Genomic DNA, 226,065 nt, shown 5'->3' with positions numbered 1-226,065 from the left:
AGTAGTTGGCTCCCGAATGGCCCGGTTCGAATCTGGGTGGCGACGTCCTCCACTGTTGCCGCGGACGGCTCGTTGCTGAACATGTCGTGGAAGATCGCCTGGGTGAGGGCGTCGAGGTGAGCGAGGACTTGGCGGCGCTTGGCGTGCAGCGCGTCGGCGTGGTCGAGGATCGCGGCAATGCGGCGCTGTTCGGGGAGGGGTGGGAGGGGCATCGGCCATGCCTTGAGGTCTGCTTGGCTGATGTTCATCTGCGTCCCGCCTCGGCCGCGCGACTGCAGGTTTCGGCGCTCGGCGAGCAGATACTGAAAGAGGAACCGACGATCGACGAGCTTCTCATTGGGTCTGGCGAACGCGATTGCCTGAGACGTCGCCATATCGGTGGCCGCAATACCGAGCTTGCCAATCGATCCGTACATCGCGACGAAGATTGTTCCCGGAGGTACAACCTTGGCGGAACTGTTCGCGAGCCCGGCCGCTGTAAGCGACTCCTTCGCGCTCGTGACAACTCCGTCATTCAGGTCCGTGATGGATAGCCAAGGCATGCCTTGGCCGAAATACGAAGGGACTCCGCGCGCCGGCGTCCCACCGCTACCCCACTCCGCGACGTCTCCGAGGGTCACCGTCCTCACGACAGCATCGCCTTCAACTCCTCCAGACCTTGGGCGATCTCGTCCTCCAGCTTCTCGATATCGGCGATGATCTCCAGCGGCGCCCGGTGCTCGACCTCGTCGTGGACGACCTCCTTGTAGCGGTTCAGTGAGAGGTCGTAGCCCTGGGCGACGATGTCGGCCTTGGGCACCAGGAAGGACTGGTCGTTGCGGGCTCGGTCGGTCTCGCCCACGAGGTCTTGCCAGCGGGCGAGGACGTCGGGCAGGTCGTCAGCCTCGATCGGGTTGCGTTTGTCGTCGAGGGAGAAGCCGTCGGCCCGGACGTCGTAGAACCAGACCTGGTCGGTGCCTCCGGAGTCGGTCCGGGTGAAGAACAGGATCGCGGTCGACACCCCGGCGTAGGGCCGGAAGACCCCTGACGGCAGCTTTACCACCGCGTCCAGCTTCTGATCCTCGACTAGGGTGCGGCGCAGGTCCTTGTGGGCCTTGGACGAGCCGAACAGCACCCCATCGGGGACGATCACCGCAGCTCGTCCGCCGGGCTTGAGCAGTTTCAAGAACAGGGCGACGAACAGCAGTTCGGTCTTCTTGGTCTTGACCACGCGTTGCAGGTCTTTGGCAGTGGACTCGAAGTCGAGCGAGCCGGCGAAGGGCGGGTTGGCCAGGATCAGGGTGTAGCGGGCGGCGTCGGCGCTGGCGCCCTCCGAGAGCGAGTCGCGGTAGCGGATGTCAGGGGACTCGACGCCGTGCAGCAGCATGTTCATGCTGCCGATCCGCAACATGGTGCCGTCGAAGTCGAAGCCGTGGAACATCGAGCGGTGAAAGTGGCTGCGCTGTTTGGCGTCCAGCAGGGCATCGGCGTGGGTAGCACGGACGTACTCACTGGCGGCGACCAAGAAGCCAGCGGTACCACAGGCCGGGTCGCAGATCTCGTCGCCGGGCTGGGGTGCGGTCATGTCCACCATCAGCTTGATGATGTGCCGCGGGGTGCGGAACTGGCCGTTCACCCCGGCCGAGGCGATCTTGCTCAGCAGGTACTCGTACAGATCGCCGTTGGTATCGCGGTCGGCCATAGGGATGCCGTCGAGCATGTCGACGACCTTGCTCAGCAGAGCGGGGGTGGGGATGGTGAACCGGGCGTCTCGCATGTGCTCGGAGTAGGTGGAACCGTCCCCGCCGAGCTGGGTCCCCAGCCCTTTCAGGTAGTCGAACACCGGGCCGGCGACGGTTGTGTACATCACCTCCGGCGCCGTGTTCTTGAACCGGCTCCAGCGCAGCGGTTCTTGGCCGGGCAGGAACATCGGGTTCTCGATCACTCCGGGGCCGGCGACACGAGCCTTGCTCTCCGCCAGGGTCTGCAGGTCGTCCAGGCGACGCAGGAACAGCAGGTAGGTGATCTGCTCGATCACCTCCAGCGGATTGCTGATGCCGCCCGACCAGAACGCGTTCCAGACGCCGTCGATCCTGCTCTTCAACTCCCCGGTGATCACAGCGCTAACCATAGTGACGACCGCGGAAGGTGCGTTCGGCAACGGCGCATGGCCGGCGGGTGTACTCGCCCTTCACACGAACCAGCCAAAGATCCGCTAACGACCTTGAGTCAGTACTCGCTCGACTACCGACACCGGACAATTGAGCAGCTCGAGGGCATGTGCTCGCACCATGAGCTCGAGGATCTTCACGACCTCGGACAACTCGAAGACGTCGTAACCCCGGTTGCCGTGAGCAAGGTCGTTGCGGATGATCCGTAGCGCGTCCGGAGCGTTCTTCGCCTCACCGGTGGGCGCCTTCGCGGACGTGATCAGGCTGGTCGCGTCCAGTCGAGACAGCACGTCATCCGGCAGCCGCTTCGCCAGCCAGCTGATAGCCGACTCCAATCCGGCCGGTGGACGCTTGCCCAGGTTCTTCTGGAGAAAGGTGAGCTGCTTGTCGTTCAGCGAGCCCGACGCTGCCTTGACCACTGCATCACGGTCTTCCGCGTGCTTCTTGAGCCGCTTCGCGAAGGACGCCTTTGTCTCAAATCCATAAGTCCCTTCGATAGCCTGAAGCAGCAGCAGAAAGCGCGACCGTGGGTGCTGGTCGGTGGCGTGCAGCATCGCCCCGTAGGTCTCTAGCAGGGGGTGATGTACGCTCGCCATCTTCTGCCAGGTGCGGGTCATCTCCAGCAGCGACACCGCGTCTGGCTTGAGACGTAGCGGTGATCTGACCTTCCGTACCTCCTCGAGGCTGGATTCGTAGGGTTCCTGAGTGATGGCCGAACCAAAGAGTTGGCCGTGCACGTCGCCGCCCGTCGACGAGAGGTACAGCGCGGCGTAGGTGAGCTCCTCGGCCCGACCCGTGGCGATGGAGACGACACGGCGGATCGGGCTGATCCAGTCGTCGAGCAGCTCGCGCAGCGGGACGGCTGTCGCCAGTTCGCCCCGCAGCACCGGGCTGAAGCCCATACGGAAGGCGTACGGGTCGAAGGAGCGAAACGTGCCGTTGTACGACAGCGTGAGTTTCGCGGTCTCGTCCTCCCACGTCTGTGCATGGTCGGACCCGATCTCCGCCGACCATGTGCCACTCATGCCTTGCTTCGGGAAACTGGTGGACTTGATCAACTCAACGCCTGAGACGGAGTCCAGGCCGCCGACCTGGATCTCGAACGTCTTGAAGCGATCAGCGCCGTCGCCGGTGACCGAAGCCAGGGTGATGACCGCTGCCTCGGCGTAGATGCTGGCCTGGCTAGAGACCCAGTAGTTGACCTGGGCGTTAAGCAGCAGGACGTTTGCCCCGTTGGCCATGTCGCCGGTGAGCTTAGGCACGGACAATCTCTGCGGAAACTCGGTGACCCCTGGCTCTGGGTGCTCCAGCAGCGTGTCGAGGTCGCCGTGCGCGATGCCCTTTGGCGGCTTGCCTGCCTCTACCGTCAACGCTCCATGCGCGGCCAGAGTCTCGTCGCCACCGACCGACGGCAGCTGCCAAGTGACGAGATACTCGTCCGGGGCGAACCTCAGCTTGAGGGCAGTCTTGACCATGGTTCAAGTCTCCGCCTGCAGCATCGCTTCCTACGGGTTGTCGCCCGCGTGGCGAACATCCGACGTGACCATTTCTCGGGTAGTCCGGGAACCCTGCGACGGCGTGACAGAGTGCGCAGAAGCCGGCACGAGTTTACGGTGCTTAGGATGCGGTTAGGACGCACGACATTAGAAACCGCTCTGGCCGGGGATATAATCCCTAGCCAGAGCGGGTTTCTGCTGGTCGGGGTGACAGGATTTGAACCTGCGACCTCATCGTCCCGAACGATGCGCGCTACCAAGCTGCGCCACACCCCGATTGGCCTGTGAGCCGAGGTAGAGCATAACCCACTCCGGCGTGTAGTTCACATCGGCGGTCGCTCGGTGAGCGTGAGCAGGGTCACCTCGGGCGGGCACGCGAACCGGTACGGGGCGAACGGGGACATGCCGACGCCCGCCGACACGTGCACCTGGGCGGTGCGGCCCCCGGCGGTGTGCTCGAACAGGCCCTTGGCCTTCTCCGGCGGCAGGTCGCAGTTGGTCACCAGCGCTCCGCGCCCGGGGATCGCCACCTGGCCGCCGTGCGTGTGCCCGGCGAGGATCAGCGGGACGCCGTCGGCGGTCATGCCGTCGAGCACCCGGGTGTAAGGGGCGTGCGTCACGCCGATCTCGAGCACGTCGTCGGACGCCGGCCCGGCGACCGCCGCGTAGTCGTCGCGGTGGTGGTGGGCGTCCCCGGTGCCGCGGAAGCGGACCGGCCGGCCACCGATCTCCAGCTCGGCCCGGCGCTCCTCCAGGTACGTCCAGCCCAGGCCCTCCAGCGCCGCGCGCAGGTCGTCGGTGGGCAGCGGGACGGCCTCCTCGCCCGTGCCGCCGGTGGTCGACCGGAACAGGTATCGGAACGGCAGTCGGAACGTCGGGGTCTCGAAGTCGTTGGAGCCGAACACGAACACGCCCGGCACCTCCGCCAGGCGGCCGAGCGAGTCGACCAGCGGGGCGATCGCCCCGGCAGAGGAGATGTGGTCACCGGTGCTGACCACCAGGTCGGGCTCCAAGCCGGCCAGCCCGAGCAGGAAGTCCCGCTTGCGGTCCTGGCGGGGCAGCAGGTGGATGTCGGAGATGTGCAGCACCTTCACCGGCGCGGCACCCGGCGGCAGGACCGCCGCCGAGAAGCGGCGCACCTGGTAGGCGGTCCGCTCGATGCCGATCCCGTAGGCGACGCAGGCCACGCCGACGCCCATGACGCCGGCGGCCAGGCGCCCGATCAAGGCTTGCCCCTGCCCGGCTGGCCGGGGGCGGGCTCGGACGACGGCTCCACCGGCGGTGCCTGGGCCGGGGGAGCGGAGGTGGGCGGCGCCGAACTCGGCTTGGGCTCCGGCTTCGGCTCGGGCTTGGGGGCCGGGCCGCTGGAGACCAGCAGGCGGATCGTGCTGAACCGCTCGGCGCGCCCGCTCGGACGGATGCCGAGGAACGTGCCCGCGGGGCGGGCGTTCTCGACGCGCGTGATCGCGGTGCCGAAGCCGGCCTGCTGCAGCGTCTGGCGGCACTCGTTGAGACCCTTTCCAGAGCAGCTCGGCACGTCGACGATCGGCTGCTCGACCTTGGTGGGCTTCACGAAGTCGAGGCGCTCCATGCCCTCCAGCGCGGCGCTCATCGCGGGGTACCAGATGCCCCGGCCTGCCTCCCGGCCGGAGCTGCCGCGCAGGCGGTACTTGCCGTCGCGGATGGGCAGGTTCTGCAGGCGCAGGCTTTCATACTTCATGCCCTTGAACCGCTCATGGTCACGATCCACACCGATCATGGCCGCCCCCGCCAGGTTGGGCGTGTAGCCGACCAGCCAGATCGCCTTGGTGTCGCTACCGTCGGTGCCGGTCTTGCCGGCCAGGTTGTACCCGCTGATGCGCGAGGTGGACGCGGTGCCGCCGTTGAACGGGCCGCGCATGACGTCGTTGACCCGGTCGGCGACCTCCTGCGGGATCACCTGCTGGCAGTTGGCGGGGGGGACCTCGAAGGACTTGCCCGCCTTGTTGACGACGCTCTTGAGCAGGATCGGGTCGCAGCGCATGCCGCGCGCGGCCAGCGTGGCGTAGGCGTTGGCCAGGGAGATGGGTGAGGACTCGGCGGTGCCCAGCGTGAACGCCGGCGTGGACGCCGCCTGCTCGAGCGTCTTGCCCTGCAGCTTCAGGCCGAGGGTCTCGGCCATCTGGACGGCCTCGCAGACGCCGACATCCTGCAGGAGGGCGACGAAGAAGTTGTTCACCGAGCTCTTCGTGCCCGAGTACATGTCGAACTCCCCGCCGCTGCCGGCGTTGTTCACGACCCACTGCTTCTTGCCTGCCTGGAGTCCGAGCTGCTGGAAGGGGCCGTCACAGTTGCGGAACGTCTCGCCGTACCAGTTCTTGGTCTTGGGAGCGTCGTAGGTGCGGTCGGTCGGGAAGCCCTTGGCGATGGCCGCGGCGAGCGTGAAGACCTTGTAGGTGGAGCCGCCGAAGAAGCCGTTGGTGCCGCCGATGGACTTCTCCATCGCGTAGTTCAGGTACGTCTCGCCCGGGTTGTTGCCGATGTTGGGGCGGCTCTGGGCCATGCCCTTGATGAGGCCGGTGCCCGGCTCGATCATCACCATCAGGCCGACGACGGGGTCGGTCGGGTAGACGTAGTCGGAGACGGCCTTCTGGGCGGCGCGCTGGGTACGCGGGTCGATCTCGGTCTGGATGGTCAGGCCGCCGCGGTACACGGCCTTGCGGCGCGACTCGACGTCGGGGCCGAGGCTCGGCATCGTCAGCAGGATGCTCTCCACCACGCTGCACAGGTTCTGGAACTCCGAGGAGACGCAGCCGTGGGGGGTGTCGGTGACCAGCGACCGGTCGAAGCCGATGGCCTTGGCCTCGGCGACCTGCGCCTTGGTGACGGGTTCCATGAAGTGCCAGACGTCGGGCGTCCCCGCCTGGCTCAGCATCACGTCGAGCACGTTGTTGCGGCGCTCGAGGGCGATCTTCTCGTAGCGGATCGGGTCGGTGGTGGCCGGGTTGCGGACCAGGCCGGCGAGCATCGCGGCCTGGGGGAGGGTGAGCTCCTTGGCCGAGACGTTGAAGTAGCGCTTGGCGGCCGCCTCGACGCCGTAGGCGCCGGCCCCGTAGTAGGAGAGGTTGAGGTAGCGCTCAAGGATCTCGTCCTTGCTGAGGCGCTCCTCCAGCGCGATCGCGTAGCGCAGCTCCAGCAGCTTGCGGGAGAAGTTGCGGTCGTAGGCCGCGGCGAGGGCGTCCTTGTCGTTGTCGTTGACGGCCTTGTCGATCAGAGCGAGCTTCACGTACTGCTGGGTCAGGGTCGAGCCGCCCTGGGTGTTGCCGCTCGAGGTGCGCACCAGCGCGCGCAGCGTGCCGCGGAAGTCGAGGGCCCCGTGGGCGTAGAACCGCTGGTCCTCCACCGCGAGCTGGGCCTGCTTCATCGCCGGCGAGATCTCCGAGAGCGGCACGTAGGCGCGGTTCTCGTCGAAGAAGTTGGTCAGGACGGTACCGTCCGCCATGAGCACCGTGGAGCCCTCGGCGGGCGGGGGCGTCTCGATGTCCTTGGGGATCGCCTGGAGGGCGACGGCGCTCACTTTCGCGAGTTCGGCGCCGATCCCGGCGGTGGGCACGGCAAGGCCAGCCACGAGGACGCCCCCGAGCACGCTCACGAGGACGAACATCAAGGCCGAGTACAACTTGCGACCCACGGTTGGTGCACGCATGGAGACAGGGTACGTGATGGCCCTGTGGAAGCCTGCGCGGCTCCGGCGGGAAAGGCGCGACCACGACGCCTGCAATCGACGGCAACGCCATTGTGAAAGTTGCAAAGGCTGTTTAGCATGAGGCTACGCCGGTGGGCCCCGAACCCCGGCCGCCGACGCAGGAAAGGTTGGGCGATGACGCTCATCGAAGTTGACGATTGGACACTCCAGGCCAAGTGTCGAGGCATGCAGGACAAGCTTTTCCCCGAGGGTGCCGACCAGAAGCGGGCCCGCGCCGTCTGCATGGGCTGCGCCGTTCGCTCCCAGTGCCTCGCCGAGGCCCTCGACAACCGCATCGAGTGGGGCGTGTGGGGCGGCATGACCGAGCGGGAACGCCGCCAGCTCCTCCGCCAGCGCACCGACATCAACTCGTGGCAGTCCGTCCTGTGCGGCAGGAACGGCACGTAGCCACCACGGCATCCTCGACTAGGCTGCGCCCATGACCAAGTGGGAGTACGCCACCGCACCCGTCCTGGTGCACGCGACCAAGCAGATCCTCGACAACTGGGGCGCCGACGGCTGGGAGCTCGTCTCCATCGTGCCCGGCCCCAACCCGCAGAACGTGGTGGCGTACTTCAAGCGCCCCCTGCCGGAGAATTCGTGACGACCCCCTCGCAGCGCCTGGCCGATCTCGGCCTCGAGCTCCCGCCCGTCGCGGCCCCCGTGGCCGCCTACGTGCCGGCCACCCGGGCCGGCGGGCTCGTCCTCACATCGGGCCAGCTGCCCTCGGTCGCGGGCTCACTGGTGTGCACCGGCAAGGTGGGCGCCGACGTCACCCCCGAGCAGGCGACGGACGCCGCCCGCACGGCCGCGCTCAACGCGCTGGCGGCCGCGGCGTCCCAGACCGGCGGGCTGGACGGCATCGCCCGCATCGTCAAGGCGACCGTCTTCGTCGCCTCCACGCCCGACTTCACCGGCCAGCCGCAGGTCGCCAACGGCGCCTCGCAGCTGTTCGTGGAGGTCTTCGGCGAGGCGGGCCAACACGCCCGCAGCGCCGTGGGTGTCCCCGTCCTGCCGCTGGACGCCCCGGTCGAGGTCGAGCTGACGGTCGAACCCGCCTGAGGCCATGGAGCAGCCCCAGGCGATCGACGCCGCCCTCGCCGACCTCTACCCCGAGGCGCGGTGCGAGCTGGACTTCACCACGCCGCTGGAGCTGCTCGTCGCGACGGTGCTGTCGGCCCAGTCGACAGACCGGCGCGTGAACGCGGTCACGCCCACCCTCTTCGCGCGGTACCCGGACGCCGCCGCCTACGCTGCCGCAGACCCCGCCGAGATGGAGGAACTCATCCGGCCCACGGGCTTCTTCCGCGCCAAGACCGGCCACCTGATCGGGCTGGGCGCGGCCTTGGTGGAGAACTACGGCGGCGAGGTGCCCGGCACGCTGTCCGAGCTGGTCACCCTGCCCGGCGTGGGCCGCAAGACCGCCAACGTCGTGCTCGGCAACGCCTTCGGCGTGCCGGGCATCACGCCCGACACCCACTTCATCAGGCTCTCGAACCGCTTCGGCTGGGTCTCCTCCAAGAACCCGGACGCCGTCGAGCGCGCCGTCGGGGACCTGTTCGACCCCGAAGACTGGGTCATGGTCTGCCACCGCGTCATCTGGCACGGGCGGCGGCGGTGCCACGCACGGCGTCCGGCCTGCGGGGCGTGCCCGCTGGAGGGGTTGTGCCCCAGCTACGGCGAGGGTCCGACCGACCCCGAGGTGGCCGCCGCGCTCGTGCGGGAGCCGCGGGCGTGAGGGGCGTCGGCAGCAGCGCGGGCGCGGCAGCGGCGTCTCTCGCCCTCCTCCTCGCGGGCTGCACCGCCGGCGCCCCGTCGAGTGAGCCCGCCCCCGACCGCCGGGTCGAGCCCGCGCTGGTCGCCCAGCGCGAGGCGGCCGGCATCCCCGACTGCCCCGAGACGCCGGCGTCCGCCACGGCCGTCGAAGGCGGCCTTCCCGACCTGCTGCTCGGCTGCCTCGGCTCGGGCCGCCAGGTCAACCTCGCGGCGCTGCGCGGCAAGCCGATGATCATCAACTTCTGGGCGCAGTGGTGCGCCCCCTGCCGCCTGGAGGCGCCGCACCTGAAGGAGTTCGCCGCGCGCGCCGGCGACGACGTGCTCGTCCTGGGCGTCGACTTCGCCGACCCCGACCCGGCGCTGGCGCTGGAGTTCGCGTCGGAGGCCGGCTGGACCTACCCGCACCTCACCGACCCGCTCAAGCAGACGGCCGGGCCGGTGCGCTTCCAGGGCATCCCCATCACGCTGTACGTGGACGCCGAGGGCGTGATCGCCTACCGCGCCATCGGCGGCATCGCCTCGACCGAGCAGATGGTCAAGGACGCCGACACGTTCCTCGGGGTGCGCCTGTGAACGCCGTCCCGCCCGTCCTGACCGCGCTCGCCGCGAAGCTCGCCGATCCTGGCGAGGGCGCCCGGGTGGTGCGGGGGCGTCCGGGACGCGGTGGGCGCAAGGCCGCCGTGCTGGTGCTGTTCTCGGGCCCGCCCGGCGCGGACGCCGACGACCTGGAGTTGGTGATCGTCGAGAAGTCCGCGCACCTGCGCAAGCACGCGGGCCAGTGCGCGTTCCCCGGCGGCGGGGTCGAGGAGACCGACGCCTCCAGCGAGGAGGCGGCCCTGCGCGAGGCGCGCGAGGAGGTCGGCATCGACGCCGCCACCGTCGACCTGCTGGGCGTCCTGCCCGCGGCCAGCGTCACCGCGACCGGCTACGACGTCACCCCGGTGGTCGCGTGGTGGCGCGAACCGCAGGACCTTGAGGTCGTCGACACGGTCGAGATCAGCGCCGTGCACACCCTGCGCGTGGGCGACCTGCTCGAGCCGGTGAACCGCGCCACGTGGCGCCTGCCGATGGGGCACCAAGGGCCGGCCTTCATCGTCGGCGAGCTGTTCATCTGGGGGCTGACCGGCTACCTGCTGGATGGGCTCTTTGACCTCGCGGGCTGGACCCGCCCATGGGACGAGCGCGACCTGCGGCTGGTGCCCGAACGTTTCCTGCACCGCGCCGGGCTGACGGCTCGCTAGTCGGTCGGGCGGGGCGGCGCGATGCGCCGGTAGGCGTCCGGTCGCCGGTGGCTGGCCCCCCACACCTCGCGCTCGCGCCAGTCGCGGATCACGTCGAGGTCGAACCGGAACGGCACGAGCTGCGGCCGGCCGTCGGCTCGGGCGATGAGCGGGTCCAGGGGGCGGCCGTCGGGGTCGAACACCACCGGCGTGTAGGCCGAGGACTGCCCCCAGCCGTCGCCGGGGTAGTTCACCGACGCGATCGCGATCATGTTCTCGAACGCCCGGGCCTCGAGCTGGTGGGCCCGTACGGGGTTCCAGGCGGTCGCGTTCGGCACGAGCACCAGCTCGGCGCCAGCGAGCATGAGCTCGCGGGCGCTCTCGGGGAACTCCCGGTCGAAGCACGTCATCACGCCGATCCTCACTCCGTCGAAGAGGCACGTCTCGAAGCCCGTGCCGGCGGTGAGGTGCTGCTCGGCGTCGTAGCGGAGCGTGTGCACCTTGTCATGGCGCAGCAGCACCTCGCCGAGGCGCCCGATGACGAGCGTGGTGTTCGTGGGGCCGCCCGGGTGCTCGGCCAACAGCGTGATCGCGACGCCCACGGCCATCTCGGCGGCGATCTCGCGGAAGCCCTCCACCCAATCGCCGTCGATGGGGGTCGCGTGGCGCAGGTCGATGGGCAGCGCGTAGCCGGTGGACCACATCTCAGGGAACAGCACGAGGTCGGCCCCCGCGCCAGCCGCCTCACGGACGATGCCGCGGCCCAGGGTGAGGGTGGCGTCGAGGTCGTTGAGCGGCGCGAAGTACTGCGCGCCGGTGACGCGCAGCGTCGAGCGGGGCTGGATCTGACGAGGACGGGGTCGAGCCGGCCTGGACGTGGCGGTACACCTCCTGCAGGGGGACATGTGCCCTCGCAGTCTCTCACGGAAACTCGCAAGGCTCTGGCGTAGTTATTTCCGTTGTGGAACGCAAGAATGGGCCCATGGCCCAGACACCGTGGTGGTCCCGTTCCGTCGTCTACCAGATCTACCCGCGGTCGTTCGCGGACACGGACGGGGACGGTTTCGGTGACCTGCGCGGCATCATCGACCACCTCGACCACGTCGCCGACCTCGGCGCGGACGTGCTGTGGCTCTCCCCGATCTACGTCTCGCCGCAGGACGACAACGGCTACGACATCGCCGACTACGAGGCCATCGACCCCATGTTCGGCACGATGGACGACTTCGACGAACTCGTCGCAGCCGTGCACTCCCGCGGCATGAAGCTCGTGATGGACCTCGTGGTCAACCACACCTCCGACGAGCACGCGTGGTTCACCGAGTCGCGCCAGCCGGGGTCGGACAAGCGCGACTGGTACGTGTGGCGTCCGGCCCGCGAGGGCCACGAGCCGGGCACGCCGGGGGCCGAGCCGACGAACTGGGGCTCCTTCTTCGGCGGGTCCGCGTGGGCGTACGACGAGGCGTCCGGGGAGTACTACCTGCACCTGTTCAGCCGCAAGCAGCCCGACCTGAACTGGGAGAACCCGGCGGTCCGCGAGGCCGTGTACGCGATGATGAACCGCTGGGTGGACCGGGGAGTCGACGGCTTCCGCATGGACGTCATCAACCTCATCAGCAAGACGTACCCGCTCGCCGACGGCGTCCTCACTCCCGGCGACCCCTACAGCTTCGAGATCGAGCGGGTGGCCAACGGCCCGCGCCTGATCGAGTTCCTCGAGGAGATGAACCGCGAGGTCGGCATCACCTCCAAGCAGCTGTTCACGGTCGGCGAGATGGTCGCCTGCGGCCTGGAGCACGCGCGTGAGTACACCTCCCGCCACCACGACCGTCTCGGCATGGTGTTCACCTTCGAGCACGTCTCGGTCGACCAGTCCGGCTCGAAGCTGTCGCCCAAGAAGCTGCACCTGCCCGACCTCAAGCAGAACCTCGCCCGCTGGCAGGAGGGACTGGCCGACGACGGCTGGAACTCGCTGTACTTCGAGAACCACGACCAGCCGCGCTCGGTGAGCCGGTGGGGCGATGACTCCCCGGAGCACCGGGTGGCCTCTGCCAAGGCGCTGGCCACCGTGCTGCACCTGCACCAGGGGACGCCGTACGTCTACCAGGGCCAGGAGATCGGCATGACGAACGCCGGCTTCACCCGCATCGAGCAGTACGCCGACGTCGAGGCCCGCGGCCAGTTCGCGCAGGCCACAGCGGCGGGGGTGCCCGAGGAGGCCGTGCTGGCCGGGCTGAGCGCCATGAGTCGCGACAACGCGCGGACGCCCATGCCGTGGACGCCCGAGGGCGGCTTCACGACCGGGACGCCGTGGCTGCCGCTGAACGCCAACACGGCGTCCATCAACGTGGCCGACGACGTGGCCGACCCGGACGGGGTGGCCGCCCACTACAAGGCGCTGATCGCGCTGCGACGCGAGGACGTCGTCGTCCGCGACGGTGCCTTCGAGCTGCTGCTGCCCGACGACGAGACGCTGTGGGCCTTCACCCGGACGCTCGGCGACCAGAGGCTGCTGGTGGTGGCGAACATGTCCTCACACCTGGCGGGCGTGCCGATCTCGGCGCTGCCGTCGCTGGAGGACGCTGAACTCGTCCTCTCCTCGGTCTACCCGGGGACGGACCTGCAGACCCTCGCGCCCTGGGAGGCGCGGGTCTACCGGATCAGGGCCTGACGGCGGGGTTCGCCTCGCCCGGCACCGGGCGGGGCGCACCCGCGACGATCGCCTTGACGTTGGCGTTGCCCTGGGCGACCGCGCCGGTGACGGCGGCGACGCTCCGGTTGGCCTCGTCGACGGTCTTCGGTGCGCCGGAGAAGGAGAACTTGCCCTTCCCGATGAGCACGAGGATGCCCGCCACGACGAGCAGCACCACGGCCAGGGTCAGGAAGCCGAGCACGAACGCCCAGATGAGGGGCACCACGCCCTGGTACAGGGCACTGAGGGCCAGGCCGCCGCAGATGAACAGCAGCGTCGCCGCCTGGACCGCGAGGTAGCCGGCGGCCCCGAACAGGCCCGCACCGATGCCCGCACTCTTCACCTGGGGGATGAGCTCGGCCTTGGCCAGCTCGACCTCGCCCCTGATGATGGTCTGGACGTCGGCGGTGATGTCCTTGAGGACCTCCCCGATCTCCGGCTCTGCCATGGCCACTTTCCCTTCGTCGGCTACGCGTCATGCTAGCGGGCCGGGGAAACCGTCACAGACGGATGCGCACGCCGTCCTCGGGCGGTTCGAGCTGCGAGGTGAACTCGGTGTGGTCGACGACGGCGCGCCAGCACACCACCCGGTACGGCAGCAGCAGCGGTTCGGGAACGCGGGCCGACGTCGCGTACAACTCGCCGACATCGCTCATCAGGCGGCTGAGGCGCTCCTGCTCCAGGTCGGGAAACCGCTTGGCCACCATCCCGAGCAGGTCGACCCGGCTGATCGGCACCCACAGCCGGTGGCTGCGTTCGGCCACCTCGGCGTAGTGGGGGGACGCCACGAGGCGCTCGACGCTCTCGGTGCCGTAGGCACCCTTCATGGCAGCAGGGTCGACGTCGCGCAGCAGGGCGGTGAGGCGGCGGACCCACGGCACGGAGTCGTCACGGACGGTGTAGCTGACCGCCAGGTGGCCGTCGGGGGCGAGCACGCGCGCGATTGAGGCCAGCGCGCCCTCGGACAGGGCGTGCAACGACTGGTGCACGTGGACGGCGTCGAACGACATCGGCGCGAACGGCAGGTGCTCGGGCCGGGCCACGGTGGGCAGCGCGCGGGGGGCGCGGTTGAGCAGGGCGCGTACGCCCGCTCGGCTTCCGTCGCACGCGACGAGGTTGGCCCCGCGGCGGTCGAGCGCGGTGGCCAGCGGGGCCACGGAACGGCCCAGCAGCAGGACGCGGGGCGTGGGCACGGGGCGGCCGTCGGCGGCGACGGGGGCCAGCCACTCGAGGGCGGCCTGCGGGAAGGCCGGCTGGCTGGTCGACGTCATGCGGCCGATGGTAGGCGAGCACGCCGAGCCGCGCGGGTCAAGGGGCCGGGCGCGTTGTGGATGGAGGTCCCTGCTTGTCCACAGGGACCGGATGGGTGACCGTGCGCCCCGGCCGCCGCCCACTGTCACGGCATGGACTCCGACGGGGATGTGGTGCTGGTGACCGCCGAGGCCCGGGTGCGCGACGCGGTGGAGTCGACCGCGGCCGCCCTGGGGCTGCCGGTGTCGACGATCGCGACGGCCGAGGGGGCCCTGCAGCGCTGGGCGTCCGCCCGGGTCGTGCTGGTGGGCGGCGACCTGGCGGCCGCGGTGGCGTCGTCGGGCCCGCCGGCGCGCCGGCACGTCCACCTGGTCGGGTTCGACGCGGCCGAACTGGGCACGTGGTCCATGCCGCTGGGTGCCGAGGTGATCCCGCTGCCGCAGGGGGTGGCGTGGCTGACTGGCGTGCTGGCGACCGACGAGCGCGACTCCCGTCGCGTGGCGGTGGTGGGCGGCTCGGGCGGGGTCGGGGCGTCCACGCTGGCGGCCGGCCTGGCGTTGGCAGCCGTCCGCCGCGGGCAGTCCTGCGCGCTGGTGGACCTCGACCCGCTCGGCGGCGGCATCGACTTGCTGCTGGGCGCCGAGCGGACGCCCGGGTGGCGCTGGCCGCGCCTGGTCGGGGCGCGAGGCGAGGTGGGGGACGTGCGCGGCGTGCTGCCGCGCGTGCACGGGGTGACGGTGGTGGCGATGGGCCGTGGCGCGGACGCCGTGGGGCCGACCGCCGAGGCCGTCCACGCGGTGATGGGGTCGCTGACCCGCCACCACGAGCTGGTGCTCGTCGACGGTGGCCGGACTCCGGCGGCCTCCGCCCGCCAGGCGCTGCGCGCCGTGGATGCCACCGTGGTGTTGAGCGGCGCTGGGGTGCGGGATGTGGCGGCGACCGCCCGGGTCGCGGATGGGCTGGGCCCCGCCGGCCTCGGGCTCGTGGTGCGCGGCACGCGCGGCGGGCCACCCGGCGGGGTGGTGGCGGACGCGTTGGGCCTGCCCCTGTGGGGCGAGGTGCCCGCCGACCGGCGCCTGGCCGCCGACGCCGAGGCCGGGGAGCCACCCGGGCGTCCGCGATCGGCGTGGGCCCGCGCGGTCGAGCGGGTGCTGACCCGCGTGGGGGCGGAGGCCGGCGATGTCGATTGACCTGGACGAGGTGCGGGCCCGGCTGAGCGCGCGAGGGCAGGCGGCGCGTCCCGCCGAGGTGGCGGACGCCCTCACCTGGCTCGGATACGTGGTGAGCGACGCGGCGGTGCTGGAGACCGTGGCGGCGCTGCGGCGCGAGTCGCAGGGCGCCGGGCCGCTGGACGACCTGCTACGCCTGCCCGGGGTGACCGACGTGCTGGTCAACGGCCCCGACGAGGTCTGGGTCGACCGCGGGGCGGGTCTGGAACGCTCCGGCGTGCGGTTCGAGTCGGAGGAGGCCGTGCGGCGGCTGGCGGTCCGGCTCGCCGCACTCGTGGGGCGCCGCCTGGACGACGGGGCGCCCTTCGTGGACGCGCGGCTGCCGGACGGCACCCGCGTTCACGCGGTGCTGGACTGCATCGCCGGCAGCACCTGCCTCTCGCTGCGCATCCCCGCGCGCGTGCGGTTCACGCTGGCCGAGTGGGTCGAGCGGGGCTCGCTCACGCCCGGTGGAGCGGACGTGCTGTCGGCCCTGGTGGCGGGGCGAGCGGCCCTGCTGGTCTCCGGCGGCACCGGGTCGGGCAAGACGACCCTGCTCGCCACGCTGCTGGCCGAGGTGGACGCCCGCGAGCGTCTGGTCATCGTCGAGGACTCGCGCGAACTGGATCCCGACCACCCCCACGTCGTGCACCTGGAAGGGCGCACGGCCAACGCCGAGCGGGTGGGCTCGGTCACGCTGACCGACCTCGTGCGCAACGCGCTCCGGATGCGGCCCGACCGGCTGGTCGTCGGTGAGGTGCGCGGGGCGGAGCTGGCCGACCTGCTCGCGGCCCTGAACACGGGCCACGAGGGCGGGTGCGGCACGGTGCACGCCAACAGTGCGGCGTCCGTGCCGGCCCGGCTGGAGGCGCTCGGTGCGCTTGGTGGCCTCTCCCGGCACGCCCTGCATGCGCAGGCGGCGGCAGGGCTGGACGCCGTCGTCCACGTGCGGCGGGAGCGGGACGGGGTGCGCTTCGTCGAGCAGGTGGCGGTGCTGGTCCCCCGCGCCGACGGCTTGGTCGAGTCCTTGCCCGCGGTGACCTGGTCGCCTTCGGGCGCCCACGAGCGCGGCCCCGGCTGGGCCGCCCTGGGGCGGTGGCTGAGGTGATGGCCTGGCTGGCCGCGCTCGCCGCCGCGGGTGCGGCGTGGTGGGCGCTGCCGGGCGTGGCCGAGGGGCTGGCCCGGCTGGACGCGGTTCCGGCCGAGCCGCGCGCGGCGTCCGCACGGCGGTGGTGGGCATGGGCCGCAGTCTGCGGTGCGGCGGGTCTGGTCGTGGTCACGCTCGCCGGGGGCCCGGGCGCGGCCGCCGTGGCGCTCGCGATCGGCCAGCTGGCAGGGTGCGGGGCCGCGCTCGGGGTGAGGAGGGCCCGGCGACGGGCCAGGGCCCGCGGCCGGACCGAGGTGGTGCGCGCCGGAGAGCTGGTGGCCGGCCTGCTCCGGGTCGGGCGGGTGCCCTCGGCCGCGCTGGTCGAGGCGGCGGCGGACGCCCCCGTGCTGCGCGAGGCGGCGGCGGAGCTGCGCGCCGGCGGGGAGGCTGCCGCCGCGCTGCGGCGGTCCGCCGCCGAGGAGGGGAGCGGGGGCCTGGCCGACCTGGCCGCAGCCTGGGACGTCGCTCTGCGCACCGGCGGCTCGCTCACCGGCGCCGTCGACGCGGCGGCCGCACGCCTGGCCGCCGACGATGACGTGGCCCGCGTGGTGGACGCCGAACTGGCGGCCGCGCGGTTGGGTGGCCGGGTGATGGCGCTGTTGCCCGCCGTGGGCGTCGCCCTGGGGTACGGCTTCGGGGGCGACCCCTTGGCGTTCCTGACGGCCTCGCCGCTGGGGTGGGCCTGCCTCGACGTGGGAGTGGCGCTCGCCTGCGCGGGCGTGTGGTGGATCGACGTGGTCGCCGAGCGGGCGGGCGGGCGATGATCCCGGGCTCGGGATGGGCGTGGCTCGCGGCGCTGGCGTCCGGCCTGACGGTGTGGTGGCTACTGCCGCCGCTCGGCCTGCCGCGGTTGCGGTCCGCCCCGGAACGCTCGGGGGCGGACGCCTTGCGCGCGGTCGCTCAGTGGGCGCGGGCTCTCTGGGACGGGCGGGCGGACGCCGTCCGCGACGACGCCCTGCGCGCCTCGGTCCCCGCCGTGTGCGACCTGATGTCCGTGTGCCTGGACGCGGGGCGTCCGCCGCGGACGGCGCTGCGCGTGGTGCTGGGCGTCGTCGACGGCCCCGCCGCCGAGGCGCTGGGCGCCGTGCAAGCCCGGATCGACCTGGGCGTGGACGAGGCCGAGGCGTGGGGCGGGCTGACTGCCGTGGCCGGCTACCGCGAGGTGGGCCGCGACCTGGCCCGCTCGGTGCGGTCGGGGCTGGGGTTGAGCGACCTGCTCCGGCAGCACGCGGCGGACGCCCGGGCGGACAGGGCGTCCCGCGCGCTCGTGCGGGCCCGCGCTGCGGGCGTCCGCAGCGTCGTGCCGCTCATGCTCTGCTTCCTGCCCGCGTTCATGCTGCTCGGCGTCGTGCCGCTCTTCGGGGCGCTCGTGGTGCAGTTGCTGCCGTGACCACCGCACAGGGTTCATCCACAGGCTCGGCCGGGCCCGGGTGGGTTGTCCACAGGGCCCGAAATCGGGTGACAGGGCCGCGGTGGTTCCGCCCATTGTCCGTGTGTGCCGCAGCTGGGCGGCAGCGAACCGGAAGGAAGAACCCATGTCCGACACCCTCATCACCCCCGTCGAGCGCCGCAGCCTGGCCGAGCGCGGCATGACCACCGTCGAGTACGCCCTGGGCGTCGTGGTCGTCATCGTCCTGATCGGCGTGATCGTGACCGCCATCCAGACCGGGACGTTCCGCGAGCTGATCGAGGCCCTCATCGGGGCGATCGCCAAGTGGATCACGGGGGCGTTCAACGTCCCCATCCCGAGCTTCTTCGGCAACCCGTGAGCCGATGCGGAGGGGGCCGTGGGGCGGGGCGTGGGGCGCCCCGCCCCACGGGCCTGCCCGGTCAACGGGGCATGGTCACCGTCGAGACGGCGTTCGCCACCCTCTTCCTGGCCGTCGTGCTGGGCGGCGTCCTGCTGGTCGGCGGCGCGGCCCTCGTGCAGGGCCAGTGCCAGGTGACGGCCAACGAGGTGGCCCGGCAGGCCGCCCGCGGAGACGCGGCGGCCGTGGCCCGGGCGTCCGCGGACGCCCCCGCCGGCGCCACCGTCACCACCCGTCGCACCGGCGGCGCCGTCGTCGTGGAGGTGAGGTGGGAGGCCCCGCTGGGCCCGGTCACGTGGCCCCTGTCGGCCAGCGCCCAGGTACTGGAGGAGGCATGAGGCGGGGGGAGCGGGGTTCGGCCCTGCCCCTGGCGGCCGCGCTCACTCTGGGGCTGGCCTGCCTCGCCGCGCTGCTCGTGCTCGCCGGGGCGCTGCGCGCCGAGGGGGAGCGGGTTCGGGGTGCGGCCGACCTGGCCGCGTTGGCCGGGGCACGGGCACAGGGCGATGGGGCGGACGCCTGCGCGGCCGTGGGGGAGTCCGCGGACCGCAACGAGGTCGAGGTCATCGGGTGCCGCGTCGCCGGCGACGAGGTTGAGTTCGTGGTCTCGGTGGAGGTGCGGGCCCCGTTCACGATGGGCCCTGCGACGGACTGGTTCGTCGCCCGCGCCCACGCGGGCATGGTGACGGGGGCGCCGGAGTGAGGTCAGGGGGCGGGGACCGAGAACGCCGTGGCGGTGCCGTGGCCGGCCCCGACCGCCATGACGAGCAGGTGCGCGTCGCGCAGGAACGCGACGTCGGACGGGTAGAGCGGCTCGGAGCGGAAGCGGATCTTCACGTGGTTCACCGCCACCACGAGCATCGCCGCCATCGCGGCCAGCGGGATGCCGCGGCGCAGGCGTCCGGTCAGCCCGAACAGGCCGGCCACCAGCAGGGCGACGACGGCCGTGCCGAGGGCCAGGGTGTCCAGCTCGAGGCGGCCGAGTTGGGCGCGCATGCCCCACCCGAAGGCCCGCGCCGTGGACAGCTCCAGGGCGAGCACCGTGACACCGCTGGTGAGGAGGATGAGGACGACGATCGCCGCCCATCGGCGTAGGCGCGATCCGGGGCCGCCCGACCCTCCTTCAGACATGCCACGGCACTCTACTCGGACCGCGGGCCCCCCGCGCTCGCCTCGCCGCCCAACCCGACGAGCAGGGCCAGCAGGCCGGCCGCGCCGTGTTTGTCGAGCGGGTTGTTGCCGTTGCCGCACTTGGGTGAGACGACGCAGGCGGGGCAGCCGTCCTCGCACGGGCAGGTGACCAGCCGCGCGAGGGTGGCCGACCACCACTGTTCGGCGAGCTCGTAGCCGCGGTCGGCGATGCCCGATCCGCCGGGCAGGCCGTCGTGCACGAACACGGTGAGCTGCCCGGTGTCGGGGTGCAGCACCGTGGAGAGGCCGCCGATGTCCCAGCGGTCCGACGGGACGAAGGCCGGCAGGAGGCCGATCGCGCAGTGCTCGGCGGCGTGGACGGCGCCCGCGAGGTCCAGCGCCGAGACCGGGCCGGAGGCGAGTTCGTCGAGGGCGGCCAGGACGCGGTCGGGGATCGTCCACCACGTCGCGCGCGTGACGAGGCGCCGCTCGGGGAACTCCAGCGGGGTCGAGTCCCACACCTCGCCGGTCTCGGCATCGCGCCGCAGGTAGGAGGTGACCTGGTTCGACAGCTCGACCGTGCCGACGTGCACCTCGCCCAGCCCCAGCCGGCGTGAGGCCGACGTCATCAGGATGCGGACGCCGCCGGCCGACTGGGCCTGCGTGAACCACAGCGGGTCCGCGCGATGCACCAGGGCGACGCGGTCGTCCAGGTCCAGCTCGTCGACGAACCATGTCTCGCCCTGGTGGACGTAGACGGCCTCCGGGTGCAGCGTCCGATCGGCGGCCGACGGGTCGACCTGGCCGATGACGCGGCCCGTCGCGGAGTCCACCACCTCGACCGCCTTGCCCTGGGCCGAGCGCAGATCGATCGAGTCGACGGCGCGTCCGGCGTGCGTCCAGTACCACCCGAGCGGACGCCGGCGCAGCGCCCCCTGCGCCGTGAGCCGCTCGGCCAGCTCCACCGTGGTCGGTCCGAACCAGCGGGCGTCCTCGGCCGTGAGGGCACGCTCCTGCGCCGCGGCGCACAGGTGGGGGCCGAGCACGTAGGCGTTGTCCACCGGCACGACCGTCCGCTCGACCGGGCGGTCGAACACCAGCTCGGGGTGCTCGACGAGGTAGGCGTCGAGCGGGTCTTCGCGGGCGATGAGCACGGCGATGGCGTCGCGCCCGGCCCGGCCGGCCCGTCCGACCTGCTGCCAGAACGCGGCCAGCGTGCCGGGGAACCCGGCCGTGACGACGGCGTCCATGCCAGCGATGTCGATGCCGAGCTCGAGCGCGTTGGTCGAGGCCACCCCGCGCAGCCGCCCGTGGGAGAGCGCTGCCTCCAGCGCCCGCCTGTCCTCGGCGAGGTAGCCGCCGCGGTAGGCGGCGATGGCTTCGGTGTGCTCGGCGAGCTCGCGCGCCCTGATGGCCACCAGCTCGGCCTGGATGCGGGAGGTGGTGAACGCGATCGCCTGGCCGTCGCGGGTGAACCCGGCCAGGAGCCGCGCGCTCGTCTCGGTGAGCTGCGGGGTGGGCTCCAGCAGGACCACGTCGAGGGCCGGGGCGGGGGATGCGTCCTCGGTGACGGGCACGACAGAGTCGGCGCCGATGAGGGCGGCGGCCACGGCGTCCGGCTCGCTGATGGTGGCCGAGGCGCAGATGAAAACCGGGTCGGCGCCGTAGTGGTGGGCCAGGCGCCGCAGCCGACGCAGCACCGCGGACACGTGCGCCCCGAAGACGCCCTTGTAGCGGTGCGCCTCGTCGACCACGACGTGCGTGAGGCCGCCGAGCAGCCGGGCGTACCGGGCGTGGTTGGGCAGGATCGACCGGTGCAGCATGTCGGGGTTCGTCAGCACCCAATGGGCGAACTCGCGGGCGAACCGGCGCTCGTCGGGGTCGGAGTCGCCGTCGAGGGCCGAGACGCGCCAGCCGTCCAACCCCAGCGCCTCGGCGGAGCGCACCTGGTCGTGGGCCAACGCCTTCGTCGGGGCGAGGTACAGCGCGGTCGGCCGCGCAGCCACCCGCAGCCCCGAGCCCGCCCCGCGGGCGTGCGGCACCCGCGTGCCCGGCGGGAAGCGCCCGTCGAGTCCAGCGGCCAGCACCGGCAGCAGGAAGGCCAGCGACTTGCCGGACGCCGTGCCCGTCGCGATCGCCACGTGCCGCCCCTCGAACGCCGCCTGGGCCGCCGCGACCTGGTGCGCCCAGGGTCGCTCAATGCCGCGGGCGGCGAAGGCTTCCCGGACGGGCCCGGACACCCAGTCCGGCCAGCCGACGGTCGCGCCCGGGCGGCTCGGGCGGTGGTGGACGTGGGCGACCTTGTGCTCGGTCGCCAGCCAGTCGGGCAGGGGCACGTCAAGACTCCCGGTGGGTGACCCGCCCGGCGCACACCGTGGCGCGCACTCCCATGGCGCGCAGGCGGGCGGCGGTGGTCGCCGGGTCGGCGTCCTCGGCCACGGGGTCGGCGCCCAGCACCACCAGGTCGCCCCGCGCCCCCGGCACGACACGTTGGCCATCGACGGAGGCCGCCAGCGCCTCGCGCGGGGTCAGCGACTGCTCGGGGTGCCAGCCGGGCCGCCCGTCGCCGGAGCGGTGCACGGCGGTGGCGATCGCCAGCCATGGATCCGGTGGGGACACGGGGGCGTCCGACCCGAGCGCCAGCTTGCCGCCGCCGTCCAGGATCGAGCGGGCCAGGTAGAGGCGGTCGGTCCGGTCCGCCCACAGGACGCCGGCCGGGTCGCGGTCGGCGACGAGGTGGTGGGGTTGCATGCTGGCGGTGACGCCGTGGCCCGCGAAGCGCGGGACGTCCACGTGCCGCAGCAGCTGGGCGTGCTCCACCGAGCCGGACGCCCCGGTGACGGCGAAGGCGTCCAGCACCGCCTGGTTGGCGCGGTCGCCGATGGCGTGCGCCGCGACGGCCAGCCCGGCCCCCTCCGCGCGGGCGAAGAGGCCGCGCAGCTCCTCCTCCGACAGGTTGGCGACACCGGCCGGGTGCGGGTCGCCGGGGGCGGCATCGCAGTAGGGGCGGCAGCACCAGGCGGTGCGGGTGCCCATCGAACCGTCGGCGATGATCTTCAGCGGCCCCATCGCGACGAGGTCGTCGCCGCCGGGCAGCGCCTTGCCGGTGCGCCAGCCGGCGGCCAGCACTTCGTCGAGCTGGTGCGGGTACACGCCGGCCCGCACGCGCAGGCTCCGCTGGCCCCGCTCGACCCGGGCCGGCCACGCGCGGAACGGGGCGTCGAACTCCAGGTCGACCAGGCCGACGAGCCCGCGGGCGGCGAGCTCCGCGACCACGGCGTCTTCCTGCTCGGGGGTGGGGGAGACGCCCGGCAGGTCGTCCAGCCGCCCGAACACGGCGAACCATTCGTTCTCCACGAGCGGACCCGTGCGCGGGGGCAGCCCGAACGCCGCGAGGGCCGCGCTGTTCAGCCAGCCGTTGTGGGCGTCGCCGGCGATGACGACCAGCGGCCGGCCGGCGGCCACGGCGTCCAGCTCGGCGACCGTGCCGACCCGCGACCACGGCCCGGAGCGGTACCCGAACCCCACCACGGCCCGGTCACCCGGCCGCTCCGCGACGGCGGTGGCCAGGCGGGCGCACACCTCCTCGGGCCCGGCCGTGCCGGCCACGTCGACCCACGTCGAGGCGCGCACGTACTGGGTGAAGTGGACGTGGGCGTCCCACAACCCGGGGATGACCCACCCGCCTGCGGCGTCCAGCACCGGCTCGCCGTCGGGGGCCAGACCCGGGCCGACCTCGACGATCGCCCCGTCGCGGACGCGGACGTCGAGGACACCACCGGTCCCGTCCTCGTCCAACGCCACGACGCGCCCACCGCGCACCAGCAACGACTCGCCCACGCCCACTCCTTCTCGTGTCCGCACAGCCTAGGGCGGCGGTCCGACACTCCTCGTGACAGGCTGGGTCGCATGTTGAGCCCGACCCACGCCGCCGCCCTCGCCGACCGCCTCGCCGCGGCCGGTTACACGCTCGCCGAGGCCACCGACCGGCTCGGCCCCGAGGCGACGGACGCGCTGGGCCGCAACACCACCCTGGCCGCCCGGGACGCGCTCGGTGAGGCGACCGACCCGCAGGCCGCGCTGGTCCGGCTGTTCCTGTTGCACGACACCCTGCCCCCCGACACGGCCCGCGCGGCGCTCGGCGACCTCGCCCCCCCTCGAGGAGGCAGGCATCGTCGCCGCCACGGCCGACGGCGTCCGGGCCGCGCTGGAGATCCGCCCCTACGCGGCGGACGGCCCCGGCCTCGACTTCGACGGCTGGATCGCCAACGACCTCATCCCGATCCTCGACGGGCGGCTGGGCCGATCCCGCCCCGACTACGTGCTGGGGGCGTCGCCGGCGTCCACGACGCTTGCGCAGATGACGATCCGCCGGGCCGTGGGCCGGGCGCTCGACCTGGGCACCGGGTGTGGCATCCAGAGCCTGCTGCTCGCCGGGCACGCCAGCCACGTGGTCGCCACCGACCTCAACCCGCGCGCGGTCGCGATGGCGCGCCTGACCGCGGGGCTCAACCGGCTCGACCTCGACGTCCGGGAGGGGTCCCTCTACGAGCCCGTCGCCGACGAGGCCTTCGACCTCATCGTCACCAACCCGCCCTACGTCATGAGCCCGCCTACCGGCGAGCGGCTGGTCTACCGCGAGGGGCTGTTCAGCGCCGACGAGCTCGTGCGGCGGGTCGTCGTCGAGGGTGCCGACCGGCTCGCGCCCGGCGGCACCCTGCAGGTGCTCGGCAACTGGGCCGTCACCGACGACGAGGACTGGACCGACCGCCTGCGCCGTTGGGTCGAGCCCACCGGCTGCGACGCGCTGGTCCTGCAGCGCGAGCACCTCGACCCGTACGAGTACATCGAGGTGTGGCTCAACGACGCCGGGCTGGTCGGCACCGACGAGTACGCCGCCCGCTACCGCGCGTGGCTGGACTACTTCGCCGCCCTCGGCATCACCGGCGTCGGCATGGGCTGGATGATGCTGCACCGCGGGGGTCGCGCCACCCCCGACATCCGGATCGAGCCCTGGCCCCACGCCGTGCACCAGCCCCTCGGGGAGGCGTTCGCGGCGCACATCGCGGGAGTTCCGCTGGCCGCCCTTCCCGACGAGGCACTCCTGGGTCGGGCCTGGGAACTCGACGGACGCGTCGACGTCGAAACCCTGGGACGCCCCGGCGTTGAGGACCCCGAACACATCGTGTACCGCCAGCGCTACGGGTTCGGCCGTGCGGTCGAGGTCGACACCGCGCTCGGAGCCGTGCTGGGCGCCTGTGACGGCGACCTCACGGCAGGGCAGATCATCGCTGCCGTCGCCGACATCCTCGACGTCGACCCTGACGCGCTCGCCGTCGAGGTGACCCCCAAGCTGCGTGACCTCATCGGGGAGGGCTACCTCACCTGAGCTGGCTCAGTTCACCTGGCTCGTACCCAGGGCGATCGTGCCGCTCCGGCGCGATCCCGACGGGTCGACCCACGTGAGCGTCACCTGCTGCCCGGGCTCGAGCTGTGCCAGCAGTTCCGCGAGATCGGACTGGCTGACCACGGCCTGGCCGTCCAGGGACGTGATGGTCGACCCGGCCACCAGACCGGCCTCGGCGGCCGGACCGTCCGCCAGCACCGAGTTCACCCACACCCCGGCCGCGGGCGCGACAGTGATGCCGAGGTAGGCCTTGGCGCCGATGCGCGTGGTCGCGGTCTCCGTGCCCGACCGGATCTGGTCGACCACAGCGAGGGCGTCGGAGATGGGGACGGCGTAGCTCACGGTCGTGATGGGCATCGACCGGCCCGCTCCGCGCATCCCGCCCGGGTCACGGGTGACGGTCTGCGACCCGGCGGTCGTCATCCCGGTCACCTCGCCCTCGCTGTCGAACATCGGACCGCCGGAGTCGCCCGGCACGGCTCCGGCGTTTGTCTCGATGACCCCGGTCAGCGTCTCGGTGCCGCCGTTGCCGTCGTCGACCGTGACCTTCTGGTTGAGCGCTGTCACCTGTCCGGACGCCGCGACGAGTTCGCCGCCGCCCGACGCGTTCCCCATGGCGGTCAGCGTGTCGCCGGCGGAGACGACGTCCCGGTCAGGGGTGATGGTGGCCAGACCCGCGGCGTCCTGCAGCTGCAGCAGGGCGACGTCGCGGCTCGCGTCGTGGCCGACGACGGTGGCGGAGTAGGTCTTGCCGGTGGCCGGGATCGTGACCGACACCTCCGAGGAGCCCTCGACCACGTGGTAGTTGGTCAGGACCTCACCGGATGCCGTGAGCACCATGCCGGTGCCGGCGCCCTCACCACTGGCTGAGCGAACGGTGATCAGCACGACCGATTCGGCGGGGTCGGCCGGCGTGGCGGCGGGCGCAAGCTTCGGGACGCCGAGGGCGAGCACGCAGGCGGCAGTGGTGGTTACCAGGGCGAGGGAGCGCTTGTTCATGCCCTCAGTGGACCGGTGCCGCCTGTGTGTCTCCTGTGGTAGCGCCGTGCGGCGGCGGTGAGTCGCCCCCCTTGAGTTTGTCGACCACGTCGAGCGCCTCGCGGGACCTGTCGTACCACCGTCTCGTCCCGTCCCATCAGAGGTCGGGTCGGGGTCGTCGCCCCCGGTGAACTCAGTTGAGCGGGCTCGCCTTCGGCGTGATGGGGGCGGTGCGTTCGCGGCCGGACGCCGTGGTCCAGGTGATCTGCACGGTGGTGCCGGGTTCGATGGTGTCGAGGACGTCGGACAGTTCCGCACGGGTGCGCACCGCCTGGCCGTCGAGGTTCAGGATGGTGTCGCCGGTGGTCAGGCCGGCCTCGGCTGCCGGGGTGTTGGCCTGGACTTCGGAGACGATCACCGCCGACGAGTCATCGGCCTGGACGATGACGCCCAGATAGGCCTTCGGCCCGATCACGATCGTGCCGGACTCGTCGCCGCGCTTGATCTTGTCGACCACGTCGAGCGCCTCGCGGATCGGGACGGCGTAGACCTGCTTGTCCTCGGTCTCGCCGTCGCCGGTGCTGCTGCCAGCGGTGGTCATGCCGAGCACCTCGCTCTCGGCGTCGTACATGGGACCGCCGGAGTCCCCGGGCCAGGCCGGGGCGTTGGTCTCGATGAGGCCGCGCAACCGCTGGGGCGGGTCGTTGACGTTGGCGCCCTTGACGTTGATCTGGCGGTCGAGCTCGAGGATGTTGCCGCGGTGGGCCGACACGTAGCCCTGCCCGTTGGCGTTGCCCGCGGCCACCACGATGTCGCCGATGCGCACCGGGTCGGAGTCGATGGTGACGACGTCGAGGTTGCTTGCCCGGTCCAGTTTGAGCAGCGCCACGTCCTTGGTCGCGTCCCGGCCGACGAGTTCGGCGGTGTGTCGGCGTCCGGTCGCCGCGATGGTGACGGTAATCGCCTCGGTGGAGCGCACCACGTGGTAGTTGGTCAGCACGTAGCCGTCGGGGGTGATCACCATGCCGGTGCCCGCCACGCCCTCGGCGGGGGTGCGGCCCGTGATCAGGACGACGCCGCGCTTGAGTGCGTCGGTCACCTCGACCGGCCCCACCGACTGCTCCGGCAGCGGGCGATCAGGCGTGGCGGACGCCGAGGGCTCGGGGGTGCGGCCCGGGGACGTCGGGGCCGGCGCGGGGGAGGAGACCGGCGGGGGAGCGGGCTGCAGCCGCTCCAGCCACTGGTTGGCCGCGGACGCGACCGACACCGCCGTGCCCAGCTGGGAAGCCATGGCCAGCACCACGCCGATCACGACCAGCACCAATGAGGGCGGGTGTGACACCGGGCGTGGGCTCGGAGGGGGCCACGGTGCGGTCACGGGGCGAGTCTAGGGCGCCCGGCAAGACCCGCCCGGGCGTCCTGTCTTGACGGGAGGCGCTAGCATCCGGACGTGTCGAGGGCTCTTCCCCGGCGTCCGCAACCCCAGAGAGCAGATCGTGGCCACAGACACCAAGCGCCGACTCGTGATCGTGGAGTCCCCCGGCAAGGTGCGCAGCATCGCCCAGTACCTCGGCGAGGGTTATCTCGTCGAGGCGTCGATCGGCCACGTCCGCGACCTCCCGACGGGCGCCGCGGAGGTGCCGGCCAAGTACAAGGGTGAGAAGTGGGCGCGCACCGGCGTGAACGTCGAGAACGACTTCGAGCCCCTGTACGTGGTGCAGGCGGACAAGAAGGCGACGATCCGCAAGCTGAAGGACGCGCTCAAGGGCGTCGACGAGCTCTACCTCGCCACCGATGGTGATCGCGAGGGCGAGGCCATCGCGTGGCACCTGCTGCAGGAGCTCAAGCCCAAGGTGCCGGTCAAGCGGATGGAGTTCCACGAGATCACCCCCGACGCGATCCGCGCCGCCGTCGCCGCCCCGCGCGAGCTCGACACCGACCTGGTCGATGCGCAGGAGACCCGCCGCATCCTCGACCGGCTGTACGGCTACGAGGTCAGCCCCGTGCTGTGGAAGAAGGTCATGCCGCGCCTCTCGGCCGGCCGCGTGCAGTCGGTCGCCACCCGCCTGGTGGTCGACAAGGAGCGCGAGCGCATGGCGTTCCGCTCGGCGTCCTACGCCGACCTCGAGGTGACGCTGGACGCCGCGGGCCACGACCCCGACTCCTTCACCGCCCGGGTCGCCACCGCGGCGGGGCTTAAGGTCGCCTCGGGCCGCGACTTCGACTCCCTCGGCAAGCTCACCACCAAGGCCGTCCACCTCGACCTGGAGGGGGGCCAGGCACTGGCGGATGCGCTGGCCGGCGCGTCGGTCATCGTCGACTCGGTCGAGGCCAAGCCGTACACGCGGCGTCCGTACCCGCCGTTCCGCACCACGACGCTGCAGCAGGACGCCGGCCGCAAGCTCGGCTTCACCGCCCAGCGCACGATGTCCGTGGCGCAGTCGCTGTACGAGGGCGGGTTCATCACCTACATGCGAACCGACTCGGTCACCCTGTCCGGGTCGGCGGTCGCCGCCGCGCGCGCCCAGGTCAAGGAGCTGTACGGGGCGTCCTACCTGCCGGAGAAGCCGCGGGTGTATTCGTCCAAGGTCAAGAACGCCCAGGAGGCACACGAGGCCATCCGCCCCGCGGGGGACAACTTCCGGACGCCGCAGGAGACCGGGCTGCGCGGCGACGAATTCCGCCTCTACGACCTGATCTGGAAGCGCACCGTCGCCTCGCAGATGAAGGACGCCGAGGGCCAGACCGTCACGATCGCGATGACCGCCACGCCGTCGGCCGCCGTCGAGGTGGCGGATGCCACCACCGGCGAGGTGCGGGCGCTCGACCGTGCCGGGCTCTCGGCGTCCGGCCGCACGATCACGTTCCCGGGCTTCCTGAAGGCCTACGTCGAGGCGCGCGACGAGGGCGACGCGGACGACGCGACCGCCAACCTGCCCGCGGTGGAGAAGGGCGAGAAGCTCGCCGTCGCCGGGGTGGAGGCCGAGGACCACGCCACGCGTCCGCCGGCCCGCTACACCGAGCCGTCCCTGGTCGCGAAGCTGGAGGAGTTGGAGATCGGCCGGCCGTCGACGTACGCGTCCATCATCCGGACGATCACGGCGCGCGACTACGTGTTCAAGAAGGGCTCGGCCCTCGTGCCGACGTGGCTGGCGTTCGCCGTCACGCGCCTGCTGGAGGATCACTTCACCGAGCTCGTGGACTACCAGTTCACCGCCGGCATGGAGGACATCCTCGACGAGATCGCCAAGGGCAACGCCGACCGCGTGCAGACGCTGAAGAACTTCTACTTCGGCTCCGACGGACGCGACGGCCTCGACTCGCTGGTCAACGACCTCGGCGAGATCGACGCGCGGGCGCTGTCGACGTTCCACCCGGTCGGGGGTGAGGAGTCCGGCATCGCGGTCCGCGTGGGGCGCTACGGCACCTACGTCGAGGACGCCGACGGCAACCGCGCCAACGTGGAGGAGGACCTGCCGCCCGACGAGCTGACCGTCGAGAAGGCTCGCGAACTGCTGGCCACCCCGGCTGGCATGGAGCGCGAGCTCGGCGCCGACCCGGCCTCCGGCAACGCGGTCGTCGCGAAGAACGGGCGGTTCGGCCCCTACGTCACCGAGGTGCTGCCCGAGGGGTCGCCCAAGTCGGCCAAGCCGCGCACGGCGTCCCTGTTCAAGGACATGTCGCTGGAGACCGTCACCCTCGACCAGGCGCTGCAGCTCATGTCGCTGCCGCGCGTCGTCGGGGCGATCGACGGCGAGGAGGTCACCGCCCAGAACGGCCGCTACGGCCCGTACCTGAAGAAGGGCACCGACTCCCGCTCGCTGGAGAACGAGGACCAGCTCTTCACCGTGACGCTGGAGGAGGCGACCGCGATCTTCGCCCAGCCGAAGACGCGCGGACGCCGCGCCGCCGTCGCGCCGCTGAAGGAGCTCGGGAACGATCCGGTGTCCGGCAAGCCGATCGTCGTCAAGGACGGCCGATTCGGGCCGTACGTCACCGACGGGGAGACCAACGCGACCCTCCGCAAGGCGGACTCGATCGAGGAGATCACGCCCGAGCGTGCGGCCGAACTGCTCGCCGAGAAGCGCGCCAAGGGCCCCGCCCCGAAGAAGACCCCCACCCGGCGGACGACGACCCGCAAGGCTCCCGCGAAGAAGTCGGCCGCCAAGAAGTAGGCCGTACGGCTTCGTGATCCGCATTGAAGCCACCGGTTCACTCCGCGAACGTCCTGGCGGCGCGCTCTCCGGCGGTCCTATGCGTCTCGGGTGGCGTCGAGCTGAGCCTGGATGGCGTCGAGGATGAGGGTGAGGCCGTTGTCGAATTCGCTCGGGTAGGTGTAGTCGCCGCTGCTCAGCAGTTCGGTCAGCGACCGTGAGAGGTTCGGGTAGGCGCCCGGGTCGGGTGAGACGGTTGCCGCGAACTCAGCTTCTGCGCCCGGGCTGGGCAGGAACGGGAGATTGGTCTCACTGAGCGCAAAGCCGTAAACGAAGGCATCCACGGTTGAAAAGGCGAGCGTCGCCAGGGGAGCAGTGAACCCGGCGGCGAAGAGCCAACCGAGGACCCTGTCGTGATGAGTCAGCAAGGCCGCACTCGGCGCAGGCCGTGATTCGATCATCGCGATCGACCACGGGTGAGCGACGAATACGGCGCGGGCGGATCGGGCGCGCGTTTCCATGGCCTCTCGCCACGGCGCATCTGGCGGAGGAAGATCGATCTTGGCGATGGCCCATTCGGCGAGCGCGTCGAGGAGAGCATCTTTGCTCGAGACATGGTGATAGAGCGACATGCCCTCGACTCCGAGTTCGCCGCCCACGCTTCGCATCGAGACACCAGCGAGACCGGACCGGTCGGCGACAGCAGCTGCCGCGGCTATCACGCGTTCTCTCGTCAGGGTCCCTCGTCGGCTCACCGTGACATCATTGCGTAACTTACGGTCGTAAGAGTAGGATCTGACGGCAAGCCTTACATGTGTAAGTTTTATCCCAAGGAGCCCGCATGACCGTCGACCACCCTTCCCCGTCCCGGCCGCTCGATCCGAGAGTCCGGCTCGCCGCGCTCTGGACGAGCGTCATGTTTCTCGTCGCGTTCGTCGACATCTTCGCGTTCTACCGCGCTGACCTCCGGGAGCAGATCGAGGCAGGACGCGCTTTCGTGTTCACCATCAACGAAGCCTTCATGTTGGGCATCGTTCTGTACGTCGCAGTGCCCTCACTGATGGTTGCCGCGTCGGTACTGATCCCGCGGGGGGTCAATCGGTTGATGCAAATCGTGGTCGCGGCAGTGTTCGCCCTCACGATCATCGGCGCTGCGGTCGGCGAGTGGAGCTACTACCTCGTTGCCAGCGGCATCGAGCTCGCGCTCCTCGCAGGGGTCATCGCTGTCGCGGTCCGATGGAAGGACACTCCGCTGGTCGCAGCGCGAGACCTCGCTGCGGCCCAAGCCTCCCGGGACGCGTGAGGGTGAGCCCCAGTGACCCGCTCACGACAAGCGCGCACGTTCCTCGCCATCACGTTCAGCGCTGTCCTGCTGCTGTGCTTCCCGGCGCTGCTCGGCGTCGATGCCGACTACCTGGGGGTTGCCACGCCTCTTGCGCAGTGGATCCCCGCACTTGCGGTCATTCTTGCGGTCAGACCCGTGCGCGGCAGCCGAGCCCTGCGAGGCTCGTGGCGCGCCTCACCCTTCGGCGGGGCGCGCACCTGGATCGTCATCGGGCTCATCACGGCCGCCATCCTCGGTGTCGCCGCGGCGCAGATTGTTGTGGGCGTCGCCGTGGGCGTCGTCTCGTGGTCACCCGATCCTGCCATCGGCGAGACTGCTCTGCTCGTTCTCCCCGTGGCGCTGCTCGCCCTCCTCCCCGCAACAGGGGAGGAGTTCGGCTGGCGGGGATTCCTCTGGACCCGCGTCCGAGGGAATCGTGGGTTCTGGTGGACCGCCCTCGCTGTCGGTGCCATCTGGGCCGTCTGGCATCTCCCACTGCTCGTCGCATACGGCGCTCAGGGGGACCTGTCCTGGCGAACCGTGCTCGGAACGACGGTCGACCTCCTGATGGCCTCGCTCGTCCTCGGCGCCGGGCGCGAGCTTTCCGGGAGCGTGTGGCCAGCTGCATGGGGCCATGCACTGGTCAATTCCGTCCTCGTCTTCGCGACGACCGCCTTCGTCACACCCGCGACGCAACTTCCCGATTCAGCGTTCTGGGTGTACAAGGCTCTCGGCTGGGCGGCGTGGGTGGGTGCGGCGGCGGGGATGCTTGCTCTCCGACGGCGCCTCCTCATCGCACCCGCGCGAGACGTCACCGGGCGCAGCCTCGACGAAACCGAGGATGCGCTGCTGGAAGCCATGCGCACGAGCGATGTTGACGCCCTACGCGCTCTGCTTGCCGAGGATCTGCGCTTTCGCCTGCCCGACGGTTCAGTGGTTGATCGCGCAGCCGATCTGCACGCACACGCTTCCGGAGCACTGAGGTTCCTGCAGATCGAGGAAACGCATCGAACGACGGAGCAGCAGAAAGGGAGGGGAAGCACAGTGTCGCGGTCACGGGTTCACCTTGTCGACCGCGGGCGCTTCGCGGAGGCGACGATGACCTATCGCCGTTCGTGGGCGATCGTCGGGGGCCGCTGGCAGGTCTTCGCGGGCAGCGCCGAGATTGTGAACGACGAGGAAGCAGTGGATCCGTGACTACTCACGCTGAAACAGCTCCCCAGCCCACTGTGAGCAACCCCGATCGCCAGTACGCGGTGCAGCAGGTGCTGGGGTCCTACGCCTGAGGCGTCCGACGCGCCACCAGGGCCGGGATGACGTGCTCGACCAGCATGGGTGAGAGCGAGGCGTCCGCGGCGTAGTCGCACGCGGGATCGATCGGCAGCCAGCGCAGCTCCTCGATCTCGGCCGACGCCACCGGCTCGCCCGGCAATGGCGCAGCGAACACGTCGGACGCGATCCTCAAGCCGGGTTCGTTGGCCGCCCCGGCCGTCCAGTGGCCCAGGAGCCACACGGCAGCGGGGTCGAGGGCCAGTGACACCTCCTCGGCCACCTCGCGCAGGACGGCGTCCAGGTGCGTCTCGCCCGCCTCGACCTTGCCGCCAGGCAGCATGAACCGCGAGGTGCCGCGCTTGCGCACCAGCAACAGCTGGCCGAGCCGGTCGAGCAGCGTGCACGACACGACGAAGAAGTCGGGCGCCGGGCCGGTCGAGGAGTCCACGGCGTCCATCCAACCTTGTCCGCGGCCCCGCTGCGAACGTGACCCGACCTCTGGGCACTGTCGGCGGCAGGGGCTAGGGTGCCGCCATGGCGTTCCTCGGTTGGCCCGTGCTCCGCCAGGTTGCCACGCGCGACTGGCTGGGCCGCGGGCCGTCCGTCACCTCCCCGACCACGGCCGAGGCGGGCGCCCGTACCTCTACGGCCGACCGCGTCGCGCAGAGCGTGTGCCCCTACTGTGCGGTCGGCTGCGGCCAGCGCATCTTCGTCCGGGACGAGAAGATCATCCAGATCGAGGGCGATCCCGACTCGCCGATCAGCCGCGGCAGGCTGTGCCCGAAGGGGGCGGCGTCCGAGCAGCTCGTGAACTCGCCGCGCCGGGTGACGACCGTTCGCTACCGGCGTCCGTACGGCACGCAGTGGGAGGATCTCGACCTCGCCACGGCCACCGACATGATCGCCGACCGGTTCGTTCAGGCCCGACGCGACTACTGGCAGGAGCAGGACGCCGACGGCAACCGCCTCGACCGGACGATGGGCATCGCCTCCCTCGGCGGCGCGACGCTGGACAACGAGGAGAACTACCTCATCAAGAAGCTGTTCACGGCGGCCGGCGCGATCCAGATCGAGAACCAGGCGCGCATATGACACTCCGCCACGGTCCCCGGTCTGGGGGCCTCGTTCGGGCGGGGAGGCGCCACCCAGTCACTCCAGGATCTCGCACAGTCTGACTGCATCGTCATCCAGGGCTCCAACATGGCCGAGTGCCACCCGGTGGGCTTCCAGTGGGTGACCGAGGCCAAACTGCGCGGCGCGAAGGTGATCCACGTCGACCCGCGGTTCACCCGCACCTCGGCGCAGGCAGACCGGCACATCCCCATCCGCGCGGGCTCCGACGTCGTGCTGCTGGGGGCGCTCATCAACCACGTGCTGAGCAACGACCTGTGGTTCCGCGACTACGTGCTGGCCTACACCAACGCCACCAGCGTGATCAGCCCCGAGTTTCGCGACACCGAGGACCTCGAAGGCCTCTTCTCCGGCTATGACCCCGAGCTGCGCACCTACGACCAGTCCAGTTGGGCCTACGCCCAGACCGACGGCGGCACGGTCGACGAGCCCGGCTCCGACGGCACCGCCGACACCGCGACCGAGTCCGACACGGCCGAGGGGCAGGCGTTCGGCGAGGGCGGCCCGCCGCTGGAGCACCACCGCATCCGCAAGGACCCGACGCTCACCGACCCCCACTGCGTGCTCAACCTGCTGCGCCGCCACTACGCGCGCTACACCCCCGAGCTCGTGGCCGAGACCTGCGGCATCTCCGTCGACGACTTCGCCTACCTCGCCGCCGCCGTCGTCGCGAACTCCGGACGCGAGCGCACCACCGCCTTCTGCTACGCCGTGGGCTGGACGCAGCACTCGGCGGGCGCCCAGATGATCCGCACGGCGGCCATCCTGCAGCTCCTGCTCGGCAACATGGGACGCCCGGGCGGCGGCATCATGGCGCTCCGCGGGCACGCGTCCATCCAGGGCTCCACGGACATCCCGACCCTCTACAACCTGCTGCCGGGGTACCTGCCCATGCCGGTCGCGGGGAAGACCGACACCCTGGCGTCCTACCTGGACGGCATCGCGAGCAAGAAGCAGAAGGGGTTCTGGGCCAACGCGGACGCCTACACGATCTCCCTGCTCAAGGCGTGGTTCGGGGACGCCGCCACCGCCGAGAACGACTACTGCTTCGGGCACCTGCCGACGCTGTCGGGGGCCCACGGCACCTACCAGACGGTGCTCTCGATGCTGGAGGGCGGGGTGTCCGGCTACTTCGTGCTGGGGCAGAACCCGGCCGTCGGGTCGGCGCACTCGCGGCTTCAGCGGCTCGCGCTGGCGAAGCTCGACTGGCTCGTCGTCCGCGACCTGCAGATGATCGAGACGGCGACCTTCTGGCAGGACGCCCCCGAAATCGAGACCGGAGAACTGATCACCGACCAGATCGGCACCGAGGTGTTCTTCCTGCCCGCGGCGTCCTATGCCGAGAAGTCGGGCACGTTCACCCAGACCCAGCGCCTGCTGCAGTGGCGGCACAAGGCCGTGGAGCCGCCGGGCGACTGCCAGAGCGAGCTCGACTTCTTCCACCTGCTCGGGCAGAAGATCCGCGAGCGGCTGGCGGGCTCGGACGACCCCCGCGACCGCCCCCTGCTCGACCTCACCTGGGACTACCCGGTCGACGAGCACGGCGAGGTCGACCCCGAGGCGGTCCTGCGCGAGATCAACGGCCACGCCGACGGCGAGCTGGTTGACGGGTTCGCGCAGCTGCGCGCCGATGGCACCTCGGCGTCCGGCTGCTGGATCTACGCGGGCGTCTACGCCGGCGGGGTGAACCGCTCGGCGCTGCGTGTGCCGAACGGCGGGGGCGGGCCCACGGCGTCCGAGTGGGGGTGGGCGTGGCCGGCGAACCGCCGCATCCTCTACAACCGGGCCTCGGCCGACCCCGACGGCCGCCCGTGGAGCGAGCGCAAGAAGCTCGTCTGGTGGGACGCCGACGCCAGCCGCTGGGTGGGCGACGACGTGCCCGACTTCCCCATCGGCCTGGCCCCGGACCACCGCGCCGCGCCCGGCACGGGCGGGCCGGACGCCCTGGACGGCACCGACGCGTTCATCATGCAGGCGGACGGCGTGGGGTGGCTGTTCGCACCCAAGGGGCTCGTGGACGGGCCGCTGCCGACGCACTACGAGGCGCAGGAATCCCCGGTGCCCAACCCGGTGTACCCGGTGCAGGCCTCGCCGACCCGCGTCACCTTCCGCCGCCAGGACAACCTGTTCGCCGCCTCCGCCGGCCAACCCGGCGTCGAGGTGTACCCGTACGTGTTCACCACCTACCGGCTCACCGAGCACCACACGGCCGGCGGCATGTCGCGCTGGCTGCCCTACCTGGCCGAGCTCCAACCGGAGATGTTCTGCGAGGTCTCGCCACAGCTGGCGGCCGAGCGCGACCTGGTCAACGGTGGCTGGGCCACCCTGGTGTCGCCGCGGGCGGCCATCGAGGCACGCGTGCTCGTCACCGACCGGATGCGCCCGCTGGCCGTCAGGGGCCGGACCGTCCACCAGATCGGCCTGCCCTACCACTGGGGCGTGGGCGGGCATGCTGTGGTGGAGGGCGACGCCGCCAACGACCTACTGGGGCTCGCGCTCGACCCGAACGTCCAGATCCAGGAGTCCAAGGTGGGTTCGTGCGACATCAGGCCCGGACGCCGACCGCGCGGCCCCGCGGTGCTCGACCTGGTGGCCGAGTACCAGCGTCGGGCCGGGCTCACGCCCGACACCTCGAAGGAGGCCTGATGGGGTTCTGGCGCAACCAGCTCAGCGGTCCCACCGACCCGATCGCCGATGCCAACTGGACGCAGGGGGAGTCCCGCAAGGGGTTCTTCACCGATACCTCCATCTGCATCGGCTGCAAGGCCTGTGAGGTCGCCTGCAAGGAGTGGAACCGCGTCCCCGCCCGCACGGACGCCGACGGCCCTGCCTGGCAGGGGTCGTCCTACGACAACTCCGGGCACCTGGGCGCCAACACCTGGCGGCACGTCGCGTTCATCGAGCAGGGCCCCGACCAGCTGGCCCGCGCCAAGGCGTCCGGCGCGGTCCTGCTGGGGATGCCGAAGCGGACGGCTGAGCCCACACGGCTGGCTGAGCCCGTCGAAGCCCCCGCCGAGCCCGTCGGCCTGCCCGCCGTCCGCTGGCTGATGAGCTCGGACGTCTGCAAGCACTGCACGCACGCGGGGTGCCTGGACGTGTGCCCGACGGGCGCGCTGTTCCGCAGCGAGTACGGCACGGTCGTGGTGCAGGCCGACGTCTGCAACGGGTGCGGCTACTGCGTGGCCGCCTGCCCGTTCGGTGTCATCGAGCGCCGCGAGAAAGGCGTCGTCGAGATCGGCGACGGCACGCAGCAGCCGGTGCCGAACGGAGGCGTCGCCCAGAAGTGCACGCTCTGCTACGACCGCCTGCGCGACGGCCAGACCCCGGCCTGCGCGCAGACGTGCCCGACGACGTCCATCAGCTTCGGCGACCACAGCGACATGGTCGCCAAGGCGCGGGCCCGGCTCGCGACGCTGCATGAGCAGGGCCACACGGAGGCTCGCCTCTACGGCGCCAACCCCGACGACGGTGTCGGCGGCACCGGGTCGGTGTTCCTCCTCATGGACGAGCCCGAGGCCTACGGGCTGCCGCCCGACCCCGTCGTGACCACCCGCGATCTGCCCCGCATGTTCACCCTCGCCGGCATGGCGGGCACCGCCATGATCGGCGTCGCCCTCGGCGTGTTCGCCGCGTTCGGGAGGCCCTCGTGACCACCAGCCCCTTCGACGCCGACCGGCCCCCCAAGCCTCCCCGCGACGGACGCCGGCGCCGTCGCCGGGCCGGTCGCCGAGGCGACCCGAACGCGACCGTCCCGGACGCCGAGTTCCGCTCCTACTACGGGCGCCCCATCGTCAAGCAGGCGCCGTGGGGTCACGAGATCGCGTACTACCTGTTTCTGGGCGGGCTCGCCGCGGGGTCTGGCCTCGTCGGCGCCGGGGCGCACCTGACCGGGCGCCCCACCCTGCGCCGCAACGCCCGGCTGGGGGCGCTGGCGTCCGTCGGGCTGGGCGGGGTGGCGCTCATCGCCGACCTGGGGCGACCCGAGCGGGCGCTCAACATGATGCGGACCGCCAAGCTGACGTCGCCGATGAGCGTCGGGTCGTGGATCCTGGCCGGGTTCGGCACGTTCGCCGGCGCCGCCGCGGTGCTCGAGGTGGCGCGGCCCCTGCTGCGCGACGGCGTGCTCGGCCGGGTTGCCCGCGTCGCCGACCCGCTCGCCAGCGCCGGCTCCGCCTTCTTCGCGCCACCACTGGCCGCCTACACCGCCGTCCTCCTCTCGGACACCGCGACGCCCCTGTGGCACGAGTCGCACCGCGAGCTGCCGTTCCTGTTCGTGTCGTCGGGCCTGGGCGCCGGGTGCGGGCTGAGCCTGGTCACGACGGCGGCGTCCGAGACCGCGCCGGTGCGCGCACTGGCGGCCGTGGCCGCTGCGTCCGAACTCGTCGCGGACCACCTGCTCGAGCGCCGCCTCGGGGAGGAGGGCCAGCCGCTGCGTCAGGGGCACGCCCACCGCTACCACGCCGCCGCGCGCCTGCTGACCGCCGGGGGTGGTGTCGGGGCGCTGCTGTCCGGGCGGTCGCGGGCGCTGGGTGCGCTGGCGGGCGCGATGCTCGTGGCGGGGTCGTTCTGCACGCGCATGGCCGTGTTCGAGGCGGGGCAGGCGTCGGCGTCCGACCCGATCTACACGGTGCGCCCCCAGCGACGGCGGGCGGACGCCAAGGCCGCGGCCGGGCAGGGCGCGACCCAGCCCGGTGGCGAATGGCCCACCGGTCGCGCGAGGGAGCAGGCCCCGTGAGCGCCGGCGCGTAACGCCATCTTGACCACACCCCGCGTCACCGCCGGAGCACCGTCCTTGTCTGACAAGGGGGAACGGCGACGGAGGCTCAGGCGCGGGTGCGGCGTGTGGTCCAGATGGCGCTACGTTCGGCTCTCAGCCCCGCACCACCACGACCGCGTCGCCGCGGGGCACGAACTCGCCGATGACGGGGGCGCCCGGCACCTCGCCCGCGAGCATCAGCCCGCCGGAGGTCTGCGCATCAGCCAGCAGGACCAACTCGTCCTCGTCCACCGACGCCTCGAGGTGGGGACGCACCCAGTCGAGGTTCCGCCGCGACCCGCCCGGCACGAAACCGGCCGCCAGCGACTCCCGGGCGTCTGCCAGGTAGGGCACCGCGGCGGCGTCCACCACCGCGGTCACCCCGGAGGCCCGGGCCATCTTGTAGAGGTGGCCGAGCAGCCCGAACCCGGTGACGTCGGTGGCGGCCTCGATGCCGGCGGCCAGCGCGGCGCGGGCGGCATCGGCGTTCAACGAGGCCATCGACTCGACCGCGTGCGGGAAGGCGTCGCCGGTGGCCTTGTGCCGGTTGTTCAGCACCCCGACCCCCAGCGGCTTGGTCAGCGAGATCGGACGCCCCGCCCGGGCGGCGTCGTTGCGCAGCAGCCGGTCGGCGTGCCCCCGGCCCGTCACCGCGAGCCCGTAGGTCGGCTCGGGGTTGTCGATCGAGTGCCCGCCGGCCAGCGGAATCCCGGCCGCCTCGCACACGGCGAGTCCGCCGCGCAGCACTTCGGTCGCCAGTTCGGTCGGCAGGACCCCCCGGGGCCAGCCCAGCAGGTTGATGGCCAACACGGGCTCACCCCCCATGGCGTAGATGTCCGACAGCGCGTTCGCGGCGGCGATGCGGCCCCAGTCGTAGGCGTCGTCGACCACCGGCGTGAAGAAGTCGGCCGTCGAGATGACCACGGACCCATCCGCCCCCACGCGCACCGCCGCCGCGTCGTCACCGTCGTCCAGCCCCACGACCAGGTCGGGGTGGGGGCGTCCGGTCAGCCCGGAGACCATCGCCTCAAGCTCGCCGGGCGGGATCTTGCACGCGCACCCTCCACCGTGGGCGTACTGGGTGAGCCGGAGCCGGGTCGGGGTCATGCGGCCCACCCTAGTGAAGCCGTGCACTAGTCTCGGCGGCGCAGGGAGGCGTACGAGTTCCTGGTGGGCTCCCCGGTCTTCAACACCGGTGAGGCCGAGTACCTCGGCCTGGCGGGTTCGATTCCCGTCCGCCTCCGCCACGACCGACGACGAGGAGGGCGCGGTGGACGACCGACGGCGCATCCCCCGCACGGACGCGGTCCTGGCCGACCCGCGCCTGACCGCAGCCGCCGCCACGCACGGACGCCCTCGCGTCAAGGCCGCCGTGGTCGCCGCCCAGGAGCGCGCCCGCTCCGGCGACCTCGACCCCGAGCGCGTGCCGGACGCCGCCCTCGCCGCGCTCCGCCCGCCGAGTTCCCTGCGCCCCGTGCTGAACGCCACCGGCGTCGTCGTGCACACCAACCTCGGCCGCGCGCCCCTCTCTCGGGCCGCCATCGCCGCCGTGGTGGACGCCGCGGGTGCGGTCGACCTCGAGTTCGACCTCGCCACCGGACGCCGCGGGCGCCGGGGCGCTGGGGTCGAGGCCGCCCTGCTGGGGGCGGTCCCGAACGCCGAGGCGGCCCTGGCGGTGAACAACGGCGCCGCCGCGCTGGTGCTCGCCACCACCGCGCTGGCTGCCGGGCGCGAGGTCGTCGTCTCCCGGGGCGAACTGGTCGAGATCGGCGCCGGGTTTCGGCTGCCCGACCTGGTGGCGTCCACGGGCGCGCGCCTGCGCGAAGTAGGCACCACCAACCGGACCCACCTGGCCGACTACGCCGACGCCCTCGGGCCGGACACCGGCTGCATCCTCAAGGTGCACCCCAGCAACTTCCGGGTCGAGGGATTCACCGCGGGCGTGGACGTGCCCCACCTCGCCGCGCTGACCCGCCCCGACGGCAGCGCCGTGCCGGTGGTCGTCGACATCGGCTCGGGCCTCCTCTCGCCCGACCCGCTCCTGCCCGGCGAACCCGACGCCGCCTCGGTGCTGGCCGCCGGCGCGACCGTGGTGACGGCGTCCGGCGACAAGCTGCTGGGCGGGCCCCAGGCGGGCCTGCTGCTCGGCACGGCCGACGCCGTCGAGTGCCTGCGCCGACACCCGCTGGCCCGCGCGCTCCGCATCGACAAGCTCGCTCTCGCGGCGCTGGAAGCGACCCTCACCGGCCCGACCCCGCCGGTCACCCTCCACCGCCGCCTGACCCCCGACGCCTACCGCGCGCGGACCGAAGCCATCGCCGCGAAGGTCGGCGGCTCGGTGGTCGACGTGGACGGGCGCGTCGGCGGCGGGGGAGCCCCCGGCGTCCCACTGCCGGGTGTGGCCGTCGCCCTGCCCGCCCACGCCGATCGCACCGCGAACGCCCTGCGCGCCGGCGACCCGGCCGTCGTCGCCCGCGTCGACGGCGGCGCCTGCCTGGTCGACCTGCGCTGCATCGACCCCGACCACGACGACCGCCTCGCGCAGGCCGTGCTGGCCGCGCTGGTCGTCGTCGGCACCGAGGGACGCCCGTGAGGGTCATCGCCACGGCCGGCCACGTCGACCACGGCAAGTCGACGCTCGTGCGTGCGCTCACCGGCACCGACCCCGACCGCTGGGCCGAGGAGCACCGCCGCGGACTCACCCTCGACCTCGGTTACGCCTGGACGAGCCTGCCCGGCGGCGAAACCGTCGCCTTCGTGGACGTCCCGGGTCACCAGCGGTTCATCGCCACCATGCTCGCCGGGCTGGGCCCGGCCCCGGGCGTCCTGTTCGTGGTGGCCGCCGACGAGGGGTGGCGCCGCCAGTCGACCGAACACCTGGCCGCCGTGCGCGCGCTCGGTATCGAGCACGTCGTGGTCGCCGTCTCCCGCGCCGACCTGGCCGACCCGGCCGAGGCGGCCCGGCAGGTACGTGAGCGCCTCGGCGACGTGCCGCTCGTCGCCGTCTCCGCGGTCACCGGGCAGGGACTGGACGACCTGCGCGCCGCCCTCGACCAGCTCTGCGTGCGCCTGCCCGACCCCGTCACCACCGGCCGGGTGCGGCTGTGGGTCGACCGAGTCTTCACGATGAAGGGTGCAGGCACGATCGCGACCGGCACCCTCGAGTCGGGGCGCATCGCCGTCGGCGACACCGTCCAGCTCCAGCGAGCCGAGGGGGCGACCACCGCCACCGTCCGGGGCCTGCAGGCGCTCGGCGTCCCGCACCCCGAGGTGCCCGCCGTCGCGCGGGTGGCTGTCAACCTGCGCGGCGTCACCACCGGCGACCTCGCGCGCGGCGACACCCTGCTCACACCGGGAGCGTGGCACCGCACCACCAGCGTCGATGCCCGCCTGCTGGCCCCCGACGACGTGCCCGAGCACCTCACTCTCCACGTCGGCACGGTGGCCGTGCCTGCCCGCGTGCGTCCGCTCGGCGGCGACGCCGTCCGTCTCACCTGGCCCCACCCGCTGCCCCTGCAGGTCGGCGATCGCCTCGTGCTCCGCGACCCCGGCCGCCACCACATCGTCGCCGGTGCGCAGGTGCTGGACGCCGACCCGCCGGCCCTGCGCCGCCGCGGCGCCGCCCGCGAGCGCGCGTCCGCCCTCGCCACCCGGGGGGCGACGCTCGACGTCGCCGCCGAGGTCGACCGTCGCGGCTGGGCGCGGGCGTCCGACCTGCTCGCGCTGGGCGCCACCGCCGAGGCCCTGGCGGACGCCGGCGTCCGGGAGTACCGCGGGGTGCTGGTGTCGCCCGAGCAGTGGGCGGACTGGACCCAAGCCCTCGGCGAGGTCGTGCGCGCGACGGTCGAGGCCGACCCCCTGCAGGCACGGATGCCGGCCGGGGCGGCGGCGTCCGCCCTCGGGTTGCCGACAGCCGACCTGGTGGGTCCTCTGGCGTCCGACGCCGGGCTGCAGCTGGTCGCCGGCCACGTGGAGGTGCCCGGCCGTCGCGCCGACCTGGGCGCGGCCGAGGCCGGCCTGGACGCCCTCGAGCAGCGGCTGGCCCAACGCCCGTTCGCCGCGCCCGAGGCCGACGACCTTCAGGCCGCGGGGCTCGGCCCCAGGCAGGTCGCCGCAGCCGTCCGCCTCGGCCGCGTGCTCGACCTCGGCGGGCACGTGCTGGTGCTGCCCACAGCACCCGCGCTCGCCAGGCGCAGGCTCGCCGCTCTGCCGCAGCCGTTCACCACCAGCCAGGCCCGGCAGGCGCTCGACACCACGCGCCGAGTCGTGATCCCGCTGCTCACCGAACTCGACCGCCGCGGTTGGACCCGCCGCATCGACGCCGGCCACCGCGAGGTCGCCCGCCCCGGGGGCACCCCGTGAGCCGCCACGTCCGCCGCCGCATCGTCGCCGTCGACGCCGACCACCCCGGCGGCGAGGCCCGGTCGGACGCCCTCGCAGTCGAGGAGCCACTGGAGATTCGCGTCAACGGCGCCCCGTTCATGGTGACCATGCGGACGCCCGGGCACGACATCGAGCTCGTCCACGGGCTGCTGGCCGCCGAGGGCATCGTCGCCCGAGCCGAGGACATCGCCACCGCGCGCTTCCCGCGCAACCGGTTCGACGTGCTGGAGGTCCGTCTTGCCGAGGGCGTCGCGCCCCCGCACGAGCGGACGCGGGCGACCACGACCACGGCGTCCTGCGGCGTCTGCGGCACGCCGACCCTGGACGCCCTGCGCCAGGACCTGCCCTTCGACGTCGCCGCCGATGACGTCCGCGTGTCCGGGGCGACCCTGCTGCGGCTGCCCGGCCTGCTGCGCGAGGCCCAGCGCACGTTCTCGGCCACCGGCGGCCTGCACGGCGTCGCGCTGTTCGAGGCGGACGGCAGCCTGCTCGTCGCCCGCGAGGACGTCGGACGCCACAACGCCACCGACAAGGTGCTCGGCTGGGCGCTCATGAACGGACGCCGCCCCGCCCGGGGGTGCTTGCTGATGGTGTCGGGGCGGACGAGCTTCGAGCTCGCCCAGAAGGCGGCGCTGGCGGGCGTGCCCGTGCTGGCCGGGGTCTCGGCGCCCTCGTCGCTGGCGGTCGACGTGGCGGAGGCGTCCGGGGTGACGCTGGCCGGGTTCGTCCGGGGGGACCGGATGAACCTCTACGCCCACGCGAAGCGCATCACGCTGGGCTGAGACGCGACGACGGGGCCGCCCCGGAGGGACGGCCCCGTCGGGGGTTGAGGGATCAGGCCTCGCGCTCGACGCCCATGCCCGGCACGGTCTCCTCGTCGCGGCCGGCCTTGACGGCCTCGTCGACGCGGGTTCCGATGGTCTCGTCGACCGACTTCCAATACCAGATGGCCCGCTCGTAGACCTCGGCGCGCTTGATGCCGCCCAGGGCGCCTGTCAGGGTCTCCACGAGGCGGTCGCGCTGCGCATCGTCGAAGACCTCGCGCACGAGCGTGCCGGCCTGGCCGAAGTCGTCGTCCTCGGCGTGGAGGGCGTAGGCCTGGCGCACCATCTCGCCGTCGGCCTCCCAGCCCTCGGGCACCGTCCCCTGGAACTCCTGGGCCGACTCACGGCCGAGGGAGTTCGGGGCGTAGACCGGGGCGGTACCGGAGTGGTGGTACGCCTGGTTGCCGTCGAACATCCACTGGTTGACGGCCTCGAAGCCGCCCTCGACGCCTTGGGGCTGGTTGACCGGGAGCTGGTGGAAGTTCGGGCCGATGCGGTAGCGCTGGGCGTCCGCGTAGCCGAAGACGCGGCCGAGCAGCATCTTGTCGGGGGACACACCCATGCCGGGCACCATGTTGGACGGCGCGAAGGCGGCCTGCTCGATCTGGGCGAAGAAGTTGTCCGGGTTCTTGTTGAGCTCCAGGACGCCGACCTCGTGCAGCGGGTAGTCCCCGTGCGGCCAGACCTTGGTGAGGTCGAACGGGTTGAAGCGGTAGGTCTTGGCCTCCTCGTACGGCATGACCTGGACCGACAGCGTCCACTTCGGGAAGTCGCCGCGCTCGATGGCCTCCCACAGGTCGCGACGGTGGAACTCCGCGTCCTCGCCCGCGAGCTTGGTGGCCTCCTCGTTGGAGAGGAACTCCATGCCCTGCTGGGTGTGGTAGTGGAACTTCACCCAGAAGCGCTCGCCGGTCTCGTTGACCCACTGGTAGGTGTGGGAGCCGTAGCCGTTCATGTTGCGCCACGTCTTCGGCAGGCCGCGGTCTCCCATGAGGTAGGTGACCTGGTGGGCCGACTCGGGGGAGAGGGTCCAGAAGTCCCACTGCATGTCGGCGTCGCGCAGGCCGTTGGAGGCGAGCCGCTTCTGCGAGCGGATGAAGTGCGGGAACTTCATCGGGTCGCGGAGGAAGAAGATCGGGGTGTTGTTGCCGACGATGTCGAGGTTGCCCTCCGTCGTGTAGTGGCGCAGCGAGAAGCCACGGACGTCGCGCCAGGTGTCGGGGGAGCCCAGCTCACCGGCGACGGTCGAGAAGCGCAGCAGCGTCTTGGTGGTGGTGCCCGGCTGGAACACGGCCGCCTTCGTCCACTTCGACACGTCCTGGGTGACCGTGAAGGTGCCGAACGCGCCGGCGCCCTTCGCGTGCGGGCGACGCTCGACCACGTTCTCGCGGTTGAAGTGCGCCAAGGTCTCGACCAGGTGCACGTCGTGCAGCAGGAGCGGCCCGTTGGAGCCGATGCTCAGGGAATGCGCGTCGCTCTCGACGGGAGCGCCGCCGGAGGTACGGGAAATGGTCATGATGATTCCTTCCGTGCACGTCAGTGGCTTGTCGTAGACAGGCTCCCACCTCTCCAACAGCTTTCGCACACGCGTTATTCCCTACCGCGCTGCGCCTAGGATGAACGGCGTGCAGGGAGCATTCGTGGTGTTCGAGGGCGGCGACGGCGTCGGCAAGTCGACCCAGGCCGGACTGCTGGCCGACTGGCTCTCCGACCAGGGGCGGGAGGTCGTCAGGACCTTCGAACCCGGCGACGGCCCGGTGAACGCGCAGATCCGCCAGATCCTGCTGTCGCGGGCGACCGAGAACCTCGCCCCGCGCGCCGAGGCGCTGCTCTTCGCCGCCGACAAGGCCCAGCACGTCCACTCCATCGTCCGCCCGGCCCTTGAGCGCGGGGCGGTGGTCGTGTGCGACCGCTACGTCGACTCGACGCTCGCCTACCAGGGTGCCGGCCGCATCCTCGACGTGGGCGAGGTCGAGCGCATCAACTGGTGGGGCACCGACGACCTGCGCCCCGACCTCACCGTCCTGCTCGACCTCGCCCCCGAGACGGGCCTGGGTGGCATCGACGAGCACGACCGGATGGAGTCCGCCGGCGCCGCGTTCCACGAGCGCGTCCGGGCCGGCTTCCTCGAGCTGGCCGAGCGACACCCCGAGCGGTACCTGGTCCTGCCCGCCCGCGACCCGATCACGGCGCTGGCCGAGCGCATCCGCGAGCGGGTGGCCGAGCTCATCGAGCACCCCGAGCGTGGTCACGAGGTCGGACGCCGCGGGCTGCTGTCGGCGCTGTTCGACCCCGAGCGCACCCCCGACGAGGAAGAAGTGTCGGACGAGCCCGGCAGGCTGTCCGAGTGACCACCTCACCACCCGCCGGCTCCGGGGTCTGGGCCGAGCTCGTCGGCCAGGAGCGGGCCGTCGAGGTGCTGCGCCGGGCCGTCACCGGCGAGCGGCACGCGATGACGCACGCCTGGCTCGTCACCGGCCCGCCAGGCTCGGGCCGCTCGAACGCCGCCAAGGCCTTCGCGGCCGCCCTGCAGTGCGAGCGCGGCGGCTGCGGTGCGTGCACCGCCTGCCGCACCGCGCTCTCGGGGGCCCACCCCGACGTGACGCTGGTGCGCACCGAGCAACTCTCCATCGGCGTCGACGAGGTGCGCGACCTCGTCCGCCGCGCGGCCATGGCGCCCACGCTGGGCGGGCGGCAGGTGCTCGTCGTCGAGGACGCCGACCGCGTCACCGAGCGCGGGGCGGACGCCCTGCTGAAGGCCATCGAGGAGCCCGCGCCGCGCACCGTCTGGGTGCTCTGCGCCCCCACGCCCGAGGACGTCATCGTCACCATCCGCTCGCGCTGCCGCCGCGTCGAGCTCGCCACCCCGAGCGAGACCGCCATCGCCCAGCTGCTGGAGCAGCGCGACGGCGTCCCCAGCGAGATGGCCGCCCACGCCGCCCGCGTCGCGCAGGGCCACGTGGGCCGCGCCCGCGCCATCGCCCGCAACGAGGACGCGCGGCGCCGCCGCAGCGAGATCCTGCACATCCCCGCCCAGCTGACCACGCTCGGGGCCTGCCTCCAGGCGGCCGCCAATCTGGTGGCCGCGGCGTCCGAGGAGGCCACGGCCTCGACGGAGGCGATCGACGCCCGTGAGCGCGCTGCGCTGTCCGAGGCGCTCGGCATGACCGCGAAGGGCGCCCGCCCCCGACACGCCCAGGCCGCGCTCCGCGACCTGGAGGATCAGCAGAAGGCCCGCGCCAAGCGCCTCCAGCGCGACGCGCTCGACCGGGTGCTGACCGAGCTCACCGGCTACTACCGGGACGTGTTCGCGCTGCAGACCAAGGCGACCCAGCGGCTGATCAACGCCGACCTGGCGGTCGACCTGACCACCGTCGCGCGACGCACCCACCCCGAGCAGACGATCGCCAGGCTCGACGCGATCCTCACCTGCCGCGAGGCGTTGGAGACCAACGTCGCCCCGCTGCTGGCCATGGAGTCGCTGATGATCAGCCTCCACGCGGCGTGAGTGTCGCTCCCCGGCATCGGGGGGAGCCTTTGGGAGCATGGGCATGGACGTATGCCCCTGCCAGCAAAGGACTTCCCCATGGTCGACAACCGAACCGACGGATACGACGAGTCGTCGCGCGACGCGTGGGATGCGGATACGACCGAGCCCGCGCAGGAGCGCACCGGGGCCACCGCCGCCACGCAGGTCGAGGCCGAGCGCGCCGAGGCTGAGCGCACCGACGCCGTTTACCATGACGCCTCCGACGAGCGCGTCGACGCCGCCCGCGCCCAGGCCGACGCCGAGCGCGAGCGCCTGGTCGCCGAGCGTGCCGCCCGCCGCGAGGCCCGCCTCGCCGCCCTCGCGCCGGCCCCCGAGCCGGAGCCGCAGTTCCACGCGGCCCCTGCCGCGGACACCGCGGCTGCCCCGGTCGCCGCCGGCGCCACCGCGGTGTCCGAGCTGCCCGTGCGCACCGAGACCCTGACCGTGATCCAGCGCAGCAACGACAAGTTCGCCGGCTCGCTGGGCCTGTTCCTGCTGCGCCTCGTCGTCGCCGCCATCGTCGGCATCCGTGGCCTGTACCACCTGCTCAACCTGCCGGCCACGACCGAGCTGATCCAGAACACCGTGATCCCCGCGCCGAGCATCATGGCGATCATGCTCGGGGCGGCCGAGGTGGCCATCGCCATCGCGCTGGTGTTCGGCCTGCTCACCCGCGTCGCGGGGCTCGGCCTCATGCTGGTGGCCGGCGGCGCGCTGGGCTTCGTGCTCTGGGGCCCGTGGAGCCCGTTCACGGCCGGACAGGCCGGCTTCACCGGCGAGCTGGAGCTGCTGCTGGTCGCCGTCGGCCTGCTGTTCCTGCTGGTCGGTGGCGGCGGCTGGTCGGTCGACCACGGCTTCCGCGCCCGCCGCGCGGACGCCCGCGCCGCCTGATCCGCCCCGGTTTCACGCTGCGGGCCCGAGTTGCTAGAGTGTGGCCTCGGTCCGCGGGGCCGCGCCACCTTAGCTCAGTTGGTAGAGCAACGCACTCGTAATGCGTAGGTCAGCAGTTCGAATCTGCTAGGTGGCTCTCTTCATGCCCGGAGGGGGTTTGGATGGGCACGCCCGACTTCATCCTGGAGCTGCGGGAGCGAATCGGCACCGCCCCCCTGTGGCTCTCGGGCTCCACCGCGGGCATCCACCGCACCCGCCCGGACGGCACCCCCGAGTGGCTGCTCGTCCGCCGCGCCGACTCCGGTGCGTGGTCCGTCGTCACCGGCATCGTCGACCCGGGCGAGCATCCGGCCGAGGCCGCCGCGCGCGAGGCGCTGGAGGAGGCCGGGGTCGTCGTCGAGGTCGAACGCCTCGTGTGGCAGGACGTCACCGACATGCGCACCTACGACAACGGCGACCAGACGCAGTACATCAACCACACCTTCCGGTGCCTCTGGGTCTCCGGCGAGCCGCACCCGGCCGACGGCGAGAACACCGAGGCGGCCTTCTTCACCGCCGACGCGCTCCCTGAGCTGGACGACGACCACGCCCGCGCCATGGGCGTCCTGATCGCGGACGCCCCCGAGTGCGGCCTCGGGCCGATGCCGCCGGCCTGACCCGGGTCAGCCCGTGATGACGCGGGCGGCATCAAGGCGACGGCGAGCAGCAGGATCAGCACCTCGAGCCCGAACGCGAGCGCCCCACCACCCGAGGCGTCCGGCGCGCGCTGGTCAGCGCAGGCGGTGGGCGCGGAACAGCACCCCGTGAGGGACGCCGAGGGCTTGGCCCTGCCCCTGCAGCATCTCCGGGATGAACTCCGCCGGCTTCGGGTGGTCGGGCAGGTCGGCAAGGTAGGCCCTGTGGGCCGACAGGGACGCCACCGAGGCGGCCACGTCCTCGGCGTCCACCTCGACGCCGTGCGTCGGCTGGGCGGGTCCGGTGACCAGCAGCCAGGTCGGGCCCCACTTGGGCAGCCCCTCGTCGGTGGCCAGTTCCGGGAACACCCACGTGTTGTCGGCGTCGCGGCAGGCGTCCAGCGTGGCGAGGCCGGCCGCGCGATGGTCGGCCTGGTTGAGGCCCCAGGGCGCCTCGACGTCCCAGGAGCCCGTGACGACGACGTCCGGCTTGAACTGCCGGATGACGCGAGCGATGTCGCGGCGCAACTCGAGGGTGGGCATCAGCGTGCCGTCGGGGTGGTCGAGGATCGTCAGCTGCTCGACGCCGACCGCCGCGCAGGCATCGGCCTGCTCGCGGGCACGCAGCGGCCCGACCACCTCGGGCGGGGACTGCATGCCCGCCTCGCCGGAGGTCAGCAGCAGGTAGGCGACCTCGATGCCGTGGCGGGTCCAGTGCCGGACGGCCGCCGACGCGCCGTACTCCATGTCGTCGGGGTGGGCCACCACGCACAGCACGCGGGTGAAGTCGTCGGGGAGCCGTTCGATGCGGGGCGCGTCCATGCCGACAGGCTACGCGGCGCGGGCGCGGGACCGTTCGACCGCGGCCCGCAGGCCGTCGGCGTCCACCCAGCGCCCGAACACGGGGGCGTCTCCCTCCAGGTGGCGCCCGTCGGCGAAGGGCAGCTCGACCGGGTCGAAGCCCAGGTCGTCCAGCAGGGCGGCGACGGCGGCGCGCGCCTCGACGTCGTCGGACGCCGCGGCCACGGCCCGGCGCTCGGGGTGCCCGGCGGGGCGGGCGTCGTTCTCCAGGTCGTGGTAGCCGAGGTGGTTCAGCGACTTCACCAGCCGCATGTCCGGGTTGAGCGCCTGGACCCAGTGGCTGGAGGAGGAGGCAGCCGCGACCGCGTCGTGCGCGCCGTCGACGGGGTACCAGTGGTTCATCGCGTCGACGACGACCTTGCCCGACAGGGCGGCCAGGTCGACCGTGCCCACCTTCGACAACGGGACGGCGAGCACGACCACCTCGGAGCCCGCCACGACCTCGGCCTCGGAGACCAGACGGGCGCCGGGCAGCATCGTCTCGACGATCAGCGCCTGCATGGGCCGGGTCGGGCTCGCGGAGACGAGCACCTGCCAGCCCGCGGCCAACGCGAGGCGTCCGAGCGTGGTGCCGACCTTGCCGGCGCCGATGATCCCGAGCGTTTTCGTCACCTCCGGGCAACGCCCGGCCCGGCCGGGGCATTCCCGGCCCCGGGCAACCCCTCAGATCGACCTCGGTCGGCAGCGGACGCCGCGGGCGGGTGGCTACGGTGGAGGGGACCCCGATCGTCAGGAGCGCCCCATGCGTCGGACCGTCCGACTCGTCAGCATCCTCGTTGCCACCCTCGCGCTGGTCCTGGGCCTCGGCCCCATGGCCCACGCGGACGACGACGACACCCCCCGTGAATGGCGGATCACCCGCTACGACGCCCAGGTCGACGTCGCGGCCGACGGGCTGAGCACCGTCCGGCTCGAGTTCGACTTCCACTTCGGCAACAGCCCCGGGCACGGCCCCTTCATCACGCTGCCGCGCCAGCAGGAGGTCGCCGACGACCCCGACGTGTGGCGGATGATCGACATCGACATCACCGGCGTGTCCAGCCCGACCGGGGCCCCCGTCGAGACGCAGGAGACGACGCAGGACGGCTCGCTGGTGCTGCGGGTCGGACGCGAAGGCACCCGCGTGCGCGGCACCCAGACCTACGTCATCACCTACACCGCACACGGGTTGCTGGCCCCGCGCCACGCGACGAGCGGCCTGGCCGAGTTCAACTGGAACGTCATCGGCACCGGTTGGCAGGTGCCCATCGACAGCGTCACCGCCCGGGTCACCGGCCCCGCCGACGTGGTGCAGACCGCCTGCTTCTCCGGAAGCCGCTTCGACCAGGCGTGCAAGGCGAGCCACGCCGGGCCCACCGCGAGCTTCGCCGCGGGCGGGCTCGAGCCGGGCGAGGGCGTCCAGGTCGTGGCCGGCTTCCCCGTGGACACCTTCGTCGGGGCCGAACCCCGGTTCACGAAGCGCTACCACCTCGGCAACGTCGTGCCGCTGACCCCGCTGAGTCTTGGCCTGACCGGCGCGCTGACCGCGCTCGGCATCGGCGGCGTGTTGCTGAAGGCGCGCCGCTGGTCCCGGGACGAGGTCTACCTCGGCCTGACCCCCGGCGTCCGTCCCGCGCCGGGCGAGGCGTCCCGCGTCGGTCCGGCCTCGGAGAAGACGCCCGTGGCGGTGCAGTTCACGCCGCCGCCGGGCGCGCACGTGGGCGAGGTCGGCGTCCTGCTCGACACCCGCGCCGACAACGTTGACGTGACCGCGACGATCCTCGACCTGGCCGCGCGCGGGCACTACCAGATCGTCGAGGACGGCACCGACTGGCTCTTCGTCCGGCGGCGCACGGACGATCCGCTGACCCCGCCCGAGCGGCACATCGTCGATGTGATGTTCTCCCGCGGCAACCAGGTCAGCACCTCCGACCTACGCCACAAGCGCTACCACAAGCTCCTGTCGGGGGCGCGGGAGCGCCTGCAGGACCGGGTGACCAACGAGCTGCGCTGGTTCAAGGGCAGCCCTCAGGTCGCCCAGGGGCTGGCGCTGGCCGGCGCCGCCCTCCTCGTCGTGGCCGGCCTGGCCATCGGCGCGGTGCTCGGCTTCGCCTTCGAACTGGGCCTGGTCGGGCTCGCCCCGGTCATCGCCGGGCTCGTGCTCGCGCCGCTGGCGTTCCGCGCCGGACGCCGCACCGCCGAGGGCTCTGCCGTCCTCGCCCAGGCGAAGGGCTTCGAGCTCTACCTGCGCACCGCCGAGGCGGACCAGATCAGGTTCGAGGAGGGCATCGACGTGTTCTCCCGCTACCTGCCGTGGGCGACGATCTTCGGCGTCGCGGACCGCTGGGCCAAGGTGTTCGAGCAGCTGGCCGCCGAGGGGCGCTACACCCCGACCGACGACTGGTACGTGGGCCACAGCCTCTACCAGGGCGCCTACTTCACCTCGGCGATGAACAACCTCACGCACACCCTGAGCGAGTCGATGCAGGCGGCCGTGGCGTCCCAGACGGCGGCGACCGCGGGGTCCAGCGGCGGCTCGGGCTTCTCCGGTGGCGGCGGCTTCGGCGGAGGTGGCGGCGGGGGTTGGTGACCCTTGCCGGGCTTGCCTAGGATCGGCGCAGACCGACCGAGAGGAGCCACCATGCCCCAGACCGTCAAGGGCGTCATCGCCCGCGCCAAGGGAGCGCCCGTCGAGCTCGTCGACATCGTGGTGCCCGACCCGGGGCCGGGCGAGGCGGTGGTCGCCGTGCAGGCCTGCGGCGTGTGCCACACCGACCTGCACTACCGCGAGGGCGGCATCAACGACGACTTCCCGTTCCTGCTCGGCCACGAGGCCGCGGGCGTGGTCGAGGCCGTCGGTGAGGGCGTCACCAACGTCGCGCCCGGCGACTTCGTGATCCTGAACTGGCGCGCCGTGTGCGGTCAGTGCCGTGCCTGCCGCAAGGGCAAGCCGTGGTACTGCTTCGCCACCCACAACGCGACGCAGAAGATGACGCTCGCCGAGGACGGCACCGAGCTCACGCCGGCCCTGGGCATCGGCGCCTTCATCGAGAAGACGCTCGTCGCCGCCGGCCAGTGCACCAAGGTCGACCCGGACGCCGACCCGGCGGCCGTCGGCCTGTTGGGCTGCGGTGTCATGGCCGGCTTCGGCGCCATGGTCAACACCGGCGGCGTGGGCCTGGGCGACACCGCGGCGGTCATCGGCTGCGGCGGCGTCGGCAACGCCGCCATCGCGGGCGCCCGCATCGCCGGGGCCACCACCGTCGTCGCCGTCGACGTGGACGACCGCAAGCTCGAACAGGCCCGCGCGCTGGGCGCGACCCACACGGTCAACGCGAAGGTGATGGACGCCGTCGAGGCTGTCAAGCAGCTCACCGGAGGCTTCGGGGCCGACGTGGTCGTCGATGCGGTCGGCCGCCCCGAGACCTACCGCCAGGCGTTCGACATGCGCGACCTGGCCGGCACCGTCGTGCTCGTCGGTGTCCCGACCCCCGACATGACCGTCGAGCTGCCCCTGCTGGAGGTCTTCGGACGGGGCGGCTCGCTCAAGTCGAGCTGGTACGGCGACTGCCTCCCCGAGCGTGACTTCCCGATGCTGGTCGACCTCTACCGCCAGGGCCGCTTCGACCTGGACGCCTTCGTCAGCGAGCGCATCGGCATCGACGACGTCGAGGAGGCGTTCGAGAAGATGCACGCCGGCGACGTGCTGCGCTCGGTGGTGGTCCTGTGACCGCGCGCATCGACCACGCGGTCACCTCGGGCACCTTCTCCCTCGACGGCGGCACCTGGGAGGTCGACAACAACGTGTGGGTGGTCGGCGACGACGACGAGTGCATCGTGCTGGACGCCCCCCACGACCCGGCCGCCATCGCCGAGGTGGTGGGCGGACGCCGTGTGCTCGCCATCGTCTGCACGCACGGGCACGACGACCACGTCCGGTTCGCCCCCGAGCTGGCCGACCTGGTGGACGCCCCCATCTGGCTCCACCCCGACGACCGCGTGCTGTGGGACGCCGTCCACCCCGACCGGGCCCCGGACGGCGGTCTCGCCGACGGGCAGGTCATCTCCGTCGGCGGCACCGACCTCACCGTGCTGCACACGCCAGGCCACGCGCCGGGCGCGGTGTGCCTGTACGCGCCCGACCTCGGGGTTCTGTTCTCCGGCGACACCCTCTTCCGGGGCGGCCCGGGCGCCACGGGACGGTCCTACAGCTCGTTCGACACGATCATCGGGTCGATCACGGACCGGCTCTTCGCCCTGCCCGACGAGACGGTCGTGCACACCGGGCACGGCGACTCCACGACGATCGGTGCCGAGCGCCCCGGCCTCGACGATTGGCTGGCACGCGGGCACTGACCGCGGCCGAGCGGGGGTCGCTCAGCTGAGCGACCCCCAGTAGCCGCGTAGCGAGATCGCCCGGCGCATGCCCAGCGACTCGTACAGCGCGATGGCGGGGGCGCGGTCGTCATCGACGGTGAGGTGCACCTTGGTCGTGTGCCCCTCGACCACGAGGTTCCTGGCGAGCTCGCCCAGCAGTCCCCGCGCGATGCCGTGGCCGCGGTAGCGGTCCTCGACGGCCATGAAGTCGATGTAGGCGCTGCCGTCGTCCTGCAGCTGTCCCGCCGCGTAGCCGACGACGCGGCCGTCCCGCTCCGCCTCCAGCGTCGTGTGCCGGGTGAGCAGCTGGGCCGTCGTCGCGTAGGTCTTGGGGAACTCCGCCTCGTGCAGGGTCGCCAGGGCCGGCAGGTCGGCGTCCGTCGCGGGGCGGATGCCCTCGACCGTCGGCCAGTGCGCGACGGCCACTGCCGCCACCTCGTAGGCGTGGTTCACCTTGCTGGGGCGCCAGCCGAGGCGCTCGGCCAGAGCGGCGAGCGAGGTGTTGGCGACGTCGCCGCTGACCTCGAACTCGCTGATCTCCGGGGGGCACTGGGCCGCCACGGCGCGCAGGAGCGGCTCGCCGACCGCGTCGAACTGCCCTGGCGCCGCCCACGGGCCGTACACCCAGGCGCGCCCGACCTCGGCGTCCCACTCAGCCAGCGCGGCGCCCCTCAGGCCGGCGTCCGTCGTGAGGACGCGCGCGGTCTCGAGCCACGGCTGATCGAGGCCCTCCAGCTCGGCCTCGACGCCGGCGGGTTCGTCGCCGAGGTAGGTCGTCGCCGTCGACGGGGAGGCCTGCTGTGCGGAGATGAAGGCCAGCAGCCCGGCGCGATCCGTGGTCGCGGTGGGTTCAGTCATGCCCCCCATCGTGGCAGGGTGGGCCCCATGTGCCGCAACATCCGACCGTTGTTCAATTTCGAGCCCCCGGCGTACCCGGACGAGGTGCACGAGGCCGCGCTGCAGTACGTCCGCAAGATCAGCGGCATGAACAAGCCGTCGATCCCGAACCAGGTGGCGTTCGACGAGGCGGTCGTCGCCATCGAGGCGGCCACCCAGCAGCTCATCGCGTCGCTGTCGACCAGCGCGGCACCCAAGGACCGGGAGGTCGAGCGCGAGAGGGCCCGCGCCCGCAACGCCGCCCGCTTCGGGACGCCCGCCTCGGCCTGATGGACCTCACCCGCCGTGCCTTGCAGGTCGCGCCCGAGCTGCTGGGGTGCGTGCTGCGGGTGCGCGGCATCGGGGTGCGGATCGTCGAGGTCGAGGCGTACGAGGGGGCCGACGACCCGGCCTCGCACGCGTGGCAGGGGCCGACCGCGCGCAACGCGTCGATGTTCGAGGCGGGCGGGCGCATCTACGTCTACACGCTGCACGGGCACGCGTGCCTCAACGTCGTGTGCGGGCCCGAGGGCGTCGCCTCGGCGGTGCTGGTGCGGGCCGGCGAGGTCGTCGAGGGCATCGAGGAGGCGCGGGAGCGTCGGCCCGGGGTGCGGGACGCCTGGCTCGCACGCGGCCCCGGCAACCTCTGCCGCGCCCTGGGCGTCACGCGGGCCGACGACGGGACCGTGCTCGGCTCTGGCGGCATCGAGCTGGTGCCCGGTGCGGCGCCGGCCGGGGTACGCGCCGGCGTCCGCGTGAACGTGTCGCGGGCGTTCGCCCGGCCGTGGCGGTTCTGGGACGCCGGGTCGGCGTCCGTCTCGGCGGCGAAGCTGCACCCCGCCGCCCGCGCGGCCGCGCCGCGTCAGCCCAGCGGGTAGCCGGTGACGGGGCCCTGGGTGTTGGGCTGCCAGCCCAGCGCGGGGGCGACGTGCTCGGCGAAGTTCGACAGGATGCGCAGGTTCGGCTCCGGGCCCAACTGGCTCGGGATGGTCAGCATCAGCGTGTCGGCGGCCATCACCGCGGCGTCCTCGCGCAGCTGGTCGATGAGCTCGTCCGGCTCGCCGATGAAGGAGCGCCCGAAGGTGGAGCGGAACCCGTCGATGACCCCGATCTGGTCGGAGCCCTCGGCGCGGCGGAGCTGGAGCCACATCGCGTCCTCGGCGTCCACGATCGGGAAGACGCTGCGGCTCACCGAGACCCGGGGCGTCCAGCCGTGGCCGGCGGCGGCGAAGGCCTCGCGGTAGCGGTCGATCTGCTCGGCCTGGAGGTCGCCGAGGGTCTGGCCGGTCGCCTCGGTGACGAGCGTGGAGCTCATGAGGTTGACGCCATGCCGGGCGGCCCACACGGCGGTCTCGCGGGTGCCGGCGCCCCACCACAGCCGCTGGCGCAGGCCCGGGGAGTGCGGCTCGACGCGCAGCCGCTGGCCGGGGCCGAACTGGCGCGGGTCGGCCTCGGCGAGGCGCTCCCCGTCGACGGCGCGGAGGAACAGGTCGAACTTGTTCCGGGCGATGTCGGCGCCACGCGGGTCGGTCGAGCCGGTGTACCCGAAGGCCTCCCAGCCGCGCAGGGCTGGCTCGGGAGAGCCGCGGCTGACGCCGATGGCGATGCGCTGGTCCGACAGCAGGTCGAGGGCCGCGAGCTCCTCGGCGAGGTGGAGGGGGTTCTCGTAGCGCATGTCGATGACGCCGGTGCCCACCTCGATGCGCTTCGTGCTGCCCGCGATGGCGGCGAGGAGGGGCACCGGCGCCGCGGCCTGGCGGGCGAAGTGGTGCACCCGGAAGTACGCCCCGTTCACGCCGAGCTCGTCGGCGCCCCGGGCGATCTCCAGGGCGTCGGTGAGCATGCCCTTCGCGTCCGGACCCTGTCGGGGGTCGCTGGCGTAGTGGCCGAAACTGAGGAATCCGAAAGCCTTCACGCTCGGTGAACCCCCACCCCGGCGGCCGTATTCCTCCGTGCATGCCGGTTGCCCGGCCGGGGTGGTTCCGGTCGGGTTCGGCGGGTGATTGGTCGGGTGGGTGTTGGACGCCGCGGGCCGCGGTGGGTGGCGACCTGGGTCAGGCGACGTAGGGCAGGGGTGTCTGTCGTTCGCCCGGGTCGGGTGGGATCGGGGCCGTGCCTGCTCGGCCGGGTGGCCCGAGGTCGTCGGGTGGCTGGTGTTCGGGTGGTTCCTGGTGCCACCACCGGTGTTGGGGTGGCTCGGGTTTGCCGATGCGGATGGTGCCGGTGGTGGTGACGGCGTACTGATAGCCCAGGGGTGAACGCCATAGGAACAGGCCGGGGGCTGGTTGTTCGAGGTGCCAGCCGCCGTGGGTCTTGAGCCGGTGGGTGAAGCTCGACAGGGGACCGAGGTTGCCCAGGTGGGTCTGCGCGTGGACGCCGGCTTGGTAGGGGATGGTGTGGTCGCCCTGGCAGGAGCCGGCCTGTCGGGTGCCGTAGGGGAACACGTCGACGGGGTTGCGCTCGCCCAGCACCCTGCGCATGGCGTCGGGCACCACATACCCGTCGAAGGCGGGCACGGTGGTGTCGATGACGATCGGGCGGACGGTGACCTGGCAGCCGGTGAGGATCGTCCCGAGTTGGGAGAGCAGCACGTGCCCCCACCCGGCGAGGTGGGCGGTGCCGTTGCTCGGGTCGGCCAGGTCGGTGCTGTGGAGGCGCACGACGATCTCGGCTGTCCGGGTCACGCCGTTGGTGGGGAGGGTGTCCTGCCCGAGCACGCTGCGGGCCATCAAACCCAAGGCGCCGGCACGCCGGTGGTCGATGGTCTCCCCGTCCAGGTTCTCGGCGAGGTGGTTGAGGGCGTCGTCGAGGGCGAGGCCGTCGGCGGCGTCCAACTGGCCCCACAGGCCGACGTGGCCGTCCGTGATCGGGCCGAGGTCGACCCGTCGGCGTCCGGCAGCCGCTGCGGCGTTGGCGGCGGCCTGGGTGGGGTCGGCCTTGACCAGCCAGCGTTCGAGCTGGCCCTTCACGCGTGCCCAGGGTTGGAGGGCCAGGGCGTGGGCGCACATGCGGTCGAACCGACTGCAGGCGTCGGCGTCGAGCTTCGCGGCTGCGGCGGCGTCGGCGACCAGGAAGGCCTCGTGGGCGCGGATGTCGCCGGTGACCACGAGCGTCCAGAGGGTGGGGTGGCGGTGGCGCAGGTTGAGGACCCGGTGGATGCGGAGCACGGTGGCGCCGATGCCGGCGCCGAGCAGGCCGGCGATCTCGCCGATGACGAACTCCCCGATGTGTGGGGTGCCGTCGGCACCGCCGGGCACCCAGCGTTCGCACCCGTCGACCAGCACGGACTCGTCCACCTCGTGCAGGTCACACAACGCGGCGATGGCCAAGCACTGCGCGACCTCGGCGGCGCGGATCGTGTCGGTGGCGTGGTCGAGCGCTGCTGCTGCCACCGCCACCGAATCCAGGACCAGTTCCGCCATGAACCAACCCTCCCAGCCCCCACTGACAATTTCCGAACGAGGGGCCGAATCCGCCGGCGTCCAGGCATCACGATCAAGTCACGGTCACAGGAGGCGGCGAGACCGCCGGATGACGTCGGCCAGCCCCTACGCTAGCCCCATGGCAAAGGTGGTCGCGTGCCCGGGGTGCGGCACGAAGAACAGGGTTCCGGAGGCGTCGACGGGGCACCCGCGGTGCGCGTCGTGCAAGGCCGATCTCCCGTGGCTGGTCGAGGCCGGTGACCGCACGTTCGACGCCGCCGTCGACACGAACCTGCTGGTCGTCCTCGACCTCTGGGCGCCGTGGTGCGGGCCGTGCCGGATGATCGCGCCGATCCTCGACAAGATCGCCACCGAGTACGCCGGGCGGGTCAAGGTGGTGAAGGTGAACGTCGACGACAACCCCGACGTGTCCTACCAGTTCAAGGTGCAGAGCATCCCGCTGGTCGTGCTGCTGAAGGACGGTCAGCAGGTCGACACCCTCATGGGTGCCCAGTCGCCGCAGGCCTACCGCCAGCGCATCGACGCCGCGCTCAGCTGACCGGACGCCAGTCCTCCGGCGGGTCCTCGCCGACGCGCCCGTCGACGGCCTCGCGCAGGAGGTCGGCGTGGCCGGTGTGGCGCGCGTACTCCTCGAGCAGGTCGAACAGCACGCGGCGCAGCGACACGGTCACGCCCCACTGCTGACCGAGGGCGACCGTCTGGTCCAACCCGCCGGACGCCAGCAGCTCGGCCGTCCGTTCCCGGGCCCGGGCGACGACCCCGTCGTAGAGCGCGTACAGCTCCTCGGGGGAGTCGGTCGCGGCCGACTCGAACGCCCACAGGTGCGCGTCCTCGCGGGCGAAGGGCTCCCACGGCCGGGACGCATCGATGTCCCAGGTCATCTTGAGCGCTTCGCAGGCTGCCAGGTGCTTCAGCAGCGCGCCCAGCGACAGCGACGAACTCGGCAACCGGAAACCCAGCGCCTCGGCGTCCAGGCCATCGGCCTTCCAGCGGAACGTCCAGCGCTGCCTGTCCAGCGCGCCGACCAGGTGCTCGATCTCGGTGCCCGCGAGGGGCGGCTCCCAGGGTGGATCAACGTGGTCCGTCATGGGCCGAGCCTACGAGCCAGTCGTCCACCTCGGCCAGCCACTGCGCCTTGTCGGTGTCCGAGGCGAAGGACGCCTCGATGGACGCCTTCGCCAGCCCGGCCAGGCGGGTGTCGTCCAGGCCGTGCACCGAGCGCGCCGTCTCGTACTGGTCCACCAGGCGCGACAGGAACAGCAGCGGGTCGTCGGCCCCGAGCGCGACCTGGGCGCCGGCGTCCAGCAGCGGGCGCAGCGGCACGTCGGCGAGGGTGGGGTAGACGCCCAGGTGCACGTTGGAGGCCGGGCACACCTCGAAGGCGACGCCGGCGTCCACGAGGCGCGCGAGCAACGCAGGGTCCTCCACGGCCCGGACGCCGTGGCCGATGCGGGTGGGCTCCAGGTGCTCGGCGACCTCGGCGAGGTGCTCGGGCCCGCGCAGCTCGCCGCCGTGCGGTACCCCCGGCAGGCCGGCGCGCCGGGCGATGCGGAACGCGCCGTCCCACTCGGCGGTGTCGCCCTCCCACTCGTTGTTGTTCAGGCCGAACGCGCACACCTCGCCGGGGCCCTGGCCCGCGTGGCGGGCGGCCAGCCGCGCGAGCGTACGGGCGTCGAAGGGGTGGCGGATGCGGGAGGCGGCCACGATGATGCCCACCTGGACGCCCGTCTCGGCCGAGGCCACCCTCGCCTCGTCGCAGATGATCTCCAAGGCGGGTTGCAGCCCCCCGACCGAGGGGGCGTACGAGGTGGGGTCGACCTGCAGTTCCAGCCGGCGTGACCCCTCGGCCGCGTCCTCGCGGGCGGCGGAGCGGACGACGGTGCGCAGGGCGTCCTCGCCCTGCACGGCGGCGCGGGCGATGTCGTAGAGGCGCTGGAAGCGGAACCAGCCGCGCTTGTCGGCTGGCACCTCCAGGGCGATGGCGTCGACGAGCTGGTCGGGCAGCTCGATGTCGCGGGCTTCCGCGAGCTGCTGCAGGGTGGGCACCGACAGCGAACCCGTGAAGTGGAGGTGGAGGTGGGCCTTGGGGAGCGTCGCGAGATCCCGTCCGGCCACCATCCGCCGACCCTACACGCGCGCCCCCGCGAGGGCGTCCCGCACGGCGCCCGCCACCGCGGTCGCCCCCGGGTCGGACAGTGTGATCGTGTAGTGGTTCACGTCGGGCACCTCGACCACGCGCACGCGGGGCTGCCGCTCGACCTGCTCGGCCACCCACGCGGCGGGGCACAGGCCGCCGTCGACCAGGACGAGCCCGGAGACCAGACCCGCGTGCTCGTGGGCGAGGGTGACCACGACGTAGCCGCCCATCGAGTGCCCCACGGCGAGGCAGCGCCCGACGCCGAACTCGGCCAGCAGGGCCGACAGGTCGGCCGCGTGACGGGACATGCCGTACGGCCCGGGCAGCGCCCGGGAGCCGCCGCGTCCGCGCAGGTCGGGGGCGATGATGCGCACGTCCGGCAGCTGGCGGGCCAGCGGCGCCCACGCCTTGTGGGAGGACGTGATGCCGTGCACGGCGAGAATGGTGGGCGTGGTCGGGGTGGGGGCGTCCGGCTCCCAGACGCCCACGTGCAGGCCCGAGGCGGTGTCGAACTTGCGGAACATGGTCACTCCTTGTCGGGGCGCAGCGCGCGCGTGATGAAGTCGAGGGTGTGCTCGAACACGTCGTCGGGGATGGGCGGGGCGCCGTCGCTGCCCTCCTGCCAGAGGATCCAGCGCATGCCGATGATCTCGCCGATGCCCATCAGCGCCCAGGCGGTCACTTCGGGGTCGACCGGGGCGATCTCGCCGGCGTCCGAGGCAGCGGCCAGGGCCTTGCGGTAGCCGTCGACGATGCGCCCGTAGTGGAGGTGCATCGCCTCGGGGGAGACGAACTCGGCCTGCCGGATGATCCGGTAGAGCTGCGGCACCTCGGTGGTGAACGCGAAGAACGCCCGGAATCCCGCCCGCTCGGCCTCCAGACGGTTGGGGGCGGCCGCGATGGCCTGGGTCATGCGGTGGCGCATGCGGCGGTTGAGGTCCTCGACGAGCTCGTTGAAGACCTGCAGCTTGCCCTCGAAGTACAGGTAGAAGGTGCCCATGGCGACGCCGGCGCCCTCGGTGATCCGCACGATGGAGGCGTCGTGATAGCCGACCTCCCCGAACACCTTCAGCGCCGAGTCGAGGATGCGGTCGCGGGTGGCCCGCCCACGGGCGGTGCGGGGCGCGCTGCTCATCGGGTGGCCTCCTCGCGTAGGGCCGACCGCTTGACCTTCTCCAGGCTGGCCTGGGGCAGCGCGTCGACGAACCGGATCTCGGCTGGCACCTTGAACGACGCCAGGCGCCCGCGGGCGTGCCACGTGCGCAGCAGCGGCAGCGGCATCTGGGCGCCGCCGACCACCAGCAGCCGCAGGGAGGAGAGGTCCGTCGTCGCGAATCGGCGCTGCTGGGCCATCATCCGGTAGTGCGTGGGCACGCCCATCATCGTGGTGACGCGGCGGGGGCAGAGCTCGGCGCGGCGGCGTTCGGGGCGCACGCGCTGAGCGTCAGGGCCAGCGCGGCCGCGCCGGCGACGAGGAACTTCGATGTCCGCATGAGGATCCCTTCACGACGGGCGAATCACAAACCTGAATGGTGATTCACTTATCCGCAATCGTGCTGGGTGTCGGTTGAGCAGTCAAGAGTCGTGACCGACTCGTTATCCCCATCGGCCGAGAGTCCCGGGTTGGTCTACGAGGTGTCGGCCGAGAGTGGCGGACGCCTCGTCTACGACCTCGCCGAGGTGGACGGCCAGACCAAGCTGACCGTCACCACCACCGGCGGCCCCGCGACCGGTGCCCAGGCGGCCGAAGGGACGCCCTGGATCTACTCCCAGCTCAAGACGCTGTTGGAGGCGTAGGGGCCCTCGGCGGCCCAACCTGTGGCTCTCGGCGGGTGGGGTCAGCCGCGGACGATGTCCACGAAGGCGTGGGCGAGGGCGCGGCCGGAGGCGCGGATGTCGCCATCGGCGGTGCGGAGCCCCTCCACGAGGGCGTCCGTGTCCTTGCGGGCGGACCGCCGGTACCACGACGCCACCAGGTCGGGGGAGGCCTCCGGGTGGAACTGGACGCCCCAGCTCGACCCGAGCCGGAAGGCCGCGTGGGGGAACCGTGCCGTCCGGGCCAGTTCGACGGCCCCGGGCGGAAGTTCGGCGACGACATCGGAGTGCGACATCGCCACGGTGTCCAGTCCCTCGGCCACCAGCCCCCCGAACAGCGGGTCGGACGCCGCCGCGTCGGTCCACAGCAACTCGGCCCGGCCGTCCTCGGGACCGCCCTCGGCGCCGACCGTCACCGCGCCGCCCAGTGTCTCCGCCAGCACCTGGTGTCCCAGGCACAGGCCGAGGATCGGCAGGTCGATGCTGTGGGCGTCCGCGAGCAGGTCGGACAGCGGGTCGAGCCACGGGTGGTGCGCCTGGTCGTGGGCGGACATCCGCCCGCCCAGCACGATGAGCCCGTCGCCGGAGGAGGCGAGCTGCGGGACGTCGTGGTCCCAGAGCGAGACGACGCCGAACCGCACCCGGGTGTCGGCGAGCCAGTCCTCGAAACGGTCGAGCGGGCAGCCCGGGTCGAGCTGCAGGACGGAGATGCGCGGTTGCTTTGCCACGCCCGCAGGCTAGTGGACCGGCAGACTGGGGGCATGAAGCGTCTCCCCGCCGTGCTCGTCCTCGCCCTCGCAGCGGCGGGGTGCACCGGCCCCACGGCCACCGCACCCACCGAACCCGCAGCGCCGGCGTCCGCCCCCGCACCGGCCATCAGCCCGGCCGCGACCCCGGAGGCCGGCGAGCCCACCGAGTCACCGACGCCGCACCCGCTGCCGAGCATCCCCGCCGAGCCAGTGCCGGGCGAGGTCGTTCGCGCCACGTTCGGGGCGACGACGACCGTCGGACGCGCCGAGCACCGGTTCAGCGGGCGTCCGGTCAGCTACCACGTGCTCTGCGCCTCGCACGACGGCGAGGTCGCGGTCGAGCTGTGGGCAGGCGGGCAGGAGATGATCGGGTCCACGAACGCCTGCGGCGGCGAGCCCTTCTTCACCGTCGAGGACGCCTCGTTCGGCAGCGGCACCAAGCAGGTCGAACTACGAGTCCAGCCCTCCGGCGGGGCCGAAGGGCTGGTCTACGTGGTGGATGGGGAGATCTGAGGCTCAGCCCCGGCGCCGGGTCACTCCTCGCCGGCCCCGCTCAGGTCCTCGTCGTCGTGGAGGCCACCGATGGTGTCCTTCGCGTCGCCCCCGGGCGGCGGGGTGAACTCGTTCTCGTGCTCCGTGCCGCGGGCCCGCTCCCACGAGTTGCGGATCTCGGCCTCGGCCTCGGCCCGGCCGGTCCACACGGCGCCCTCGACCGACTTGCCGGGCTCGAGGTCCTTGTAGACGCTGAAGAAGTGCTCGATCTCCAGCAGCGTCAGGTCGGGGATGTCGGTGAGGTTGCGGATGTTGTCCTGGCGCAGGTCGGCGACCGGCACGCAGAGCACCTTGTCGTCACCGCCCATCTCGTCCTGCATCCGGAACATGCCGATCGCGCGGCACTCGATGAGGCAGCCGGGGAACGTTGCCTCGGGCAGCAGCACCATCGCGTCGAGCGGGTCGCCGTCCTCGCCGAGGGTGCCCTCGATGTAGCCGTAGTCGTTGGGGTAGGCCGTCGCCGTGAACAGCGTCCGGTCGAGCCGGATGCGACCGTTGTGGTGGTCCATCTCGAACTTGTTCTTCGTCCCCTTGGGGATCTCGACCGTCACGTCGAAGTGCAGCGGGGGCTTGACCTTGGGGCGTTCGAAGCTGGCGCGCATAGGATTCCTCACATCAGGTGGTCCGGTACTGCACACAGGCTAGCGCCGTAGGCCTCACCCGAGCACGTTCGGGTAGGACGCCCCCTTCATCGGTCGGGGGTCAGCGGGCGAGCGCGAGCCCCGTGGTGGCCAGCGTCCACACCGCGATCACCAGCAGCAGGATCGCGAACCCGCGCTTGAGTAGCTCCCCGTCGACGCGCCCGACCACCCGCGCACCGGTGACCGAGCCGACGATGGTCGCCAGGGTGAACGCGGCCACCAGCGGCCAGTCGAGGTCGACACCCAGGGTGAGCCGCGTGGCGAAGGCCGCCGCGCTGTTCAAGGCGATCACGAGCAACGACGTCGCGGTCGCCACCCCCATCGGAAGGCCGAGCACGAGGGTGAGCGCCGGCACGATGGCGAACCCGCCGCCCACGCCGAAGAACCCGGTGAGCAGGCCCACCACCAGACCGGCCGCGAGCGTGACCGCCAACGCACGCGGGTCGCGCAGGCTGACCGGCTCACGTTCCCGGCCGGGCGCCGTCGAGCGGCGCAGCATCAACCCGGCGACCACCAGCAGCAGCACGCTGAAGGCGAGCATCAGCCAGTCCTCGTCCAGGCCGCGGGAGACCACCGACCCACCCGCCGCGCCCAGCATGCCGACGGCCGCGAAGGCGACGCCACGCCCCCAGTCGACCCGGCCGGCCCGGGCGTGCGTGATGACGGCCACCACGGAGGACAGCCCGATGATGACCAGCGACGCGGTGCTGCTGGTTCCCAACGTCATGCCGAACCCGTACGCGAGCACGGGGATGGTGATGATGGCGCCGCCGCCGCCCAGCGCACCCAGGATGACGCCGACGACCACCCCGGCCAGGACGGCGGCGACGATCGTCACGGGGCCACCACGGTGAGCCCTGCCTTCGCGGCGCGGTCGAAGCTGTCGTCCACATGGACGACCCTACGCCCGTGCGCGGACAGGATCGAGGAGACGAAACGGGATAGTGAGCGGGCGCGCGCCGGCCTGACCACACGCGGCCACGCCGCGCCCCGCCCGTCGGCCACAATGGGGGCCGGCGGGACGCCCCGTCCGCCAGGAGGGAGGCCCCGTGTCCGCACGCAGGGGATGGGCGTGGCGCGCCCTCCTGTGGATCAGCGTCCTCGTGGTGGCCCTCGCGGTCGTCGGGCTGCAGTTGGTGGTCCGCCCCCAACTCGCTGACGACCCGCTCGTGGGCGCGGGACGCCTCGACCAGCCCGCCGTCGCCGACGCGCCGGGCGCCGTCCTGCCCGAGCTCGAGGCGCCCACGCAGCAGGCCTCCGCGGCGAAGGTCGCCGAGCGGCTCGCCGCCGTCCCGAGAGAGGGGCTCGGTGACGTGGTCGCGCTCGTGGTCGACGCCCGCACCGGCACCGAGCTCTACCGGGAGGGCGCCGGCGTCCGCACCCCGGCGTCCAGCCTGAAGGTGCTCAGCGCGCTGGTGGCCATCGACGTTCTCGGCCCCGAGAAGACCTTCGCCACCACCACCTTCCTCACCGCGGACGCCGGGACCGTCGTCCTGCGCGGCGGGGGAGACCCGCTGCTCGCCGGGGCCGCCCGGCCGGACGCGCACCCGCAGCCTGCCTCGCTGGAGGAACTCGCGGCCGAGACGGCCACCGCGCTGAAGGCCAAGGGCGTCACCACCGTCGCGCTCGGCTACGACGCCACGCTGTTCGCCGGCCCGGCGTGGAACCCCGCGTGGCCCGATATCTTCGCCCGGTCCGTCGCGCCGATCACCGCGCTGACCGCCGATCACGCCCGCCCCAGCCTGGCCCGCAACGCCTTCGAGCGCGCCCCCGACCCCGCCCGGTTCGCCACCGACAAGTTCGCGGGCTTCCTCGCCGCGCAGGGCATCGCGGTGACCGGCACCTCCGCAGTGACCACCCCGACGGACGCCAGTGAGCTGGCCCACGTCGACTCGCTCCCGGTGTCACGGATTGCGGAGCGCGTGCTTGCCGACTCCGACAACGATGCCGCAGAGACGCTCCTGTGGCAGGTCGCGCTCGCCCGCGGCCGGGCCGCCACGCCCACCGATGGCGCCGACGTGCTCGCGACCGAGCTGCAGCGCCTGGGGCTGTGGGACGAGGGCATGCGCGTGCTCGACGGCAACGGCATCTCCGCCGACAACCAGGTCACGCCTGACGCCCTCGTGGGCGCCATCCGCATGGCCCTGGCCGACCCCGACCTCCGCCCCGTCACGGACGGGCTGCCCGTCGCGGGCGTCACCGGCACGCTCGCCGAGCGCTTCGACGAGGCGGACGCCGTGGGTGGCCGCGGGGTCGTCCGGGCGAAGACCGGCACCATCCGGGGCGTGAACACGCTGACCGGCTACGCCGTGACCGAGGACGGCCACCCCCTCGCGTTCGCCCTGATGACGTCGGGCGGGGCCGGGCAGACCAGCGCCCGCCTCTGGCTCGATCGGGCGTCCGCCGCGCTGGCCTCGTGCGGATGCTCGTAGGTCAGGCCGCGCGGGTGGCCGTCCACGGGCCACCCGGCCGGCCTCCCGCCACTCCACCGGCCCGCCGGCACTCCACCGGCGTTGCAACGCCCGCTACGTGCTGATGTGCCAGCACCGTGGCTCGGCGAGCACCTCAGGCAGCTGCGGGACACACCTAGGCTGTCGGGCATGAGCGAGCTGCCCTTCATCGACGCCGAGGTCGCCGCCGCGGTGGGCGGGCGGCTCGTCCCACCCGGTCCGAGCCTGACCGAGGCCGAGGTCGCCGACGTGGTGGACGGGCTACGGGCCGCTGCCCTGGCGTCCGTGGCACCGGTGGCGCGCGTGACCGGGCTGTCCGGGGACGCCGACGGCCCCATGCTGGTCGTGGACCGGCCCACCTGGATCCGCGCCAACGCGGACATGGCGCTGACGATGCTCGGAGAAGCGGTCGGGGGTGCGTATCCCGCGCCCGAGCGGCTGCGCGACAAGGTGGCCGCCCGCGCCAACGGCGCCCAGCTCGGCGCCGTGCTCGCGGTGCTCGGTTCGCGCATTCTGGGCCAGTACCTGCCGTTCCTCACCGAGCCGCGACTGGTCCTCGTGGCGCCCAACGTCGCGAAGATCGAGCGGGCGATGGGGGTCGACCACGACGACTTCCGACTGTGGGTGTGCCTGCACGAGCAGACCCACCGCCTGCAGTTCGCCCGCGCCCCTTGGCTGCGGGGTCACCTGCTGACCGAGGTGGGCGAGTTGATCGCCGACGCCCCCGTCGCCGAGACTGCGCGTTCTGGACGCCCGCGCAGCGTCGTGGACGTCGTCACCAGCCCCGCGCAGAAGGTGGTGTTCGAGCGGGTCAGTGCCGCCATGGCCCTGCTCGAGGGGTACGCCGACGACATGATGGACCGGGTCGGCCCCGACGTCGTGCCGACGGTCAAGGAGATCCGCAAGCGCTTCGACGCCCGCCGCAACCGCGGGGGCTGGACGAAGGCCGTCAACACCGCCCTCGGCATGGACCTCAAGCTCGCCCAGTACCGCGACGGCGCCGCCTTCTGCCGCCATGTGATCGCCCGGGTCGGCGTCGACGGCCTCAACGTCGTCTACGACCGGCCCGCCCACCTGCCCACGCCCGACGAGATGCGCGACCCCGCCCGTTGGATGCGTCGCGTGCACGGCTGATGGCGCGGAGGGCGCTCGGGCCGGCCACGCTGGCCGTGGTGCAGGCCGTGGACGCCCTGGCCTCGGGTGGCTGGGCGGTCGCCTGCTCGGGGGGCGTGGACTCGCTCGCCCTGGCCTGGGCGGCCCACCACGTGGCCGGCAAGCGCGGGACGCCGGTGCGCGCGGTCGTCGTCGACCACGCGATGCAGCCCGGGTCGGACGCCGTGGCCGCGGCCGCCGTCGCCCGGCTCGCCGGTTTCGGACTCGCCGCCGAGGCCGTCCGCGTCACGGTGGCCGACGCCGGGGCTGGGCCCGAGGCGTCCGCACGCGAGGCGCGGTACGCGGCGCTGGAGGCCGCCGTCCAGCCGCGGGAGCGCGTGCTGCTCGGCCACACCCTCGACGATCAGGCCGAGACCGTGCTGCTGGGCCTGGCCCGGGGCGCGGGCGTTCGGTCGCTGGCCGGTATGCCCGTCTCCCGCGGGGTGTTCGACCGGCCCCTGCTCGGCCTGGGCCGGGAGACGACGCTGGCCGCCTGCGCCGAGCTGGGCCTGGAACCATGGGCCGACCCGATGAACCGCGACCCCCGCTACGCGCGCGTGCGCGTCCGCGAGGTCGTGCTGCCCGTGCTGGAGCGTGACCTGGGCCCTGGCATCCGCGAGGCGCTGGCGCGGACGGCGACCCAGTGCCGCGAGGCGCACGACCTCCTCTCCGAGCTCGCCGAGGAAACCGACCCGGCGCTGACCGCCGATTGCCTCCACCTGCTGGGGCTCGCGCCGGGGCTCCGCCGACGGGTGCTGGCCGACTGGTTGGCCGCCGAGGGCGTCCGCGATGTCTCCGCCACCCACGTGGACGCCGTCGAGCGCCTGGTCACGCACTGGCGGGGCCAGAAGGGCGTGGACGTCCCGGGCGGCCGCGTCTCCCGCCGGGATGGCCGGTTGCTGCTCACTCCCGCCTCCGGCGACGGTAGGCTGCGGTGAGTGGACGCATCGCACATCACCAGTGAACTGACCAGGGTCCTCTACACCAACGACCAGGTGCAGGCCCGGTTGGCCGAGATCGCCGGCGAGATCGACGCCGAATACGCCGACTCCGACCTCCTGCTGGTCGGCGTCCTGAACGGCGCCGTCATGGTGATGGCCGACCTCTCCCGCCACCTGACCTCCCACGTCCAGATGGACTGGATGGCCATCTCCTCCTACGGCTCGGGCACCCAGAGCTCCGGCGTCGTGCGGATCCTCAAGGACCTCAACACCGACATCGAGGGCCGCCACGTGCTGGTCGTCGAGGACATCATCGACACCGGCCTCACGCTGGCCTACCTGATGCAGAATCTGCAGTCCCGCAAGCCGGCGAGCCTGGAGATCATGACGATGTTCCGCAAGCCGGAGGCGATCAAGAGCCCGGTCGACGTGAAATACGTCGGCTTCGACCTGCCGAACGAGTTCGTGGTCGGGTACGGGCTGGACTATGCCGGTCGGTACCGCAACCTGACCGACGTCGGGACGCTGGCGCCGCACGTCTACAGCTGACCGGGCCACCCGCCGCCCCCGGGCGCGGGAAGGGTCGATGCCCTCGCTGTATCCGAATTGGACCCTCCGGCCAGGGCGCCGAGGGCTTGCCTCCAGGGCGCCGAGGGCTTGCCTCCAGGGCGCCGAGGGCTTGCCTCCAGGGCGCCGAGGGCTTGCCTTCGGCACTTCGAGGCTCGCTCCGCTCACACCTCAGCGACCTCACGGCTCGCAGGGGCAAGCCCTCGGCGGACTGAACCCAAGCCCTCGGCGTTGGGGTGGTCCGGTAGGCTCAATCGCGACCCAACTCGCCCCAGACAGGGAGTGGAATGAAAGCACCACGGCTCCTCCGCAGCCCGTTCCTGTGGATCCTCGCCGCCTTCCTGCTGATCGTTCTCGGGATGAACCTGTTCTCGGCGTCCAGCCGCTACCAGCAAGTGCCGACGTCGCAGATCATCCAGGCCATCGAGGGCAACGACCCGCTCCGCGAGGTCGTCATGGTCGACGGCGACCAGGAGATCCGCCTGGAGTACAAGGAGAACGGCGGCGCGCGCATGCGCGCCAACTGGGTCGGCCAGCAGAGCCAGGGGATCGTCGAGCGCCTCAACGAGCGTGTCGCGGAGAAGACCCTCGACCAGTGGCGCGGCGAGAACCCGGGCAACGGGTTCATGTCGCTGTTCGTGATGGGCGTCCTGCCGTTCCTGCTCATCGGCTTCCTGTTCTTCTTCATGCTCAACTCGGCCCAGGGCGGCAACCGCGTGCTCGGCTTCGGCAAGAGCAAGGCCAAGGTCGCCAGCAAGGACACCCCGCGCACCACGTTCGCCGACGTCGCCGGTTGCGAGGAGGCCATCGAGGAGCTCCAGGAGATCCGCGAGTTCCTCGCCGAACCCGGCAAGTTCCAGGCCGTCGGCGCCAAGATTCCTAAGGGCGTCCTGCTGTACGGCCCGCCCGGAACCGGCAAGACCCTGCTGGCCCGCGCGGTCGCCGGTGAGGCGGGCGTCCCGTTCTTCTCGATCTCCGGTTCGGACTTCGTCGAGATGTTCGTCGGCGTCGGCGCCTCCCGCGTCCGCGACCTGTTCGAGCAGGCCAAGGAGGCCGCCCCGGCCATCGTGTTCATCGACGAGATCGACGCCGTCGGACGCCACCGCGGCGCCGGCATGGGCGGCGGCCACGACGAGCGCGAGCAGACACTCAACCAGCTGCTGGTTGAGATGGACGGCTTCGACGTCAAGGGCGGCGTCGTCCTGATCGCGGCCACCAACCGCCCCGACGTGCTCGACCCGGCGCTGCTGCGCCCGGGCCGCTTCGACCGCCAGATCCCCGTCGAGGCCCCCGACATGAAGGGCCGCCTGCAGATCCTCCGCGTCCACGCGCAGAACAAGCCGATGGCCGTGGACGCCGACCTCGAGTCGGTCGCCAAGCGCACCCCGGGCTTCACCGGCGCCGACCTGGCCAACGTCCTCAACGAGGCCGCCCTGCTGACCGCCCGCCAGAACCGGCAGTGGATCACGAAGGAGAACCTCGACGAGGCCATCGATCGCGTCATCGCCGGCCCGCAGAAGCGAACCCGTGTCATGAACGAGCGCGAGTTGCTCATCACCGCCTACCACGAGGGCGGACACGCGCTGGTCGCCGCGGCCATGCCTGGCAACGACCCCGTGCAGAAGGTCACGATCCTGCCGCGCGGACGGGCGCTCGGCTACACGATGGTGATGCCGGACGCCGACAAGTACTCCCAGACCCGCGGCGAGCTGCTCGACCAGCTGGCCTACATGCTGGGCGGCCGCGCCGCCGAGGAGCTCGTCTTCCACGACCCCACAACCGGTGCGGCCAACGACATCGAGAAGGCCACCAAGGTCGCCCGCGCGATGGTCGCCGACTACGGCATGTCCGAGGCGCTGGGTGCGGTGAAGTTCGGCGGGGCGAACACCGAGCCGTTCCTGGGCATGCAGGCGGGCATGGGCGGCGGGCGCGACCACTCCGAGGAGATCGCCGCGATCATCGACTCCGAGGTGGCCGCCCTCATCAAGACCGCGCATCAGGAGGCGTTCGACGTCCTCGAGGAGAACCGCGAGGTGCTCGACGAGCTCGTCCGCCAGCTGTTCGAGCACGAAACCCTCGACAAGGAGCACGTCGCCCGCGTCTTCGAGCCGCTGAAGAAGCGCCCGCGGCGTCCGGCCTGGACGGGCTCGCCCGACCGCATCCCCTCCGACGTGCCCCCGATCGACCCACCCGAGCGCAAGGTGCCGGACGCCGTGGGCCCGGCTGCCCAGCCGGCCGGTCTGCCCGGCGCCCCCGGCCCTGGCCTTGGCCCTTGGGGGCAGCAGCCCCCGAGCCAGCCCGGCCCGTGGCAGCCCGGCCCGCCCGTCGGCCCGTGGGGCAGCCAGCCGCCCGGCCCGTACGACCAGCCGCCGCAGCAGGGCCCCGGCCCGTGGAACCAGCCCGGCGCCTACCCGCCGCCGAGCGCGCCGCACCCGCCGACCGGTCCCGGCGAGGGTCCCTACCCGCCCGGCCAGGCGCCGCAGCCCGGGCAGGGGCGCTGACATGGCGGTCGACCAGGAGCGGGTCGCCGCGGCGGTCCGCGAGATCCTCAGCGCCATCGGGGAGGACCCGGACCGCGACGGCCTCGTCGGCACACCCGAGCGGGTGGCGCGCGCGTACGCCGAGATGTTCTCCGGCCTCGACCAGGACCCCGGCGACCCGCTCGGCGTGACGTTCGATATCGAGCACGAGGAGATGGTGCTCGTGAAGGACATCGAGCTCTGGTCCACGTGCGAGCACCACCTGTTGCCGTTCCACGGGGTCGCCCACGTGGCCTACATCCCCAGCCGCGACGGCAAGATCACCGGACTGTCCAAGCTGGCACGCCTCGTCGACGTGTTCGCCCGGCGTCCGCAGGTGCAGGAGCGCCTCACCGGCCAGATCGCCGACGCCCTCGTGCACCACCTGCAGCCCCAGGGCGTCATGGTGGTCGTCGAGGCCGAGCACCAGTGCATGACGATGCGGGGCGTCCGCAAGCCCGGCAGCAGTACCGTCACGTCCGCGGTGCGTGGCGCGCTCCGCAACGCGGCCACCCGCGCCGAGGCCATGGGCCTCATCATCGGCTGAGGTTCCCGATGGCGCGCACGCTGATCATGGGCGTCCTGAACGTCACGCCCGACTCGTTCTCCGACGGCGGCTCGTGGGCCGACACGGACGCCGCCGTGGCGCACGGCCTGGCGCTGGTGGCCGACGGCGCCGACGTCGTCGACGTCGGCGGGGAGTCCACCCGCCCCGACTCGGACCGCGTCGACGAGGCGACCGAGCTCGCCCGCGTCGTCCCCGTCGTCCGCGCGCTGGCGGACGCCGGCGTCAAGGTTTCCGTCGACACCACCCGCGCCGCGGTCGCCGCAACGTCGCTGGAGGCCGGCGCCACGTGGATCAACGACGTCTCCGGCGGCCTCGCCGACCCGGAGATGCTCGGCACGGTCGCGCGGCTGGGCGGTTCGTACATCGCCATGCACTGGCGCGGGCACTCCCGGGAGATGGGCGAGAGGGCCGTCTACGACGACGTCGTGGCCGACGTCGCCCGCGAGCTCGCCGCCTGCAGGGCCGCAGCGCTCGCCGCCGGCATCGAGGCCGACAAGCTCGTCCTCGACCCGGGCATCGGGTTCGCGAAGAACGCCGAACACAACTGGGCGATCCTGCGCCGGTGGGAGGCTCTGGACGCCCTCGGCTTTCCGCTCCTGCTGGCCGTGAGCCGCAAGCGCTTCCTCGGCAGCCTGCTGGGCACGCCCGAGTCGCCGCGGCCCCCGCGCGAGCGCGACGTCGCGACGGCGTGGCTGTCGGGCTACTTCGCCGCGCGCGGCGTGTGGGGCGTCCGGGTACATGACGTGCGCGCCACGCGCGACGCGATCGCCGTCGCCGAACGGATGGGACAGTGATGGACGACCACCTGGTGACGATCCGCCTGACGGGCGTGCGGGCCACCGGCTTCCACGGCGTGTTCGACTTCGAGCGGCGCGAGGGACAGGAGTTCGTCGTGGACGCCGAGTTGGACGTCCGGCGTCCGGCCCTGGTCGACGACCTGGCCACCACCGTCGACTACGGTGGCCTCGCGGACGCCCTGGTGGCGGACGTGGAGCGCGACCCGGTCGACCTGATCGAGACCCTGGCCGGACGCCTCGCCCAGACCTGCCTGGCCGACCCGCTCGTCGAGCGGGCCACCGTCACCGTCCACAAGCCGAGCGCGCCGATTGCCGTCCCGTTCGGGGACGTCACGGTCACGTGCACGAGGAGGAAACCGTGAACTATCCCGTCATCGACCTCGACATCGACACCCTGAGCGGCATGAAGCCGCTGCGCCGCGTCGTGTTCTCGCTGGGTGGCAACCAAGGCGAGGTGCTCGAGACCCTGCAGCAGGCTGTCGACGCGATCGCGTCCACCCCGGACGTGATCGTCACCGACGTGTCCTCGGTGTATCGGACGGCCCCGGTCGGAAAGACCGACCAGCCCGACTTCCTCAACATCGTCGTGCTCGCCGAGACGATGATGTCCTCGTCGATCCTGCTGGAGCGCGTGCAGGCGATCGAGTACTACCTGGGTCGCGTCCGCGAGGAGCGGTGGGGTCCGCGCACCATCGACATCGACCTCATCCAGCTCGGCGACCGGCGCCGCACCGATGAGCACCTGACCCTCCCGCACCCCCGCGCCCACGAGCGCGCCTTCGTGCTGGTGCCGTGGCTGGAGGCCGACCCGGGGGCCGAGCTCTCGGGCGTCGGCCCGGTCGCCGACCTGCTGGCCGACGTGGACCCCTCGGGCGTCGAGCGCGTCGAGGGCGCGACGATCCACCTTCCGTGACCGACGGCCCGACCATCCGGCCGACCCCGCCGCTGCACGTGGCGGGGTCGGCCGCCGGCGTCCTCGTGGTCACCCGGCTGGCGCTGGCCTGGTGGCAGGACCAGAGCGGCTCGCTGCCCATCCCGGGGGTGGTGTCGTGGGCGTCCATCGCCCTGATCGCCGGCGGCATCACCTGGCTGGCCCGCCGCACGCGGCGCACGCTGGCCCGTGACCGGGCCTCGCTGGACCCGCAGCAGGCCGTCACCAGACTGCTGCTCGGCAAGACCTCCCAGATCGGGGGCGCGTTGCTGTTCGGCGGGTACGCCGCGCTGGCGTGGGCGGCGGCGGACGCCCTTCCCGCACCCCTGGCCGTCGTGCGCGTCGTGCATGCCGGACTCGCCGTGCTGGCCTGCGTCGGCTGGGTGCTGGCCGGACGCGCGCTGGAGGCCGTCTGCCGCCTGCCCGACGACCCGGACGAGCCCGGCGACGAAACGCCCAACACCCCGCACGGCACCCCCGGATCTTGAGGCGCGGGCCGGTAGCCTGAGGGGGTGACGACCTCGACCTCCCCCGCGCCCCGTACCCGCCGCCGCATCCTGCTGGCCTCCTCGCTCATCGGGGGCACCGTGCTGTCCCTCGGCCTGATGGTCGCCAGCCAGTGGGTCCCGTTCCTCGACTGGGTGGCCGTGGTCGTGGCCCTGGTCGCCGGCTTCCTCGCCACGTGGGCCGCGCTCGTGGAGTTCCGCGAGTGGCGCGTCCAGGCAGTGGCCGAGGCTGCCGCCGCCCGCGCCGCCGAGCGCGAGCGCACCCGGCAGCTGCACGCCAACCAGCGCGGCGTCCTCACCACCGTGGACGCCCGCGTCCAGGCGATCGCAGGGGCCCTCGACGAGGCTCGCACCGAGCTCGACTCCACCAAGGAGGTGTTGGTCGACACCAAGGTGGCCCTCGGTGAGGCGCAGCAGACGGTCTCCCGCCTGCGCGGCGACAACGAGGCCCTGCGCATGGAGAACACCGGCCTGCGCAGCGAGCTGGCCGCCGCCACCGCCGAGGTCGGCGAGGGCGACGCCGAGGTCTTCGCGCTGCCGCGCCGCCGCGCCACCGACGGCACCGGCGCGTGGGACGCCCTCGAGGCCCCCACCGTGGTCGACCTCGACCTGCAGCGCCTCGCGCAGCCGTTCGTCGCCGAGGTCCAGGCGCGTCACGCCAACTGACCCGAACATCGCGGAACCCCCGGCCCGGTGCCGGGGGTTCCGCCGTTCCCTGAGCCTGTCGAAGGGCTACTTGTCCAGGTCGCCCGCCACCCACGGCAGGGACGCGATGGCCACGTCGAGGTCGGCTCGGTCGGTGCCGGGCAGCACCGCCGGCCACGCGGACACGTTGGCGAACGAGGGAGTCCGCAACCGTAGCCGCCACGGCGTCTTCTCCCCGCGGGAGGTGACGACCATCCCGGCGCGTCCGAGCGGCGCCTCGACGGCGGCGAGCCAGTCACCGTCGGGCAGCTTCACCACCTTCGGCAGGTGGGCGACCAGCGGTCCGTCGGGGAGGGCGTCCAGCAGCCGCCCGAGCATCGCCGCGGACGCGACCACCTCGGCGGCCAGGTGCGCGAACCGGGCCTGCGCGTCGCCGGTGGCCGCGGCGTCCACGGCGAGCAGGTCGGCCAGGCCTGCCCACGGCTCCTCGTGCAGGCTGCCGGCGCGCCGCAGGTCGGTCGCCACGCCGGACGCCCGCGCCACGGCCCCGGCGAGGCCGTGTGCGTCCACCACCGCCGCGGACACGGGGGCGACCCCCGCCCCGAACCCGGCGGCGACCGCCGTGCCGATCCGCTCAGCCAGCTCGGACGCCCGCGCCACCACCCCGCGCTCGGCGTCCGCCCACCCCGCGGGCAGGTCGGCGGCCACGCCGCCGAGCCGGACGACCATGGGGTGAACCCGGTTGCCGGTCCAGGCGGCGGTCTGCCCTCGCAGCGCCTCGCGGACGCCGTCGGTGCCGAGGGACGCGTCGCCCAGCCGGTGCCCGACGAAGGACAGGTACGCGAGGTGCGAGGCGATGCGGCTGTGTTCGGCGCCGACCGCGCGCAGCCAGCGGGCGCGGGCGGGGGCCTCGATGCCGAGCGCGTCCTCGACGAGGCGGGCCAGGGCCCACTCGCCGAAGAACGGCGCCTGCCAGTCGTGGCGGTTGGCGAGGCTGAGGGCCTGCCGGTAGTCGCGGGCGGTGAGGATCATCTCCACCCCGCGATGGAGGGAACCCGGGTGCGGATCGGCCGAGGCGATGGCGACGCCGGTCGTCGAAATGCGGACGTCGAGGATGCCTGCCGAACCCGGATGCGTCGGGCCCAGGTCGATCAACTCCCCGCCGAAATGGGGGTCGGGAATGCCGCCGATACGGACGACAGATTCGGTCATGGGCACCCGTGAATCCTATTTGCGGATTGATCGGGGCGCCACCCGGGTATACATTTGGTCCGGCCACGGGCGGATGCGTTTGGGCTTCCCGCCGGGCCAGTCAATTCTTCGAAAGGAATGTGCATGGCACAGCGTGTCCGCATCGAACTCACCGACGACCTCCTGGGCGACGGTACGCCGGCCGACGAGACCGTCACCTTCTCGCTCGACGGCGTCAGCTACGAGATCGACCTGACCGCCGACAACGCCGCCAAGCTGCGTGACGGCCTGGCCACCTGGGTCGCCTCCGCGCGTCGCGTCGCCGGCCGCAAGCAGGCGGGGCGTCCCGCCGCCTCCGCGGGCCGTCGTACTCGTTCGGGGGCCGGCTCGGCCAACGACATCCGCGAGTGGGCGCGCGCCCAGGGCATGGAGGTCTCCGACCGTGGCCGCGTCCGCGACGAGGTCCGCGCCGCCTACGAGGCCGCCCACAGCTGATCGGGTTCCTGGACCGGTCGAGGACGCCCCGGGTGCAACCGCACCCGGGGCGTCCGCTATGCCGAGGGCGAACACGGAACAAGTGTCGGTCCGGACGCGTTGACTAGACTGACGCAACAAGGCCCGCGTCCAGCGGGCGATCCGGCTGGAGGCCGGAGATCAAGGAGAGCTCATGTTCGATCGGTTCACCGACCGCGCGCGGCGCGTGATCGTCCTGGCCCAGGACGAGGCGCGCATGCTCAACCACAACTACATCGGCACCGAGCACCTGCTGCTCGGCCTGATCCATGAGGGCGAGGGTGTCGCCGCGAAGGCGCTGGAATCCCTCGGCATCTCGCTGGAGGCTGTGCGCGCCCAGGTGGAGGAGATCATCGGTCAGGGCCAGCAGGCGCCGACCGGCCACATCCCGTTCACCCCGCGGGCCAAGAAGGTCCTGGAGCTGTCGATGCGCGAGGCGCTGCAGCTCAACCACCCCTACATCGGCACCGAGCACATCCTGCTCGGCCTCATCCGCGAGGGCGAGGGCGTGGCGGCCCAGGTCCTCATCAAGCTGGGCGCGGATCTCAACCGCGTCCGCAACCAGGTCCTGCAGCTGCTCAGCGGGTTCCAGGGCAGCGAGAAGCCCTCGACGGCGGGTGCCCCCGAGGCGCCACAGCAGGGCAACCAGACGATCCTGGATCAGTTCGGCCGCAACCTCACCCAGGCGGCGCGCGACAACCAGCTCGACCCGGTCATCGGGCGCGAGAAGGAGATCGAGCGCGTCATGACGGTGCTGAGCCGCCGCACGAAGAACAACCCGGTCCTGATCGGTGAGCCCGGCGTCGGCAAGTCCGCCTGCGTCGAGGGCCTCGCCCAGCAGATCGTCCGCGGCGACGTGCCCGAGACCCTGCGCGGCAAGCAGATCTACACCCTCGACCTCGGCGCCCTGGTGGCGGGTTCCCGCTACCGCGGCGACTTCGAGGAGCGCCTCAAGAAGGTGCTGAAGGAGATCAAGACGCGCGGCGACATCGTGCTGTTCATCGACGAGATCCACACGCTGGTGGGTGCCGGTGCCGCCGAGGGCGCCATCGACGCCGCGTCGATCCTCAAGCCGATGCTGGCCCGCGGCGAGCTGCAGACCATCGGCGCGACCACGCTGGACGAGTACCGCAAGCACATCGAGAAGGACGCCGCGCTCGAGCGCCGCTTCCAGCCGATCCAGGTGGCCGAGCCCTCCATCGCGCTCACCATCGAGATCCTCAAGGGCCTGCGCGACCGCTACGAGGCGCACCACCGCATCACCATCACGGACGCCGCGCTGACCGCGGCCGCCCAGATGGCCGACCGGTACATCCAGGACCGCTTCCTCCCCGACAAGGCGATCGACCTGATCGACGAGGCCGGCGCCCGCCTGCGCATCAAGCGCATGACGGCCCCGCCGGACCTGCGCGAGATCGACGAGCGCATCGCCGTGACCCGCGGCGAGAAGGAGGCCGCGATCGACGGCCAGGACTTCGAGCGTGCCGCGCGCCTGCGCGACGACGAGAAGAAGCTGATCGCCGAGCGCAACAAACTCGAGGAGAACTGGAAGAACGGCGACCAGGGGGCCCCGCCCGAGGTGGGCGAGGAGGAGATCGCGGTCGTGCTCTCCAGCGCCACCGGCATCCCGGTCTTCAAGCTCACCGAGGAGGAGAGCGCGCGACTGCTCCAGATGGAGGCCGAGATCGGCAAGCGCTACATCGGGCAGACGGACGCCGTGAAGGCGCTGTCCCGTTCGATCCGCCGCACGCGCGCAGGCCTGAAGGACCCGAAGCGGCCCAGCGGCTCGTTCATCTTCGCCGGCCCCTCGGGCGTCGGCAAGACCGAGCTGACCAAGGCCTTGACCGAGTTCCTCTTCGGCGACGAGGACGCTCTGATCACCCTCGACATGTCCGAGTACTCCGAGAAGCACACAGCCTCGCGGATGTTCGGTTCGCCCCCCGGTTACGTGGGGTACGAGGAGGGTGGCCAGCTCACCGAGAAGGTGCGTCGCAAGCCGTTCTCGGTGGTGCTGTTCGACGAGATCGAGAAGGCGCACCCGGACATCTTCAATTCCCTCCTCCAAATCCTGGACGAGGGTCGCCTGACGGATGCCCAGGGCCGCGTCGTCGATTTCAAGAACACTGTTATCGTCATGACCACGAACCTCGGAACGCGCGACATCAGCAAGTCCGTCAACCTCGGTTTCAGCAGGTCGGACGACCCGGTCGGGGGCTACGACAAGATGAAGGCGAAGGTGACCGACGAGCTCAAGCAGCACTTCCGCCCCGAGTTCCTGAACCGCGTCGACGAGATCATTGTGTTCCACCAGCTGACGCAGGCCGACATCGAGCACATCGTCGACCTGATGGTGGCCCAGGTGGAGGAGCGCCTCGCTGATCGCGACATGGGCATCGTCCTCACCGACGCCGCCAAGACGTCGATCGCCAAGCGCGGCTTCGACCCGGTGCTGGGCGCCCGCCCGCTGCGCCGTGCGATCCAGCGCGACATCGAGGACATCCTCGCCGAGAAGATCCTCTTCGGCGAGCTGAGCTCCGGTGAGATCGTGGTGGTCGACGTGGCAGAGGAGGGGTCGGAGCTGCCGTTCACCTTCACCGGCCAGCAGCGCGCCGAGCTGCCGGACCACGCCCCGGCCGACCTGAGCGGCACGCAGGAGGGCTGAGTTCCCGACGTGCGAAGCCCCCAGCCCATCAGGGCTGGGGGCTTCGTCGTTGGTTCCCCAGGCGGGGCGGAACGACAGCAGGCGGCTGAGCCTGTGGAGGCCCCTACAGGGTCACCGACCCGTCCGGACGCCGGCGCACCAGCCCGTCGGCCAGCAGCGACGCGAGCGCCCGCCGTGCCTGGGCGGGATCGGAGGTCCACAGCGCCAGCAGGGTGTCGTCGGAGGCGGCGTCCGCGGTGCGCAGCGCGCCGAGCAGGACGCCGCGGCACTGGCGGTCGGTGCCGGCGTAGGCCTGCCCGACCCTCGGCGGCCCGTCCCACGCAGGACGCCCGGCGACCAGCCAGACGCAGGCCTCCTGGACCGGGCACGCGTCGCAACGCGGGGCGTCGGCGGTGCAGATCAGGGCGCCGAGCTCCATCGAGGACGCGGCCCACGCGGTGGCGTCGGCGTCCGACTCGGGCAGCCAGGCGGCGGCCCGCTCGCGCTCGCCGCGGGTGAGGGTGGCGGGCGGGTACTGCTGGCCGCCCTCCAGCCGGGACAGGACGCGGCGGACGTTGGTGTCGAGCACGACGTGGCGCCGCCCGTGGGCGAAGGACGCTATGGCCGCGGCGGTGTACTCGCCGACGCCGGGGAGGGAGCGCAGCGCCTCGAGGTCGGCGGGCACCGCGCCGCCGTGCTCGTCGCGGATGGCGATGGCAGCCGCGTGCAGGCGCTGCGCGCGTCGCGGGTAGCCGAGGCGTCCCCATGCGCGGACGGCCTCGCCGGGCTCCTCCGCAGCCAGCGCGGCGGGGGTGGGCCAGCGGGACAGCCACGCCTCCCAGGCGGGGAGGACGCGCACCACCGGCGTCTGCTGCAGCATGAACTCGCTGACCATGACGCCCCAGGGCGTGCAATCGGGGGCTCGCCACGGCAGGGGCCGCGCGTGCGCGGCATACCAGGCCGCCACGCGGGCGACGAGGGCGGGGCGGTCCATCTAGTTGGTGAGGGCGCGCTCGGCGATGTGGGTCAGCCCGTCGCGGACCGTGTGGGCGATCTCGGGGGTGACGCCCTCAACGGCCAGCAGCTCGCCGGTCGAGGCCCCGTACAGGGCGCCGAGGTCGCCGAAGTGGGCCACGAGCTGGCCCCGGACGCCCGGGGGAAGCCGCGGGATGGCCGCCAGCTGGCGGAACCCGCGGGGGTGGATGGGGGAGTCCAGGTGGAGGTCGCCGCCGAAACCCAGCGAGCGCGCCACCAGCACGATGTCGAACAGCTCGTGGTCATCCAGGCGTGCCAGCGTGGCGAACGGCATGGCCTCGGCGCCCTCCGTGACGTAGTCGCGCTGCAGCAGCGACGACAGTGGCGTGAGGTCGTCGACCAGGTCGTGCAACTGGAGCGCGGCCAAGCGGCCGTCCCCGCCCATCGCGCTGATGTAGGTCGTGGCCTCGTCGGCCAGGCGGTTGACCATCTCGAAGCGCTGGGCGACGTGCGCGAGGTCGCGCAGGGTGACGCTGTCGTGCACCTCGAGGGTGGTGAGCCGGTCGAGGGAGTCGTTGAGCCGCTGCCGGGTGCCCTGGATCGCCGCCAGCGCCTGGCCGGCGCGGTCGAGCAACTGGTCGGGTCGGGGCACGATCTGGCGCCCGGCACCGGCGAACAGCGAGATGGTGTCCATGGAGGCCGAAACGGTGACCACCGGGAGGCCCACCTGCTTGGCGACTCGCTCGGCCGTCCGGTGCCGGGTCCCCGTCTCCGACGTCGGCACGTCCGCCGCGGGGGAGAGGTGCACGGCGGCCGCCACGATGCGGGTCAGGTCGGTGCTGAGCACGATCGCCCCGTCCATCTTCGCGAGCTCGCGTAGGCGGGTGGCGTTGAAGCGGATGTCGAGGGGGAACCCGCCGGTGGAGATCGCCGCCAGCGCCGGGTTGGTACCCAGCACGACCAGCGCGCCGGTGTGGCCGCTCACGATGCGGTCCAAGCCGTCCCGCAGGGGCGTGCCCGGGGCGAGCTGGACGATCTCGTCCGGCAACCGTCCGATGCTCACGCAGGCCTCCCGGGAACCAAGGTGTGTGCGGCCCAGTCTAGTGCGGCGCCGCGGACGCCCCCTCGGCGCCATGCTCGCGGCGCCGCTTCTCCAGGCCGACGACCTTGCCCGACGGGGTGCCGAACGCGGCCTTGAGCGCCTCGTCGATGGAGGCGACCTCGATGACCCGGAGGCCGGCGGCCGCCACCTCCTTGCCCGACCCCTCGGGCACGATCGCGCGCTCGAAGCCGAGGCGGGCGGCCTCGGCCAGGCGGCGTCCCAGCGCCGGCACCCGCCGCACCTCGCCGGACAGGCTGACCTCGCCGATCGCGAGCAGCTTGCCGACCGGCTCCTCGTCTCGCAGCGCGGACGCCACGGCGATGGCCAGCGCCAGGTCGGCGGCCGGGTCGCTCAGGCGCACCCCGCCGACCGTCGAGGCGTACACGTCGCGCGTGTGCAGCTTGTGGCCGGCCCGGCGCTGTAGCACCGCCAGGGTGAGGGTGACGCGGGCGTTCTCCAGGCCGTGGGTCATCCGGCGCGGCTGCTGCAGGCTGGTGGGCACCACGAGCGCCTGCACCTCGGCCACGAGCGGACGCCGCCCCTCCAGGCTCACGGTCACGCACGTACCCGCCGTGGGCCCGCGGCTGGACGTGAACAGCCCCGAGGGGTCGGGCACCTCACGGATGCCGGTCTCGGTCATCTCGAAGCAGCCCACCTCGTCGGCCGGGCCGTACCGGTTCTTGGTGGCGCGCACCATGCGGAAGCCGCCGTGCCGCTCGCCCTCGAAGCTGAGCACCACGTCGACGAGGTGCTCCAGCGTGCGGGGGCCCGCGAGCGCCCCGTCCTTGGTCACATGGCCGATGATCAGCACCGCCATGTTGCGGCGCTTCGCGGTGCGGACCAGCGCGTTGGTGACCTCGCGCACCTGCGCGACGCCGCCGGCGACGCCGTCGGTGCCCTGCGCCTGCACGGTCTGCACCGAGTCGAGCACCAGCAGGCTGGGGGAGTGCTCCTCGATGTGGCCGAGCACGACGCCGAGGTCGGACTCGGCGGCCAGGAACAGCTCGTCGTGCAGCGCGCCCGTCCGGTCGGCCCGCAGCCGTACCTGGGCGGCCGACTCCTCGGCCGTCACGTACAGCGTCCGGCGCCCCGCGGACGCCCAGCGCGCCGCCACCTCGAGCAGCAGCGTGGACTTGCCCACCCCCGGCTCCCCGCCCAGCAGGACGACGGCGCCCGGGACGAGGCCGTCGCCGAGCACCCGGTCGAGCTCGCCGATGCCCGTACGGACGCCGCGGGCGGTGTTGGCCTCGACCTCGGTGATGCGGATCGCCGGCTGGGCCGGCCGCTGGGACGCGACCGCCCGCGTCGAGGTCGGCTCGCCCTCGGACAGGCTGCCCCAGGCCTGGCACTGGCCGCAGCGGCCGACCCAGCGCCCCGTCGTCCAGCCGCACTCGGTGCAGCGGTAGTTCGTGCTGGTCCTGGCCATGTCCCCCAACCTAGGGCCTCGCCCAGACAAACCGGGCGCCGTGGGCGTCCGGTCATCGGCGGGGGGGGCGTCAGATGGTGACGATGCCGTTGGGGCAGCGGAAGGTGACGGCCTCGATGCCCGGGTTACCGTTGGGGGAGTTGAACGTCAGGGCGACGCCGTCGAAGACGGGCCCCAGCGAGTCGCCGATCCAGTCGGAGACGCGCTCGGGCGAGCCCGACAGGCGGATCTCCAGCAGCTCCACCGGCTCCGGAGGCAGGGCGGAGGGGCGCAGCTCCGGCTCGCTGGTCCACTTCACGAAGAAGGGCAGCTGCGGGTCGGCCATCAGGCCCTTGATGCCGATCTGCTGCCAGTCGAGGCGGCGCCCGTCGGGGAACTGGCGGGTGCCGTCGACGGCTCGGCGCCCGAGGCGGGCCTCCAGGGGCGACATGTCGTCGACCTCCAGGACCCACGCCAGCCAGCCGCCGCCCAGCTCGGTTCGGGCCCGCACGGCCTGCCCGAACACGGCCTTCTCGGCGGCCGGGTGCTCCAGCACCTCGACGACCTCGATGAAGCGGGCGTCGGCCATGGAGAGGATGTTGTTGCGCGTGCCGAACCGCGGGTGGAACCCACCGTCGCGGAACTCGACGCCGAGCACGTCCTCGAGACGGCCGACCGCGGCGGCCAAGCCGTCCGGACCGGCGGCGAAGGAGAGATTCGACAGACGCATGACAGCATTCAAACCCATCCGCGCGTGAGCACGCCAATCGGGGCCGAAAGCCTCAGTGGGAGCGCATATCACGACATCGAGACACCTTGCCCGCAAGGGGTTCGCCTGCCGCCGCGGCCGCCGGGTGCCTATGCTGGCCGCGTGAGTGGCAAGCCAGCGTGGCCCGGGACCGAGGCGCAGCGATCGCCCCGCGTCGGGCTCTCCACCTCGTCCGTCTACCCCGAGTCGACCGGCAGCTGCTTCGAGCTGGCGAGCCGGTTGGGCTACGACGGGGTCGAGGTCATGGTGGGCATCGACCCCGTCAGCCGCGACGTCGACGCCCTCGTCCAGCTCCGCGACTACCACGGCGTCGAGGTCCTCTCCATCCACGCGCCGACCCTGTTGGTCACCCAGGGCACGTGGGGCAACGACCCGTGGGAGAAGCTCGAGCGCTCCGCCCTGGCCGCCCACCGCCTGGGCGCCGACTCCGTGGTCGTGCACCCGCCGTTCCGCTGGCAGCGCAGCTACGCGCAGGGCTTCGTGGAGGGCATCCGCCGCCTCGAGCGCACCACGGGCATCATCTTCGCCGTCGAGAACATGTTCCCCTGGCGCGGGCCGCGCGGCACCGAGGTGCGCGCCTACTCGCCCGGCTGGGACCCGACCGAGCGCGACTACGACCACCTCACCCTCGACCTGTCCCACGCCTCGACGTCGAAGCAGAAGTCGCTCGACCTCGTGGACGCCTGGGGCGAGCGGCTCACCCACGTCCACCTCACGGACGGGGACGGCTCCATCGCCGATTCGCACCTCTTCCCCGGCGAGGGCGACCAGGAGGCCCGGCGCGTGCTGTCCACGCTGGCGTCCCGCGGCTTCGCCGGGCATGTCGTGCTGGAGCTGAACACGCGCTCGATCGGCTCGCGCTCGGCGCGGGAGGAGGCGCTGGCGCGCGCGCTGGCCTGGACGCGTGAGGCACTGTCGCTGCCGGTGGTCCCGTGAGGCCGAAGCACCTGACCGAGGTGCTGCTGGTCCTGGGCGTCTCGCTGGGCCAGTCCGCGGTCTACTCGCTGCTGTCCATCGTCGAGAAGATGACCCGGGACGTCCCGCTCAACCAGCAGACGACCTCCATCAACAACTCGGTCACGCCCGACCGCAGCTGGCTCGACCTGGCCTACCAGCTCGCCGGCATGACCTTCCCGCTCGTGCCGATGCTGCTGGCGCTCTACCTGCTCAGGCTCACCGGGGACCGCGCCTCGATCGGCTTCGACCTGAAGCGGCCGGGCTTCGACCTGGCCCGCGGCTTCCTCGCGGCGGCGGTCATCGGCATCCCGGGGCTGGCGTTCTACTTCGCAGCACGCGAGCTCGGGTTCAACACGAATGTCGCCCCGGCCAACCTGGCCGCGAACTGGTGGACCATCCCGGTCCTGGTCGGCTACTCGCTGATGAACGGCCTCCTGGAGGAGGTCGTGATGCTCGGCTTCGTCCTGAAGCGGTTCGAGCAGATGCGGATGGGGCCGTGGGTGGCCATCGTCGTCAGCGCCGTGATCCGCGGGGCGTACCACCTCTACCAGGGCTTCGGCGGGTTCGTCGGCAACATCGTCATGGGCCTGGTCTTCGGTTGGATGTACAAGCGCTGGGGGCGGGTCATGCCGCTCGTGGTCGCGCACGTGATCCTCGACCTGGTCAGCTTCATCGGCTACGCCCTGGTCGCGCCGTACACCGACTGGTTCTAGCCGCGGCAACACCGTGGGACGCCTCGCGGCCGCCCCGGGGTGCCACCGTAGGATGAGCCCCATGCGTGTTGGAGTCTTCGGTGCAACCGGTCAGGTCGGTCAGGTCATGCGGGCCCTCCTCGAGGAGCGGGACTTCCCCCTCGATGAGGTGCGGTTCTTCAGCTCGGCCAAGTCGGCCGGCAGGACCATCCCGTTCAAGGGCAAGGACGTGACCGTCGAGGACACCGCCACCGCCGACCTCAGCGGCCTCGACATCGCACTGATGTCCGCCGGCGCCACCATGTCGCGCGAGTACGCCCCCAAGGTCGCCGCCCTCGGGGCGACCGTCGTCGACAACTCGTCGGCCTGGCGCAAGGACGACGACGTGCCGCTGGTCGTCAGCGAGGTCAACCCCGAGGACGCCATCAACCCGCCCAAGGGCATCATCGCCAACCCGAACTGCACCACGATGGCCGCGATGCCGGTCATCAAGCCGCTGCACGACGCCGCCGGTCTGACCCGCCTCACGGTGGCGACCTACCAGGCCGTCTCCGGTTCGGGCGTCAAGGGCGTCGAGGCGCTGGCCGGCCAGGTCGCCGCCATCGAGGACCCCCGCCCGCTGGCCATCGACGGCTCGGCCGTCGAGGCCGGCGACACCGCCCCCTACGTGGCGCCCATCGCCTACAACGTGGTCGCCCTCGCGGGTTCGATCGTCGACGACGGCTCCGGCGAGACGGACGAGGAGCAGAAGCTCCGCAACGAGTCCCGCAAGATCCTGCACCTGCCCGAGCTGCTGGTGTCCGGAACTTGCGTGCGCGTCCCGGTCTTCTCGGGCCACAGCCTCGCCGTGCACGCCGAGTTCGAGCGCGACATCGCCCCCGAGCAGGCGACCGAACTGCTCAGCAACGCCCCCGGCGTCCAGCTGGCCGAGGTTCCCCAGCCGCGCGTGGCGGCCGGCGCCGACGACGTGTTCGTGGGGCGCATCCGCCAGGACCAGGGCGTCCCTGGCAAGCGCGGCCTCGTGCTCTTCCTGAGCGGCGACAACCTCCGCAAGGGCGCCGCGCTCAACGCGATCCAGGTCGCCGAGATCCTGGCCGGCAAGAAGTGAGCCACACCGCCCTCATCGGCACCGGCGTGATGGGGGAGACCCTGCTCGCCGGCCTGCTGAGGGCCGGCTGGACGCCCTCGTCCATCGTGGGCGCCGACCGGCGCGAGTCCCGCCGGCATGAGCTGGAGGGGCGCTACGGCGTCCGCTGCGTGGAGTCGCCCGCCGACGCCGTCGACGGGGCCGACACCGTGCTGCTGGTCGTCAAGCCGCAGGACGTCGCCGACCTGCTGCCCGCCATCGCGCCGCGGCTGTCCGACCGGGCCCTGGTGGTGTCCCTGTGCGCCGGCGTGACCACGGGGCAGCTGGAGGGCGGGCTGCCCGAGGGCACCCCCGTCGTCCGGGTGATGCCGAACACGCCCGCCCAGGTCTCCGAAGGCATGGCCGCGATCTCCCCGGGCGTCCACGCCTCCGAGGTCGACCTGGAGAAGGCCGTCCACATCATGGAGGCGGTCGGGCAGGCGGTCGTCGTGCCCGAGAAGTACCAGGACGCCGTGACCGCAGTCTCCGGCTCCGGCCCCGCCTACCTGTTCTTCGTCGTCGAGGCCATGATCGACGCCGGCGTCATGCTCGGCCTGCCCCGCGACGTCTCGACCATCCTCGTCAACCAGACCATGTACGGGTCGGCCAAGCTGCTCGTGGAGTCCGACAAGCACCCCAACCTGCTGCGCGAGATGGTGACGTCCCCGGCCGGTACCACCGCCGCCGCGCTGCGCCACCTTGAGGAGCGCTCCGTCAAGGCCGCCTTCATGGCCGCGATGGAGGCCGCCCGCGACCGGTCCGCCCAGTTGGGCGGCAGCTGAGCCCAGGGCCGGACGCCGTGGGCACCGTTTGATCGGCGTCCGTGCCAGCGAGTAGAATGCTGTCCTTGCGGGCCCGCATCGGGTGCGCGGCAACCAATTCATCCCCGCCCCTGAGGTTCGGGGGCGTCCTGAGGAGTAACACGTGGGTTCTGTCATCAAGAAGCGTCGCAAGCGGATGGCCAAGAAGAAGCACCGCAAGCTGCTGAAGAAGACGCGCATCCAGCGCCGCCGCGCTGGCAAGTGATCCCGCGGCACCTCCCGGCGCAGTCGGACGCCCGCGTGGTCGTCCTGACGCGCGAGGGGTGCCACCTCTGCGACGAGGCGATCGCGATCATCGAGACGGTCTGCGCCGAACATGACGTTCGGTGGCAGGCCGTCGACGTCGATGCCGACCCCGCATTGCGCAGGCAGTACACCGACCACGTGCCCGTGACGTTCGTCGACGGCGAGCAGCACGGGCTGTGGTTCGTGGACGCCGGGCGGCTCGCGGCCGCCCTCGCCTGAGCGCCTATGCTTACGGCCATGCAGCCCACCATCGTCCACGTGTGCCGCCACGGGCAGGTCCTCAACCCGGACCACGTGCTGTATGGCCGCCTGCCGGGCTACGGGCTGAGCGAACTCGGCAAGCAGATGGCCGAGCGGCTCGCCGACCACTTCGCCGACGTGCCGCTGGACGCCCTGTACGTCTCGCCCCTGCAGCGGGCCAAGGAGACCATGGCCCCCATCGCGGCCCGGCACCCCCACCTCGAGGTGACCGAGGAGCCCCGCGTCATCGAGGCGGGCAACACCCTGGAGGGCCGCAACTTCGGCCGGTTCAACCAGAGGCTGCTGTTCCCCGCCAACGCGTGGCACCTGCGCAACCCGTTCCTTCCCTCGTGGGGCGAGCCCTACCGTGAGGTCGCGGCCCGCATGCGCGCCGCGATCGCCGACATGGCGGCGTCCGTGCCTGTGGGCGGCCAGGCGCTCGTGGTGTCCCACCAGCTGCCGATCTACGTGGCCCGGCTGGACGCCGAAGGCCGCAGCTACCTGCACAACCCGGCCAACCGCGAGTGCCGGCTGGCGTCGGTGACCAGCTTCCACTTCCTCGACGGCCGCGTCGTGCGTGTCGGGTACACCGAGCCGGCCGCGGACCTGTACCCGGTCGGACGCCGCCTGTTCAGGCCCGGGATGTGAGCCGGGTGACGCTGACTTCCCCGCGCTCGCGGCGATTCCCCCGGGGGGTGGCCTTGGCCGTGGCGTCCGTGCTCGTGCTCAGCGCCTGCGGCACCGGACCGACCGCCGAGGGCGGTTTCGTCGGCGGCGACGGCTCGCTGACGATCGTGCCGGTGGCCGAGCGCCAGCCCGCACCGCGCGTGACCGGTGAGCTGCTGGGGGGCGGCGACTTCGACTCCGACCAGCTGGCCGGCAAGGTCATCGTCTACAACGTCTGGGGCAGCTGGTGCGCCCCGTGCCGCAAGGAGGCCCCTGCCCTGGAGGCCGCGGCCCGCGACACCGCCGACGTCGCCCAGTTCGTCGGCATCAACACCCGCGACCTCGACCAGGCGCCCGCGCTGGCCTTCATGCGCGCCTTCGACGTGACGTTCCCCAGCGTGTTCGACCCGAACGGGCGCGAGCTGCTCAAGTTCGGCCAGCAGTTGCCGCCCAGCGCCATCCCGTCCACCCTCGTGGTGGACGCCGAGGGCCGCATCGCCGCCCGGGTGCTGGGGGAGACCACCCGGTCCACCATCACCGGGCTGGTCGACGACGTGGCGGCCGGCAAGTGACGGCCCTCGACCTCGGGGCGTGGTTCGCCCAGGCGGCCGGCGGCTCGATGCTGCTGGCCCTGCCCGTTGCGGTCCTGGCCGGGGTCGTCTCGTTCTTCTCCCCGTGCGTGGTGCCCCTGCTGCCGGGCTACCTGTCGTACGCGACCGGGCTGACGGCCTCCGACGTGACGTCGGGGACGGGCAGCCGCGGCCGCATGTTGCTCGGCACCAGCCTGTTCATCGCCGGTTTCGCGCTGGTGTTCGTCTCCACCGGCGCGCTGTTCGGCGGGCTGGGCAGCCTGCTGCTGACCTGGAGCCGACCCATCTCGGTGGCCATCGGCATCGTCGCGATCGTGCTGGGGCTGGTGTTCGCCGGCGTCATCCGCCTCGGCCAGGGCACCTACCGCGTCGGCCGCGCTCCCGCCGTCGGGCTGGCCGCCGCGCCGCTGCTCGGCGTCGTGTTCGGCCTGGGCTGGACGCCGTGCATCGGCCCCACACTGTCGGTCGTGCTGACGCTGGCCCTGAACGAGGGCACCGCCGTCCGCGGCGCCGTGTTGGCGCTGGCGTACGCGATCGGCCTCGGCGTCCCCTTCCTGGTCGCCGGTCTGGCCTTCGATCGCTTCGCCGGCACCCTGGACTGGGTCAAGCGCCACCAGGGCCTGCTCCAGAAGCTGGGCGGGGCGATGATGGTGGTCGTCGGCGTCCTGCTCGTCACCGGCCTGTGGGACCGCCTGATGGGCATCTTCCGCCAGTGGGCCTCGACGTACGGGGTGGTGATCTAGTGGCGCTGCTCCGCCTGTTCTGGGTGCAGCTGACGTCCATGCGGACGGCGCTGCTGCTCCTGCTCGCCCTGGCGTTGGTGGCCATCCCGGGCTCGTTGCTGCCGCAGCGTCCGGTCGCGCCCATCCGCGTCTCGGACTGGAAGGAGGCCAACCCGGCCGTCGCCGACCTGTACGAGGCGCTCGGGCTGTTCGACGTGTACGGCTCGCCGTGGTTCGCCGCGGTCTACCTGCTGCTCACGGTCTCGCTCATCGGCTGCATCGTGCCCCGCATCGCGGTCTACCTCCGCTCCGTCCGCCAGCCGCCGGCCCGGACGCCCAAGCGCCTGGACCGCCTCCCGGCCAGCGCCACCGGCACCACCACCCTGTCCGCCGACGCGGCCCTGGGCGGGGCCGAGGAGTGGCTGCGGTCGAAGCGGTTCCGCGTCCGCCGCGACGGCGACTCGGTCGCGGCCGAGCGCGGCTACCTGCGCGAGTTCGGCAACATCCTGTTCCACCTCAGCTTCGCCCTCATGCTGGTCGGCGTCGCCTGGAACACCATGCTCCACTACAAGGGCGAGGTCGTCATCGTCGAGGGCCAGGCGTTCAGCAACAACCTCACCCAGTACGACGACTTCACCGCGGGCGCGGCCTTCCGTCCGGCCAACCTGCAGCCCTTCACCATCTGGGTGGACAGCTTCATCGCCAAGTTCGAGACCGGCGACGTCCAGCGCGGCGCCGCGCGCGTGTTCGAGGCCAACGTCCGCATCGCCCACGGCGCAGGCGAGCCCGAGCAGGCGATGATCGAGGTCAACCACCCGCTCGTCGTCGACGGCACCCAGGTCCACCTCATCGGCCATGGCTACGCACCGGTGGTGACCGTCACCGATCCGAACGGCGACGTCGCCTTCTCCGGGCCCGTGGTGTTCCTGCCGCAGGACGGCAACTTCACCTCCCTCGGCGTCATCAAGGCGCCGGACGCCCGCCCGAACTACCTCGGCTTCGAGGGCTTCTTCCTCCCCACCGCCATCGTGGACGAGCAGGGCCCGCGCTCTGTCTTCCCCGACGCCCTGGCCCCCGAGCTGTTCGTCAACGTCTGGACCGGCCCGCCCCGCGACGAGACCGGACGCCCCGAGTCGGTGTACTCGCTGACCAAGGACGGCCTGGAGCAGATGCGGACGCCCGAGGGCAACGTCGTCACCTTCCGCATCGCACCCGGTCAGGCCATCGACCTGCCCGACGGCTCGAGCCTGTCCTTCGACGACTGGCGCCGCTGGACGAAGCTGCAGGTCTCCGATGAGCCGGGCCTGTGGCTCGTGATCACGTCGGTCGGCCTCGCCGTGGCCGGCATGCTGCTCAGCCTCTACATCCGCCCGCGCCGCCTCTGGGTGCGCGTGGTGGAGGGCCCGGACGGGCCCCGGGTCGAGGCCGGGGGCCTCGATCGGGCAGACTCGTCCACAGGGCTGGACGAGGACGTGACCGGACTCGCGGCTGCCGCCGGCGTCCTGGACGCCACCGAACAACACTGCGACGCCGCCGTCGTCGACGAAGAGGAGGACGCATGAGCGCCTACACGAGCCTGCCGATGGTGTTGTCGGCCGTCATCTACCTGCTGGCGATGGTCGCCCACGCCGCCGAGTGGGCCGCCGCGCGCAAGCCGGAGACCGTGCCCGTGCGCGAGCTCGTCGGCGCCGGTGGCCCGGTCGTCCTCGCCCCCGAGGAGCCCGCCGAGCACCGCGTCCGCCTGTTCGGCCGCATCGGCGTCGCCCTGACCGCCGTGGGCGCGATCGCCCACATCGCCGGCGTCGTGCTCCGAGGCGTGGCCGCCGACCGCCTGCCCTGGGGCAACATGTACGAGTTCGTGACCAGCTCGCTGGCCTTCGCCGTCGTGTTCTACCTCGTGCTCGTGTGGCGGCGCGGGTGGACGTGGCTGGGCCTGCCCGTCACCCTCCTGCTCTCGGTGGGCCAGGGCCTGGCCGTCACCGTCTTCTACGTGGCCATCGCGCCGCTCGTGCCCGCGCTGCACTCGGTGTGGTTCATCATCCACATCGTCGCCGCTGCCGTCTCGGCGGCCGCCTTCAACGTGGCCGCGATCGCCGCGATCCTCTACCTCATCCGCACGCGCGCCGAGGCCAGGGGCACCGTGGCGGGCTACCTGGCCCGGCTGCCCAAGGCGTCCGCCCTGGACGACTTCAGCTTCCGCGTCCACCGCTTCGCCTTCCCGCTGTGGACGTTCACCATCCTCGCCGGAGCCGTCTGGGCCGACTACGCGTGGGGCCGCTTCTGGGGCTGGGACCCCAAGGAGACCTGGTCGCTGGTCACGTGGGTCGTCTACGCCGCCTACCTCCACGCGCGCGTCACCGCCGGCTGGAAGGGCGTCCGCGCCGCGTGGCTGGCGATCCTCGGCGTCATCACCTTCTGGTTCAACTTCGTCGGCGTCAACCTGCTGACTGTGGGCCTCCACTCCTACGCCGGCATCTGAGGCCATCTGGAAGACTGTCGGGGTGCGACACTTCGACCTCATCGTCATCGGCTCCGGCTCCGGGAACTCCATCGTCGACGATCGCTTCGCCGACTGGGACGTGGCCCTCATCGACGACGGTCCCCGCTTCGGCGGCACCTGCCTGAACTACGGTTGCATCCCGACCAAGATGTTTGTCCTGCCCGCCGACATCCTGCGCGCCCCCGAGGCCGGCGCCCCCTTGGGTGTGTTCGCCCCGCAGCCGAGCGCCGACTGGGCGGTCGTCCGCGACCGCATCTTCGGGCGCATCGACCCGATCAGCACCGGCGGTGAGATGTGGCGGGCCGAGGCCGCCAACGTGACGCTCTACCGCGACACGGCCCGGTTCACCGGCGAGGGCACGCTCGAGGTGTCCGGCGAGACCATCACCGCCGACCGTATCGTCATCGCCGCCGGCTCCCGGTGCACGTCGCCGGCGTCCATAGCGGGCCTGGACGAGGCGTGGGCGTCCCAGCGCGTCCACAACTCCGACACCGTGATGCGCATCGACGAGCTGCCCGAGCGCCTCATCATCCTGGGCGCGGGGTTCATCGCCGCCGAGTTCGCCCACGTGTTCAGCGCGTTCGGCAGCCACGTCACCGTGGTGGCCCGTTCCGGCGCCATGCTGCGCCGCGAGGACGCCGAGATCTCCCGCCGCTACACCGCTGCGGCCGCCCGCCACGTTGACCTGCGACTGGGCCACAGCACCGACCGCGTCGAGGCGGACGCCGACCGCGTCCGTGTGCACACCACCGACAACGGCGGCGTCCAGCACGTGCTGGAGGGCGACCTGCTGCTCGTGGCGACCGGACGCCGCCCCAACAGCGACCGTCTGGCCGTCACCGTCGGCGGCATCGAGGTCGACCCGCTCGGCTTCGTCGTCGTGGACGCCCAGCAGCGCACCAGCGTCGAGGGCGTGTGGGCGGTGGGCGACGTGTCCAACCCGTCGATGCTCAAGCACGCCGCGAACCACGAGGCGCGCATCGTGCAGCACAACCTGCTGCACCCCGACGACCCGCGAGAGAACACGCTCGCGCCCCTGCCGCACGCCGTGTTCGGCCACCCGCAGGTGGCGGCCGCCGGGCTCACCGAGGCCGAGGCGCGGGCCGCCGGACACGACATCGCCGTGGCGGTCCAGGAGTATGGCAGCACCGCCTACGGCTGGGCCCTGGAGGACACCGAGAGCTGCGTGAAGCTCATCGCCGACAAGCAGACCAAACAGGTGCTCGGGGCGCACATCATCGGCCCCCAGGCGTCCTCGCTGATCCAGCCGCTGGTCCAGGGCATGTCGACCGGCGTGGACGTCCCCACGATGGCGCGCGGCCAGTACTGGATCCACCCGGCGCTCACCGAGGTCGTCGAGAACGCCCTGCTGTCGCTCGGACTGGAGGCGTGAGCATGCCCCGGGTTGCGAGGGCCCCCCTCGCGGCCACCCTGGGCCTCGCCGCCGTCGCCCTGGCCGGGTGCGCCCAGACCCCGCCGGCGTCCGGCCCGGTGACGACCCCGGCGCCCAGCGTGCCGTCGGCGTCCGCCACCGCGTCGGCGCCCCCGACCGCGGCGGCATCGCCGTCGGTCGCCCATCCGCCCACGTGCCCCGAGTTGGCGGCGGGGATGACCCCGCGCGAGCGGGCCGGGCAGCTGGTCATGATGGGCGTCACCGGTGGGCTCGACGCCGCCGAGGCGAGGACGTTGTCCGACGGCGCCTTCGGGTCCGTGATCCTGATGGGGAGCACCACCGACGGCGTCGCCGGCACCAGAGGGCGCACGGACGCCATCCAGGAGGCGGGCGGGGGAGCGGTGCTCGTCGCCGTGGACCAGGAGGGCGGGCTCGTCCAGCGCCTCAAGGGTCCGGGCTTCGACACGATGCCCTCGGCGTCCGAGCAGGCCGACCTCGGCCCGGCCGGGCTGACCGCCGCCGCGGCGCGATGGGGGAAGCAGATGGTGGACGCGGGCGTCCACCTCGACCTGGCGCCCGTTGCGGACGTGGTGCCCGCCGACAAGCTGCACAGCAACGAGCCCATCGGCAAGCTGGGCCGCGGCTACGGCACGACCCCGGACGAGGTCGCCGAGAACGTGGCCGCCGTCGTGGCGGGCTTCCGTGAAGCGGGTCTGTCGGCCTCGCCCAAGCATTTCCCGAACCTGGGCCAGGTCGTCGGCAACACCGACTTCACGGCCAAGGTCGTCGACGACGTCACCACCGCGGACGCCGCGGCGCTCGCCCCGTACCGCCGCCTCATCGCCGACGGCGTCGAGACCGTCATGGTGGGAACCGCCTGGTACACCCACATCGACGCGGACGCCCCGGCCGCCTTCAGCCCCGCCGTCATCGGCGTCCTGCGCGAGGACCTCGGCTTCACCGGTGTCGTCGTCAGTGACGACCTGGGCGTCGCGAAGGCCGTGGCGGACGTGCCGGCGGCCCAGCGCGCGGTGCGGTTCGTCCGGGCCGGTGGCGACCTCGCGATCAGCGTGGACGCCCCCGCGGCGCTCGCGATGGTCCAGGGGCTCGCCGAGGCCACGCAGGGCGACGAGGAGCTCGCCGCTCAGGTCACCGCCGCAGCCGGCCGTGTGCTGGCGCTGAAGGCCGCCCACGGGCTGGCTTCGTGCGAACCGGTGCTGGGCTGAGGGCCCGGGTCAGGGCTCGACGCGCAACTGGCCCTGCACCTCGCGCGCCGTGGCCAGCAGCTCGGGCCGGCTGTCGGGGATCGAGGCGTAGTACAGGCTCGAGGACTCCTCGCCGGTCTTCACGATCATGATGATCGCGGTCTCGCCCTTCTCCTGCAGGTTCGGAATGTCGAAGCTCAGGTGCATCTCGACCAGCCACGCCTCGCGCCCGTCGACGGTCGTGGCCTGGTTCACGCGGTCGGTGCGGCCCACCTCGGCGTCGGCGTAGAACACGCCGAGCACGCAGCGGGTGACGATCTCGGCGCCCTGCTCGGGGGAGAAGAAGCCGTCGCCGGCGACGAGCTCGCCCACGACGATGGAGGCCACCCAGGAGGCGTCCCCGTTGTAGTTGGGCTCCACCATCACCGACTGGCCGTAGACGTCGCGCCCGAAGGGCACGCGGTCCTCGAGCATCACCGACCCCCACGGGGCCCCCAGCTGGGGGTACGAGAGCTTCCCGCCCTGCACCCGCCCCACCGGCGCGGTGCGGTTGACGGGCTCGTCCTGGAGGATGCGCTTGGGCGGGCACACGTTGCCGGTTGGGTTGGACGCCGGCTGCTCGCCGCCGAACGGCCCGAGGCGCCCGCCACCGAGGAGCTGCAGGGAGGCCACGACCAGCGCCACGAGGAGGACGCCGACGAGGCCGAGCACGATGAGGGGCCCGCGTCCCGAGCGCTGCGGCCCGGCGTCGTCGTAGGCCACCTGCCATGAGGGCGATCCGGAGGCGCCGGCGTCCCGTCGGGGCAGCGGCCCGCCGCTCATCGCCGCGAACGGCTGGGTCGGGTCGGGCGGACCGGGCGGCTGGGGCGGCGCGTACGGGTGCGCGGTGAGCTGGGGCGTCCACTGCGAGCCGTCCCACCAACGGAACATGCCCGGCTGGCCGCCCGGGTCCGGGTACCACCCTGCCTTGCTCATGCGGTCGATTCTAGGTGGGGCCCCGGAACCCAACCGCCCGGACACGTGCCGGGGCACGCATCCGGGCGGTCGTGGCGTCCGGGGTCGGATCGATCAGCCGAAGCGGCCGGTGATGTAGTCCTCGGTGGCCTTGACCGTCGGGGTGGAGAAGATCTTCTCGGTCGAGTCCATCTCGATGAGCTTGCCGGGCTGGCCGGTGCCGGCGATGTTGAAGAACGCCGTGGTGTCGGAGACGCGCGCGGCCTGCTGCATGTTGTGGGTCACGATCACGATCGTGTAGGTGGCCTTGAGCTCCTGGATCAGGTCCTCGATGGCCAGCGTCGAGATCGGGTCGAGGGCCGAGCAGGGCTCGTCCATCAGCAGCACCTCGGGGGACATGGCGATCGCGCGGGCGATGCAGAGGCGCTGCTGCTGGCCGCCCGAGAGGCCGGAACCGGGGAGGTCGAGGCGGTTCTTGACCTCCTCCCACAGGTTGGCACCGCGCAGCGCCTTCTCGGCGATCTCGTCCTGCTCGCTCGTGCCGGCACTCTTGTTGTTGAGGCGCAGGCCGGCGAGCACGTTCTCCTTGATCGACATGGTCGGGAAGGGGTTGGGCCGCTGGAACACCATGCCGACCTTGCGGCGCACGTTCACCGGGTCGACGCCGGGGCCGTAGAGGTCCTCGCCGTCGAGGTCGATCCGGCCGTCGACGTAGGCGCCGGGGATGACCTCGTGCATGCGGTTCAGGGTGCGCAGGAAGGTCGTCTTCCCACAGCCCGACGGGCCGATGAAGGCCGTGACGGCGCGGGGCTCGATGACCATGTTGACATCCTCGACAGCCTTGAACTTGCTGTAGTAGATGTCGACGTTCTTCGCTTCGATTCGCTTGGACATGGTGTGGTTCTCCTTGGGTTATCGGCCGGTCTTCGGGGCGAACCGCTTGGCGATCAGCCGGCCGACGAGGTTCAGCAGCATGACGATGAGGATCAGGGTAAGCGCTCCGGCCCAGGCGCGGTCCCAATAGGGCTCGCGGGGGACGCCGGGGCGTGCGTACTGGTCGTAGACGAACACCGGCAGCGTCATCATCGCGCCCGAGGTCGGGTTGGTGTTCAGCGACTGGGTGAAGCCGGCGGCGATCATCAGGGGGGCGGTCTCGCCGATGATCCGGGCCAGGGCCAGGATCACGCCGGCGACGATGCCCGAGATCGCGGTCGGGATGACGATGCGCATGATCGTCTTCCATTTCGGGACGCCGAGGGCGTACGACGCCTCGCGCAGCTCGTTCGGGACGATCCGGAGCAGCTCCTCGGTGGAGCGGACGACCACGGGGATCATCAGCACCGACAGGGCCACCGCACCGCCCATGCCGTTCACTGTGCCGATGCCGAACAGGACGCCGAAAAGCGCGTAGGCGAACAGGCCGGCAACGATGGACGGGATGCCGGTCATGACATCGACGAAGAAGGTGATCGAGCGCGCCAGCGGCTTGCCCTGCCCGTACTCGGCCAGGTAGACGGCGGTCAGCAGGCCGATCGGCACCGAGATGGCCATCGCGACGCCCGTGATGATCAGCGTGCCCCAGATGGCGTGCGCGGCTCCGCCGCCGGCGCCGACGATGTTGCGCATCGACGTGCTGAAGAAGGTCGGGTCCAGGCGGTTGATGCCGTTGGTCAGGGCCGTGAGCGACACCGACACCAGCGGCAGCAGGGCCAGCAGGAACATGCCGACCACCAGGTGCTTGGCGAGGCGGTCGGTGGCGCGGCGTCCACCCTCGATGGTGAGGGAGGCGACGTGCATGACGACGAGGAACACCAGGGCCGACAGGGCGACGCCCAGGCCGAGGCCGATCTCACCGGTCAGCAGCCAGGCGGCGAGGAAGCCGACGGCCAGGGACGCCGCGCCGACGACCGGGGTCGTCCAGGCGGGCAGCTGGCCGGCGGTCAGCGAGTTCGAGGGGGAGGCGGAGCGCTTCGGGGTCAGGGTGGCGGTGGACATCAGTTGGCTCCCGAGAAGGCGGCGCGGCGGCTGACGATCCAGCGCGCGAACATGTTGACGGCGAGGGTGATGATGAACAGGACCAGGCCCGAGGCGATGAGCTGGTTGATCTTGAGGTCGTAGGCCTCGGGGAAGCTCAGGGCGATGTTCGCGGCGATCGTGTTCGGGTTCTGAGCGGTGAGCACCTCGAACGAGATGCGGTTCTGGCCGGACAGGATCATGGCCACCGCCATGGTCTCGCCGAGCGCGCGGCCCAGGCCCAGCATGATGGCCGACACGATGCCGGCGCGGGCGAAGGGGAACACCGCCATGCGGATCATCTCCCAGCGCGTGGCGCCGAGGGCCAGCGAGGCCTCCTCGTGGAGCTTCGGCGTCTGCAGGAAGACCTCGCGGCACAGCGACGTGATGATCGGCAGGATCATCACGGCCAGCACGATGGAGGCGGTGAAGATGGTGCGGCCGGTGCCGGACGCCTGGCCGGAGAAGAGCGGGAACCAGCCCAGGTAGGTGGTCAGCCAGCGGTGCAGGCCGCCGAGGGCGGGGGCCAGCACGAAGAAGCCCCACAGGCCGTAGACGACCGACGGCACGGCGGCCAGCAGGTCGATGACGTAGCCGAGGGTCTGCGCGAGGCGGCGCGGCGCGTAGTGCGAGATGAACAGCGCGATGCCGATCGACACGGGCACGGCCAGCGCCAGCGCGCCGAGGGCGGCCCAGATGGTGCCGAAGGCCAGCGGGAGCACCCAGCCCCAGAAACCGTCCAGCCACGCGAGGTTGCTGGTGTAGCCGCCGGCCGCGATGTCGTCGGCGGACGCCGTCAGGGCGGGCAGGGCGCGCAGCAGGAGGAAGGCGGCCACGGCGGCCAGGATGACGAGGATCGCGACGCCGGACCCGGTGGACAGTCCGGTGAAGACCTTGTCACCGACGCGGGGCTTGGCGGGGATGAGATCGGAGTGAGCGGCCCGCTCATGTGGGGCCTGGACCTGCTTGTTCACTGCACCTCCTGCGCAGTAGTGGGGAGTGGAGCCGGAGAAACGGGTGCCCACCCTCGGGGGGTGGGCACCCGTCTCGTCACGGCGGGGTCGATCAGGAGATCGACTCGACGGCAGCCTGGAGCTTGGCCTGCATGTCGGCGGAGATCGGGGCGTTGCCGGCGGCGGCCTGGGCAGCCTTCTGGCCCTCGTCCGAGATCATGTACTCCATGTAGGCCTTGACGAGTTCGGCCTTGGCGTCGTCCTTGTAGTCCTCGCAGACCATCGCGTAGGCGACCAGGGCGATCGGGTATGCGCCCTCGGCCTTGCGGTCGAGCTCCAGCGCGTAGTCGTGCTCGCCGCGGCCCTCGACGACCGGGGAGTTGTCGACCAGCTTGGCGGCGTCCTCGGCGGTCGGGCCGACGAACGCGTCGCCGGACTTGACCACGACGATGCCGAGGTCGCCGGCCTGGGAGGCGTCGGCGTAGCCGATGGTGTTGGTGCCGCCCGTGACGGCGTCCACGACACCGGCGGTGCCTTGGGCGGACTCGCCACCGAAAGCGGCCGGCCACTCACCGTCGGCCTCCTCGGTCCACACCGACGGGGCGGCCTGGGCGAGGTAGTCGGTGAAGTTCTCGGTGGTGCCCGAGTCGTCCGAGCGGTGCACGGCGGTGATCGGGGAGTCCGGGAAGGTCACGCCGGCGTTGGTGGCGGCGATGGCCGGGTCGTTCCAGTTGGTGATCTTGCCGGAGAAGATGCCCGCGACGGTGTCGGCGTCGAGCTGCAGCTTGTCCACGCCCTCGACGTTGAAGATGATCGCGATCGGGGAGATGTAGACCGGCAGGTTCAGCGCGTTGGAGTCGGCGGTGCAGGCACCGAACTTGCCGGCACCCATCTCCTCGTCCTTGAACGCACGGTCGGAACCGGCGTAGTCGACCGCACCCGAGGTGAAGGACTCGCGGCCGGCGCCGGAGCCGTCGGGGGAGTAGTTGATGGTGACGCCGGAGTTCGCGGCCTGGAAGCCGGCGATCCAGGTCTGCTGCGCCACGCTCATCGCGCTGGAGCCGCGGCCGGCGAGGGTGCCGGACAGGGAGGAGGCGGCGGCCGTGGAGGGGGCGCCGGGGCCGGAACCGCCGGCGGGAGTGGTGGCCGGGGCGGCGCCCTCGTTGGCCGCACAGGCGGTGAGCGAGAGGGCGGCGGCCGTGAGGACGGCGAGCGGGGCGCCGATCTTCTTGAGCTTCAAGGTTCTTCCTAACGTACGAGCGTTCGGGGGAGCCCCCCGAGGGCGGAACGTGTGATCCGGTCTCCGCGCTCGACGGTAGGGAGGCGCCATGAAGAGATTCGATCCGCGAGGTGAACGAACGGTGAACGCGTTGTCTCGATCCGGACAAGAAGTCGGGGCCCGGTGGCGAAACCGTCAGTCAGGAGAGCATCGACGCCCGGCAAAATCAGGTGGACCGATTTGTGGCAACCGCGCGGCAACAGGTCAGGCGCGGGGGCGGTGGAACTCGGTCGCGACCGGTCGGGCCTGGGCGTCCAGGTGCACGATGATCGTCGCCGCCGTCTGCATCAGCCGGTTCGAGACCCCGAGCGCCTCCAGCATCGTCGGCAGGACGGGCCGGTGCCCGCACACCGCGGTCGGGGTGCCGGAGGCTGCGGCCTGCTTCGCCAGCCGCTTCATCATCTTCGCCACGCCGGGCAGGTCCTCCTCGCCCACCTCCTCGGACAGGATCGCCCAGCCGTCCACCTGCAGCCCGGCGCTGCGCGCGTAGGGCTCCAGGGTCTGGACGCAGCGGGTCGACGTGCTCGAGGCCAGCGCACGGACTCCGAAGGCCTCCAGCAGCGGGATGAGCCGGCGGCTCTGCTTGCGCCCCCGGCTCGTGATGGGCCGGTACTGGTCGCGCTTGGACCAGTTCTTCCGGTCCATCGCCTTTGCGTGCCGCACGACGAGGAAGGGCGTGGTCCCCTCCAACTCGAGCGCGTGCTCCAGGACGCCGCGTTCGTCGGCGTACGTCATCCGGGCCAGCGCGTTGGCCGGGGTCAGCCAGGCAACCCTGTCGACCTCCTTGTCGGCCTTGCGGTGTTTGGCGTCCACGGGATCGGCGCGCCAGTAGTGGACGACCTTGGTGCCGCTGCCGACGGGGTACGAGATGGCGCCCAGGGGCTGCTTGAGCGTGACACGGACGGCGGTCTCCTCCAGCGTCTCGCGTCCGGCCGCGACGGCCTCGTACTCGCCCGGCTCGAGGTGCCCCTTGGGCAGCGACCAGTCGTCGTACGCCGGCCGGTGGATGAGGAGGACGTGCGGCGGCTTCCCCTCGCGCTCGCGGATGGTGACCGTGCCCGCGGCCACCGTGACACTGCCCCGGCGCCTCATCGGCCCTCCGCTCGCTTGGCGCCGACGCTGCGGATCAGGTGCTCCTGCAGGTCGACCAGCGGCGTCCCGTCGGGTTCGGTCGTCCGCATCGTCCACGTGGTGTCGACCAGGTGCCAGGACGCCGTGTCGTCGGCGAAGGCCGTGTCGAACAGTTCCCCGATGCGGTCCACGTGCCGCTGTTGCGGGATGGACACGATCACCTCGACCCGCCGGTCGAGGTTGCGGTGCATCAGGTCGGCGCTGCCCAGGCCGACGCGTGGGTGGCCGCCGTCGGCGAACCAGTACAGGCGGCTGTGCTCGAGGAACCGGCCCAGGATCGACCGGACGCGGATGTTGTCGCTCAACCCCGGGACGCCCGGGCGAAGCACGCAGGCCCCGCGCACCCACACGTCCACGGGCACGCCCGCCTGCGAGGCCCGGTAGAGCGCTTCGATGACCTGCTCGTCGACGATCGAGTTGACCTTGATCCGCGCGCCGGCCGGACGCCCCGCCCGCGCGTGCTCGATCTCGCGCTCGATGTTGGCGATGAGCCCGGTCCGGACGCCGTGGGGGGCGACCAGCAGCCGGCGGTACTCCATGTCGCGCGTGAGGCCGGACAGGTGGTTGAACACGCGCCCGACGTCCTCGGTGATGATCGGGTTCGAGCTGAGCAGGCCCATGTCCTCGTAGAGGCGGGCCGTCTTCGGGTGGTAGTTGCCGGTGCCGATGTGCACGTAGCGCTTGAGGCCGTCCGGCTCGTCGCGCACCACCAGGCACAGCTTGGCGTGGGTCTTGAGCCCCAGCAGGCCGTACACGACGTGGCAGCCGGCCCGCTCCAGCTTCCGGGCCCAGCGGATGTTCGCCTGCTCGTCGAAGCGGGCCATGATTTCGACGACCACGAGCACCTGCTTGCCCGCCTCGGCGGCCTCGACGAGGGCGTCCACGATCGGGGAGTCGCCCGAGGTGCGGTACAGCGTCTGCTTGATGGCCAGCACGGCCGGGTCGGCCGCCGCCTGCTCCACGAAGCGCTGCACCGAGGTGGCGAAGCTGTCGTAGGGGTGGTGCAGGAGGACGTCGCGATCGTGCAGGGCTTTGAACAGGTCCGCGGGCTGGGCCGTCTCGACCTCGGCGAGGTCGGGGTGCGTCTTGGGCAGGAAAGCGGAGAAGCACAGGTCCTCCCGCTCGCTGCTCGCGGCGATCTCCGACAGCCCGGTCAGGTCGAGCGGAGCGGGGAGGTGGAACACCTCGTCCTCGGCCACGTCGAGCTCGGCCAGCAGCACATCCAGCAGTTCGGTGGGGATGCCGCGCTCGACCTCCAGCCGGACGGGCGGGCGGCCGACCTTGCGGCGCAGCAGTTCCTTCTCCAGCGCGACGAGGATGTTCTCGGCGTCGTCCTCCTCGACCTCCAGGTCCTCGTTGCGGGTCACCCGGAAGGTCGTCCACGCCAGCAGATCCATGCCGGGGAACAGGGCGTCCAGCTGGTGGCCGATGATGTCCTCGATCGGAAGGTAGCGGCCGTCGGCCAGCGCGGTGAACCGCGGCAGGATGCCGGGCACCTTGATGCGGGCGAACTGCCGGCTGCCGGTGGACGGGTTGCGGACGAGGACGGCGATGTTGACCGTCAGCCCCGAGATGTAGGGGAAGGGGTGGGACGGGTCGACCGCCAGCGGCGTCAGGATCGGGTAGATCCGCTCCTCGAACAGCTGGGCCATGCGCTCGTGCTCGGCGGCGGACAGGTCGTCCCAGCCGATGATGCGGATGCCCTCGGCGGCCAGGGCCGGACGCACGTCGTCGGTGAACACGCGGGCCTGGGCGTCGGTGAGCTCGCGGACGCGGCCGAGGATCAGGGCGTGCAGGTCGCGCGGCAGGATGCCGGACGCGGCGGGCATCGCCACGCCCGCCGCGATGCGGCGCTTGAGTCCGGCGACGCGCACCATGAAGTACTCGTCGAGGTTGGAGCTGAAGATCGACAGGAACCGGGCGCGCTCGAGCAGGGGGATGCGGTCGGCGTCCCGGGCCAGGTCGAGGACGCGGTTGTTGAAGTCCAGCCAGGACAGTTCCCGGTCCTGGAACCGCTCTTGGGGAAGGTCCGGGGCCGCGAGGCGCGCGCGCACGGGGGTCACCTTGCTCCTCTCGCTACCGGTCTCAGTCCCGGGTGGCCGGGCGATAGAGGGTATCGGTGTGGAATACCGCGAACCCACTGCGCTCGTACAGGGCGACCGCAGGGGCGTTGACCGCGTCGACATAGAGGATCACCCGCGTCGCGCCCGTGCCGGCCAGGTGGGCCAGCCCGGCATCCAGCAGGATGCCGCCCAGGCCGCGCCCGGCGCCGCGGGGGTGGACGCCGAGCACGTACACCTCGCCGGTGTTGCCGGGGTGACGCTTGGTCCAGTGGAAGCCGACGACGCCCTCGGCGTCCTCGGCGAGGATGAGGCCTGCCGGGTCCCACCAGTCCTCCGCGCGCCGGTTGGCGAGGTCATCGGCCGAGAAGTGCCCCTGCTCGGGGTGGTCGGCGAACGCGGCCGCGTTCACGGCGAGGAAGGCGTCGGTGTCGGCGTCGGTGAAGGGGCGCAGGGTGACACCGTCCGGCACGGGCCGGCCGGGGGCGTCTCCGATCGCGCGCTCCATGATGTGCAGGCCACGGGCCGGGACGAGGTCACGGGAGGCCGCGAAGCGCTGGGCGGCGTGCAGGTCGCCGAAGGCCCAGAGTGCGGGCTCGGCGACGTCGGCGACCAAGGCGGTGTGCAGGGATGTGCCGTGGCCTGCCCGACGGTGGCCGGGGTGCACGAAGAGCTGGGCGGTCGCGTTCGTGGGCTGCCACTGGGCGTACCCGACAACGGTGTCGCCCTCGGTCGCGAGCCAGTGCAAGGCGTCCTCGCGCCCCAGCTGGAGGCGGGCCTCCTCGTTCAGCGGGGCCACACCGTCGGCCGCCTCGGCGGCCGCGGCGAGGGCGCTCACGGCGGCGCGTTGGCGCCCGGACAGGCTGCTGAGTGGCTCCACGAGGACACCCTAGCCGTCGGTTCGGGCCTGCGGGCCGGGCTCGGGCGAGGCGGGCGGATCCGTCCGCGCCGTGCCCTGCGGGGCCTCGGACCGCGCGTTGGCCGGCGGAGGCTCGGACCTCGGGCTGGGCTGGGGTGATCGCGCCGCCGCGGTTTCGCTTGTCAGGTGCGTCCACATGCTGGACAGGCGTGCTGTCAGGGCAGGAGGAGGCCGCGGATGTCGTCCGCGCTGAGCGGCGCGACCATGTCGGACGCCGCGCCCACGACCTCGTCGAAGAGATGGCGCTTGGAGTCGGCCAGCGCCACGACCTTCTCCTCGATGGTGTCGGCCGAGACCAGCCGGTACACGTTGACCGGCTTGTCCTGCCCGATGCGGTGGGCGCGGTCGATGGCCTGGGCCTCGGCCGCCGGGTTCCACCAAGGGTCGAGGATGAACACGTAGTCGGCCTCGGTCAGCGTGAGGCCGAAGCCGCCTGCCTTGAGGGAGATCAGGAACACCGGGTCGTCGCCGGTGCGGAACGCGCCGATCCGGGCCGCGCGGTCGCGGGTCCGCCCGTCCAGGTAGGAGTAGCTGATGCCCTCGTCGTCCAGCCTCTGGCGCACCAGCGCGAGGAAGCCGGTGAACTGGCTGAACACCAGCGCGCGGTGTCCTCCGGCGACGACCTCGTCCAGCAGCTCCAGCAGGGTGTCGATCTTCGCCGAGTGGGCCGGGTACTCCTCGTCGATGAGGGCGGGGGAGAGGCTGAGCTGTCGCAGCAGGGTGAGCGAGCGCAGGATTGTCACCCGGTTCCGGCCCAGCTCGTCGACCAGGCCCAGCACCTTCTGCCGCTCGCGGGCCAGGTGGCGGTCGTAGAGGCGGCGGTGCGGGCCGGCCAGCTCCACGGGCACGACCTGCTCCTGCTTGTCGGGTAGCTCGGCGGCGACGGCGGACTTGGTGCGCCGCAGCACCAGCGGGCGGATGCGGCGGTGGAGGCGGGCCAGGGCGTCCGCGTCGCCGGCCTCGACGGGCTTGCGGTACGCCTCGGTGAACGCCTGCGGGTGCGGGAACAGGCCGGGTGCGGTGATCGACAGCAGCGACCACAGATCCATCAGGTTGTTCTCCAGCGGGGTGCCGGTGAGCGCGATCTTCACACGGGAGCGCAGCTTCCGGACGGCCTGGTACGCCTGCGAGCGGTGGTTCTTGACGAACTGTGCCTCGTCCAGCAGGACGGCCGACCAGTCCAGCTCGGCGTAGGCGTCCGCCTCCAGCCGCAGCAGCGTGTAGCTGGTGACCACGATGTGCGCCCCGGCCACGGCGTCCGCCAGCGGGGTCCGGCGGCGCTTGTGGGACTCGGTGATGGACGTCACCCGCAGCCCCGGTGTGAACTTGGCCGCCTCCGCCACCCATGTGCCCAGCACGGAGGTGGGCGCGACGACGAGCACCGGGGCGGTCAACTCGCCCGCCTCGTGGGCGGACTGCGCCAGCGCGAGCGTCTGGAGCGTCTTGCCCAGGCCCATCTCGTCGGCGAGGATGCCGCCCAGCCGCGTCCGCCACAGGAACGACAGCCACGAGAAGCCGGTGTGCTGGTAGGGGCGCAGGTCGGCGTCCAGGCCGTCGGGCAGCGGGGTCTCGGGGAGCTCGTCGAGGTCCATGAGCGCCCCGACGGATTCCTGCCAGGCGGCCGACTGCTCGGCCACGACGCCCAGCTCGACGAGTTCGGCCCACAGGCCCACGTGCTCGGGCCGAAGGCGGAAGGTGTCGCCGTCGGCCTCGACCAGCAGGCGCGCCTCCTCTATGAGGGCGCGCAGCTGCCCCAACTCGGGCCGGTCGAGGTCGAACCATGTGCCGGAGTCGAGCAGGAGGTGGTCCTGCCCGAGGGTGAGGGCGGCGAACAGCGCCGCGAACGGGACGACCTCGCCGTCGACGGTCACCTCCACCGCCAGGTTGAACCAATCTCCCGCCGTGGGCTCGCTGACGGTGAGGGAGACGACCGGCGCCGCCTCGGCGCGGCGGAAGGTCGGCGCCGGGCGGGAGAGTTCGACCTCGACGTCGTCGCGCTCCTGCAGCATGGGTAGCGTGCGTGCTGTGAACCCGAACAGGGCGCGCCCGGTGAGGAAGGAGGGCCGCAGCTCCGGCTCGCCGCGCGGGCCGACCACGCTCCAGGGCCCCTCGGGCACGCTCCGGGCCAGCGCGGACTCGGCGTGGAGGTCGCGGATCGGCGGGTCGGACGCCGCGGGCGCCAGCCCGAGCGAGTGGACGTCGCCGCCCAAGCGGTAGCGGAAGCCCCACCGCACGGTCGCGCTGCCCTCGCCGAACTCGACGGTGCACACCAACGTGGGTGGGCTGCCCTCGGGGATCTCGACGCCGTCGTCGACCACGACCGCCATGCGGCGACGCAACGCCGGGAGGAACCCGGCGCCGAACAGGGCCAGGTCGGCCTCCGGTACCGTCACGGTGGCGGGTTGGGTGAAGAGCTGGTGCTCGGCCTGGTCCAGCGGCCGTTCGAGGCGGGCCAGGATGAGCCGGCCCTCGTGCAGGAAGGCGGCGCCGTGGGCCGGACGCCCCACCAGCGACTGCCAGTCCAGAGCGACCTCCTCGCCCTCCAGCAGAACACGCGGGTCGAGCCGGACCGCTCCGTCGGCACGGTGCAGGTGCAGCACCGGCACGAGCGGGTCGGCCAACAGTTCCGGGGTGGGCAGCGGGCGCCGGTCGGGCCCCTCGCCCGGCACCAGCGGGACGCCGGTCGCGCGAGCGCGGGCCAGGACCTCCCAGACGTCGGTGTGCAGCTCCCGCAGGGGCAGGGCGTCGGCCCGATGGCCGTAGGCGTACTCGTTGCGGCGGCGGGAGTCCAGCAGGGCCAGCACGGCCTCGCGCTGCTCGGGGTCGAACACCGCCGGGCTAAGGCGTACGTCGTCCCAGGTGGCGCCCGCCTTGATCCACGCGTCGCGGTGGCCGGGGCGCAGCGGGCGCAGGGTGAACTCGCGGCCGGACGCGTTCACCTGCAGTGCCAGCAGGGTCGTGCCGCGCCCCGAGCTCGGGCGTGGCACCAGCGGGGAGAGGGCGAGCTGCCAGGAGGCCGGCCCCCGGCGTCCGGCCGAGCGGCGGGCCGCCAGCAGCAGCGCGGCCGAGTGCTTGCAGTCCCGCCGGACGGGGCAGGTGCAGGTGGCCACCAGCGACGTGGGGCCCGCCGTGGCCACGACGGAGCACTGGTAGGCCTCGCGGGCGCTGCCCAGCACGGTGGCCATCACCAGGTCCCCGGCCGACCGGATCGCGCGCACGCGCCCGTCCTCGGCATAGGACTGCCCGCGCGCGGCGGTCTCCGCGCCGAAGCGGCGTTCGAGGTCGGTGTCGGAATAGGAGGACACCCAGTCGGGGATCGTCATCGCACCCTAGATCGTACGGCGTCCGGCCCCCGCCGGTCGCCGGGCGTCGCGTCGGGCTCGCTCCGCGGTCCGTGAGGTGCGAGCGGAGCGAGCCTCGAAGGGCGCGCCCCAACGGACCCGGGAGCCGCTAGGCGGACGCCTCGCTGCGGCGGGCGTCGGGGGCGAAGCGGTAGCCGACGTTGCGGACGGTACCGATGAGGGTCTCGTGCTCGACGCCGAGCTTGGCGCGCAGGCGGCGGACGTGGACGTCGACCGTCCGGGTGCCGCCGTAGTAGTCGTAACCCCACACGTCCGACAGGAGGGTCTCGCGCGTGAACACGCGCCCGGGCTGCTGGGCGAGGTACTTCAGCAGCTCGAACTCGGTGTAGGTCAGGTCGAGGGGGCGGCCGTTGAGGGAGGCCGAGTACGCGGACTCGTCGATGACGAGCCCGCCGGCCGACAGCACGCCCGCCGACTCCTCGCGGCGGATGGCCAGGCGGATGCGGGCGTCCACCTCGGCGGGCCCGGCTCCGTCCACAACGATGTCGCGGACGCCCCACTCGCTGCTGACGGCGGCGAACCCGCCCTCGCTGAGGACCAGCAGGATCGGCGTCTCGTTGCCTGCGGCCTCCAGCAGCCGGCACATCTGCCGCGCGACGGCGAGGTCGCTGCGGCCGTCCAGCACGACGATGTCGGCGCGGGCCGCCTCGGTGGCGACGGCCGTGTCGGGCCTCAGTTCGCGGACGGTGTGGGGGAGGAGGCCGAGGACGCCGAACGCGAGTTCACCCGACGCGTGGTGCGCGCGTGGGCTGACCGCGAGGACCTGGGCCATCTGCTGCCCCCCTTCCGACCGCCGTGGCGGTCGGCCCCAGTCTAGGGGCGGAGAGGGTGCGGGAGTTCAGCGTGACCAGATGGCGCTGTCGAGGAGGATGGTCACCGGCCCGTCGTTCACGAGCTCCACGGCCATGTCGGCGCCGAACCGTCCGGTTGCCACCCGGGCCCCGCGCGCCCGGAGGGCGGCCACGAAGGCGTCCACCAGCGGCTCGGAGACCGCGCCCGGCGCCGCCTCGTTCCAGGACGGCCGGCGCCCCTTGCGGACGTCGGCGTACAAGGTGAACTGGCTGACGACCAGCACGGGCGCGTCCAGGTCGGCGGCCGAGAGTTCGTCGCGCATGATGCGGAGCCCCCAGACCTTGTCGGCCAGCCGGTCCACGTCCGCCTGCGTGTCGTCGTGCGTGGCGCCGACCAGCAGGCACAGGCCGGGGCCGTCGATGGAACCGACGACCTCGCCCGCCACCGTGACGGACGCCCGGGTGACCCGCTGGACGACGACCCTCATGCCTGCCTCACAGGCTCGTGATGCTCACAGGTACGCGGTGCTCACTGGTACGAGATGAAGTGTGGTGTGGGGTGCACCTGCTCCACGGTCTGCTTCGGTGTGAGCATCGGGATGTCCTCGTCCTCGAAGTTCTTCCAGCCCAGCCACACGCGCGGGGGCAGGTCGCGGCGGATGACCGACCATGTGCCCTGCTTGGCGCCCTGGCCGCCCTGGCCGTCCACGTGCACGAGGTACTGCACCTCGGGCCGGGAGGTGTCGAGGCGGGCCCGGTCGATGATCATCCGGGTCTGGAACTGGTGCAGCGTCAGCACCTTCGGCGGCAGCTCGTGCTCGGCGACCAGGTCGGCCAGCCATGCCCCGACCTCGTTGACCTCGTCGATGTGCACCTGTCCGATCTGGCGCAGGTGCTTCTGGTCGGGCTTGAGGCGCCACTCCGGGTCCAGGGCCAGGCCCACGGTGGGGCGGAGCAGCAACTCCTCGTAGCGCTTGGCCTGCTCGAGGAACCCGGTGCGGCCGGGCTGCAGGTCGAGCACCACGTAGATGTCGTTGGCCTCGGCGGCCTCGACCCACGGCATGAGCTTCTCGATCGGCGTCTCGTAGGAGTAGTCGCCGTCGTCGCCGGCCGCCGCCGAGGCGACAGTGGTGATGATCTCGAACGAGCCGATGACGGTCTGCCCGGGCATGAGCGCCCGGTACTCGTCGACCAGCCTCCCCAGGCGGCGGACGGCCTCGGCCGGCGGCTGCTCGCCCATCATGCCGAGGGCGGCAGTCTCGGGGTGGCCGTAGAACGCGATCATGTGGCGCCCGGGGAGCGGCGCGATGCCGCCGCCGGGGAGCTCGTCGGCGGTGCGGGTGACCTTCACCTGGGTGGCGAACTGCTCGTCGGTGCCGAAGCCCTCGCCGACGGCGACGACGGGCCCGGGGTTGGCCTTGAGCAGCGCGGTCGACTCGACCGTCGCGCCGGGGTGCGGCGCGGGGACCTGCTGCGGCTGGACGCCTGCGGCGGCCAGCGTCGCCAGCACGGCGGGGACGGCCTCGCCGGACACCACGGCGAGCGCGGCCGGGGCGGGCGCTGCGACGGGCAGGCCGGGCACCGACAGCTCGGCCGCGGTGGCCGGGGCCGGGATGACCTCGCGGCCGCCGACGTGGGCCGGCGTCCCGTAGGCGATGACGGTGCGGGTCTGCAGGCGGTCCAGTTCTGCGGCCAGGTCGGGGGTGTCCACGAACAGGGGAACGCCCAGCTCGCGGGCAAGGCCGGCCGCGACCTGCACCGGGTCGGTCGCCGGCTCCTCCGCGGGTGCGGCGGACGCCGTGGGTGTCGCGGTGGCGGACGCGCTGGGCGAGGGCCGGGCAGACGCCGTGGGCGATGCCGCCGGGGACGCGGAGGCGGAGGGGGTCGGCGGGGTGGCGTCCGCCAGCACGACCACGGCGGTCGCCGCGGCCAGCAGCGCGCGGGAGGCGGCCAGCGCACCCGCGGCGTCCGGGGTGACGACGACGTCGGCGGCGGGGGTGCGGGTCACGACCTGGTGGGCGTTCGGGTCGAGGCGGGGCGTCTCCTCGGGCCCGACGGGGCCGCCGGGTGAGGTGGAGGGGTTGGGGGCGGGCCCGTCCGCGGTGCAGCCCGCGACGAGCAACAGGGATCCTGAGGCGGCGGTGGACAGGAGGAGGTTCCGACGGGTGATCATCGGTGTCCACCCTAGCCCCAGAGGTTGCGGAATCATCCCGTAGGCGCGAGCGTTGGGGTGTCGAAGCACCTACCGAGGAGAATGCCCCGTGTTCGAGATCCCGTCCGACCTCAACCCCGCCCTCGCCGGGCTCGCCTGGCTGCGTGGCCGCTGGGAGGGCACCGGTTTCCGCGAGTGGCCAGGTGAGGGGAAGGTGGAGTTCGGCGTCCAGATCGACTTCGTCGAGAACGGTGGGGACTACCTGCACTACCTCGCGCAGATGTTCCTCCTGGACGGCGAGGGTCGACCCGAGCGGCCCCTCACCATCGAGACCGGCTTCTGGCGCGCGAACGCCAAGGCCGAGGCCGACGTCGTCATGTGCAGCCCCGAGGGGTACTCCGAGATCTGGTTCGGCAAGCTCCAGCCGGGACGCGTCGACCTGACCACCGACGCCGTCGTGCGCTCGCCGAACGCCCCGGTGGAGTACTCGGCCGGACGCCGCCTCTACGGCAACGTCAACGGCCAGTTGATGTACAGCTTCGACCGGGCCACCACCGATGAGGCGCTGCGCCCCTACATGTGGGCGACTCTCAACCGCGTGGGGTCCTGACGTGGGGAGGCCGGTCCTGAACGAGGCCGGGCCGGACGCCGGCGTCCCGTGGCACCACGGCGAGCCGCTGCGCGAGCAGCGCCGCCTCGCCTCGGGAGAGGCCACGGTCGACCTGTCGCACCGGCCGGTGTTCACCATCAGCGGCCCCGACCGCCTCACCTGGCTGCACGCCATCACGTCCCAGGCCTTCGAGGGCCTGGCGCCGGGCGTGTGGACGACGGCGTTCGTCCTCGACCCGAACGGCCGCATCGAGCACGTCCTGGGCGGCGTGGACGACGGGGAGACCTTCTGGGCCACCACCGAACCCGGCCACGCCGAGGCGTTGCTGGCCTGGCTGCGCCGCATGGTGTTCGCCTCGCGCGTCGAGCTGGCCGATGTGTCGGCCACCCACGCGATGGTGATCGCCGGCGGCCCCCGCATCTGCGCCCGCGACGAGCTGGACGCCGTGCTGGGCGCCGAGCGCGCGGGCACGTGGGCGTCCGAGGCGCTGCGCATCGCCGCCGGCGAGCCGCGGGTCTTCCTCGACACCGACGAGCGGACCATCCCCAACGAGGTCGCGATGCCGGACGGACTGGCGCTCGGCTCGGGCGTCCACCTGCAGAAGGGCTGCTACCGCGGCCAGGAGACCGTCGCACGCGTCCACACGCTCGGACGCCCCCCGCGCCGCCTCACGTTGCTGCACTTCGACGGCTCGGACGAGCGCCTGCCGGAGGTGGGCGCGGACGTGCTGCTCGACGGCAAGGCGGTGGGCCGCATGGGCAGCTCGGCGATCCATCACGAACTCGGTCCGATCGGGCTGGCGCTGCTCAAGCGCAACACACCGCTGGACGCCACCCTCGTCGTCGACGGGCTGGTCGCCGCGCAGGAGGCGCTGGTCGACCCCGAGGTCGGCCTGCACGTGCGCCCCCACCTGCGCCCGGCCCCCTGAGCCTGTCGAAGGGGCTTTGGCCAGCTCAGCCAACCGGCTTCCGCGCCAGCACGTACAGGTGCTCGGCGGCGCCCTCGTGCGGCAGCGGGCCGCGGCGGTACCACTCGACGTCCGCCATCCCGGCGGACGCCACGGCCGCCAGCACGTCGGACTGGTCGTGCTCGACCACGACGACGTCGACAGGGTGTCCAAGCCGGGCCCGCGCCGCGCGCGCCTCAGGCGAGGTGGGCGGCCAGGGCCTCGTCGGCGTCGCGCGGGGTGAAGCCCGTCGCCTTGATCTTGTCCAGGGACAGCGCGCTGTGCCGCGGGCGCGGGGAAACGACCTTGCCGGCGGCGAACTCCTCGGTGGTCTGCGGCGACACAGCCGCGGCGTCGTGGCCGGTCAACGTGAACACCTGCCGGGCGATCTCGAACCAGGAGCGGATCGGGCCGTCGTTGGTGACGTTGTAGGTGCCGGCCTCCGGCCGGGTCGCCAGCAGGTGCACGACCGCGTCGGCGAGCGTGTCGGTGAACGTCAGGCGTCCGAACTGGTCATCGACCACCGACGGCGTGGCCCCCTTGGCGGCCAGGCCGGCCATCGTGGCGACGAAGTTGCGGCCCTCGCCGATCACCCAGCTCGTGCGCACCACGTAGTGGTCGGGGAGCGTGGCCACGAGCGCGTCGCCGGCGGCCTTGGTCACCCCATAGACGCCGAGCGGGCTGAAGGGCTCCTCCTCGGTGTGCTCGGTGACGGTGCCGTCGAAGACGTAGTCGGAGGAGACGTGGACCAGGGTGGCGCGGTGCGCGCGGGCGGCCTCGACGAGGTTCGCCACGGCGGTGACGTTGCCGGCCCAGGCGTCGCGGCGGCCCTCGTCGGTCTCGGCGGCGTCCACGGCAGTCCAGGCGGCGGCGTTGATGATCGTGCCCACGCCGGAGAAGTCGTACGCGCGGACGGCCTCGGCGTCGGTGAGGTCCAGTGCGTCGCGGCCCAGCGCCACGGCGTCCGGCAGGACGGCCTGCAGCGCCCGGCCCAGCTGGCCGGTCGCGCCGGTGATGACGGTGCGCCGCGGCGCCATCGGGGTGACGTCGGCCAGCCGCGGGTGGGCCAGGTCGGCGTCGGAAACGATCGCCTCCGACAGCGGGATCGGCCACGCGATCGCCGCCGTCTCGTCGGCGAGGTTGAGGTAGGTGTAGGACTCGCGGGCCGCCGGCGACCAGTGGTCGTTGACCAGGTAGGAGTAGGTCGTGTCCGCCTCCAGCGCCTGGTAGCCGTTGGCGACCCCGCGGGGCACGAAGACGGCCTTGTCGGTGCCCATCTCGAGGGTGAAGGTGGCCCCGAAGCTCACGCCGGGGCGCAGGTCGACCCACGCGCCCAGGATGCGCCCCTGGGCGAGGCTGATGAGCTTGTCCCACGGCTCGGCGTGCAGCCCGCGGGTCACGCCCGCCTCGGCGTTGTAGCTCATGTTGTTCTGGACGGGGCCGAAGTCGGGCAGCCCGAGGCCGACCATCTTGGCGCGCTGCCAGTTCTCCTTGAACCAGCCGCGGGAGTCCCCGTGCAGCGGCAGGTCGATGACCAGCAGCCCGGGGATCGAGGTGGTGTGAACAGCCAGGTCGGCCACGGTCACTGGCCCGTCTTCGCATACTTGGCCTCGGTGGCCTGCTTCATCGGACGCCACCACGCCTCGTTGGCGCGGTACCAGTCGATGGTGGCGGCCAGGCCGTCCTCGAAGTGGGTGTACCGCGGCGTCCAGCCGAGCTCGGTGCGCAGCTTGGTGGAGTCGATCGCATAGCGCAGGTCGTGGCCGGGGCGGTCGGTGACGTGCTCGTAGGCGTCGGCGGGGTGGCCCATGAGGCGCAGGATCATCTCGACGACGGCCTTGTTGTTCATCTCGCCGTCGGCGCCGATGAGGTAGGTCTCGCCGATCCGGCCCGCCTCGATGATGCGCAGCACGGCCGAGTTGTGGTCGTCGACGTGGATCCAGTCGCGGACGTTCTGTCCCGCGCCGTACAGCTTGGGGTGGACGCCGTCGATCAGGTTGGTGATCTGGCGGGGGATGAACTTCTCCACGTGCTGGCGGGGCCCGTAGTTGTTGGAGCAGTTGCTGAGCGTCGCCTCGACGCCGAAGGAGCGCACCCACGCCCGCACGAGCAGGTCGCTGCCGGCCTTGGTGGCCGAGTAGGGCGAGCTGGGGTTGTACGGGGTGGTCTCGTGGAACCGCTCCGGGTCGTCGAGCTCCAGGTCGCCGTAGACCTCGTCGGTGCTGATGTGGTGGTAGCGGGCACCGTGGCGGCGGACGGCCTCCAGCAGCGCGAACGTGCCCACCAGGTTGGTGTCGACGAACGGGCTGGGGTCGTTGAGGGAGTTGTCGTTGTGCGACTCGGCGGCGAAGTGGACGACGACGTCGGCCCCGCGGACGAGGCCGTCCAGCAGCTCGGTGTCGCAGATGTCGCCGACGACGAGGTCGACCCGGTTCTCGGGCAGGCCGTCCAGCGAGGCGGTGTTGCCCGCGTAGGTGAGCTTGTCCAGCACGGTCACGGTGTGGTCGGTGTCGTCGACGACCGACCGGACGAAGTTGCTTCCGATGAAGCCGGCACCGCCGGTCACGAGGTAATGGGCCACGACGTCCAGCCTATCCCGCAATGGACCCGGTGCCAGATGCTGGAACGGGGGTGCGCCAGCGATTCACCTCCGAGCGACACGTGAAGGTGAAGCTGGTGATCAGCACCACTGCGCACAAGCCCCAGAGCAGGGTGTCGTGCGTCACGACCCGCGGGCTCACCCCTTCTCGCATCGCTTCCCACTCGTGAGCCGAGGGAGCCGCGCCGCTTTCGGCCGTCAGGAGGGCGAGCAGAGTGTCAGAGTAGGTCGCGAACAGGCGATCCTGCAGCGACTCCACCCGGTACCCCAGCGGATCAGCCACGATGTGGCCGACACCCGCTGTGATCGAGGAGATAAGCACGGAACCGATCGCGGGGGTGGGGAAGGACCACGCCATCAGTGCCACCTCGCGCACCAAGCAGGCCAGCCCTCCGGCCAGGCCAAACCCGACCGTTGAGGACGCGAGGACACCAAGCGGGTCCAAGCTGAGTGGTGTCTGGGATGTCGCCAGTGCAGGCGCCGTTGCGGCGATTCCTGCGAGAAACCCGAGCCCACCGCCCCAACCGACAGCGGAGGCCAAGCTCATCAACGTCGTGTGCGTCCGGTGCGGCGGGGTCAGGAACGCGCGCAGGACGGCCCACGCCACCAGAAGCACGGCGGCAACCCACAGGTAGGGAGCCAGCAGGGTCGTGCGCAGGAACAGGCGCATCGTCTCCCCGGCCACTGGCCCCAAATGTTCGGGGTTCGCGAAGTAGCTGACCATGACCAGCGCGAAGAGAGCGAGCATGATCACGTAGAACTTGAGAGTGACCCGGATGTGGGCGCTCCACGACTCCCACGAGGCGAAGAGCTTCGCCCAGCGTCTCTGCTCGTCGGACTGAAAATGGCGAAGGCGGACGGCGAATCGCTGCTGCACGGTTTGCATGAAGCTGTTCATAGGTCTCCTGTCGTGGGTGGGACACCAGGAGGGTATGACTCGGGTCGGACATTCTCCCGCGGTGCGCCGATGGAGGAGGTGCGCCACAATGGGCCCCATGCGCGGAATCATCCTGGCCGGTGGCTCTGGTACCCGGTTGCACCCGGTCACCCAGGCGACGAGCAAGCAACTTGTCCCGGTCTACGACAAGCCCATGATCTACTACCCGCTCTCCACGCTGATGTTCGCGGGCATCTCGGACGTGCTGGTGATCACGACCCCGCACGAGGCGGAGGCGTTCCAGCGGCTGCTGCGCGACGGCTCGCAGTTCGGCATCAACATCAGCTACGCCACGCAGCCCGAGCCCAAGGGGCTGGCGCAGGCGTTCACCATCGGCGCCGACTTCGCCCGGGGTGAGAAGTGCGCGCTGGTGCTGGGCGACAACATCTTCTACGGGCCGGGACTGGGCCGACAGCTGCGCGGCTTCAGCGAGGTCGACGGCGCCGCCGTGTTCGCCTACTGGGTCTCCGATCCCACCGCCTACGGCGTGGTCGAGTTCGACGACGCGTTCAAGGCCATCTCCATCGAGGAGAAGCCGGCCCACCCGAAGTCGAACTACGCCGTGCCGGGCCTGTACTTCTACGACGAGCAGGTCACCGACATCGCCGCGAACCTGCAGCCCTCGGCGCGCGGGGAGTACGAGATCACCGACGTGAACCGCGTCTACCTCGAGCAGGGCAAGCTGCAGGTCGGCGTCCTGACCCGCGGCACCGCGTGGCTGGACACCGGCACGTTCGACTCCCTCAACGACGCCAGCAACTTCGTCCGCACCATCCAGGCCCGTCAGGGCCTGCAGGTCGGCTGCCCGGAGGAGGTCGCCTGGCGCATGGGGTTCCTGTCCGACGACGAACTGCGCACCCGCGCCGAGGCGCTGGTGAAGTCCGGGTACGGCGACTACCTGCTCGGGCTGCTGGAGTCGGGCCGGGTCGGCTGATCCCGGCCGGCGACCCCGGCGCTCAGGCCCTGGTCCAGGTGCCGCAGTCGAAGGTGTAGAAGCCGGCGTCCGACGCGGCGATCGTGACGGTCGGGCGCGTCTGGCCCGAGCCGTTGTCGATGGTGTCGTTCGGGCCGAGCCCGGTGAAGGCGCGTGTCCGCTCCCAGTAGCACTGGGAGCCGCCGGCGGCGGTGTAGGTGCCGGGCTGGATGTGCTCGCCCACCACGTGGTGGCCGGGGTCGGCGATCGAGGTGGCCGGGGCCTGCGGGAACGTCTGCTCGACGAGGCGCCACGTGCCGCACCGGGATGCCGAGAAGGCCACGTCGGTCGGCGCGATGGTCACGATCGAGGTCGGCATGCCGTAGTCCTGGGCGATGATGTCACCGTCGCCGTTCAGCCCCCTGAGGCGCTTCCAGTGGCAGCTCGCGTCGTTGGGCCCGCTGGCCCGGTAGGTGCCCGGCTTGAGGTTCACTCCGATCCGGTGGGTGCCGTCTCCGAAGGGGGCCTGGGCGGGCGGGCGGCGGACGCCGAGGGTGTCGGCCCCGTCGCCGTCCCAGTCGCCGGTGAACGACGTGTCCTCGGGGTTGCCGTAGCCGAACACGACGTCCGCGTTGCCCGTGGTGAGCGTGTTGCGCAGGTAGTAGGTGTGCCCGCGGCGGACGGCCAGGCTGTCGCCGTCCTGGGCGTCCCAGTTGCCCACGAGCACGGTGTCGCCGTCGTCGCCGTAGGAGAAGACGCTGTCGGCGTACCCCGTCGCGATCGAGTTCTTCACGAAGTACTGGTTGCCGCGGCGCACGGTGAGGGTGTCGACGCCGTCGCCGTCCCAGTCGCCGACGAGCACCACGTCGCCCGGGTTGCCGTAGGCGATGACCTTGTCGGCGTAGCCGGAGCTGATCGAGTTCTTGAAGAAGTAGGTGTTGCCGCGGCGGACGGCCAGCGTGTCGACGCCGTCGCCGTCCCAGTCGCCGGCCAGCACGACGTCGCCGGCGTCGCCGTAGGAGACCACCTTGTCGGCCACGCCGGTGCTGTTGCTGTTGCGGATGAGGAACTGGTTGCCGCGGCGCAGCATCGGGGTGTCTGTCGCGTTGCCGTCCCAGTCGCCGAAGAACACGACGTCGGTCACGTCGCCGAACGGGAACACCGTGTTCGCCGTGCCGGTGAAGGAGTCGTTCAGGTAGTACGTGTTGCCCGTCCCGCCCACCGGGGTGCCCTGCGACGAGGCGGGGACGCCCTGGCCGACAGCGAGCAGCGCGGCGGCCGTGGCGACCGCCAGGCCGCGCTTGATGAGGGTGGGTGCCATGTCGGGCCTCTCCGGGGCGAGTGGTGTGTCGGGAGACACCTTGACATGGAGGAGCCACTCCGCGCCACGCCCTCGCCCCGGCTCGGGCACCGCTGTGGCCTCAGGCGTCCTTCTTGGCCCGGCTGCGCGCCTTGGCGCGCTCGTGCCCGACGAGGATCGTCTTGCGCATCCGGACGGTCGCCGGGGTCACCTCGAGGCACTCGTCGGCGCGGCAGAACTCCAGCGCCTGCTCCAGCGAGTGCACGCGCGGGGGCACGAGGCGCTCCAGTTCCTCCCCGGTGGAGGAGCGCACGTTGGTCAGCTTCTTCTCCTTGGTGGGGTTGACGTCCATGTCTTCGTTGCGGGGGTTCTCGCCGACGATCATGCCCTCGTACACGTCCTCGCCGGGGGCGACGAACATGACGCCGCGCTCCTGGAGGTTGAACAGCGCGTACGAGGTGACCGAGCCCATCCGGTCGGCGACCAGCGAGCCGGTGGAGCGGGTCATGATCTCGCCGGCCCAGGGCTCGTAGCCCTCGAAGACGTGGTGCATGATGCCGGTGCCGCGCGTCTGGGTGAGGAACTCGGTGCGGAAGCCGATCAGCCCGCGGGCCGGCACCGTGAACTCGAGGCGCACCCAGCCGGTGCCGTGGTTGGTCATCGACTCCATCCGCCCCTTGCGGGTGCCCATCAGCTGGGTGACGGTGCCGAGGTGCTCTTCGGGGACGTCCACGGTGAGGCGCTCGACCGGCTCGTGCAGCTTGCCGTCGATGGTGCGGGTGAGCACCTCGGGCTTGCCGACGGTCAGCTCGAAGCCCTCGCGGCGCATCATCTCCACCAGCACGGCCAGCTGCAGCTCGCCGCGGCCCTGCACCTCCCACGTGTCGGGGCGCTCGGTCGGGTTGACCTTGATCGACACGTTGCCGATCAGCTCCTGGTCCAGGCGCGCCTTCACCAGGCGGGCAGTGAGCTTCTTGCCCGACTTGCCAGCCAGCGGCGAGGTGTTGATGCCGATGGTCATCGAGATGGACGGCTCATCGACATGGATGATCGGCAGGGCGACGGGGTTGGCCGGGTCGGCCAGCGTCTCGCCGATGGTGATGTCGGGGATGCCCGCGATGGCGACGATGTCGCCGGGGCCCGCCGACTCGGCCGGGACGCGCTCCAGCGCGTTGGTCATCAGCAGTTCGGACAGCTTGAGGTTCTGCACCGAACCGTCGCGGCGCATCCACGCGACGGCCTGACCGCGCTTGAGGGTGCCCTGGACGATGCGGCACAGCGCGAGCCGGCCGAGGTACGGCGAGGAGTCGAGGTTGGTGACCAGCGCCTGCAGGGGGGCGCCCTCGGTGTAGGTCGGGGCCGGGATCGTCTCCATGATGACCTCGAACAGCGGCTCGAGGTTGTCCGATTCGGGCATGGTGCCGTCGGCCGGCTGCGTCCGGGACGCCCGGCCGGCCTTGGCGGCGGCGAACACGATCGGGAAGTCGAGCTTGTCGGCCTCGTCGTCGTCGACCAGGTCCATGAACAGCGAGTAGACCTCGTCGATCACCTCGCTGATCCGGGCGTCCGCCCGGTCGACCTTGTTGATGACCACGATGATCGGCAGGTGCTTGGCCAGCGCCTTGCGCAGCACGAAGCGGGTCTGGGGGAGCGGGCCCTCGGACGAGTCGACCAGCAGGACGACCCCGTCGACCATCTCCAGGCCGCGTTCGACCTCGCCGCCGAAGTCGGCGTGCCCCGGGGTGTCGATGATGTTGATCGTCACCGCCCGGCCGTCGGCCATCGTGTGGGTCACGGCCGTGTTCTTGGCGAGGATCGTGATGCCCTTCTCACGCTCGAGGTCCATCGAGTCCATGACGCGGTTCTCGACGTCCTGGTTCTCGCGGAAGGCGCCGGACTGCCAGAGCATGGCGTCCACCAGGGTGGTCTTGCCGTGGTCGACGTGGGCGATGATGGCTACGTTGCGCAGGTCGGCGCGTGAGGGCATGCGGGGATCTCTCAGACCGTCGATGGGGATTGACGCTCGATTCTACGCGCCGCGGCCCCGATGACGTTAACCGGACGCCCGCGCCACGACCCGCCCGCCGGTCAGCCGCAGGCGGTGACCTCGTACAGCGCGGCGTCGCCCTCGGAGTCCACCAGCCGGAAGCCGGGCATCCACGCGAGGTCGGAGAAGCCCGCGTCGCGGATCCGCTGGAACCGCCCCACCGGGTAGCGGAAGTCGAGTACGTGCGTGATGCCCAGCTCGCGCACCGCCGGGCAGACGGTCGGGTCGATGCCCGCGGTGTCCAGACGTGCGTTGACGATGCGCAGCGGCGGGGACGGCATGTAGAGGATGTGCCGGGTCGTGGTCTTCACGCCCGTCAGCGCGTAGGCCAGCGAGGAGCCGTTGCCCGGCTCGGTCGCCACCACGGCGCCGTCGGGGACGTGCTCGCGCAGGCGCTCCAGCAGCTTCATCTCGTCGGCGTCGACGACCAGGGAGTCGTCGTCGAGCACGTACTGGGCCGCGGCGCGCTCCACGGCGCGGTCGAGGTAATTGGCCGGCTGCGTCATCACGAGCAGGACGCCGAGCAGGCCGACCCCGATGAGGCGGGAGACGGCGAGGTGTGCGCGCGCGGACGGGCGCCCCCACCGGCGGGCCAACCCGGCCCACACCATGTCCAGGGCCCGCTGGAGCCAGCCGAACCCGAGGGTGGCCAGCGGCAAAGAGATGAACACGAGGAACGCCGCGTAGCGATGCGAGTCGTTGTACCAGATGCCGGTCAGGAACATCCGCAGCGGGCTCATGCCGAAGCTGGCGATGATGACCCACAGCAGGGTCACGCCGGCCCACGACCAGAACAGCCACGCCCGCTTGTGCACCAGCGCCGCCCACGCGCCGATGCACATCAGCACGCTGACGAACCACGCCGGGGTGTTCTCCATGGGGGCGTTGAGGATCGCCTGGCCCAGGGCGGCCTGCGTGGTGTGGAACGGCGGCCACGTGGCGGCCGAGGCCGGCGGGCGCACGATCGGCCACAGTGCGAGGATCACCAGCAGGATGGCGGCGAGCCCGGCCACCTGCCACGCGGCGGTCCGCCACGGGATCTCGCCGCGGCGTCCGGCGCGGAACTGCCGGTACAGCCGGGTCACCACGAACGGGATGACCATCAGGCACAGGGTCATGAACACGTTGGGGTGGCTCAGCAGCATGCCGGGCACGGTGACCAGGCCGAGGAAGAGCACCTCGCCGAGGGTGAACCGCGGCACGGTGGCCAGCCCCATCAGCTGGACCACCAGCCCCAGCGCGGCCGGCAGCAGCGCCAGGCCCAGCAGGTTGGGGTACAGGACGCCGAAGTCGAGCAGCCCGATCGGGAACGCGGTGAAGGACGCCGACAGGATGCCCGCCGCCACCAGCGTGGCCGCCTTGGGCGCCATCACCGAGCGGACGAAGAAGATGCAGGCCAGCGGCCACACCAGCGCAACGATCACGTAGAGGACGCCGTTCATCGCCAGCGGCAGGCTCTCGGGCATCGCCTTGAGCACCAGCGAGACGGTGTCGTGGAAGGCCGCCGGGTACAGCGTGGACTCGCCCGGACCGGCGCTCATGGCGCTCAGGGTCAGCGTGGAGGCGTTGTTGGTGTCGACGATGTAGCGCGTTGCCGAGAGGTGGAAGATGTTGTCGTAGGTCTGGGAGATGGCGTCCGGGCGACCGAAGATCCGGACGAAGTGCCGGGTCATCAGCAGGGCGGCGACCACGAAGGAGACCAGCGTCCACAGCGAGTCCATGCCCAGCCAGCGGTCGGGCGTCCTTGCGCCCAGTACGCCGTCGAACCGACGCAGGAGGCCCCACCGGCGCACGACGAACCACAGCGCCACCGTGAGGAGGAGCGCGACGACCGCCGGGGCGATCCACGTCCAGGGCAGGCCGAGCGGGGTCGTCAGGATGGCGGTGACGGCGATGATGGTCAACGAGGTGGCCGGGGCCAGCGCCGCGACCGGGAAACCACGGATGCCCGCCGCCAGCAGGACCGGGACGCCGAGCCCGAACAGCAGCAGGGCCGCGAGCAGCGCCGCGGGAAGGAGGGCCAGCCAAGACATGGTCCCCATCCTGCCCGATCCGCCGTCGGCCCAGCGGCAGCCGCGCGTCGGCCGGACGCCGGCCCGCCCCGTAGGATCCTCGAGTGAGCAGCACCCAGCAGGCCCCGGAGGCGACCCCCGAGCCTCCCATCGCCCGGTCGCGCGCGCTGGGTATCGTCGCCTCCTCGGGCGCGGCCGCCGTGTGCAGCTTCCTGATCACCGTCGTGAGCACCAACAGCCTCGGCAGCGAGGAGTTGGCGCTGGAGTTCCTCGTTTTCTGGGCCCTGCTGTTCGGCGCCTACGGTGTCATCTCGGGCATCCAGAACGAGACGACCCGCGCGACCAGCGCGGTCTGGCTCGCCGAGCACGCACCCACCGGGGCGCGGCGGCCGGTGACGAGGGGCGCGCCCGTCCTGGCCGGCGCCGCGGTCATGGGCGGTGCCGCGGCGGCGCTCGTGGGCGCGTCCGCCTGGTGGTGGGCCCCGCGGTTCGTCCCGCACGTCGGCTGGGCCCCGGCGCTGCTCGTCGGCGCGGTGTTCCTCTACGCGTTCCACGTCGCCCTCTCCGGCGCCCTCGCCGGCCAGCGGAGCTGGGGCCTGTTCGCCCTCGTCATGGGCGCGGAAGCCGTGCTCCGGCTGGTGACCGTCGCGCTGGCCGCGTGGTTCGCCCCCGGCAACCTGACGGCGCTGGCCTGGGCGACCATCGGGCCCGCGGCGATGTGGCTGGTCTTCGTGGCGCTGTCGCGCGATTCGCGGCGGGCGGCGGCGTCCGTGGCCGACGTCGGGCTGGGCCAGCTCGTCCGCAACAACGTCGTCACTGCGCTGTCGGCCGCCGCTACCGCCGTCCTGATCACCGGCTTCCCGGCCGTGCTCAAGGGGCTCGCGGGCGGGGGCCAGCAGGCGGCCGCGCTCGCGGCGCTCATCCTCGCCATCTCGCTGACGCGTTCGCCCCTGATGATCCCCCTGCAGGCGTTCCAGGGCGTGGCCGTCACCGCGTTCCTCGCCGCCCCCGGGCGCCGGCTCGCCGTGCTCGCGCGCTACATGGGGGCGCTGGCCGCCCTGGGCGCGGTGGCGGCCGTCGCCGCCGCGCTGCTGGGGCCGTGGCTGCTGGGCCTGCTCTACCCGGCCCTGGGCTACGAGCTGCCCGGCGCCACCTTCGCCGGCCTGATGCTGGCCGCCGTCGCCATCACCTGGCTGACCCTCAGCGGCATGGCCGCGCTGGCCATCAACGCGCACCGAACCTACCTCGCGGGCTGGGTCGTCGCCTCAGCGGCGTCCGTCGCCCTGCTGTGGCTGCCGCTGCCGCTGGAGCCCCGCGTCGTGGTCGCCCTGCTGGCGGGGCCGCTGCTGGGCTGGGGCGTCCACCTCGAGGCGATCGCCCGGGCCGACCGCGCTCAGCGCCCCACGTTGTAGGCCCGCGCCACGTAAGCGCGGTACAGACGGCCGTACAGCCCCGGGGCCGCCTTGAGCAGGAGGCCGGCCGCGCCCACCGGCGGGCGCTCGCGCAGCGTCACCGCCACGTCGCCCCAGCTGAACGCCGACGCCGCCGCGCGAACCCCCGCCCTCCGTGACACGGCGTCCCCGGTGCCCCGAATGGCCTGGTGGGCGGCGGTCAGGTAGGTCATCATCGCCGAGGCCGTCAGCGCCCGCGCCACCGCGGGGTCGTGGGCCAGCTCGCCCAGTCCCTCGCGCACGAAGTCGACCGCGGCGCGGCTCTCGGCCAGCGGACGGACGTGGCCCCACGTCAGCGAGGCGGGGTTCACGTAGTAGTTCAGGGTGGGACGGGCCACGACGCGCGCCCGGCGGGCCCGCTTCGCCATGCCGACGACGACGGCGGCGTCCTCGCCCCGGTGGACGCCCTCGGGGAAGCGCAGGTCGGCCATCACGGTGGCCCGCACCATCTTGTCCCACAGGAACGGCCCCAGCCGGTCCTGCAGGGCGGCGAGCAGCACCTCGCGCCCGACGAGGTCGCCGGACGCCGCGGGCCCCCGGTCGCGAGGGGCCCCGTCGGCGGGGTGGATGGTGTGGTGGGAGACGACGAGGTCGACGTCGCCCGTGGCGGCCGCCAGCATCACGGCGTGGCGGTCGGGGGTGACGTCGTCGTCGGCGTCCAAGAAGGTGATCCACTCCCCGCGCGCGGCGTCCAGGCAGCGGTTGCGCGCCACGGACACCCCGGCGTTCGGGGCGGCGGGCAACAGCCGGACGCGGGCGTCCTCGGCCACCAGTCCCTCCAGGATCGCCCGGGTGCCGTCGGTGGATCCGTCGTCGACCACGACGACCTCGAGGTCGGGGTCGGTCTGGGCGAGGCAGGAGCGGACGGCCCGCTCGATGCTCTCCTCGGCGTTGTAGGCCGGGATGACGACGGTGACCCGGGGGTCGGCCATGGGGCTCCTCCTCCTCAGGCGCCGAACGCGTGCCGCAGCACGGTGCGGACGCCGCGGGTGTCGTGGGTGCGGACGGCCTCGGGCAGCAGCGTGAGCGCGTGGGCGCGCGCGGTGAGGCGGAGCCGGGCGGCCATCTCGGCCCTCCGCCAGCCCAGGGCCCGGGCCTGCGCGGCCGCGGCGGCGAAGTAGTGGCGGTCGCCGGCGAAGCGCCTGCCGTCGAGCAGGTCGAGGCTGGACGCCGAGGCCGAGTGGCGGCGGTACTCGAAGCACACCTTCGGTGTGGTGACGAGCACGTCGCCCTGGGCCAGCAGGTCGACGATCAGGGCCAGGTCCAGCACGATCGCGTACTCCTCGCGGAAGTCGACCGACTGGATGCGGTCGGTGCGGAACGCGATCGAGGGCCAGTAGAGCCAGTTGCCGGTGAGCAGGTTCGCCACCAGCGCCTCGCCCGAGAGCACCTGTGGGCCGTGGCCGCGCGGCCTGACCAGCCGCTGCTTGACCCGGTCGGCCAGCGGCAGGGACTCGTTGCCGTCCTCGTCGATCACGCGGACGCCCGGCTGGATCATCGAGGCCTGCGGGAACTGCGCGTGGACGCGCAGGATCTCCTCGACGTAGTTCGGCAGAAGGCGGTCGTCGCTGCCGAGGTTGACGAGCAGCGGCTCGGTGGCCATGCCGACGGTGGTGCGGAAGTTGGCCACCAGCCCCTCGTTGACGGGCTTGCGGTGGTAGGCGATGCGCGGGTGGTCGAGTTCGGCGATCCAGTCGCGGATCTCGAGCGAGGGGTAGGCGTCGTCGACGATCGTCAGCCGCCACTGGTCGCTGGTCTGGGCCAGGACGCTGTTGACGGCCTCCTTCATCAGGGCCGGGTCTCCCCAGTAGGGGATGAGGATCTCCACGGCCATCGTTCAGCGGCCCTCCGGCCCCGGAAGCTCCAGCGGGGGCTCCGGCGCGTCGAGGCGGTTGACCGCCGGCGGCTCGAGGTCGGCGACGCGCAGGTTCAGCATCGCGACCTCCTCGGCCAGGGTGCGGGTCTCGTCCTCCAGCTCGGACACCTCCAGCGACAAGTGCAGAGAGACGCCCAGCAGCATCAGAATCGACAGGAAGAAGAGCAGGTTGGAGGGGACGGCGACGCCGACGAGTCGGGCCAGCCACTCCAGCAGGCCGGGCCACAGGGCCAGCACCACGGTGGCGACGCCGACGAGCACCCACAGGAAGGCGTACTTCTCGCGGATGTTGCCGTTGCGCAGCACGCGGCCCAGGGTCACCAGCACCAGCAGCGCGATGACGACGAAGATGATGGTTGTCATGGCTCGATCGCCTTCCGGGCGCGGCGGGTGCTCGCGATGAACAAGGCGAACAAGGAGCGGAACAGGTAGATCGCGGCCTTCCATGGGTTCTTGCTGGGGACGCCGCCCTGCCGGGGCCGCATCGCGACCGGAACCTGCGTGACCGTCAGCCCGGCCTTGATGGCGGTCATCAGCGAGTCGATGGTGTCGCCGAGGTACTCGGCGGGGAAGTGCTCGGTGTACTGGCGGATGGCACGGCGGTTCGCGGCACGGAAGCCGGACGTCACGTCGGTCAGCGGCGTGTGCGCCGCGCGGGAGATCGTGGAGGCGAGCAGCAGCATCGCCCAGCGCCGGGGGCCGGACGCCTTGTAGTCGCCCTCGCCGGCGAAGCGGGCCCCGATCGAGATGTCGGCGCGCTCCAGCCCCTCGAGGACGCGGTGCAGGTCGGCCGGGTTGTGCTGGCCGTCGGCGTCCACCTGGATCGCCTGGTCGTAGCCGTTGCGCCACGCGTACTTGTAGCCCGCGCGCATGGCACCGCCGACGCCCAGGTTGTAGGGCAGGCTCAGGACGGTCGCCCCCGCCGCGCGGGCCACGGCCGCGGTGTCGTCGGTCGACCCGTCGTCGATGACGAGCAGGTCCACGTCGGGGACGGCCTCGCGGAGCTCACGGACGGTCTCGCCGACGACGACGGACTCGTTCCACGCGGGCATCAGCACGAGGGTGCTTTTCTGGGTCATGGGTCCCCTGGAGGTCGGCTACGGACGTCCCCGACTCTACCGTTCGGGGGCGCGGGGAGACGCGGTGGCCGCGCGGCGCCCGTCCATCCCACGATGTGGTAGGAAGTGTCCCACGTGTCGGCATTATTCGTCAGTCCGACGACATGTAGTAGAGACAGTGGCAGGATGGGCCCATGACTCCACGAACCATTGGCGTGACAGAGGTCGCGCTTCGTGATGCACACCAATCCCTGATGGCCACGCGCATGGCCATGGAAGACATGGTCGACGCGTGCGCCGACATCGACCAGGCCGGTTTCTGGAGCGTCGAGTGCTGGGGCGGCGCGACGTACGACGCCTGTATCCGGTTCCTCAACGAGGACCCTTGGCAGCGCCTCCGGACGTTCCGTGAGCTGATGCCCAACAGCCGCCTGCAGATGCTGCTGCGCGGGCAGAACCTGCTCGGCTACCGCCACTACGAGGACGGCGTGGTCGAGCGCTTCGTCGAGAAGTCCGCCGAGAACGGCATGGACGTCTTCCGCGTGTTCGACGCCCTCAACGACCCGCGCAACATGGCCCGGGCGATGCAGGCGGTCAAGAAGACCGGCAAGCACGCCCAGGGCACGATCTGCTACACGATCTCGCCGCTGCACACCACCGAGGGCTACATCAAGCTCGCCGGCCAGCTGCTCGACATGGGTGCGGAGTCCATCGCGCTGAAGGACATGGCCGCCCTCCTGCAGCCGCAGGCCGCCTACGACGTCGTCAAGGGCATCAAGGACACCTACGGCGACGTGCAGGTCAACGTGCACTGCCACTCCACCACCGGTGTCACGCTGGTCAGCCTCATGAAGGCGATCGAGGCCGGCGCCGACGTGGTCGACACCGCTATCTCCTCGATGAGCCTCGGCCCTGGCCACAACCCGACCGAGTCGCTCGTTGCGATGCTCGAGGGCACCGAGTACACCACCGACCTCGACATGGACCGGCTGCTGCGCATCCGCGACCACTTCGCGAAGGTGCGCCCCAAGTACGCGCAGTTCGAGTCGGCGACCCTGGTCGACACCGACATCTTCTCCAGCCAGATCCCCGGCGGCATGCTTTCCAACATGGAGAGCCAGCTCAAGGCCCAGGGTGCGGGCGACCGCATCAGGGAGGTCATGGCCGAGGTTCCCCTGGTCAAGGCGGACGCCGGACACCCGCCGCTGGTGACGCCCAGCTCGCAGATCGTCGGCACCCAGGCGGTGTTCAACGTCCTGATGGGCAAGTACAAGGTGCTCACCGGCGAGTTCGCCGACCTGATGCTCGGCTACTACGGCGAGTGCATCGGGGAGCGGAACCCCGAGGTCGTCGAGGTCGCCCGCGCACAGACCAAGAAGGAGCCGATCACGCAGCGTCCGGCCGACCTGCTCGAGCCCGAATGGGACAAGCTGGTCGCGGAGGCCACGGCCCTGCCGGGCAACGACGGCTCCGACGAGGACGTACTCACCTACGCGATGTTCCCCTCGGTCGCGCCCGGGTTCTTCGAGAACCGCGCCGACGGCCCCAAGAACGTCGGCAAGACGCCCGAGCAGATGGCCAGCCAGGCCGCCGCGAAGGGCGATGACGATCGCGCCGTGAAGGGCCCGATCACCTACAAGGTGTCCCTCGGTGGACGCGAACACAACGTCGTCGTGGAAAGGGCGTGAAGACCGTGGCCAAGAAGCCCGTTCCCATGCAGCAGCAGGTCGAGCAACTCAACAAGGCCCGGTTCGCCGCCCGGCAGGGCGGCGGCGAGGACCGCCTGGCCAAGCAGCGCGACGCCGGGAAGATGACCGCCCGCGAGCGCGTGACCGCTCTGGTTGACGAGAACTCGTTCACCGAGGTCGGCCTCTTCCGCCGCAACCGGACGACCGCGTTCGGGATGGACACCGCCGACATGCCCGCCGACGGCGTGGTGACCGGCACCGGCACGGTGCTGGGGCGCCCGGTGCACATCGCCAGCCAGGACTTCACCGTCGTCGGCGGGTCCGCCGGCGAGGTGCACAGCCTGAAGGTCGCGCAGATGATGGACGCCGCCCTCAAGTGCGGCACGCCTTTCGTCTTCATCAACGACTCCGGCGGCGCGCGCGTGCAGGAGGGCATCGACTCCCTTCACGGCTACGGCGCGGTGTTCCACACCAACGTGAAGCTGTCCGGCGCCGTTCCGCAGGTCTCGATCATCGCGGGCCCCTGCGCCGGCGGCGCCGCGTACTCCCCGGCGCTGACCGACTTCATCATCCAGACGCGCAAGGCCCACATGTTCATCACGGGCCCCGGCGTGATCAAGCAGGTCACCGGTGAGGACGTCACGGCCGACAAGCTCGGCGGTGCGGACACCCACATGGCTGTCTCCGGCGTCAACCACTTCGTGGTGGACGACGACGCCCAGGCCATCCTCGTGGCGCAGAAACTGCTGAGCTACCTGCCGCAGAACAACACCGAAGACCCGCCGATCATCGACCCCGACCCGTATGTCGAGCACGACCCGTCGATCTACGACCTGGTGCCGACCGACGGCAACAAGGGCTACGACGTCCGCACGGTCATCGCGCGCATCGTCGACCACGAGGACTTCCTCGAGGTGCAGGCCGGCTACGCCACCAACATCGTGATCGGCTTCGGCCGCGTCAACGGCCGCTCGGTCGGCATCGTGGCGAACCAGCCGCAGGTGATGGCGGGCGTGCTCGACATCAACTCCTCGGACAAGGCGAGCAGGTTCATCCGCTTCTGCAACGCCTTCAACATTCCGCTGGTGACGCTCGTGGACGTCCCCGGCTTCCTGCCGGGCGTCGCCCAGGAGGCCGGCGGCATCATCCGCCACGGCGCGAAGATGCTGTACGCCTACGCGGCGGCGACCGTCCCGAAGATCACCGTCGTGCTTCGCAAGGCCTACGGCGGCGCCTATCTGGCGATGTGTTCGAAGGACATGGGTGCGGACACGGTGTACGCATGGCCGACCGCCGAGATCGCCGTCATGGGCGCCGAGGGTGCGGCCGCCGTGGTCTTCCGCAAGGAGATCGAGGCCGCCGACGACCCGGACGCACGCCGCGCCGAGCTGGTCCAGGAGTACAAGGACACCTATTCCACGCCGTTCGTGGCCGCGTCCCGTGGCCTGGTCGACGACGTCATCGACCCGGCCGACACGCGTCGCTACATCGCGATGCAGCTGGAGATCCTCGTCAACAAGCGTGAGCTGCGGCCGGCCAAGAAGCACGGCCTCGGTCCGGTGTGATCGGGGAGGGAACCATGTCGGACGACATCAACGCCGAGCTGCTGGCCGCGGTCAGGAAGCTCACCGATCGCGTCGAGGGCCTCGAGGCGGAGATCAAGAGCATCAAGCTGCTGAACGCGCAGAACGTGCCCGAGGAGGTGGTGGTCGCCATCTCGGCGGCCGTCGCCGCCTACCTCGGTCACCGCGCCAAGCGTCGCCAGGCCCACTTCACGCGCTCGGCTGCCTGGCAGTCGACCACGCGCGCCTCCCAGCACGACCGCACGCCGCCCCACCTGCGGTGAACCGAAAGGTACTCTTATGAAGCTCAAAGTGACCGTCAACGGTATTCCCTACGACATCGAGGTGGACGTCCAGGCGGAGGAGAAGCGCCCCGTCGGCTCGATCGTGATCGGCGGCGCGGGGGGCATGAACACCCCGGTCGTGACCACGGCGTCCGTGCAGGCCACGTCGGCCAACGCCGTCACCGCGCCCCTGTCGGGCTCGGTGTCGCGCATCCTCGTCGAGGAGGGCCAGGCCATCAAGGCCGGCGATGTCCTCTGCGTCCTCGAGGCCATGAAGATGGAGACCGAGATCACCGCTCCGGCTGACGGCACGGTGGCCCGCATCCTCGTCGCCAAGGGCGAGTCCGTCGCCGGCGGCGAGGCCCTCATCGAGCTCGGCTGAGCCGCGCCCGTCCCGGGCTCAGGTGACGCGGTGGACCTTGTGGTTCGCCGCCTGGGCCCGGGGCCGGATCACCAGCCGGTCGATGTTCACGTGCGCCGGACGCGACGCCACCCAGGCGATCGCGTCGGCCACGTCCTCGGCGACCAGAGGGTCCGGGACGCCCGCGTACGTGGCGTCCGCCTTCGCCTGGTCGCCGTGGAAGCGCACGAGCGAGAACTCCTCGGTGTGCACCATGCCCGGCGCCACCTCGCACACGCGGACGGGGCGTCCGGACAGCTCCAGGCGCAGCGCGCCCGCCAACATCCGTTCGCCCGCCTTGGCTGCGTTGTAGCCGGCCCCGTTCTCGTACGCCGCCTCGGCTGCGGTCGACGTGACGAACACCACGGTGCCCTCGGCCGCCTCGATGGCGGGGAGCAGGGCCTTGGTCACGCGGCCGGAGCCGAGCACGTTCGTCTCGTACATGGTCGTCCAGGCCTCGAGGTCCGCGTTCTCCAGCGGCTCCAGCCCAACGGCGCCGCCGGCGTTGTTGACGAGCAGGTCCACGCCGGGCCCGGCGGCTTCCGCGAGGGCGGCCACGTCGGCGTCCGAGGTGATGTCGCAGGCCACGGCCTCGCCGCCGATCTCGGCGGCGAGCGCCTCGATCCGGTCGATGCGGCGGGCGGCGCAGAGGACGCGGTAGCCCTGGGCCGCGAGCGCGCGCGCGGTGGCGGCCCCGATCCCGCTGGAGGCTCCGGTGACGACGGCGGTGGAGGTCATGCCCCCGATCATAGGAGTCGGTACCGCTTACGGCGCCAAGTCGGGCGCCCCACTGCCGGACGGCCAGGATGCCCAGGCACAGGGCGGCGGTGACGACGGCGACCAGCAGCAGCCCGTTCGGGGTGCGTCCCGACCACGCGAGGGATCCCGGAACCGGGGCGGCAAACGATGTCCAACCCTGTCGGCGGTAACCGCGTCAGCCGGTGTCGCGCACGCGCAGCGACTGTGCCACCTCCTGGGCGGCGACGCCCACGTCGTCGGGCAGGCGCGCCGCCCCGGGGAGGTGCCCGGCGCGGACTCCGCCGACCCAGACCAGGATCGGAGGGGAGAAGGCCCGCAGCCGGTTGACGACCTCCTGGGCTCGCGGCGTCCGGGACGCCCGGGGCACCCCGAGCACCGCGGCGCGCGGGGCGAGCGAGGTGGCCGCCCGCGCCCAGTCCGCGATCGGGACGTCGGCGCCGAGATAGACCACGTCCACGCCGCGCTGGCGCAGACACGTGGCGAAGGCAAGCAGGCCGAGCTGGTGGTGCGAGCCCGGCGGGAGGCCCACCAGCACGCGCCCGGGCTCGGTCGGGCGCGCCTCGTCGAAGCGGCGGCCCAGCGCGCGCAGGACGCCGGCGCTGGCGAAGTGCTCGTGGGCGACCGTGAGCTCGCCCTGTGCCCACGCCGCCCCCAGCCGCTCCAGCTCGGGCATCAGCCAGGCCTGGCAGACCACGTCCAGCGGCGCGGCGGCGAAGGCGTCGGCCAGCACGGCGTCAAGGCTGGCCGGGTCGAGGCTCACGGCCGCGGCGACCAGGTCCAGGCGGCCCAGCGTGGCGGCGTCACCGGCGTCGGGCGGCGACCCGCTCGCGATCGTCCGGGCCGCCAGCGACGCGGCCATGCCACCCTCGACGAGGGCCGCCATCCGGCGCAGCCGCTCGACCTGCTCGGGGGTGTAGAGGCGGTAGCCGCCCTGTGAGCGTTCGGGCTCCACCACCCCGTAGCGTCGCTCCCACACGCGCAGGGTTGTCTCCAGCACCCCAGTGATGGCGGACACCTGCTTGACGGTGTAGCGCGGGTCGGCCGAGTCGGTCACGCCGCCGACCGTAGCAAGTGCGGCCGAGGCGGGCGAGGGATTCGGGGCCTGGTCAGGGGCGACGCCGCCCGGACCCGCCTCAGGCCCGCGGTGTCCCGGCCCAGCGCGTCCGCAGTGCTGCTCCTGGTGTCGGCGACGGGCCTTCGACGCTCCGGGGAGCGACGCGGTGCTGGGAACCCCTCTCCAAGGTCGGCGTCGTTGACGGCCGGGTTAGGCTCAGCCGTGGCCGAAGCAGAGATTCTGTCCATCGACGGTTCCCACGGGACGCGTGAGGTGAAGCTGTCCAGCGCCGACAAGGTGCTGTGGCCGAAGGTCGGGCGGTCCGCCGCCATCACCAAGCGCGACCTGGCCGACTACCTCCTCGCCGTGTCCGGGCCCTTCCTGCGCATCAACGGCGACCGGCCGATGACGCTGCAGCGGTTCCCCGACGGCATCGAGGGCGAGGAGTTCTTCGCCAAGCGGCCGCCGGCCGGCGCGCCGAAGTGGCTCAACCGGGTGACGTGCACCTACCCGAGTCGGCGCCGCCATGACCAGCTGACCTTCGACGAGCCGGCCGCCCTGGCCTGGGCCGCCCAGATGGCGACGATCACCTTCCACCCGTGGCCGGTGCGCACGGCGAACCTCGACAACCCCGACGAGTTCCGCATCGACCTCGACCCCCAGCCCGGCCGCGACTTCACCGACGCCGTCACCGCTGCCCTGGCGCTGCGCGAGGTGATGGCCGAGGTCGGCCTCGCCGCGTATGCGAAGACCAGCGGCAACCGCGGCGTCCACGTCTACGCCCGCATCGCCCCGACGCACGAGTTCCAGGACGTCCGCCACGGCGTGATCGGCGTCGCCCGCGAGCTCGAGCGCCGGATGCCCGACCTCGTCACCACCAGCTGGTGGAAGGAGGAGCGCGGCGAGCGCGTCTTCGTCGACTTCAACCAGGCCAACCGCGACCGCACCATCGCCGGGGCGTACTCGCCGCGTCCGCTGCCGGGCGCGCCCGTCTCCACCCCGCTGACGTGGGACGAGCTTCCGGACGCCGACCCGCGCGACCTCACCGTGTGGAGGGTCCCGAAACTGCTCGCCGACCGGCCGTGCCCGTGGGCGTCCATGGACGCCGAGCCCGGCGACCTCGCCGGCGCGCTGGCGTTGTGGGAGGCCGACCTCGAGCGGGGCCTGGGCGAGCTGAACTTCCCGCCCGACTACCCGAAGATGCCCGGCGAGCCGCCGCGCGTGCCGCCCAGCAAGCGCAAGGCCGACCGGCCCGAGGAGGACTACCTCGCGCCCAAGGCCGAGCGCGACGCCGAGTGGGGGACGCCCATCGTGCCGCCGTTCGGGCCGATGCTGGCCAAGTCGGTCAAGGAGTTCCCCAAGGCGGACGTGCTGTTCGAGCCCAAGTGGGACGGCTTCCGCACGATCATCTGGCGCTCGGGCGACATGGTCGAGCTGGGCTCGCGCAACAGCCGCCCGATGACCCGCTACTTCCCCGAGCTGGTTGAGGCGGTGAAGGAGAACTTCCCCGACCCGTGCGTGATCGACGGCGAGATCATCCTCATCGACCCCGACTCCGGCGACCGGCTGAACTTCGAGCTGCTGCAGCAACGGATCCACCCCGCGGCGTCCCGGATCAAGAAGCTGTCGGAACAGATGCCGGTCAGCTTCGTCGGCTTCGACCTGCTCGCGTGGGGCGAGGAGAACTGGGCCGAGAAGCCCTTCGCCGAGCGGCGCAAGGGCCTGGAGAAGGCGCTGGCTGGGGCGAAGCCCCCGATCTTCCTCACCCGGGCGACCGCCGACCGTGAGTTGGCCAAGCAGTGGTTCGAGCAGTTCGAGGGGGCGGGGCTCGACGGCGTCATCGCCAAGCCGCTGGACGCCCCGTACGCCGAGGACAAGCGCGTCATGTGGAAGATCAAGCACGAGCGCACCGCCGACTGCGTTGTGGCCGGCTACCGCCTCTACCGCGACGAGACGGACGCCATCGGCTCGCTCCTGCTCGGCCTGTACACCGACGACGGGACGCTCAACTCGGTGGGCGTGATCGGTGCGTTCACCATGGAGCGGCGCCGCGAGCTGTTCGTCGAGTTGCAGGAGCTGGTCTCCGACTGGGAGGGCCACCCGTGGGCGTGGGCCGAGCCGGAGGACCCTGAGGTGCGAGCGGAGCGAGCCTCGAAGGGCCCCGGCGCAGGGCAGGAGGACCTGCGCGACCAGGCCTTCCCCCGGACGCCGACCGCCGCGGCGCACTCGCGCTGGAACGCCAAGAAGGACCTGTCGTTCACGCCCCTGCGCCCCGAGCGCGTAGTCGAGGTGCGTTACGACCACATGGAGGGCAACAGGTTCCGGCACACCGCCCAGTTCGTTCGCTGGCGTCCGGACCGCGAGCCGGCCTCGTGTACGTACGCGCAACTCGACGAACCCGTCAGCTATGACCTCGCCGACGTGCTGGGGACGGCGGGGTAGCGCCGCAGCCCCGTGAGGGGACTCTCCTGCGCCATTCACATCTCCCGCCGTCGGGAGGTGCAGTTCGCCTGGGCGATCCCGGCGCGATCATCGCGCTCGTGGTCGTTGTGCGAGATGCTCGGCCTCACGCTCGCCATCGCCTGATCAGGCGAACGGGTCGGTGAGGCCCACGTAGACCGTCTCCAGGTACTCCTCGATGCCTTCGGGGCCGCCCTCCCGGCCCAGGCCCGAGTGCTTCACCCCGCCGAACGGGGCTGCGGCGTTCGAGATCGCGGGGGAGTTGACCCCCAGCAACCCCACCTCGAGGCGTTCGGCGAACCGCAGCACCCGCGCCATGTCGCCGGTGTGCAGGTAGCCCGCCAGCCCCACCTCGGACGCGTTGGCGCGGGCCAGCACCTCCTCCTCGGTGTCGAAGGACGTGACGGGGGCCACCGGACCGAAGATCTCCCGGCCCAGGATCGCGGCGTCGGCGGGCACGTCGGCCAGCACGGTCGGCGGGTAGAAGGAGCCGGGGCCTTCCGGGACGGCGCCCCCCGTCGCCACGCGGGCGCCGGCGGCCACGGCGTCCCGCACCAGGGTGTCGACGTCGGCGCGGGCGTCCTCGCTGACGAGCGGCCCAACCTCGACGCCGACGTCCAGCCCGTTGCCGATCGGCAGCGAACCGAGGCGCTCGGTGAGCCGGTCGGTGAACGCCTCGACGACGCCGCGCTGCACGTGGAACGAGTTCGCGGCGTTGCAGGCCTGCCCGATGTTGCGCATCTTCGTCCGGACCGCGTTCTCCACGGCGAGGTCGAGGTCGGCGTCCTCGAAGACGATGAACGGCGCGCACCCGCCGAGCTCCATCGAGGTGCGCAGCACGTTGTCGGCCGAGGTGCGCAGCAGCGACCGTCCGACGGCGGTCGAGCCGGTGAACGACAGCTTGCGCAACCGGCGGTCGGCCAGCAACGGGTCGGTCACCGCGCCGGCGGACGCCGTGGGCACCACGTTGACGACCCCGGCCGGGACGCCCACCGCCTCCAGCACCCGTGCGAGCGCCAGCGAGGTGAGCGGCGTCAGTGCGGCCGGCTTGAGCACGACCGTGCAGCCCGCGGCCAGGGCCGGGGCGATCTTCCGCGTGGCCATCGCGAGCGGGAAGTTCCAGGGCGTGATGAACAGGCAGGGCCCCACCGGACGCCGCACCGTCAGGAGGCGCAGGTTCCCCTCCGGCGAGGCCGCGTAGCGCCCGTTGATGCGGACGGCCTCTTCGGCGTACCAACGCAGGAACTCGGCGCCGTAGGTGACCTCGGCGCGGGCGTCCGTCAGGGGCTTGCCCATCTCGAGGGTCATCAGGGCCGCGAACTCCTCGCCGAGCTCGTGGACCCGCTCGAACGCCGCGCGGAGCAACTCCGACCGGGTGCGCGCGGGCGTCCGAGCCCAGTCGTCCCGGGCGGAGGCCGCCGCGTCCAGTGCCGCCCGGGCGTCGTCGGGGCCCGCTGACGCGATGGTCGCGAGCACGGCCCCGGTCGCCGGGTTGGCGATGTCGAGGGTGGCGCCGTCCGCCGCCGGCCGCCACGCGCCGTCGACGAACAACTCGGTGGGGGCGATCGCCAAGGCACGCGCGGTGACCTCGGCGTGCCGGTGCTGCTCGGTCATCGCGCCATCCTCGCACGCGATCGAAGGGACCGCGGGGGAGACACCCGCGGGGCCGCGGGCGATAGGCTCGGGCCATGACGTACAAGTTGATACTGCTGCGCCACGGCGAGAGCGAGTGGAACCAGAAGAACCTGTTCACGGGCTGGGTGGACGTGGACATCAACGAGAAGGGTGTCGGCGAGGCGAAGAAGGCCGCCGAGATGCTCAAGGCCGAGGGGTTGCTGCCTGAGAAGCTGCACACGTCCCTGCTCCGGCGGGCGATCCACACCGCCTACCTGGCGCTGGACGGCTGCGACCGCCACTGGATCCCCGTCTCCCGCAGCTGGCGCCTCAACGAGCGCCACTACGGCGGCCTGCAGGGCCTCGACAAGGCCGAGACCCTGGCCAAGTACGGCGAGGAACAGTTCATGCTGTGGCGCCGCAGCTACGACACCCCGCCGCCCGTCCTCGACAAGGACGCCGAGTACAGCCAGTACAACGACCCGCGCTACGCCGACATCCCGGCCGACGAGCGCCCCCAGACCGAGTGCCTGGCCGACGTGGTCGTCCGGATGCTGCCGTACTGGGAGTCCGACATCAAGCCGGACCTGGCTGAGGGCAGGACCGTCCTGGTCACCGCGCACGGCAACTCGCTGCGCGCGCTCGTCAAGCACCTCGACGACATCTCCGACGCCGACATCGCGGGCCTGAACATCCCCACCGGCATCCCGCTGTACTACGAGCTGGACGACGACTTCAAGCCGATCACCAAGGGCGGCCGCTACCTCGACCCGGAGGCCGCCAAGGCCGCCATCGAGGCCGTCAAGAACCAGGGCAAGAAGTAGCACCACGCTCGCCGAGGGCTTGCCTCCACACCGCCGAGGGCTCCACCTGCAGCAGCAGGTGGAGCCCTCGGCGTTCTGGAGGCAAGCCCTCGGCGGACTGAACCCAAGCCCTCGGCGGACTCAGGCGATCGTCCAGTTCTCGCCCTCGGGGTGCAGGCCGGTGACGATGTAGATCACGCGGCTTCCCATGAGGACGGCGTGATCGGCAATGCGCTCGTAGTAGCGGCCCAGCAACGCGCAGTCGACGGCGGCCTCGACGCCGTGGTTCCACGAGTCGTCCAGCAGCACGCGGAACTGGTGGGTGCGGAGCTCGTCGATCTCCTCGTCGTGGTCGGCCATCTTCTCGGCGTCCAGCACGTTGCGCTCGCGCAGGGTGCGTCCGGCGGCCTCGACCATCTCGCTGGCCAGGACGGCCATGCGCTGGAAGTTCGGCTGCATCGACTCGGGCACGGCGCCGCGCGGGTAGCGCATGCGGGCGATCTTGGCGATGTGGGCCGACAGGTCGCCCATGCGGGCCAGGTCGGCCACCATGCGCAGGGCGGCCACGAGCGTCCGCAGCTCGCCGGCGACGGGGGACTGGCGGGCCAGCAGCGAGAAGCAGCGCTGCTCGAGGTCGTCGTGGAGGCGGTCGAGCACGACGTCGTCGCCGATCACCTTCTCCGCCGCGGCCAGGTCCGTGGTCAACAGGGCGCGCGTGGCGTCCTGGACGGCGGTTTGGACCCGGTCGGTCATGGTGACGAGATCGGTGACGACGGAGGTGAGTTCCTCGTGGTAGCTCTCGCGCATGTGAGCTCCTTTGCTGGTGGTGCGGTTCCCGTGCGGGCACGGTCGCCCGGAGGTGGGCGAAGACCATGACATTACGGCCCCCGGCAAGCATAATCGGACGCCTCGGCTAACCCCGGGTGAACTCTCGGTGAATGCTCACATCGGAGTGCGGCACGGGTGGGACGGGCCCCGACCCCGGCCGGTCGGATCGGCCTATGCTGGCGGACGTGACGCCTGCCCTTGCCGCCCTCATCGGTGTGGTCGTCGGGCTCCTGGGCGGGTACCTCATCGCCTGGGCGATCGTCCGGCAGCCGAACGAAGGACCTGAACCCGACCCGCTCCTGGAGTTGCGGCGCGTGCTGGACGCCCTGCGTTGCGGCGGGGCCGTCATCGGGCCCATCGACGAGATCCTGGCCGCCAACGAGCCGGCCATCGACCTGGGCATCGTCCGCGGCAATCGGGTCGCCATCCCGGCCCTGCTCACCCAGGTGCGCGAGGTGCGTCGCACGGGGGAGACCGCGGCCATCAACCTCGACCAGACACGCGCCGGCCGCGCCGAGCAACAGCTGGCTGTCCGCGTCCTGCGGCTCGAGGACGGCAACGTGCTCGTCATCGCTGACGACCGCAGCGCCGCCCTGCGCGTACAGGCGTCCGCACGCGACTTCATGGCGAACGCCACCCACGAGCTCAAGACTCCGGTCGGCGCGATCACGCTGCTGGGCGAGGCGGTCGAGCAGGCCGCCGACGACCCCGACGCCGTCGTCCGCTTCTCCCGCAAGATCCAGGCCGAGTCGAGCCGCTTGTCGCTGCTCGTGGCCCAGATCGTCCAGCTCTCCCGCCTGCAGGGGCAGGCACCGGCGAACGCCGAGCGGTTGGAGGTCGACGAGGTCATCGGCAGCGCGCTGGACCGCAGTCGGCAGCTCGCCGAGGCCCGCCGGATCAGCCTGACGCTCGGCGGCGTCCGCGGCCTGGTGGTGCGGGGCTCACGCGAGCAGCTCGTCACCGCACTGGCCAACCTCGTGCACAACGCGATCACGTACTCCGACGACAAGGCGCGCGTCGTCGTCACCACGCGCCCGGTCGAGGACGCCGAGCGCGGCGACCGCATCGCCATTGCCGTCTCCGACAACGGCATCGGGATCTCCGCCGAGGACACTCGGCGCATCTTCGAGCGGTTCTACCGCGTCGACTACGCACGCAGCCGCCAGACGGGCGGCACCGGCCTCGGGTTGTCGATCGTGGCCGAGATCGTCGAGGGGCACGGCGGCGAGGTCGCCGTGTGGAGCAAACTGGGGAGCGGCTCGACCTTCACCATCACCCTGCCCGCCGCCCCCGCTGAGGAGGAAGTCGCATGAGCGTTGTCCTGATCGTCGAGGACGAGGAGAGCTATCGGGACGCCCTGGGCTTCATGCTCGCCAAGGAGGGGTTCGAGGTCCTCCTGGCTGCCGACGGCGAGGAGGGGCTGGCCCAGTTCGAGCGCCACGGCGCCGACATCGTCCTGCTCGACCTGATGATGCCCGGGCTGTCCGGCACCGAGGTGTGCCGCCGCCTGCGCCAGCGCAGCACCGTGCCCATCATCATGGTCACCGCCCGGGACGCCGAGATCGACAAGGTCGTCGGTCTGGAGCTCGGCGCCGACGACTACGTCACCAAGCCGTTCAGCCACCGCGAGCTGGTGGCGCGCGTCCGCGCTGTGCTGCGACGCGGCGTCGACACCGAGCTGATCCCCGACGTGATCGAGGGTTCCGGAGTCCGCATGGACGTCGAGCGCCACGAGGTGTGGGTGGACGGCGAGCCCGTGCGGCTGGCGCTGAAGGAGTTCGAGCTGCTGGAGATGCTGCTGCGCAACGCCGGGCGTGTGATGACCCGTGGCCAGCTCATCGACCGCATCTGGGGAGCTGACTACGTGGGGGACACCAAGACCCTGGATGTCCACGTGAAGCGGCTGCGGGGCAAGATCGAGGCCGACCCGGCGAACCCGCGGATGCTCGTCACCGTGCGTGGCCTGGGCTACAAGTTCAACGGGTAGGCCCCCGGTCCGCCCGCCCGGGCCCGTGCGTAGGATGCGGCCCGTGACCAACGATGTCGTCGTCTTCTCCGGTGCGGCCCACCCCGAGTTCGCCGAGGAGATGTGCGGCCTGCTCGGCGTCGAGCTCTCCCCGACCCGCGTGCAGCGCTTCAGCAACGACTGCGTCCAGGTGCAGCTGCGGGCCAACTGCCGCCAGCGGGACGTCTACATCGTTCAGCCGCTCGTCCCGCCCACGCAGGAGAACCTCGTCGAGCTGCTCATGATGGTGGACGCCGCGCGCGGGGCCTCCGCCGCCCACGTCAACGTCGTCATGCCCCATTACGCGTACGCGCGCTCGGACAAGAAGGACGCCCCGCGCATCTCGGTGGGCGGACGGCTGGTCGCCGACCTGCTGGCCACCGCCGGTGCGACGCGCGTGCTGACCATGGCGCTGCACTCGGAGCAGGTCCACGGCTTCTTCTCCGTCCCGGTCGACCACCTGACCGCCCTGCCGGTGCTGGCCGATCACTACCGCGGGCGCGACCTCTCCAACACCGTGGTGGTCTCACCCGACTTCGGTAACGCCAAGGACGCCGGACGGTTCGCGCGCGCTCTGGGCGTCGAGGTGGCCGCCGGCTCCAAGCAGCGCAAGGGCGACGACACGGTCGTCATCGACGCCATCGTGGGCGACGTGGCCGGGAAGGACTGCATCGTGCTGGACGACGAGATCGCCACGGGCGGCTCGATCGTCACCCTCATCGACGCGCTGTGCGACTACGGAGTCAACAGCATCTCGGTGGCGACCACTCACGGCCTGTTCACCGGAAACGCCGTCGAGCGCCTGGGCGCCGTCGAGGCCATCGATGAGATCGTGACGACCAACACGGTCCCGCAGGACAAGCCCGTCGAGAAGCTGCGGGTGCTGTCGGTGGCGCCGTTGTTCGCCGAGGCGGTGCGGCGCATCCACCTCGGCGAGTCGGTCAGCACGCTGTTCTCCGAGGAGAACACCTACGGGGAGTGAAACCCCCGGCGTCAGGGTGTCGGGGTCGCCGACGGGGCCGGCGTGGCCGCCGGGGCGGTGGCTGTCGCGGCCGGGGACGCGACGGGCGAGGGGGATAACGAGGAGTAGATCGGGTTCTCGTAGCTCATGACCGGCGCCTGGGCGGACGCCTGGGCGCCCGACTCGAAGGTCAGCGTGAGGTCCACCAGCAGGCCCGGCTTCAGGTCGGGGCTCGTGACTGTATACGGGTCGCCGTCGGTGAGCACCGCGATCTGGTTGGGCCTGAGCTCCACGGGGCTGCCGGTCACGGTCAACGGGGCGCCGACTGTGTTGTCGGCCCTGCGGGCGTTGCCCTCGACCTTGACCAGGCGGTCGGCGACCGGGGAGACAATGGAGGCGGACAGGATGCCCTGGCCCTCCGCGTCGGAGACGACCAGCAGGTTGCGCACCTTCAACTGCCGACCGGCCTCGCCCGCGGCGACGTCGACGTTCACGCCATGGGCGGGCGTGTAGGGCTGGAGGGTCTGCATGTTGAAGCCACAACCGGTCAGCAGCAGGCTGACGCCGAGGCCGGCGACGAACGTGCTTGCGGCCCGGCGGCGACGACGGGTGCTGGAATCCATGGCAGGAGCCTCCTGGTTCGGGACTTCAATCTCGCAGACACAATAACGAAACACCGCTGCGGATGGTTAGCCGCAGCACCCCGCGGTGGACAACGTTGTCAAACCGGGACCCGGCGGGCCACGAAAGGACGTTGCGTGCAACGTGTGGCAACACGGGGCGGCGGCGCTGGCGTCCGGCGGGTCGGCGTTCTAGGTTGGTAACGACGCGCTTGGATGGGGCGAGGTCTACCCCGGAGCACACTCTCCGCCGCTTGTCAAGAGGTCAAAGTCGCTCTGACAACGCCTCATGCCACCGCGGAGCCCCGAGGGGCCGTGGTAGACTGGCGTTTGGGAAAGGGGTCAATGAATATGACTTTTCAGGTCGGCGAAACGGTCGTGTACCCGAACCATGGGGCCGCTGTGATCGAAGACATCGAAACCCGGACGATCAAGGGAGAGGAGCGCCTCTACCTCGTCCTCCGCATCGTCGGCCAGAACGACTTGGTGGTGCGGGTCCCGGCCTGCAACCTCGACCTGGTGGGCGTACGCGACGTCGTCGACGCGGACGGCCTCGAGCGTGTGTTCGGCGTCCTGCGCGCCGCGCACACCGAGGAGCCGACCAACTGGTCGCGCCGCTACAAGGCGAACCTCGAGAAGCTGCACTCCGGCAACGTCATGAAGGTGGCCGAGGTCGTCCGGGACCTGTGGCGCCGTGAGCGTGAGCGCGGCCTGTCCGCCGGCGAGAAGCGAATGCTGGCCAAGGCGCGCCAGATCCTCGTCTCCGAGCTCGCGCTCGCCGAGAAGGTCTCCGACGACCGCGCGGAGGTCATGCTCGACGAGGTGCTGGCCTCGTAACACCCATGGGTGAACACAACAATCCCGTACCGGTCGTCGCCATCGTGGTGGCGGCCGGTTCCGGTTCCCGGCTGGGGGCCGCGGTGCCCAAGGCGCTCGTGCCGGTCGCGGGCGTCCCGCTGGTGACGCGCGCCATCGAGCGGCTGGCCGAGGGTGGCGTCGGCGAGGTCATCGTCGTTGTGCCCGCCGCCGAGCGCGAGGCCTTCGTCGAGGTGCTGGCGTCCGCGCCCGTGCCCGTGATCTGGGTCGACGGGGGAGCGGAGCGGCAGGACTCCGTCGCCAACGGCCTGGCCGCCCTGCCCGACCTGGACGAGGCGGACGCCGAGGGCCAGGTCGTCCTCGTCCATGACGCCGCCCGGGCCTTCGTGCCCGCCGAGGTCGTCGCGCGGGTGATCGAGGCGGTCCGGGCCGGGGCGGACGCCGTCGTGCCGGCCGTCCCCGTCTCCGACACCGTCCGCGAGCTCACCGACACCGGCTCGGTGGTGGTCGACCGCGCCCGCCTCCGCGCCGTCCAGACCCCGCAGGGCTTCCGCCGGGGCCTCCTCGAGGACGCCCACGCCGCCCTCTACGAGACCCGGATGACTGTTACCGATGACGCGGCCGCCGCGGAGTACATCGGCTGCGACGTGGTGCTCGTCGAGGGTTCCCGCGACGCGTTCAAGGTGACCGACCCGTTCGACCTCGTGGTCGCCGAGGCCATCGCCGCGCGCGGGGAACCCGCATGAGGGTGGGCATCGGGACGGACGTCCACGCGCTGAAGGCCGGCGTGCCGATGTGGTGCGCGGGCCTGCACTTCCCCGACGAGCCGGCCGGCCTGGCCGGGCACTCCGACGGCGACGTCGCCGCACACGCGGCCTGCGACGCGCTGTTGTCGGCCGCCGGGCTGGGTGACCTGGGCTCCAACTACGGCACCGCCGAGCCCGAGTGGGCCGGGGCGTCCGGCGTGGCCTTCCTGGCCGAGACCGCCCGGCGCGTGCGCGCGGCTGGGTTCGAGATCGGCAATGTCGCGGTGCAGGTTGTCGGCAACCGCCCCCGCCTGTCCGGGCGGCGCGCCGAGGCCGAGGCCGTGCTGTCGGAGGCACTCGGGGCGCCGGTGACCCTGTCGGGCACCACGACCGACGGGCTGGGCCTCACCGGGCGCGGCGAGGGCGTCGCGGCGGTCGCCACGGCCCTCCTGCTCGCCCCGTAGGGTCAGCGCACCTCGTCCGAGCCGGCCACGAAGCTGTTGCAGACTCCCGCGGCGTCCGAGCCGAGGCCGCGGTTGAACCAGTCCTGGCGCGCGCTGCCGGTGCCGTGGCCGCCCGAGTAGCCCGGACGCCCCGTCAACACGTCGTCGCCCAAGTTCCACGCGAGCTCGCCGAGCCCGGCCAGCTCGCGTGCCCCCAGCGACTGGCTCTGCGCGACCGAGCGCACGTACTGGCCGGCGAAGCAGTCCGCCTGCACCTCGGTCCGGCGGGAGAGGTCCATCGCCTCGCGCTCGGTGCGGGCATCCTGCTCCAGGTACTTCTCGGAGATGAGGATGGCGGCGCGCGCCTGGATCGCGTGCCCGAACTCGTGGGCGAGGATCACCTCGGCCGCGTACGGGGCGCTCGCCACCCGCGCGGGGAACGCCCGCAGCAGCGAGTTGGCGTAGTAGACGCGCTGGTCGCCGGTGCAGTAGGCGGCGTTCACCTCGGCGAAGTCGCCGCAGGCCGTCTTGATCGGGCGCGTGTAGACCACCACCGGTGGGCGTGGCATCTCGAAGCCCGCGGCTTCGACGGGCCCGGCGAAGACCGTCATCAGGCACGCCATCAGCTCGTTGAAGTGCGACTCCTTCTCGGCCGCGGAGGCGGAGCCGACGTCGACCGGCGCCATCCGGCAGTTGGTCGGCGTGGGGATCTGCTGTTCGTACAGCGGGTTCTCGCGCACGAGGCGCCCGGCGGCGTCCATGTTGCGGGGGCCCGGCACGGCCGGCGGGTTCCGGGTGGCGGCCGGGGGCGTGTAGTCCTCGTTCCGGTACGGCGAGGTCGGGTCCCCCGGCACCTGGGGGGCCGGGGCGGGGGCGTCTGGACGCGGGGGCACGGGCGTTCGGGGCGCCTCGATGCCCGGCGCCTGGTCGAGCAGCCCGCGCACGAACGAGGCCAGCATCAGGATGGCGACCACCGCCATCACCACGCGGACCGCGTTGGCCAGCCCGCTGCCCGGACGCCGGCGCGGGGGCTGGGGCGGCGGCCACTGCTGGGGCGGGCGCTGCCACTGCTGCTGGGCCGGCCAAGGCTGCTGCAGCCCGCGCTGCTGGGGCCAGCCCTGCCACTGCCGGGGCTGCGGGGGCGGGGGCCATGCCCCGCCGCGCTGGGGCGGCGGTGGGGCTCCCCACGGGGTCTGGCTCACGCCGCCACCCTAGCGGGCGTGCGGTAGGTTCACTCACGTGAGCCCCGTCCGCACCGCCCTGGGCCGCCTCGTCGCGGCGCTGCTCCTCGCCGTGGCCGTCGTGTCCGTCCCACTGCCGGCGTCGGCCGCCACCGAGGTCGAGTCGTACATCGTCGACGCCACGATCGCCGCCGACGGCGGGCTGAGGGTGCGCGCGACGATCACGCCCGACGGAGGGGCGGGCGAGGTCGTCCAGCGGTTCGCGACCACCCTGCCCACGAGCGACGCGCGCGAGTTCCAGTTCACCCTCGAGGACGTGCGCGCGACCCGCGGTGGGGCGGACGCCGGCGCCCGGGTGACCCGCGATGGCGGTTACGAGGTCGTCGCGATCCCCGTCGACGGCGCCGAGCCTGTGGTGCTGGAGTACACGGTGCGGGGAGCGGCCATCGCCACCGAGGACACCACCACCGTCACCTGGCGCCTCCTGCAGGGCCTGAACCTGCCCGTGCGGTCGTTCGAGGCGACCGTGGCCGTCCCGGCCCCCTTCACGATGATCGACTGCGCCGCCGGCCCACCCGGGGCGCCCGGCGCCTGCGGGTGGTACTCCGGCGGCACGCACGAGAACCCCGTCCCGACGTTCAACGACGGCCCGCGCGGCGCCGGCGAGGTCGTCCAGGTCATGGTGCGCTTCCCGGCCGGGACCGTGGCGTCCGACCAGCAGGTCGTGCAGCGCTGGTCGCTCGACCGCGCCTTCTCGCTGGCCCCCCTGCCCGCCGCGATCGCCGCCGGCATCGCGGCGCTCGGCCTGGTCGGGCTGTACCTGGTACGACGACGCTTCCGGGCGGCCGAGGTGGCCGACCCGACCCCCACGCTCGTGGGCACCTTCCGGCCCGCCGGCGCGGGCTACTCGGCGTTCGAGGTGTCCGACGGCATCCGCCCCGGGCAGGTCGGCACGCTCGTCGACGAGTCGGTCGACCCCGTCGACATCACCGCCACCCTGCTGGACCTGGCCGTCCGCGGCCACCTGCTGATCCGCGAGCTGCCGCACCGCTCCACCTACGCGCGCGCCGACTGGGAGTTCGAGCGCCGCTTCTCCGACGACCCGTTGCGCCCCTACGAGCGAACCCTGCTGGACGCCGTCGCCCCCGCCGACGGGTCGGTGCGCTGCTCGAACCTGGGCGCCTGCGTCGCCGAGGTGCTGCCCGAGGTCCGGTCGCAGCTGTACGACGACGTCGTGGAGCGCGGCTGGTTCTCCCGCCGCCCGGACGCCGTGCGCTCGGTCATGACCCGGGTCGGCTGGGTGCTGCTCGCGTTGGCGATCGTGGTCGCGCTGCTGCTCATCGCGTTCACGTCCTTCGGGGGCGCGGCCCTGGTGCTCGTCGCGCTGGCGGGCGGGTTCGGCCTGATGGCGCAGGAAGCCCCGACGCGGACGAAGGCCGGCTCCGGCCTGCACGCGGGCCTCGGCCTGCTGCGGGGGCACCTGCTCACCCAGCCGGTCGAGGAGATGCCGCCCGGCCACGCCGTGGAAGAGCTCTCCAAGGTGTTGCCGTTCGCGGTCGTGCTCGGCGGTGCGGACCGCTGGCTCGACGGCCTGGCGGCCACCGACCGCGACAACACCTCGGACGAGACCGAACTCGACTGGTACCACGGCCCGGAGGGCTGGCACCTGGCCGACCTCCCGGACTCCCTGCGCAACTTCGTCACCACGGTGGAGGGGTCGCTCCTCCAGCGCTGAGGGTCAGCCCTCAGAGCTCCAGGCCGGGGTACAGGGGGTTGGCGTCCAGCAGCTCGGCGGCGGACGCCTTGGTGCGGTCGGCGACCCCGTCGGCGAGCGAGTACTTCGCCTTGCCGGGCTGGCCGTTGGACGCCGTGACCGGCGTCGTCTGCTTCAGCACGTCCACCATCAGCTCGGCCACGCGGTCGAACTCGTCGGCGCCGAAGCCGCGCGAGGTGAGCGCGGGCGTCCCGATGCGGACGCCGGAGGTGTACCAGGCGCCGTTCGGGTCGCGCGGGATCGAGTTGCGGTTGGTGACCACGCCCGAGTCGAGCAGGGCCGACTCGGCCTGGCGGCCGGTGAGGCCGAACGAGGTTGTGACGTCGAGCAGCACGAGGTGGTTGTCGGTGCCGTCGGTGACCAGCTTCACGCCGCGCTTCATCAGGCCCTCGGCCAGCGCGTGTGCGTTGTCGGCCACCTTCTGGGCGTAGGCCTGGAAGTCGGGCGTCCGCGCCTCGGCGAACGCCACGGCCTTGGCGGCCATCACGTGCGACAGCGGGCCGCCGAGCACCATCGGGCAGCCCTTGTCGACCGCGTCGGAGTACTCCTTGGTGGCGAGCACGAAGCCGCCGCGCGGGCCGCGCAGCGACTTGTGGGTGGTCGAGGCGACGATGTCGGCGTACGGCACCGGGTTCTCCTCGCCGGTGAACACCTTGCCCGCCACGAGGCCGGCGAAGTGCGCCATGTCGACGAACAGAGTGGCGCCCACGGCGTCCGCGATCTCGCGCATCCTCGCGAAGTTCACCCGGCGCGGGTAGGCGGAGTAGCCGGCCACGATCACCAGCGGCTTGAACTCACGCGCGGTCGCCAGCAACTGGTCGTAGTCGATCAGGCCGGTCTCGGGATCGGTGCCGTAGCTGAGCTGCTCGAACATCTTGCCGGAGATGTTGTGGCGGAAGCCGTGGGTGAGGTGGCCACCGGCGTCCAGACTCATGCCCATGACGCGCTGGGAGTTGAACTCCCGGCGCAGCGCCTCCCAGTCGGAGTGTGACAGGTCGTTGACGTTCTTGGCGCCCAGGCGAGCCAGCGTCGGCGACTCGATGCGCGTGTTCAGGATCGCCCAGTAGGCCACGAGGTTCGCGTCGATGCCGGAGTGGGGCTGCACGTAGGCGTACTCGGAGCCGAACAGCTCGCGCGCGTGCTCGGCCGCGACGCTCTCGACGGTGTCGATGTTCTGGCAGCCGGCGTAGAAGCGGTGGCCGATGGTGCCCTCGGCGTACTTGTCGCTCAGCCAGTTGCCCATCGTGAGCAGGGTGGCGAGCGAGGCGTAGTTCTCGGACGCGATCAACTTCAGTGAGGCGCGCTGGTCGTCGAGTTCGGAGCGGATCGCTCCGCTGATCCGCGGCTCCACCGACTCGATGACGGACAGGGCCTGTGCGTAGGCGCTGGACGCGGTGGCGGCGAGGTCGGACACGAGGGACTCCTTCGTTGGGCGTACCCCCTCAACATACTGTCCGGACGGCCGGGGTACCGACCTTTGTCTGGCCGCCGGACGGTGCCCCCGGAGCCGCCGGTCGATGTCGGTCCACCGATGGGCCCGACTACGTTGGCGGGCAAGCCCCCCGACCGAGGAGATGACGTGAGCCAAGACTCGCAGCAGCCCCAGCAGCCCCAGCAGCCCCACCAGCCCCAGCAGCACCCCGAGGCGTCCGGTCCGCAGCAGGACCCGCACCCCCAGCCCGCACCGCGACCCATGGCGCCCCCTTACCAGCCCGCGCCGCCCTCGCTGTCGCCGATGGCCCTCGCCAAGCCGGCCCCGTTCCGCCGCGGCTTCGGGCTCGGCGCGGGCGCCGGCCTCGGCTTCGGCGGCGCGATGCTGGTGTTCTCCCTGCTCGCCAGCCTGCTGACCGGCCTGATGATGATGGGCTTCGCCGGCGCCGCGTCCACGCTGTCCGGCAGCGGCCAGACGGCGGTCGAGCCGCTGGCCACCGTGTGGGGCAAGGACACCGCCACCAGGAAGCTCCGCGCCATCCCCGTGGCCGGGGCCATCCAGACGCGCGCGGCCGACGGGTTCGCCCTCGCCGAGGGCACCTACGGTTACGAGGTCGCCGACGTGCTCGACGCCCTGGAGGCCGACGACACCGACGGCGTCATCCTGATGATGGACACCCCCGGCGGCACCGTCACCGGCTCCAAGGCCATCGCGGACGCCGTGGACCGCTACCGCGAGCGCACCAACAAGAAGGTCTACGCCTTCGTGCAGGGCATGTCGGCCTCCGGCGGCATGTACGCGATGGCGGGAGCCGACGAGATCATCGCCGACCACGGCACCACCGTCGGCAGCGTGGGCGTCATCATGGGCCCCCTCGAGCGCTACCGCGACGTCACCGGCATGGGCAGCATCATGGGTGCCGTCGAGGCCGGCTCGATCACGCAGGAGTACATCACCGCAGGCAAGGGCAAGGACGCCGGCCAGCCGTTCCGCGACCTCACCCCCGAGGAGCGCGCGAACCTGACCGACATCACCAACGAGATGTACGACGACTTCGTGAACCACGTCGCCACCAAGCGCGGCATCGACCGGGCCGTGATCGTCGACCAGCTCGGCGCCGGCATGTTCACCGGCCAGAAGGCCAAGGAGGTCGGCTACATCGACGAGGTCATGGGCCGCGACGAGGCCATGCGCCACTTCGCCACCGGCGCGGGCCTCGACCCGGCCGACACCAAGGTCGTCCAGGCCACCGCCCCCGGCCTGTGGGCGAGCCTGTTCGGCGTCGAGGCGCGCCCGTGGGGCGTGGCGCCGGCCGCGCAGCCGGTCGGCGGGCAGCCCGCCCGCGCCACCGCGCAGATGTGCACCGACCCCACCGCCCCCCTGGTGTGGCACGGGCCGCTGGTGGGCGTCTGCAGCTGACCCCACCCAGCCTGACGAGGGGCCCGGACGCACGGCGTCCGGGCCCCTTTCTGGTCGTGTCGACCCCTTTCGCTCGGGCGCCTGCTTGGACAGACTGTCCCCCTACGCCCACGCCATCGACGTGGGTGTCCGCATATCGAGGAGGATCTGCATGACCGTGTACACGCCGCCCGGGCACGACGGGAGCTCGATCGAGGTCAAGTCCCGCTACGGGCACTACATCGGGGGAGAGTGGGTCGACCCCGTCAAGGGCGAGTACTTCGAGAACATCACGCCGGTCACCGGCCAAGCGTTCACCGAGGTGGGCCGCGGGACCGCCGAGGACATCGACAAGGCGCTGGACGCCGCCCACGCCGCAGCGGACGCCTGGGGGAAGACCTCGCCGGCCGAGCGCGCCGTCATCCTCAACAAGATCGCCGACCGGATGGAGCAGAACCTCGAGGACATCGCGGTCTTCGAGACCTGGGACAACGGCAAGGCCGTCCGCGAGACGCTGAACGCCGACATCCCGCTCGCGATCGACCACTTCCGCTACTTCGCCGGCGCGATCCGGGCGCAGGAGGGCCGCCTCTCCCAGCTCGACGAGACCACCGTGGCCTACCACTTCCACGAGCCGTTGGGCGTCGTCGGCCAGATCATCCCGTGGAACTTCCCCATCCTGATGGCCGTGTGGAAGCTCGCCCCCGCGCTGGCCGCCGGCAACTGCATCGTGCTGAAGCCGGCCGAGCAGACGCCGTGGTCGATCTTGAAGCTGTTCGAGATCATCGGCGACCTGTTGCCCCCGGGCGTGGTCAACATCGTCAACGGCTTCGGCGTCGAGGCCGGCAAGCCGCTGGCGTCCAGCCCGCGCATCGCCAAGATCGCGTTCACGGGCGAGACCACCACCGGCCGCCTGATCATGCAGTACGCGAGCCAGAACATCATCCCGGTCACCCTGGAACTGGGCGGCAAGAGCCCGAACGTCTTCTTCGAGGACGTGGCCGAGTCCAAGGACGCCTTCTACGACAAGGCGCTGGAGGGCTTCGCCTTCTTCGCGCTCAACAACGGTGAGGTGTGCACCTGCCCGAGCCGCGCGCTCATCCAGGCGTCCATCTACGACGAGTTCCTGTCCGACGGCATCAAGCGCGTCGAGGCGGTCAAGCGCGGCAACCCCCTCGACACCGACACGATGATGGGCGCGCAGGCGTCGAACGACCAGTACGAGAAGATCCTGTCCTACATCCAGATCGGCAAGGAGGAGGGCGCGAAGATCCTCACCGGCGGCGAGCCCGTCGACCTGGGCGGGGACCTGTCGGGCGGCTACTACATCCAGCCGACGGTCTTCGAGGGCGTCAACACCATGCGCATCTTCCAGGAGGAGATCTTCGGCCCCGTCGTCTCGGTGACGAAGTTCGCCGACGACGCCGAGGCGCTGTCGATCGCCAACGACACCCTGTACGGCCTCGGCGCCGGCGTCTGGTCGCGCCACACGCACCGGGCGTACACGATGGGCCGGGCGATCAAGGCCGGGCGCGTGTGGACGAACTGCTACCACCACTACCCGGCGCACGCCGCATTCGGCGGCTACAAGCAGTCCGGCATCGGCCGCGAGAACCACTTGATGATGTTGTCGCACTACCAGCAGACCAAGAACCTGCTGGTGTCCTACGCGCAGGACAAGTTGGGCTTCTTCTGATGGACGCCCCCGCCTTCGCGCGGGTCGCGTTCACCGACGCGGCGGCGGACCTCGTCCGCCGCCTCGTCGGGCGGCACGGCCCGGTGATGTTCCACCAGTCAGGCGGCTGCTGCGACGGCTCGGCGCCCATGTGCTACCCCGACGGCGACTTCCTCACCGGGGACGCCGACATCTGCCTCGGCGAGGTGCCCGTCGAGGGCCTGGAGGCCCCGGTGCCGTTCTGGATGTCGAAGGCCCAGTACGGGTACTGGAAGCACACGCACCTGACCGTCGACGTCGTCAAGGGTCGCGGCGCGGGCTTCTCGCTCGAGGCGCCCGAAGGAGTCCGGTTCCTCATCCGGTCGCGGTTGATGACCGAGGATGAGTCCCGGCACTTCGGCCTGCTGTGACCGCTCAGTCGCGGGCGCGCGCCACCTCGTACAGGGCGATGGACGCCGCCACCGACGCGTTGAGCGACTCGACGTCGGAGGCGATCGGGATGGACGCCAGCACGTCGCAGTTCTTGCGCACCAGCTGGGCCAGGCCCTCGCGCTCGGAGCCGATGACCAGCAGCACCGGCCCCTCCACGCCCGGGATGTCGGCGATGTCGACCTCGCCCTCGCCCGCGAGCCCGACCACGACGAAGCCGGCCTCGGCGTAGTCGCGCAGGACGCGGTTGAGGTTGGTCGCCAGCGCGACCGGCACACGGGCGGCCGCACCGGCGGACGTCTTCCACGACGCCGCGGTCATGTGCGCCGAGCGGCGCTCCGGCACGATGACGCCGCGGGCGCCGAACGCCGCCGCCGAGCGGATGATCGCGCCCAGGTTGCGCGGGTCGGTGATCGAGTCGCAGGCCACCATGATCGGGGCGTCGGAGTCGGCCAGCACCTCCTCGAGGAGGTCGCCCGGGTGGGCGTACTCGTACTCGGGCATCTGGAACGCGACGCCCTGGTGCACAGCGCCGGCGGTCAGCCGGTCGAGCTCGGAGCGCGACGCCCGCAGCAGCGTGACGCCCTTCTCGGCGGCCAGCTTCAGGATCTCGGTGATGCGCGAATCCCGCTCGGCGCCCTCCATGATGTACGCGCGACGCACGGGCAGGTCGGCCTGCAGCGCCTCGAGCACGGGGTTGCGGCCGATGATCCAGTCCGCGCCCGGCGCCTTGGCCGAGGTCTGGCGGACGCGCTGCTCGCCCGGGACGGTGCGGCGTCCGCGCGGCGTGTCGTTCGAGATCGGCGACTCGCCCGGACGGCGCTTGCGGTAGGCCTTGTGGTACGGGCGGTCCTCGGCCTTCGGCGTGGGCCCCTTGCCCTCGAGGCCGCGCTTCACTCGGCCGCCGGAGCCGGCCGTGTTGCCGGTCGATCCGACGCCCTTGCCGCGCTTGCGGACGGCCCCCTTGCGCTGGCTGTTCCCGGGCATGTCAGCCCCTCTCCAGGGACCAACGGGCCCCGTCCTTGGTGTCGGTGATGGTCAGGCCGGACGCCGCGAGCGAGTCGCGGATGGCGTCGGCGGTGGCCCAGTCCTTGGCGGCGCGCGCCTCGGCGCGCTGGTCGAGCAGGGTCGTGACGAGGGCGTCCACGACGGGCGTCAGGTCGCCGGACGCCGACGCCCCGTCCGCCCACTGGGGCGCAGCCGGATCCAGACCCAGGATGTCGAGCATGGCCAGGACAGACCCGTACGCGGCTCGGACGCCCTCGGTGTCGCCCGCGCCCAGCGCCGTGTTGCCCTCCTTGACCGTCGTGAAGAGCACGGCAAGCGCCCCCGGCGTGCCGAGGTCGTCGTCCATGGCTGCGGCGAAGGCCTGCGGGAGGTCGGCGTCCGGTCGGTGGCCGACGGCCTCGCCCGCTCGCGCCAGGAACGAGTCGATGCGCCCGAGCTGGGCGGCCGACTCGGCCAGCGACTCGTCGGACAGCTCGATCGCCGAGCGGTAGTGCGGCCCGGCCAGGTAGAGGCGCACGGCGCGGCCGCCGTACTGCGCGACGGCCTCGCCCACGTCGGCAGTGTTGCCGAGGCTCTTGCTCATCTTCTCGCCCGCCCGGGTGACCCAGGCGTTGTGCATCCACACGCGGGCGAATGGGCGCCCGGCCGCCTGGCTCTGGGCCAGCTCGTTCTCGTGGTGCGGGAAGCGCAGGTCCAGGCCGCCGCCGTGGATGTCGAACTCCGGGCCCAGGTATTTGCCAGCCATCGCCGAGCACTCGATGTGCCAGCCCGGGCGTCCGCGACCCCACGGGGAAGGCCAGGACGCCGTCGCGGGTTCGCCGGGCTTGGTGCCCTTCCACAGCGCGAAGTCGCGGGGGTCGCGCTTGCCCCGCAGGTCGGCCTCCTCGTCGGAGACCATCTCGTCGGCCCGCATGCCCGACAGCGACCCGTAGGCCGGCCAGCTGGCCACGTCGAAGTACACGTCGCCCGAGCCGTCCTCGGTCGCGTAGGCGTGGCCAGCGTCGATGATCTCGCCGATGAGCTCGACCATCTCGGTGACGTGGCCGGTCGCCTTCGGCTCGTACGTGGGCGGCCGGACGCCGAGGGCGCGGATGGCCTCGTGGAACTCGCCCTCGACCCGGTAGCCCAGGGCCCACCACGGCTCGCCTGACTCAGCAGAGATCGCGAGGATCTTGTCGTCGATGTCGGTGATGTTGGCCACGAAGGTGACGTCGTAGCCGGAGTGCTCCAGCCAGCGGCGCAGGACGTCGAAGTTGACCTCCTTGCGGACGTGGCCGAGATGCGGGGGCTTCTGTACGGTCGGGCCGCACGCGTAGATCGAGACCTGGCCCTCGACGAGGGGGCGGAACTCGGTCTTGGCACGCGTGGCGGTGTTGTACAGGTGCAGGCTCACCGGGCAAGCGTACCGAAGCGGACGCTCACCCCTGCGCCCGGCGTCGCAGGGCCTCGATGTCGAGGAAGTCGGGCAGGACCTCGGTACCGGGGGCGAACGCCTCGGACTCCCACGGGTCCTCGGGCATCTCGTCCTCATCGACGAAGCCTTGGGAGGGGTCGAGCGGGTTCGCCAGCTGGCGCTGCTCGCCCAGCGGCGAGAACGACTCGTGCGAGATCACCTCGTCGGGCAGCACGCTCAGCACGTCGCGGACGTAGCCGTGGACGGCCTCGGTGAGCGGGACTTCCCGGTTCTCGCGCTGGCTCTGGTACCAGCGGTAGTCGAGCACCTCGTGGAAGATCTGGGCGGGCTCGCGCTTGCCGGCCAGTTCGGGCGGGATCGCCGTGACCACGGGCTCGAAGGCGTTGGTCAGCCACTGGTGGGCCAGCACCGACTCCTCGACGTGGCCCTGGTTGGTGCGGGCCCGGTAGGTGTCCAGGTCGTTCAGCAGGCGGCGGGCCTGGTTCTCCTCGGTGTCGAGGCCGGTCAGGCGCAGCAGGCGGCGGCTGTGGTGGCCCGCGTCCACCACCTTGGGCTGGATGCTGATGGTGTCCCCGGTGGGGGAGGTGTGGATGTCGAGTTCGGCCACGTCGAAGCCCAGCTCGTTGAGGCGGCGCACGCGCGACTCGATGCGGTACAGCTCGGAGCCGGCGAACCGCTCCAGCCCGGTCAGCTCGCACCACAGGTCGCGGTAGCGGGCCTCGATCTGCTGCACGAGGCCCAGCGGGTCGAGCGACTCGTCGAGCATCCGCCCCGCCTCGAGGTCGGAGAACTCGCCGAACAGGTTGACCATGGCGATCTCGAGGTCGTGCAGCCGCTGGCCGTCCGACAGCCTGTCGTGCAGTTCGCCCGTCTCGGCGTCCACGAGGTAGGCGGCGAACTCGCCGGCGTCGCGGCGGAACAGGATGTTGGACAGGGACACGTCCCCCCACAGGAAGCCGATCAGGTGCAGGCGCGCCAGCAGGACGACCATGGCGTCCAGCAGCCGCGACACCGTCTCGCGGCGGACGCCGGAGGAGAACAGGGAGCGGTAGGGCAGCGAGAACTGCAGGTGCCGGGTCAGCAGGATCGAGTCCAGCGGCTCCCCCTCGGACGAGACCCGATTCGTGACCACGCCGGTGGGCTCCACGGCCGGCGTGCCGAGGCGGTGCAGGTCGGTGAGCATCCTGTACTCGTGCACCGCGGCGGTCTCGATGACCTCCTTGGCCGCGTACACCTCGTCGCCGACCTGGATGAAGCGGACGACGTGGCGGGAGATGCCGCGCGGTAGCGCGACCAGGTGCTCGTGCGGCCACTCGGCCAGCGGCGTGTGCCAGGGCAGGGGCAGCAGCCGGGCGTCCGGTTGGGCAGCCAGGAATCGGGGCACGGGGCCATCCTCTCAGAACGCGACGCCGGGTACCGACGAGCAGGGCCCCCGCACCCGTGGGGGAGCAGGAGCCCTGGTCGGTGCTGAGAGACGTCAGCTGATGCGGTCACCCGTCTTGTTGCTGAACACGTGCATGCGGCCGGCGTCGGGCTCCAGGCGGACGATCTCGCGCTTGGTCAGCGGGTGACGCGACTGGAGGCGCGCCACGATCTGGTTGGCGTTCAGCTTCTCGTCCGCCGACAGGCCCGCGAGGGTGCCGTACAGGTACGAGTCGGCGCCGAGCTCCTCGACCACGGCGATGTCGATGGCGATGCCTTGGCCGTCCTCGGAGGTGTGGAAATGCTCGGGGCGGATGCCGATCGTCAGGTCGGCTTCGCCGTTGGCCTTGGCCAGGATGTCACGCGCGACCGGGACGACGTAGTCGCCCACCTGCACGCCACCGTCGACGACGCTGCCCGCGATGAGGTTCATGGCCGGGGAGCCGATGAAGCCGGCGACGAACAGGTTCCTCGGGGTGTCGTACAGCTCGAGCGGGGACGCCACCTGCTGCAGTAGGCCGTCCTTCATGACTGCGACGCGATCGCCCATCGTCATGGCCTCGACCTGGTCGTGGGTGACGTAGACGGTCGTGACGCCGAGGCGCTGCTGGAGGGCGGCGATCTGCGTACGGGTCGACACACGGAGCTTCGCGTCGAGGTTCGACAGCGGCTCGTCCATGAGGAAGACCTGCGGTTGGCGGACGATAGCGCGGCCCATGGCGACGCGCTGGCGCTGACCACCGGAGAGGGCCTTCGGCTTGCGGGACAGGAAGGACTCCAGGCCAAGCAGCTTGGCGGCCTCGAGGACGCGCTTCTCGCGGTCGGCCTTCGGCACGTTCTGCATCTTGAGGGCGAAGCCCATGTTGTCGGCCACCGTCATGTGGGGGTACAAGGCGTAGTTCTGGAAGACCATCGCGATGTCGCGGTCCTTGGGAGGCAGATCGGTGACGTTGCGGTCGCCGATGTGGATGGCGCCCGCGTTCACCTCCTCCAGGCCGGCGAGCATGCGGAGCGAGGTCGACTTGCCGCAACCGGAGGGGCCGACGAGGACCATGAATTCGCCGTCGCCGATCTCGAGGTTCAGCTTGTCGACGGCCGGGTGGTCGGCTCCGGGGTAGACGCGCGTGGCGTCCTTGAACGAAACGGTGGCCATGCCACACATCCTTTCCACGGGCAGGTACGTGCCCGACGATCCGTAGTGGAAATACTCGGGACGCGCGCTCGCGACCCTTCATGCCATTCAACTCGTCTGTCAGCGCTCCCGCAAGTCGGCCGGCGGGAGTCGTGACCGAAGCGAGATGTTGGACGCCGCGGGCGGCGGTACGGCGAGTATCCTCACCGGGTGACCTCGCAGCCCGCCCCCGACGCACCGGACGACGCAGGCGCGTCCGCCTCGGCCGAGCCCGAGTGGTGGGACAACCCGGCGCTGCCGTGGCGGCACAAGCCCGAGCGGGCGGACATCCTCTGCATGTCGGCCATGTCGATCGTGGCGATCTACTCCCTGGTGATGCTGCCGCTGCGCCCGGTCATCCTCGGGCTGGCCCCGCACGTGCTGGGCTCGCTGGGCTACCGCACCGGACTGGTGCTGGTGGGCGCGCTCGCGGCGGTCGGTGACCGGTGGTGGCCGCTCGTGCTGGTGCTCGGCTCGCTGATGGCCATCAAGTTCGACTGGGTGTACTGGTGGGCCGGACGCCTCTGGGGGCGCAACATCATGAACGTGTGGGCGGCCAACAAGTCGCCCCGCACGCAGCGCCGCTGGGAGAAGATGTGGGACGGCGCCCGCCGCTTCGAGACCCTCGCGATCTTCGTGACCTTCCTCCCGGTCCCGCTGCCCGCGGGCGTGATCTACGCCGCCCTGGGAGCCGCCGGCACCAAGCTGTGGAAGTTCCTCACGGTTGGCTTCCTCAGTGCGCTGGTCACGACCGCCGGCTACATGGCCCTGGGCTACTGGATCGGGGAGCTGGCCGTGCAGGCGGTCGACACCTACGGCCGCTACCTCTGGTACGTGTCCATCGCCATCCTCGTCGGCATGCTCGCGGTGTTCTGGTACCGCCAGAAGAAGGCGGACGCCGCCGTTTCGACCCGGGAGCGCTGACCGGCAGACGAAGGTCGCTCCCGCCTCGACGCGGGGACTCGTAGTCTCCCACCATGCCGCTCCGCGCCACCTGGGCCGCCATGTTCGAGGCCGAGAAGTACCCGCCCCCGCCGCTGACCGGCCTCGGGTTCGCGTGGCGCTACTCCGTGGCCATCGGCGTCTTCTTCACGATGGCCGCCCTGTGGGTGCTGGCCTTCCAGGCCCGGCAGACGGGCGTGATCCTCGACATCCCCATCACCCCCGAGGAGGTCGGCTCCCTGCCGCCCGTCTGGTGGGCCGTCCTCGACCCGATCCTCGGCGCCGTCGGTCTGGCGACCATCCACCTGCGACGCCGTTTCCCGCTGGCGCTGGCCGTGGGCACGGCCGTCTTCTCGTTCGCCTCGGCCTCCATCGCGGCCGTCACCCTGTGGGCCTACATCTCCAACGCCTCGCGCCGGAACCTGCGCAACACCGCGATCGCCTTCGCCGTCACCATGGGGGCGGGCCTGGCCAGCTTCCTGCTGCCCTGGTCGGCGCCCTTCACCTGGAGCAGCCTCGTCTCCGCCGGGCTGTTCACCGTGGCTTGGACGCTGCTCGGCATGTACATCGGCGTCCGCCGCGACGCCGCCGCCGGCTTCCTGCGCCGCGTCGAGCAGGCCGAGGCCGACCGCCAGTTCGCCGTCCTCGCCGAGCGCAACCGGATCGCCCGCGAGATGCACGACGTGCTCGCGCACCGCATCTCGCTCGTCTCGATGCACGCCGGCGTGCTCGCCTACCGCAGTGATCTCCCACCCGAGAAGACCCAGGAGATCGCCTCGATCATCCAGGAGAACGCCCACGCGTCCCTGACCGAACTGCGATCGGTGCTGTCCACGCTCCGCGAGGTCCCGACGCTGGACGCCTCGGGTGGGGTCGTGGCCGCCGGGGTCGCGGCGTCCGGCCCCGTCGCGGCGCCCCAGCCGACGCTCGCCGACCTGCCCGCCCTGCTCGAGGAGGTGCGCGCCTCCGGGCAGCGCCTCGACGTGCAGGACACCCTCGACGCGCCGTCCGTGCCGCTCGTGCTGCAGCGCCACCTGTACCGGATCGTCCAGGAGTGCCTGACGAATGCCCGCAAGCATGCGCCGCGCTCGACGGTGCGGCTCGAGCTGTCCGGCAACCGGCGCGTGGGCATCACGGTGCGGGCGGATAACGAGCTCACCAACCCGACCGCGTCGATCCCCGGTTCGCGGCTGGGCCTGGTCGGCATCACCGAGCGCGCCCAGATGCTGGGCGGGCGGCTGGACGCCGGCGTGAGAGGCGGACGGTTCGTCGTCGAGGCATGGCTACCGTGGGACACGGACTTCAGGAGGAACGCATGACCGACACCATCCGCATCGTGCTCGTCGACGACGACGCCCTCGTCCGGGCGGGGCTGGGGCTCATCCTCGGCGGCTCGCCCGACCTGGAGGTGGTGGCCGAGGCGTCCGACGGCGCGGACGCGCTCGAGGTCGTGCGCCAGCACCGCCCCGACATCGTGCTCATGGACATCCGCATGCCCCGCAAGGACGGCATCGCCGCGACCGAGGAGATCCTCGCCCGCCCGGACGCCCCGCGCGTGATCGTGCTGACCACGTTCGACTCCGACGACCTGGTGCTCAAGGCGCTGCAGGCCGGCGCGTCCGGCTTCCTGCTGAAGGACACCCCGCCCGCCCGGATGGTCGAGGCCATCCGCGCGGTGGACGCCGGGGAGACGACGCTCTCGCCCTCGGTGATCTCGCAGGTGGTCGGGTTGGCGACGAAGTCGGCCGACGACGGGCGTTCGGAGATGGCGCTGAAGCAGCTGGACGCCCTCACCGAGCGCGAGCGCGAGGTCGCCGTGGCCATCGGGCAGGGCAAGTCGAACGCCGAGATCGCCGGCGAGCTCTACATGTCCATCGCGACCGTGAAGGCCTACGTCACCCGCATCTTCTACAAACTTGGCGTCGACAACCGCGTCCAGGTCGCCATGAAGGTGCACGACGCCGGGCTCGTCTGAAGCACTCGCAACGCGGTTCCTCGCTCGTGACGCGGTTGCGATCCGCGTTACGAGGGAGGAAGGGCGGTGCGAGCGCGATGCAGCACCGCCACGAGGAACGCGGACTCCTCGGTGAACAGCTGCAGGTCCCACGTCGAGAAGGCCTGCTTCAGCAGCAGGCCTGAGCTCGCGGCGTCCGTCACGAAGTCGTCGAAGTCGTAGCCGCGGCCGGCGCCGTAGCCGATCACCGCGCGGCCCTCGGGCTTCAGCCAGCCGGCGATGTTCGCCAGCACGTCGCGCCGGGTGTCGGGGTGCAGGAAGCCCATCACATTTCCGGCCGAGAACACGAGGTCGAATTCTTGCGGGGCGTCGGTGGGCAGCACGACGTCGGTGAGGTCGCCCACGACGTAGCGGGGACCGGGGAAGTCCTCCTCGGCTGCCTGGATGAGCACCGGGTCGAGGTCGACGCCGACGACGGTGTGGCCGGCGGCGTGCAGGTAGCCGGCGTGGCGGCCCGGACCACAGCCGGCGTCGAGGATGGTCGAACCCCGCTGGGCCATGGCGTCGATGAGGCGGGCCTCGCCGACAAGGTCCGCCCCGTTGGCGGCCATGTCGCGGAAGCGCTGCACGTACCAGGCCGAGTGGTTGGGGTTGTTGGCCACGGCGTCGGCCCACTTGCTGCGCCGCGCCGCGCGGAGCATGGCGGCGGTCAGGCTGGTCGGGGCGAGCTTGGAGGGGTCCACGAGCCTCCGACAGGATTCGAACCCGCGACCATCCGCTTACAAGGCGGGCGCTCTACCAACTGAGCTACGGAGGCACTGCCCGGCGCGTGCGCGATGGGCCGGGGACCATTGTGCCCGACTCGCGCCCGGCTCGTCAGACCCGCACCACCAACCCCGTCGGTATGGCCGCGACGAGCGCCCCGGCGTGCTCCTTGGCCGCCAGGATCGCCTCCGCGTCGAGTCCGTACGCGGCCGCCCAGGTGCGCCACGTGCGCTCGACCGCCGCGGTCGAGTCGACCAGCGTGCCGTCGACGTCGAACAGGATGGCCTCCACTTCGAACTGCATGGCCTCAACCCCAGGCCGTAGACTGGCTCGCGGCTCCCGAGCCCCGGACGAGGCGACCAGTACCCGGTGAGGACAAGACTGGCAAACCGTGTTCGATGACGGACGCTGTGGGCGTCCGCGGGGTGGGAGGAGTCTGATGGACTGGGTCATCCTGCTCGCCTCCGGCGTGCTGGAGGCGGTGTGGGCCACAGCGCTGGGGGCGTCCAACGGCCTGAAGACGCTGAAGCCGACGGTGGTGTTCGTCGTCGCGTCGATCCTGAGCCTTTACGGGCTGGGCGTGGCGATGGTGACGATCCCGGTCGGCACCGCGTACGCGGTCTGGACGGCCACCGGCGCCACCTTGACTGTCGCGTGGGCGATGTTGCGCGGCACCGAGCCGGCGACCCTGCGGCGCGGCCTGCTGCTGATGGGGATCGTCGCGTGCGTGGTCGGCCTGAAGGTGGTGGGCTGACGTGGCGTGGCTGGTGCTCATCCTCGGCGCGGTGCTGGAAGCCGTGTGGGCGACCGCCCTCTCGCAGTCGAACGGGCTCACCGAACCGGTGCCGAGCGTGGTCTTCCTCGTGGCGACCGTCGCGTCGGTGGTCGGCCTCGGCTGGGCGATGCGGACGATCCCCACTGGGACGGCCTACGCGGTCTGGACCGGCATCGGCGCGGTGCTCACCGTCACGTGGGCCGCGATCAGCGGCGCCGAGCCCCTCTCGCCGGTCAAGGTGGTGCTGCTGGCCGGCACCATCGCGTGCGTCGCGACGCTGAAGGCCGCGGGTGAGCCGGAGGTCAGCCCCTCCGTTCCTCCACCTGGCGCTTGACGAGCTCGCCGGGGGAGTTGCCTTGGGAGGAGCCGAGGACCGGCGGGCCGAAGGCGGCCGGGTCGCGGTTCACGACGACGGCGCGGTCGGACGCCACGGCCGCGTGGCCGGTGCCCACCAAGGTGCCGTCGGCGGCCACGGCGTGGGCGTCCGCGTTATGCCCGCCCTCGCGAGGGATGACGTGCATGATCGCGACGATGATGCCGCCCACGAACAGGCCGACCAGGAACGAGAAGAAGGTGTTGGTCAGCCAACCCATGATCCCGCCCAGAGGCCCGATGGCACCGGCGACCAGCACCTCGGCGTCGTGGACGAAGCCGTAGGGGGCGTGCCAGCCGAGCTCGTCGACGCCGACCAGCAGGATGTGGCCGCCGACCCAGAGCATCGCGATGGTGCCGATGATGCCCAGGGCCGTGAGTAGCTTGGGCATGCCCTTCACCAGCGCGTTGCCGACGCCGGGCGCACGCCCGCTCGCCACGAGGTGGAGGCCGATGTCGTCCATCTTCACGATGAGGGCCACCACGCCGTAGACGCCGATCGTGATCGCGAGGGCGACCAAGGCGAGGATGATGGCGCGGGAGACGATCGGCTCGTTGGCGACCTCGTTGAGCGCGATCACCATGATCTCGGCCGACAGGATGAAGTCGGTGCGGATCGCGCCCGACGTCATCCCCTTCTCCTGGTCGCCGCCCTGCAGCGCGACGGGCGTCTTGTTCTTGGGGTTGTCCTTGCCGTGGCCGGAGACCTTCTCCCAGATCTTCTCGGCGCCCTCGTAGCTCAGGTACAGGCCGCCGAGCATGAGCAGGGGCGTGAGGATCCACGGCACGAACTGGGACAGCACCAGGATGGCCGGGAGGATGAACAGGAACTTGTTGCGCAGCGACCCGATCGCGATCGTCCTGATCATCGGCAGCTCGCGCGCCGGGCTGAAGCCGGTCACGTAGCGGGGGGTCACGGCCGCGTCGTCGATGACGACGCCGGCGGCCTTGGCGCCCGCGCGCCCGGCGGCCGCGGCCACGTCGTCGACCGAGGCTGCGGCCAGCTTGGCCAGAGCCGCGATGTCGTCCAGCAGTGCAGCCAGGCCACCACTCATGGGTTTGTCCTTCTCCGCTCGGTGTGCGCCCCAAGTTTACGGGCACGGGCGGTAGTGCGTGCACCACCGGGCCGCGTGGGGGAGGATGGCCGCATGGATATGCGGATCTCCCTGGTGACCCTCGGTGTCGCCGACCTCGACCGGTCGCGCGCCTTCTACGGCGCGCTCGGCTGGAGCGAGTCGCCCTCACCGGACGGGATCGTCTTCTACCAGGCGGGTGGGCTGGTCGTGGCGCTGTGGGAGCGCTCGGCCCTGGCCATCGACTCCGGCACCCAGGACCTCGACCGCGGTGGCTGGGGCGGTGTGACGCTGGCCGTCAACGTGTCCGAACCGTCCGAGGTCGACCGGCTGATGGCCGAGGCGGCGGACGCCGGCGCGCGCGTGGTGCGCGAGCCCGCGGCGACCTACTGGGGCGGCTACGCGGGCGTGTTCTGCGACCCGGACGACCACCCGTGGGAGATCGCCTACAACCCGTACTGGACGGTCACCGACGACGGCCGGACCCTCGTCGGCGCGGACGGGCGCGGCTGAGCCCGCCGATCGGTTGGCTCAGCGCGTCCAAGCCGGAAGCGCTCGCGCTCAGCCGAGGCCGGGCGCCGAGAGGAAGACCTGCCCCGAGCCGGTGGCCGTGATCGCCGGGCTGCCGGCCGGGATGAACACCGAAGCGCCGCGGGTGAGCTCGAGCGTGTGCACGCTGCTGGCGAGCGTGACGGTTCCTTGCGTGACCAGGGCGATCCGGGCCCCCTCGGGCGCGGGCACCGCGACGCTCGCGCCGGGGGCGACCTCGAGGCGCCAGACGTCGAACTCGTGGCAGTGCGTGGGGTAGTCCCACACGCCGGGGCTGGTCTCGACGCCGTCCATCACCTCAGGGTCGCCCCAGCCGAAGTCGACCACCCGGACGAGCTCGTCGACCGACACGTGCTTGGCGGTGAGGCCGCCGCGCAGGACGTTGTCGCTGCTGGCCATCACCTCGACGCCGGTGCCGCGCAGGTGCGCGTGCATCACGCCGGCGTCGGTGTACATGCCCTGGCCGGGCGCCAGCGTGATGCGGTTCATCAGGAGGGCGGCCAGGATGCCGGGGTCGCGCGGGAAGACGTCGTCCAGCTCGAGGGCCGTGGCCGCGAACGCGCCGAGCTCGCCTCGCTCGTGGCGCAGGGGGACGGCGGCCGCGAGGACGGCGTCCACCACGTCGACGTGGCGCTCCTTCATCGACAGCACCTCGAGGAAGAACTCCTGGAGCCCGACCTCGCCCCCGCGGCCGCGAAGCGGTGCGACGAGGCGGTCGACCAGCGGGCCGGCGCCCAGCGCCTCGAACAGTGCGAACGTCCGGTCCGGGTCGCGGAAGCCGCACAGGGCGTGGAACTCCGTCAGCGCCACGAGGATCTCGGGCTTGGGCCAGTCGTCCTTGTAGATGCGTTGGGGTGAGGTGAGCGGGACGCCGGCGGCCTCCTCCGCGGCGAAACCCTCGCGGGCCTGCTGGCGGGAGGGGTGCGCCTGGAGCGACAGAGGGTGTCGGGCGGAGAGCACCTTCATGAGGAACGGCAGGTTCGGGCCGAACTCGGCCACGCTCGGGGCGCCCAGCAGCTCGGGCCGCTGGGCCACGGCCACGTCGAGAGTGGTGTCGACCAGGGTGGACGGGGCGAGGGGGTGCGCACCCAGCCACAGCTCGGCGACGGGTCGGCCGTCGGGCTGGCTGCCCAGCAGCTCGTGGATGGTGTCGAACGTGCCCCACGGGTAATGGACGAGTGTGCCCCGCAGGTGCTGCATGCCGCGCGGTCCTCCTCTGGTCGGGCCCATCCGGGTGCGGGCGTCCGCCTATTCTTCTCCCCGGACCGGACTCCGGCAAGCCGCCGTGCGCCGTGGCCGTCGCGCGGGCGGTGAATGACACGCCTGTGATTCGTGACGTAGCATGAGGCCATGCCAGTCGTCACCAGCACCGCGTCGGTCGCGCACCTCCAGTCGGGCAGGGCCGCCACGGCGTCCGGCCTGTCGGAGTTCGAAGCCGACCTGCTCGACTTCGAGGCCACCGCGTGGAAGGCCCCCGAGGGCAAGGACGCGGCGATCCTGCAGCGGTTCGACCTGTCGGTCCCGCGCTACTACCAGGAGATCAACGCCCTGATCGACCGCCCCGAGGCGCTCGCTCACGCACCCCTGCTCGTCAAGCGTCTGCGCCGCCTGCGCGACCAGCGCCAGCGGAACCGCTCCGCGCGCCACCTGCCGGTCTCCTCGACGGTCTGAGCGCCCGAACCGAGAGTGCCGACAGCCCCGGCCGGCCCCTGAAGGTCCACACCGCGCCAACGGGCGTCCCCGCCTCGTCGGCGTAGCCGCCGGTCAGCAACCCCGCGTGCCGCTCCAGCGGGTTGTGCCAGGCAGGGTTGCCCGTCCGCGCCAGCGACCAGGCCGACCCGAGCAGGTACGCGGGCAGGAACCACACCCCGGCCACCGAGTACTGGCGCGCGTGCTGCCGCTCGTGCCCCAGCACCCCCGGCGTCCGCGCCTCGAGGCGCTGGATCGTGCTCGCCGTCACCACCACGTCGCCGATCGTGAACGCCCCGGCGTCGGGGAACCGGAAGCGGTAGCCCTCGGCCACGTACAGGCCATGGTCGCCCCGGCGCACCCGCGCGCCGCCGATGCCGGCCACCAGCAGCCCCACCGGCGTCGTCAGGTTGAGCCAGTTCGCCGCGTGGCGAAGGCGGTCGGAGCGGCGCATGGCGTCAGCCTAGGGCCAACCGGGTAGCACTCGCTTGTCTCGAGTGCTAACGGGCTGGTAAACATGTAGTTGGCACTCTCCGGTTGAGAGTGCCACCAGCACCGGCCGTGTGAGACCTGCCGATCAGGTCGTCCGTCGCGGGCACCGTCCGGGGCAAGGCAAAGACATTCGAAAGGGCTGCCGCAGTGGCAAAGCTGATTGAATTCAACGTCGAGGCCCGCCGCGGGCTCGAGCGGGGCATGAACATCCTCGCCGACGCGGTGAAGGTGACGCTCGGCCCGAAGGGTCGCAACGTCGTCCTCGAGAAGAAGTGGGGAGCCCCCACGATCACCAACGACGGCGTCTCCATCGCCAAGGAGATCGAGCTGGAGGATCCGTTCGAGAAGATCGGCGCCGAGCTCGTCAAGGAGGTCGCCAAGAAGACCGACGACGTCGCGGGCGACGGCACCACCACGGCCACCGTGGTGGCCCAGGCCATGGTCCGTGAGGGCCTGCGCAACGTCACCGCCGGCGCCAACCCGATGAGCCTCAAGCGCGGCATCGAGAAGGCCGTCGCCGCCATCGCCGAGGAGCTGGCCGCCCAGGCCAAGCCGGTCGACACCAAGGAGCAGATCGCCGCCACGGCGTCCATCTCCGCCGCCGACCCGACCGTGGGCGAGATCATCGCCGAGGCCATGGACAAGGTGGGCAAGGAGGGTGTCATCACCGTCGAGGAGTCCAACACCTTCGGGCTGGACCTCGAGCTCACCGAGGGCATGCGCTTCGACAAGGGCTACATCTCCCCGTACTTCGTGACCGACGCCGAGCGCATGGAGGCCGTCCTCGACGACCCCTACATCCTCATCGCCAACAGCAAGGTCTCGAACCTGAAGGACCTCCTTCCCGTGCTGGAGAAGGTCATGCAGGCCGGGCGTCCGCTTCTCGTCATCGCCGAGGACGTCGACGGTGAGGCCCTCGCCGGCCTGATCGTCAACAAGATCCGCGGCACCTTCAAGTCGCTGGCCGTCAAGGCCCCCGGCTTCGGTGACCGCCGCAAGGCCATGCTCGGTGACATCGCCATCCTCACCGGTGGCCAGGTCATCTCCGAGGAGGTCGGCCTCAAGCTGGACGCCGTGACCGTCGAGCTGCTCGGCCGCGCGCGCCAGGTCATCGTCACCAAGGACGAGACCACCATCGTCGACGGTGCCGGCGACTCCGCGCAGATCGAGGGCCGCGTGGCCCAGATCCGCCGCGAGATCGAGAACTCCGACTCCGACTACGACCGCGAGAAGCTGCAGGAGCGCCTCGCCAAGCTGGCCGGCGGCGTGGCCGTCATCAAGGTCGGCGCGGCCACCGAGGTCGAGCTCAAGGAGCGCAAGCACCGCATCGAGGACGCCGTGCGCAACGCCAAGGCGGCCGTCGAGGAGGGCATCCTCGCCGGTGGCGGCGTCGCGCTGCTCCAGGCCGCTGCCGCGGTCAAGGAGAAGGTCTCCTCCGAGCTCGAGGGCGACGAGAAGATCGGCGCCCAGATCGTCTTCACCGCGGCCTCGGCCCCGCTGAAGCAGATCGCCGAGAACGCCGGCCTCGAGGGCGGAGTCGTGGCGGAGAAGGTCTCCGGCCTCGAGCCGGGCAAGGGCCTCAACGCAGCGACCGGCGAGTACGTCGACATGCTGGAGGCGGGCATCCCCGACCCGGCCAAGGTGACCCGCTCGGCCCTGCAGAACGCGGCGTCCATCGCAGCGCTGTTCCTCACCACCGAGGCCGTCATCGCGGACAAGCCCGAGAAGGCTCCCGCAATGCCGGCCGGTGGCGACGACATGGGTGGCATGGGCTTCTGACCCACGCCGCACGGCGCAACGCAACACCCGACCACAGGGCGTCCCGCACACGCGGGGCGCCCTGTGGCGTCGTCAGGGTCTTTTAAGACGCGGGCAGGGCGGCAGGGCGACCCCGTCCAGCCACGCGGCCAGCAGCGCCGACTGGTCGGTCCCGGTGACGCGCGCCACGTGGTCGACGAACGCGCGCGTCGTGACCACCTCGTGGTCGGCCACCCACGTGCGGCAGGCGGTGAAGAACGACTCGTCGCCGAGTGCTGCCCTGAGCGCGTGCAGGGTCAGCGCCCCGCGCTTGTACACCCAGTCGTCGAACATCGCGGCCATGCCCGGGTTCGACAGCGGCGTGGCCTGCTTCTGCATCGGGAGTGCCTTGTGGTGGCGGGCGGCGCGCTCGTCGGCGCTCCCCAGGCCGCGGTGCTCCGACCAGAGCCACTCGGTGTAGCAGGCGAAGCCCTCGTGCAGCCAGATGTCGGACAAGAGCGCCGACGTGACCTTGTTGCCGAACCACTGGTGGGCGAGCTCGTGCACGACGAGCCGCTCGTTGTCCCACGTGTCGGCCAGGTGGTTGGTGCCGAAGCTCGCCATCGCCATCGCCTCGAGCGGGATCTCCAGCGGCTCGTCCACCACCACCGCACGGTAGGAGTGGAACGGGTACGGCCCGAACCAGCCCTCGAGGGCGTCCAGCATGGTGGGCAGCCGCAGGAGGGGGGACGCCCCGGCCACGACCGTGGCGCGCGGCCGCACGAGCGTGACCCTGTCGCCCGAGCCGGGCAGGGCCTGATCGACCAGGCGTCCGATCACGAGGCTCACGAGGTAGGGCGCGGTGGGGGCGTCCTCGACGAAGACGGACGTGGTGCGCCCGGCCCGCGTCGTGGTGCTGGCCGTCCGGCCCGTGGCGACGGCGGTGTACTCGGCCTCGGTGGTGACCGCGATGCGGTAGGTGGCGCGATCGTCAGCACGGTCGTTGCAGGGGTAGAACGACGGGGCACCGTAGGGCTGCGAGGCGACGAGGATGCCGTCGGTGAGTTCCTCCCAGCCGGCGGGGCCGTGGGCGCCCGGGACCGGGCCCGGCTTGCCGCTGTAGCCGACCTGCAGGGTGGTGCGCTCGCCGACGGCCAGCGGGGCCGACAGCTGGACCGTGAGGACGCGCGCCTTGTGGACGTACTTGGGCGGTTTAGCGCCGCCGACGCGCACCTTGTCGACGTGGAGGCCGCTCAGGTCCAGCCGCAGCGTGGTGACGGGGTGCAGGGCGCGGATCGTGAGGGTGGCCGTGGCGTCCAGGCGGTTGGTAGCGGTGCGGTAGTCCAGCTTGAGGTCGTAGTGCTCGACCGCGTAGGAGACGTCACCGTGCCCGGGCAGGTAGGGATCAGGGACGACGCGCACCGGACGATCCTGCCACATCGGCCCACGGGCCGATCGGGTTGCCGATCCACCGCGTGCGGCGCGGCACGGACTCACCGCGCATCACCAGCGACGCCGGCCCGATCGTCGAGTGCCGGCCCACGGTCGCGCCGGGCAGCACGACGCTGTTGGGGGACAGCGTGGCTCCGGACTTCACGACCACCGTGTCCAGCGCCAGCACGCGGTCGTGGAACAGGTGGGTCTGCACCACGACGCCGCGCGAGATGGTCGCGCCCGGGCCGATCTCGACGAGGTCGGGCTCGGGCAGCCAGTACGTCTCGTTCCACACCCCGGCGCCGATGCGGGCGCCCATGGTGCGGAGCCAGACGTTCAGCAGCGGCGTCCCGGTGGCCCAGCGGGCGAACCAAGGGGCGGTCACCAACTCGACGAACTGGTCGGCCAGCTCGTTGCGCCACACGAAGGAGCTCCACAGCGGGTGCTCGCCCGACTCGACCCGGCCGACCAGCAGTCGCTTGGGCAGAACCGACAGCCAGGTCGACAGGTAGCCGGCCACCACGAGCACGACCCCGCCCAAGGCCACCGCCAGCCACCACGAGACGGACGCCAGCGCCAGGAGTGCGGCGACGACGCCGACGCCCAGTGCCATCGACACCATGACCGCGACGATGCGGAAACTCTCGACCACGGCCCGCGCCACGCGCAGGCGGCGGGGCGGGTCGTAGGTCAGGGACTCGTCGACGTCCTGCACCGCGCGTCGCAGGGGAGCGGGCGGGGAGCCGATCCACGAGGTGGTCTTGCGCGCCAGAGCGCGCGGCGGCGCGGACGACAGCACCGCGACCAGACCCCGTGCCGGCACCTTGCGGCCGGGGGCGGCCATGCCGGAGTTGCCGAGGAACGCGTGCTTGCCCACGCGCGTCCGGGCCGTTCGCAGCCAGCCGCCGCCGAGCTCGTAGCCGCCGACGAGGGTGTCGTCGGCCAGGAACGACCCTTCGCCGACCGACGCCAGCTTCGGGATCATCAGCACGGTGGACGCCTCGGCGTCCTTCCCCATCTCGGCGCCCAGCAGCCGCAGCCACACGGTGGTGAACCAGCCTGCGTACAGCGGGTAGAGCCACGTGCGGGACTCGTCGAGCACCCGCACGGTCGACCACGCCGCCAGGCCGCGGCCCGAGTGCACCGGAACGGGCCCCTCGGTGACGAAGGGCGCCAGCGCGCGGACCAGGCCGAGTACGAGCAACGCGACGAGGGCGAACCCGAGCAGCACGGCGAGCGGCAGCAAGGCCAGGGCGTGCCCGAGCAGGGCGGTGATGCCGGCACCGGCCGGCGCGGTCGCGAGCACCAGTGCCACGCCCGCGGCCAGTCCCGCGACCGGGATGCCCCCGATCACGAGCGAGGCGGCCACGTAGCCGAACCACCACGCCGGACGCCGCGGGGGCGGTGCGCCCCACGGCCCGCGGGCCTGGCGCTTGGCCTTCGCAGCGGGGGACCCTGTCCAGTACTCGCCGGCGGGGACGTCGCCGACCACCGCCGAGCCGGGCCCGACCTCGGCGCCTGCGCCGACCACCGTGTCGGGGCCGAGGGTGGAGCGCATGCCGATGCGGGCGTCCTCTCCGATCGTGATGCGGCCCACGTGCAGGGTGTCGCCGTCGAGCCAGTGGCCCGCGAGGTCGGTCTCCAGCTCGAGGGTCGCGCCGTCGCCGATGGTCAGGTGGCCGGTGACCGGGGGCAGGGCGTGCAGGTCCACGCCGCGCCCGACCTGCGCCCCGAGTAGGCGGGCGTACCAGGCCATGCCGGGTGCGGCCGCGTTGCTGGTGGCCATCAGCTCCTCCTGGAGGCGCTCGGCCAGCCAGATGCGCAGGTGCGCTCGCCCGCCGCGCGGGTACCTACCGGGCACGACGGGCGCCAGCAGGACGCGGGCGCCCAACGCCGCCAGCACCATGCGCCCGGGTGGAAGCACGAACAGGACCCAGCCGAGCGCCACCAGCCACCACGGGACGGCCGCCACGGGCAGGGCGAGCCACCCGGCGAGGTTCACGCCGGTCGCCAGCCACGTCAGCCAGCGCAGGGCGCCGACCCCGCGCAGCGGGACGATCGCGATCAGCTGCGCCACGCGGGTCCGGCGCCGGACGGGCTCGACCCGGTCGTTCAGCGGGACGTCGGGGGCCTCCATCGCCGTGAGGTGGGCGGCCATCGCGCCGAGGGAGGCGTGGTCGTAGATGTCGGTGACACCGGCCTCGGGGAACCGCCGCCGGATGCCGGCCAGCAGGTGCGCGACGGCCAACGAGGTGCCGCCCAGGTCGAAGAAGTCGGCCGCCGGATCGGACACCACGGTGCCCAGGGTGTCGGCCCACAGCCCGGCGAGCCAGGCCTCGTCCTCCGTCAGTGCGGCGGCCTCACCCGACGCCGCCGACTCGGCCGGGCCGCCGGACAGGGGCCACGGCAGGGCGTCCCGGTCGATCTTGCCGGAGGTGCGCGTGGGCAGGTCGTCGACGACCGCCAGCCGGGGGACCAGTGCCGCCGGCAGCTGCTCACGCAGGATCGCCGTGGCCGCGTGGGTGTCGAAGTCGGGGTCGGCGGCGAGGTAGCCGACGAGCACCTGCGTGCCTGCGGCGGTCTTTCGCACGGCCGCTGCGCCGCCCCGGACGCCGGGCAGCGCCGACAGGGCGGCGTCCAACTCGCCGAGCTCGATGCGTCGGCCGCCGACCTTGACCTGGTCGTCGGCGCGGCCGAGGAACAGCAGGCCCTGGGGGTCGTCGACGACGAGGTCGCCGGAGCGGTAGGCGCGCTCCCAGCCGAGCGAGGGCATGGGGGCGTACTTCTCGGCGTCCTTCACGGGGTCGAGGTAGCGGGCCAGGCCGACGCCGCCGATGACGAGCTCGCCCTGCCCGCCTGGCTCGACGGGGTTGCCGTCGTGGTCGACGACCGCGAGGTCCCAGCCGTCCAGGGCCCAGCCGATGCGTACCGTCTCGTGCGCGTGCACGCGGGCCCCGCAGGCGACGACGGTGGCCTCGGTGGGGCCGTAGGTGTTCCAGACCTCGCGGTGCTCGGTGGCGAACCGGATGCCGATCTCGGGCGGGCAGGCCTCGCCGCCGAGGATGAGCAGGCGGACGCGCTCGAGGGCGTCCGCCGGCCACAGCAGCACCAGGGTGGGCACCGTGGACACGATCGTGAGGCGGTGGGCGACCAGCCACGGCCCGAGGTCCATGCCGGACTTCACCAGCGAGCGAGGGGCAGGCACCAGACAGGCGCCGTAGCGCCAGGCGAGCCACATCTCCTCGCACGAGGCGTCGAACGCGACCGACAGCCCCGCCATCACGCGGTCGGTCTCGTTGATCGGGTCGTCCTGGCAGAACAGCCGTGCCTCGGCGTCCACGAAGGCGGCCGCCGAACGGTGCTGCACGGCGACGCCCTTGGGCTTGCCGGTGGAGCCGGAAGTGAAGATGATCCAGGCGTCGTCGTCGAGCTGGACCTCGGGCAGCGCCTCCCGTGCCTGCCGCCGTGGGCCACGGGTCGTCAGGGACAACCCGTTGCCGAGCACCCCAGCGACCGCGGCCTCGTCGAACACGGTGCGGGCCCGCTCATCGGGGTCGTCGGCGTCCACCGGGACGTAGGCCGAGCCGGCCAGCAGGATGCCCATGATCGCGACGTAGAGATCGGTGGTGCCCGAAGCGATGCGGACGCCCACGCGGTCGCCCCGCCCGATGCCGGCTGCGGCGAGTTCGACCGCGACCTCCTCGGCCGCCCCGGCGAACTCGGCGTAGCTGAGCACCTCCACGCCGTTGTCGAGGGCGTGCGCGTCGCCCACGGCGTCCACGGTGGCGCGGAAGACGTCCACGAGCGTGCGGGGCGGCGGGGCGAGGTGGGCGCGGAGCTGCGTCACGGGGGTTGGCTCCTCCTGGGTTCCAGCGTTACCGATGTATCGCCAGCGATGTATCGTACCGCATCCGGGTGAACGGACGGTGACACGCCCGCAGCGCGATGTGCGGCGGTGCTGCCCGGTCTCGCGCACCGCGTCCGGCAAGATGGGGGCATGAGCGGGACGCTGGAGGTCCGGGTGCTGGCCGCGCACGACGCCGTGCCCGCGGAGGCCGGGGGAGCCGACCGCCTCGAGGTTGTGGGGGAGCCGGTGGACGACGCCCGTTCGCCCGAACCACGCGCGGTGGCGGCGATCAGGGACAGGACTAACATCCACCTGCGACCGGTGGTGCGGCTGCGCGAGGGCTACTCGACCGACGGCGGCGAGCTGGTCCGGCTGCGCGGCCTGGTGGCCGCCTACCTGGACGCCGGCGCTGACGGCCTCGTGTTCGGGTTCCTCAACGGGCTGGGCGAGGTGGACGCCGAGGTCATCGGCGCGCTGATGGACGGCTTCACCTGCCCGTGGACCTTCTCCCGCGCCTTCGACACCGTGCTCGACTCCGACGACGCGTGGACCGCGGCGCGGCGGTTGCCGGGCCTCGACGGCGTCCGGACGGCCGGCTCGGCCCGCACGCTGGAACACGGCCTGGACGACCTCGTCCGCCGCGCCAAGACGGACGCCGAGGTCGCGGCCCTGGTCGTCGCCGACGGCCAGCTCCACCCCGACCACGTGCCGTGGTTGGCGCGCGCGGGCGTCCGGCAGTTCCACCTGGACGACCAGGTCCGGCCCGGCGGCTCCCGCAAGGCCTACGTCGACGAGGCCCTCGTCCGCTCGTGGCGCACGCTGATCGACACGGAGGTGGCGCACGCCGTGCGGCGTGTCTGAGTGACGGTCCTCGCGCCTGTGCGACAAGCCTGAGTGACGGTTCGCGCGCCGGGCGACAAACCTGAGTGACGGTTCCCGCGCCGGGCGACAACCTGAGTGACGGTGCCCGCGCCGGGCGACAAACCTGAGTGACCGGTTGCACGCCAGGGCGTGGGTTCTGCCGCTCAGGTTTGTCACCCAGGGTGCAGGGTCGTCAGCCAGACTTGTCGCCCGGGGGCGCGTCGAGGACCACGCGGACGCCCTTGGGCGCCCGTCCTCTGTGTGTCACCAAGGTGGCAGCGAGTTCGTCGAGGAAGCGTGTGGGGGATTCGGCGAGCGCGGTCGGCGTCACCCCGATCACGGCCAGACCGACAGCGGTGTACCGGTTGTCCGCCTGGACGGTGGCGTTCCAGCGGTCTCGGCCGTCCGGGGCCTCACCGTCGTGGAATGCGCGGGAATGCACCTGGACGACGACCCCTTCCTCCTCGAAGTACCCGTCCGGGCGTCCGATGAGCACGCCCGACTCATCTTCGAGGCGCGGGTTGGGGAGCATGCGCGGGAACCGGGGGTCCTCGGCCACCAGCGTCCCCAGCGTGGCCTCGGGCAACGACCAGGCGCCGCGGCGGAATGCCGCACACCCGTCGGTGACGGCGCCGAGGCCGATCCAGCCACTGGCGGTCACCTCGGCGTCCAACCTGTCGAGCGTGGTGAGCCTTCGTTGCAGGGCCGCGATCGTCCAACCGGTGATGTCCCGGGCCGATGCCTCCTTGTAACGGGCGGCGTCCACCAGTGCGCGCTCCACCGGCGCGACCGCGATGTCGTCGCGGACGGACGCGCGGGGCGCCCGTCGTGTACGGCGCAGTTCCATGCCGTGAATCGTTTCGCGGTTCCGTCCGTTCCGCCGGGTGAGGAACCGTGTGATGGGGGAGAACGCCGTGAGGGCGAGGCCGTGTCGAGCCAGGGCTCGCGTGCCGGTGAGGGCAGTGTCATGGCCGGCCCAGAGCCAGCCGGCCACGGTGATGTCGTCCACGGCGACGTGGCTTTGATGGGGGAGGTAGACGCGAGGGAGGACGCGCGAGCCCGTCGTGGCGACCAGGTGGGAGAGCGCGGAGTAGGTCCAGCCGGCGGCGAGGAGCTGCGAGGTCGTCGCGAAGCCGCGTTGACCATCGATCTCGGGGAATCGTGGATGGGGCATGCCGTGACAATGGGCAGTCCGGGTCGATTCTGGTCACTCAATCCGAGGACCTGTGGAAAACGCGGACGATCCACAGGTCGTGCGGCGGGTCTGGCTGATCCTCCATCAATCCGGGTTGCGTATCTGAGTGACCAAACACGCGCCCCAGCGCGGCATCCGTCAGCCAGATCTGTCACCCGGGGCTGAGTGGCGTCACTCAGACACGCGACCCACGCGCCAGCACCCCAGCCCCGTCACTCAGATCCGTCGCCCACTCAGATCGAGTGGTCCTCCGGGACCGGCGCCGCGGGCGGGGGCTCGGGGTGGTCGGAGCGTCCCGGCTCGATGTGAACGACCGTCTGGCACTCGGGGAACGTCGCACCTACGGCCGCCTCGATGTCGTCGGCCAGGTCGTGGCTGCGGGCGACCGTCCAGTGTCCGGGGACGACCACGGTGGTCTGTACGAACCGCTGGCGGCCCGACTCGCGGGTGCGCAGGTCGGTCACGGTGACCCGGTCGTCGCCGATCACGCCGTCGATGGCGGAGCGGATCGCGGTGACCTCCTCGGCCGGCAGGGCGGCGTCCAGCAGGCCGACCGACGAGCGGCGCAGCAGCTTGCCGCCGGTCCAGAGGATGTTGACGCCGACCACGAGGGCGACGACGGGGTCGATCCACAGCTGGTCGGGGAAGACGAACAGCAGGCCGATGCCGACGATGACACCGACCGTGGTCCACACGTCGGTGAGCAGGTGGTGGCCGTCGGCCTCCAGCGTGATCGAGCGGTGCTTGCGGCCGGCGCGGACGAGGATGGCCCCTACCACCAGGTTGATGAGAGTGGCCACCACCGACAGCACGAGGCCGATGCCCACCTCCTCCAGCGGTTGCGGGTTCGCCAGGCGCTGGATGGCGGTGACGATGATGCCGGCGGCCGCGACGAAGATCAGCGCGCCCTCGACCAGCGAGGACATGTACTCGGCCTTGCCGTGCCCGAAGTCGTGGTTGTGGTCCGCCGGCTTGCCCGACACGATCAGCGCCCACAGGGCGACCATGGCGGCGAGCAGGTTGACGATGGACTCCATGGCGTCGGAGAGGAAGCCGACAGAGCCGGTGATCCAGGCGGCCGCGAACTTGATGGACACTGTCAGCACAGCGGCGATGATCGAGAGCACGATGAAGCGCAGCAGGAACTTCGTCGACACCTCCGCCTCGGCGGTGGGCACGTTGCTCTGCATGGTGGATCCTCTCGGGTGGGCCCAGAAAAGGTTAGTCGCGGCGCGCGGGATCGTGCCGGCGTTGCCATCTGATGCGCTCGACCGGTGGGGGCTCAGATCGGGACGGTCGACTCCTCGACGCGGCCGACGTCGCCGGGCCACGCGTCGGGCGTGCCGGCGGACGCCACCACCTCGGGCAGGTTGCCCGGCCAGACCTCGTCCGGCAGGTCGGCCAGCCCGTCGAGCGGGAGCCACGCGTGGCCGGCGAGCGTGCGCAGCTCGTGGGGGGTGTGGCCGGCGGTGTCGACCTCGAACCGTTCGGTGCGCAGCACGTAGAAGCACTCGGACTGCTCGCACACCTGGTCGGAGTAGCCGTGCGCGGCCACCCGGCGCATGACCGGCCCCACGAGGTCGGACGCGCTGGCCCGCAGCCCGGTCTCCTCCTCGAGCTCGCGCAGCGCGGTCTGCTCCTCGGTCTCGCCCGGGTCCATGCCGCCGCCGGGCGTCACCCACCACCGCGACCCCGGGATGCCCGGGTCGGTGTCGGCGAACAGCAGGACGTGGGTCCCGTCGGTGACGACCACCCGGACGCCACGGCGGGTCTTGAACGGGCGCTGCCCGGGGGGAACAGGCGTGAACGTCCGCGACCGGAACGGCTCGCTCACAGGCCCTCCTCGGGCGGCTCTCCCCGGCGCATCGCATCTCCGACGATGAGCGGGACGACGATGACCAGCGCCAGGCACGCCAGCTGAGCCCACCCGGTGGAGGCGTCGTACCAGGTGAACAGGTCGAGCGCCCCGTAGTAGCTGAACTGGCCGATCAGCCCCAGCAGGAAGCTGCCCAGGATCGACCCGGAGAACACCCGCCCGACCACGCGCCGGCGGTACCGGACGCGGACCGCCAGCACGGACGCCACGAACAGCAGCGCGAGCGACAGCGGCGCCACGAGCGCCCCGACGCCGAGGGTGATCAGGACGGCCGGGGTCGTGTTGCGGGCGATGGCTCCGACCGTGACGGGCTCGAAGCGACGCGGCGCGCCGGGTCGCTCCCACGGGGCCGGGCCCGGTTGGGGGAAGCCGCCCGGGTTCACCTGGGCCGGCGGCCACGTCGGCGGCGGCCCGGGGACGTTGGAGAGCGGCGGCGGCGCGCCCGGCGGGAACGGCTGCTGCGGTGCCCACGGCGGGGGAGCATCGACCGGTCGGCCCGGCGCCTGCGGGGCGCGCGCGTGACCCCACGCCGAGGCCGGGGGCGGCAGGGCCGGGTAGCCGTCCGGACCCATCTGCGGGATGGGAGCCGGGATCGGCGGCGCCCCCTCGGGCGGGGCGAGGGGGACCGGCTCGCCGTCGGGCGGAGGCAGCGTGCGCGGCGACCACGACGTCATCGGGGTGGACGCCACGTCGAACGCCTGGTGCGGGTCGCGGGTGGGGGCGCTGGGCGGCGCGACGGCGTCCAGCGGCGCGGCGTCCGGGGCGGCGTAGGTGGGCTGATGTGGCGGCGCGGGAGGCTCGGGTGCCGTGGCCGGGACGTCCGGCGGGGCGAGGTCGGGCAGGCGCGTGGCGTCCGGCTCGACGAACACGTCGGGGCGGTGGGTGGGCGCGTACTCGGGGCCGTCGGTCCAGTTGGCCACGGCATCCTCCTTCCGCGCGGTGCGCGTTCAGGGTACCCGAGGGCGCGTGGCGGCCGGTTGTCCGGCTCCGGTACGATGAGTCGGTCCCCAGTGTGACCAATCAGGAGTGAGTGCCATGCCGACCGGCCGCGTGCGGTTTTTCGATGCCGACAAGGGCTTCGGGTTCATCGCCAAGGATGGCGGGAGCGACGAGGTGTACGTGCACGCATCCGCGCTGCCCGCGGGCACGGCGACCCTGAAGAAGGGCCAGCCCGTCGAGTTCGGCATCATCGACGGACGCCGTGGCGAGCAGGCCATCTCGGTGCGCCTCCTGGAGGCCCCCGTGTCGCTGTCGAAGGCCCAGCGCAAGTCGCCGGACACGATGGCCGTCATCGTCGAGGACCTGATCAAGATGCTTGACTCGATCGGCAACGGCTACCGGCACCACCGGCACCCCGACGCCAAGCACGCCGCCAAGACCGCCCAGGTACTGCGCGCGGTCGCCGACGAGTTGGAGCTGTGAGCGTGGCGACGAAGACAATCGAGCTGGACGCCGCCTGCGCGGCCGCCGTCGACCTGGCCCGGGCCGCCGCCGAGGGGCGGGCGGACGTCGCCGGCGTCGGCGAGCACCTGGCCGTCGTGGGCGAGGACAGCCGCGTGGCCACCCACTACTTCGCCGTCGAGCACCCCGGCTACCACGGCTGGCGCTGGGCCGTGACCGTCGCCCGCGCCGCGCGCGCCCGCGTCGTCACCGTCAGCGAGGTCGTCATGCTGCCCGGCGAGGGCGCGCTGCTGGCCCCCGCGTGGGTGCCGTGGTCCGACCGCATCCAGGCCGGCGACGTCACCCCCGGCGTCCTCATGCCGACCGCCGACAACGACCCGCGCGTCGAGGCGGGCTTCACCGGGGGCGACTCGGCCCGCGACACCGAGCCGGCCGAGTGGGCCGCCACCCGCGCCGTGGTCGCCGAGCTGGGCCTGGGCCGCGAGCGCGTGATGAGCCAGTACGGCCGCGACGAGGCCGCAGACCGCTGGGTCGAGGGCGAGGGCGGCCCGCACAACGAAATGACCAAGCAGGCGCCGGGCGTCTGCCAGGGCTGCGCCTACTTCGTCCGCCTCACGGGGTCGCTGGGCCGCCAGTTCGGCGTCTGCGCCAACGAGTTCTCGCCGCAGGACGCGCACGTCGTCACCGTCGATCACGGGTGCGGCGCGCACTCCGACGTCGTGGAGCCGCAGCGCGGGGTCGACCTGCCGCGTCCGGTGTGGGACACCATCTCCACCGACGACCTGCTTTTCGACTGACACCCGAGACGGCCCGATCCATCGGTAGCGATGGGCCGTAGGCTGCGCTCCATGTCTTCCACCACAGCTCCTGTCGCGCCGGCGTCCGGGCTCGACGGGTACTTCGGCATCTCGCGCCGGGGTTCGTCGATCGCCCAAGAGGTCCGCGGCGGCCTCGTGACCTTCTTCACGATGGCCTACATCATCGCCCTGAACCCGCTCATCATCGGTACCACCCCCGACAAGGACGGCAACCTCGTGAGCGGCCTCTCGGCCGCCGACCCGGCCAACATCGGGCCCACCATCGCCATGGTCGCGGCCGCGACGGCCCTGGTCGCCGGCATCATGACAATCCTCATGGGCGTGGTCGGCCGCTTCCCGCTCGCGTTGGCGACCGGCCTGGGCCTCAACGCCATGCTCGCCTACGTGATCGCCCCGCAGGTCACCTGGCCGCAGGCCATGGGCCTGGTCGTGTGGGAGGGCATCATCATCCTCGTCCTGGTGCTCACTGGGTTCCGCGAGGCGGTCTTCCGCGCCGTGCCGCGCCCGCTGCGCACCGGAATCGCCGTCGGCATCGGCCTGTTCATCACGCTGGTCGGCCTGGCCGACGCCGGCATCGTCCGCCCCGGCAGCCCGCTGCTGCAGATGGGCGTCAACAACCACCTGCTCGGCTGGCCGATGGCGGTCTTCGTGGTGGGCCTGATCCTGCTCGTGCTGCTGTTCGTGCGCCGCGTCCCCGGCGCGATGCTCATCACGATCGTGAGCCTGACCGTGCTGGGGGTCATCCTCGAGGCCGTGCTGAAGATCGGGGCGAACCTCCCCGACGGTTCCAACCCCACCGGCTGGATGCTCAACGTGCCCGCCATCGAGGGTTCCGTGTTCAGCCTGCCCGACCTCTCCCTGCTCGGCCGGGTGGACATCTTCGGTGCGTTCACCGTCGGCCCGGAGGTCACGATCGCCATGCTGATGACGGTCTTCGCGCTGCTGCTGGCCGACTTCTTCGACTCGATGGGCACCATCGTGGCCGTGGGCGCCGAGGGCAACCTGCTCGGCGAGGACGGCAACCCCGAGCGCACCCGCGAGATCCTCGTGGTCGACTCGCTGGCCGCCGTGGCCGGTGGCCTCGGGTCCGTGTCGTCGAACACCTCCTACATCGAGTCGGCCGCCGGCGTCGGCGAGGGCGCCCGCACGGGCTTGGCCTCCGTCGTCACGGGGATCGCGTTCCTGCTCAGCCTGTTCCTGGCCCCGCTGGTCAAGCTGGTGCCGTCCGAGGCCGCGGCGCCCGCACTGGTGTTCGTCGGCTTCCTGATGCTGAGCCAGGTCATCCATGTCGACTGGACCGACCCGGAGGAGGGCTTCCCCGCCTTCATCACGATGATCGCCATGCCGTTCACCTACTCGATCACGGTGGGCATCGGCGCCGGCTTCATCTTCTACGTGCTCATCAAGCTCGTCCGCGGCAAGGCGCGCGAGGTGCACCCGCTGCTGTTCGCGGTGGCGGCGGCCTTCGTGCTGTTCTTCGCCGAGGGCGTGATCGGCGCGCTGATCAGCTAGTCAGCAGCGGTACCACACGACGAGGTCGGGCGCTGGGCGTCCGGCCTCGTCGGCGTCTGGGGCGCCGTTGGTGTAGACGCCCAGCCAGCCCGCCACGCGGCGGGCGAGGGCGTGCTCGCCCTCCAGCTGTCCGACCGCCTCGCCCCAGGCGGACGCCATGGCCACGGCCACACGGTTGCGGACGTACCCGTCGGCCATCCCCGGCAGCAGCTTGATCGGGAGCGCGGTGTCGCCCTTGAACAGCTGACGCAGGCCGTACCTGCTCGGCAGCCCCGCCGCGGCCATCGCGAAGTCGAGGTCGTCGATCGTGCGGTCGTCCGCCTCGAAGGCGAGGCTGTCGCGCGCGGTGGCGGCGACGAAGGCGTCCACGAGCGCCCAGGCGGCCTCGCGGCGGTCCGGCGGCACCTCGCGGCCGTGGGTGACGTCGTGGAGGTCGCGCCCGGTCGGGACGCCGGGCCGGACGACGGGTGCGCCCACCGCGCGCCGGGAGAAGGGGCCGAGCTTGCCGAGCAGCCCGCCCTCGCGGCGTCCTGGTGCCGGGGCGGGCGGCCACGTCGCGAGCGCGACGCTGCGCAGGCGGTCGACGGCGGCGTCCGTGCCCGAGAAGACGTCCCGCAACTCGTCGATGCTGATGGCGTGGAGGCTGACGGTGCCCATGGCCCCAGCCTGCCAGACGGCGACCCCGGGCAGGCCCTCTGGGGGTCGCCGACTAGACTGGCGCGGTGAAGCTCAAGGCGCGAAACCGGATCGTGACGGCAGCCCTCGTGCTCCTGCTCCTCCTGGTCGTCTTCGGTGCCCTGCTCTCGGGCGCGCCCCCCGCACGCGCCGCCGAAGCCTTCACCCTCACAGTCCGCTCCGCCCCGGTCGGCATGGCGACCGACCATGAGCGCTCCCGCTACTGGCTGCTCGACAAGGCGTCCGGACGCCTCTCGCTCACCGCGCTCGGGGCCGACGGGGCGGTGCAGGGCCACATGACCTCCCGCGACACCCTCGTGAACGCGACCGGATTGGCCTACGACGCCGGCGAGCTCTACGTGGGCGACGTCGGCGGCGAGCGCCCCGAGGTGACCGTCTACCAGGTGATGGAGCCGTGGCCGGCCACGGACATCCTCAAGGCTGTCCCGTTCGTGCTCACCTACCCCGACGGCGTGCACGTCGGCACCGCGATCCTGCTCGACCGCGACGGACGCCTCTATGTCGTCACCGGCGGCGACGCCCCCGGCATCTACGCCGCCCCGGTCGCGCCGTCCAGCTCCGAACCCAACGTGCTCGAGCGGGTGGGGGACGCCCCGGCCGGGACCACCGACGCCACCGTGCTGCGCGACGGGCGCTGGGTCGTGCGCACCGCGACCACGCTGGTCACCCTCGACGCCACCACCCACGAGCCCATCGGCGAGGTGGAGATCGGCGTCGAGGAGACCGGGCAGGTGCTCGCCCAGGGCTTGGCTGACGACACCGTGCTCACCGCGATGGGCCCCGGCGGCCTCGTGACGAGCACCGAGATCCCGGGGCCGGCACCCACCGCGACCCCGGCCCCTGCCCGCACCCGGGCCGCCGCACCGCGTCCGGTGGTGGCCGAGGCCGAGGACGACACGGCCACGTTCGAGCAGACCGGGACGACGTTCGCCGTTGGTGCGGCTGTGGCCGTGGCCGCGCTGGCGGGGCTGGTCGTCCTCGTCCGGCGCTAGGGTGGGCACGTCGAGCCAGAAGGAGGCGGCGTGAGTGACCTGATCGACACTACCGAGATGTACCTCCGTACGGTGTACGAGCTCGAGGAGGAGGGCGTCCCGCCCCTGCGCGCGCGCATCGCCGAGCGGTTGGCCCAGAGCGGCCCCACCGTCAGCCAGACCGTCCAGCGGATGGAGCGCGACGGCCTCCTGCACGTCGCTGACGACCGGACGATCCAGCTGACGCCGGCGGGCCGGGCCAAGGCCACCAGCGTGATGCGCAAGCACCGCCTGGCCGAGGTGCTGCTCACCGAGGTGATCGGGCTGCCGCTGGAACTCGTCCACGACGAGGCCTGCCGTTGGGAGCACGTGATCTCCGACGCCGTCGAGGAGCGCATCGTCGCCATCCTGGACGCGCCGACCCGCTCGCCCTACGGAAACCCGATCCCCGAGGCCGGCACGCTCGGCCCGTCGGGGCCGGAGACCGCCGGCCTCTGCACGCTGGCGACCGTCCTGCGCCCGGGCTCCCCCCTCAGCGTCGTGGTGGAGCGCCTCACCGAGGTCATCCAGGCCGACCCCGAGCTCATCTCCCTGCTCCACCGCTCCGGCATCGCGCCCGGAACGACCGTAACCGCCCTCCTGTCCGGCGACCGCCTCGAGCTCACGGCGTCCGACGGCCCGCAGGCGGTCGAGGCGGAGGTGGCCCACCACCTCTTCGTGCGCATCCCCTGATGGATCGCGCGCTCCTGCGTCCGCTGTTGGAGGGGCACTGGTACGACGCCCTGTCCTCGGTCCTGGACGCCGAGGTGCGGCGCGGCGCCGCGACGCCGGAGCTCGTCCGCGCCCGCGACCTGGCCACCGCCGCCAAGCGCGTCCTCGACCTGGACGCCGAGGACTTCGAGTCGATCTCGGCGGCGTTCCCGCGCGCGGAGTGGCGCGAGGGCCTCAACGGCGCCTGCTTCCCGGCGGCGCCGCGCAGCGAGGAACGCGGGGCACTGGGCTCGCTGGTGCCCCTGTACGAGCTGATGCTCGAGGTGCTCGACCTGCGAGCGCAGCGCCACGAACCGTTGCAGGTCGTCGTGACGGCGCACCTCATCGGCGAGTACCTGCCGCAACTGGCGTGGGAGTCGACCCTGGGCCACGCGGGGGACCCGCTCGTGCTGGGGGAGTACGTGAGCGAGCGCTGGGGCACCAACGACAGGGCCTGCCCCCACGGCTCGGCCCTGCGCACCACGGCCCGGCGGGCGCTGCACGCCTGCTCCGGCGACGAGGCGGGCTACCGTGCTTACCTCGACCGCTTCCACAGTCGCCAAGGCGCAGCGCTGGCCATCTGCGCCATGCACCACGAGGCCACCTCGGTGGGGGAGCGGCCCGACGTGGGCGAGACCTGCCCCAACCCGTGCTCGTGGGCCACCCGCGGCACCCTCGACCAGCAGCGCGACCTGGACGCCCGCGTCCGGCTCGCGATCATCTACCAGGCGTCCCCGATCGTGGGCCTGCGGCACCACGCCCCGGTGGGCCACTTCTTCGGCGTCCCCAGCACCACCGAGATCTCCGAGGCGTGGCTCGCGACCTGGACCCGCCTCGTCGCCCCCTGGCCGGACGGCAGCAACCCGCTCACCGCGGGGGACGTGCTGGGCCGGCCCGACCCGACCGAGGCGCTGCCGGGCATGGCGGCGCTGGTATCGGCCGTCGCCGGGGCGACGATGGGCCCGGGACGGCTGCTGCGCGAGATCGGGGCGACCATCGCGGAGTTGGAGGGGGAGTCATGAGGAAGGGTTTCGACTGGGCCGCCTACGTGCGGGGCTTCCACGACGCCGCCCCCGGCGTGACCGAGGCCGTGCTGTCGAGGACCCTCGCCGGCGGGCACACCCCCTACCGCTGGTTGGCCCGCGCCGTCTCCCCGCGCGCCCAGCTGATCGTCGACCTCGCCTGCGGCTCGGGCGCCATGTCCCGCGAGCTGGCCCTACCCGGCCGAACGGTGCTGGGCGTCGACCTGGCCGAGTCGGAACTGCGGTTGGCCTCGGAACGGTCGGAGGGTCCGTGGGTCTGCGCTGACGGCCTCGCCCTGCCGCTGGCCGACGCGTCGGTGGACGCCGTGGTCAGCTCGATGGGCGCCGTGGTGATCCAGCCGGCGCACGCCCTGTTCACCGAGGTGGGGCGCGTCCTCAGGCCCGGCGGGGTGTTCGCGTTCACCGCGCCCACCGTCCTGCCGCTGCACCCCCGCGACCTGGTCACGTCCCTGGGCGTGGTGGGACGCCTCAGGTCGCTGCCGCGGTTCCCCGGCCCCACCGAGATCACCGGCTACAAGGACGCCCTGATCGGCACCGGGCTGCGCAAGGTCGAGGACGCCCGCGAGCGCTACCACTTCGAGGTCGCCACCCTCCAGGACGCCGAGGTCATCGTGTCGGCCCTCTACCTGCCGACCACGTCGGCCCGGCGCCGCGCGGCGGCCGTCGAGTGGCTCGTCGACCGGACGGCCAAGGAGGGGCCCGTCCGCATCTCGCTGGCGATGCGCCGCTTCCTGGTACTGAAGCAGCCGGTGGCCACCCGCGGCCCGGAGTTGTAGCCACCCGGGAATGCCTCGCCCGCCCGCGGTGTTGAGGGAGGGTATCTACGAGAGGATCCATCCCATGGCCACCGTCGAGCTGACTGCCGAGAACTTCGCCAGCACGATCGAGAACTCCGACACCCTGTTCATCGACTTCTGGGCCGCTTGGTGTGGCCCGTGCCGCATGTTCGCCCCCGTCTTCGAGGGCGCCGCGGAGAAGCACACCGACGCAACCTTCGCCAAGCTCGACACCGAGGCGCAGCAGGAGATCGCGGCCGCGCTCGAGATCCAGTCGATCCCGACCCTCATGGCCTTCCGCGGCGGCGTCCTCGTCTACCGCGAGGCCGGCGCCATGAACGCCGCGGGCTTCGACCAGCTCGTCGAGGCCGTCAAGGCCCTCGACGTCGAGGAGGTCCGCCAGCAGGCCGCTGCCGCGCAGGCCGCCCACGAGGCCGGCGGCCACGCCGACCACGACCACGCCGACCACGACCACGCCGACCACGACCACGCCGACCATCAGCACTGAGACACCGGTGAGTTGAAGAATCAACTGCTTCGAGAGGCGCGTCATGGATCTCCAGTTCGGGCTCGACACCTTCGGTGACGTCACCGTCGACGGCGCGGGCAAGCCGGTCACGCAGGCCCAGGTGATCCGCGACGTCGTGGCCCAGGGCGTCCTCGCCGACTCCCTCGGCGTCGACTACTTCGCCATCGGGGAGCACCACCGCCCCGACTTCGCCGTCAGCGCGCCCGACACGGTGCTGGCTGGCCTCGCCACCGCGACCGGGAGGATCCGCCTCGGGTCGGCTGTCGTGGTGCTGTCGTCGGACGACCCGATCCGCGTGTACGAGCGCTTCGCCACCATCGACGCGCTCAGCGGCGGACGCGCCGAGCCCGTGCTGGGCCGCGGGTCCTTCATCGAGTCCTTCGGGTTGTACGGCTTCGACCTGGCCGACTACGAGAAGCTCTTCGAGGAGAAGCTCGAGGTCTTCTCGCTGCTGCGCGAGGAGGGCCCGGTCACCTGGTCGGGCACCTACCGGACGCCCCTTGCCGACGTCGATGTGTTCCCCAAGACCGAGGGCGGACGCATGCGCTCCTGGGTCGCGGTCGGCGGATCGCCGCAGTCGGTCGTCCGCGCCGCCCACCGCGGGTTCGGGCTGCAGCTCGCGATCATCGGCGGCCCCGCCCAGCGCTTCAAGCCTTTCGCCGACCTGTACCGCCGTGCGGTGGACGAGTTCGGCGTGACGACCGAGATGCCCGTCGCCGTGCACAGCCCCGGCCACGTCGCCGAGACGGACGAGCTGGCGGCCGAGCAGTTGTTCCCGCACTTCAAGGCCCAGCGTGACCGCATCGGCCGGGAGCGGGGCTGGGGGGCCATGGGGTCCGACGAGTTCACCAACGAGATCGAGCACGGCGCGCTGTACGTCGGGTCGCCGGAGACGGTGGCGGCCAAGATCGCCGCGACCGTGCGCGAACTCAAGGTCGACCAGTTCGACCTGAAGTACGCCAACGGGCCCATGCCGCACAGCCAGCTGATGAAGTCCATCGAGCTGTACGCCACGCGCGTCGTCCCGCTGGTGCGGGAGATGCTGGCCTGACGCTCGGCGACGAGCCCACCGTGCACGGTGGCAACGGAACCATCCGGGGGTCGGGACCTCAGCGGGCCAGGAGTCCGCGGGTCGGGACGGTCCACAGGCCCTCGCCCTGGACTCCCCATCGCTGGAGCAATGCGTTCGCTGCCAGGATCCCGGTCGTTGCGGCGCGCTCCATCAGCGCCACGGGATAATCGCTGCGTACCCAGTCGCCGGCCAGGACGAGCCAGGAGGCAGGTGTCTCCACCCCCGGACGGTCGTTCCACGGGGATGGGGTGATGAGGGTGCAGTCGTCCTGAACCAGCACCTCGCTGTGCAGCGTCCCCATGTGCGCCGTCTCAGGGAAGACCCGGTGCAGCTCGCTGGTCAGGTGCTGGACGAGGCGGTCGGTCGAGCCCTCGTTCCCGAGAACGTCCGGGTCGCACGCGTAGGCGTGCAGTTCCACGACGGATCCTCCGTGTGTCCGGCTCCAGGCGGCGGCTCCTGCCTCGAAACGTTCCAGCACCGAAACGTTGTCGAGCGCGCCGTAGCCGCTGGTGCCCAGGAAGGCGGGGCGCTGTGGGGCGACCAGCGCATCGAGCCACAGCCGCACCACGGCGAACGGGGGTGCGTTGACCGTCTCGGCGACCCGACGCGTGAACGCGTCCATCGGCCCAGAGGGGTCGCCGATGCCGGCCACCAGGGAGCGGGCAGCGCGGGGGTCGGTGGCCAGGACGACGGCGTCCGCCTCGATGAGCTCGCCGTGGTCGGTCCGGGCTCCGGCCGGGCCGATGGTGCTCACGCGGACGCCGGTGCGTACCTCCACGCCGAGCCGGGCCAGGTAGTGGCCGAGGGGTTGCCACAGGGCGGTGTCGTAGTCGTCGTCGGGGACGTCGAACAGGAGTCCTTCGGCCGAGCCCATGAAGTAGGTGTGGAACATGGCGACCAGTTCGCCGGCGGCGAAGTCGTTCGGATCGGCGAAGAAGGAGCGTGCGAACACCTCGAGGGCGAGGTCGCGTGCGTCGGCGGGGAAGCGCAGTCGGTCCAGGAACGCGGCGGCCGATTCGCCGTCGTAATGGCTGTAGGTGTCGGGGAAGCGGACGCGCAACAGCTCCAGGGCGGCGGGTACGTCGACCTTCGCCAGGGACGCGAGTGTGAATGAGGGGCTCCGGGCGACAAACCCCATGACGCTGAACGGTGGCGTCCTGGGGATGTTGTTGAAGGAGTCCCGCATTCCGTCGGGACGCTGCAGTGGGTAGTCGCGTATCGGGATCAGCCGTGCCAGGTCGGGGTCGGGTCGGCCCAGCACCGCCCGTAGGTTGTAGTACTGGCGGAAGAAGGCGTGGAAGCCGCGACTCATGGTGCGTCCGTCCTCGAGCGGCCACGCGGCGACGCGTCCGCCGAGTCGGGGTGATGCCTCCACCAGCGTCACTCGGACTCCACGTTCGGCCAGGATCGTGGCGGCCGACAGGCCGGCGATGCCGCCTCCGACGACGACGACCTTCGCTTCGCCCGTCAAGCGCTCGGCACCGGAGGGACCGGGGTGGTGGACGGCGCGCCGATCGCGGCCGGGGCGGGCGGGTCGCTTCATGCGGTCTCCTGGGGCTTGCGGGCCATGTAGAGGTGGAGGATGCCGTGTTGCCAGCCGGGCACACTCCGGGTGGCGATGTCCACGAAGCCGGCGGTGTGGAGCTGCTCCATGAAGTCCGTCGGTGTGTCGAACTCCATCACGCTGCGCCAGAGGTAGGTGTACAGCGAGGGGTTGCGGTCGAGCAGGGCTCCGAGCGGGATGATGACCAGCCAGCTCACGATGCTCCACACCAGTTGCGCGCGGAATCGCTCGCGCACGGAGTACTCGACGACGGTCAGGGTGCCGCCGGGTGTGAGCAGCGCCTGGATCTCCGCCAGTGCGTCTCGGCGTTGAACGGGCGTGAGGTTGCGGAAGAGATAGGCCGACAGGATGCCGTGGTGGGTTCCGGGCTGCCACGCTTGGGTGTCCAGCGAGCCGGCGGTGGCCTCGGCGAAGGTGACCGACGCAGGCCAGTGTTTGGCGCGGGCGCGGCTGAGCATGCCGGGGGAGGCGTCCAACCCTTGGATGTGGGTGTCGGGTGGGGTTGCGTCCACCAGTGCTCGGGTCGATGCTCCCGAACCGCAGGCGAGGTCGAGGAGGCGCCATGGTCCGGGCTGGCCGCGCAGCGCGTCCACCAGTGATGCGGCTGCCCTGCGCAGATGGGCGTGGTAGCCGGGGTTGAGGGCCACCATGAGGTCGTAGTGCCGCGCCCCGCGGTCGAACGCTGCTCGGGTGCTCATCGTTGCTGGTGGCGGTCCACGCGGCCTCGCACGCCGGTCCAACGCGAGGGGCGTAGCGCGCCGACTGCGGCTTGGCGACCGAACAGGGCCAGCTTCTCGTGGGCGGGTACCCGGATGCGTCCGTTGAAGACGTCGTAGTCGGCTGCTTCGATCCGGTCGAGGATCCGTTGGTACAGGGTCAGGGCGGTGCCAACGCAGCGGCGCGAGGCTTCGGGCAGATAGGGCAGGCCATCGGCTGCGTGGGCGTACAGCGTGCGGTTGCGGGTCACCTGCTCGGCCATGAACGTGCGCCACTGCGGCGTCACCTGGCGCAGGTGGGGGGCGGCGCCGTGCCTGGCGAGCTCGTCCTGGGGCAGGTAGACGCGGCCACGGCTGAGATCCTCGTCGACGTCACGCAGGAAATTGGTGAGTTGAAAGGCCAATCCCAGAGAGCGTGCGTGGTCGCGGGCAGCGTCGCTGGTGGGTTCCAGGACGGGCAGCATCATCTCTCCGATGACGGCCGCCGAGCCCTCCATGTAGCCGTCGCGGAGCGCGGGCCACGTGGGCCAGGTGGAGTGGGTCAGGTCGAGCGCCATGGCGTCGAAGAACCGCTCGAAGCACTCGGGGTCGGTGCCGCGTCGCCGCACGCTGTCGATCACCGAGGCCATCACCGGTTCGTCTGAGGTGCCGCGGGCCAATGCCGCGAAGAACCAGGCGCGGAACGCGTCGAGACGCTCCGTCGGGGTGCCGTGGGCCGGCACCGATGGGTGGGGGGTCTTGTCCGGCTCGTCGACGATGTCGTCGGCCAGTCGGCACAGCGCGTAGACCGCGTGCACGTCCCGGCGCTGGGGTGGGGGCAGGAGCAGGGCGCCCCAGTAGTACGTGGTGCCGTGCTCGCGGGTGAGGCGTGCGGCGGTGCGGTACCCCTCCTCCAGCAGGGTGCTCACCTGGTCATCTCCGCAACGCGTCGGGCGGCGAGCTTCCCGGAGATGAGCACCATGGGGATACCCACACCGGGGGTGGTGCTCGACCCGGCGAAGACCAGGCCCTTCACGCGCTTGTCGACGTTCTTGGCCCGGAAGGGGCCGGTCTGGCGGAACGTGTGGGCGAGCGCGAACGGGGTTCCTGCTGCCATGCCCTGGGCCAGCCAGTCCTGGGGGGTGACCAACTCCTCGGTCACGATGTCGGTGGGGTAGCCCCAGCGCTGCAGGTCGGTGAGCATGCGTTCGCGCAGGCGGGGGCCTTCGCTGGGCCAGTCGAGCCGGCCCACCTCCAGGTTGGGGGTGGGTTCCAGGACGTAGAGGCTGGTGCAGCCCTCGGGTGCCGCGTCGCGGTCGTGCAGGGACGGGACGGCCACGAAGCGGGAGGGGTCGGCCATGGGACGCCCGCGCCGGAGCAGGTCGTCGAAGGCGTCGTGCCACTGCTGCCCGAAGTGGATGTTGTGGTGGGCGGCCTCCGGCGGTGGGGCGCCCTTGACGCCCAGGTGCCACACCACGCACGAGGGGGAGTAGCGCCCCCGCGCGGCGACGCGGGGTGTGGGGACCTCGGGGAGGAGCTCTTCGTAGGCGACCGGGAGGTCCAGCGTGCAGACCACGGCATCCGCGTTCAGGCGTTCTCCACCGGTCAGCAGCACGCCGGTGGCTCGCCCCTGCGCGCAGGTGATGCGGTCCACGGTGGCCCCGTAGTGGAACGCGACCCCGGCGTCCATGGCGGCCTGCGCCATCGCATCGGGGACCGCGCGCATGCCTCCTTCGGGGAACCAGACGCCCTCGACCGAGTCCATGTAGGTGATGACGGCGTACAGCGCCAGCGCCTGGGCGGGCGCGAGGCCGGCGTACATCGCCTGGAAGCTGAAGATGCGGTGGAGGCGCGGGTCGGAGAAACGGCGCTCGATGGCGGGACCGAGGCGTTCGAAGCCGCCCAGCGCCACCAGACGGGCGGCCGCGACCGGGTTGCGCAGCAGGTCGGTCGGGCGGTCGAAGTTCACGTCGATGAAGTGGGGCAGTTCCGCCAGGTACAGCTTGCGCAGCCAGACGACGAACTCCTCGTAGGCGGCGGCGTCGACCGACCCGCACTCGCGGGCGATCTCGGCGCGCATCGCCTCCACTCCGTGGCGCACGTGGAGGGTGGAGCCGTCGTCGAAGCACGCACGGTAGGCCGGGTCGAGCAGCTGCATCGTCAGGTAGTCGTCCGCGCGGCGACCCACCGCCCGGAAGGCCTGGTCGAGCAGGTCCACCATGGTGAACACGGTCGGGCCGGAGTCGAAGGTGAACCCGTCGCGCTCGATGCGGCCGCTCCGCCCGCCGGGCACGGCAGCACGCTCGAGCACCGTGACCTGGTGACCCTGCCCCCGCAGGTGCAGCGCAGCGGACAGGCCGGACAGGCCGGCTCCGATGACGAGTACGTTCATGCGTCCCTCCAGGCGATGGCGCGGGCCGCGGATCGCAGCCCCTCGATGCCGGCTTCGGTGAGCTGGCCGTGGGCGAGGCAGGCGTCGGCGCGGGCCACGGCGTCCTCAATCATGGTTTCGATGTCGTCGCGGACGCCGGTGGATACCAGGGCATCACTCACCACGGTGACGTCGCCCGGGCGAAGATCCACGGTCCCGAGGCGGGTGAGTGCCTCGCGGGCGGGACCTTCCAGGCGCTCGAAGGCCAGTGCGAGGATCACCGTTGCCTTGCCCTCGGCCAGATCGTCGCCAGCCGGCTTCCCGGTGAGCGCCGGGTCGCCCCAAATCCCCAGCTGATCGTCACGCAGGGCGAAGGCGCGGCCGATGTGCTCCCCCCATTGCTGCAGTGCGGCGCACGTGCCCTCCTCGGCGTCCGCAGCGAGCGCGCCCAACTGCAGGGGGCGCTCGATGGTGTACATGCCCGACTTGAGCCGGGCGATGTGCTCGGCGTGGGCAAGGTCACGTCGACCTGCCGCGGCGCCGGTGAGATCGGCGCGTTGCCCGACCATCAGCTCGACGCAGAGCTCGAACCACAGGCGGCGCAGGCGGAGGGGGAGCGGCTGGACGAGGCTGTCGGCCAGCGTGTGCGCCAAGTCACCCAGGAGCATGGCGAGGTTGACCCCGAAGGCGTTGGGCTCACCGGCGGCGCCCGCCTGCCGGTGCCATTCGGCGGCCTCGACGTGTGCCGCCGGCATCCCGCGACGTGACCCCGACTCATCCATGATGTCGTCGTGCACCATGGCGAACAGGTGCAGGGTCTCCAGGGCCGCGGCGATCCGGATCAGCCCCGGATAATCGGGGCCGGCGATGTCACCGCCGGCCGCCACGAAGGCCCAGTGGAGCATGGTGGCGCGCAGGCGCTTGCCGCGCCCCACGAGCAGGCGTTCGAGCCAGGCCGGCAGGTCGTCAGGGAGCACCTCGACGCCCTCGGCACGGTTGGTCCGCTCCCAGGTGCCGGCCAGGTCGCGCAAGGTGGTGGTCAGCAGCCCGTCCACGCGGTCGATGAAATCCGTGGCCGAGGGGGCCGGGGCGCACGAGGCGCCCTCGAGCGCGAGCGCGACACGGGGCACCTGGAGGACGCTCCACGGGCTGTACACAGCGGGGGTGGCGGTGATCGCGGCCACCAGGTCCTCCCACCTCACCCAAGCGTGCTCAGCGACCTCGTCCGGGTCGGGGGTGACGCGGGAGGAGGAGACGTGGCCGATGAAGACGGGGCAGAACTCGTTCTCCACGATTCCGCTGGCGTCCACTGCCCGATCACGGAAGTCGGGCACCGCCGGGAGCAGCTCGGTGACCTCCAGGCCCAGTTCCTCGCTCACGCGCCGCCGGGCCGCCGTCTCGATGTCCTCGCCCGGAAGCGGGTGCCCGCAGCAGCTGTTGGTCCACACGCCCGGCCAGGTGGCCTTGTGGAGGGCACGCCGCGTGATCAGCACCCGGCCCTCGGGATCGAACAGGTAGGTGGAGAAGGCGAGGTGGAGCGGGGTCTGGCGAGTGTGGACACTACGCCGGTCGGCGGCGCCGACGGGCTGGCCCTGCTCGTCGAGAAGCACGACTTCGTCGGCGACGGCGACGTCGGGTTCGCGCGGCGCAGAGTCTTGCCGGACGGGCATCTGAAGTTCCAAGGTTCGTCCAATCGTGCGCGGTCGCTGTCCGGGGGAACACCAAATCGTTGCAGAAAGCAACCTGTCTACTGCCCCCTCGTCGCCACTCTAGTTCAGACAATGAAGGAAATAACCCCGCCAAAGAAGGATCGCCCGACGCTGCTCGGAGGCGGCTGGGTCTGGGGTCAGATCACCTAGAGTGGCGGGGACACCCACGGAGGAGTGTGATGGAGCCGGACCCTGGCCACCGCAAGGCGCACCGCCCCGGAGAGGGCGCCGGGCCGCGTATCGAGCGCCGGGGCCGTACTGTTCGCGTCCGATCGCTCGAGGCCGCCAGACAGGTGCTGCGGGCGCGTCAGCGCACGACCCAAGCTGGGTTCACCGCCGAGTCCATCCCGCAGGGCGTCCTGAAGCACCATCCCATCCTGATGTCGGACGGTCCGCTCCACGACCAGCAGCGCACGAAGGTGGCCCGCTTCTTCGCCCCCTCCGTGGTGCGCGAGCGGTACACCGACCTGATGGAGTCGTGCGCCGAGCGGATCGTCGCAGAGGCCGTGTCCTCACCTCGGTGCCGACTCGACGACCTCGCCCTGTTCTACTCCGTGGAGGTCACCGCCCAGGTCGTCGGGCTGACCGGCTCCGACGTTCGCTCGATGGCGCGTCGCCTCGTGACGTTCTTCAACCAGCCACCCTTCGATCTCGACCAACCGGGCCTGGGGCGCACGCGCCGCCAGTGGATGCAGGCGGCGGTCAACGGTCTCGTGCCGCTGGTCCGCTTCTACGTCGCCGACGTCCGGCCCGCCGTCCGGGCTCGCCGCCGGGAGCCCGCCAACGACGTGATCAGCCACCTCATCGCGGAGGGATACACCGACACCGACATCCTCGTCGAGTCCGTGACCTACGGGACCGCAGGCATGGTCACCACGCGCGAGTTCATCTGCATGGCTGCTTGGCACCTCCTGACCGATGACTCCCTTCGGGGCCGGTTCCTCGAGGGCGAGCAGGAGGAAAGGCTTGCGATCCTGAACGAGGTCATCCGGCTGGAGCCCGTCGTCGGCCACCTGTACCGCCGTGTTCACGAGGGCTTCACCATCCGCGACCGGGACACCCAGGTGGCGCTGGAGCCCGGGGACCTCGTCGACGTGCACGTCCGCAGCACCAACATCGACCTCGACGCGGTCGGCGACCAGCCGTTGAACGTGTGTCCGGATCGGCAGAGGGCCCGCGGCGTCGACCCGGCCGGGATGACGTTCGGTGACGGGGCCCACAAGTGTCCTGGCCAACCGCTCGCGTTGCTGGAGGCCGATGCCCTGCTCGTGCGCCTCTTGGCGCGCGAGGTCCGGATCGTGCGAGAACCTTCGATCGATTGGGATGACCTGATCGAGGGGTACACACTGCGCGACTTCGAACTCCAGGTGCGGTGAAGCCCAGCACGGGTGCGAGCGGGTGGAGCGCCGCGAATCAGCGCCCGAACGTCGCTGCCACCAAACGACGTTGGGCCTTCCCGGGCATGCGCCGGAAGATGCCCCACATGGCACCCAGGACGCTGAGTGCGCTGCTCTGGCGGGACAGGAACGCACGTTGCTGGCCGGGACGTAGCCGTCCGAAAGCGTCGAAGAGCTCGATGGTGGTGTCGGAATCCAGACGGAGCAGCGCCCGCAACGCGAGGGACCGCACGTGGTCGCCGGCGCGCGTGGGATCCGGAACAGGAGTGCGCCCGGCAGCGATGGCGGAGGCCAGGCGTGGGGCGCTGGCCAGCGCGTGCGCGACCGAGTACCCGCTGACCGGATGGCCTCCGCGCCCCGCCGTGCCGATCGCGACCACCCCCGGCGGGGGAGGGGCGCCGCGGCCGAGCATGGGGATGCGCACGACCTCGCGGCCCGACGGGGTGGCGATCGCTGCGGGGTCGACGCCGCGACGCTCGAGCCGTCGCCCCAGCCGCACCTTCAGCGTGTCGATCGGGACGCCCGGGGCAGCGGCGAGACAGGTCTCCTCCAGCAGCACCTGACCGTCGCCCAACGGCAGCGCGTACAGGAACGACGCAGGATCCTCGGGGCGGTCGGGGTCGGCCGCCCAGTCCGGGGTGAAGTCCATCAGGAACCCCTCGGCGTGGCCCAGGGCGGGCGCGGCCAGAGCGCTCGGGAGGACGATGCCGTACGCCGTCTGATGGGGGGTGGGGTCGTCCAGGACCCTGCCGTCCGGCCGGGCACCCCGCGCGTCAACGACGACGCGTGCGCGCCCCGACAGGGCCAACACGTCGTCGTCGTCCAGCCTCGATCGCTCGATCTCGACGCCGGTGAGGGGGAGGGCCGCCTGGAGGGCTGGGTTGTCCAGGATCACGTACGTGCGCGTCAGGTCGTGTGCCGCTCGCCCCCGGATCTCGGGGTGATCCACGCGCGCCCTCACCACGGTCGTGGGGAGGTCGCCCAACTCGTCCGCCCACATTCCGAACGTGGGAGCCCACACGGCATCGGGGTGGGGATCCACCGCGAGCACCTGCAGGCCCGCGCTGGCGCAGGCCGACGCGAGGGCCCTGCCGGCCGGGCCCAGGCCCACGATCGCGACATCGAACACCCGGCCACCCTAACCCCGCGTCATGTCCAAGGTGGTTGGGTCGCGATGCCGATCACGCCTAGTGTGGGGACATGACCACGGCCCCCCGCACCCAGACGCCCCGGCAGGGCTGCTGAGATGGCGGCGATCGAGGAGTTCCGCGCCTTCCTGGCGGCGTCGTTGGTCACCCCGGTCGAGCGCACCCGCACCGAGAGCGTGTCAGCTCGGCGCCGCCGTCGGGTCGTGGTGGGCGTCACCGTCGTCCTGGGCGCGGTCGGCCTCGGGCTGGCCCTGGCCGTCCGGCCCGGCGACCCGCTGTTCTACCTGGCATCGCTCGGCGTCGCCCTGTTGTGGATCGCCGGTGCGATCGTGTCCGGCCCCCTCCATCTCGGCGCGGCGCGGACCCGCAGCGGGGACACCAGCCTCGGTCTGCTGCAAGGGTTCCTGCTGGGGATCCTGCTGCTGGCCGTCTTCCTGGTCGGGGCTCTGGTCGTCGCGCAGGTGCCGATCCTGCGGGGACCCGTCGAGGGGTTGCTGGACCACGCCCGCTACGGCGCCCTGTGGGTCGTGGCCCTGGTCACGGCGGTCAACGGGATCGCCGAGGAACTGTTCTTCCGCGGTGCCCTCTACGCCGCTCTGCCCCCGCGCATCAACGCCTTGGGCAGCACCGCCCTCTACGCGGCGTCCACCTTGTTCTCGGGGGTGCTGCTGCTCACCTTCGCCGCCATCTGCCTCGGGTTGCTGACCGCAGCCCAGCGGCGCGTGACCGGTGGCGTGCTGGGCCCCATCGCCTCGCACCTGACCTGGTCGATGGGGATGCTCTTCCTACTACCACCCGTCTTCGCCCTGGGAGGCTGATATGCCTGATCGCACCGCCCTCGTCACGGGGGCATCCGGCTACGTCGGATCCCAACTCGTGCCCGCCCTCCTGGAACAGGGATGGACCGTCCGGGTCCTGGCGCGCAACCCCGGAGGACTCGAGCAGGCGTGGCGCGACCGGGTGGACGTCGTGCAGGGCGACGCGACCGATCCGGACGCGCTGGCTGAGGCACTGGCGGGCTGCCGGGTGGCGTACTACCTGCTGCACTCGATGGACGGCAAGGGTGACTATCGTGACCGGGACCGCCGGCTGGCCCGCCGGTTCGCCGACAGCGCCCGCGCCGCCGAGGTGGGCCGCATCGTCTATCTGTCGGGATTACACCCCCAGGGCAGGCTGTCCGACCACCTCGCCTCCCGCGTCGAGGTGGGGGAGATCCTTTTGGAGTCCGGTGTCCCGACGGCTGTTCTGCAGGCGGGGGTGGTCCTCGGTGAGGGGTCGGCGTCCTTCGACATGCTGCGCCACCTCACCGAGCGTCTTCCCGTCTCGTTCGGACCCAAGTGGCTGCGCAACCGCATCCAGCCCATCGCGGTGAGCGACGTCGTCCACTACCTCGTGCGCGCGGCCGACCTGGATCCGGGCGTGAACCGGACGATCGACGTCGGCATGCCCGAGCAGTTGACCTACCTCGAGATGATGCGCCGCTACGCCGCTGCCACGGGCCTGGGACCCCGCCTGGTGGGGACGGTGCCGGTGTTGACGCCCCGCCTGGCGTCGCTGTGGGTCGGACTCGTCACCCCCGTCCCGGCCGGTATCGCCCGGCCGTTGGTGGGCAGTCTCATCCACGATGCGGTCAAGTCAGAGGATGACGCCGCGACCCTCCTCGGGGACCCCGAAGGGGGCCTGAAGGGCTTCGAGGACGCCATCGCCCTGGCAACCCGGGACATCGACCCCCACCGCTGGGGCAGGACGCTGGCAACCGTGTCAGCAGCGGTCGCGGCGACCGCTGTGGCCGGTTCCCTGCTCACCGACCCGGACAGCGCCTGGTACCGGTCGCTGCGCAAGCCAACGTGGCAGCCCCCGGCCAGCGCGTTCCCGATCGTGTGGACCGGTCTCTACGCGATCATCGCGGTGGCGACCACCGCCGCGATCACCGAAGCCGAGGAGGCCGGCGACCTCGAAAAGGCCGCGGACCTCCGCCGGTCGTTGGCGGTGAACCTTCCGCTCAATGCTGCCTGGAGCGGGGTCTTCTTCCGATCGCGCAACCTGCCCGCTGCGACCCTGGGCGCCGCGGCGCTGGCCGCCTCGTCCGCCGATCTTGCCCGCCGAGCCGCCGCGACTGGGTCCGGCAAGGCGGTCGGGCTGGGGCTCTACGCCGCCTGGTGCGGGTTCGCGACGGCGCTGTCGGCTGAACTAGCCCGCCTGAACCGGTGACCGATGGCTGAGATCGTCTGGCTCCGCCGCGACCTGCGGCGCAGTGACCTGCCCACGCTGGGGGCCGCGACCGCCCTGGGTGGTGAGGTGGCCATCGTGTTCGTCCTGGACCCGGATGGTTGGGCTGCCCTCGGGGCACCCAAGCGCACGTTCACGGCGCGCACCCTGCTGGCGACCCGAGCGGCCTATGAGGGCCGGCTCACCCTGAGGCGGGGTGATCCCGTGAAGGTGATACCCGCCCTGTCCCGCGAGTTCGCCGCCCCCAGTGTCCATGTGTCGGCGGAGACCGAGCCGGACGGAGCGGCCCGCGACGCGAGGGTGGAGGCCGCCCTCGCGGCGTCGGGGGTGTCGCTGGTCCGCACCGGCAGCCCGTATGCAGTCACCCCCGGAAGGGTGCGCCGCAAGGATGGCTCGCCCTACCGGGTCTTCACCCCGTTCAGCGCGGCGTGGTTCGAGCACGGCTGGAGGCCACCGGCCGAGGAGCCGGCCGGACTGCGGCTGGCTGCCGACCGCAGCGACCCGGACGCCTGGGCCGAGGTCGAACGTGCCGCGGCGGTACGGGACGTGGCGCTCCCCGACGCCGGGGAGGAGGTTGCCCTCGACGCGTGGCACCGGTTCCTCGCTGGACCGCTGGGCACCTACGACGCCGACCGCAACCGACCCGACCTCGACGGCACCTCCCGCCTGTCGCCCCACCTGTCGGTCGGGGCGATCCACCCCCGCACGTTGCTCGCCGACCTCCAGGCGCACGGCGGCCGGGGGGCGGATCGTTTCCGGACCGAGCTGGCGTGGCGCGAGTTCTATGCCGACGTGCTGCACCACCACCCGGCTTCGGCGACGGACGACCTCAACCACTCCCTCGCCGACCTTGCCTACGACGAAGTTCCCGACCGCGTCGCGGCCTGGAAACAGGGACGCACCGGGTACCCCATCGTGGACGCGGGCATGCGCCAACTGTTGGGCGAGGGGTGGGTGCACAACCGCGTGCGGATGGTGACGGCCAGCTTCCTGGTCAAACACCTGCACACACGCTGGCAGGTGGGGGCCGAGCACTTCCTGAAGCACCTCGCGGACGCCGACCTGGCCTCCAACCAGCACGGCTGGCAATGGGTCGCCGGCACCGGCACCGACGCGGCCCCCTACTTCCGGGTGTTCAACCCCACGCTGCAGGGCGAGCGCTTCGACCCCGAGGGTGACTACGTGCGCCGCTGGGTCCCCGAACTGCGCGGCATCCCGGGGTCGGCCGTCCACCAGCCGTGGAAGCTCCCCGCCCAGGCGCGCGGCGACTACCCCGACCCGCTGGTCGACCTGCGTGTCGAGCGCGCCGAGGCGTTGGGCCGGCTGGCCGCCAGCCGAGTTCAGGGCTGAGGGGGTTGGGGTGGCGCCTCTTGTCCGGAGGCTTCCGGGGTGAGTGGCATGATGGCCCATCCCTCAGAGAGCGTCCCGGGGGCGAGCTCACGGCGGTCCCCCGGGTTGAGACTGGCCAAGGAGAGCGCCTCCCAGAACTCCGGGTGACGTTCGCAGTGGAGGATGGCGGTGATGTGGCCGCGGATGGGCGCCTTGGAGCGGTGCGCCGTCACTTGGATGTAGCGGTGGCCCGAGTGGGTGGCGCGCCAGGCCAGAACCTGGGGTTTGTGGAGGATGAGCGTCCAAGCGAGGAGCTCTGAGGGCGACTCGACGGTGGCTGTGACGTCTCCGACGATGTCGAGCTCGCGGCTGATGCGGAGGAGGATCGCAAGTTCACGAGCTTCCTTGGACGGGTACATTTCTCTCCTTCCTGTGGGGCGTTGGTCGGACTTCAGGGGGTCGGGACGCATCCCGACCCCCTGAGGACTCCAGAATTGCGGCGTCCGTTCAGGCGCTGATCTCCTTGGCGGTATCGCCGGACGTGATCTCGACCTTGCGTGGCTTGGCCTTCTCGGCGATGGGAATCCGGATCGTGAGCACGCCTGCGTCGTAGTTGGCGGAGAGCCGTTCGGCGTCCAGCGTCTCGCCCAGGAAGAGCTGACGGCTGAACACCCCGTAGCTGCGCTCGTCCACGATGCGCTCGGTGTCATCGGCGGGGGGCCTGCGCTCCGCGTGAACGGTGAGCACGTTCTGCTCCACCATCAGGTCGATCGAGTCGGCCGAGACCCCTGGCAGGTCGAGTTCGACCACGAACGAGCCATCGTCCCGGTAGGCCGTCATGGGCATGGCGGCCGGGCGGGCGCGCGTGCCCAACATGGCCTCGGCCAGACGGTCGAAGTCCCGGAACGGATCGGTGCGCATCAACATGGGTTCTTCCTCCTAACCGTGTGCTCTGAAGAGCACTGCGCCGGTACTCTTCAGATTATCTAAACTGGATACTTCAGATTTTGGTTGGCCTGTGCAAAGATGTCAAGCATCACGTCGGAGAAGTCGGGGCAGGTCGGATCGGGGAGTCATGGAGGGGAAGCGAGCGGAGGCGCTGCGGTTGCTGGGTGTGTCGAAGCGCTCCGACGCGGCCGAGCGGTTCGCCGCCATTTCTGCCGCCTACCAGATCGCGCACGTAGCAGGAGACAGGCGTCACGGACTCGGAGGTGCGCCATGGTGGATCTGAACACCGACCGGGCCCTGTACTCGATCTCCGTCGCCGCGGAAGTGACCGGGGTGAACCCTCAAATGCTTCGCATCTACGAGCAGAAGGGCTTGCTCGAGCCCCACCGCACCGAGGGTGGAACTCGTCGTTACAGCACTCGGGAACTGGAGCGGATTGGCGAAATCGCGAGCCTGCTCGCTGCTGGGCTCAACCTCGCAGGAGTCGCGCAAGTGCTGTTGCTGCGTGCCGAGAACCTCGAACTACGCCGCGAGATCGAGCATCTCCGTCGAAAGCCGCCCTCGTCGACGTGACCCCCGCGTTTTGGCCCGGTCGGTGCTGGCCGAATCCGGGTGAACCCTGTAGCCAGAGCGGAGTTCAGGTGGCGGCCCCGGGAGGATTCGAACCTCCGACACATGGTTTAGGAAACCACTGCTCTATCCCCTGAGCTACGGGGCCAGCCCCGCCATCCTAGGGGGTCGCGGAGGCTCTCGGCCTCCGGGCGCCACATGCCCTACTCCGTGTGGGGTGGGGTGATGCTGATCGGTGCGAAAGTTGAAGAGTTATCTACCGGTCAACACGAGGTTGGGCCCAATCGGGGGTAGTTGGGGCTGGTGAAACCGCCGGATTGGTCTATAGTGGAGACGCGAGAGCGACGCCAGGTAGTTGATGTCTCCTGGGGGTGGGTAGACGGCTTCTAGCCCTTCGACCGGCGTCGCTCTCCTTTACTTTTTCCAGCCTCCTCGCACCCCGGCTAGAGTCGAGGCCATGACCTCAGGCTTGGAACGCGCCCGCCAGAAGATGGCGGACGCGGGCGCCACCGATGCGGCGATCGACGTCTTCACCCACTACCTCGGGCAGCTGGACGCCGGCGGTGGGGGATTCATCCGCGAGGACGACATCGAACCCCTCACGGACCCGCCCCGCCTCGCCGCGGTGGACATCGACCCCGATCGCGCTCGGGACGCCCTCGCGCGCACGGCGCTCATCAAGTTGAACGGCGGCCTCGGCACCTCCATGGGGCTGGAAGGCCCCAAGACGCTCCTGCCCGTCCGCGGCCGCAAGACGTTCCTCGACATCCTCGTCTCCCAGGTGCTGCACGCCCGCGAGCGCTACGACGCCCGCCTGCCGCTGCTGTTCATGAACAGCTTCCGCACGCGCGAGGCCACGCTCGACCACCTCGACGTCTACGACGAGCTCGCCGTCGGCGACCTGCCCATCGACTTCCTGCAGGGCTTCGAGCCCAAGCTCACCCTCGACGGGTACGAGCCCGTCGAGTGGCCAGCCGACCCGACGCTGGAGTGGTGCCCGCCCGGTCACGGCGACATCTACACCGCGCTCGTGGGTACCGGCATCCTCGACCAGCTGCTGCACGAGGGGTTCCAGTACGTCAGCATCGCCAACGGCGACAACCTCGGGGCAGGCCCCAACGCCGAGCTTGCCGGCTGGTTCGCGCAGTCGGGTGCCCCCTACGCCGCCGAGGTCTGCCCCCGGACGCCGAACGACCGCAAGGGCGGCCACCTCGCGGTGCGGAAGTCGGACGGGCAGCTCATCCTGCGCGACACCGCCCAGTGCGCCCCCGAGGAGATGCACTTCTTCACCGACGAGGACCGGCACCCCTACTTCCACGCCAACAACCTGTGGATCGACCTCGGGGCGCTGCGCCGCCTCATGTCGGAGCGCCACAACGTCCTCGGCCTTCCGCTGATCCGCAACATCAAGACGGTCGACCCGTCCGACCCGAGCTCCACCCCGGTGGTGCAGATGGAGACGGCCATGGGTGCGGCCATCGAGGTCTTCCCGGGCGCGCAGGCGATCGCGGTGGAGCGCGACCGCTTCCTGCCGGTGAAGACGACCAACGAGCTCATGCTCGTCCGCTCGGACGCCTTCGCGCTCGACGGCGACGCCCGCCTGGTCGCCACGACCGAGCGGCTGCCCGGCATCTCCTTGGACAAGCGCTTCTACGGCCTGCTTCCCGATTTCGATGCGCGCGTGGAGTACGTCCCCTCCCTGCGCGAAGCGCGCTCGCTCACCGTTGAGGGTGACTGGACCTTCGCCGAGCCGGTCACGGTGCTCGGCGACGCGTTCCTGCCGGACGAGGGCCAGCCCCGCACCGTCGAGGACGAGGTCATCGGCAAGCCGTGAGCGCCTGGCACGCGGCGATCGCCTTCGCCCTGACGGGGGAGCGGCTGGACCTCGGGGCGCAGGCCGTGCCCGACCCGGACGCCTTGGCCCGGGAACTCGAGGAGGCCGGCTGGCCCGCCGAGCGGGTCATCGCCCACGCCCAGCACGCCGCGGGCGTCCAGCCGTGGCCCCACCCCGTGCCGGACAACCTGCGCGCCGGTCTCGGCGCAGCCCAGCTGCACGCGGCGGTAGCCCGCGCGCGCGACCGGCTCGGGCTCACCGTGCTCACCGTGCTACCGCCCTCGCGCCGCACCCGGCTGGACGCTGACGAGCGGCGACTGCTGGCCGAGGTTCCGCCGCACTTCGGCCGCTGACCCTCCGACCGCTCGGGCGGCCCGCATGCGAAACGGGGCCCGTCCGTGTGGACGGGCCCCGTTCAACACCGGGTGAGCGTGAGGCTCAGGCGCGGGTCTTGAGCAGGTCGCGGATCTCGGCGAGCAGCTCGTCGGTCGTGGGGGCCGGGGCCTCCGCGTCCTTGTCGGCCTTCAGGCGGGCGTCGGCCAGCTCCTTGACGTGCTGGTACGGCTTGATGACGAAGAAGTAGACGATCGCCGCGATCATGATGAACGAAATCAGGGCGGTGATGAACACGCCGATGTTGATGCCGAGGCCGGGGATGGTCACGGTGCTGAAGTCGGGGGTGCCACCGGCCAGGCCGATGAAGTCCATGATGAGCTTGGTGAAGGCCTCGACGACCTTACCGAAGGCACCAGCGATGATGACGGCGGTCGCCAGCTCGATCAGGTTGCCCTGCATCAAGAAGTCCTTGAAACCCTTCATTGAGAATCTTCCCTCTCAGTGGGACGGATAGTGCCCCGTTGGGGGGCGTGGGGCTATCCGGCCCCGAAGATTCTAACGAAACCGCTACCTCAAAGAAAACCGCGCGGTAGTGTGGGGATTTGGGGGCAATGAAGAACGGTGCTTGCGCACCGTCAGCGCACCACGACAGTCAGCGACATCGCCCCTTGTGAGACCAGCTTTCCTGCCACCTCCACCGGCACCTCGACCAGCGCCGTTCGCCCCGTGGGGCTGGTGGTGAGGCTGTTGCCACCGGGCGTGTCGGGAGGGGCCACGACGGCAACGTCGGCCGCCAGGACCACCCCCGTCGCGTCCAGCACGTCCACCCGGACGCCCGGGCGGACGAGCGCCGCGATGCTCTCGTCGGGCAGCGGCAGGGACGTGACCACGTGCCCGGGGCGCGCCACCCGCCCGCCGGACGAGACCGAGGCCGTCGTGAGGATGCTGCCCGCCGTCACGGGGCCCGCCAGGGCACGACCGGCCACGTCCGCCTCGGCGGAGGCGGCGCCGGCGGGCACGAGGGGCGCTGGGACCTGAACCGCGGTCAGGTGGCCTGCTTCGAGCACCGTCCCGGCGGGCAGGGCGGTGCGCGCGGCCACCGCGGTCACGGTCGGCTCGCGCGCGGGAGCGAGGGCGAGCAATGCCGCGAGCACCGCGGCGAAGGCGCACAGCGCGGCCAGCGGTCGTCGGCGCAGGTACAGGGTGCGGCGCAGGGCCGCTCGGGACGGATGGGCACTCACGCCCGGGACACTAGGCGGCGCCTGTCACTCAGGCGGCGGAGCCCTTCGCGGGGGTTGCGGAGGCGGCCGGGGCGGACGCCGGGGGGGACGACGATTCGGCGGCCGGGGCGGAGGTGGCCGGCTTGGTGGCGTCCGTCTTGCCCTTGGTGCGGTTGTCGGTGGCGTAGAAGCCAGAACCCTTGAAGACCACGCCGACGGCGTTGAACACCTTGCGCAGGTCGCCGGTGCAGCTGGGGCACTCGGTCAGGGAGGCGTCGGTGAACTTTTGCACGACCTCGAGCTCGCGCCCGCAATCGGCACAACGGTACTGGTAGGTGGGCATCGGTTCTCCTCGCGACGTCTCAGCGGCTACGCATCCTAACGCGCGGGCGGGCGGGGTTGTTCCGCCTCCGGCGGCCACGGGACGCCGCGGGCGCCGGTCGCGATCGTGTCCGTGGGGGTGACCACGAGGTCCACCGGGAGGTCCCAGGGGTCGCGGGGCAGGGCGTCCACGAGCTCGCCTTCGCCGACCAGGGTGGCTCGTACCGCGTCCGGCCGTGCGCGCAGCAGCGCGCGGTCGTACCAGCCGCCGCCGGTGCCCAGCCGGTAGCCGGCGGGCGTGGCCCGCAGCGCCGAGACCCAGACGAGCGAGCAGGCTGCCAGGGCGTCCGGTCCCAGCGCCTCGCCCCCCGGTTCCGGGATGCCGCGCCAGCCGGGCACGAGCGAACCCGGCCCGTCGTACCAGCCCCACGCGGGCGTCCGGTGGCCCTTCAGCACCGGCAGCAGCACCCGGACGCCGGCGTCCGCCAACGCCTCGACCAGCGCAGTGGTGTCGGGCTCGGGTGGAACGGAGAAGTAGCAGGCGACCGTGGCGTGACCGCGGCTGACCTCGAGAAGGCGGGGCAGGCGGGCCGCGTCGGCAGCCTCACGGCCGGGGTCGGCGGCGCGGGCCGCGCGGACCGCCGCCCGCAGCGCGTCCTTGGCGGGGTGCGGGGACGTCGGCGCGCCACTTTGGGAGGCTCGCGGGGCCCCTTCCGGCGACGCTGAGGACATTCGCCTACTGTAGTTTCATGGCCCTGTTTGGACGCAAGACGACTGACGGCGACTCCGCCGCCGATGCCGGCCCGACCACCGATGCGACCACCGACGCGACCACCGCGTCGCTGTGGCGCGACGAGGAGGCAGCCGCGACGCCCACCCGCCGCACGCTCGAGGAGCAGCGTTCGTTCCTGCTCGACAAGGTGGGGGCCATGCGCCCGTTCGGTATGCAGATCTGGGACGTCCCGGGGCTGGTCCTGTGTGAGGACATCGAGTCCGACCTCGACCTTCCGCTGGTGACCACCGCCCGCGTGGGCGGCTGGGGCGTCCGGGGCTCCGACCTGGTCGGCGCCACCGAGCAGGCCCCCAAGCGCCTGTTCGTGGTCGACACCATCAGCGTCTCCGACGGGCCGGGCCGCCCGTTGGTCTCCGGTGCCGCCGTGGAGATCGAGGAGGGCGCGATCATCCCCGAGGGTGTGGACGCCGTCGTCCCGGCCGCGGCGGGCCGCCTCGCCGAGGACGGCTACGTCGAGATCGGCTCCGAGGTGCGCCTCTACCAGAACCTCCGCCGCGCCGGCTCCGAGTTGGCGGACGGCACGCCCCTGCTCCGCGCCGGCGAGGTGCTGACCCCCCGCTCGGTCGCCGTGCTCGCCGAGGTGGGCCTCGACAAGGTGCTCGTGCGCCCGCGTCCGCGCGTGGTCGTCCTCACCGTCGGCGAGTCGCTCGTCGCGCCCGGCCAGGCCCTCACCAAGCCGCAGCAGCGCTACGACTCCGCGACCGCTCTGATCACCGCCGCGGCCCGCGCCGACGGCGCCACGGTTTACCCGCTGGGCATCGTCCCCTCGGACGCGGCCAAGGTGAAGCAGGCCATCTCCGACCAGCAGATCCGCGCCGACCTCCTCGTCGTGGTTGGCGGCGGCGAGCTGATCCGTGACGTGGTCGACGACCTGGGTGAGCTCGACGAGGCCGTCGTCGCGATCAATCGCGAGTCCCGCGTCGCCTACGCCGGCCTCGGCGACACGAGGACGCCGTTGATCATCCTGCCCGCCGGCGTCGTGAGCTCGTACGTGGCCTACCACGCGCTGGTACGCCCGGTGATCAACAAGCTCAACGACGTGGACCCGCTCAGCGCCCAGCGCCTCGAGGGCCGCCTCGCCGAGCGGCTGGACGCCCCGGCCGGGCTCACCCAGTTCGTGCCCGCCATCCGCGACGAGGGTGGCACGGTCCGCCCCGTCGGCGGCGCCGACTCCGAGCTGGCCTGGGACCTGGCCCGCGCCAACGTGCTCGCCGTCATCCCGGAGGACTGGGACGGCGCGGCGGCCGGCAGCGCGGTCCAGTGCATCGTCCTGGACGACGCCCACACGGCGGCATCCGCCCAGTGAGCCGCTTCGGGCCGCACCGGTGGCCCGTGAGCCTGGCGCACGGGCCGGTCGGCCTGCGCCCGATCCGTCGACGGGACGCCCGCGCCTGGTTCGAGGCGCGCGGACGCAACGGCGGCTGGACGACCCCCTGGGACGGCACGCGCCCCAGCGACGCCGCCGAGGACGACTTCACCTTCGAGCAGATGGTCTCGCGCTTCAACGCGGACGCCCGTGCCGGCCGTTCGCTGCCGTGGCTGATCACCTGGACCGAACCCGGCGGCAGGCCCGTGCTGGCCGGCCAGATGACGATCTCCGGCATCGTGTGGGGTTCGGCGCGCTGGGGGATGGCGGGCTACTGGGTCGACCGTGACCTGGCCGGGCGCGGGATCGCGCCCACCGCGCTCGCTCTGGCCGCCGACCACATGTTCGGCCCGATGGGGCTGCACCGGCTCGAAGTCGCCATCCGGCCGGAGAACACCAAGTCGCTGCGCGTGGTGGAGAAGCTCGGCTTCCGCTTCGAGGGCACCCGCCCCGCCTACATGCACGTCGACGGCGCCTGGCGCGACCACCTGATGTTCGCCTTGCACGCCGAGGAGGTCGGGCCCGAGGGCCTCATCGGCCGCCTCCCCCCGCCGAGGACTCGTGCAACGACCGGCGAGGACTCGTCCTAGCTCTGATTGCACCTTGTTCTAGGCCGTCGGCGGCGCGTCCGCCGGGGCCCTCGCGTGGCGGCGTCCTAGGGTCGACGGCATGAGCTACACAGGTCTGATCTTCGGCGCCCTCGCGGCGTTCTGGTTGGTCTACCTGGTCCCCCTGGTGCTCAACCGCAACGAGAACGGGCTGATGGACGAGATCGAGCCCGGGGAGCCCTTCTCCGCCTCCGTGACCATCGTGCGCCGGGGCACCCCGCTGGATTCCGCGGAGAACGGTACTGCCGTCGTCTCGACCCCCCTGAACCGTCGGGCCGCCCTGCGCGAACTGGCCGACATCGACCGCGAGGCCGCCCGCCGGCGCCGCATCGTGCTCGCGTTCCTGGCCGTCGTCGTCTGCATCGTGGGCGCCTTCGCCGGCTTCGGCCTGATCTCCTGGTGGACGATCACCGCCCCGCTCGGCCTGATCGTCGTGTTCCTGGGCATCGCCCGCTTCTCCGTCCGCGCCATGCGCAAGGGGCTGGACGCCCGCGCCCGACTGATCCGCGGCGGGGACACCGTGGACGAGCACACCGTCCCGATCGCCGTCCTCGACGAGGTCGAGGAGGAGGCCGAGCTCTCCATCGAACTGACCGCGCCGGTCGAGAGCACCGGCACGCTGTGGGACCCGATCCCCATCACGGCGCCCACCTACGTGAGCCGCCCGCTGACGCCGCGCACCGTGCGCACCATCGACCTGACGGCCCCGATCCCGGCACTGACCGGGGTGCCCGTCACGGCCGATCTGCCGCACGAGTCGGCCACGGCGACCGAACAGGACCGCCCCCGCGCCGTCGGCGAGTGACTCAGTCCGCGACGGTCACCGCCCAGGTGACCGCGCGCAGCGGCTCGTCCTCCCACGGCCGCCGCAGCTCCAGGCGGAGCTGACCGCGGCCCGCGGCGTCCGCGCGCACGGTGAACACGCGCAGGGACGCGGCCCCCGGCGCCGCCGACCCGGTCAGGGACTCCGCGTCGACCTCGACCATTCCGGCCGGCATGCGCGCGACCTCCCAGAGGTGGCCTGTGCCGGCGTTCTCGACGACGTGCACCTCGAGGAGGTCACCGACCCGGGCGAGTACCGGGCCGGTGACCTCCTCCGTCAGGCGGTGCAGGGTCATCTCACCACAGCACGATCGACTGGATGAGCTGGGCCGCGTCGTCCTCCAGTCCCGGTGCGCGGCCGGTCTGCATGGCGACGCCGGCGATGATCGAGATCGCCATCGCGCCGGAGTCGGAGGTCTGCGAGACCTTCCGCCAGCCGACGTCGCGGATCGCGAGCCAGGCGTTGCGGTTGGCGCCGTCGCTGTACAGCGCGTCGACGACCTTGCCGCTGATCGACGCGGTGACGCCGTCGGCGGCCGTCGGCGGCTGCATGGTGGGGACGGGGGCCTCACCGGCGGCGTCCGTGGTCTGGCCCAGCAGGGCGGCGAGGTCGCCATCGGTCAGGATGGGGGCGCCGCCCTGTTCGGGCGCGTTCAGCAGGATGGTCATGGTGTCTCCTCGGGTGGGTCGGGTGGGTCGGGTGGTCAGAGTGCGTAGAGGGTGGTGACGAGGCCGTCGTCGCAGTAGGTGTTGACCGGACGGTTGCGGGTCTTGCTGGCCGCGACCTGGGTGAGCATCGTGGTGTGGGCGACCTGAGTGGTGCCGCCGATCCGGAGCCAGCCGTGGTCGGCCAGGTAGGCCCACGCGTTGCGGTCGTGGCCCGAGGCGTAGAGCCCGACGACGGCCTTGTTGCCGGTCCAGGTGCGCAGGTTGACCCCGCGGACCCCGACGACCTGCCACGTCTCGATGCCGCACTGGCCATAACCGATGCGGAAGAAGCCGCCCTCGCCGAAGCCGGTGCCCCAGCTGTTCTTGCAGATCCAGGCGGACTGCGCGTCGTCGTAGCCGACGATCGCGACGCAGTGGCCACCGCGCTGGTCGTTGCTGGTGCGCCGGTAGACGCCGCCGCGGTAGGCGAAGAAGTCGGCGTACACGATGAAGCAGGCGGCGACGGGGCCGTAGTCGTTGAGGTGCTGCTTGATGCCGGCGACGTTGTTGGTCAGGGTGACCACGCCGACCGACTTGGCCCGGTGGCTCTCCCAGGACGCGGGCAGGGAGCGCCCGTTGGAGTTGCCGTCGGAGTAGGGCCACTCGTTCTCGAAGGTGACGCCGCGGTTGGTGCAGAAGCCCAGCGCGGGCTCGGGGAACCAGCCGTTGTCGCAGGTGCGGCCCACGGAGGCGCCCCAGCCGTAGAACAGGTGGGCCTCGGAGAGGTCGACGTCGAGGTTCGGCATCCGGCGCGTCCAGCGGGCGGTGCCCTCCAGCGCTGCGACCGAGCCGAACGCCACGCAGGATCCACAGCCGAGCTGGTTGCGGACGCCCGCGACGTAGCTGACGCCGCCCACGTTGTTCAGGTTGAACGCGGCCGGCAGTGCGACGCCGTCGTCGGCGGACGCCGCGAGTGCGGCCCGTTCGATCTTGGCACCGGCCTTCTCCAGGCGGGCGACCTCGGCTTTCGAGGGCAGCGGGACGCCGAGCCGGTGGTCGCGCTCGGCCTCCGTCATGCGGGTGAGGGCGGTCTCGCCGGCCGTCCAGTCGAAGGGGGACGCCTCGATGTCCGCCTTCACGGCGGCGAGGTCGAAGTCCTTGGCCATGTCTTCTCCTTGGTAGGTCCAGCGGGGGGCCACGGGGTGCGGCCGGGGGCGCGCTGGTGTCCTCAGGAGGCGGGCCGTCGGCGTCGTGATACACGCGCCCTGTCACCAACCGGCGCCGAAACAGACCAGGGGGGGAGCTGCGGGGCCGTGGGCGGCGAGGGTGGTGGCGAGGGCGTCCCACGCGGCCTCCCCGGCGGCCAGCCGCCCGTGGAGTTCGGGCATGACCGCCGCCGCGGCGTCGTCGGACAGGGCGGCCGGGGACGCCAGGATGGTGCGGGCGCCCGCGTGCAGCAGCGCGGTCGCCAGCCCGAGCGGGTCGTCGCTGGCCGTGTGGCCGCCCACCTCGCACGCCGACAGCACCATCACCGCCGGCATGGGGCGCACCCGGTCCAGCTCGTAGCCGTAGGCCGGGCCGTCGGCCAGTTGCACGTGGCTGAACAGAGGGTTCTGGGGTTCGTGGCGACCGTGGGCGGCGAGGTGGACCACGTCGGCGTGCGCCGCGGCCCGCGCGGTCGCGCCCACTGTGGCCCCGTCGCCCACCAGCGTGGTCGGCTCCGTCCAGTGTCGCGCGCAGGCGGCCAGTTCGTCCTCGGCGCGGGCCAGGCCCGGCCCGGCCACGAACAGGGCGCGGGTCGGGGCGGGGGCGGCGGCGGGGGTCGACAGCCAGGCGGTGGCCGAGCGGGCGACCGTCACGGGACGCCCCGCGAGCGTCGGCAGCAGGGGCCACGGCACGCGCGCGAACGGACCCGACGGTGTGAGCACCACCCGCCGGCCCGCGAGGTGGGGGGCCAGGGGGGCGAGCAGCACGGCGTCCAGGCGGGCCAGCCGGTCGGCCAGCCCGGCGCGGACCCGGGACGCGATGGCGGCGGGGAGGTCGGTCGCGGCGACGTCGAGGTCGGCGGGCAGGCCGGCGAGCAGGTCGTCCACGGGTGGGCGCGCGCCCAGGGGGACCAGGGTGGCCCCATCGGGGTGCACGACCAGCGCGGTCAGCGTCGTGTCGTCGGCCAGCAGGGCGACCAGGGTGGCAGCCTGGGAGCCCAGGCCGCGCTGCAGGTCCTCGAGCCGGCACACGGGTTGGGCCGCGTGGGAGCCGGCCACCTGCCAGGCGCGCTCGCGGATGCGGCGGCGCAGGTCGTCCTGCCGGGCGGTGTCGCGGCCGAAGGCCTGCAGGGTTCGCAGTTCGGTGAGGTCGTCGGCCTGCTGCGCGTCGGCGGGCGGCCGGACGGCGACGATGCGCGAGGAGGCTGCCCGGGTGCGCTCCGACCACTCCAGGACGAGGCCGGGGTCGCCGCGGCGGAGGGCCAGGGCGAGCCCGAGGCGTCCGAGGTGGGCGGCGGCGTCGGTCGAGGAGGCCTGCAACTCGAGGCTGCCCAGCCCCGACCGCACCGCGTGCGACTCGTCGAGGGCCCGGCGCACGGTGGCGAGGGCGGCAGCGCGACGGCCGAGCGCGGCCTGGCGTTCGGCGGTGACGTAGGCCGCCCAGGCGTCCGGACGCCGTCGGCTCGACCGGGGCAGCCGCACGGCCGCGGCCGCGTCGAGCCGGCCGCGCGCCAGCAGCCAGGAGCACTCGGCGATCGCCAGGCTGCCCGCGTCGTCGTGGAGCCCGCGCTCGCGCAGGGCCGAGACCAGGGGGGCGATGTCGGGCACGGTGCGCAGGCGGGCCGAGCGGGCCGCGGCGGCGACGAGGGCGTCGGCGCGCAGGCGGGACAGCTCGGCCCCCATGGTGGCGAAGCGGGCCGACGCCCGCCGGGCCAGCGCGAGGGCGGTGCGGGGGTCGGCGACGACGAGCGTGCGGGCGAGCGCCAGTTCGGCGGCGGCCTCGGCCCGCCGCGCCCGCCCGGCGCGGAACAGCGTGATGGCCTGGCGCAGGTCGGCGATCGCGTCGCCGCGGAGCCCGGCCGCGGCGAGCACCTCGGCGCGGTCCTGCAGCCCGATGGCGCGGGAGGTGGCGGAGCTGGCCAGCTCCTGGGCGACGGCGTCCATGCTCGTCAGGGCGCGCACGTGGTCCCCGAGCAGGAACGCCGCGTAGCCCGCGTTGTGGCGGGCCTTCGCGCCCTGCCCGGGCAGGCCGCCCGCGTCGGACTCGGTGACCGCACGCTCGAAGTCGGCGAGCGCGCGGCGGGCGTCGCCGGCCTCCAGGTGCAGGTTGCCGCGGTTGAGCAGCTGCCGACCCAGGCTCGCCGGGTCGCCGGTCAGGGAGCGGATCGCCGCGCCGAAGTCGGCCAGGGCCCGGTCGCGGTGGCCGCGGCGCAGCAGCACCACGGCCCGCTGCCCGTGGACCGTCCCCCGCGTCGTGTCGTCGACCCCAGCCAGCTCGAGCGCCTCGGAGCACAGCGTCTCGGCGAGGTCGAGGTGGCCGAGCTCGGACTCGGCGTAGGCCAGCGTGGCCAGCAGCCGCGCCCGCTGGACCGCGTCGGGGTCGCGGGTGAGGCCGCGCCGGGCGAGGGCAGCGGCCTGCACGTGGCGGCCGGCGTTCGTGGCCGCCCGGGCGCGGACCTGCAACGCGGCGGCGTCGAGCACGCCCCTACTCTGGCACCACTCCCGTGGTCTCGGCCACCAGGGTGCGGGCGCGTTCGACCGGATCCGCGGATGCGCGGTCGGCCTCCATCAGCGCGGCGGCGAGCTGCCCCGCCAGCAGGGGCGCGGCGAACGAGGTGCCACTCCAGACGCCGAAGCCGGAGGAGTAGTCGTCGGGGTCGATGGTGGCCCGCGGGCGTCCGAAGGCTTGGGTGGCCGCCGTGGCCTGCAGCCCGCCCTGGAAGGTCGTCGGCATGGTGCTGACGAGCGCCGCGCCGTGGACGTGGGCCCGGACCCATGGCCCGACGTTGCTGAACAGGGCGTCGCAGGTCCCGTTGGGGTTGAGGGCGCCGGCGCTGACCAGCGGGGCGAGGGAGGCGTCCCAGGTGATGGGGCCCCTGCCGTCGTCCCACGGGCCGAACGCTGCCGGGAACCGCGGGCGCGAGGTCGCGTCGTTGCCGGCCGCGCAGACCACCACGACCCCGAGCTTGAGCAGGGCCTGCAGCGACTCCCACAGGGGGAGGTCGAACTTCGGGTCGTCGGGCAGCTCGTGGTAGTAGCCGACGGACAGGCTCACGATGTCGACGTCCAGGCCGTCGGGGTCGCCCGTGCGCGCGCGGCGGACCAGTTCGGCGAGGTCGTCGAGGGCGTCGAGGAGGTCCTGCTCGACCATCGCACCCTCGGCGGGGAGGATGCGCCAGCTCACGACGTCGGCGTCGGGGGCGGCCTGGTGGACCAGTCCGGCGCTGAACGTGCCGTGCCCGGCATACGCGTCGAGGATCCCGTCGAGTGGGCCGACCGTGTCGGGGAGGAACTCGGGGCCGGAGTTCGGTTCGAGCCCCAGCAGGCCCCCGTCGATCCTGACATCGGTGCGCACCACCGGGTCGGGCGGGATCGGGGCCTGCGTGCCGAGCCAGGGGTGCTCCCCGCAGCCCGAGTCCAGGATCGCCACAACGGGACGACGCTTCACGTCGGGTCGGCGCACGGGTGGGCGGCCGACGAAGGCGACCGGCTGGCGTCCGCCGCGGCCGGGGACACCGTACCCGGCGACGGGTGCGGACTCGGTGTACGGGGCCGACTCGGTGTACGGGGCGGACTCGGTGTACGGGGCCGACTCGGTGTAGGGGGACAGGGTGAGCACGTGGTTCAGGCACGCGCGCTGGGCGAGGTCGGAGTCCAGCAGGCGCAGGTGCTGAAGCAGGGCCCACGCGTCCGGCGCGCTGGCGACCATGCCCTCCCGCGGCTCGATCTGCAGGGCGATGGTGCGCCGCCACGGACGGGTCTGGTGCACCTGATCGGGCGAGGTGGTCAGGCGCCACCCCAGCTCGGCCGCCACCTTCCTCAGCGCGTCGATCTGGGAGTCGTCGTGCTGGCCGACGAGGACCGAGCCGGGTACGTACGCCGTGGGCCGGACGTCCTGCCCGGCCAGGACCACGTCCCGCAGCGGATCGAGGACGCGGGCGCGCAGGCGTCGCAGCACGCGCGCGGACGGGAGCCGGGGTTCACGGTCGTAGGGGTCGGGTTCGGGGTGCTCGCGGTCGGGCTTCATGGGGGCCTCCTGGGGTCAGATCTCGAACAGGGTCGTGCGGAAGTCGGACGCCTCGGCGTGCGTCGCCGGCCGGACGATGAGTTGGGTGAGCCCCGGGCCGGTGCCCGGGACGGCGAAGCGACCGTTCGTGTCGAGGTCGACCGTGGTGGACCGGTCGCCCTGCACCACGGTGACCTCGCCACCCGTCGCGGGGGTGACCCACCCGTCGAGGCGGTGGGCGCCGGCGGGCTGGTCCTGGCTGACCCGGACCAGCACCGTCAGCTCACCGGAGCGGAACTCGATGAGCACGCGCTGCGTGTCGGCGGGCGTGGCGCGCGTCCCGGCGAGGTGGTCGTGCCGACTGACCAGGGTGAGCAGCTCGTAGTCGGCGTCCAGGTCGGTCATCGCCAGCCCGACGAGGATGGTGTCGGCCAGGTCGGGTGGCGGCGGGTCCCAACGCTGCCACGCGGCGCGGACGGCGTCGACGAGCGCGTCGTGGGTGGGCTGCTGGGTCATGCGAGTTCCCCTTCGAGCAGGAGGCGCAGCTTGTCGAGGCAGCGGCGCCGGGTGGGGCCGATGCTGCCGACCGGCATGCCGGTGTCGGCCGACAGGGCGGCGTAGTCGGGGCGTTCGGCGAACGCGACGATGCGCAACAGCCGCTGGCAGCGGGCGTTGAGCGAGTTGACCGCCCCCCAGAGGCGGGACGCCTCGAACCCGGCGATGGCGGCTTCCTCGGGGGTGGGGGAGCTGTCGGGTGCGGTGGGGGCGACCTCCTCGACCGGCACCTCGCGGGCACGGGTGGACGCCCACGCGAGACGGCGGGTCGTCGTGAGCAGCCAGCCGGCGACGGCCTGGGAATCCCGCACCTGCCCGGGGTCGCGGACCAGGCGGACCCAAGCGTTCTGCAGGACGTCCTTCGCGGCGTCCTCCGACAAGCCGTAGCTGCGCGCCGTGTGCCACAGCGCGGGGGTCAAGGTGCGCACGAGGTCGTCGAGGGCGAGACGGTCGCCAGCCCGCCACCGGGCGTGCGCCTCGGCCGCGCGATCCCACAGGGACGCCGACGCATCGGCGGGAGGCTGCCCGTGCATGATCAGATCCAACACCATGCCGAAAGGAGCGGACAGGGGGACGGGCTGATACATCCTCCCCCCGGGGTGATCTTCTTGATTTCTGGGGTCGCCGGGGCGGTGGTATGCTCGTCCTCGCTCTCGGGCATGGGGCTATGGCGCAGTTGGTAGCGCGTCTCGTTCGCAATGAGAAGGTCAGGGGTTCGAATCCCCTTAGCTCCACAAGGACGGACACTCATTATTGGGTGTCCGTTTCGCTTGTCCCCATTGCCCCCGCATTGCCCCGCGGCGCGTTGAGGCGCTCCAGACCGGCCCGATGGGCCCCGGTGCCGAGGTAGTGCAGATACCGGTTGGTGGTCGCAATCGACTCGTGCCCCAGCCACGCCTGAACGGTCCCCGGGTCCACCCCGCGGGCCAACCACAGGCAGGCAGCCGTGTGGCGCAGGTCGTGGATACGGCGGCCAGCAGCAGTGGCCTCCCAGGCAAGCGTGCGCACCACGGCTGAGCGGTGCAGTGGGCTCCCGGTGTCGGTGGTGCACAGCAGGTCGGTCGCCGCCTTGTCCTTGCTCAGCTCGGCCACGATGTCCAGCACCCGATCGGCCAGGGGGACGAGCCGGCTACGCCGTCCCTTGGTCGACTTGAGCCCGACCCCCTCAGGGTTGGAACGGCTGATGACCAGCCCCGGTGTCGGCACCTGCATCACATCGCCAACCCTGACCGCGCGAGCCTCGGCCCACCGCAGGCCGGTCCAGCCGAGCAGCAGCATGATGTCGGCCAGGCGTCGGTTCCTGGCCGCCCACCGCTCCCAGACCACCTCGAGCTCCTCCTCCGCCAACGGCAGCATCTCGGTCGGTTCGTCCGAGGAGCGTGGAGCCCTGGTCGAGGAGACCGGATTGACGAGGACGTACTTCTCGCGCACGCACCAACCGAAGAAGGACGACAGGCTCGCGCGGTACCGCTTCACCGAACCCTCAGCCAGCCCCTGCCGAACCAGGTCCGGACCGGAGAACACGACTCCGAGCGTGCTCACGGCCTATTGTTCGACAGAGACATTCGTTGCGGAGTGGTGCTGGAGGCGGAGAAGAGTGGCGAAGAAGGCGGCGCAATCATCCAAGAGCCTGGAGGCGACTCTATGGGACGCCGCAGACGAGCTACGCGGGAAGATGGACTCCGCCGTTTACAAGCACGTCGTGCTGGGCCTCATCTTCCTCAAGTACGTCTCGGACACGTTCATGGTCCGGCACGACCAACTCCGGCGGCTCGTCAGCGATCCCACCTCGGAGTACTTCATGCCGAGCGAGGCCGCGAAGCAGTCTGTGCTGGAGGACCGCGACGAGTACACCGCCGAAGGCGTCTTCTGGATCCCGCAAGGCCACCGCTGGCAGGACCTGCGCAACGCCGCCAAGCAGCCCGACATCGGCAAGCGCGTCGACGCCGCCATGGAAGCCATCGAACGCGACAACCCGAGCCTCCGCGGCGTCCTACCGAAGAACTACACCCAGCGTGAACTGTCCGCCGAGGCCATCGGCGGCTTGATCGACACGTTCTCCCGCCAAGACCTCGCGTCGGAAGAGTTCAAGGACCTCGACGTGCTGGGCCGGGTGTACGAGTACTTCCTGGGACAATTCGCCTCTAAGGAAGGCAAGAAGGCCGGCGAGTTCTACACGCCTCGCACCATCGTTCAACTCCTGGTCGAGATGCTCCAGCCCTACCACGGCCGCGTCCTCGACCCCGCCTGTGGGTCGGGTGGCATGTTCGTCCAGGCCGACAAGTTCGTCGCCGCCCACGGCGGTAGTCGCAACGACATCTCTGTGTTTGGGCAGGAGTCCAACCCCACCACCTGGCGGCTGGCGAAGATGAACCTCGCCGTTCGCGGTATCGATGGCAACCTCGGACCGGAGTGGGCCGACTCATTCCACGCTGATGCTCACCCTGACCTGCGCGCAGACTTCGTGATCGCGAACCCGCCGTTCAATGACAGCAACTGGGCTGGGGAACGCCTCAAGGGCGATGTGCGGTGGAAGTACGGGACGCCGCCGCCGCAGAACGCGAACTACGCCTGGCTGCAGCACTTCCTCCATCACTGCGCACCCACTGGCACCGTCGGGACTGTCCTCGCGAACGGTTCCCTGTCGTCGCAACAGAACGGCGAGGGCGAGATCCGCAGGGCCATGGTCGAGGCGGACGTCGTCGAGTGCATCGTCGCACTACCACCTCAACTCTTCTACGGCACGCAAATCCCTGTCTGCCTGTGGTTCCTCACCAAGAACAAGATCGGGCACGCCAACGGACTGCCCGCCAGCCGCGACCGGCGCGGCGAGGCTCTCTTCATCGACGCCCGGCAGATTGGCCACATGGAAGGGCGCACTCTCCGTGCCTTCAGCCAGGACGACATCCTGCGGATCGCGGACACCTACCACGCCTGGCGCGGAACTTCGACCAGCACGACTTACGTCGACCAGCCCGCATTCTGCAGGGCGACCAGAGCCGCTGACATCGCCGGCCACGACTACGTCCTCACGCCTGGACGCTATGTGGGCAGCGCGGAGGCGGAAGACGACAGCGAGCCACTGGACGAGAAGGTGTCCCGACTCGCAACCCAGATCCGAGAGGGGTTCGCGAGGCGAGAACTGCTTCAACGACGGGTGACGACGGCGCTGGGCGCGTTGGTGAGTGGCACGGATGGCTGATTGGACATCCGTAACACTCGGGCAGGTCTGTGCGGATGGGGTCATCCAGACTGGCCCGTTTGGGAGCCAGTTGCATGCCGAGGACTATGTGGCTGCCGGCGTCCCGGTGGTGATGCCGGCGAACATCGCGTCAGGACGCATTGAAGAGTCTGGGATTGCCCGGATCACCGAAGCGGATGCCGTAAGGCTGTCTCGTCATAGAATGAAGGTCGGTGACATCGTCTACTCACGTCGGGGCGACATCACCCGTTGCGCCCGGATCACCCAGCGCGAGGCGGGGTGGCTTTGCGGCACGGGATGCCTCTTGGTTCGGCCTGGCTCTGGCGCGGACCACCGCTGGCTGGCCTATTGGCTTTCAACTCCTTGGACGCACGAGTGGCTATACCGCCACGCGGTAGGTGCCACAATGCTGAACCTCAACACCAGCATTCTCGCATCGCTGCCGGTCGACCTGCCCCCGGTGGAAGACCAGCGGCGGATCGGCGCCCTCTTGGGTGCCTTGGACGACCTGATCGAGGTCAATCGAGATGTCAATCGGTACACGGCGAACCTTCAGCTGGCGATCTTCGCTCGACACTGGGACGGCGAACAACGAGAGCGCCTGGTAGACGTTGCTGCGATCACGATGGGGCAATCTCCTCCCGGTGATACCTATAACGAGTCAGGTGAGGGCACTGTCTTCTACCAAGGGACTCGCGACTTCGGATGGCGCTTCCCGGGGCGCCGGGTCTGGACATCCCAGCCTTCGCGTATGGCGGGAGCGGGCGACATCTTGGTTTCTGTGCGAGCGCCCGTTGGTGAGGTGAACGTCGCGACCGAGGACACCGCTCTTGGCCGTGGCGTGGGCGCCCTGCGTGCGGTCGGACGCCCGGCGACTCTGCTCCAGGCACTCCTGGTGGATAGCCAACTGTGGGACATGCACCAAGGAACGGGCACCGTGTTCGCCTCCGTCAACAGGGCTGGCATGGAGAACCTGATGGTGCCTTGGGTGGAGTGTGACGACGTTGAGTCCACTCTGGCGGTTCTGGACGACTCGATCCTCGAGTTGACGCGTGAGTCGGAGGACCTGGTTAGGGCCCGCGATGAATTGTTGCCGTTGCTGATGTCGGGCCGGGTCAGGGTGTCCGAGGACTTCGAGGTGGCGTGATGTCAGGTGCGAACGGTCTGACCGAAGATGCGCTGGAGCGCTGGGTGCTCGAGATCCTGACCGAGTTGGGCTGGACCCACGTGCACGGCCCGCACGTCGCACCGGGCGAGCACGAAGCGGAGCGGGCTGACTACCGGGAGGCTGTACTGGCAGGTCGTCTGACGGATGGTGTCCGCCAGCTGAATCCGCAGCTTCCTGCGGAGGCGGTGGCGGATGTGGTGGCGACTGTGCGGCGGACGGAGTCACCTTTGATCGAGTCCGAGAACTGGAACGCCTACCGCCACTTGGTCCAAGGGGTGCCGGTCGAATACCGCGACGACGCCGGCCGTCTGAGGTCAGATCGGGCTTGGCTGGTCGATTGGGATGACCCAGAGAACAACGACCTGGTGGCGGTGAACCAGTTCAGTATCGAGGGCCCCAAGCGCACGCGCCGCCCGGACATCGTCTTGTTCGTCAACGGTCTGCCGCTGGCGATCTTCGAGATCAAGCGGCCGGGTAAGTCGTACGCGCGTGTGGATGGTGCGTTCCGGCAGTTGCAGACCTACCGGTCGCAGATCCCGGAGGTGTTCAAGTGGAACCAGATCGCGGTCGTGTCCGACGGGTTGGACGCGCGTGCAGGATCGTTCTCGGCGCCGTGGAACCACTGGGCTGCTTGGAAGACCATCGATGGGGCGCGGCGTGACCCGAAAGATGTCGACGGACATCGGATCCCGGCGATCGAGGTCCTGACCCGGGGCATGTTCCGGCTCGATGTGTTCTTCGACCTGTGCCGGCACTTCGTGGCGACGTTCGGCGACGGTGCGGACACGCGCAAGGCGGTCGCGAAGTATCACCAGTACTGGGCGGTCAACAAGGCGGTTGACCAGACGTTGGAATCGATGGAGACCGACGGCCGGATCGGGGTGGTGTGGCACACCCAGGGGTCGGGAAAGTCGCTGGAGATGGCGTACTACGCCGGCAAGATCATGCGCCATCCGGGCATGTCGAACCCGACGGTGGTGGTGGTCACTGACCGCAACGACCTCGACGAACAACTGTTTGATGAGACGTTCGCCCCCGCCAAGGCCGGATCGCCCTTGCCGGAGCCGCCGGTTCAGGCCGAGACCCGCGCCCACTTGAAGGAATTGCTGGCGGGACGCGAGTCGGGTGGCATCGTCTTCACCACGTTGCAGAAGTTCGGCTTGTCGAAGGAGGACCGCGACGCCGGCCGGAGGTTCCCGCTGCTGTCGGCCCGGTCAAACATCGTGGTGATGGTCGATGAGGCGCACCGGTCCAACTACGACGTGATCGACGGGTTCGCGCGTAACGTCCGTGACGCCCTGCCCGAGGCGTCCTTCATTGGGTTCACAGGCACGCCGATCGATGAGAAGGACCGCTCGACCGCGGAGATCTTCGGCGAGTACATCGATGTTTACGACATGACTCAGGCCATCGAGGACGGCGTCACCGTCAAAGTGTTCTACGAGCCCCGCCTGGCCAAGGTGGAGCTGCCCGGCGACGCGCGCGAGCAGATCGATGACGAGTTCGAGGACGCGACCACCGGCTCCGAGACCGAGATCAGCGAACGGTTGAAGTCGAAGTGGACGAAGGTCGAGGCGATCGTCGGCTCCGAGGAGCGGGTCAAGCAGTTGGCCGCTGACATCATCGAGCACTGGGAGGCCCGCCGCGACGTTCTGGCCGGCAAGGGCATGATCGTCACGATGTCGCGGCGGATCGCCGTCGACCTGTACGCGGCGATGATCGCCCTGCGACCGGAGTGGCACAGTGATAACGATGACGAGGGTGTCGTGAAGGTCGTGATCACGGGCAACGCCACCGACCCAGTCTCCTACCAGCCGCACGTCCGGAACAAGCAGGAACGTCGGGCGATGAAGGCGCGGGCGTCGAACACGTCGGATGTCCTGGAGTTGGTGATCGTGCGGGACATGTGGCTGACCGGCTTCGACTCCCCGCCGATGCACACCATGTACGTCGACAAGCCGATGCGCAGCGCCGGGCTGATGCAGGCGATCACGCGGGTGAACCGCACGTTCAAGGACAAGCCCTCCGGGCTGATCGTCGACTACATCGGGATCGCCGAGAACCTCAAGGACGCACTTGCGACCTACACCGACCGTGACAAGCAGGACCGGGCCATCGGCGAGGACGTCCGGCAGGCCGCGATCCCCGAAATGCTCGCCGAGCACTCCATCGTCAGTGACCTGCTGCACGGCATCGACTGGGTCACCGTGCTGGGGTCGGGTGATGCGAAGGCGTTCGTGTACGCCGTGACGCATGCCGTCGACCACCTGTTGGAGTCGGAGCGTGGCCAGGACTGGTCCGCCAGCGACGTGAGCGTCGGCGAGTTCGACATGAACACCTCGGAGGTGCCGTCGCTGAAGAAGCGGTTCATGGCGCACACCGGACGCCTGAAGCGCCTGTTCGCCCTGGTGCCGACGTCGGCGGAGGCAACGGCGATCAGGGATGACGTGGCGTTCTTCGACGCCGTGCGCCAGTCCATCGCGAAGATCGAGACCATCGACCGGACGCCGACCGGTGAGCCCGCCCTCGACACCGCGGTGCGGCAGATCGTCAGCGAACACATGGCCGGCGGTGGGGTCATCGACATCTTCGCCGAGGCAGGCCTGGACAAGCCCGACCTCTCTGTCATCGATGATGAGTTCCGCAAGAAGTTCGAGGCCTCCGACAACCAGAACCTGCAGCTCGAAGCCGTCCGCCGACTGATCTCGAACGAGGTCAAGGTCATCGGCCAACGCAACATCGTCGCCGGCCGCAAGTTCTCCGCGATGCTCGCCGAAGCCCTGAACCGGTACCAGAACCGGACCATCGACGCAGCCCAGGTCATCGCTGAAATCGTCGAGATCGCCAAGGCGATCCGGGCCCAGCGCAAGCGAGGGGAGGAGACTGGGCTCACCGAGAACGAGCTCGCCTTTTACGACGCCCTTGGAAGCAACGAGTCGGCACGTTCGGCCATGCAGGACGACAAGCTCAAGGCCATCGCCCACGAACTCACCGAGATCGTCCGCAATGACGCCAAGACCGACTGGCAGGTCAAAGAGACCGTGCGCGCCAAGCTCAGGACGCGCATCAAGCGACTACTGCTCATCCACGGGTACCCACCCGACCAGGAACCCACGGCCACGCAACTCATCCTCCAACAGGCCGAGGTCATGGCAGACGGGGTGTGAACGGTGGACCCGCGCACCCCCCGCTGGGCTACAGAACGCATCGACGTGTCCCGTTGGCCCGTACGCCACGTGGAGACAACGGGCACCAACCAAGTCGTCTGGCTGAAGGCGCCCGATACCGGACAGCTGTGGCTCCACAAGAGCGTCCACGTGCCTTCCAACGGGGTTGCTCAAGGTGAGGACTGGGCCGAGGTCGTAACCACCCAGGCTTCCATGGCGCTCAGGGTCCCGTGCGCGGAGACGCGACTCTGTATACGGAACGGAGTGCCAGGCTCCTTGTCCCGATCAGTCGTTCCGGCGGGTTGCGACCTAAACGAAGGAGGAGTCGTTCTTGAGGCAGCATGTGTGCCCGGGTACATCCGGCAAACGGACAACAACAAGGCCCGCGATCCCCGCCGGCCCCATGTACGGCGTCCTGGACACAACTTGTCCAACATCAACCAGGTGCTGCGTGACGTTCATCCGCCACCCTCCTTCGACGGGCCGGTCGGGTGCACCGGCTTCGACGTCTTCGCAGGCTTCCTGATCCTGGATGCGCTCGTAGCTAATCGCGACAGGCACGAACAGAACTGGGCCGTCCTGCGGCCACGGCTCACAGATCAGCCCGAGAGGCTGGCCCCCTCGTATGACCATGGTGGAAGCCTCGGATACAATCTGCGGGAAGAGGGCAGGGAGACGCTGCTGCGTGAGCCGGCGGGTCTAGAGGCTTGGGCGGCCAAGGGCACAGCGCATCGCTTCGAACACGCCCCCCCGGCGCCCACATTGGTCGACCATGCGGCGGCGGCCGTTAGGTTGTGCACGCCCGAGGCCGCACAATGGTGGCATGCGCAGCTGGCCAGTCTGGATCTGAGCGAACTGCACGGCGTGTTGGCGACTGGGGTGTCCGGAATGTCGGAGACGGCAGCTACGTTCGCAAGCAGGGTTCTCGATGTCAACTTAAGGAGGCTCCGAGATGCGATCAACGGCGGTGCTTGACAGGGGTACGTCCACTCCTCAGCACGACGTCAACGACCTGCTCGTGCTCTGGCAACATCCAGTGACGCGTGAGATCGTCCCCATTGGCCGCTTCATCCGCGAAGGCGGGGCGTTCGCGTTCTCATACACCCGAGCCGCAGCTGAGGTGAACGGATTTCGGCCTCTCCCGGGCATGACTGATCTCCACCGGCGCTACGAGAGTCGTCAGATCCCGGCGGTCTTTAGCCAGCGAGTTATGTCGCCTGAGCGGCCGGACTATGCCCAGTACATGGACACGCTCGGGTTGACTACCGCGCTGGCTACCCCATGGGAGCAGATCGTCGAGTCGGGTGGGGACCGAGCTGGTGACACTCTGCAGTTCATGCCGATACCGAGGGTGACTTGCGGCCGGGCCCAGGCACGATTCCTGGCGAACGGCGTCAGTCACATCCCCGAAGACGAACGGGTTCTGCCGGGACGCTCCATCCGAGTCACGCGCCAGGAACAGGAAGAAGCACTGAGGGGCCTTCGCGTCGGTGACGGGGTGCTGCTTGAGCCTGAGCTGCGTAACCCCGAGGATCCAAACGCGGTTCTCGTTACTGCAAGCGGAGTTCCGGTCGGATGGGTGCCCCGTGTCTTGTCATCCGGCGTGCGACAGCTTGTTCAGAACGCACCCTGTCACGCGACGGTCCATCGGATTGGCAGCCCCAACGCTCCATTCCACCTGCGCCTCGTCCTCGACTTGAACGTGCCGGTCCCGAGTGGCTTCGCGTTCGATCGTGAGGGTCGCTGGCAGGCTTTGGCCAGCTAGTACGCCAGCGGGTTCGGGATGCCGCTTATCTCTAGGTGCGCGTCCAAGGGCATGTAGGTGCAGATCGCTGCGAAATCTCCTGCCAGACCCCGTTCCCGTAGCCGCGCCTCTTGGCTGTCCGCCAGCATCAGCAGAGAGGACACGTCGGCAGCCGCGTAGGCTATCTGGTCGAGCGTGAGGTCGGGGGCTGCCCAGTTGCTCACCCGGACTGCGCCCTTGTCCAGCCGAATGCCGAAGTGGCGGGCTAGGAGCGCACTCAGGCTGTGTTCCGCCGGGGGGAGGAGCGGATCTAGCAGCTTGGAGGCGGCCTTGGTGCAGAAGACTGACTCCGAACGCACACCCCACGTCGACTCTAGGAACCGCAGATCGAACGGCGCGTAGTGCAGCACTTTGGTCACGCGGGAGTCCTCGAGCAGATCCAAGAGGTTAGTTGGGCGTCGCCACGACCTTCGGACCAGGATGGCGCCGGTGCCGGGGGAGTAGATCTGGCAGAGCTCCAAGGTGTCTTCACGCCAGTTCAGCCCCGTCGTCTCGGTGTCGACCGCCACACGCCGCTCCACGCGGAGGCGATCAGCAAGCTCGTCCGGCAGGTCGTCGGTCACAACGTGTGTAGACACTTCAGCAGGATACTGGCCACCGCGCTGCGGCAGTGCCACCCGAGTTGCCTTCATCTGGCCGGTGACCACGACAGCTCCATCATCTGGCCGGTGACCACGACAGCTCCACGGCGCGACGCCTAGCTACCGGCGAGTTCGTGTGGCGGCAGAGACACCAGTGAAACCGGACCTCTGGTGAATCTGCCTCTACGAGATCAAGGCGCCGGCTGCGCCGGCGCGGCCTCTGCGGTCCGCTCCTCGCTTCGCTGCGGTGCGGTCCTCGCGCCCCGCCAGAGCAGCGACAAGTGAGGTCTGAACGATGGCGTAGGCGCGAACGCTAGCAAGCCCCCTCCCGGATGGGCAGAGACGCTTCCAGGCGCCGCAATCGCCTCTCCAAGTCAGCGCGACGCGCGGGCCGATCTTCAATTTTGACGAGTGACTGAAGCACTAGGGCCTGATGCCGGATATACCCCAGTTCAACGCCCAAGGAGAGACTTTGGTTCATCAGAAGTCGGGCCTCCTTCTTCGATCCTGGATCACGAGCCAACGCTTGCCCGAGGCTGTGAAGCACCTTGGCCTCCCCGAAGCGGTCCCCGATTTCACGGGTTAACTCCAGGCTTGCCCGAAGCAGCTGAATAGGACCGCGGCGTTCCTGTGGTTTGGACTTGAGCATGCATAACGCCATGCTGTGCTTCACATGGGCGAGGTGCCATTGGTCCTGTCTTTTTGCTGCGCTCTTATGGCTTGCTCTAAGAAGCTCTTGCGCTGATTTCGTACCTCCAATACCGCCACGACTCATGCAATCCCAATATCCTACGAGATGTTGAGCAACTGCGACCTCCCGGGAATCCTCGTGCGCGTGCGCAACCCTGCGAAGAACCCCTATGGCTTCAGTTCGTGATCCTAGCCGATAGATTGTCATTCCTTGAAGAAACAGCAGGCCGACGCTCTCAAAATGAATCAATCCTCGAGAAGCTTGTTCGAACCCCAGCCGCCGTGCTTCAAGGCTCACTCGGAGGGAGTCGATGTGAGCCACGTCGCGGTACGCCTGCTCGCCAATTTCCGTGTTTACCTCGAGGCCATGGTACGCCAGGCCTGGTCCCGTGACTAAATACTCGGGAAGAGACTCGCCATACTGCGCTTCGCTCGCGCGAGCATAGAAGTGAGTATTGGCTTGCTTCCACAGAGACCCGCCGGACTGGCGCGATATGATCTTTGCCCGAAGTTCCTCACTCAAGCGGAATTCTGAACCGGCGCTAACGATAAACCCCAGGCTATTGAGGGCATCGATAATCTTGCGCGAAAAGTGGAACTCAGCGAATGCGCGGGAGGCCATCTCGTCCGTCAGGCTGGGGGCCGCTGCTAGCAGTGCCAGTTCGTCAATGCCAGCAAGCTCATCAAGGACAGAAGTCATGTCGCAGAGCCCCTTGCGTGCCCAGTGATTTCCAGCATGGCCAACCTGTCGTATAGGTCGGAGACAGTCCGTGAACTTGCGACCAGCATTTTCGCCGATTCGTGTGCTGTCTCAACTGTTGACGCATGCCCATGGGCGATCAGCCACTCGCCAATCTGTTGAACCAACTCTATTGAAGCGTCGAAAAAACTGGGCAACTGAAGGACGGCATCCCTTGGGGGTGGCCAAGGACAATCCGCTTCTCTAGCATCATCTGGGTTGAACGAGAATACTACTTTCAACCCGGCCGGCAGCAAGGGGCAGAGCGCCGATTCCCAAACGTTTCGGCCAAAGGCGCGTTTCTCCTCGACGGTGAGGATTTCGCAAGCTTGAACTACAATGACGTTCTTGGAAAGGTCCAGACCGGCCTTCGCGGCTTGACAGAACGCGCGCAGCCAAAAGGTCAAGACTTCTACATCGACACCCGATGCAATTGTGATATGGTTTCCTGAGATGGTGATGTCTCGAAGGGATCGGAGATCCGACATGAAGTTGCCGCCAACTGCTCGGCCATTGTTTTCCTTCATGTCAGAAAGTCCGAGCGACTCCGCGATGTGAGACAGGACGGCTACAGGGGTGGCGGTTGGCATCGCGAGGTGGTCCACGCGACAGATCCGGTGATCCTCTGCCCATAGTTCCTGCGCAATGCGCTCCACGAGATTCAAGAACTGATCAGGCTTTGAGGAGTGTCCCGCGAAAACGTGTAGAACTGAGTGATTTCCAACTAGAAATGAGCGGATGGCTTCTCCCTCGTTAGCCCAGTTGAAGATGTCATGTGAGTTCCTCATGGCTGCTGCGGGTTACTGCTAGATCCCACATCATCGATGTTTATGGATTGCTTTGCGTGGACGTCACTCAAGAATTCGCCCGATTCCAGAAGAGCTGGTCCTCGCACTCCCTTGATCGTTACGTTCTTCCCACGCAGGCCGGAGAAGTATCTGGGTCCAGTTGTCGGGGAGCCCTTGTCGGGCGAAGCTCGTCCGATCAGGATGCTGCCGATCAGCACAACGATGAATGCCGCGCCGCTGATGCCAGCTTTGCCCCACTGGTCCAGTCCGCTGATGAGTCCTGACAGAACGTACACGAACAGGCCAGCCGCGGCGGAGGTCAGTGTGCGAAGCAACGCGTCCTTCATAAGGCCACGATAGGCGACGATGGAGTCCTAACACGCGAGCGGCTCGTCGACGGTATACACATCACGTTACGGAGCTTCAGCCCTGATCCACCGGTGTCGTGGCGGGTGTGGGCGTGGCATGGGGCGAGGTGACCGTTCTGAGCAGGGAGGATGGTGATTGCTGAAGTCGCCGTCCACCGCGTCGAAGGGTCACCTCGTAAGTGAAAGCCTCTCACACGATCCGTCCCGTGTTCGATGACCCGAACCTGGTGTCTGCTGCCGGTCTGGTGCCGGCGTTGCGGTT

The 226,065-nt window shown here is 71.5% G+C and carries 216 protein-coding genes, 6 tRNA genes, 7 pseudogenes and 1 riboswitch (1 of these 230 only partly in view); of the genes and pseudogenes, 120 read left to right on the top strand and 109 right to left on the bottom strand.

All coding sequences use genetic code 11. From position 1 onward, the window contains the following. From ET989_RS01120 to ET989_RS01095, 6 genes are all read right to left on the bottom strand, one after another. Positions 1–620, bottom strand: partial view of a restriction endonuclease subunit S gene (locus ET989_RS01120; RefSeq protein WP_241656174.1) — the 5' portion only. The gene continues 526 nt to the left of window position 1, outside the view; only the first 620 of its 1,146 coding nucleotides appear in the window; the start codon lies at positions 618–620; its stop codon lies beyond the left edge, outside the window. A gap of 5 nt (positions 621–625) precedes the next feature. Further along, complete coding sequence (locus ET989_RS01115) at positions 626–2,098, bottom strand: class I SAM-dependent DNA methyltransferase (protein WP_131166713.1); 1,473 nt, start codon at positions 2,096–2,098, stop codon at positions 626–628. Positions 2,099–2,194: 96 nt separating this feature from the next. Beyond that, on the bottom strand, positions 2,195–3,625 hold the full coding sequence (locus ET989_RS01110) for a hypothetical protein (protein ID WP_131166712.1): 1,431 nt from the start codon (positions 3,623–3,625) through the stop codon (positions 2,195–2,197). 220 nt (positions 3,626–3,845) lie between these two features. Then, positions 3,846–3,922 (bottom strand) — tRNA-Pro (locus ET989_RS01105). A gap of 47 nt (positions 3,923–3,969) precedes the next feature. Continuing rightward, positions 3,970–4,845, bottom strand: a complete 876-nt coding sequence (locus ET989_RS01100; RefSeq protein ID WP_131166917.1) for a metallophosphoesterase — start codon at positions 4,843–4,845, stop codon at positions 3,970–3,972. 23 nt (positions 4,846–4,868) lie between these two features. Continuing rightward, the gene (locus ET989_RS01095) at positions 4,869–7,331 is read right to left on the bottom strand and encodes a transglycosylase domain-containing protein (protein WP_131166711.1); all 2,463 of its coding nucleotides are present in this window, start codon (positions 7,329–7,331) and stop codon (positions 4,869–4,871) included. A gap of 174 nt (positions 7,332–7,505) precedes the next feature. Between ET989_RS01095 and ET989_RS01090 the strand changes: the two genes are divergently transcribed. The 6 genes from ET989_RS01090 to ET989_RS01065 are packed head-to-tail and all read left to right on the top strand — an operon-like array spanning position 7,506 to position 10,387. Then, positions 7,506–7,778 (top strand): WhiB family transcriptional regulator, encoded by a 273-nt coding sequence (locus ET989_RS01090; protein ID WP_131166710.1) that lies wholly within the window; start codon positions 7,506–7,508, stop codon positions 7,776–7,778. 31 nt (positions 7,779–7,809) lie between these two features. Next, positions 7,810–7,974, top strand: coding sequence for a Sp36 family protein (locus ET989_RS01085; RefSeq protein WP_131166709.1), 165 nt, complete (start codon positions 7,810–7,812; stop codon positions 7,972–7,974). After that, a complete protein-coding gene (locus ET989_RS01080; RefSeq protein WP_131166708.1) occupies positions 7,971–8,432 on the top strand; it encodes a RidA family protein in 462 nt (153 codons plus the stop codon). The genes ET989_RS01085 and ET989_RS01080 overlap by 4 nt, the downstream gene beginning before the upstream one ends. A 4-nt stretch (positions 8,433–8,436) precedes the next feature. After that, positions 8,437–9,108, top strand: a complete 672-nt coding sequence (gene nth, locus ET989_RS01075; protein WP_131166707.1) for an endonuclease III — start codon at positions 8,437–8,439, stop codon at positions 9,106–9,108. After that, on the top strand, positions 9,105–9,719 hold the full coding sequence (locus ET989_RS01070; protein ID WP_165489966.1) for a TlpA family protein disulfide reductase: 615 nt from the start codon (positions 9,105–9,107) through the stop codon (positions 9,717–9,719). Before nth ends, ET989_RS01070 begins: the two co-directional genes overlap by 4 nt. Continuing rightward, positions 9,716–10,387 (top strand): NUDIX hydrolase, encoded by a 672-nt coding sequence (locus ET989_RS01065; RefSeq protein ID WP_131166705.1) that lies wholly within the window; start codon positions 9,716–9,718, stop codon positions 10,385–10,387. The genes ET989_RS01070 and ET989_RS01065 overlap by 4 nt, the downstream gene beginning before the upstream one ends. Here the strand turns inward: ET989_RS01065 and ET989_RS01060 are convergent. Continuing rightward, positions 10,384–11,271: a carbon-nitrogen hydrolase family protein gene (locus tag ET989_RS01060; RefSeq protein ID WP_131166704.1), complete on the bottom strand. Its 888-nt coding sequence runs from the start codon at positions 11,269–11,271 to the stop codon at positions 10,384–10,386. The genes ET989_RS01065 and ET989_RS01060 overlap by 4 nt on opposite strands. A gap of 77 nt (positions 11,272–11,348) precedes the next feature. Between ET989_RS01060 and ET989_RS01055 the strand changes: the two genes are divergently transcribed. Further along, positions 11,349–13,037 (top strand): glycoside hydrolase family 13 protein, encoded by a 1,689-nt coding sequence (locus tag ET989_RS01055; RefSeq protein WP_131166703.1) that lies wholly within the window; start codon positions 11,349–11,351, stop codon positions 13,035–13,037. Here ET989_RS01055 and ET989_RS01050 read toward each other — a convergent pair. Both ET989_RS01050 and ET989_RS01045 read right to left on the bottom strand, forming a co-directional pair. Further along, entirely contained in the window at positions 13,027–13,506 is a 480-nt protein-coding gene (locus ET989_RS01050) for a phage holin family protein (protein WP_131166702.1), read from the bottom strand. The two genes, ET989_RS01055 and ET989_RS01050, sit on opposite strands and share 11 nt — an antisense overlap. 52 nt (positions 13,507–13,558) lie before the next feature. Next, positions 13,559–14,329, bottom strand: coding sequence for a class I SAM-dependent methyltransferase (locus ET989_RS01045; RefSeq protein ID WP_131166701.1), 771 nt, complete (start codon positions 14,327–14,329; stop codon positions 13,559–13,561). Positions 14,330–14,461: 132 nt separating this feature from the next. Between ET989_RS01045 and ssd the strand changes: the two genes are divergently transcribed. The 7 genes from ssd to ET989_RS01010 all read left to right on the top strand — a co-directional run bounded on the left by ssd (position 14,462) and on the right by ET989_RS01010 (position 19,172). Next, complete coding sequence (gene ssd / locus ET989_RS01040) at positions 14,462–15,499, top strand: septum site-determining protein Ssd (RefSeq protein ID WP_131166700.1); 1,038 nt, start codon at positions 14,462–14,464, stop codon at positions 15,497–15,499. Next, positions 15,489–16,625, top strand: coding sequence for a TadA family conjugal transfer-associated ATPase (locus tag ET989_RS01035; protein ID WP_131166699.1), 1,137 nt, complete (start codon positions 15,489–15,491; stop codon positions 16,623–16,625). The genes ssd and ET989_RS01035 overlap by 11 nt, the downstream gene beginning before the upstream one ends. Next, on the top strand, positions 16,613–17,428 hold the full coding sequence (locus ET989_RS15740) for a type II secretion system F family protein (protein WP_131166698.1): 816 nt from the start codon (positions 16,613–16,615) through the stop codon (positions 17,426–17,428). The genes ET989_RS01035 and ET989_RS15740 overlap by 13 nt, the downstream gene beginning before the upstream one ends. Further along, the gene (locus ET989_RS01025; RefSeq protein WP_131166697.1) at positions 17,425–18,054 is read left to right on the top strand and encodes a type II secretion system F family protein; all 630 of its coding nucleotides are present in this window, start codon (positions 17,425–17,427) and stop codon (positions 18,052–18,054) included. Before ET989_RS15740 ends, ET989_RS01025 begins: the two co-directional genes overlap by 4 nt. Positions 18,055–18,199: 145 nt before the next feature. Next, positions 18,200–18,433: a DUF4244 domain-containing protein gene (locus ET989_RS01020; RefSeq protein ID WP_131166696.1), complete on the top strand. Its 234-nt coding sequence runs from the start codon at positions 18,200–18,202 to the stop codon at positions 18,431–18,433. 71 nt (positions 18,434–18,504) lie between these two features. Then, entirely contained in the window at positions 18,505–18,810 is a 306-nt protein-coding gene (locus ET989_RS01015) for a TadE family type IV pilus minor pilin (RefSeq protein WP_131166695.1), read from the top strand. Then, a complete protein-coding gene (locus tag ET989_RS01010; protein ID WP_131166694.1) occupies positions 18,807–19,172 on the top strand; it encodes an Rv3654c family TadE-like protein in 366 nt (121 codons plus the stop codon). Before ET989_RS01015 ends, ET989_RS01010 begins: the two co-directional genes overlap by 4 nt. 2 nt (positions 19,173–19,174) lie before the next feature. On the opposite strand, the gene ET989_RS01005 is transcribed toward ET989_RS01010, so the two are convergent. From ET989_RS01005 to ET989_RS15105, 3 genes are read right to left on the bottom strand one after another with little or no spacing between them, the layout of a single operon-like run. Then, entirely contained in the window at positions 19,175–19,600 is a 426-nt protein-coding gene (locus tag ET989_RS01005; protein WP_131166693.1) for a hypothetical protein, read from the bottom strand. Between the two features lie 11 nt (positions 19,601–19,611). Next, entirely contained in the window at positions 19,612–21,936 is a 2,325-nt protein-coding gene (locus ET989_RS01000; protein WP_131166692.1) for a DEAD/DEAH box helicase, read from the bottom strand. A 1-nt stretch (position 21,937) separates the two neighbouring features. Beyond that, complete coding sequence (locus tag ET989_RS15105; RefSeq protein ID WP_180320741.1) at positions 21,938–23,440, bottom strand: amidohydrolase; 1,503 nt, start codon at positions 23,438–23,440, stop codon at positions 21,938–21,940. A gap of 69 nt (positions 23,441–23,509) precedes the next feature. Here ET989_RS15105 and ET989_RS15915 point away from each other — a divergent pair. Both ET989_RS15915 and ET989_RS00990 read left to right on the top strand, forming a co-directional pair. Continuing rightward, positions 23,510–23,689: pseudogene (locus ET989_RS15915) on the top strand (DUF7059 domain-containing protein); the annotation flags it as partial. Positions 23,690–23,960: 271 nt separating this feature from the next. Beyond that, a complete protein-coding gene (locus ET989_RS00990; RefSeq protein WP_421958202.1) occupies positions 23,961–24,989 on the top strand; it encodes a methyltransferase in 1,029 nt (342 codons plus the stop codon). A 6-nt stretch (positions 24,990–24,995) separates the two neighbouring features. Here ET989_RS00990 and ET989_RS00985 read toward each other — a convergent pair whose 3' ends face one another. Beyond that, positions 24,996–26,006, bottom strand: coding sequence for a S1C family serine protease (locus tag ET989_RS00985; protein WP_131166689.1), 1,011 nt, complete (start codon positions 26,004–26,006; stop codon positions 24,996–24,998). Between the two features lie 172 nt (positions 26,007–26,178). Beyond that, the gene (locus ET989_RS00980; protein ID WP_206662164.1) at positions 26,179–27,363 is read right to left on the bottom strand and encodes a S1C family serine protease; all 1,185 of its coding nucleotides are present in this window, start codon (positions 27,361–27,363) and stop codon (positions 26,179–26,181) included. 118 nt (positions 27,364–27,481) lie between these two features. Between ET989_RS00980 and topA the strand changes: the two genes are divergently transcribed. After that, a complete protein-coding gene (gene topA / locus ET989_RS00975; RefSeq protein WP_131166687.1) occupies positions 27,482–30,160 on the top strand; it encodes a type I DNA topoisomerase in 2,679 nt (892 codons plus the stop codon). Positions 30,161–30,237: 77 nt separating this feature from the next. Here topA and ET989_RS00970 read toward each other — a convergent pair whose 3' ends face one another. Continuing rightward, the gene (locus ET989_RS00970) at positions 30,238–30,861 is read right to left on the bottom strand and encodes a TetR/AcrR family transcriptional regulator C-terminal domain-containing protein (RefSeq protein WP_277751333.1); all 624 of its coding nucleotides are present in this window, start codon (positions 30,859–30,861) and stop codon (positions 30,238–30,240) included. 119 nt (positions 30,862–30,980) lie between these two features. Here ET989_RS00970 and ET989_RS00965 point away from each other — a divergent pair, with 119 nt between their 5' ends. Both ET989_RS00965 and ET989_RS00960 read left to right on the top strand, forming a co-directional pair. Beyond that, positions 30,981–31,442, top strand: coding sequence for a DUF6326 family protein (locus ET989_RS00965; protein ID WP_131166685.1), 462 nt, complete (start codon positions 30,981–30,983; stop codon positions 31,440–31,442). A gap of 12 nt (positions 31,443–31,454) precedes the next feature. Next, positions 31,455–32,660: a CPBP family glutamic-type intramembrane protease gene (locus ET989_RS00960; RefSeq protein ID WP_131166684.1), complete on the top strand. Its 1,206-nt coding sequence runs from the start codon at positions 31,455–31,457 to the stop codon at positions 32,658–32,660. Positions 32,661–32,739: 79 nt separating this feature from the next. Here the strand turns inward: ET989_RS00960 and ET989_RS00955 are convergent, their stop codons facing one another. Continuing rightward, entirely contained in the window at positions 32,740–33,192 is a 453-nt protein-coding gene (locus tag ET989_RS00955; protein ID WP_131166683.1) for an NUDIX hydrolase, read from the bottom strand. 77 nt (positions 33,193–33,269) lie between these two features. Here ET989_RS00955 and ET989_RS16085 point away from each other — a divergent pair, with 77 nt between their 5' ends. The 4 genes and pseudogenes from ET989_RS16085 (at position 33,270) to nrfD (ending at position 38,601) form a co-directional block, all read left to right on the top strand. Continuing rightward, positions 33,270–33,827 carry a dehydrogenase gene (locus tag ET989_RS16085; RefSeq protein ID WP_131166682.1) on the top strand — a complete coding sequence of 186 codons (558 nt, stop codon included), beginning with the start codon at positions 33,270–33,272 and terminating at the stop codon, positions 33,825–33,827. Between the two features lie 12 nt (positions 33,828–33,839). Further along, positions 33,840–36,512, top strand: a pseudogene (gene fdh, locus ET989_RS00945) (formate dehydrogenase); the annotation flags it as partial. After that, positions 36,512–37,516: a 4Fe-4S dicluster domain-containing protein gene (locus ET989_RS00940; protein WP_131166680.1), complete on the top strand. Its 1,005-nt coding sequence runs from the start codon at positions 36,512–36,514 to the stop codon at positions 37,514–37,516. The pseudogene fdh and the gene ET989_RS00940, both read left to right, overlap by 1 nt. Then, positions 37,513–38,601 (top strand): NrfD/PsrC family molybdoenzyme membrane anchor subunit, encoded by a 1,089-nt coding sequence (gene nrfD / locus ET989_RS00935; protein WP_131166679.1) that lies wholly within the window; start codon positions 37,513–37,515, stop codon positions 38,599–38,601. Before ET989_RS00940 ends, nrfD begins: the two co-directional genes overlap by 4 nt. A 135-nt stretch (positions 38,602–38,736) precedes the next feature. Here the strand turns inward: nrfD and selD are convergent, their stop codons facing one another. After that, a complete protein-coding gene (gene selD, locus ET989_RS00930; protein WP_131166678.1) occupies positions 38,737–39,729 on the bottom strand; it encodes a selenide, water dikinase SelD in 993 nt (330 codons plus the stop codon). A 44-nt stretch (positions 39,730–39,773) separates the two neighbouring features. On the opposite strand from selD, the gene ET989_RS00925 reads away from it, so the two are divergent. From ET989_RS00925 to fdhD, 4 genes are all read left to right on the top strand, one after another. Then, positions 39,774–39,869: transfer RNA gene (locus tag ET989_RS00925), tRNA-Sec, on the top strand. 23 nt (positions 39,870–39,892) lie between these two features. After that, positions 39,893–41,215, top strand: a complete 1,323-nt coding sequence (gene selA / locus ET989_RS00920) for an L-seryl-tRNA(Sec) selenium transferase (protein WP_131166677.1) — start codon at positions 39,893–39,895, stop codon at positions 41,213–41,215. Beyond that, positions 41,212–42,984: a selenocysteine-specific translation elongation factor gene (gene selB / locus ET989_RS00915; RefSeq protein WP_131166676.1), complete on the top strand. Its 1,773-nt coding sequence runs from the start codon at positions 41,212–41,214 to the stop codon at positions 42,982–42,984. The genes selA and selB overlap by 4 nt, the downstream gene beginning before the upstream one ends. After that, positions 42,981–43,787, top strand: a complete 807-nt coding sequence (gene fdhD / locus ET989_RS00910; RefSeq protein WP_131166675.1) for a formate dehydrogenase accessory sulfurtransferase FdhD — start codon at positions 42,981–42,983, stop codon at positions 43,785–43,787. The genes selB and fdhD overlap by 4 nt, the downstream gene beginning before the upstream one ends. A 52-nt stretch (positions 43,788–43,839) precedes the next feature. On the opposite strand, the gene ET989_RS00905 is transcribed toward fdhD, so the two are convergent. Next, positions 43,840–45,345, bottom strand: a complete 1,506-nt coding sequence (locus ET989_RS00905) for a catalase (RefSeq protein ID WP_131166674.1) — start codon at positions 45,343–45,345, stop codon at positions 43,840–43,842. Positions 45,346–45,445: 100 nt separating this feature from the next. On the opposite strand from ET989_RS00905, the pseudogene tmk reads away from it, so the two are divergent. The 5 genes and pseudogenes from tmk to ET989_RS00880 all read left to right on the top strand — a co-directional run. Next, a pseudogene (gene tmk / locus ET989_RS00900) lies at positions 45,446–46,060 on the top strand (dTMP kinase); the annotation flags it as partial. Between the two features lie 116 nt (positions 46,061–46,176). After that, a complete protein-coding gene (locus ET989_RS00895) occupies positions 46,177–47,337 on the top strand; it encodes a DNA polymerase III subunit delta' (RefSeq protein WP_131166672.1) in 1,161 nt (386 codons plus the stop codon). A gap of 78 nt (positions 47,338–47,415) precedes the next feature. Beyond that, complete coding sequence (locus ET989_RS00890; protein ID WP_131166671.1) at positions 47,416–48,249, top strand: DoxX family protein; 834 nt, start codon at positions 47,416–47,418, stop codon at positions 48,247–48,249. Between the two features lie 63 nt (positions 48,250–48,312). Beyond that, a tRNA-Thr gene (locus ET989_RS00885) sits at positions 48,313–48,385 on the top strand. Positions 48,386–48,410: 25 nt separating this feature from the next. Then, positions 48,411–48,905, top strand: coding sequence for an NUDIX domain-containing protein (locus ET989_RS00880; RefSeq protein ID WP_131166670.1), 495 nt, complete (start codon positions 48,411–48,413; stop codon positions 48,903–48,905). A 114-nt stretch (positions 48,906–49,019) separates the two neighbouring features. Here the strand turns inward: ET989_RS00880 and ET989_RS00875 are convergent, their stop codons facing one another. Further along, positions 49,020–49,745: a PIG-L deacetylase family protein gene (locus ET989_RS00875; protein WP_131166669.1), complete on the bottom strand. Its 726-nt coding sequence runs from the start codon at positions 49,743–49,745 to the stop codon at positions 49,020–49,022. 9 nt (positions 49,746–49,754) lie between these two features. After that, entirely contained in the window at positions 49,755–50,396 is a 642-nt protein-coding gene (locus ET989_RS00870; protein WP_131166668.1) for an NADPH-dependent F420 reductase, read from the bottom strand. Positions 50,397–50,526: 130 nt separating this feature from the next. Here ET989_RS00870 and ET989_RS00865 point away from each other — a divergent pair, with 130 nt between their 5' ends. From ET989_RS00865 to ET989_RS00855, 3 genes are read left to right on the top strand one after another with little or no spacing between them, the layout of a single operon-like run. Then, a complete protein-coding gene (locus ET989_RS00865; RefSeq protein ID WP_165489963.1) occupies positions 50,527–52,353 on the top strand; it encodes a DUF2207 domain-containing protein in 1,827 nt (608 codons plus the stop codon). Positions 52,354–52,404: 51 nt separating this feature from the next. Beyond that, a complete protein-coding gene (locus ET989_RS00860) occupies positions 52,405–53,493 on the top strand; it encodes an S-(hydroxymethyl)mycothiol dehydrogenase (protein ID WP_131166666.1) in 1,089 nt (362 codons plus the stop codon). Next, on the top strand, positions 53,490–54,119 hold the full coding sequence (locus tag ET989_RS00855; RefSeq protein ID WP_131166665.1) for an MBL fold metallo-hydrolase: 630 nt from the start codon (positions 53,490–53,492) through the stop codon (positions 54,117–54,119). Before ET989_RS00860 ends, ET989_RS00855 begins: the two co-directional genes overlap by 4 nt. A 21-nt stretch (positions 54,120–54,140) precedes the next feature. On the opposite strand, the gene ET989_RS00850 is transcribed toward ET989_RS00855, so the two are convergent. After that, positions 54,141–54,998: a GNAT family N-acetyltransferase gene (locus ET989_RS00850; protein WP_131166664.1), complete on the bottom strand. Its 858-nt coding sequence runs from the start codon at positions 54,996–54,998 to the stop codon at positions 54,141–54,143. A gap of 27 nt (positions 54,999–55,025) precedes the next feature. Here ET989_RS00850 and ET989_RS15100 point away from each other — a divergent pair, with 27 nt between their 5' ends. Together ET989_RS15100 and ET989_RS00840 are read left to right on the top strand one after the other, a co-directional pair. Then, positions 55,026–55,307, top strand: a complete 282-nt coding sequence (locus ET989_RS15100) for a DUF2277 domain-containing protein (protein WP_131166663.1) — start codon at positions 55,026–55,028, stop codon at positions 55,305–55,307. After that, positions 55,307–55,894: a DNA-3-methyladenine glycosylase gene (locus ET989_RS00840; RefSeq protein ID WP_131166662.1), complete on the top strand. Its 588-nt coding sequence runs from the start codon at positions 55,307–55,309 to the stop codon at positions 55,892–55,894. Before ET989_RS15100 ends, ET989_RS00840 begins: the two co-directional genes overlap by 1 nt. Here ET989_RS00840 and ET989_RS00835 read toward each other — a convergent pair. Continuing rightward, on the bottom strand, positions 55,879–56,931 hold the full coding sequence (locus ET989_RS00835; protein WP_131166661.1) for an LLM class flavin-dependent oxidoreductase: 1,053 nt from the start codon (positions 56,929–56,931) through the stop codon (positions 55,879–55,881). The genes ET989_RS00840 and ET989_RS00835 overlap by 16 nt on opposite strands. Before the next feature lie 139 nt (positions 56,932–57,070). Beyond that, positions 57,071–58,438, bottom strand: a complete 1,368-nt coding sequence (locus tag ET989_RS00830; protein ID WP_131166660.1) for a DUF222 domain-containing protein — start codon at positions 58,436–58,438, stop codon at positions 57,071–57,073. 139 nt (positions 58,439–58,577) lie between these two features. Here ET989_RS00830 and trxA (ET989_RS00825) point away from each other — a divergent pair, with 139 nt between their 5' ends. After that, positions 58,578–58,997, top strand: coding sequence for a thioredoxin (trxA, locus tag ET989_RS00825; RefSeq protein WP_131166659.1), 420 nt, complete (start codon positions 58,578–58,580; stop codon positions 58,995–58,997). Here trxA (ET989_RS00825) and ET989_RS00820 read toward each other — a convergent pair. From ET989_RS00820 to ET989_RS00800, 5 genes are read right to left on the bottom strand one after another with little or no spacing between them, the layout of a single operon-like run. Then, entirely contained in the window at positions 58,990–59,547 is a 558-nt protein-coding gene (locus ET989_RS00820) for a mycothiol transferase (protein ID WP_131166658.1), read from the bottom strand. The two genes, trxA (ET989_RS00825) and ET989_RS00820, sit on opposite strands and share 8 nt — an antisense overlap. Next, positions 59,531–60,577, bottom strand: a complete 1,047-nt coding sequence (locus ET989_RS00815; RefSeq protein WP_131166657.1) for an adenosine deaminase — start codon at positions 60,575–60,577, stop codon at positions 59,531–59,533. The genes ET989_RS00820 and ET989_RS00815 overlap by 17 nt, the downstream gene beginning before the upstream one ends. Before the next feature lie 9 nt (positions 60,578–60,586). Further along, on the bottom strand, positions 60,587–61,120 hold the full coding sequence (locus tag ET989_RS00810) for an alpha/beta fold hydrolase (RefSeq protein ID WP_131166656.1): 534 nt from the start codon (positions 61,118–61,120) through the stop codon (positions 60,587–60,589). Positions 61,121–61,122: 2 nt separating this feature from the next. Next, complete coding sequence (locus tag ET989_RS00805; protein WP_131166655.1) at positions 61,123–61,731, bottom strand: TetR/AcrR family transcriptional regulator; 609 nt, start codon at positions 61,729–61,731, stop codon at positions 61,123–61,125. After that, the gene (locus tag ET989_RS00800) at positions 61,728–62,030 is read right to left on the bottom strand and encodes an AMP-binding protein (RefSeq protein ID WP_206662162.1); all 303 of its coding nucleotides are present in this window, start codon (positions 62,028–62,030) and stop codon (positions 61,728–61,730) included. Before ET989_RS00800 ends, ET989_RS00805 begins: the two co-directional genes overlap by 4 nt. Positions 62,031–62,180: 150 nt before the next feature. Here ET989_RS00800 and ET989_RS00795 point away from each other — a divergent pair, with 150 nt between their 5' ends. Further along, a complete protein-coding gene (locus ET989_RS00795) occupies positions 62,181–62,393 on the top strand; it encodes an SRPBCC family protein (RefSeq protein WP_131166654.1) in 213 nt (70 codons plus the stop codon). 41 nt (positions 62,394–62,434) lie between these two features. Here ET989_RS00795 and ET989_RS00790 read toward each other — a convergent pair whose 3' ends face one another. Then, positions 62,435–63,139 (bottom strand): type 1 glutamine amidotransferase, encoded by a 705-nt coding sequence (locus tag ET989_RS00790; protein ID WP_131166653.1) that lies wholly within the window; start codon positions 63,137–63,139, stop codon positions 62,435–62,437. A 33-nt stretch (positions 63,140–63,172) separates the two neighbouring features. On the opposite strand from ET989_RS00790, the gene ET989_RS00785 reads away from it, so the two are divergent. Next, positions 63,173–63,673, top strand: coding sequence for a hypothetical protein (locus tag ET989_RS00785; RefSeq protein WP_131166652.1), 501 nt, complete (start codon positions 63,173–63,175; stop codon positions 63,671–63,673). A 101-nt stretch (positions 63,674–63,774) separates the two neighbouring features. Here the strand turns inward: ET989_RS00785 and ET989_RS00780 are convergent. Both ET989_RS00780 and ET989_RS00775 read right to left on the bottom strand, forming a co-directional pair. Further along, a pseudogene (locus tag ET989_RS00780) lies at positions 63,775–64,314 on the bottom strand (inorganic diphosphatase); the annotation flags it as partial. A 100-nt stretch (positions 64,315–64,414) separates the two neighbouring features. Then, a complete protein-coding gene (locus tag ET989_RS00775) occupies positions 64,415–65,191 on the bottom strand; it encodes a sulfite exporter TauE/SafE family protein (protein ID WP_131166650.1) in 777 nt (258 codons plus the stop codon). Between the two features lie 211 nt (positions 65,192–65,402). Between ET989_RS00775 and dacB the strand changes: the two genes are divergently transcribed. The 11 genes from dacB to ET989_RS00720 all read left to right on the top strand — a co-directional run bounded on the left by dacB (position 65,403) and on the right by ET989_RS00720 (position 75,450). Beyond that, positions 65,403–66,785: a D-alanyl-D-alanine carboxypeptidase/D-alanyl-D-alanine endopeptidase gene (gene dacB / locus ET989_RS00770; RefSeq protein ID WP_131166649.1), complete on the top strand. Its 1,383-nt coding sequence runs from the start codon at positions 65,403–65,405 to the stop codon at positions 66,783–66,785. 168 nt (positions 66,786–66,953) lie between these two features. Continuing rightward, positions 66,954–67,937, top strand: coding sequence for a zinc-dependent metalloprotease (locus ET989_RS00765; protein ID WP_131166648.1), 984 nt, complete (start codon positions 66,954–66,956; stop codon positions 67,935–67,937). Further along, positions 67,937–68,893 carry a tRNA lysidine(34) synthetase TilS gene (tilS, locus tag ET989_RS00760; protein ID WP_131166647.1) on the top strand — a complete coding sequence of 319 codons (957 nt, stop codon included), beginning with the start codon at positions 67,937–67,939 and terminating at the stop codon, positions 68,891–68,893. Before ET989_RS00765 ends, tilS begins: the two co-directional genes overlap by 1 nt. After that, complete coding sequence (hpt, locus tag ET989_RS00755) at positions 68,894–69,445, top strand: hypoxanthine phosphoribosyltransferase (protein ID WP_131166646.1); 552 nt, start codon at positions 68,894–68,896, stop codon at positions 69,443–69,445. Positions 69,446–69,750: 305 nt separating this feature from the next. Beyond that, a complete protein-coding gene (gene ftsH, locus ET989_RS00750; protein WP_131166645.1) occupies positions 69,751–71,964 on the top strand; it encodes an ATP-dependent zinc metalloprotease FtsH in 2,214 nt (737 codons plus the stop codon). A gap of 1 nt (position 71,965) precedes the next feature. Further along, complete coding sequence (folE, locus tag ET989_RS00745) at positions 71,966–72,529, top strand: GTP cyclohydrolase I FolE (RefSeq protein ID WP_131166644.1); 564 nt, start codon at positions 71,966–71,968, stop codon at positions 72,527–72,529. 8 nt (positions 72,530–72,537) lie between these two features. Beyond that, the gene (gene folP / locus ET989_RS00740) at positions 72,538–73,344 is read left to right on the top strand and encodes a dihydropteroate synthase (protein WP_131166643.1); all 807 of its coding nucleotides are present in this window, start codon (positions 72,538–72,540) and stop codon (positions 73,342–73,344) included. Further along, positions 73,344–73,709, top strand: a complete 366-nt coding sequence (gene folB, locus ET989_RS00735) for a dihydroneopterin aldolase (RefSeq protein WP_131166642.1) — start codon at positions 73,344–73,346, stop codon at positions 73,707–73,709. The genes folP and folB overlap by 1 nt, the downstream gene beginning before the upstream one ends. Next, positions 73,706–74,260: a 2-amino-4-hydroxy-6-hydroxymethyldihydropteridine diphosphokinase gene (gene folK / locus ET989_RS00730; protein ID WP_241656154.1), complete on the top strand. Its 555-nt coding sequence runs from the start codon at positions 73,706–73,708 to the stop codon at positions 74,258–74,260. Before folB ends, folK begins: the two co-directional genes overlap by 4 nt. After that, on the top strand, positions 74,257–74,766 hold the full coding sequence (locus ET989_RS00725) for a DUF3180 family protein (protein WP_165489961.1): 510 nt from the start codon (positions 74,257–74,259) through the stop codon (positions 74,764–74,766). Before folK ends, ET989_RS00725 begins: the two co-directional genes overlap by 4 nt. A gap of 24 nt (positions 74,767–74,790) precedes the next feature. Further along, entirely contained in the window at positions 74,791–75,450 is a 660-nt protein-coding gene (locus tag ET989_RS00720; RefSeq protein ID WP_131166640.1) for a hypothetical protein, read from the top strand. Between the two features lie 66 nt (positions 75,451–75,516). On the opposite strand, the gene ET989_RS00715 is transcribed toward ET989_RS00720, so the two are convergent. Continuing rightward, the gene (locus tag ET989_RS00715; RefSeq protein ID WP_131166639.1) at positions 75,517–76,641 is read right to left on the bottom strand and encodes an NADH-quinone oxidoreductase subunit D-related protein; all 1,125 of its coding nucleotides are present in this window, start codon (positions 76,639–76,641) and stop codon (positions 75,517–75,519) included. A gap of 123 nt (positions 76,642–76,764) precedes the next feature. On the opposite strand from ET989_RS00715, the gene ET989_RS00710 reads away from it, so the two are divergent. Beyond that, positions 76,765–77,115 carry a histone-like nucleoid-structuring protein Lsr2 gene (locus tag ET989_RS00710; protein WP_131166638.1) on the top strand — a complete coding sequence of 117 codons (351 nt, stop codon included), beginning with the start codon at positions 76,765–76,767 and terminating at the stop codon, positions 77,113–77,115. A 172-nt stretch (positions 77,116–77,287) separates the two neighbouring features. After that, entirely contained in the window at positions 77,288–79,795 is a 2,508-nt protein-coding gene (locus tag ET989_RS00705; protein WP_131166637.1) for an ATP-dependent Clp protease ATP-binding subunit, read from the top strand. Positions 79,796–79,898: 103 nt separating this feature from the next. On the opposite strand, the gene ET989_RS00700 is transcribed toward ET989_RS00705, so the two are convergent. From ET989_RS00700 to ET989_RS00685, 4 genes are all read right to left on the bottom strand, one after another. After that, entirely contained in the window at positions 79,899–80,768 is an 870-nt protein-coding gene (locus ET989_RS00700; protein ID WP_131166636.1) for an HhH-GPD family protein, read from the bottom strand. Continuing rightward, positions 80,769–81,812 (bottom strand): DNA integrity scanning diadenylate cyclase DisA, encoded by a 1,044-nt coding sequence (disA, locus tag ET989_RS00695; protein ID WP_241656153.1) that lies wholly within the window; start codon positions 81,810–81,812, stop codon positions 80,769–80,771. A 37-nt stretch (positions 81,813–81,849) separates the two neighbouring features. Beyond that, the gene (gene radA, locus ET989_RS00690) at positions 81,850–83,277 is read right to left on the bottom strand and encodes a DNA repair protein RadA (protein WP_131166634.1); all 1,428 of its coding nucleotides are present in this window, start codon (positions 83,275–83,277) and stop codon (positions 81,850–81,852) included. Between the two features lie 70 nt (positions 83,278–83,347). Then, on the bottom strand, positions 83,348–83,986 hold the full coding sequence (locus ET989_RS00685; protein WP_131166633.1) for a VOC family protein: 639 nt from the start codon (positions 83,984–83,986) through the stop codon (positions 83,348–83,350). 141 nt (positions 83,987–84,127) lie between these two features. On the opposite strand from ET989_RS00685, the gene ET989_RS00680 reads away from it, so the two are divergent. The 13 genes from ET989_RS00680 to ET989_RS00620 all read left to right on the top strand — a co-directional run bounded on the left by ET989_RS00680 (position 84,128) and on the right by ET989_RS00620 (position 95,204). Further along, on the top strand, positions 84,128–84,961 hold the full coding sequence (locus ET989_RS00680) for a sugar phosphate isomerase/epimerase family protein (RefSeq protein ID WP_131166632.1): 834 nt from the start codon (positions 84,128–84,130) through the stop codon (positions 84,959–84,961). Next, a complete protein-coding gene (locus ET989_RS00675) occupies positions 84,958–85,695 on the top strand; it encodes a CPBP family intramembrane glutamic endopeptidase (RefSeq protein WP_241656152.1) in 738 nt (245 codons plus the stop codon). Before ET989_RS00680 ends, ET989_RS00675 begins: the two co-directional genes overlap by 4 nt. A 52-nt stretch (positions 85,696–85,747) precedes the next feature. After that, entirely contained in the window at positions 85,748–86,782 is a 1,035-nt protein-coding gene (locus ET989_RS00670; protein WP_131166631.1) for an aspartate-semialdehyde dehydrogenase, read from the top strand. Next, positions 86,779–87,582: a pyrroline-5-carboxylate reductase gene (proC, locus tag ET989_RS00665; protein WP_131166630.1), complete on the top strand. Its 804-nt coding sequence runs from the start codon at positions 86,779–86,781 to the stop codon at positions 87,580–87,582. The genes ET989_RS00670 and proC overlap by 4 nt, the downstream gene beginning before the upstream one ends. Positions 87,583–87,724: 142 nt before the next feature. Then, positions 87,725–87,826: a 30S ribosomal protein bS22 gene (locus ET989_RS00660; RefSeq protein WP_002550589.1), complete on the top strand. Its 102-nt coding sequence runs from the start codon at positions 87,725–87,727 to the stop codon at positions 87,824–87,826. Further along, positions 87,823–88,086: a glutaredoxin family protein gene (locus ET989_RS00655; protein WP_241656151.1), complete on the top strand. Its 264-nt coding sequence runs from the start codon at positions 87,823–87,825 to the stop codon at positions 88,084–88,086. Before ET989_RS00660 ends, ET989_RS00655 begins: the two co-directional genes overlap by 4 nt. 18 nt (positions 88,087–88,104) lie before the next feature. Beyond that, the gene (locus ET989_RS00650) at positions 88,105–88,755 is read left to right on the top strand and encodes a histidine phosphatase family protein (protein ID WP_206662161.1); all 651 of its coding nucleotides are present in this window, start codon (positions 88,105–88,107) and stop codon (positions 88,753–88,755) included. 47 nt (positions 88,756–88,802) lie between these two features. Beyond that, complete coding sequence (locus ET989_RS00645; RefSeq protein ID WP_180320740.1) at positions 88,803–89,345, top strand: TlpA family protein disulfide reductase; 543 nt, start codon at positions 88,803–88,805, stop codon at positions 89,343–89,345. Between the two features lie 47 nt (positions 89,346–89,392). After that, positions 89,393–90,106: a cytochrome c biogenesis CcdA family protein gene (locus tag ET989_RS00640; RefSeq protein WP_131166910.1), complete on the top strand. Its 714-nt coding sequence runs from the start codon at positions 89,393–89,395 to the stop codon at positions 90,104–90,106. Next, positions 90,106–91,647 carry a cytochrome c biogenesis protein ResB gene (gene resB / locus ET989_RS00635; RefSeq protein WP_241656150.1) on the top strand — a complete coding sequence of 514 codons (1,542 nt, stop codon included), beginning with the start codon at positions 90,106–90,108 and terminating at the stop codon, positions 91,645–91,647. The genes ET989_RS00640 and resB overlap by 1 nt, the downstream gene beginning before the upstream one ends. Continuing rightward, complete coding sequence (gene ccsB, locus ET989_RS00630) at positions 91,644–92,564, top strand: c-type cytochrome biogenesis protein CcsB (RefSeq protein WP_131166628.1); 921 nt, start codon at positions 91,644–91,646, stop codon at positions 92,562–92,564. Before resB ends, ccsB begins: the two co-directional genes overlap by 4 nt. A 22-nt stretch (positions 92,565–92,586) precedes the next feature. Beyond that, on the top strand, positions 92,587–93,978 hold the full coding sequence (locus tag ET989_RS00625) for a mycothione reductase (RefSeq protein ID WP_131166627.1): 1,392 nt from the start codon (positions 92,587–92,589) through the stop codon (positions 93,976–93,978). A gap of 2 nt (positions 93,979–93,980) precedes the next feature. Further along, positions 93,981–95,204 (top strand): glycoside hydrolase family 3 protein, encoded by a 1,224-nt coding sequence (locus tag ET989_RS00620; RefSeq protein ID WP_165489960.1) that lies wholly within the window; start codon positions 93,981–93,983, stop codon positions 95,202–95,204. Between the two features lie 9 nt (positions 95,205–95,213). Here ET989_RS00620 and ET989_RS00615 read toward each other — a convergent pair whose 3' ends face one another. The 12 genes from ET989_RS00615 to ET989_RS00560 form a co-directional block, all read right to left on the bottom strand. Further along, positions 95,214–96,158, bottom strand: coding sequence for a DUF2510 domain-containing protein (locus ET989_RS00615; RefSeq protein WP_131166625.1), 945 nt, complete (start codon positions 96,156–96,158; stop codon positions 95,214–95,216). 93 nt (positions 96,159–96,251) lie between these two features. Then, on the bottom strand, positions 96,252–97,031 hold the full coding sequence (pstB, locus tag ET989_RS00610; RefSeq protein ID WP_131166624.1) for a phosphate ABC transporter ATP-binding protein PstB: 780 nt from the start codon (positions 97,029–97,031) through the stop codon (positions 96,252–96,254). A gap of 18 nt (positions 97,032–97,049) precedes the next feature. Continuing rightward, positions 97,050–98,132 carry a phosphate ABC transporter permease PstA gene (pstA, locus tag ET989_RS00605; protein WP_131166623.1) on the bottom strand — a complete coding sequence of 361 codons (1,083 nt, stop codon included), beginning with the start codon at positions 98,130–98,132 and terminating at the stop codon, positions 97,050–97,052. Then, positions 98,132–99,124 (bottom strand): phosphate ABC transporter permease subunit PstC, encoded by a 993-nt coding sequence (gene pstC / locus ET989_RS00600; protein ID WP_180320738.1) that lies wholly within the window; start codon positions 99,122–99,124, stop codon positions 98,132–98,134. The genes pstA and pstC overlap by 1 nt, the downstream gene beginning before the upstream one ends. A gap of 91 nt (positions 99,125–99,215) precedes the next feature. Then, positions 99,216–100,343, bottom strand: coding sequence for a phosphate ABC transporter substrate-binding protein PstS (pstS, locus tag ET989_RS00595; RefSeq protein ID WP_131166622.1), 1,128 nt, complete (start codon positions 100,341–100,343; stop codon positions 99,216–99,218). A gap of 243 nt (positions 100,344–100,586) precedes the next feature. Continuing rightward, entirely contained in the window at positions 100,587–101,474 is an 888-nt protein-coding gene (locus tag ET989_RS00590) for an NUDIX hydrolase (RefSeq protein ID WP_131166621.1), read from the bottom strand. After that, positions 101,471–103,576, bottom strand: coding sequence for an RNA degradosome polyphosphate kinase (locus tag ET989_RS00585; RefSeq protein WP_241656149.1), 2,106 nt, complete (start codon positions 103,574–103,576; stop codon positions 101,471–101,473). Before ET989_RS00585 ends, ET989_RS00590 begins: the two co-directional genes overlap by 4 nt. Positions 103,577–103,598: 22 nt before the next feature. Next, entirely contained in the window at positions 103,599–104,453 is an 855-nt protein-coding gene (gene mshD, locus ET989_RS00580; RefSeq protein ID WP_131166619.1) for a mycothiol synthase, read from the bottom strand. Between the two features lie 194 nt (positions 104,454–104,647). Then, positions 104,648–107,815: a DEAD/DEAH box helicase gene (locus ET989_RS00575; protein ID WP_131166618.1), complete on the bottom strand. Its 3,168-nt coding sequence runs from the start codon at positions 107,813–107,815 to the stop codon at positions 104,648–104,650. 127 nt (positions 107,816–107,942) lie between these two features. Next, positions 107,943–108,626 carry a response regulator transcription factor gene (locus ET989_RS00570; RefSeq protein WP_131166617.1) on the bottom strand — a complete coding sequence of 228 codons (684 nt, stop codon included), beginning with the start codon at positions 108,624–108,626 and terminating at the stop codon, positions 107,943–107,945. Between the two features lie 66 nt (positions 108,627–108,692). Beyond that, complete coding sequence (dtd, locus tag ET989_RS00565) at positions 108,693–109,133, bottom strand: D-aminoacyl-tRNA deacylase (RefSeq protein ID WP_131166616.1); 441 nt, start codon at positions 109,131–109,133, stop codon at positions 108,693–108,695. 41 nt (positions 109,134–109,174) lie between these two features. Then, positions 109,175–110,818 (bottom strand): hypothetical protein, encoded by a 1,644-nt coding sequence (locus tag ET989_RS00560; protein ID WP_206662160.1) that lies wholly within the window; start codon positions 110,816–110,818, stop codon positions 109,175–109,177. Between the two features lie 88 nt (positions 110,819–110,906). On the opposite strand from ET989_RS00560, the gene ET989_RS00555 reads away from it, so the two are divergent. Beyond that, the gene (locus ET989_RS00555; protein WP_131166615.1) at positions 110,907–111,407 is read left to right on the top strand and encodes a heme-binding beta-barrel domain-containing protein; all 501 of its coding nucleotides are present in this window, start codon (positions 110,907–110,909) and stop codon (positions 111,405–111,407) included. 1 nt (position 111,408) lies between these two features. After that, positions 111,409–112,335 carry a CAF17-like 4Fe-4S cluster assembly/insertion protein YgfZ gene (ygfZ, locus tag ET989_RS00550; protein WP_131166614.1) on the top strand — a complete coding sequence of 309 codons (927 nt, stop codon included), beginning with the start codon at positions 111,409–111,411 and terminating at the stop codon, positions 112,333–112,335. 25 nt (positions 112,336–112,360) lie between these two features. Here ygfZ and ET989_RS14705 read toward each other — a convergent pair whose 3' ends face one another. The 4 genes from ET989_RS14705 to ET989_RS00535 are packed head-to-tail and all read right to left on the bottom strand — an operon-like array spanning position 112,361 to position 115,850. Then, on the bottom strand, positions 112,361–112,504 hold the full coding sequence (locus ET989_RS14705; RefSeq protein WP_165489959.1) for a hypothetical protein: 144 nt from the start codon (positions 112,502–112,504) through the stop codon (positions 112,361–112,363). A 46-nt stretch (positions 112,505–112,550) separates the two neighbouring features. Next, a complete protein-coding gene (locus ET989_RS00545) occupies positions 112,551–113,933 on the bottom strand; it encodes a sugar nucleotide-binding protein (RefSeq protein ID WP_131166907.1) in 1,383 nt (460 codons plus the stop codon). A 2-nt stretch (positions 113,934–113,935) separates the two neighbouring features. Beyond that, positions 113,936–114,934, bottom strand: coding sequence for a dTDP-glucose 4,6-dehydratase (gene rfbB, locus ET989_RS00540; RefSeq protein WP_131166613.1), 999 nt, complete (start codon positions 114,932–114,934; stop codon positions 113,936–113,938). A gap of 10 nt (positions 114,935–114,944) precedes the next feature. Further along, a complete protein-coding gene (locus ET989_RS00535) occupies positions 114,945–115,850 on the bottom strand; it encodes a hypothetical protein (protein WP_131166612.1) in 906 nt (301 codons plus the stop codon). 97 nt (positions 115,851–115,947) lie between these two features. Here ET989_RS00535 and rfbA point away from each other — a divergent pair, with 97 nt between their 5' ends. Further along, complete coding sequence (rfbA, locus tag ET989_RS00530; RefSeq protein WP_131166611.1) at positions 115,948–116,823, top strand: glucose-1-phosphate thymidylyltransferase RfbA; 876 nt, start codon at positions 115,948–115,950, stop codon at positions 116,821–116,823. Positions 116,824–116,845: 22 nt separating this feature from the next. Here the strand turns inward: rfbA and ET989_RS00525 are convergent, their stop codons facing one another. From ET989_RS00525 to ET989_RS00515, 3 genes are all read right to left on the bottom strand, one after another. After that, a complete protein-coding gene (locus ET989_RS00525) occupies positions 116,846–118,123 on the bottom strand; it encodes a hypothetical protein (protein WP_131166610.1) in 1,278 nt (425 codons plus the stop codon). A 100-nt stretch (positions 118,124–118,223) separates the two neighbouring features. Beyond that, entirely contained in the window at positions 118,224–120,089 is a 1,866-nt protein-coding gene (typA, locus tag ET989_RS00520; RefSeq protein ID WP_131166609.1) for a translational GTPase TypA, read from the bottom strand. Positions 120,090–120,190: 101 nt separating this feature from the next. Then, the gene (locus ET989_RS00515; RefSeq protein WP_131166608.1) at positions 120,191–122,182 is read right to left on the bottom strand and encodes a DUF6541 family protein; all 1,992 of its coding nucleotides are present in this window, start codon (positions 122,180–122,182) and stop codon (positions 120,191–120,193) included. Positions 122,183–122,265: 83 nt separating this feature from the next. Here ET989_RS00515 and ET989_RS00510 point away from each other — a divergent pair, with 83 nt between their 5' ends. Then, a complete protein-coding gene (locus ET989_RS00510; protein ID WP_131166607.1) occupies positions 122,266–123,573 on the top strand; it encodes a hypothetical protein in 1,308 nt (435 codons plus the stop codon). Here ET989_RS00510 and ET989_RS00505 read toward each other — a convergent pair. The 4 genes from ET989_RS00505 to ET989_RS00490 are packed head-to-tail and all read right to left on the bottom strand — an operon-like array spanning position 123,555 to position 126,567. Beyond that, a complete protein-coding gene (locus ET989_RS00505; RefSeq protein WP_131166606.1) occupies positions 123,555–124,544 on the bottom strand; it encodes a glycosyltransferase family 2 protein in 990 nt (329 codons plus the stop codon). The two genes, ET989_RS00510 and ET989_RS00505, sit on opposite strands and share 19 nt — an antisense overlap. Positions 124,545–124,558: 14 nt before the next feature. Next, the gene (locus tag ET989_RS00500) at positions 124,559–125,440 is read right to left on the bottom strand and encodes a glycosyltransferase (RefSeq protein ID WP_206662159.1); all 882 of its coding nucleotides are present in this window, start codon (positions 125,438–125,440) and stop codon (positions 124,559–124,561) included. A 9-nt stretch (positions 125,441–125,449) separates the two neighbouring features. After that, positions 125,450–125,851, bottom strand: a complete 402-nt coding sequence (locus tag ET989_RS00495) for a DUF2304 domain-containing protein (RefSeq protein WP_165489958.1) — start codon at positions 125,849–125,851, stop codon at positions 125,450–125,452. Beyond that, on the bottom strand, positions 125,848–126,567 hold the full coding sequence (locus ET989_RS00490) for a glycosyltransferase family 2 protein (protein ID WP_206662158.1): 720 nt from the start codon (positions 126,565–126,567) through the stop codon (positions 125,848–125,850). The genes ET989_RS00495 and ET989_RS00490 overlap by 4 nt, the downstream gene beginning before the upstream one ends. 173 nt (positions 126,568–126,740) lie before the next feature. On the opposite strand from ET989_RS00490, the gene ET989_RS00485 reads away from it, so the two are divergent. From ET989_RS00485 to ET989_RS00470, 4 genes are read left to right on the top strand one after another with little or no spacing between them, the layout of a single operon-like run. Further along, on the top strand, positions 126,741–128,234 hold the full coding sequence (locus tag ET989_RS00485) for a methylmalonyl-CoA carboxytransferase subunit 5S (RefSeq protein ID WP_131166603.1): 1,494 nt from the start codon (positions 126,741–126,743) through the stop codon (positions 128,232–128,234). 26 nt (positions 128,235–128,260) lie between these two features. Continuing rightward, entirely contained in the window at positions 128,261–129,799 is a 1,539-nt protein-coding gene (locus ET989_RS00480) for an acyl-CoA carboxylase subunit beta (protein WP_131166905.1), read from the top strand. Positions 129,800–129,813: 14 nt separating this feature from the next. Beyond that, a complete protein-coding gene (locus tag ET989_RS00475) occupies positions 129,814–130,080 on the top strand; it encodes a hypothetical protein (RefSeq protein WP_131166602.1) in 267 nt (88 codons plus the stop codon). 16 nt (positions 130,081–130,096) lie between these two features. Continuing rightward, positions 130,097–130,462, top strand: a complete 366-nt coding sequence (locus tag ET989_RS00470; protein ID WP_131166601.1) for a biotin/lipoyl-containing protein — start codon at positions 130,097–130,099, stop codon at positions 130,460–130,462. 18 nt (positions 130,463–130,480) lie between these two features. Here the strand turns inward: ET989_RS00470 and ET989_RS00465 are convergent, their stop codons facing one another. Together ET989_RS00465 and ET989_RS00460 are read right to left on the bottom strand one after the other, a co-directional pair. Further along, positions 130,481–131,218, bottom strand: coding sequence for an SDR family NAD(P)-dependent oxidoreductase (locus ET989_RS00465; protein WP_131166600.1), 738 nt, complete (start codon positions 131,216–131,218; stop codon positions 130,481–130,483). Between the two features lie 196 nt (positions 131,219–131,414). Further along, the gene (locus tag ET989_RS00460) at positions 131,415–132,293 is read right to left on the bottom strand and encodes a MerR family transcriptional regulator (protein ID WP_131166599.1); all 879 of its coding nucleotides are present in this window, start codon (positions 132,291–132,293) and stop codon (positions 131,415–131,417) included. 222 nt (positions 132,294–132,515) lie between these two features. On the opposite strand from ET989_RS00460, the gene ET989_RS15360 reads away from it, so the two are divergent. After that, entirely contained in the window at positions 132,516–134,735 is a 2,220-nt protein-coding gene (locus ET989_RS15360; protein ID WP_131166598.1) for an ATP-dependent DNA ligase, read from the top strand. 144 nt (positions 134,736–134,879) lie between these two features. Here the strand turns inward: ET989_RS15360 and ET989_RS00450 are convergent, their stop codons facing one another. Then, the gene (locus tag ET989_RS00450; RefSeq protein ID WP_131166597.1) at positions 134,880–136,367 is read right to left on the bottom strand and encodes an NAD-dependent succinate-semialdehyde dehydrogenase; all 1,488 of its coding nucleotides are present in this window, start codon (positions 136,365–136,367) and stop codon (positions 134,880–134,882) included. 74 nt (positions 136,368–136,441) lie between these two features. Here ET989_RS00450 and ET989_RS00445 point away from each other — a divergent pair, with 74 nt between their 5' ends. Next, complete coding sequence (locus ET989_RS00445) at positions 136,442–137,191, top strand: phosphoglyceromutase (protein ID WP_131166596.1); 750 nt, start codon at positions 136,442–136,444, stop codon at positions 137,189–137,191. Positions 137,192–137,311: 120 nt separating this feature from the next. Here the strand turns inward: ET989_RS00445 and phoU are convergent, their stop codons facing one another. After that, positions 137,312–137,977: a phosphate signaling complex protein PhoU gene (gene phoU, locus ET989_RS00440; RefSeq protein ID WP_131166595.1), complete on the bottom strand. Its 666-nt coding sequence runs from the start codon at positions 137,975–137,977 to the stop codon at positions 137,312–137,314. Positions 137,978–138,183: 206 nt separating this feature from the next. Here phoU and ET989_RS00435 point away from each other — a divergent pair, with 206 nt between their 5' ends. Genes ET989_RS00435 through ET989_RS00425 form a run of 3 tightly spaced genes read left to right on the top strand, consistent with a single transcriptional unit; the run spans position 138,184 to position 140,985 of the window. Continuing rightward, the gene (locus ET989_RS00435; protein WP_165489957.1) at positions 138,184–139,311 is read left to right on the top strand and encodes a sensor histidine kinase; all 1,128 of its coding nucleotides are present in this window, start codon (positions 138,184–138,186) and stop codon (positions 139,309–139,311) included. Beyond that, positions 139,308–139,985, top strand: a complete 678-nt coding sequence (locus ET989_RS00430; RefSeq protein ID WP_131166593.1) for a response regulator transcription factor — start codon at positions 139,308–139,310, stop codon at positions 139,983–139,985. The genes ET989_RS00435 and ET989_RS00430 overlap by 4 nt, the downstream gene beginning before the upstream one ends. A gap of 34 nt (positions 139,986–140,019) precedes the next feature. Next, positions 140,020–140,985: a ribose-phosphate diphosphokinase gene (locus ET989_RS00425; RefSeq protein WP_131166592.1), complete on the top strand. Its 966-nt coding sequence runs from the start codon at positions 140,020–140,022 to the stop codon at positions 140,983–140,985. A gap of 11 nt (positions 140,986–140,996) precedes the next feature. Here ET989_RS00425 and ET989_RS14700 read toward each other — a convergent pair whose 3' ends face one another. Then, positions 140,997–141,587, bottom strand: a complete 591-nt coding sequence (locus ET989_RS14700) for a hypothetical protein (protein ID WP_165489956.1) — start codon at positions 141,585–141,587, stop codon at positions 140,997–140,999. Positions 141,588–141,935: 348 nt separating this feature from the next. Between ET989_RS14700 and ET989_RS00415 the strand changes: the two genes are divergently transcribed. From ET989_RS00415 to ispF, 3 genes are read left to right on the top strand one after another with little or no spacing between them, the layout of a single operon-like run. After that, positions 141,936–142,421 (top strand): CarD family transcriptional regulator, encoded by a 486-nt coding sequence (locus ET989_RS00415; RefSeq protein WP_131166591.1) that lies wholly within the window; start codon positions 141,936–141,938, stop codon positions 142,419–142,421. A gap of 5 nt (positions 142,422–142,426) precedes the next feature. Beyond that, entirely contained in the window at positions 142,427–143,146 is a 720-nt protein-coding gene (gene ispD / locus ET989_RS00410) for a 2-C-methyl-D-erythritol 4-phosphate cytidylyltransferase (RefSeq protein WP_131166590.1), read from the top strand. Continuing rightward, complete coding sequence (ispF, locus tag ET989_RS00405; protein ID WP_131166589.1) at positions 143,143–143,610, top strand: 2-C-methyl-D-erythritol 2,4-cyclodiphosphate synthase; 468 nt, start codon at positions 143,143–143,145, stop codon at positions 143,608–143,610. Before ispD ends, ispF begins: the two co-directional genes overlap by 4 nt. 2 nt (positions 143,611–143,612) lie before the next feature. Here ispF and ET989_RS00400 read toward each other — a convergent pair whose 3' ends face one another. Continuing rightward, complete coding sequence (locus ET989_RS00400; protein ID WP_131166588.1) at positions 143,613–144,791, bottom strand: neutral zinc metallopeptidase; 1,179 nt, start codon at positions 144,789–144,791, stop codon at positions 143,613–143,615. A gap of 37 nt (positions 144,792–144,828) precedes the next feature. On the opposite strand from ET989_RS00400, the gene ET989_RS00395 reads away from it, so the two are divergent. Further along, on the top strand, positions 144,829–146,505 hold the full coding sequence (locus tag ET989_RS00395; protein WP_131166587.1) for a DUF2207 family protein: 1,677 nt from the start codon (positions 144,829–144,831) through the stop codon (positions 146,503–146,505). A 10-nt stretch (positions 146,506–146,515) separates the two neighbouring features. Here ET989_RS00395 and ET989_RS00390 read toward each other — a convergent pair whose 3' ends face one another. After that, the gene (locus ET989_RS00390) at positions 146,516–147,958 is read right to left on the bottom strand and encodes a glycine hydroxymethyltransferase (RefSeq protein ID WP_131166586.1); all 1,443 of its coding nucleotides are present in this window, start codon (positions 147,956–147,958) and stop codon (positions 146,516–146,518) included. Positions 147,959–148,123: 165 nt separating this feature from the next. Between ET989_RS00390 and ET989_RS00385 the strand changes: the two genes are divergently transcribed. The 3 genes from ET989_RS00385 (at position 148,124) to ET989_RS00375 (ending at position 151,459) form a co-directional block, all read left to right on the top strand. Beyond that, positions 148,124–149,395: a S49 family peptidase gene (locus ET989_RS00385; RefSeq protein ID WP_165489955.1), complete on the top strand. Its 1,272-nt coding sequence runs from the start codon at positions 148,124–148,126 to the stop codon at positions 149,393–149,395. A 151-nt stretch (positions 149,396–149,546) separates the two neighbouring features. Beyond that, the gene (gene exaC / locus ET989_RS00380; RefSeq protein ID WP_131166584.1) at positions 149,547–151,070 is read left to right on the top strand and encodes an acetaldehyde dehydrogenase ExaC; all 1,524 of its coding nucleotides are present in this window, start codon (positions 149,547–149,549) and stop codon (positions 151,068–151,070) included. Next, positions 151,070–151,459, top strand: a complete 390-nt coding sequence (locus tag ET989_RS00375; RefSeq protein WP_131166583.1) for a DUF779 domain-containing protein — start codon at positions 151,070–151,072, stop codon at positions 151,457–151,459. The genes exaC and ET989_RS00375 overlap by 1 nt, the downstream gene beginning before the upstream one ends. A 4-nt stretch (positions 151,460–151,463) precedes the next feature. Here ET989_RS00375 and rlmB read toward each other — a convergent pair whose 3' ends face one another. From rlmB to ET989_RS00355, 4 genes are all read right to left on the bottom strand, one after another. After that, complete coding sequence (rlmB, locus tag ET989_RS00370; protein WP_131166582.1) at positions 151,464–152,465, bottom strand: 23S rRNA (guanosine(2251)-2'-O)-methyltransferase RlmB; 1,002 nt, start codon at positions 152,463–152,465, stop codon at positions 151,464–151,466. A gap of 1 nt (position 152,466) precedes the next feature. Next, positions 152,467–153,879, bottom strand: a complete 1,413-nt coding sequence (gene cysS / locus ET989_RS00365) for a cysteine--tRNA ligase (protein ID WP_131166581.1) — start codon at positions 153,877–153,879, stop codon at positions 152,467–152,469. A 25-nt stretch (positions 153,880–153,904) separates the two neighbouring features. Then, positions 153,905–155,284, bottom strand: a complete 1,380-nt coding sequence (locus tag ET989_RS00360; protein WP_131166580.1) for a DUF4032 domain-containing protein — start codon at positions 155,282–155,284, stop codon at positions 153,905–153,907. Positions 155,285–155,377: 93 nt separating this feature from the next. Further along, positions 155,378–156,475, bottom strand: a complete 1,098-nt coding sequence (locus tag ET989_RS00355; protein ID WP_131166579.1) for an ABC transporter ATP-binding protein — start codon at positions 156,473–156,475, stop codon at positions 155,378–155,380. A gap of 189 nt (positions 156,476–156,664) precedes the next feature. Between ET989_RS00355 and ET989_RS00350 the strand changes: the two genes are divergently transcribed. The 3 genes from ET989_RS00350 to ET989_RS00340 are packed head-to-tail and all read left to right on the top strand — an operon-like array spanning position 156,665 to position 159,410. Continuing rightward, the gene (locus ET989_RS00350; protein ID WP_131166578.1) at positions 156,665–157,417 is read left to right on the top strand and encodes a DedA family protein; all 753 of its coding nucleotides are present in this window, start codon (positions 156,665–156,667) and stop codon (positions 157,415–157,417) included. A 53-nt stretch (positions 157,418–157,470) separates the two neighbouring features. Next, positions 157,471–158,754 (top strand): sensor histidine kinase, encoded by a 1,284-nt coding sequence (locus tag ET989_RS00345; RefSeq protein ID WP_131166577.1) that lies wholly within the window; start codon positions 157,471–157,473, stop codon positions 158,752–158,754. Further along, entirely contained in the window at positions 158,751–159,410 is a 660-nt protein-coding gene (locus ET989_RS00340; protein ID WP_131166576.1) for a response regulator transcription factor, read from the top strand. Before ET989_RS00345 ends, ET989_RS00340 begins: the two co-directional genes overlap by 4 nt. Positions 159,411–159,457: 47 nt before the next feature. Here the strand turns inward: ET989_RS00340 and ET989_RS00335 are convergent, their stop codons facing one another. The 3 genes from ET989_RS00335 to ET989_RS00325 form a co-directional block, all read right to left on the bottom strand. Beyond that, positions 159,458–160,132 (bottom strand): class I SAM-dependent methyltransferase, encoded by a 675-nt coding sequence (locus ET989_RS00335; protein ID WP_241656148.1) that lies wholly within the window; start codon positions 160,130–160,132, stop codon positions 159,458–159,460. Between the two features lies 1 nt (position 160,133). Continuing rightward, positions 160,134–160,206: transfer RNA gene (locus tag ET989_RS00330), tRNA-Thr, on the bottom strand. A gap of 59 nt (positions 160,207–160,265) precedes the next feature. Then, positions 160,266–160,457: an HAD family hydrolase gene (locus tag ET989_RS00325; protein ID WP_206662157.1), complete on the bottom strand. Its 192-nt coding sequence runs from the start codon at positions 160,455–160,457 to the stop codon at positions 160,266–160,268. A gap of 20 nt (positions 160,458–160,477) precedes the next feature. After that, a riboswitch (guanidine-III (ykkC-III) riboswitch) is annotated at positions 160,478–160,543 on the top strand. Between the two features lie 50 nt (positions 160,544–160,593). On the opposite strand from ET989_RS00325, the gene ET989_RS00320 reads away from it, so the two are divergent. Both ET989_RS00320 and ET989_RS00315 read left to right on the top strand, forming a co-directional pair. Next, positions 160,594–160,908 carry a DMT family transporter gene (locus ET989_RS00320; RefSeq protein WP_131166575.1) on the top strand — a complete coding sequence of 105 codons (315 nt, stop codon included), beginning with the start codon at positions 160,594–160,596 and terminating at the stop codon, positions 160,906–160,908. A 1-nt stretch (position 160,909) separates the two neighbouring features. Further along, positions 160,910–161,263 carry a DMT family transporter gene (locus tag ET989_RS00315; protein WP_131166574.1) on the top strand — a complete coding sequence of 118 codons (354 nt, stop codon included), beginning with the start codon at positions 160,910–160,912 and terminating at the stop codon, positions 161,261–161,263. Here ET989_RS00315 and ET989_RS00310 read toward each other — a convergent pair. Continuing rightward, the gene (locus ET989_RS00310) at positions 161,232–162,356 is read right to left on the bottom strand and encodes a DUF808 domain-containing protein (protein ID WP_131166573.1); all 1,125 of its coding nucleotides are present in this window, start codon (positions 162,354–162,356) and stop codon (positions 161,232–161,234) included. The genes ET989_RS00315 and ET989_RS00310 overlap by 32 nt on opposite strands. A 93-nt stretch (positions 162,357–162,449) precedes the next feature. Here ET989_RS00310 and ET989_RS00305 point away from each other — a divergent pair, with 93 nt between their 5' ends. Further along, complete coding sequence (locus ET989_RS00305; protein WP_131166572.1) at positions 162,450–162,887, top strand: VOC family protein; 438 nt, start codon at positions 162,450–162,452, stop codon at positions 162,885–162,887. Positions 162,888–162,935: 48 nt separating this feature from the next. On the opposite strand, the gene manA is transcribed toward ET989_RS00305, so the two are convergent. Continuing rightward, positions 162,936–164,123, bottom strand: a complete 1,188-nt coding sequence (gene manA, locus ET989_RS00300) for a mannose-6-phosphate isomerase, class I (RefSeq protein ID WP_131166571.1) — start codon at positions 164,121–164,123, stop codon at positions 162,936–162,938. 150 nt (positions 164,124–164,273) lie between these two features. Between manA and ET989_RS00295 the strand changes: the two genes are divergently transcribed. Continuing rightward, positions 164,274–164,594, top strand: a complete 321-nt coding sequence (locus ET989_RS00295; RefSeq protein WP_131166570.1) for a DUF3263 domain-containing protein — start codon at positions 164,274–164,276, stop codon at positions 164,592–164,594. Here the strand turns inward: ET989_RS00295 and ET989_RS00290 are convergent. Beyond that, positions 164,515–165,066 carry a hypothetical protein gene (locus tag ET989_RS00290; protein ID WP_180320735.1) on the bottom strand — a complete coding sequence of 184 codons (552 nt, stop codon included), beginning with the start codon at positions 165,064–165,066 and terminating at the stop codon, positions 164,515–164,517. The genes ET989_RS00295 and ET989_RS00290 overlap by 80 nt on opposite strands. A gap of 185 nt (positions 165,067–165,251) precedes the next feature. Here ET989_RS00290 and groL point away from each other — a divergent pair, with 185 nt between their 5' ends. Continuing rightward, the gene (groL, locus tag ET989_RS00285) at positions 165,252–166,883 is read left to right on the top strand and encodes a chaperonin GroEL (protein ID WP_131166569.1); all 1,632 of its coding nucleotides are present in this window, start codon (positions 165,252–165,254) and stop codon (positions 166,881–166,883) included. A 72-nt stretch (positions 166,884–166,955) separates the two neighbouring features. Here groL and ET989_RS00280 read toward each other — a convergent pair whose 3' ends face one another. Next, entirely contained in the window at positions 166,956–168,263 is a 1,308-nt protein-coding gene (locus ET989_RS00280) for a M1 family metallopeptidase (protein ID WP_206662156.1), read from the bottom strand. Continuing rightward, positions 168,247–172,122: a Pls/PosA family non-ribosomal peptide synthetase gene (locus ET989_RS00275; protein WP_206662155.1), complete on the bottom strand. Its 3,876-nt coding sequence runs from the start codon at positions 172,120–172,122 to the stop codon at positions 168,247–168,249. The genes ET989_RS00280 and ET989_RS00275 overlap by 17 nt, the downstream gene beginning before the upstream one ends. Positions 172,123–172,272: 150 nt before the next feature. Between ET989_RS00275 and ET989_RS00270 the strand changes: the two genes are divergently transcribed. Then, positions 172,273–172,983 (top strand): copper homeostasis protein CutC, encoded by a 711-nt coding sequence (locus ET989_RS00270; RefSeq protein WP_131166567.1) that lies wholly within the window; start codon positions 172,273–172,275, stop codon positions 172,981–172,983. A 193-nt stretch (positions 172,984–173,176) separates the two neighbouring features. Here the strand turns inward: ET989_RS00270 and ET989_RS00265 are convergent, their stop codons facing one another. The 4 genes from ET989_RS00265 to ET989_RS00250 form a co-directional block, all read right to left on the bottom strand. Continuing rightward, a complete protein-coding gene (locus ET989_RS00265) occupies positions 173,177–174,157 on the bottom strand; it encodes a hypothetical protein (RefSeq protein ID WP_131166566.1) in 981 nt (326 codons plus the stop codon). Positions 174,158–174,411: 254 nt separating this feature from the next. Then, positions 174,412–175,368, bottom strand: a complete 957-nt coding sequence (locus tag ET989_RS00260) for a cation diffusion facilitator family transporter (RefSeq protein ID WP_131166565.1) — start codon at positions 175,366–175,368, stop codon at positions 174,412–174,414. A 92-nt stretch (positions 175,369–175,460) separates the two neighbouring features. Further along, positions 175,461–176,012, bottom strand: a complete 552-nt coding sequence (locus tag ET989_RS00255) for an NUDIX hydrolase (protein WP_131166564.1) — start codon at positions 176,010–176,012, stop codon at positions 175,461–175,463. Further along, a complete protein-coding gene (locus ET989_RS00250) occupies positions 176,009–176,974 on the bottom strand; it encodes a hypothetical protein (protein WP_131166563.1) in 966 nt (321 codons plus the stop codon). Before ET989_RS00250 ends, ET989_RS00255 begins: the two co-directional genes overlap by 4 nt. Positions 176,975–177,089: 115 nt before the next feature. Here ET989_RS00250 and ET989_RS00245 point away from each other — a divergent pair, with 115 nt between their 5' ends. From ET989_RS00245 to ET989_RS00235, 3 genes are read left to right on the top strand one after another with little or no spacing between them, the layout of a single operon-like run. After that, positions 177,090–177,476, top strand: a complete 387-nt coding sequence (locus ET989_RS00245) for a cold-shock protein (protein WP_131166562.1) — start codon at positions 177,090–177,092, stop codon at positions 177,474–177,476. Beyond that, entirely contained in the window at positions 177,473–178,252 is a 780-nt protein-coding gene (locus ET989_RS00240; RefSeq protein WP_131166561.1) for a DUF3027 domain-containing protein, read from the top strand. Before ET989_RS00245 ends, ET989_RS00240 begins: the two co-directional genes overlap by 4 nt. 51 nt (positions 178,253–178,303) lie before the next feature. Beyond that, positions 178,304–179,785, top strand: coding sequence for an NCS2 family permease (locus tag ET989_RS00235; protein WP_131166560.1), 1,482 nt, complete (start codon positions 178,304–178,306; stop codon positions 179,783–179,785). On the opposite strand, the gene ET989_RS00230 is transcribed toward ET989_RS00235, so the two are convergent. Next, positions 179,786–180,442 (bottom strand): hypothetical protein, encoded by a 657-nt coding sequence (locus ET989_RS00230; RefSeq protein ID WP_131166559.1) that lies wholly within the window; start codon positions 180,440–180,442, stop codon positions 179,786–179,788. It abuts the gene before it with no gap. 65 nt (positions 180,443–180,507) lie between these two features. Here ET989_RS00230 and ET989_RS00225 point away from each other — a divergent pair, with 65 nt between their 5' ends. The 6 genes and pseudogenes from ET989_RS00225 (at position 180,508) to ET989_RS00200 (ending at position 185,601) form a co-directional block, all read left to right on the top strand. Further along, positions 180,508–181,473 (top strand): hypothetical protein, encoded by a 966-nt coding sequence (locus ET989_RS00225; protein ID WP_131166558.1) that lies wholly within the window; start codon positions 180,508–180,510, stop codon positions 181,471–181,473. A 30-nt stretch (positions 181,474–181,503) separates the two neighbouring features. Beyond that, complete coding sequence (locus ET989_RS00220; RefSeq protein ID WP_131166557.1) at positions 181,504–182,184, top strand: metal-dependent transcriptional regulator; 681 nt, start codon at positions 181,504–181,506, stop codon at positions 182,182–182,184. Continuing rightward, positions 182,184–183,224 carry a hypothetical protein gene (locus ET989_RS00215; RefSeq protein WP_131166556.1) on the top strand — a complete coding sequence of 347 codons (1,041 nt, stop codon included), beginning with the start codon at positions 182,184–182,186 and terminating at the stop codon, positions 183,222–183,224. Before ET989_RS00220 ends, ET989_RS00215 begins: the two co-directional genes overlap by 1 nt. After that, on the top strand, positions 183,221–184,021 hold the full coding sequence (locus tag ET989_RS00210) for a class I SAM-dependent methyltransferase (RefSeq protein ID WP_131166555.1): 801 nt from the start codon (positions 183,221–183,223) through the stop codon (positions 184,019–184,021). Before ET989_RS00215 ends, ET989_RS00210 begins: the two co-directional genes overlap by 4 nt. A gap of 64 nt (positions 184,022–184,085) precedes the next feature. After that, a pseudogene (gene trxA / locus ET989_RS00205) lies at positions 184,086–184,436 on the top strand (thioredoxin); the annotation flags it as partial. Between the two features lie 136 nt (positions 184,437–184,572). Next, positions 184,573–185,601, top strand: coding sequence for an LLM class flavin-dependent oxidoreductase (locus ET989_RS00200; RefSeq protein ID WP_131166553.1), 1,029 nt, complete (start codon positions 184,573–184,575; stop codon positions 185,599–185,601). Positions 185,602–185,659: 58 nt separating this feature from the next. Here the strand turns inward: ET989_RS00200 and ET989_RS00195 are convergent, their stop codons facing one another. From ET989_RS00195 to idi, 6 genes and pseudogenes are all read right to left on the bottom strand, one after another. Next, positions 185,660–187,165, bottom strand: coding sequence for an FAD-dependent oxidoreductase (locus ET989_RS00195; RefSeq protein WP_131166552.1), 1,506 nt, complete (start codon positions 187,163–187,165; stop codon positions 185,660–185,662). Next, on the bottom strand, positions 187,162–187,884 hold the full coding sequence (locus tag ET989_RS00190; RefSeq protein WP_131166551.1) for a class I SAM-dependent methyltransferase: 723 nt from the start codon (positions 187,882–187,884) through the stop codon (positions 187,162–187,164). The genes ET989_RS00195 and ET989_RS00190 overlap by 4 nt, the downstream gene beginning before the upstream one ends. Then, positions 187,881–188,810: a phytoene/squalene synthase family protein gene (locus ET989_RS00185; RefSeq protein ID WP_131166550.1), complete on the bottom strand. Its 930-nt coding sequence runs from the start codon at positions 188,808–188,810 to the stop codon at positions 187,881–187,883. The genes ET989_RS00190 and ET989_RS00185 overlap by 4 nt, the downstream gene beginning before the upstream one ends. Continuing rightward, positions 188,807–190,273: a phytoene desaturase family protein gene (crtI, locus tag ET989_RS00180; protein ID WP_131166549.1), complete on the bottom strand. Its 1,467-nt coding sequence runs from the start codon at positions 190,271–190,273 to the stop codon at positions 188,807–188,809. The genes ET989_RS00185 and crtI overlap by 4 nt, the downstream gene beginning before the upstream one ends. Beyond that, a pseudogene (locus ET989_RS15875) lies at positions 190,270–191,190 on the bottom strand (polyprenyl synthetase family protein); the annotation flags it as partial. The pseudogene ET989_RS15875 and the gene crtI, both read right to left, overlap by 4 nt. 189 nt (positions 191,191–191,379) lie before the next feature. Continuing rightward, positions 191,380–191,922, bottom strand: a pseudogene (gene idi, locus ET989_RS15870) (isopentenyl-diphosphate Delta-isomerase); the annotation flags it as partial. 218 nt (positions 191,923–192,140) lie between these two features. Here idi and ET989_RS00170 point away from each other — a divergent pair. Then, positions 192,141–193,337, top strand: coding sequence for a cytochrome P450 (locus ET989_RS00170; protein ID WP_131166547.1), 1,197 nt, complete (start codon positions 192,141–192,143; stop codon positions 193,335–193,337). A 37-nt stretch (positions 193,338–193,374) separates the two neighbouring features. Here ET989_RS00170 and ET989_RS00165 read toward each other — a convergent pair whose 3' ends face one another. Then, complete coding sequence (locus ET989_RS00165) at positions 193,375–194,487, bottom strand: lycopene cyclase family protein (protein ID WP_131166546.1); 1,113 nt, start codon at positions 194,485–194,487, stop codon at positions 193,375–193,377. 117 nt (positions 194,488–194,604) lie between these two features. Between ET989_RS00165 and ET989_RS00160 the strand changes: the two genes are divergently transcribed. The 3 genes from ET989_RS00160 to ET989_RS00150 are packed head-to-tail and all read left to right on the top strand — an operon-like array spanning position 194,605 to position 198,085. After that, positions 194,605–195,324 (top strand): CPBP family intramembrane glutamic endopeptidase, encoded by a 720-nt coding sequence (locus ET989_RS00160; protein WP_131166545.1) that lies wholly within the window; start codon positions 194,605–194,607, stop codon positions 195,322–195,324. Position 195,325: 1 nt separating this feature from the next. After that, positions 195,326–196,717: a tryptophan-rich sensory protein gene (locus ET989_RS00155; protein ID WP_131166544.1), complete on the top strand. Its 1,392-nt coding sequence runs from the start codon at positions 195,326–195,328 to the stop codon at positions 196,715–196,717. Between the two features lie 3 nt (positions 196,718–196,720). After that, on the top strand, positions 196,721–198,085 hold the full coding sequence (locus ET989_RS00150) for a cryptochrome/photolyase family protein (protein ID WP_131166543.1): 1,365 nt from the start codon (positions 196,721–196,723) through the stop codon (positions 198,083–198,085). Here ET989_RS00150 and ET989_RS00145 read toward each other — a convergent pair. Together ET989_RS00145 and ET989_RS00140 are read right to left on the bottom strand one after the other, a co-directional pair. Next, positions 198,076–198,483: a hypothetical protein gene (locus ET989_RS00145; protein ID WP_131166542.1), complete on the bottom strand. Its 408-nt coding sequence runs from the start codon at positions 198,481–198,483 to the stop codon at positions 198,076–198,078. The genes ET989_RS00150 and ET989_RS00145 overlap by 10 nt on opposite strands. Positions 198,484–198,571: 88 nt before the next feature. Next, positions 198,572–198,991: an Hsp20/alpha crystallin family protein gene (locus tag ET989_RS00140; RefSeq protein ID WP_131166541.1), complete on the bottom strand. Its 420-nt coding sequence runs from the start codon at positions 198,989–198,991 to the stop codon at positions 198,572–198,574. Positions 198,992–199,282: 291 nt separating this feature from the next. Between ET989_RS00140 and ET989_RS00135 the strand changes: the two genes are divergently transcribed. Further along, positions 199,283–199,585, top strand: coding sequence for a MerR family transcriptional regulator (locus ET989_RS00135; RefSeq protein WP_165489954.1), 303 nt, complete (start codon positions 199,283–199,285; stop codon positions 199,583–199,585). Positions 199,586–199,654: 69 nt separating this feature from the next. Here the strand turns inward: ET989_RS00135 and ET989_RS00130 are convergent. Then, positions 199,655–199,730: transfer RNA gene (locus ET989_RS00130), tRNA-Arg, on the bottom strand. Between the two features lie 309 nt (positions 199,731–200,039). Here ET989_RS00130 and ET989_RS00125 point away from each other — a divergent pair. Both ET989_RS00125 and ET989_RS00120 read left to right on the top strand, forming a co-directional pair. After that, positions 200,040–201,416 (top strand): UTP--glucose-1-phosphate uridylyltransferase, encoded by a 1,377-nt coding sequence (locus tag ET989_RS00125; RefSeq protein WP_131166540.1) that lies wholly within the window; start codon positions 200,040–200,042, stop codon positions 201,414–201,416. Further along, complete coding sequence (locus ET989_RS00120; protein WP_131166539.1) at positions 201,413–201,769, top strand: hypothetical protein; 357 nt, start codon at positions 201,413–201,415, stop codon at positions 201,767–201,769. The genes ET989_RS00125 and ET989_RS00120 overlap by 4 nt, the downstream gene beginning before the upstream one ends. A gap of 85 nt (positions 201,770–201,854) precedes the next feature. Here the strand turns inward: ET989_RS00120 and mscL are convergent, their stop codons facing one another. From mscL to ET989_RS00100, 4 genes are all read right to left on the bottom strand, one after another. Then, on the bottom strand, positions 201,855–202,235 hold the full coding sequence (gene mscL, locus ET989_RS00115) for a large conductance mechanosensitive channel protein MscL (protein WP_131166538.1): 381 nt from the start codon (positions 202,233–202,235) through the stop codon (positions 201,855–201,857). A gap of 152 nt (positions 202,236–202,387) precedes the next feature. Further along, positions 202,388–202,993, bottom strand: coding sequence for an SAF domain-containing protein (locus tag ET989_RS00110; protein WP_131166537.1), 606 nt, complete (start codon positions 202,991–202,993; stop codon positions 202,388–202,390). 28 nt (positions 202,994–203,021) lie between these two features. Next, entirely contained in the window at positions 203,022–203,315 is a 294-nt protein-coding gene (locus tag ET989_RS00105) for an FmdB family zinc ribbon protein (protein ID WP_131166536.1), read from the bottom strand. Positions 203,316–203,350: 35 nt separating this feature from the next. After that, positions 203,351–204,025 carry a 5-formyltetrahydrofolate cyclo-ligase gene (locus ET989_RS00100; RefSeq protein WP_131166535.1) on the bottom strand — a complete coding sequence of 225 codons (675 nt, stop codon included), beginning with the start codon at positions 204,023–204,025 and terminating at the stop codon, positions 203,351–203,353. A 17-nt stretch (positions 204,026–204,042) separates the two neighbouring features. Between ET989_RS00100 and ET989_RS00095 the strand changes: the two genes are divergently transcribed. From ET989_RS00095 to ET989_RS00085, 3 genes are all read left to right on the top strand, one after another. After that, complete coding sequence (locus ET989_RS00095; RefSeq protein ID WP_131166534.1) at positions 204,043–205,392, top strand: molybdopterin molybdotransferase MoeA; 1,350 nt, start codon at positions 204,043–204,045, stop codon at positions 205,390–205,392. Positions 205,393–205,418: 26 nt separating this feature from the next. Beyond that, a complete protein-coding gene (locus ET989_RS00090) occupies positions 205,419–206,042 on the top strand; it encodes a GNAT family N-acetyltransferase (protein ID WP_206662154.1) in 624 nt (207 codons plus the stop codon). A 79-nt stretch (positions 206,043–206,121) separates the two neighbouring features. After that, positions 206,122–206,865 carry a hypothetical protein gene (locus ET989_RS00085; protein WP_131166533.1) on the top strand — a complete coding sequence of 248 codons (744 nt, stop codon included), beginning with the start codon at positions 206,122–206,124 and terminating at the stop codon, positions 206,863–206,865. Position 206,866: 1 nt separating this feature from the next. On the opposite strand, the gene ET989_RS14695 is transcribed toward ET989_RS00085, so the two are convergent. The 7 genes from ET989_RS14695 to ET989_RS00055 form a co-directional block, all read right to left on the bottom strand. Further along, on the bottom strand, positions 206,867–207,178 hold the full coding sequence (locus tag ET989_RS14695; protein WP_165489953.1) for a protease inhibitor I42 family protein: 312 nt from the start codon (positions 207,176–207,178) through the stop codon (positions 206,867–206,869). A 1-nt stretch (position 207,179) separates the two neighbouring features. Further along, positions 207,180–207,551 (bottom strand): hypothetical protein, encoded by a 372-nt coding sequence (locus tag ET989_RS14690; protein ID WP_165489952.1) that lies wholly within the window; start codon positions 207,549–207,551, stop codon positions 207,180–207,182. Between the two features lie 35 nt (positions 207,552–207,586). After that, a complete protein-coding gene (locus tag ET989_RS00075) occupies positions 207,587–208,696 on the bottom strand; it encodes a C1 family peptidase (protein ID WP_131166531.1) in 1,110 nt (369 codons plus the stop codon). A 102-nt stretch (positions 208,697–208,798) separates the two neighbouring features. Continuing rightward, positions 208,799–211,216, bottom strand: a complete 2,418-nt coding sequence (locus ET989_RS00070) for a CHAT domain-containing protein (RefSeq protein ID WP_131166530.1) — start codon at positions 211,214–211,216, stop codon at positions 208,799–208,801. Positions 211,217–211,220: 4 nt separating this feature from the next. Further along, positions 211,221–212,762, bottom strand: a complete 1,542-nt coding sequence (locus tag ET989_RS00065; RefSeq protein WP_131166529.1) for a S8/S53 family peptidase — start codon at positions 212,760–212,762, stop codon at positions 211,221–211,223. Positions 212,763–212,777: 15 nt separating this feature from the next. After that, entirely contained in the window at positions 212,778–213,257 is a 480-nt protein-coding gene (locus ET989_RS00060; protein ID WP_131166528.1) for a hypothetical protein, read from the bottom strand. Beyond that, the gene (locus tag ET989_RS00055) at positions 213,254–213,829 is read right to left on the bottom strand and encodes an RNA polymerase sigma factor (protein WP_131166527.1); all 576 of its coding nucleotides are present in this window, start codon (positions 213,827–213,829) and stop codon (positions 213,254–213,256) included. Before ET989_RS00055 ends, ET989_RS00060 begins: the two co-directional genes overlap by 4 nt. Before the next feature lie 128 nt (positions 213,830–213,957). Between ET989_RS00055 and ET989_RS00050 the strand changes: the two genes are divergently transcribed. After that, a tRNA-Ala gene (locus tag ET989_RS00050) sits at positions 213,958–214,030 on the top strand. A 16-nt stretch (positions 214,031–214,046) separates the two neighbouring features. Here the strand turns inward: ET989_RS00050 and ET989_RS00045 are convergent. Beyond that, positions 214,047–214,838, bottom strand: coding sequence for a tyrosine-type recombinase/integrase (locus ET989_RS00045; RefSeq protein WP_131166526.1), 792 nt, complete (start codon positions 214,836–214,838; stop codon positions 214,047–214,049). Between the two features lie 55 nt (positions 214,839–214,893). Here ET989_RS00045 and ET989_RS00040 point away from each other — a divergent pair, with 55 nt between their 5' ends. From ET989_RS00040 to ET989_RS15910, 5 genes are all read left to right on the top strand, one after another. Beyond that, positions 214,894–216,498 (top strand): class I SAM-dependent DNA methyltransferase, encoded by a 1,605-nt coding sequence (locus ET989_RS00040; RefSeq protein ID WP_241656147.1) that lies wholly within the window; start codon positions 214,894–214,896, stop codon positions 216,496–216,498. After that, entirely contained in the window at positions 216,491–217,645 is a 1,155-nt protein-coding gene (locus tag ET989_RS00035; protein WP_131166525.1) for a restriction endonuclease subunit S, read from the top strand. The genes ET989_RS00040 and ET989_RS00035 overlap by 8 nt, the downstream gene beginning before the upstream one ends. Then, on the top strand, positions 217,645–220,833 hold the full coding sequence (locus ET989_RS00030; RefSeq protein WP_131166524.1) for a type I restriction endonuclease subunit R: 3,189 nt from the start codon (positions 217,645–217,647) through the stop codon (positions 220,831–220,833). Before ET989_RS00035 ends, ET989_RS00030 begins: the two co-directional genes overlap by 1 nt. Before the next feature lie 426 nt (positions 220,834–221,259). Continuing rightward, on the top strand, positions 221,260–221,808 hold the full coding sequence (locus tag ET989_RS00025) for a hypothetical protein (RefSeq protein ID WP_131166523.1): 549 nt from the start codon (positions 221,260–221,262) through the stop codon (positions 221,806–221,808). Continuing rightward, the gene (locus ET989_RS15910) at positions 221,786–222,598 is read left to right on the top strand and encodes an HIRAN domain-containing protein (protein ID WP_421958200.1); all 813 of its coding nucleotides are present in this window, start codon (positions 221,786–221,788) and stop codon (positions 222,596–222,598) included. The genes ET989_RS00025 and ET989_RS15910 overlap by 23 nt, the downstream gene beginning before the upstream one ends. Here ET989_RS15910 and ET989_RS00020 read toward each other — a convergent pair. The 4 genes from ET989_RS00020 to ET989_RS00005 form a co-directional block, all read right to left on the bottom strand. After that, positions 222,595–223,200, bottom strand: coding sequence for a 3'-5' exonuclease family protein (locus ET989_RS00020; RefSeq protein WP_165489951.1), 606 nt, complete (start codon positions 223,198–223,200; stop codon positions 222,595–222,597). The two genes, ET989_RS15910 and ET989_RS00020, sit on opposite strands and share 4 nt — an antisense overlap. 331 nt (positions 223,201–223,531) lie before the next feature. Next, positions 223,532–224,608 (bottom strand): hypothetical protein, encoded by a 1,077-nt coding sequence (locus ET989_RS00015; RefSeq protein ID WP_131166521.1) that lies wholly within the window; start codon positions 224,606–224,608, stop codon positions 223,532–223,534. Further along, positions 224,605–225,252, bottom strand: coding sequence for a hypothetical protein (locus tag ET989_RS00010; protein WP_131166520.1), 648 nt, complete (start codon positions 225,250–225,252; stop codon positions 224,605–224,607). The genes ET989_RS00015 and ET989_RS00010 overlap by 4 nt, the downstream gene beginning before the upstream one ends. 179 nt (positions 225,253–225,431) lie before the next feature. Beyond that, on the bottom strand, positions 225,432–225,782 hold the full coding sequence (locus ET989_RS00005; protein ID WP_131166519.1) for a hypothetical protein: 351 nt from the start codon (positions 225,780–225,782) through the stop codon (positions 225,432–225,434). Positions 225,783–226,065 lie beyond the last annotated feature (283 nt).

Origin of the sequence: Propioniciclava sinopodophylli (assembly GCF_004324755.1) — a bacterium.
GTDB lineage: Bacteria > Actinomycetota > Actinomycetes > Propionibacteriales > Propionibacteriaceae > Propioniciclava > Propioniciclava sinopodophylli.
The sequence above is the reverse complement of the archived record's forward strand: the minus strand, read 5'-3'. Positions and strand labels throughout refer to the sequence as shown.

Excerpts from the sequence above, each read along its gene's own strand:
- ET989_RS01110 (WP_131166712.1), bottom strand. The coding sequence starts at position 3,625 with ATGGTCAAGACTGCCCTCAAGCTGAGGTTCGCCCCGGACGAGTATCTC.
- ET989_RS01100 (WP_131166917.1), bottom strand. The coding sequence starts at position 4,845 with ATGGGCGTCGGCGTGGCCTGCGTCGCCTACGGGATCGGCATCGAGCGG.
- ET989_RS01095 (WP_131166711.1), bottom strand. The coding sequence starts at position 7,331 with ATGCGTGCACCAACCGTGGGTCGCAAGTTGTACTCGGCCTTGATGTTC.
- ET989_RS01090 (WP_131166710.1), top strand. The coding sequence starts at position 7,506 with ATGACGCTCATCGAAGTTGACGATTGGACACTCCAGGCCAAGTGTCGA.
- ET989_RS01085 (WP_131166709.1), top strand. The coding sequence starts at position 7,810 with ATGACCAAGTGGGAGTACGCCACCGCACCCGTCCTGGTGCACGCGACC.
- nth (WP_131166707.1), top strand. The coding sequence starts at position 8,437 with ATGGAGCAGCCCCAGGCGATCGACGCCGCCCTCGCCGACCTCTACCCC.
- ET989_RS01060 (WP_131166704.1), bottom strand. The coding sequence starts at position 11,271 with ATGTCCCCCTGCAGGAGGTGTACCGCCACGTCCAGGCCGGCTCGACCC.
- ET989_RS01055 (WP_131166703.1), top strand. The coding sequence starts at position 11,349 with ATGGCCCAGACACCGTGGTGGTCCCGTTCCGTCGTCTACCAGATCTAC.
- ET989_RS01050 (WP_131166702.1), bottom strand. The coding sequence starts at position 13,506 with ATGGCAGAGCCGGAGATCGGGGAGGTCCTCAAGGACATCACCGCCGAC.
- ET989_RS01045 (WP_131166701.1), bottom strand. The coding sequence starts at position 14,329 with ATGACGTCGACCAGCCAGCCGGCCTTCCCGCAGGCCGCCCTCGAGTGG.
- ssd (WP_131166700.1), top strand. The coding sequence starts at position 14,462 with ATGGACTCCGACGGGGATGTGGTGCTGGTGACCGCCGAGGCCCGGGTG.
- ET989_RS01035 (WP_131166699.1), top strand. The coding sequence starts at position 15,489 with ATGTCGATTGACCTGGACGAGGTGCGGGCCCGGCTGAGCGCGCGAGGG.
- ET989_RS01025 (WP_131166697.1), top strand. The coding sequence starts at position 17,425 with ATGATCCCGGGCTCGGGATGGGCGTGGCTCGCGGCGCTGGCGTCCGGC.
- ET989_RS01020 (WP_131166696.1), top strand. The coding sequence starts at position 18,200 with ATGTCCGACACCCTCATCACCCCCGTCGAGCGCCGCAGCCTGGCCGAG.
- ET989_RS01015 (WP_131166695.1), top strand. The coding sequence starts at position 18,505 with ATGGTCACCGTCGAGACGGCGTTCGCCACCCTCTTCCTGGCCGTCGTG.
- ET989_RS01010 (WP_131166694.1), top strand. The coding sequence starts at position 18,807 with ATGAGGCGGGGGGAGCGGGGTTCGGCCCTGCCCCTGGCGGCCGCGCTC.
- ET989_RS01005 (WP_131166693.1), bottom strand. The coding sequence starts at position 19,600 with ATGTCTGAAGGAGGGTCGGGCGGCCCCGGATCGCGCCTACGCCGATGG.
- ET989_RS00990 (WP_421958202.1), top strand. The coding sequence starts at position 23,961 with ATGACGATCCGCCGGGCCGTGGGCCGGGCGCTCGACCTGGGCACCGGG.
- ET989_RS00985 (WP_131166689.1), bottom strand. The coding sequence starts at position 26,006 with ATGAACAAGCGCTCCCTCGCCCTGGTAACCACCACTGCCGCCTGCGTG.
- ET989_RS00965 (WP_131166685.1), top strand. The coding sequence starts at position 30,981 with ATGACCGTCGACCACCCTTCCCCGTCCCGGCCGCTCGATCCGAGAGTC.
- ET989_RS00955 (WP_131166683.1), bottom strand. The coding sequence starts at position 33,192 with ATGGACGCCGTGGACTCCTCGACCGGCCCGGCGCCCGACTTCTTCGTC.
- ET989_RS16085 (WP_131166682.1), top strand. The coding sequence starts at position 33,270 with ATGGCGTTCCTCGGTTGGCCCGTGCTCCGCCAGGTTGCCACGCGCGAC.
- ET989_RS00940 (WP_131166680.1), top strand. The coding sequence starts at position 36,512 with ATGGGGTTCTGGCGCAACCAGCTCAGCGGTCCCACCGACCCGATCGCC.
- selD (WP_131166678.1), bottom strand. The coding sequence starts at position 39,729 with ATGACCCCGACCCGGCTCCGGCTCACCCAGTACGCCCACGGTGGAGGG.
- ET989_RS00905 (WP_131166674.1), bottom strand. The coding sequence starts at position 45,345 with ATGACCATTTCCCGTACCTCCGGCGGCGCTCCCGTCGAGAGCGACGCG.
- ET989_RS00890 (WP_131166671.1), top strand. The coding sequence starts at position 47,416 with ATGGTCGACAACCGAACCGACGGATACGACGAGTCGTCGCGCGACGCG.
- ET989_RS00880 (WP_131166670.1), top strand. The coding sequence starts at position 48,411 with ATGGGCACGCCCGACTTCATCCTGGAGCTGCGGGAGCGAATCGGCACC.
- ET989_RS00875 (WP_131166669.1), bottom strand. The coding sequence starts at position 49,745 with ATGGACGCGCCCCGCATCGAACGGCTCCCCGACGACTTCACCCGCGTG.
- ET989_RS00865 (WP_165489963.1), top strand. The coding sequence starts at position 50,527 with ATGCGTCGGACCGTCCGACTCGTCAGCATCCTCGTTGCCACCCTCGCG.
- ET989_RS00860 (WP_131166666.1), top strand. The coding sequence starts at position 52,405 with ATGCCCCAGACCGTCAAGGGCGTCATCGCCCGCGCCAAGGGAGCGCCC.
- ET989_RS00850 (WP_131166664.1), bottom strand. The coding sequence starts at position 54,998 with ATGACTGAACCCACCGCGACCACGGATCGCGCCGGGCTGCTGGCCTTC.
- ET989_RS15100 (WP_131166663.1), top strand. The coding sequence starts at position 55,026 with ATGTGCCGCAACATCCGACCGTTGTTCAATTTCGAGCCCCCGGCGTAC.
- ET989_RS00840 (WP_131166662.1), top strand. The coding sequence starts at position 55,307 with ATGGACCTCACCCGCCGTGCCTTGCAGGTCGCGCCCGAGCTGCTGGGG.
- ET989_RS00830 (WP_131166660.1), bottom strand. The coding sequence starts at position 58,438 with ATGGCGGAACTGGTCCTGGATTCGGTGGCGGTGGCAGCAGCAGCGCTC.
- trxA (WP_131166659.1), top strand. The coding sequence starts at position 58,578 with ATGGCAAAGGTGGTCGCGTGCCCGGGGTGCGGCACGAAGAACAGGGTT.
- ET989_RS00820 (WP_131166658.1), bottom strand. The coding sequence starts at position 59,547 with ATGACGGACCACGTTGATCCACCCTGGGAGCCGCCCCTCGCGGGCACC.
- ET989_RS00815 (WP_131166657.1), bottom strand. The coding sequence starts at position 60,577 with ATGGTGGCCGGACGGGATCTCGCGACGCTCCCCAAGGCCCACCTCCAC.
- ET989_RS00810 (WP_131166656.1), bottom strand. The coding sequence starts at position 61,120 with ATGTTCCGCAAGTTCGACACCGCCTCGGGCCTGCACGTGGGCGTCTGG.
- ET989_RS00805 (WP_131166655.1), bottom strand. The coding sequence starts at position 61,731 with ATGAGCAGCGCGCCCCGCACCGCCCGTGGGCGGGCCACCCGCGACCGC.
- ET989_RS00785 (WP_131166652.1), top strand. The coding sequence starts at position 63,173 with ATGAAGCGTCTCCCCGCCGTGCTCGTCCTCGCCCTCGCAGCGGCGGGG.
- ET989_RS00765 (WP_131166648.1), top strand. The coding sequence starts at position 66,954 with ATGAGCGAGCTGCCCTTCATCGACGCCGAGGTCGCCGCCGCGGTGGGC.
- tilS (WP_131166647.1), top strand. The coding sequence starts at position 67,937 with ATGGCGCGGAGGGCGCTCGGGCCGGCCACGCTGGCCGTGGTGCAGGCC.
- ftsH (WP_131166645.1), top strand. The coding sequence starts at position 69,751 with ATGAAAGCACCACGGCTCCTCCGCAGCCCGTTCCTGTGGATCCTCGCC.
- folE (WP_131166644.1), top strand. The coding sequence starts at position 71,966 with ATGGCGGTCGACCAGGAGCGGGTCGCCGCGGCGGTCCGCGAGATCCTC.
- folP (WP_131166643.1), top strand. The coding sequence starts at position 72,538 with ATGGCGCGCACGCTGATCATGGGCGTCCTGAACGTCACGCCCGACTCG.
- folB (WP_131166642.1), top strand. The coding sequence starts at position 73,344 with ATGGACGACCACCTGGTGACGATCCGCCTGACGGGCGTGCGGGCCACC.
- ET989_RS00715 (WP_131166639.1), bottom strand. The coding sequence starts at position 76,641 with ATGACCGAATCTGTCGTCCGTATCGGCGGCATTCCCGACCCCCATTTC.
- ET989_RS00710 (WP_131166638.1), top strand. The coding sequence starts at position 76,765 with ATGGCACAGCGTGTCCGCATCGAACTCACCGACGACCTCCTGGGCGAC.
- ET989_RS00705 (WP_131166637.1), top strand. The coding sequence starts at position 77,288 with ATGTTCGATCGGTTCACCGACCGCGCGCGGCGCGTGATCGTCCTGGCC.
- ET989_RS00700 (WP_131166636.1), bottom strand. The coding sequence starts at position 80,768 with ATGGACCGCCCCGCCCTCGTCGCCCGCGTGGCGGCCTGGTATGCCGCG.
- radA (WP_131166634.1), bottom strand. The coding sequence starts at position 83,277 with ATGGCCAGGACCAGCACGAACTACCGCTGCACCGAGTGCGGCTGGACG.
- ET989_RS00685 (WP_131166633.1), bottom strand. The coding sequence starts at position 83,986 with ATGCGTCTGTCGAATCTCTCCTTCGCCGCCGGTCCGGACGGCTTGGCC.
- ET989_RS00670 (WP_131166631.1), top strand. The coding sequence starts at position 85,748 with ATGAGCCCCATGCGTGTTGGAGTCTTCGGTGCAACCGGTCAGGTCGGT.
- ET989_RS00650 (WP_206662161.1), top strand. The coding sequence starts at position 88,105 with ATGCAGCCCACCATCGTCCACGTGTGCCGCCACGGGCAGGTCCTCAAC.
- ET989_RS00640 (WP_131166910.1), top strand. The coding sequence starts at position 89,393 with ATGCTGCTGGCCCTGCCCGTTGCGGTCCTGGCCGGGGTCGTCTCGTTC.
- ccsB (WP_131166628.1), top strand. The coding sequence starts at position 91,644 with ATGAGCGCCTACACGAGCCTGCCGATGGTGTTGTCGGCCGTCATCTAC.
- ET989_RS00620 (WP_165489960.1), top strand. The coding sequence starts at position 93,981 with ATGCCCCGGGTTGCGAGGGCCCCCCTCGCGGCCACCCTGGGCCTCGCC.
- ET989_RS00615 (WP_131166625.1), bottom strand. The coding sequence starts at position 96,158 with ATGAGCAAGGCAGGGTGGTACCCGGACCCGGGCGGCCAGCCGGGCATG.
- pstB (WP_131166624.1), bottom strand. The coding sequence starts at position 97,031 with ATGTCCAAGCGAATCGAAGCGAAGAACGTCGACATCTACTACAGCAAG.
- pstA (WP_131166623.1), bottom strand. The coding sequence starts at position 98,132 with ATGTCCACCGCCACCCTGACCCCGAAGCGCTCCGCCTCCCCCTCGAAC.
- ET989_RS00590 (WP_131166621.1), bottom strand. The coding sequence starts at position 101,474 with ATGAGGCGCCGGGGCAGTGTCACGGTGGCCGCGGGCACGGTCACCATC.
- ET989_RS00575 (WP_131166618.1), bottom strand. The coding sequence starts at position 107,815 with ATGACGATCCCCGACTGGGTGTCCTCCTATTCCGACACCGACCTCGAA.
- ET989_RS00570 (WP_131166617.1), bottom strand. The coding sequence starts at position 108,626 with ATGGCCCAGGTCCTCGCGGTCAGCCCACGCGCGCACCACGCGTCGGGT.
- dtd (WP_131166616.1), bottom strand. The coding sequence starts at position 109,133 with ATGAGGGTCGTCGTCCAGCGGGTCACCCGGGCGTCCGTCACGGTGGCG.
- ET989_RS00560 (WP_206662160.1), bottom strand. The coding sequence starts at position 110,818 with ATGATCACCCGTCGGAACCTCCTCCTGTCCACCGCCGCCTCAGGATCC.
- ET989_RS00535 (WP_131166612.1), bottom strand. The coding sequence starts at position 115,850 with ATGAACAGCTTCATGCAAACCGTGCAGCAGCGATTCGCCGTCCGCCTT.
- rfbA (WP_131166611.1), top strand. The coding sequence starts at position 115,948 with ATGCGCGGAATCATCCTGGCCGGTGGCTCTGGTACCCGGTTGCACCCG.
- ET989_RS00525 (WP_131166610.1), bottom strand. The coding sequence starts at position 118,123 with ATGGCACCCACCCTCATCAAGCGCGGCCTGGCGGTCGCCACGGCCGCC.
- typA (WP_131166609.1), bottom strand. The coding sequence starts at position 120,089 with ATGCCCTCACGCGCCGACCTGCGCAACGTAGCCATCATCGCCCACGTC.
- ET989_RS00515 (WP_131166608.1), bottom strand. The coding sequence starts at position 122,182 with ATGTCTTGGCTGGCCCTCCTTCCCGCGGCGCTGCTCGCGGCCCTGCTG.
- ET989_RS00505 (WP_131166606.1), bottom strand. The coding sequence starts at position 124,544 with ATGGCCGACCCCCGGGTCACCGTCGTCATCCCGGCCTACAACGCCGAG.
- ET989_RS00495 (WP_165489958.1), bottom strand. The coding sequence starts at position 125,851 with ATGACAACCATCATCTTCGTCGTCATCGCGCTGCTGGTGCTGGTGACC.
- ET989_RS00490 (WP_206662158.1), bottom strand. The coding sequence starts at position 126,567 with ATGACCCAGAAAAGCACCCTCGTGCTGATGCCCGCGTGGAACGAGTCC.
- ET989_RS00485 (WP_131166603.1), top strand. The coding sequence starts at position 126,741 with ATGACTCCACGAACCATTGGCGTGACAGAGGTCGCGCTTCGTGATGCA.
- ET989_RS00480 (WP_131166905.1), top strand. The coding sequence starts at position 128,261 with ATGCAGCAGCAGGTCGAGCAACTCAACAAGGCCCGGTTCGCCGCCCGG.
- ET989_RS00475 (WP_131166602.1), top strand. The coding sequence starts at position 129,814 with ATGTCGGACGACATCAACGCCGAGCTGCTGGCCGCGGTCAGGAAGCTC.
- ET989_RS00470 (WP_131166601.1), top strand. The coding sequence starts at position 130,097 with ATGAAGCTCAAAGTGACCGTCAACGGTATTCCCTACGACATCGAGGTG.
- ET989_RS00465 (WP_131166600.1), bottom strand. The coding sequence starts at position 131,218 with ATGACCTCCACCGCCGTCGTCACCGGAGCCTCCAGCGGGATCGGGGCC.
- ET989_RS00450 (WP_131166597.1), bottom strand. The coding sequence starts at position 136,367 with ATGACCGAGCAGCACCGGCACGCCGAGGTCACCGCGCGTGCCTTGGCG.
- ET989_RS00445 (WP_131166596.1), top strand. The coding sequence starts at position 136,442 with ATGACGTACAAGTTGATACTGCTGCGCCACGGCGAGAGCGAGTGGAAC.
- phoU (WP_131166595.1), bottom strand. The coding sequence starts at position 137,977 with ATGCGCGAGAGCTACCACGAGGAACTCACCTCCGTCGTCACCGATCTC.
- ET989_RS00430 (WP_131166593.1), top strand. The coding sequence starts at position 139,308 with ATGAGCGTTGTCCTGATCGTCGAGGACGAGGAGAGCTATCGGGACGCC.
- ET989_RS00425 (WP_131166592.1), top strand. The coding sequence starts at position 140,020 with ATGCGGCCCGTGACCAACGATGTCGTCGTCTTCTCCGGTGCGGCCCAC.
- ET989_RS14700 (WP_165489956.1), bottom strand. The coding sequence starts at position 141,587 with ATGGATTCCAGCACCCGTCGTCGCCGCCGGGCCGCAAGCACGTTCGTC.
- ET989_RS00415 (WP_131166591.1), top strand. The coding sequence starts at position 141,936 with ATGACTTTTCAGGTCGGCGAAACGGTCGTGTACCCGAACCATGGGGCC.
- ispD (WP_131166590.1), top strand. The coding sequence starts at position 142,427 with ATGGGTGAACACAACAATCCCGTACCGGTCGTCGCCATCGTGGTGGCG.
- ispF (WP_131166589.1), top strand. The coding sequence starts at position 143,143 with ATGAGGGTGGGCATCGGGACGGACGTCCACGCGCTGAAGGCCGGCGTG.
- exaC (WP_131166584.1), top strand. The coding sequence starts at position 149,547 with ATGACCGTGTACACGCCGCCCGGGCACGACGGGAGCTCGATCGAGGTC.
- ET989_RS00375 (WP_131166583.1), top strand. The coding sequence starts at position 151,070 with ATGGACGCCCCCGCCTTCGCGCGGGTCGCGTTCACCGACGCGGCGGCG.
- rlmB (WP_131166582.1), bottom strand. The coding sequence starts at position 152,465 with ATGCCCGGGAACAGCCAGCGCAAGGGGGCCGTCCGCAAGCGCGGCAAG.
- ET989_RS00355 (WP_131166579.1), bottom strand. The coding sequence starts at position 156,475 with ATGGCCACCGTTTCGTTCAAGGACGCCACGCGCGTCTACCCCGGAGCC.
- ET989_RS00345 (WP_131166577.1), top strand. The coding sequence starts at position 157,471 with ATGCCGCTCCGCGCCACCTGGGCCGCCATGTTCGAGGCCGAGAAGTAC.
- ET989_RS00340 (WP_131166576.1), top strand. The coding sequence starts at position 158,751 with ATGACCGACACCATCCGCATCGTGCTCGTCGACGACGACGCCCTCGTC.
- ET989_RS00325 (WP_206662157.1), bottom strand. The coding sequence starts at position 160,457 with ATGCAGTTCGAAGTGGAGGCCATCCTGTTCGACGTCGACGGCACGCTG.
- ET989_RS00320 (WP_131166575.1), top strand. The coding sequence starts at position 160,594 with ATGGACTGGGTCATCCTGCTCGCCTCCGGCGTGCTGGAGGCGGTGTGG.
- ET989_RS00310 (WP_131166573.1), bottom strand. The coding sequence starts at position 162,356 with ATGAGTGGTGGCCTGGCTGCACTGCTGGACGACATCGCGGCTCTGGCC.
- ET989_RS00305 (WP_131166572.1), top strand. The coding sequence starts at position 162,450 with ATGGATATGCGGATCTCCCTGGTGACCCTCGGTGTCGCCGACCTCGAC.
- manA (WP_131166571.1), bottom strand. The coding sequence starts at position 164,123 with ATGCAGCACCTGCGGGGCACACTCGTCCATTACCCGTGGGGCACGTTC.
- ET989_RS00295 (WP_131166570.1), top strand. The coding sequence starts at position 164,274 with ATGCCAGTCGTCACCAGCACCGCGTCGGTCGCGCACCTCCAGTCGGGC.
- ET989_RS00290 (WP_180320735.1), bottom strand. The coding sequence starts at position 165,066 with ATGCGCCGCTCCGACCGCCTTCGCCACGCGGCGAACTGGCTCAACCTG.
- ET989_RS00270 (WP_131166567.1), top strand. The coding sequence starts at position 172,273 with ATGAGCGGGACGCTGGAGGTCCGGGTGCTGGCCGCGCACGACGCCGTG.
- ET989_RS00265 (WP_131166566.1), bottom strand. The coding sequence starts at position 174,157 with ATGCCCCATCCACGATTCCCCGAGATCGATGGTCAACGCGGCTTCGCG.
- ET989_RS00260 (WP_131166565.1), bottom strand. The coding sequence starts at position 175,368 with ATGCAGAGCAACGTGCCCACCGCCGAGGCGGAGGTGTCGACGAAGTTC.
- ET989_RS00245 (WP_131166562.1), top strand. The coding sequence starts at position 177,090 with ATGCCGACCGGCCGCGTGCGGTTTTTCGATGCCGACAAGGGCTTCGGG.
- ET989_RS00235 (WP_131166560.1), top strand. The coding sequence starts at position 178,304 with ATGTCTTCCACCACAGCTCCTGTCGCGCCGGCGTCCGGGCTCGACGGG.
- ET989_RS00230 (WP_131166559.1), bottom strand. The coding sequence starts at position 180,442 with ATGGGCACCGTCAGCCTCCACGCCATCAGCATCGACGAGTTGCGGGAC.
- ET989_RS00215 (WP_131166556.1), top strand. The coding sequence starts at position 182,184 with ATGGATCGCGCGCTCCTGCGTCCGCTGTTGGAGGGGCACTGGTACGAC.
- ET989_RS00210 (WP_131166555.1), top strand. The coding sequence starts at position 183,221 with ATGAGGAAGGGTTTCGACTGGGCCGCCTACGTGCGGGGCTTCCACGAC.
- ET989_RS00200 (WP_131166553.1), top strand. The coding sequence starts at position 184,573 with ATGGATCTCCAGTTCGGGCTCGACACCTTCGGTGACGTCACCGTCGAC.
- ET989_RS00195 (WP_131166552.1), bottom strand. The coding sequence starts at position 187,165 with ATGAAGCGACCCGCCCGCCCCGGCCGCGATCGGCGCGCCGTCCACCAC.
- ET989_RS00190 (WP_131166551.1), bottom strand. The coding sequence starts at position 187,884 with ATGAGCACCCGAGCAGCGTTCGACCGCGGGGCGCGGCACTACGACCTC.
- crtI (WP_131166549.1), bottom strand. The coding sequence starts at position 190,273 with ATGAACGTACTCGTCATCGGAGCCGGCCTGTCCGGCCTGTCCGCTGCG.
- ET989_RS00170 (WP_131166547.1), top strand. The coding sequence starts at position 192,141 with ATGGAGCCGGACCCTGGCCACCGCAAGGCGCACCGCCCCGGAGAGGGC.
- ET989_RS00160 (WP_131166545.1), top strand. The coding sequence starts at position 194,605 with ATGGCGGCGATCGAGGAGTTCCGCGCCTTCCTGGCGGCGTCGTTGGTC.
- ET989_RS00155 (WP_131166544.1), top strand. The coding sequence starts at position 195,326 with ATGCCTGATCGCACCGCCCTCGTCACGGGGGCATCCGGCTACGTCGGA.
- ET989_RS00150 (WP_131166543.1), top strand. The coding sequence starts at position 196,721 with ATGGCTGAGATCGTCTGGCTCCGCCGCGACCTGCGGCGCAGTGACCTG.
- ET989_RS00145 (WP_131166542.1), bottom strand. The coding sequence starts at position 198,483 with ATGTACCCGTCCAAGGAAGCTCGTGAACTTGCGATCCTCCTCCGCATC.
- ET989_RS00140 (WP_131166541.1), bottom strand. The coding sequence starts at position 198,991 with ATGTTGATGCGCACCGATCCGTTCCGGGACTTCGACCGTCTGGCCGAG.
- ET989_RS00135 (WP_165489954.1), top strand. The coding sequence starts at position 199,283 with ATGGTGGATCTGAACACCGACCGGGCCCTGTACTCGATCTCCGTCGCC.
- ET989_RS00125 (WP_131166540.1), top strand. The coding sequence starts at position 200,040 with ATGACCTCAGGCTTGGAACGCGCCCGCCAGAAGATGGCGGACGCGGGC.
- mscL (WP_131166538.1), bottom strand. The coding sequence starts at position 202,235 with ATGAAGGGTTTCAAGGACTTCTTGATGCAGGGCAACCTGATCGAGCTG.
- ET989_RS00105 (WP_131166536.1), bottom strand. The coding sequence starts at position 203,315 with ATGCCCACCTACCAGTACCGTTGTGCCGATTGCGGGCGCGAGCTCGAG.
- ET989_RS00100 (WP_131166535.1), bottom strand. The coding sequence starts at position 204,025 with ATGTCCTCAGCGTCGCCGGAAGGGGCCCCGCGAGCCTCCCAAAGTGGC.
- ET989_RS00095 (WP_131166534.1), top strand. The coding sequence starts at position 204,043 with ATGGCCCTGTTTGGACGCAAGACGACTGACGGCGACTCCGCCGCCGAT.
- ET989_RS00085 (WP_131166533.1), top strand. The coding sequence starts at position 206,122 with ATGAGCTACACAGGTCTGATCTTCGGCGCCCTCGCGGCGTTCTGGTTG.
- ET989_RS14695 (WP_165489953.1), bottom strand. The coding sequence starts at position 207,178 with ATGACCCTGCACCGCCTGACGGAGGAGGTCACCGGCCCGGTACTCGCC.
- ET989_RS14690 (WP_165489952.1), bottom strand. The coding sequence starts at position 207,551 with ATGACCATCCTGCTGAACGCGCCCGAACAGGGCGGCGCCCCCATCCTG.
- ET989_RS00075 (WP_131166531.1), bottom strand. The coding sequence starts at position 208,696 with ATGGCCAAGGACTTCGACCTCGCCGCCGTGAAGGCGGACATCGAGGCG.
- ET989_RS00065 (WP_131166529.1), bottom strand. The coding sequence starts at position 212,762 with ATGAAGCCCGACCGCGAGCACCCCGAACCCGACCCCTACGACCGTGAA.
- ET989_RS00060 (WP_131166528.1), bottom strand. The coding sequence starts at position 213,257 with ATGACCCAGCAGCCCACCCACGACGCGCTCGTCGACGCCGTCCGCGCC.
- ET989_RS00055 (WP_131166527.1), bottom strand. The coding sequence starts at position 213,829 with ATGCACGGGCAGCCTCCCGCCGATGCGTCGGCGTCCCTGTGGGATCGC.
- ET989_RS00035 (WP_131166525.1), top strand. The coding sequence starts at position 216,491 with ATGGCTGATTGGACATCCGTAACACTCGGGCAGGTCTGTGCGGATGGG.
- ET989_RS00030 (WP_131166524.1), top strand. The coding sequence starts at position 217,645 with ATGTCAGGTGCGAACGGTCTGACCGAAGATGCGCTGGAGCGCTGGGTG.
- ET989_RS15910 (WP_421958200.1), top strand. The coding sequence starts at position 221,786 with ATGCGATCAACGGCGGTGCTTGACAGGGGTACGTCCACTCCTCAGCAC.
- ET989_RS00015 (WP_131166521.1), bottom strand. The coding sequence starts at position 224,608 with ATGACTTCTGTCCTTGATGAGCTTGCTGGCATTGACGAACTGGCACTG.
- ET989_RS00005 (WP_131166519.1), bottom strand. The coding sequence starts at position 225,782 with ATGAAGGACGCGTTGCTTCGCACACTGACCTCCGCCGCGGCTGGCCTG.